Annotated in this window: 202 protein-coding genes, 3 tRNA genes and 6 pseudogenes (2 of these 211 cut by a window edge); 128 read left to right on the plus strand and 83 right to left on the minus strand. The window is 60.4% G+C overall.

Annotated features, from left to right (window positions below):
• The 13 genes from gspL to acnA form a co-directional block, all read right to left on the minus strand.
• A protein-coding gene (gene gspL / locus AC3IX4_RS08555; RefSeq protein ID WP_489260124.1) for a type II secretion system protein GspL crosses the window boundary here: on the minus strand, positions 1–16 show its 5' portion. It extends 1,079 nt beyond the left edge of the window; only the first 16 of its 1,095 coding nucleotides appear in the window; its start codon is at positions 14–16; the stop codon falls past the left edge of the window.
• A complete protein-coding gene (locus AC3IX4_RS08560; protein WP_489260125.1) occupies positions 13–900 on the minus strand; it encodes a type II secretion system protein GspK in 888 nt (295 codons plus the stop codon). Before AC3IX4_RS08560 ends, gspL begins: the two co-directional genes overlap by 4 nt.
• On the minus strand, positions 893–1,492 hold the full coding sequence (gene gspJ, locus AC3IX4_RS08565; protein WP_489260126.1) for a type II secretion system minor pseudopilin GspJ: 600 nt from the start codon (positions 1,490–1,492) through the stop codon (positions 893–895). The genes AC3IX4_RS08560 and gspJ overlap by 8 nt, the downstream gene beginning before the upstream one ends.
• Entirely contained in the window at positions 1,489–1,857 is a 369-nt protein-coding gene (gspI, locus tag AC3IX4_RS08570) for a type II secretion system minor pseudopilin GspI (RefSeq protein ID WP_489261250.1), read from the minus strand. The genes gspJ and gspI overlap by 4 nt, the downstream gene beginning before the upstream one ends.
• Entirely contained in the window at positions 1,844–2,335 is a 492-nt protein-coding gene (gene gspH / locus AC3IX4_RS08575; protein ID WP_489260127.1) for a type II secretion system minor pseudopilin GspH, read from the minus strand. Before gspH ends, gspI begins: the two co-directional genes overlap by 14 nt.
• Positions 2,336–2,770, minus strand: a complete 435-nt coding sequence (gene gspG, locus AC3IX4_RS08580; protein WP_489260128.1) for a type II secretion system major pseudopilin GspG — start codon at positions 2,768–2,770, stop codon at positions 2,336–2,338.
• An 18-nt stretch (positions 2,771–2,788) separates the two neighbouring features.
• Positions 2,789–3,997: a type II secretion system inner membrane protein GspF gene (gene gspF / locus AC3IX4_RS08585; RefSeq protein ID WP_489260129.1), complete on the minus strand. Its 1,209-nt coding sequence runs from the start codon at positions 3,995–3,997 to the stop codon at positions 2,789–2,791.
• Position 3,998: 1 nt separating this feature from the next.
• Entirely contained in the window at positions 3,999–5,477 is a 1,479-nt protein-coding gene (gene gspE, locus AC3IX4_RS08590; protein ID WP_489260130.1) for a type II secretion system ATPase GspE, read from the minus strand.
• Positions 5,474–7,321 carry a type II secretion system secretin GspD gene (gene gspD, locus AC3IX4_RS08595; protein ID WP_489260131.1) on the minus strand — a complete coding sequence of 616 codons (1,848 nt, stop codon included), beginning with the start codon at positions 7,319–7,321 and terminating at the stop codon, positions 5,474–5,476. Before gspD ends, gspE begins: the two co-directional genes overlap by 4 nt.
• Positions 7,318–7,791: a type II secretion system protein N gene (locus AC3IX4_RS08600; RefSeq protein WP_489260132.1), complete on the minus strand. Its 474-nt coding sequence runs from the start codon at positions 7,789–7,791 to the stop codon at positions 7,318–7,320. The genes gspD and AC3IX4_RS08600 overlap by 4 nt, the downstream gene beginning before the upstream one ends.
• A gap of 3 nt (positions 7,792–7,794) precedes the next feature.
• A complete protein-coding gene (locus tag AC3IX4_RS08605) occupies positions 7,795–8,310 on the minus strand; it encodes a cytochrome b (protein WP_489260133.1) in 516 nt (171 codons plus the stop codon).
• A 203-nt stretch (positions 8,311–8,513) separates the two neighbouring features.
• Positions 8,514–10,028, minus strand: a complete 1,515-nt coding sequence (gene gbpA / locus AC3IX4_RS08610; RefSeq protein WP_489260134.1) for an N-acetylglucosamine-binding protein GbpA — start codon at positions 10,026–10,028, stop codon at positions 8,514–8,516.
• Positions 10,029–10,224: 196 nt separating this feature from the next.
• Complete coding sequence (gene acnA, locus AC3IX4_RS08615; RefSeq protein ID WP_489260135.1) at positions 10,225–12,966, minus strand: aconitate hydratase AcnA; 2,742 nt, start codon at positions 12,964–12,966, stop codon at positions 10,225–10,227.
• A 225-nt stretch (positions 12,967–13,191) separates the two neighbouring features.
• Here acnA and rlmM point away from each other — a divergent pair, with 225 nt between their 5' ends.
• Positions 13,192–14,265: a 23S rRNA (cytidine(2498)-2'-O)-methyltransferase RlmM gene (gene rlmM, locus AC3IX4_RS08620; RefSeq protein WP_489260136.1), complete on the plus strand. Its 1,074-nt coding sequence runs from the start codon at positions 13,192–13,194 to the stop codon at positions 14,263–14,265.
• 26 nt (positions 14,266–14,291) lie between these two features.
• On the plus strand, positions 14,292–14,537 hold the full coding sequence (tusA, locus tag AC3IX4_RS08625; protein ID WP_489260137.1) for a sulfurtransferase TusA: 246 nt from the start codon (positions 14,292–14,294) through the stop codon (positions 14,535–14,537).
• Here the strand turns inward: tusA and AC3IX4_RS08630 are convergent.
• Positions 14,534–15,913 carry an MATE family efflux transporter gene (locus AC3IX4_RS08630; RefSeq protein WP_489260138.1) on the minus strand — a complete coding sequence of 460 codons (1,380 nt, stop codon included), beginning with the start codon at positions 15,911–15,913 and terminating at the stop codon, positions 14,534–14,536. The two genes, tusA and AC3IX4_RS08630, sit on opposite strands and share 4 nt — an antisense overlap.
• A 205-nt stretch (positions 15,914–16,118) precedes the next feature.
• Here AC3IX4_RS08630 and AC3IX4_RS08635 point away from each other — a divergent pair, with 205 nt between their 5' ends.
• Entirely contained in the window at positions 16,119–16,856 is a 738-nt protein-coding gene (locus AC3IX4_RS08635; RefSeq protein ID WP_489260139.1) for a DUF599 domain-containing protein, read from the plus strand.
• Between the two features lie 173 nt (positions 16,857–17,029).
• Here the strand turns inward: AC3IX4_RS08635 and AC3IX4_RS08640 are convergent, their stop codons facing one another.
• Positions 17,030–17,299 carry a hypothetical protein gene (locus AC3IX4_RS08640; protein WP_489260140.1) on the minus strand — a complete coding sequence of 90 codons (270 nt, stop codon included), beginning with the start codon at positions 17,297–17,299 and terminating at the stop codon, positions 17,030–17,032.
• Positions 17,300–17,455: 156 nt separating this feature from the next.
• Here AC3IX4_RS08640 and AC3IX4_RS08645 point away from each other — a divergent pair, with 156 nt between their 5' ends.
• The 4 genes from AC3IX4_RS08645 (at position 17,456) to AC3IX4_RS08660 (ending at position 21,500) form a co-directional block, all read left to right on the plus strand.
• A complete protein-coding gene (locus AC3IX4_RS08645; RefSeq protein WP_489260141.1) occupies positions 17,456–17,932 on the plus strand; it encodes a PaaI family thioesterase in 477 nt (158 codons plus the stop codon).
• A complete protein-coding gene (locus tag AC3IX4_RS08650; RefSeq protein WP_489260142.1) occupies positions 17,929–18,384 on the plus strand; it encodes a PaaI family thioesterase in 456 nt (151 codons plus the stop codon). The genes AC3IX4_RS08645 and AC3IX4_RS08650 overlap by 4 nt, the downstream gene beginning before the upstream one ends.
• Before the next feature lie 85 nt (positions 18,385–18,469).
• The gene (gene htpG / locus AC3IX4_RS08655; RefSeq protein ID WP_489260143.1) at positions 18,470–20,377 is read left to right on the plus strand and encodes a molecular chaperone HtpG; all 1,908 of its coding nucleotides are present in this window, start codon (positions 18,470–18,472) and stop codon (positions 20,375–20,377) included.
• A gap of 394 nt (positions 20,378–20,771) precedes the next feature.
• Positions 20,772–21,500 (plus strand): dienelactone hydrolase family protein, encoded by a 729-nt coding sequence (locus AC3IX4_RS08660; protein ID WP_489260144.1) that lies wholly within the window; start codon positions 20,772–20,774, stop codon positions 21,498–21,500.
• Positions 21,501–21,608: 108 nt separating this feature from the next.
• Here the strand turns inward: AC3IX4_RS08660 and AC3IX4_RS08665 are convergent, their stop codons facing one another.
• Complete coding sequence (locus tag AC3IX4_RS08665) at positions 21,609–22,472, minus strand: pirin family protein (RefSeq protein ID WP_489260145.1); 864 nt, start codon at positions 22,470–22,472, stop codon at positions 21,609–21,611.
• Positions 22,473–22,596: 124 nt separating this feature from the next.
• Between AC3IX4_RS08665 and AC3IX4_RS08670 the strand changes: the two genes are divergently transcribed.
• Positions 22,597–23,061 (plus strand): DUF3859 domain-containing protein, encoded by a 465-nt coding sequence (locus AC3IX4_RS08670; protein ID WP_489260146.1) that lies wholly within the window; start codon positions 22,597–22,599, stop codon positions 23,059–23,061.
• 148 nt (positions 23,062–23,209) lie between these two features.
• Here the strand turns inward: AC3IX4_RS08670 and fabB are convergent, their stop codons facing one another.
• The 5 genes from fabB to AC3IX4_RS08695 all read right to left on the minus strand — a co-directional run bounded on the left by fabB (position 23,210) and on the right by AC3IX4_RS08695 (position 30,076).
• The gene (fabB, locus tag AC3IX4_RS08675; RefSeq protein ID WP_489260147.1) at positions 23,210–24,430 is read right to left on the minus strand and encodes a beta-ketoacyl-ACP synthase I; all 1,221 of its coding nucleotides are present in this window, start codon (positions 24,428–24,430) and stop codon (positions 23,210–23,212) included.
• Between the two features lie 11 nt (positions 24,431–24,441).
• Complete coding sequence (gene fabA / locus AC3IX4_RS08680; protein ID WP_138220177.1) at positions 24,442–24,957, minus strand: 3-hydroxyacyl-[acyl-carrier-protein] dehydratase FabA; 516 nt, start codon at positions 24,955–24,957, stop codon at positions 24,442–24,444.
• A 196-nt stretch (positions 24,958–25,153) separates the two neighbouring features.
• Positions 25,154–27,082 (minus strand): ATP-binding protein, encoded by a 1,929-nt coding sequence (locus AC3IX4_RS08685; protein WP_489260148.1) that lies wholly within the window; start codon positions 27,080–27,082, stop codon positions 25,154–25,156.
• A complete protein-coding gene (locus AC3IX4_RS08690) occupies positions 27,079–27,951 on the minus strand; it encodes an ABC transporter substrate-binding protein (RefSeq protein ID WP_489261251.1) in 873 nt (290 codons plus the stop codon). The genes AC3IX4_RS08685 and AC3IX4_RS08690 overlap by 4 nt, the downstream gene beginning before the upstream one ends.
• Positions 27,952–28,006: 55 nt before the next feature.
• Positions 28,007–30,076, minus strand: coding sequence for a TonB-dependent receptor plug domain-containing protein (locus AC3IX4_RS08695; protein WP_489261252.1), 2,070 nt, complete (start codon positions 30,074–30,076; stop codon positions 28,007–28,009).
• Between the two features lie 194 nt (positions 30,077–30,270).
• Here AC3IX4_RS08695 and AC3IX4_RS08700 point away from each other — a divergent pair, with 194 nt between their 5' ends.
• From AC3IX4_RS08700 to AC3IX4_RS08735, 8 genes are all read left to right on the plus strand, one after another.
• Positions 30,271–31,296, plus strand: coding sequence for an NAD(P)H-dependent glycerol-3-phosphate dehydrogenase (locus AC3IX4_RS08700; RefSeq protein WP_489260149.1), 1,026 nt, complete (start codon positions 30,271–30,273; stop codon positions 31,294–31,296).
• A gap of 19 nt (positions 31,297–31,315) precedes the next feature.
• The gene (locus AC3IX4_RS08705; protein WP_489260150.1) at positions 31,316–31,663 is read left to right on the plus strand and encodes a DUF4389 domain-containing protein; all 348 of its coding nucleotides are present in this window, start codon (positions 31,316–31,318) and stop codon (positions 31,661–31,663) included.
• Entirely contained in the window at positions 31,660–32,115 is a 456-nt protein-coding gene (sixA, locus tag AC3IX4_RS08710; protein WP_489260151.1) for a phosphohistidine phosphatase SixA, read from the plus strand. Before AC3IX4_RS08705 ends, sixA begins: the two co-directional genes overlap by 4 nt.
• 37 nt (positions 32,116–32,152) lie before the next feature.
• Positions 32,153–32,596, plus strand: coding sequence for a hotdog fold thioesterase (locus AC3IX4_RS08715; RefSeq protein WP_489260152.1), 444 nt, complete (start codon positions 32,153–32,155; stop codon positions 32,594–32,596).
• Positions 32,597–32,799: 203 nt separating this feature from the next.
• Positions 32,800–33,138 carry a hypothetical protein gene (locus AC3IX4_RS08720; RefSeq protein ID WP_489260153.1) on the plus strand — a complete coding sequence of 113 codons (339 nt, stop codon included), beginning with the start codon at positions 32,800–32,802 and terminating at the stop codon, positions 33,136–33,138.
• Positions 33,139–33,240: 102 nt separating this feature from the next.
• On the plus strand, positions 33,241–34,095 hold the full coding sequence (locus tag AC3IX4_RS08725; RefSeq protein ID WP_489260154.1) for an alpha/beta hydrolase: 855 nt from the start codon (positions 33,241–33,243) through the stop codon (positions 34,093–34,095).
• Between the two features lie 122 nt (positions 34,096–34,217).
• A complete protein-coding gene (locus tag AC3IX4_RS08730) occupies positions 34,218–35,030 on the plus strand; it encodes a DUF4892 domain-containing protein (protein WP_489260155.1) in 813 nt (270 codons plus the stop codon).
• A 7-nt stretch (positions 35,031–35,037) separates the two neighbouring features.
• Positions 35,038–36,078 carry an AI-2E family transporter gene (locus tag AC3IX4_RS08735; RefSeq protein ID WP_489260156.1) on the plus strand — a complete coding sequence of 347 codons (1,041 nt, stop codon included), beginning with the start codon at positions 35,038–35,040 and terminating at the stop codon, positions 36,076–36,078.
• An 857-nt stretch (positions 36,079–36,935) separates the two neighbouring features.
• On the opposite strand, the gene AC3IX4_RS08740 is transcribed toward AC3IX4_RS08735, so the two are convergent.
• Entirely contained in the window at positions 36,936–37,163 is a 228-nt protein-coding gene (locus tag AC3IX4_RS08740) for a response regulator transcription factor (protein WP_489260157.1), read from the minus strand.
• 441 nt (positions 37,164–37,604) lie between these two features.
• Here AC3IX4_RS08740 and kdpF point away from each other — a divergent pair, with 441 nt between their 5' ends.
• Genes kdpF through AC3IX4_RS08770 form a run of 6 tightly spaced genes read left to right on the plus strand, consistent with a single transcriptional unit; the run spans position 37,605 to position 45,442 of the window.
• On the plus strand, positions 37,605–37,694 hold the full coding sequence (gene kdpF, locus AC3IX4_RS08745; RefSeq protein ID WP_489260158.1) for a K(+)-transporting ATPase subunit F: 90 nt from the start codon (positions 37,605–37,607) through the stop codon (positions 37,692–37,694).
• A gap of 7 nt (positions 37,695–37,701) precedes the next feature.
• Positions 37,702–39,396 (plus strand): potassium-transporting ATPase subunit KdpA, encoded by a 1,695-nt coding sequence (kdpA, locus tag AC3IX4_RS08750; protein ID WP_489260159.1) that lies wholly within the window; start codon positions 37,702–37,704, stop codon positions 39,394–39,396.
• A 16-nt stretch (positions 39,397–39,412) separates the two neighbouring features.
• The gene (gene kdpB / locus AC3IX4_RS08755; RefSeq protein WP_489261253.1) at positions 39,413–41,467 is read left to right on the plus strand and encodes a potassium-transporting ATPase subunit KdpB; all 2,055 of its coding nucleotides are present in this window, start codon (positions 39,413–39,415) and stop codon (positions 41,465–41,467) included.
• A 46-nt stretch (positions 41,468–41,513) separates the two neighbouring features.
• Positions 41,514–42,074, plus strand: coding sequence for a potassium-transporting ATPase subunit KdpC (gene kdpC, locus AC3IX4_RS08760; protein ID WP_489260160.1), 561 nt, complete (start codon positions 41,514–41,516; stop codon positions 42,072–42,074).
• 15 nt (positions 42,075–42,089) lie between these two features.
• Positions 42,090–44,741, plus strand: coding sequence for a DUF4118 domain-containing protein (locus tag AC3IX4_RS08765; RefSeq protein ID WP_489260161.1), 2,652 nt, complete (start codon positions 42,090–42,092; stop codon positions 44,739–44,741).
• A gap of 2 nt (positions 44,742–44,743) precedes the next feature.
• Positions 44,744–45,442 carry a response regulator gene (locus tag AC3IX4_RS08770; RefSeq protein ID WP_489260162.1) on the plus strand — a complete coding sequence of 233 codons (699 nt, stop codon included), beginning with the start codon at positions 44,744–44,746 and terminating at the stop codon, positions 45,440–45,442.
• On the opposite strand, the gene AC3IX4_RS08775 is transcribed toward AC3IX4_RS08770, so the two are convergent.
• Positions 45,387–46,055, minus strand: a complete 669-nt coding sequence (locus AC3IX4_RS08775; protein WP_489260163.1) for a response regulator — start codon at positions 46,053–46,055, stop codon at positions 45,387–45,389. The genes AC3IX4_RS08770 and AC3IX4_RS08775 overlap by 56 nt on opposite strands.
• 143 nt (positions 46,056–46,198) lie before the next feature.
• Entirely contained in the window at positions 46,199–47,242 is a 1,044-nt protein-coding gene (locus AC3IX4_RS08780; protein ID WP_489260164.1) for a patatin-like phospholipase family protein, read from the minus strand.
• A gap of 190 nt (positions 47,243–47,432) precedes the next feature.
• On the opposite strand from AC3IX4_RS08780, the gene AC3IX4_RS08785 reads away from it, so the two are divergent.
• From AC3IX4_RS08785 to AC3IX4_RS08795, 3 genes are all read left to right on the plus strand, one after another.
• Positions 47,433–47,711 carry a hypothetical protein gene (locus AC3IX4_RS08785; RefSeq protein ID WP_489260165.1) on the plus strand — a complete coding sequence of 93 codons (279 nt, stop codon included), beginning with the start codon at positions 47,433–47,435 and terminating at the stop codon, positions 47,709–47,711.
• 26 nt (positions 47,712–47,737) lie between these two features.
• Positions 47,738–48,514: a CHAD domain-containing protein gene (locus AC3IX4_RS08790; RefSeq protein WP_489260166.1), complete on the plus strand. Its 777-nt coding sequence runs from the start codon at positions 47,738–47,740 to the stop codon at positions 48,512–48,514.
• Positions 48,515–48,583: 69 nt separating this feature from the next.
• Positions 48,584–49,381, plus strand: a complete 798-nt coding sequence (locus tag AC3IX4_RS08795) for an acyl-CoA thioesterase (protein WP_489260167.1) — start codon at positions 48,584–48,586, stop codon at positions 49,379–49,381.
• A gap of 11 nt (positions 49,382–49,392) precedes the next feature.
• On the opposite strand, the pseudogene AC3IX4_RS08800 reads toward AC3IX4_RS08795, so the two are convergent.
• Together AC3IX4_RS08800 and AC3IX4_RS08805 are read right to left on the minus strand one after the other, a co-directional pair.
• Positions 49,393–49,566 (minus strand): annotated as a pseudogene (locus AC3IX4_RS08800) (terminase); the annotation flags it as partial.
• 175 nt (positions 49,567–49,741) lie between these two features.
• Positions 49,742–50,548 (minus strand): TatD family hydrolase, encoded by an 807-nt coding sequence (locus AC3IX4_RS08805; RefSeq protein WP_489260168.1) that lies wholly within the window; start codon positions 50,546–50,548, stop codon positions 49,742–49,744.
• 141 nt (positions 50,549–50,689) lie between these two features.
• Here AC3IX4_RS08805 and AC3IX4_RS08810 point away from each other — a divergent pair, with 141 nt between their 5' ends.
• From AC3IX4_RS08810 to AC3IX4_RS08825, 4 genes are all read left to right on the plus strand, one after another.
• Positions 50,690–52,111 (plus strand): MltF family protein, encoded by a 1,422-nt coding sequence (locus AC3IX4_RS08810; protein WP_489260169.1) that lies wholly within the window; start codon positions 50,690–50,692, stop codon positions 52,109–52,111.
• Between the two features lie 103 nt (positions 52,112–52,214).
• Positions 52,215–52,652, plus strand: coding sequence for a DoxX family protein (locus AC3IX4_RS08815; RefSeq protein WP_489260170.1), 438 nt, complete (start codon positions 52,215–52,217; stop codon positions 52,650–52,652).
• 306 nt (positions 52,653–52,958) lie between these two features.
• A complete protein-coding gene (locus tag AC3IX4_RS08820; protein WP_489260171.1) occupies positions 52,959–53,267 on the plus strand; it encodes a hypothetical protein in 309 nt (102 codons plus the stop codon).
• A gap of 109 nt (positions 53,268–53,376) precedes the next feature.
• Positions 53,377–54,141 (plus strand): SDR family oxidoreductase, encoded by a 765-nt coding sequence (locus AC3IX4_RS08825; RefSeq protein ID WP_489260172.1) that lies wholly within the window; start codon positions 53,377–53,379, stop codon positions 54,139–54,141.
• Between the two features lie 175 nt (positions 54,142–54,316).
• Here the strand turns inward: AC3IX4_RS08825 and AC3IX4_RS08830 are convergent, their stop codons facing one another.
• The 6 genes from AC3IX4_RS08830 to AC3IX4_RS08855 are packed head-to-tail and all read right to left on the minus strand — an operon-like array spanning position 54,317 to position 60,214.
• A complete protein-coding gene (locus AC3IX4_RS08830; RefSeq protein ID WP_489260173.1) occupies positions 54,317–55,624 on the minus strand; it encodes an MFS transporter in 1,308 nt (435 codons plus the stop codon).
• A gap of 18 nt (positions 55,625–55,642) precedes the next feature.
• Positions 55,643–56,674, minus strand: coding sequence for a 4-hydroxy-2-oxovalerate aldolase (gene dmpG, locus AC3IX4_RS08835; protein WP_489260174.1), 1,032 nt, complete (start codon positions 56,672–56,674; stop codon positions 55,643–55,645).
• Positions 56,675–56,684: 10 nt separating this feature from the next.
• On the minus strand, positions 56,685–57,581 hold the full coding sequence (locus tag AC3IX4_RS08840) for an acetaldehyde dehydrogenase (acetylating) (RefSeq protein WP_489260175.1): 897 nt from the start codon (positions 57,579–57,581) through the stop codon (positions 56,685–56,687).
• A gap of 21 nt (positions 57,582–57,602) precedes the next feature.
• Positions 57,603–58,394: a fumarylacetoacetate hydrolase family protein gene (locus tag AC3IX4_RS08845; RefSeq protein ID WP_489260176.1), complete on the minus strand. Its 792-nt coding sequence runs from the start codon at positions 58,392–58,394 to the stop codon at positions 57,603–57,605.
• A 17-nt stretch (positions 58,395–58,411) separates the two neighbouring features.
• Positions 58,412–59,185 carry a glucose 1-dehydrogenase gene (locus tag AC3IX4_RS08850; protein WP_489260177.1) on the minus strand — a complete coding sequence of 258 codons (774 nt, stop codon included), beginning with the start codon at positions 59,183–59,185 and terminating at the stop codon, positions 58,412–58,414.
• A 27-nt stretch (positions 59,186–59,212) separates the two neighbouring features.
• The gene (locus tag AC3IX4_RS08855; RefSeq protein ID WP_489260178.1) at positions 59,213–60,214 is read right to left on the minus strand and encodes a flavin reductase; all 1,002 of its coding nucleotides are present in this window, start codon (positions 60,212–60,214) and stop codon (positions 59,213–59,215) included.
• Positions 60,215–60,498: 284 nt separating this feature from the next.
• Here AC3IX4_RS08855 and AC3IX4_RS08860 point away from each other — a divergent pair, with 284 nt between their 5' ends.
• From AC3IX4_RS08860 to AC3IX4_RS08885, 6 genes are all read left to right on the plus strand, one after another.
• The gene (locus AC3IX4_RS08860) at positions 60,499–61,929 is read left to right on the plus strand and encodes a coniferyl aldehyde dehydrogenase (RefSeq protein ID WP_489260179.1); all 1,431 of its coding nucleotides are present in this window, start codon (positions 60,499–60,501) and stop codon (positions 61,927–61,929) included.
• A gap of 247 nt (positions 61,930–62,176) precedes the next feature.
• A complete protein-coding gene (locus tag AC3IX4_RS08865; protein WP_489260180.1) occupies positions 62,177–63,367 on the plus strand; it encodes an acyl-CoA dehydrogenase family protein in 1,191 nt (396 codons plus the stop codon).
• Between the two features lie 57 nt (positions 63,368–63,424).
• Complete coding sequence (locus AC3IX4_RS08870) at positions 63,425–65,143, plus strand: FAD-binding protein (protein WP_489260181.1); 1,719 nt, start codon at positions 63,425–63,427, stop codon at positions 65,141–65,143.
• 10 nt (positions 65,144–65,153) lie between these two features.
• Entirely contained in the window at positions 65,154–65,918 is a 765-nt protein-coding gene (locus tag AC3IX4_RS08875; RefSeq protein WP_489260182.1) for an SDR family oxidoreductase, read from the plus strand.
• A 2-nt stretch (positions 65,919–65,920) separates the two neighbouring features.
• The gene (locus AC3IX4_RS08880; protein WP_489260183.1) at positions 65,921–66,952 is read left to right on the plus strand and encodes a 2Fe-2S iron-sulfur cluster-binding protein; all 1,032 of its coding nucleotides are present in this window, start codon (positions 65,921–65,923) and stop codon (positions 66,950–66,952) included.
• A gap of 20 nt (positions 66,953–66,972) precedes the next feature.
• Complete coding sequence (locus AC3IX4_RS08885; RefSeq protein WP_489260184.1) at positions 66,973–68,532, plus strand: FadD3 family acyl-CoA ligase; 1,560 nt, start codon at positions 66,973–66,975, stop codon at positions 68,530–68,532.
• Positions 68,533–68,653: 121 nt separating this feature from the next.
• Here the strand turns inward: AC3IX4_RS08885 and AC3IX4_RS08890 are convergent, their stop codons facing one another.
• Positions 68,654–69,070 carry a hypothetical protein gene (locus AC3IX4_RS08890; protein WP_489260185.1) on the minus strand — a complete coding sequence of 139 codons (417 nt, stop codon included), beginning with the start codon at positions 69,068–69,070 and terminating at the stop codon, positions 68,654–68,656.
• Positions 69,071–69,380: 310 nt separating this feature from the next.
• On the opposite strand from AC3IX4_RS08890, the gene AC3IX4_RS08895 reads away from it, so the two are divergent.
• On the plus strand, positions 69,381–70,169 hold the full coding sequence (locus AC3IX4_RS08895) for an RHS repeat-associated core domain-containing protein (protein ID WP_489260186.1): 789 nt from the start codon (positions 69,381–69,383) through the stop codon (positions 70,167–70,169).
• 591 nt (positions 70,170–70,760) lie between these two features.
• On the opposite strand, the gene AC3IX4_RS08900 is transcribed toward AC3IX4_RS08895, so the two are convergent.
• Positions 70,761–71,315 carry a hypothetical protein gene (locus tag AC3IX4_RS08900; RefSeq protein WP_489260187.1) on the minus strand — a complete coding sequence of 185 codons (555 nt, stop codon included), beginning with the start codon at positions 71,313–71,315 and terminating at the stop codon, positions 70,761–70,763.
• Positions 71,316–71,588: 273 nt separating this feature from the next.
• Between AC3IX4_RS08900 and AC3IX4_RS08905 the strand changes: the two genes are divergently transcribed.
• A complete protein-coding gene (locus AC3IX4_RS08905) occupies positions 71,589–72,050 on the plus strand; it encodes a hypothetical protein (protein ID WP_489260188.1) in 462 nt (153 codons plus the stop codon).
• Between the two features lie 34 nt (positions 72,051–72,084).
• The gene (locus AC3IX4_RS08910) at positions 72,085–73,002 is read left to right on the plus strand and encodes an RHS repeat-associated core domain-containing protein (protein WP_489260189.1); all 918 of its coding nucleotides are present in this window, start codon (positions 72,085–72,087) and stop codon (positions 73,000–73,002) included.
• A gap of 108 nt (positions 73,003–73,110) precedes the next feature.
• Here AC3IX4_RS08910 and AC3IX4_RS08915 read toward each other — a convergent pair whose 3' ends face one another.
• Positions 73,111–73,308 carry a hypothetical protein gene (locus AC3IX4_RS08915; RefSeq protein ID WP_489260190.1) on the minus strand — a complete coding sequence of 66 codons (198 nt, stop codon included), beginning with the start codon at positions 73,306–73,308 and terminating at the stop codon, positions 73,111–73,113.
• Positions 73,309–73,901: 593 nt separating this feature from the next.
• Here AC3IX4_RS08915 and AC3IX4_RS08920 point away from each other — a divergent pair.
• Positions 73,902–74,099 carry a hypothetical protein gene (locus AC3IX4_RS08920; RefSeq protein ID WP_489260191.1) on the plus strand — a complete coding sequence of 66 codons (198 nt, stop codon included), beginning with the start codon at positions 73,902–73,904 and terminating at the stop codon, positions 74,097–74,099.
• A 96-nt stretch (positions 74,100–74,195) separates the two neighbouring features.
• Entirely contained in the window at positions 74,196–75,104 is a 909-nt protein-coding gene (locus AC3IX4_RS08925; protein ID WP_489261254.1) for an RHS repeat-associated core domain-containing protein, read from the plus strand.
• A 41-nt stretch (positions 75,105–75,145) separates the two neighbouring features.
• Here the strand turns inward: AC3IX4_RS08925 and AC3IX4_RS08930 are convergent, their stop codons facing one another.
• Entirely contained in the window at positions 75,146–75,928 is a 783-nt protein-coding gene (locus tag AC3IX4_RS08930; protein WP_489260192.1) for an enoyl-CoA hydratase, read from the minus strand.
• Between the two features lie 136 nt (positions 75,929–76,064).
• On the opposite strand from AC3IX4_RS08930, the gene AC3IX4_RS08935 reads away from it, so the two are divergent.
• The 13 genes from AC3IX4_RS08935 to AC3IX4_RS08995 all read left to right on the plus strand — a co-directional run bounded on the left by AC3IX4_RS08935 (position 76,065) and on the right by AC3IX4_RS08995 (position 91,570).
• Positions 76,065–76,850, plus strand: coding sequence for an SDR family oxidoreductase (locus AC3IX4_RS08935; protein WP_489260193.1), 786 nt, complete (start codon positions 76,065–76,067; stop codon positions 76,848–76,850).
• Positions 76,851–76,906: 56 nt separating this feature from the next.
• On the plus strand, positions 76,907–77,881 hold the full coding sequence (locus AC3IX4_RS08940) for an OB-fold domain-containing protein (RefSeq protein WP_489260194.1): 975 nt from the start codon (positions 76,907–76,909) through the stop codon (positions 77,879–77,881).
• Between the two features lie 9 nt (positions 77,882–77,890).
• Positions 77,891–79,012: an acyl-CoA dehydrogenase family protein gene (locus AC3IX4_RS08945; RefSeq protein ID WP_489260195.1), complete on the plus strand. Its 1,122-nt coding sequence runs from the start codon at positions 77,891–77,893 to the stop codon at positions 79,010–79,012.
• Entirely contained in the window at positions 78,981–79,400 is a 420-nt protein-coding gene (locus AC3IX4_RS08950) for a MaoC family dehydratase (RefSeq protein WP_489260196.1), read from the plus strand. Before AC3IX4_RS08945 ends, AC3IX4_RS08950 begins: the two co-directional genes overlap by 32 nt.
• 19 nt (positions 79,401–79,419) lie before the next feature.
• Positions 79,420–80,598: a lipid-transfer protein gene (locus tag AC3IX4_RS08955; RefSeq protein WP_489260197.1), complete on the plus strand. Its 1,179-nt coding sequence runs from the start codon at positions 79,420–79,422 to the stop codon at positions 80,596–80,598.
• A 10-nt stretch (positions 80,599–80,608) separates the two neighbouring features.
• The gene (locus tag AC3IX4_RS08960) at positions 80,609–81,778 is read left to right on the plus strand and encodes an acyl-CoA dehydrogenase family protein (protein ID WP_489260198.1); all 1,170 of its coding nucleotides are present in this window, start codon (positions 80,609–80,611) and stop codon (positions 81,776–81,778) included.
• A 10-nt stretch (positions 81,779–81,788) separates the two neighbouring features.
• The gene (locus tag AC3IX4_RS08965; protein ID WP_489260199.1) at positions 81,789–83,282 is read left to right on the plus strand and encodes an FAD-dependent oxidoreductase; all 1,494 of its coding nucleotides are present in this window, start codon (positions 81,789–81,791) and stop codon (positions 83,280–83,282) included.
• Positions 83,279–84,469 (plus strand): acyl-CoA dehydrogenase family protein, encoded by a 1,191-nt coding sequence (locus AC3IX4_RS08970; protein ID WP_489260200.1) that lies wholly within the window; start codon positions 83,279–83,281, stop codon positions 84,467–84,469. The genes AC3IX4_RS08965 and AC3IX4_RS08970 overlap by 4 nt, the downstream gene beginning before the upstream one ends.
• Before the next feature lie 10 nt (positions 84,470–84,479).
• Complete coding sequence (locus AC3IX4_RS08975; protein WP_489260201.1) at positions 84,480–85,607, plus strand: acyl-CoA dehydrogenase family protein; 1,128 nt, start codon at positions 84,480–84,482, stop codon at positions 85,605–85,607.
• Between the two features lie 9 nt (positions 85,608–85,616).
• Positions 85,617–87,296, plus strand: a complete 1,680-nt coding sequence (locus AC3IX4_RS08980; protein ID WP_489260202.1) for a class I adenylate-forming enzyme family protein — start codon at positions 85,617–85,619, stop codon at positions 87,294–87,296.
• 86 nt (positions 87,297–87,382) lie between these two features.
• A complete protein-coding gene (locus AC3IX4_RS08985) occupies positions 87,383–88,756 on the plus strand; it encodes a DUF1329 domain-containing protein (protein WP_489260203.1) in 1,374 nt (457 codons plus the stop codon).
• A 617-nt stretch (positions 88,757–89,373) separates the two neighbouring features.
• Positions 89,374–90,714 carry a DUF1329 domain-containing protein gene (locus AC3IX4_RS08990; protein ID WP_489261255.1) on the plus strand — a complete coding sequence of 447 codons (1,341 nt, stop codon included), beginning with the start codon at positions 89,374–89,376 and terminating at the stop codon, positions 90,712–90,714.
• 310 nt (positions 90,715–91,024) lie between these two features.
• Complete coding sequence (locus AC3IX4_RS08995; protein WP_489260204.1) at positions 91,025–91,570, plus strand: hypothetical protein; 546 nt, start codon at positions 91,025–91,027, stop codon at positions 91,568–91,570.
• A 113-nt stretch (positions 91,571–91,683) separates the two neighbouring features.
• Here the strand turns inward: AC3IX4_RS08995 and AC3IX4_RS09000 are convergent, their stop codons facing one another.
• From AC3IX4_RS09000 to rloA, 8 genes and pseudogenes are all read right to left on the minus strand, one after another.
• A complete protein-coding gene (locus tag AC3IX4_RS09000) occupies positions 91,684–92,418 on the minus strand; it encodes a FadR/GntR family transcriptional regulator (RefSeq protein ID WP_489260205.1) in 735 nt (244 codons plus the stop codon).
• Between the two features lie 96 nt (positions 92,419–92,514).
• Positions 92,515–93,828, minus strand: coding sequence for a C4-dicarboxylate transporter DctA (locus AC3IX4_RS09005; protein WP_489260206.1), 1,314 nt, complete (start codon positions 93,826–93,828; stop codon positions 92,515–92,517).
• A gap of 276 nt (positions 93,829–94,104) precedes the next feature.
• A pseudogene (locus tag AC3IX4_RS09010) lies at positions 94,105–94,581 on the minus strand (response regulator transcription factor); the annotation flags it as partial.
• 261 nt (positions 94,582–94,842) lie between these two features.
• Positions 94,843–95,331 carry an anthrone oxygenase family protein gene (locus AC3IX4_RS09015; RefSeq protein ID WP_489260207.1) on the minus strand — a complete coding sequence of 163 codons (489 nt, stop codon included), beginning with the start codon at positions 95,329–95,331 and terminating at the stop codon, positions 94,843–94,845.
• 801 nt (positions 95,332–96,132) lie between these two features.
• On the minus strand, positions 96,133–97,476 hold the full coding sequence (pabB, locus tag AC3IX4_RS09020) for an aminodeoxychorismate synthase component I (protein WP_489260208.1): 1,344 nt from the start codon (positions 97,474–97,476) through the stop codon (positions 96,133–96,135).
• 188 nt (positions 97,477–97,664) lie between these two features.
• Entirely contained in the window at positions 97,665–98,651 is a 987-nt protein-coding gene (locus AC3IX4_RS09025; RefSeq protein WP_489260209.1) for an alpha-L-glutamate ligase-like protein, read from the minus strand.
• Positions 98,651–100,183 carry an osmotic stress tolerance membrane protein RloB gene (gene rloB, locus AC3IX4_RS09030; RefSeq protein ID WP_489260210.1) on the minus strand — a complete coding sequence of 511 codons (1,533 nt, stop codon included), beginning with the start codon at positions 100,181–100,183 and terminating at the stop codon, positions 98,651–98,653. The genes AC3IX4_RS09025 and rloB overlap by 1 nt, the downstream gene beginning before the upstream one ends.
• 5 nt (positions 100,184–100,188) lie before the next feature.
• Positions 100,189–100,725 carry a retropepsin-like aspartic peptidase RloA gene (gene rloA, locus AC3IX4_RS09035; RefSeq protein WP_489260211.1) on the minus strand — a complete coding sequence of 179 codons (537 nt, stop codon included), beginning with the start codon at positions 100,723–100,725 and terminating at the stop codon, positions 100,189–100,191.
• A 313-nt stretch (positions 100,726–101,038) separates the two neighbouring features.
• Here rloA and AC3IX4_RS09040 point away from each other — a divergent pair, with 313 nt between their 5' ends.
• The 6 genes from AC3IX4_RS09040 to prpD all read left to right on the plus strand — a co-directional run bounded on the left by AC3IX4_RS09040 (position 101,039) and on the right by prpD (position 109,453).
• On the plus strand, positions 101,039–101,749 hold the full coding sequence (locus AC3IX4_RS09040) for a GntR family transcriptional regulator (protein ID WP_489260212.1): 711 nt from the start codon (positions 101,039–101,041) through the stop codon (positions 101,747–101,749).
• Positions 101,746–102,636: a methylisocitrate lyase gene (gene prpB / locus AC3IX4_RS09045; RefSeq protein ID WP_489260213.1), complete on the plus strand. Its 891-nt coding sequence runs from the start codon at positions 101,746–101,748 to the stop codon at positions 102,634–102,636. Before AC3IX4_RS09040 ends, prpB begins: the two co-directional genes overlap by 4 nt.
• A 66-nt stretch (positions 102,637–102,702) precedes the next feature.
• Positions 102,703–103,830 carry a bifunctional 2-methylcitrate synthase/citrate synthase gene (gene prpC / locus AC3IX4_RS09050; protein WP_489260214.1) on the plus strand — a complete coding sequence of 376 codons (1,128 nt, stop codon included), beginning with the start codon at positions 102,703–102,705 and terminating at the stop codon, positions 103,828–103,830.
• A gap of 170 nt (positions 103,831–104,000) precedes the next feature.
• The gene (acnD, locus tag AC3IX4_RS09055) at positions 104,001–106,589 is read left to right on the plus strand and encodes a Fe/S-dependent 2-methylisocitrate dehydratase AcnD (RefSeq protein WP_489260215.1); all 2,589 of its coding nucleotides are present in this window, start codon (positions 104,001–104,003) and stop codon (positions 106,587–106,589) included.
• 124 nt (positions 106,590–106,713) lie between these two features.
• Positions 106,714–107,904: a 2-methylaconitate cis-trans isomerase PrpF gene (prpF, locus tag AC3IX4_RS09060; protein ID WP_489260216.1), complete on the plus strand. Its 1,191-nt coding sequence runs from the start codon at positions 106,714–106,716 to the stop codon at positions 107,902–107,904.
• 64 nt (positions 107,905–107,968) lie between these two features.
• On the plus strand, positions 107,969–109,453 hold the full coding sequence (gene prpD, locus AC3IX4_RS09065) for a 2-methylcitrate dehydratase (protein WP_489260217.1): 1,485 nt from the start codon (positions 107,969–107,971) through the stop codon (positions 109,451–109,453).
• 149 nt (positions 109,454–109,602) lie between these two features.
• Here the strand turns inward: prpD and acnB are convergent, their stop codons facing one another.
• Positions 109,603–112,212 carry a bifunctional aconitate hydratase 2/2-methylisocitrate dehydratase gene (acnB, locus tag AC3IX4_RS09070; protein WP_489261256.1) on the minus strand — a complete coding sequence of 870 codons (2,610 nt, stop codon included), beginning with the start codon at positions 112,210–112,212 and terminating at the stop codon, positions 109,603–109,605.
• Between the two features lie 404 nt (positions 112,213–112,616).
• Between acnB and AC3IX4_RS09075 the strand changes: the two genes are divergently transcribed.
• Positions 112,617–113,087, plus strand: a complete 471-nt coding sequence (locus AC3IX4_RS09075; protein ID WP_489260218.1) for a DUF1289 domain-containing protein — start codon at positions 112,617–112,619, stop codon at positions 113,085–113,087.
• Between the two features lie 10 nt (positions 113,088–113,097).
• Here AC3IX4_RS09075 and AC3IX4_RS09080 read toward each other — a convergent pair whose 3' ends face one another.
• Positions 113,098–113,961, minus strand: coding sequence for a universal stress protein (locus AC3IX4_RS09080; protein WP_489260219.1), 864 nt, complete (start codon positions 113,959–113,961; stop codon positions 113,098–113,100).
• Between the two features lie 156 nt (positions 113,962–114,117).
• Between AC3IX4_RS09080 and AC3IX4_RS09085 the strand changes: the two genes are divergently transcribed.
• The 5 genes and pseudogenes from AC3IX4_RS09085 (at position 114,118) to AC3IX4_RS09105 (ending at position 117,927) form a co-directional block, all read left to right on the plus strand.
• Positions 114,118–114,729, plus strand: a complete 612-nt coding sequence (locus AC3IX4_RS09085; protein ID WP_489260220.1) for a MiaE family protein — start codon at positions 114,118–114,120, stop codon at positions 114,727–114,729.
• Positions 114,730–114,936: 207 nt separating this feature from the next.
• On the plus strand, positions 114,937–115,410 hold the full coding sequence (locus AC3IX4_RS09090; RefSeq protein ID WP_489260221.1) for a MarR family winged helix-turn-helix transcriptional regulator: 474 nt from the start codon (positions 114,937–114,939) through the stop codon (positions 115,408–115,410).
• Positions 115,407–116,870, plus strand: a complete 1,464-nt coding sequence (locus AC3IX4_RS09095; RefSeq protein ID WP_489260222.1) for an efflux transporter outer membrane subunit — start codon at positions 115,407–115,409, stop codon at positions 116,868–116,870. The genes AC3IX4_RS09090 and AC3IX4_RS09095 overlap by 4 nt, the downstream gene beginning before the upstream one ends.
• 27 nt (positions 116,871–116,897) lie before the next feature.
• Positions 116,898–117,203: pseudogene (locus tag AC3IX4_RS09100) on the plus strand (EmrA/EmrK family multidrug efflux transporter periplasmic adaptor subunit); the annotation flags it as partial.
• Between the two features lie 5 nt (positions 117,204–117,208).
• A pseudogene (locus AC3IX4_RS09105) lies at positions 117,209–117,927 on the plus strand (MFS transporter).
• A 157-nt stretch (positions 117,928–118,084) separates the two neighbouring features.
• Here the strand turns inward: AC3IX4_RS09105 and lpxH are convergent.
• Together lpxH and AC3IX4_RS09115 are read right to left on the minus strand one after the other, a co-directional pair.
• A complete protein-coding gene (lpxH, locus tag AC3IX4_RS09110; protein ID WP_489260223.1) occupies positions 118,085–118,807 on the minus strand; it encodes a UDP-2,3-diacylglucosamine diphosphatase in 723 nt (240 codons plus the stop codon).
• Entirely contained in the window at positions 118,804–119,307 is a 504-nt protein-coding gene (locus AC3IX4_RS09115) for a peptidylprolyl isomerase (RefSeq protein WP_489260224.1), read from the minus strand. The genes lpxH and AC3IX4_RS09115 overlap by 4 nt, the downstream gene beginning before the upstream one ends.
• Before the next feature lie 235 nt (positions 119,308–119,542).
• Between AC3IX4_RS09115 and AC3IX4_RS09120 the strand changes: the two genes are divergently transcribed.
• The 3 genes from AC3IX4_RS09120 (at position 119,543) to AC3IX4_RS09130 (ending at position 123,832) form a co-directional block, all read left to right on the plus strand.
• A complete protein-coding gene (locus AC3IX4_RS09120) occupies positions 119,543–121,240 on the plus strand; it encodes a glutamine--tRNA ligase/YqeY domain fusion protein (protein WP_489260225.1) in 1,698 nt (565 codons plus the stop codon).
• Between the two features lie 9 nt (positions 121,241–121,249).
• Positions 121,250–122,632, plus strand: a complete 1,383-nt coding sequence (cysS, locus tag AC3IX4_RS09125) for a cysteine--tRNA ligase (protein WP_489260226.1) — start codon at positions 121,250–121,252, stop codon at positions 122,630–122,632.
• Between the two features lie 96 nt (positions 122,633–122,728).
• Positions 122,729–123,832 (plus strand): IS110 family RNA-guided transposase, encoded by a 1,104-nt coding sequence (locus AC3IX4_RS09130; protein WP_489261185.1) that lies wholly within the window; start codon positions 122,729–122,731, stop codon positions 123,830–123,832.
• 350 nt (positions 123,833–124,182) lie between these two features.
• Here the strand turns inward: AC3IX4_RS09130 and folD are convergent, their stop codons facing one another.
• Positions 124,183–125,037 (minus strand): bifunctional methylenetetrahydrofolate dehydrogenase/methenyltetrahydrofolate cyclohydrolase FolD, encoded by an 855-nt coding sequence (gene folD / locus AC3IX4_RS09135; protein ID WP_489260227.1) that lies wholly within the window; start codon positions 125,035–125,037, stop codon positions 124,183–124,185.
• 290 nt (positions 125,038–125,327) lie between these two features.
• Here folD and AC3IX4_RS09140 point away from each other — a divergent pair.
• The 10 genes from AC3IX4_RS09140 (at position 125,328) to AC3IX4_RS09185 (ending at position 134,814) form a co-directional block, all read left to right on the plus strand.
• A tRNA-Arg gene (locus AC3IX4_RS09140) sits at positions 125,328–125,404 on the plus strand.
• Between the two features lie 41 nt (positions 125,405–125,445).
• Positions 125,446–125,521: transfer RNA gene (locus tag AC3IX4_RS09145), tRNA-His, on the plus strand.
• Positions 125,522–125,579: 58 nt separating this feature from the next.
• Positions 125,580–125,664: transfer RNA gene (locus AC3IX4_RS09150), tRNA-Leu, on the plus strand.
• Between the two features lie 105 nt (positions 125,665–125,769).
• A complete protein-coding gene (locus AC3IX4_RS09155) occupies positions 125,770–126,066 on the plus strand; it encodes a DUF6388 family protein (RefSeq protein WP_489260228.1) in 297 nt (98 codons plus the stop codon).
• A 250-nt stretch (positions 126,067–126,316) separates the two neighbouring features.
• Positions 126,317–127,627, plus strand: a complete 1,311-nt coding sequence (gene tig, locus AC3IX4_RS09160; protein WP_489260229.1) for a trigger factor — start codon at positions 126,317–126,319, stop codon at positions 127,625–127,627.
• A 90-nt stretch (positions 127,628–127,717) separates the two neighbouring features.
• Complete coding sequence (gene clpP, locus AC3IX4_RS09165; protein ID WP_489260230.1) at positions 127,718–128,359, plus strand: ATP-dependent Clp endopeptidase proteolytic subunit ClpP; 642 nt, start codon at positions 127,718–127,720, stop codon at positions 128,357–128,359.
• A 104-nt stretch (positions 128,360–128,463) separates the two neighbouring features.
• Positions 128,464–129,747, plus strand: coding sequence for an ATP-dependent Clp protease ATP-binding subunit ClpX (gene clpX / locus AC3IX4_RS09170; protein WP_489260231.1), 1,284 nt, complete (start codon positions 128,464–128,466; stop codon positions 129,745–129,747).
• A 155-nt stretch (positions 129,748–129,902) separates the two neighbouring features.
• Positions 129,903–132,299, plus strand: coding sequence for an endopeptidase La (lon, locus tag AC3IX4_RS09175; protein WP_489260232.1), 2,397 nt, complete (start codon positions 129,903–129,905; stop codon positions 132,297–132,299).
• Between the two features lie 155 nt (positions 132,300–132,454).
• On the plus strand, positions 132,455–132,727 hold the full coding sequence (locus AC3IX4_RS09180) for an HU family DNA-binding protein (protein WP_166359462.1): 273 nt from the start codon (positions 132,455–132,457) through the stop codon (positions 132,725–132,727).
• Positions 132,728–132,957: 230 nt separating this feature from the next.
• A complete protein-coding gene (locus AC3IX4_RS09185) occupies positions 132,958–134,814 on the plus strand; it encodes a SurA N-terminal domain-containing protein (RefSeq protein WP_489260233.1) in 1,857 nt (618 codons plus the stop codon).
• A gap of 210 nt (positions 134,815–135,024) precedes the next feature.
• Here the strand turns inward: AC3IX4_RS09185 and AC3IX4_RS09190 are convergent, their stop codons facing one another.
• Together AC3IX4_RS09190 and speB are read right to left on the minus strand one after the other, a co-directional pair.
• Positions 135,025–135,393 carry a glycine zipper domain-containing protein gene (locus AC3IX4_RS09190; protein WP_489260234.1) on the minus strand — a complete coding sequence of 123 codons (369 nt, stop codon included), beginning with the start codon at positions 135,391–135,393 and terminating at the stop codon, positions 135,025–135,027.
• Positions 135,394–135,501: 108 nt separating this feature from the next.
• Positions 135,502–136,482 (minus strand): agmatinase, encoded by a 981-nt coding sequence (gene speB, locus AC3IX4_RS09195; RefSeq protein ID WP_489260235.1) that lies wholly within the window; start codon positions 136,480–136,482, stop codon positions 135,502–135,504.
• A 211-nt stretch (positions 136,483–136,693) separates the two neighbouring features.
• Between speB and AC3IX4_RS09200 the strand changes: the two genes are divergently transcribed.
• The 7 genes from AC3IX4_RS09200 to lipA all read left to right on the plus strand — a co-directional run bounded on the left by AC3IX4_RS09200 (position 136,694) and on the right by lipA (position 146,723).
• Positions 136,694–138,235 carry a sigma 54-interacting transcriptional regulator gene (locus tag AC3IX4_RS09200; protein ID WP_489260236.1) on the plus strand — a complete coding sequence of 514 codons (1,542 nt, stop codon included), beginning with the start codon at positions 136,694–136,696 and terminating at the stop codon, positions 138,233–138,235.
• 268 nt (positions 138,236–138,503) lie between these two features.
• A complete protein-coding gene (gcvH, locus tag AC3IX4_RS09205) occupies positions 138,504–138,881 on the plus strand; it encodes a glycine cleavage system protein GcvH (RefSeq protein WP_489260237.1) in 378 nt (125 codons plus the stop codon).
• Positions 138,882–138,896: 15 nt separating this feature from the next.
• Positions 138,897–141,761, plus strand: a complete 2,865-nt coding sequence (gcvP, locus tag AC3IX4_RS09210; RefSeq protein WP_489260238.1) for an aminomethyl-transferring glycine dehydrogenase — start codon at positions 138,897–138,899, stop codon at positions 141,759–141,761.
• A 141-nt stretch (positions 141,762–141,902) separates the two neighbouring features.
• A complete protein-coding gene (gene glyA, locus AC3IX4_RS09215) occupies positions 141,903–143,156 on the plus strand; it encodes a serine hydroxymethyltransferase (protein WP_489260239.1) in 1,254 nt (417 codons plus the stop codon).
• 51 nt (positions 143,157–143,207) lie between these two features.
• A complete protein-coding gene (locus tag AC3IX4_RS09220) occupies positions 143,208–144,584 on the plus strand; it encodes an L-serine ammonia-lyase (protein WP_489260240.1) in 1,377 nt (458 codons plus the stop codon).
• A gap of 9 nt (positions 144,585–144,593) precedes the next feature.
• Positions 144,594–145,718 (plus strand): glycine cleavage system aminomethyltransferase GcvT, encoded by a 1,125-nt coding sequence (gene gcvT, locus AC3IX4_RS09225; protein WP_489260241.1) that lies wholly within the window; start codon positions 144,594–144,596, stop codon positions 145,716–145,718.
• Between the two features lie 15 nt (positions 145,719–145,733).
• Entirely contained in the window at positions 145,734–146,723 is a 990-nt protein-coding gene (gene lipA, locus AC3IX4_RS09230; protein ID WP_489260242.1) for a lipoyl synthase, read from the plus strand.
• 95 nt (positions 146,724–146,818) lie between these two features.
• Here the strand turns inward: lipA and thpR are convergent, their stop codons facing one another.
• Positions 146,819–147,352 carry an RNA 2',3'-cyclic phosphodiesterase gene (gene thpR / locus AC3IX4_RS09235; RefSeq protein WP_489260243.1) on the minus strand — a complete coding sequence of 178 codons (534 nt, stop codon included), beginning with the start codon at positions 147,350–147,352 and terminating at the stop codon, positions 146,819–146,821.
• 86 nt (positions 147,353–147,438) lie between these two features.
• The gene (locus AC3IX4_RS09240; RefSeq protein WP_489260244.1) at positions 147,439–147,660 is read right to left on the minus strand and encodes a YgdI/YgdR family lipoprotein; all 222 of its coding nucleotides are present in this window, start codon (positions 147,658–147,660) and stop codon (positions 147,439–147,441) included.
• Between the two features lie 192 nt (positions 147,661–147,852).
• Between AC3IX4_RS09240 and moaB the strand changes: the two genes are divergently transcribed.
• Both moaB and AC3IX4_RS09250 read left to right on the plus strand, forming a co-directional pair.
• Positions 147,853–148,392, plus strand: a complete 540-nt coding sequence (moaB, locus tag AC3IX4_RS09245; RefSeq protein ID WP_489260245.1) for a molybdenum cofactor biosynthesis protein B — start codon at positions 147,853–147,855, stop codon at positions 148,390–148,392.
• Between the two features lie 22 nt (positions 148,393–148,414).
• Positions 148,415–149,602 carry a molybdopterin molybdotransferase MoeA gene (locus AC3IX4_RS09250; protein WP_489261257.1) on the plus strand — a complete coding sequence of 396 codons (1,188 nt, stop codon included), beginning with the start codon at positions 148,415–148,417 and terminating at the stop codon, positions 149,600–149,602.
• Here AC3IX4_RS09250 and AC3IX4_RS09255 read toward each other — a convergent pair.
• The 5 genes from AC3IX4_RS09255 to AC3IX4_RS09275 form a co-directional block, all read right to left on the minus strand.
• Positions 149,591–150,832 carry a glycosyltransferase family 4 protein gene (locus AC3IX4_RS09255; protein ID WP_489260246.1) on the minus strand — a complete coding sequence of 414 codons (1,242 nt, stop codon included), beginning with the start codon at positions 150,830–150,832 and terminating at the stop codon, positions 149,591–149,593. The genes AC3IX4_RS09250 and AC3IX4_RS09255 overlap by 12 nt on opposite strands.
• A gap of 81 nt (positions 150,833–150,913) precedes the next feature.
• Positions 150,914–152,359 (minus strand): mannose-1-phosphate guanylyltransferase/mannose-6-phosphate isomerase, encoded by a 1,446-nt coding sequence (locus AC3IX4_RS09260; RefSeq protein WP_489260247.1) that lies wholly within the window; start codon positions 152,357–152,359, stop codon positions 150,914–150,916.
• 98 nt (positions 152,360–152,457) lie between these two features.
• On the minus strand, positions 152,458–153,117 hold the full coding sequence (locus tag AC3IX4_RS09265) for a response regulator (protein WP_489260248.1): 660 nt from the start codon (positions 153,115–153,117) through the stop codon (positions 152,458–152,460).
• Entirely contained in the window at positions 153,114–154,004 is an 891-nt protein-coding gene (locus tag AC3IX4_RS09270; RefSeq protein WP_489261258.1) for a sensor histidine kinase, read from the minus strand. The genes AC3IX4_RS09265 and AC3IX4_RS09270 overlap by 4 nt, the downstream gene beginning before the upstream one ends.
• Positions 154,005–154,234: 230 nt before the next feature.
• Positions 154,235–154,702, minus strand: coding sequence for a histidine kinase (locus tag AC3IX4_RS09275; protein ID WP_489260249.1), 468 nt, complete (start codon positions 154,700–154,702; stop codon positions 154,235–154,237).
• 254 nt (positions 154,703–154,956) lie between these two features.
• On the opposite strand from AC3IX4_RS09275, the gene AC3IX4_RS09280 reads away from it, so the two are divergent.
• On the plus strand, positions 154,957–155,763 hold the full coding sequence (locus AC3IX4_RS09280) for an MOSC domain-containing protein (protein WP_489260250.1): 807 nt from the start codon (positions 154,957–154,959) through the stop codon (positions 155,761–155,763).
• Between the two features lie 258 nt (positions 155,764–156,021).
• Here the strand turns inward: AC3IX4_RS09280 and AC3IX4_RS09285 are convergent, their stop codons facing one another.
• Positions 156,022–157,950: a transglycosylase SLT domain-containing protein gene (locus tag AC3IX4_RS09285; RefSeq protein ID WP_489260251.1), complete on the minus strand. Its 1,929-nt coding sequence runs from the start codon at positions 157,948–157,950 to the stop codon at positions 156,022–156,024.
• Between the two features lie 211 nt (positions 157,951–158,161).
• Here AC3IX4_RS09285 and AC3IX4_RS09290 point away from each other — a divergent pair, with 211 nt between their 5' ends.
• On the plus strand, positions 158,162–160,066 hold the full coding sequence (locus AC3IX4_RS09290; protein WP_489260252.1) for an ATP-binding cassette domain-containing protein: 1,905 nt from the start codon (positions 158,162–158,164) through the stop codon (positions 160,064–160,066).
• Positions 160,067–160,199: 133 nt separating this feature from the next.
• Here the strand turns inward: AC3IX4_RS09290 and AC3IX4_RS09295 are convergent, their stop codons facing one another.
• Entirely contained in the window at positions 160,200–160,637 is a 438-nt protein-coding gene (locus AC3IX4_RS09295) for a universal stress protein (protein WP_489260253.1), read from the minus strand.
• Positions 160,638–160,746: 109 nt separating this feature from the next.
• On the opposite strand from AC3IX4_RS09295, the gene AC3IX4_RS09300 reads away from it, so the two are divergent.
• The 7 genes from AC3IX4_RS09300 (at position 160,747) to AC3IX4_RS09330 (ending at position 168,970) form a co-directional block, all read left to right on the plus strand.
• Positions 160,747–161,184: a hypothetical protein gene (locus AC3IX4_RS09300; protein ID WP_489260254.1), complete on the plus strand. Its 438-nt coding sequence runs from the start codon at positions 160,747–160,749 to the stop codon at positions 161,182–161,184.
• Positions 161,185–161,629: 445 nt separating this feature from the next.
• Positions 161,630–163,777, plus strand: a complete 2,148-nt coding sequence (fadB, locus tag AC3IX4_RS09305; RefSeq protein WP_489260255.1) for a fatty acid oxidation complex subunit alpha FadB — start codon at positions 161,630–161,632, stop codon at positions 163,775–163,777.
• A 27-nt stretch (positions 163,778–163,804) separates the two neighbouring features.
• On the plus strand, positions 163,805–164,980 hold the full coding sequence (gene fadA, locus AC3IX4_RS09310; RefSeq protein WP_489260256.1) for an acetyl-CoA C-acyltransferase FadA: 1,176 nt from the start codon (positions 163,805–163,807) through the stop codon (positions 164,978–164,980).
• Positions 164,981–165,057: 77 nt separating this feature from the next.
• Positions 165,058–165,309 carry a DUF1653 domain-containing protein gene (locus AC3IX4_RS09315; RefSeq protein WP_489260257.1) on the plus strand — a complete coding sequence of 84 codons (252 nt, stop codon included), beginning with the start codon at positions 165,058–165,060 and terminating at the stop codon, positions 165,307–165,309.
• 98 nt (positions 165,310–165,407) lie between these two features.
• Positions 165,408–168,020 carry a type I DNA topoisomerase gene (topA, locus tag AC3IX4_RS09320; protein WP_489260258.1) on the plus strand — a complete coding sequence of 871 codons (2,613 nt, stop codon included), beginning with the start codon at positions 165,408–165,410 and terminating at the stop codon, positions 168,018–168,020.
• Positions 168,021–168,164: 144 nt separating this feature from the next.
• On the plus strand, positions 168,165–168,686 hold the full coding sequence (locus AC3IX4_RS09325) for a DUF6586 family protein (protein ID WP_489260259.1): 522 nt from the start codon (positions 168,165–168,167) through the stop codon (positions 168,684–168,686).
• A 50-nt stretch (positions 168,687–168,736) separates the two neighbouring features.
• Positions 168,737–168,970: a hypothetical protein gene (locus tag AC3IX4_RS09330; RefSeq protein ID WP_166567309.1), complete on the plus strand. Its 234-nt coding sequence runs from the start codon at positions 168,737–168,739 to the stop codon at positions 168,968–168,970.
• 72 nt (positions 168,971–169,042) lie between these two features.
• On the opposite strand, the gene sulA is transcribed toward AC3IX4_RS09330, so the two are convergent.
• Together sulA and lexA are read right to left on the minus strand one after the other, a co-directional pair.
• Entirely contained in the window at positions 169,043–169,528 is a 486-nt protein-coding gene (sulA, locus tag AC3IX4_RS09335; protein WP_489260260.1) for an SOS-induced cell division inhibitor SulA, read from the minus strand.
• A gap of 10 nt (positions 169,529–169,538) precedes the next feature.
• Positions 169,539–170,147 carry a transcriptional repressor LexA gene (gene lexA, locus AC3IX4_RS09340; protein ID WP_489260261.1) on the minus strand — a complete coding sequence of 203 codons (609 nt, stop codon included), beginning with the start codon at positions 170,145–170,147 and terminating at the stop codon, positions 169,539–169,541.
• Positions 170,148–170,368: 221 nt separating this feature from the next.
• Here lexA and AC3IX4_RS09345 point away from each other — a divergent pair, with 221 nt between their 5' ends.
• From AC3IX4_RS09345 to nagZ, 3 genes are read left to right on the plus strand one after another with little or no spacing between them, the layout of a single operon-like run.
• Complete coding sequence (locus AC3IX4_RS09345) at positions 170,369–171,079, plus strand: TetR/AcrR family transcriptional regulator (RefSeq protein ID WP_489260262.1); 711 nt, start codon at positions 170,369–170,371, stop codon at positions 171,077–171,079.
• Positions 171,080–171,111: 32 nt separating this feature from the next.
• Positions 171,112–171,636 (plus strand): L,D-transpeptidase family protein, encoded by a 525-nt coding sequence (locus tag AC3IX4_RS09350; protein ID WP_489260263.1) that lies wholly within the window; start codon positions 171,112–171,114, stop codon positions 171,634–171,636.
• 22 nt (positions 171,637–171,658) lie between these two features.
• The gene (gene nagZ / locus AC3IX4_RS09355; protein WP_489261259.1) at positions 171,659–172,657 is read left to right on the plus strand and encodes a beta-N-acetylhexosaminidase; all 999 of its coding nucleotides are present in this window, start codon (positions 171,659–171,661) and stop codon (positions 172,655–172,657) included.
• A 118-nt stretch (positions 172,658–172,775) separates the two neighbouring features.
• Here nagZ and AC3IX4_RS09360 read toward each other — a convergent pair whose 3' ends face one another.
• The 3 genes from AC3IX4_RS09360 to mfd are packed head-to-tail and all read right to left on the minus strand — an operon-like array spanning position 172,776 to position 179,092.
• Positions 172,776–175,103 carry a DEAD/DEAH box helicase gene (locus AC3IX4_RS09360; protein ID WP_489260264.1) on the minus strand — a complete coding sequence of 776 codons (2,328 nt, stop codon included), beginning with the start codon at positions 175,101–175,103 and terminating at the stop codon, positions 172,776–172,778.
• Position 175,104: 1 nt separating this feature from the next.
• A complete protein-coding gene (locus tag AC3IX4_RS09365; RefSeq protein ID WP_489260265.1) occupies positions 175,105–175,632 on the minus strand; it encodes a CsiV family protein in 528 nt (175 codons plus the stop codon).
• A gap of 10 nt (positions 175,633–175,642) precedes the next feature.
• Complete coding sequence (gene mfd / locus AC3IX4_RS09370; protein ID WP_489260266.1) at positions 175,643–179,092, minus strand: transcription-repair coupling factor; 3,450 nt, start codon at positions 179,090–179,092, stop codon at positions 175,643–175,645.
• 169 nt (positions 179,093–179,261) lie between these two features.
• Here mfd and AC3IX4_RS09375 point away from each other — a divergent pair, with 169 nt between their 5' ends.
• The 3 genes from AC3IX4_RS09375 (at position 179,262) to sthA (ending at position 183,520) form a co-directional block, all read left to right on the plus strand.
• On the plus strand, positions 179,262–180,725 hold the full coding sequence (locus tag AC3IX4_RS09375; protein ID WP_489260267.1) for a glyceraldehyde-3-phosphate dehydrogenase: 1,464 nt from the start codon (positions 179,262–179,264) through the stop codon (positions 180,723–180,725).
• A 252-nt stretch (positions 180,726–180,977) separates the two neighbouring features.
• Positions 180,978–181,967 (plus strand): FAD:protein FMN transferase, encoded by a 990-nt coding sequence (locus AC3IX4_RS09380; protein ID WP_489261260.1) that lies wholly within the window; start codon positions 180,978–180,980, stop codon positions 181,965–181,967.
• A gap of 158 nt (positions 181,968–182,125) precedes the next feature.
• Positions 182,126–183,520, plus strand: a complete 1,395-nt coding sequence (gene sthA / locus AC3IX4_RS09385) for a Si-specific NAD(P)(+) transhydrogenase (RefSeq protein ID WP_489260268.1) — start codon at positions 182,126–182,128, stop codon at positions 183,518–183,520.
• 42 nt (positions 183,521–183,562) lie between these two features.
• Here sthA and AC3IX4_RS09390 read toward each other — a convergent pair whose 3' ends face one another.
• Together AC3IX4_RS09390 and AC3IX4_RS09395 are read right to left on the minus strand one after the other, a co-directional pair.
• A complete protein-coding gene (locus tag AC3IX4_RS09390; RefSeq protein ID WP_489260269.1) occupies positions 183,563–184,285 on the minus strand; it encodes a glycerophosphodiester phosphodiesterase in 723 nt (240 codons plus the stop codon).
• Between the two features lie 54 nt (positions 184,286–184,339).
• Positions 184,340–184,927, minus strand: a complete 588-nt coding sequence (locus AC3IX4_RS09395) for a PilZ domain-containing protein (protein WP_489260270.1) — start codon at positions 184,925–184,927, stop codon at positions 184,340–184,342.
• Positions 184,928–185,021: 94 nt separating this feature from the next.
• Between AC3IX4_RS09395 and AC3IX4_RS09400 the strand changes: the two genes are divergently transcribed.
• The 3 genes from AC3IX4_RS09400 to AC3IX4_RS09410 all read left to right on the plus strand — a co-directional run bounded on the left by AC3IX4_RS09400 (position 185,022) and on the right by AC3IX4_RS09410 (position 188,278).
• Positions 185,022–186,272, plus strand: a complete 1,251-nt coding sequence (locus AC3IX4_RS09400; RefSeq protein WP_489260271.1) for a lipoprotein-releasing ABC transporter permease subunit — start codon at positions 185,022–185,024, stop codon at positions 186,270–186,272.
• 7 nt (positions 186,273–186,279) lie between these two features.
• Positions 186,280–186,963 carry a lipoprotein-releasing ABC transporter ATP-binding protein LolD gene (lolD, locus tag AC3IX4_RS09405; RefSeq protein WP_489260272.1) on the plus strand — a complete coding sequence of 228 codons (684 nt, stop codon included), beginning with the start codon at positions 186,280–186,282 and terminating at the stop codon, positions 186,961–186,963.
• 70 nt (positions 186,964–187,033) lie between these two features.
• Positions 187,034–188,278: a lipoprotein-releasing ABC transporter permease subunit gene (locus AC3IX4_RS09410; protein WP_489260273.1), complete on the plus strand. Its 1,245-nt coding sequence runs from the start codon at positions 187,034–187,036 to the stop codon at positions 188,276–188,278.
• A gap of 9 nt (positions 188,279–188,287) precedes the next feature.
• Here AC3IX4_RS09410 and AC3IX4_RS09415 read toward each other — a convergent pair whose 3' ends face one another.
• Both AC3IX4_RS09415 and AC3IX4_RS09420 read right to left on the minus strand, forming a co-directional pair.
• On the minus strand, positions 188,288–189,646 hold the full coding sequence (locus tag AC3IX4_RS09415) for a heavy metal sensor histidine kinase (protein ID WP_489260274.1): 1,359 nt from the start codon (positions 189,644–189,646) through the stop codon (positions 188,288–188,290).
• Positions 189,646–190,326: a heavy metal response regulator transcription factor gene (locus AC3IX4_RS09420; RefSeq protein ID WP_489260275.1), complete on the minus strand. Its 681-nt coding sequence runs from the start codon at positions 190,324–190,326 to the stop codon at positions 189,646–189,648. The genes AC3IX4_RS09415 and AC3IX4_RS09420 overlap by 1 nt, the downstream gene beginning before the upstream one ends.
• Before the next feature lie 152 nt (positions 190,327–190,478).
• On the opposite strand from AC3IX4_RS09420, the gene AC3IX4_RS09425 reads away from it, so the two are divergent.
• Complete coding sequence (locus AC3IX4_RS09425) at positions 190,479–190,943, plus strand: cupredoxin domain-containing protein (RefSeq protein WP_489260276.1); 465 nt, start codon at positions 190,479–190,481, stop codon at positions 190,941–190,943.
• Positions 190,944–191,000: 57 nt separating this feature from the next.
• A complete protein-coding gene (gene queF / locus AC3IX4_RS09430) occupies positions 191,001–191,831 on the plus strand; it encodes an NADPH-dependent 7-cyano-7-deazaguanine reductase QueF (protein ID WP_489260277.1) in 831 nt (276 codons plus the stop codon).
• Positions 191,832–192,016: 185 nt separating this feature from the next.
• On the opposite strand, the gene AC3IX4_RS09435 is transcribed toward queF, so the two are convergent.
• On the minus strand, positions 192,017–192,280 hold the full coding sequence (locus AC3IX4_RS09435; protein ID WP_489260278.1) for a DUF4404 family protein: 264 nt from the start codon (positions 192,278–192,280) through the stop codon (positions 192,017–192,019).
• 121 nt (positions 192,281–192,401) lie between these two features.
• Positions 192,402–193,004: an HAD superfamily inactivated hydrolase PcrP gene (gene pcrP, locus AC3IX4_RS09440; RefSeq protein WP_489260279.1), complete on the minus strand. Its 603-nt coding sequence runs from the start codon at positions 193,002–193,004 to the stop codon at positions 192,402–192,404.
• A gap of 182 nt (positions 193,005–193,186) precedes the next feature.
• On the opposite strand from pcrP, the gene AC3IX4_RS09445 reads away from it, so the two are divergent.
• From AC3IX4_RS09445 to rssC, 3 genes are all read left to right on the plus strand, one after another.
• Complete coding sequence (locus tag AC3IX4_RS09445) at positions 193,187–193,888, plus strand: MlaA family lipoprotein (protein WP_489260280.1); 702 nt, start codon at positions 193,187–193,189, stop codon at positions 193,886–193,888.
• A gap of 746 nt (positions 193,889–194,634) precedes the next feature.
• Complete coding sequence (rssB, locus tag AC3IX4_RS09450; protein WP_489260281.1) at positions 194,635–195,819, plus strand: two-component system response regulator RssB; 1,185 nt, start codon at positions 194,635–194,637, stop codon at positions 195,817–195,819.
• Entirely contained in the window at positions 195,816–196,298 is a 483-nt protein-coding gene (rssC, locus tag AC3IX4_RS09455) for an anti-sigma factor antagonist RssC (RefSeq protein ID WP_489260282.1), read from the plus strand. Before rssB ends, rssC begins: the two co-directional genes overlap by 4 nt.
• Positions 196,299–196,339: 41 nt before the next feature.
• Here rssC and AC3IX4_RS09460 read toward each other — a convergent pair whose 3' ends face one another.
• Positions 196,340–198,265, minus strand: coding sequence for an alkaline phosphatase D family protein (locus AC3IX4_RS09460; protein WP_489260283.1), 1,926 nt, complete (start codon positions 198,263–198,265; stop codon positions 196,340–196,342).
• 436 nt (positions 198,266–198,701) lie between these two features.
• Between AC3IX4_RS09460 and AC3IX4_RS09465 the strand changes: the two are divergent.
• The 5 genes and pseudogenes from AC3IX4_RS09465 to AC3IX4_RS09485 all read left to right on the plus strand — a co-directional run.
• A pseudogene (locus AC3IX4_RS09465) lies at positions 198,702–199,310 on the plus strand (TerD family protein); the annotation flags it as partial.
• Positions 199,311–199,355: 45 nt separating this feature from the next.
• A complete protein-coding gene (locus AC3IX4_RS09470) occupies positions 199,356–199,805 on the plus strand; it encodes a tellurite resistance TerB family protein (RefSeq protein WP_489260284.1) in 450 nt (149 codons plus the stop codon).
• A gap of 44 nt (positions 199,806–199,849) precedes the next feature.
• On the plus strand, positions 199,850–200,848 hold the full coding sequence (locus AC3IX4_RS09475; RefSeq protein ID WP_489261261.1) for a TerC/Alx family metal homeostasis membrane protein: 999 nt from the start codon (positions 199,850–199,852) through the stop codon (positions 200,846–200,848).
• 31 nt (positions 200,849–200,879) lie between these two features.
• Positions 200,880–201,455, plus strand: a complete 576-nt coding sequence (locus AC3IX4_RS09480) for a TerD family protein (protein ID WP_489260285.1) — start codon at positions 200,880–200,882, stop codon at positions 201,453–201,455.
• Positions 201,456–201,502: 47 nt separating this feature from the next.
• Positions 201,503–202,081: a TerD family protein gene (locus AC3IX4_RS09485; RefSeq protein WP_489260286.1), complete on the plus strand. Its 579-nt coding sequence runs from the start codon at positions 201,503–201,505 to the stop codon at positions 202,079–202,081.
• Between the two features lie 65 nt (positions 202,082–202,146).
• Here the strand turns inward: AC3IX4_RS09485 and AC3IX4_RS09490 are convergent, their stop codons facing one another.
• From AC3IX4_RS09490 to dusA, 3 genes are all read right to left on the minus strand, one after another.
• Positions 202,147–202,686 carry a DUF1523 family protein gene (locus tag AC3IX4_RS09490; protein WP_489260287.1) on the minus strand — a complete coding sequence of 180 codons (540 nt, stop codon included), beginning with the start codon at positions 202,684–202,686 and terminating at the stop codon, positions 202,147–202,149.
• Positions 202,687–202,844: 158 nt separating this feature from the next.
• Positions 202,845–203,771: a transaldolase gene (gene tal, locus AC3IX4_RS09495; RefSeq protein WP_489260288.1), complete on the minus strand. Its 927-nt coding sequence runs from the start codon at positions 203,769–203,771 to the stop codon at positions 202,845–202,847.
• A gap of 141 nt (positions 203,772–203,912) precedes the next feature.
• Entirely contained in the window at positions 203,913–204,923 is a 1,011-nt protein-coding gene (dusA, locus tag AC3IX4_RS09500; protein ID WP_489260289.1) for a tRNA dihydrouridine(20/20a) synthase DusA, read from the minus strand.
• Positions 204,924–205,025: 102 nt separating this feature from the next.
• Between dusA and AC3IX4_RS09505 the strand changes: the two are divergent.
• The 3 genes and pseudogenes from AC3IX4_RS09505 to AC3IX4_RS09515 all read left to right on the plus strand — a co-directional run.
• Positions 205,026–205,157 (plus strand): annotated as a pseudogene (locus AC3IX4_RS09505) (site-specific integrase); the annotation flags it as partial.
• A 227-nt stretch (positions 205,158–205,384) separates the two neighbouring features.
• A complete protein-coding gene (locus tag AC3IX4_RS09510; RefSeq protein ID WP_489260290.1) occupies positions 205,385–205,675 on the plus strand; it encodes a hypothetical protein in 291 nt (96 codons plus the stop codon).
• 8 nt (positions 205,676–205,683) lie between these two features.
• Positions 205,684–206,316, plus strand: a complete 633-nt coding sequence (locus AC3IX4_RS09515; protein ID WP_489260291.1) for a hypothetical protein — start codon at positions 205,684–205,686, stop codon at positions 206,314–206,316.
• A gap of 183 nt (positions 206,317–206,499) precedes the next feature.
• Here AC3IX4_RS09515 and AC3IX4_RS09520 read toward each other — a convergent pair whose 3' ends face one another.
• Positions 206,500–206,742: a DUF6429 family protein gene (locus AC3IX4_RS09520; RefSeq protein WP_489260292.1), complete on the minus strand. Its 243-nt coding sequence runs from the start codon at positions 206,740–206,742 to the stop codon at positions 206,500–206,502.
• A gap of 350 nt (positions 206,743–207,092) precedes the next feature.
• Here AC3IX4_RS09520 and AC3IX4_RS09525 point away from each other — a divergent pair, with 350 nt between their 5' ends.
• Both AC3IX4_RS09525 and AC3IX4_RS09530 read left to right on the plus strand, forming a co-directional pair.
• Complete coding sequence (locus AC3IX4_RS09525; RefSeq protein ID WP_489260293.1) at positions 207,093–207,476, plus strand: GFA family protein; 384 nt, start codon at positions 207,093–207,095, stop codon at positions 207,474–207,476.
• Between the two features lie 106 nt (positions 207,477–207,582).
• Positions 207,583–208,710, plus strand: a complete 1,128-nt coding sequence (locus tag AC3IX4_RS09530; protein ID WP_489260294.1) for a GGDEF domain-containing protein — start codon at positions 207,583–207,585, stop codon at positions 208,708–208,710.
• A 25-nt stretch (positions 208,711–208,735) separates the two neighbouring features.
• On the opposite strand, the gene AC3IX4_RS09535 is transcribed toward AC3IX4_RS09530, so the two are convergent.
• Genes AC3IX4_RS09535 through AC3IX4_RS09545 form a run of 3 tightly spaced genes read right to left on the minus strand, consistent with a single transcriptional unit; the run spans position 208,736 to position 212,419 of the window.
• Positions 208,736–209,818, minus strand: a complete 1,083-nt coding sequence (locus AC3IX4_RS09535) for an ABC transporter ATP-binding protein (RefSeq protein WP_489260295.1) — start codon at positions 209,816–209,818, stop codon at positions 208,736–208,738.
• Complete coding sequence (locus AC3IX4_RS09540) at positions 209,815–211,401, minus strand: ABC transporter permease (protein WP_489260296.1); 1,587 nt, start codon at positions 211,399–211,401, stop codon at positions 209,815–209,817. The genes AC3IX4_RS09535 and AC3IX4_RS09540 overlap by 4 nt, the downstream gene beginning before the upstream one ends.
• 4 nt (positions 211,402–211,405) lie before the next feature.
• Complete coding sequence (locus AC3IX4_RS09545) at positions 211,406–212,419, minus strand: iron ABC transporter substrate-binding protein (RefSeq protein ID WP_489260297.1); 1,014 nt, start codon at positions 212,417–212,419, stop codon at positions 211,406–211,408.
• Between the two features lie 349 nt (positions 212,420–212,768).
• On the opposite strand from AC3IX4_RS09545, the gene ltnD reads away from it, so the two are divergent.
• The 6 genes from ltnD (at position 212,769) to AC3IX4_RS09575 (ending at position 219,574) form a co-directional block, all read left to right on the plus strand.
• A complete protein-coding gene (ltnD, locus tag AC3IX4_RS09550; RefSeq protein ID WP_489261262.1) occupies positions 212,769–213,737 on the plus strand; it encodes an L-threonate dehydrogenase in 969 nt (322 codons plus the stop codon).
• Between the two features lie 10 nt (positions 213,738–213,747).
• Positions 213,748–215,040 carry a 3-oxo-tetronate kinase gene (otnK, locus tag AC3IX4_RS09555; protein ID WP_489260298.1) on the plus strand — a complete coding sequence of 431 codons (1,293 nt, stop codon included), beginning with the start codon at positions 213,748–213,750 and terminating at the stop codon, positions 215,038–215,040.
• On the plus strand, positions 215,037–215,675 hold the full coding sequence (gene otnC / locus AC3IX4_RS09560) for a 3-oxo-tetronate 4-phosphate decarboxylase (protein ID WP_489260299.1): 639 nt from the start codon (positions 215,037–215,039) through the stop codon (positions 215,673–215,675). The genes otnK and otnC overlap by 4 nt, the downstream gene beginning before the upstream one ends.
• A gap of 176 nt (positions 215,676–215,851) precedes the next feature.
• Complete coding sequence (locus tag AC3IX4_RS09565) at positions 215,852–217,315, plus strand: GntT/GntP/DsdX family permease (RefSeq protein ID WP_489260300.1); 1,464 nt, start codon at positions 215,852–215,854, stop codon at positions 217,313–217,315.
• 22 nt (positions 217,316–217,337) lie between these two features.
• Entirely contained in the window at positions 217,338–218,120 is a 783-nt protein-coding gene (otnI, locus tag AC3IX4_RS09570) for a 2-oxo-tetronate isomerase (RefSeq protein WP_489260301.1), read from the plus strand.
• A 350-nt stretch (positions 218,121–218,470) separates the two neighbouring features.
• Entirely contained in the window at positions 218,471–219,574 is a 1,104-nt protein-coding gene (locus AC3IX4_RS09575; RefSeq protein ID WP_489261185.1) for an IS110 family RNA-guided transposase, read from the plus strand.
• 428 nt (positions 219,575–220,002) lie between these two features.
• On the opposite strand, the gene AC3IX4_RS09580 is transcribed toward AC3IX4_RS09575, so the two are convergent.
• The 4 genes from AC3IX4_RS09580 to AC3IX4_RS09595 all read right to left on the minus strand — a co-directional run bounded on the left by AC3IX4_RS09580 (position 220,003) and on the right by AC3IX4_RS09595 (position 225,347).
• Positions 220,003–220,809: a DeoR/GlpR family DNA-binding transcription regulator gene (locus tag AC3IX4_RS09580; protein WP_489260302.1), complete on the minus strand. Its 807-nt coding sequence runs from the start codon at positions 220,807–220,809 to the stop codon at positions 220,003–220,005.
• A 207-nt stretch (positions 220,810–221,016) separates the two neighbouring features.
• Positions 221,017–223,146 carry an oxidoreductase gene (locus AC3IX4_RS09585; protein ID WP_489260303.1) on the minus strand — a complete coding sequence of 710 codons (2,130 nt, stop codon included), beginning with the start codon at positions 223,144–223,146 and terminating at the stop codon, positions 221,017–221,019.
• A gap of 18 nt (positions 223,147–223,164) precedes the next feature.
• Positions 223,165–224,001 (minus strand): alpha/beta fold hydrolase, encoded by an 837-nt coding sequence (locus AC3IX4_RS09590; RefSeq protein WP_489260304.1) that lies wholly within the window; start codon positions 223,999–224,001, stop codon positions 223,165–223,167.
• Between the two features lie 20 nt (positions 224,002–224,021).
• Complete coding sequence (locus AC3IX4_RS09595) at positions 224,022–225,347, minus strand: spinster family MFS transporter (protein ID WP_489260305.1); 1,326 nt, start codon at positions 225,345–225,347, stop codon at positions 224,022–224,024.
• A 314-nt stretch (positions 225,348–225,661) separates the two neighbouring features.
• On the opposite strand from AC3IX4_RS09595, the gene AC3IX4_RS09600 reads away from it, so the two are divergent.
• Positions 225,662–226,393 carry an SDR family NAD(P)-dependent oxidoreductase gene (locus AC3IX4_RS09600; RefSeq protein WP_489260306.1) on the plus strand — a complete coding sequence of 244 codons (732 nt, stop codon included), beginning with the start codon at positions 225,662–225,664 and terminating at the stop codon, positions 226,391–226,393.
• A gap of 10 nt (positions 226,394–226,403) precedes the next feature.
• Positions 226,404–226,701: the 5' end (the start) of an SDR family NAD(P)-dependent oxidoreductase gene (locus AC3IX4_RS09605; protein ID WP_489260307.1), read on the plus strand. 476 nt of this gene lie beyond the right edge of the window; only the first 298 of its 774 coding nucleotides appear in the window; the start codon lies at positions 226,404–226,406; its stop codon lies beyond the right edge, outside the window.

The following is a 226,701-nucleotide window of genomic DNA, read 5'->3' on the forward strand; positions in this document are numbered from 1 at the left end:
AAAGCCAAGCGGTCACGGTGACTCCCCAGGAAGCAGGTTAGAAAGGGGGCTGATTGAAAAGCGTCGGTGCAGGGTGTCCAGGCGACCATCGGCATGGGCGTGGAAGTCACTGACCAGGCGTAGGGCTCTGTCACCGGCGCGAACGTCCACGGTCGCCCGAAAGCGCGAGCTGCTAGTGCCCAAGCCTCGTTGGTTGACCTCGCGATCCAGCAGTGCCGGGGTTTGCATAAAAGCTTGGACGCTGCTGTAACCCTCGGGCGGGCGCTCATCGATTAGTGCCTGTGCGCTGCTCATGTCCAGCCCCTCCAGGCTCGCCAATACTCGCTGGCTGGCGGTGTTGACGTTCAAGAGGCTGTTGCCGCCAGCAACGATCCAAGGCGCCAGGCGCTCGAAGCCCGGCCCGTCCAGTACATCCAAGCGGCGTAATTGCGAGCTGTCTCCCAGGCGGGTGATGGGCCGTGGCCCGGACTGGAAGAGGAACAGTGGATCATGGGGAGGCAAACTGAGCGAGAGCAGCAGTCGTTGATAACGCGCACGGCTGACAGCGTCGGTGGCGTGCCGCAGGCTGTCGAGGTTGAAGCGCCCGCCCAGGTCTTCGATGCGAATCCCGATGCGCGCGCCTTCGATATCGAAGGCTGGTGTCGGCTGTGCCCAGCGCTGGCCCAGATGAACCCGCTGCAGGCCCGCTTCGCTGCGCAGGTCCTCGAGCAGTTGTTGGCGCGCCGAGGCTTCGCCGCTCAAGGCCAATTGCCAGAGGCGCGGGTGCTGGACCGACAGGGCGGTGATCTGCAGGCTCAGGCGCTGGTTTGACAATAAAGTGCTGACAATCAGGGTCGCCATGGCGGTGATCAACAGCACGCTGATCAACGCCACGCCCTGTTGGTGTTGGGGCTTATTCATCGCCCACACCCTGTCTGTCGACGTTGCCCGGCAGCAGGATCACCCGGCGAATGCTTGCAAAGCCGGGGGCGTCCAGTTCCAGTTCGATGGCGGATGGCAGGGTCAGTGGTGACGGGCCGACCGGCCAGGTGCCATGACGCTGCCCTTGATGGTCGACGTAGTTCAAGGTTTTGAGCGAGAGGCCTTCGAGTAGCGTTTGCACCTGGACGGGTTCATCAGCAGGGTTGGCACCGTTATACGATCGTTCCCAACGCCCGTTGGCCCAGCGGTGCTGTACCTGCAACGTATCGCCTCTGGGTAACTCCAGAGGGTTGCTCCAGCCGCCGCGTGTCAGGCGCAGGCTTGCAGGTTGGCCGATCAGCGCCTGGCGACCACTGGGATCGTCCATCAACGGATAGGGCGTGGCCTGGACCACGTCGCGTTCGAACAGGTTCAAGGCCCGTTGCAACTGGCGCAGTTGCAGATCGTGCTGGCTGATATGGCGCTCCAGGCCCAAGGTGCGGTCCAGCAACTGATACCCGGCTATACCCAGCAAGCTGAACAGCGCCATGGCGATCAGCAGCTCCAGTAGGGTAAAGCCACTCTGCTTCATTGCCCCACCTCGATAAAACCGGCCAGGCTTGCACGCAACTGGCCTTGATTGGCGCTGCGCACTTGGATCTCCACCCGCAACAGGCCTGGGTGAGGGGCGCGTTGGGTGAGCGTAATGAGGTCCCAGTGACGCTTTGCGAACAAGATTTGCTCGCTGTGTTGCCCGGCCTGATGCCTGCGCATACCGGCGCGTAGCTCGTTCAAATGGTTGTCGGCTATCCACATGGCCAGTTGGCGCTCGGCCATGGTGCTGGTCGAATTGACCAAGTGGCCGCTGGCGCTGTAGATCGCCACCGCCAGGGTCGCCAGCAAACTCAAGGCAACCATCACTTCGAGCAGGGTGAAGCCGCGCTCACGGGAGGTCATCAAGATAGGCCTCTTGAATGCCATCGCTGCGCAGGGACAAGACCGGCGCACGCTGGTGCTCCACGATCAAGTCAAAGGCTGAGATCTCGTCGCTGGAAAGCACCAGTACCTGCGGCCGGTTGGCATTGTCGAGCCCCTTGGGCAGCGCCTGGGCAGCCATGGCCCGGAGGTGAAACTGCAGCGATTCGGGCAAGCGTCGCTCGGCGAACCGAGTGGCCGGTTGCCAGCCCTGATGACGATCGTATTGCACGACCCGATAACCCCACGGCTCGACGCGCAAGCCCAGTTCTATCTGGTCATACACCGCCTGGTCGCGAAGCAGTTGCAACAGGCTGCGCAAGCGCTCCGCCTCCCGCCGGGCCTGTTGCTGGCTTGAATCCAGCTGTGTCACGCCCAAGGCCGTGGCGAGCAGGGCAACCAGCAGGACCACCACCAGCACTTCGATCAAAGTAAAGCCTGCTGCCAATTTACGGGACATTCAGTGCGTCCAGTTGCCGATGTCGGCATTGGTCTGCTCGCCGCCGGCGCGGCCGTCGGCGCCAAAGGAAAATAGGTCGTAGGCGCGCCCGTCCTGGCCAGGCATCAGGTAGTGATAGGGGTTGCCCCAAGGGTCCAGGGGCAGGCGCTTGAGGTAGCCGTCCGGGTTCCAGCGACGCGCTTCTGGGCCACCGGAGGGTTTGCTGACCAAGGCGTCGAGCCCTTGTTGAGTGGTCGGGTAACTGAAGTTATCCAGCCTGTAGATATCCAGTGCGGTGGCAATGGCTTTGATATCGGTTTGGGCGACAGTGACCTTGGCCTGATCGGGTCGACTCATGATCTGCGGCACCACCAATGCTGCGAGCACGCCGAGAATAACCACCACGACCATGATTTCAATCAGCGTGAAGCCGTGTTGACGGGCCTTGCCTTGCATAGCGCTACCTTCCTGCAGTCAGTGAATCAGTTGGTTGAGATTGAGAATTGGCATCAGGATGGCCAGCACGATCAGCAGCACCGCGGCCCCCATGAACACCAAGGTGGCAGGCTCGAACAGCCCCACCAACAAGGCCATGCGATTGGCCAATTGTTCTTCCTGGTGACGGGCAGCGCGCTCCAGCATGGCGTGCAGTTCGCCACAGCGTTCGCCGCTGGCAATCATGTAGAGCATCATCGGCGGGAAGCCGCCGCTGGCTTCCAAAGCGCGGGTCAGGCTGTTGCCTTCTTGCACGCTTCGCGCGACACCTTGCATGGCCAGGCGCACCGGCTGGTTACTGACCACTTCGGCGGCAATTTTCAGGGCGTCGACCAAGGGGACCCCGCTGCTGCAAAGAATGCCCAGCGTGCTGGCAAAGCGGGAGCAGTTGCTGGCACGAATGACGGGACCCACCACCGGCAGGCGTAATTGCAGCCCATGCCAGCGTTGACGCCACTTAGGCGTGCGCAGCAAGGCAAGGCTCGCAATGCCGAGCACTGTGCCGAGCAGCACGCATGCCAACCCGTAGTCGCGCACGGCGGCACTGCAGGCGATCAGCGCCTGGGTCAACCAGGGCAATTGCTGGCCGCTGTCGGCAAATACCTGGACCACGTCTGGTACGACAAAACCCAGCAAGAAACCGACAATCGCCAGGCTCGCCAGCAGCAGAATGCAGGGGTACAACAAGGCGAGCTGAAGCCGCTGGCGGGCGGCCTGGCGGGCTTCGGTGTGGTTGGCCAGTTGCAGCAGCACTTTGTCCAGATGACCGGATCTCTCGCCAGCGGCGACCGTGGCGCGATACAGCGGTGCGAAGGCTGAAGGGAAGTCCGCCATGGCTTGCGCCAGACTGTGGCCCTCAAGGACCCGTGCCCGGATGGCCAGCAGCATGCTGCGCAGCCGGCGTTTTTCGGCCTGGGCGGCGCACGCGGCCAGCACTTCGTCCAGCGGCAGGGCGGCCTGCACCAGCGTTGCGAACTGTCGGGTGAGCAGCGCAAGCTCAGCGCTGTTCAGGCGGCCTTTGTGGCGCACGCTGCCGGCCTGGCGCTTGGCCCGGGCAGGCGCTACCTGCAAGGGGATCAACTGTCGCTCGCGCAGGCGCTGGCGCACTTGGCGTGGGCTGTCGGCTTCTTCCACACCGCGCTGCTTTTGCCCGGCGGCGTTCATGGCCAAGTAGTCGAAGGCGGCCATCTCAGTCCTCCTGAGTCACGCGCAGCAGCTCTTCGAGGCTGGTCAGGCCAAGCAGCACCTTGTCACGGCCATCGCTGAACAGGCTTGCGGTGTGCTGGCGGGCATGTTGCGACAATTCGGCTTCGGCGGCGCCGCGATGAATCAACTGGCGCAGCGCTGCATCGAACGACACCCACTCATAAATGCCTTGCCGCCCGTGGTAGCCGGTGAACTGGCAGGCTGGGCAACCCTGTGCCTGGAACAGGGTGGTTTGCGGTGACTGGGCAATACCCAGCAGTTCAGCGCTGGCCGCGTTCATGGGCTGCTCCGTCTTGCACTCGGTACAGAGCACCCGGACCAGCCGTTGAGCCAGCACCCCCAGTACTGATGTGCTGAGCAGAAAGGGCTCTACGCCCATGTCCACCAACCGGGTGATCGCGCCAATGGCACTGTTGGTGTGCAGCGTCGAAAGCACCAGGTGCCCGGTGAGCGAGGCCTGTACGGCAATTTCGGCGGTTTCGCGGTCGCGTATCTCGCCGACCATGACCACATCCGGGTCTTGGCGCAGCATGGCGCGCAGGCCGCGGGCGAAGGTCATGTCGACCTTGCTGTTGACTTGGGTCTGGCCGATGCCGGGCAGGTGGTATTCGATAGGGTCTTCGATGGTGAGGATATTGCGTTGCGGGCTATTGAGGCTGCTCAAGCCTGCGTACAGCGTGGTGGTTTTGCCAGAGCCGGTGGGGCCTGTGACCAACAGGATGCCATGAGGGCGATTGAGCGCGTGTTGCAGGCGCTTACGAGTGGCTTGGGCCATCCCCAGCCGCTCCAGGTCCAGGTGCCCGGCCTGTTTGTCGAGCAAGCGCATCACAATCCGTTCACCGTACGCCGAAGGTAGGCTGGAAACCCGCACATCCACCTCGTGCCCGGCAATGCGCAGGGCGATGCGGCCATCCTGCGGGATGCGTTTTTCGGCGATGTCGAGCCGCGCCATGACCTTGATGCGCGACACCAGCAGCGGCGCGATTTCGCGCAGTGGGCGCAGGATTTCGCGCAGCAGGCCGTCCACGCGAATGCGCACCGAGAGGTGCTTTTCGAAGGTTTCCAGGTGGATATCCGAGGCCTTGGCCTTGATGGCTTCGGCCAGGATGGCGTTGATCAGGCGGATGATCGGGGCGTCGGCCTGTTCGTCCAGCAGGTCTGCGGTTTGCGGCATCTGTTCGGCCAGGCTGGCCAGGTCCAGGTCTTCTGCAAGCTGCTCGCCCAGGCCCTCGGCCACTTGTCGGGCATTGTCCTGGCCATCGCGATAGTGCGCGGCCAGGCGCTGGTCGAAACAGGTGGGTTCCAACACGCGCAGTGGCAGCGTTGCACGGTAATGGCGACGAATCTCGGCCAGGATCGGCAACGGGGTGCTGGGCTGGCAATACAGCGTGACGGTTTGTGCGTCGTCTTCCAGCAGCACGCCATGGCGACGTGCGTAGCTGTAGGGCAATGAGGCACTCATCGCTTGGTCGGCTCGAACAGTTGGCCGGGGTTCGGGGGCAGGGCATTGCCGGGCTGCCCTTGGCGCAGATCGTCGTAGCGACGACGGCTCAATTCATCGGCACTGTCGCTGCTGCGTAGCAACGTGGGGCGCAGAAACACCATCAGGTTGGTTTTTTCGGTGACCTCGGAGCTGCTGCGAAACAGGCCGCCGATCAGTGGGATATCGCCCAGCAGCGGCACCTTGCTGACCCGTACCTTGACGTTGTCCTTGATCAGGCCGCCGAGCACGATGATCTGCCCGTTATCGGCCAGGATGGTGCTCTTGACCGAGCGCTTGTTGGTAATGACGTCGCTGGTATTGATGCCCGGCGGCGAGGCGGCCAGCTCCGAGCTTTCCTGCTCGACCTCCAGGCGCAGGCTGTTACCGTCATTGATGTGCGGTGTGACCTTGAGGGTAACGCCGATGTCCTTGCGCTCGACCGTGGTAAAGGGGTTGCTCGAACCGTTGGCGTCGGTGGTGTAGGAGCCGGTCTGAAAGGGCACATTCTGGCCGACCAGGATTTCGGCCGGCTCGTTGTCCAGGGTCAAAAGGCTCGGGGTGGACAGCAGGTTGTTGTTCGAGTTGCTGGAGAGGGCGGTGATCAGTGCGCCGAAATCGCGACTGCCCAGGCCGATGACGGCACCCCCGGGCAGGTTAGGTACTGCGCCATCGGCCAGGGTATTGAGCAGGCTGCCGATGGTCAGGTCACCCAGCCCGGAACTGATGACGCCGGAGAGGTCTCCAGAGCGACCCGCCCATTGCACGCCCAGCGCTTCACTGATGTCACCGCTGACTTCAACGATGGCCGCTTCCACCAGCACCTGGGCACGGGGTTTGTCGAGCTGGGCAATGATGCTGTCGAGCATGGCCAGTTGCGCGGGGTCCGCCATCAATACCAGTGCATTCTGACGTTCGTCGGCGCTCACCAGCAGGGTGTTTTCCTGGGTGTTCTCAGCCCCGCGCTTGTTGCCTTCCAGGCGCCGGCCGATTCCGTTGAGCATTTCTTCCAGTTGCTTGGCGTTGCTGTGGCGCAGGCGAACGACGCGAGTCCGGTCGCTGGCATTGGTCGGCACATCGAGGCTGCGCGCCAAACGCTCCATTTGCTCGCGTGCCGGGGCCGGCCCGGACAGGATCAGGCGATTGCTACGCGCGTCACCGATGGCTTTGGCGCTATGGGGGTTGTTGGCGCCACGGCTGGTGCTGTCATTGAGGGTCTTGGCGACTTCGCTGGCCCAGGCATGTTCAAGTGTCACGGTGCTGAAGGCTGAATGCCCGGCGTTGTCCAGCGCTGTGACAAGTGCGCGGATACGCTGCACATTGCTGGCATTGTCGGATACCACTATCGCGTTGGCGCTGGCCGCTGGGGCGACGTAAGCGTCGGCGGGTACCAGGGGGCGCACGACGGTGGCGATCTCAGCGGCGGTCGTGTTGTGCAAGACCAGGACCTGGGTGATGAACTGCTCGCCGGGCAAAGTCCCATGCTGGCTGGCGCGAGTCTTGGCGTCGGCGACGGGCAGAATCAGGATGCGATCGCCCTGATCCAGGGCGGCAAAGCCATGGCTGCGCAATACGCTCAAAAACAATGAATAGATGCCGGCCTGGTTCATTGCCAGTTGCGACTGCACGGTGACCTTGCCGGTCAGGCGCGGGTCGAGAATCATCGTCTTGCCCGTGATTTTTCCGACCTCATCGACCAGGTGCCGTAGCTCTGCGTCCTGCATATTGAGTGTCCATTGCGGCGGCGATTCGCTCGCCCCGGCGCTGGCTGCAGTCAGCAAAAGGCCGGACAACAGAATAGCAATGCACAGTCGTGATCGGTTCATGGTGAGGTTCTTGAGGGGGGCGAGGGAACAGGTTTGAGCACGGTGGTTTGAGCGGGCCTCAGGTGTAGGGCCTCTTCTCGACCGTTGTGCACGATCAGCACCTGGGTGCTGGCGATGGTCTTGAGCTTGGCGCCGCCGGGCAGGGCTTCACCCGTGTGGTAGAAACGGGTGGTACCAGCCCCCTGAATCAACGCACGCGAATGGGCTGTGTGGTCTGCCTTGAAGCTGGCCAGCAGGACAAGGGGAACCGCCTGTTGCCGGGTGTTCTGGCCTGGCAACTGGGCCGCAAACAAGCCGGCGATGCGATGGATATCAAGGGGGGGCTCTACAGGCGGCGCGATGCTCGGTAACGGTGCGGCCACAGCTTGAATACCAAGCCGCAGGTTTAAGTGCCGCAGCTCGGTCGCTGACCAGAGCACCAGAGGCGCCAGCAGAACAGCGGCAAATAAGCCTGCATGTCGGGTCTTCATCGATCAGAACGACATGCGCTTGAGTACGGCATGGCCGCTGAGCGAGTGACGCAAGACCGCGGCAATGTGGCCCGCTACCAGAACGGCCAGCACCATGCAGCTGTAGCGGTGCACGGTATTGAAAAATGCCGTGACGGTGGCTTGCTCGATCGGTTGGGCAATCGTCAGCAGGCCGAAGACATTGATCGGTCGATCCATCATGAGCACGCCGGTCAGCAACACCACCGCCATGCAGACATACAGCAGAAAGTGCCCGGCAGTCACGACCATCTGGCTCAAACGGCCCATATGCTCAGGCGCCGGTGGCGAGGGATGAGTCAACAGGCACAAGAGGCGAACACCAAACAAGGGGATCGCCAAGGCGGTGATTGACACGTTGAAGAAGTGGATGGCGTTGACCGCAGCTTGCGGCAATTGCACAAAGGCCAAGCCAAAGCCGCTCACGGTGGTCCAGATAATGATGCCGGCGAAACACCAGTGCAGCAGCACCCGGGGCCGGGAGTATTTACAGGTGTACATTTTTTGCCTCGATTGGAACGCCACGCATCCGGCTGCCGACAAACCCTGTAGCCGCTGCCGTTAGGCTGCGATCGCCCGTAAAGCGGGCGCAGGCACTGGCGCCCCTGGCGGGCCGCATCGCAGCCTTCGGCAGCGGCTACAGGCGATCGCAGCCTAACGGCAGCGGCTACAGGCGACCGCCGCCTGACCGCAGCGGCTACTGATTACTGGCGAGTCCAGGCCATTTCCCAGTGAGAGCCGGTACCGGGCTCGTATTGGGTAGCATTGCCGTTCCATTGGATGCAGTAGCCGCTGTAAGGGAAGGGCTTGCACTCATAGACTTGGCCGTCCTTGGGCTGCAGCACCTTGGTGCCCGCGCCGTAGCTGCCGACCGATTCAGGGAATACATGGTCGTAGTCGCCGGCTTCGCTCGGTTGGGTGAACGTCAGCGTGCGGGTCTGTTGCATCAGCGAGCCCTTGGCCGGTTGAGCGACGACCACAAGGTCATATTTGCCAGCGCTGGCATCCTTCACCGCGAGGCTGAAGTGCGGGGCGTTGTCGCCCGTGGCGCCTTGTTTGAAGGCCACGCTTTCGCCCTTGCCGTTGAACAAGGTAGCGTTGACCGTATAGGTGCCGCCCTGGGCGACGGCGCCAAAATGCAGGTCGACTGCGCCCTGTTCCAAGGCATAGCTTTCCTTAAGGCCGGTGAGGGTCAGTTCGCCGGGTGCGCCGACGATATCCTTCTGGATTTCAACACGGGTCACATCGCTGTCGGCCTGGGCAAAAATACCGTTGCGACCATACACAGGGACCACTTCATCCTGATCGTTGCGCTCGCCGATCCGATAGCCACGGTCTTCACGGTTGACCTGTTCGGCCAGCAGGAATGGCCACTGGCTGGCTTGTCCTTGCTCGGCAGAGGTGATGGTCAATTGAGTCTGGCGATCGGTCTGCTCGCCTGCGCTGGTGAATACCCGAGTGCTGACCTTGTCGCCAATGTTCAAGGCTTCTGGGTGAACAGTACCGATGTCGTTCCATTGCGAGGGCGGCACGTCACCGTTCTCGATGTTAACGTCGATCACCTGATAGAAAGTGGCATCGGTATCGTGCACTTTCCAGGTGGCCAGTACCACGTGGTAGCCACTGCGGTCAGCGGGAATATTGACCTTGTGGGTGGTCGTGCCTTCCGATGGCGCCGGCAGGCTGCCATTCCAGTCTTCCGTCAACAGCGGCGTCATCTCGAAGCTGTCGCGGCTCAGTGGCTGATTCGGGTTCCAGTCCTTTTGGGTGATGTAGAACTGCCAGTATCGGGTGGCATGTGCGGCCTTGTATTTCCAGGTGAAGTCATTGAGGCCTGGCTGGATCGTATTCTTGTGCCAGCGCGTGGCGCTTTGCAGGTTGAGCTCGGAGAAACGATGCATGCCGCCAGCCGCGATGTGGTCGTTGGCAGGGCCGCATTCGGCGAAGGTCCCGGTGCAGGCCTGGGCCCGGCTTGGGAAGTGTTCGATGTCGGTTGCGTTGGAGCGACCGATATATTCGACGCTCTGCGGCTCGTAGGTGACGCCGCCGCAGTTGGTGTTCTTGCTACCGCCTGCCGCATTGCAGGCAAAGCTGCGCGAAGGAGGGGATTCGATATAGCCGTGAGCGCTTGCCTGCTGGGCGAAGAGCCCGGCTGCCAGCGCCGAGGCCAGCGCTAGCGGCGCAAAATGAAATGCACGCGTGGGTGTCTGGGTGTTCATCAGGTCATCCTTTTGGCCGTCTGGTCTGGTCACGGCGTACTTGCCGTGCAGGTTCCCGCGAAGTGAGGGAACGGACGGCCGCAAGGATCACGGTTTTGTGAGGTGGCGTAGTTAGGGCGACTTTCCTATTTGCGTAGGAGAAGTCGCCTAAATGACGCTGACATTTTTCTGCGTGGATTCTGGGCAGGTCAATTGGCTAGGCGGCAATCATTTGTCGCAATACGTAATGCAAAATCCCCCCAGCCTTGAAATATTCCACTTCATTGAGCGTATCGATCCTGCACAGCACCGAGATTTGATCCTGCAAGCCATTGGCACGGATGATCTGCAGGGTAAGGTTCATGCGTGGCTGCAGGTTGGCCTGTTCAAGCCCCAGGATGTTGAAGGTTTCCTGGCCGGTAATGTGTAGGCTCTTGCGGCTTTCGCCTGGCTGAAATTGAAGCGCCAGCACACCCATGCCGATCAGGTTGGAGCGGTGGATGCGCTCGAAGCTTTCGGCAATCACCGCCTTGACGCCCAACAGGTTGGTCCCCTTGGCGGCCCAGTCGCGGCTGGAGCCGGTGCCGTACTCCTGGCCCGCGATCACGATCAAGGGGGTGCCTTCGCTCTGATAGCGCATGGCGGCATCATAGATAGAGAGTTTTTCGCCACTGGGAATGTGCAGCGTGTTGCCACCTTCCTCGCCACCGAGCATCTCGTTGCGGATGCGGATATTGGCAAAGGTGCCGCGCATCATCACTTCATGGTTGCCGCGCCGTGAACCATAGGAGTTGAAGTCCTTTGGCTCCACGCCCTTGTCGCGCAAATAGAGGCCGGCAGGGCTGTCGACCTTGATATTGCCGGCCGGTGAAATATGGTCGGTGGTCACCGAGTCGCCCAGCACCGCCAGGACTCGAGCCTGACGAATATCGCTGATGACGGGTGGCGGGCCGCCGATGCCGTCGAAGAAAGGCGGATGCTGGATGTAGGTCGAGTCTGCCTGCCACACATAGGTGGCGGCCTGTGGCACTTGGATGGCTTGCCACTGGGCATCGCCACTGAACACCTCGGCGTATTCCTTGTGGAACATGGCGGTGTCGACCTTGGCCACGGCATCGGCGATTTCCTGCTGGCTGGGCCAGATATCGCGCAGATAGACCGGCTGGCCGTCCTTGTCGATGCCCAGGGGGTCGCTGGTCAAGTCGATTCGAACGCTGCCGGCCAGGGCATAGGCCACCACCAGTGGGGGCGACGCCAGCCAGTTGGTCTTGACCAGCGGGTGAACCCGGCCTTCGAAATTGCGGTTGCCCGACAGCACCGAGGCCACCGTCAGGTCAGCCTGGGTGATGGCTTTTTCAATGGGCTCGGCCAGAGGGCCAGAGTTGCCGATACAGGTGGTGCAGCCATAGCCCACCAGATCAAAGCCCAGGGCATCGAGGTATTGTGTCAACCCAGCGGCCTTATAGTAGTCGGTGACCACTTTGGAGCCCGGGGCCAGGGAACTCTTGACCCACGGCTTGCGCTGCAAGCCTTTCTCCACGGCCTTTTTCGCCACCAGGCCCGCGGCCATCATCACGCTGGGGTTGGAGGTGTTGGTACAGGACGTGATGGCGGCAATGACCACGGCACCATCCTTGATCGTGTGCTGGGCACCTTCGTGATCGAAACTGGCCTCGCCGGCCTGATCGGCATTGCCCACCGCCACACCACCACCGCCTTCGCTTTCCAACCGGCCTTCATCTTTGCTCGACGGCTTGAGCTGCACGCCCATGAAACTGTTGAAGGCCTGGCTGACATCGGACAGGGCCACTCGGTCCTGCGGGCGCTTGGGCCCGGCGAGGCTTGCTTCGACATTGCCCAAGTCCAGTTCCAGGCTGTCGCTGAACAGCGGCTCCTGCCCAGGTTCGCGCCATAGCCCCTGGGCCTTGCAGTAGGCTTCGACCAGCTTCACGGCCTGAGCGGGGCGGCCGGTCAGGCGCAGGTAGTCCAGGGTCACGTCATCTACCGGGAAATAACCGCAGGTGGCGCCGTACTCAGGCGCCATGTTGGCCAAGGTGGCCCGGTCGGCCAGGGGCAGGTCGGCGAGGCCATCGCCATAAAACTCGACGAACTTGCCCACTACGCCTTTCTTGCGCAGCATTTGTGTGACGGTCAGCACCAGATCGGTGGCGGTGATGCCTTCATGCAGCTTGCCGGTCAGCTTGAAGCCGATCACTTCCGGGATCAGCATCGACACCGGCTGGCCCAGCATTGCCGCTTCCGCCTCAATACCGCCCACGCCCCAGCCGAGTACACCCAGGCCATTGATCATGGTGGTGTGCGAATCGGTGCCGACCAGGGTGTCGGGGTAGGCGTAGGTGCGACCGTCTGCTTCAGCGGTCCAGACGGTGCGCCCCAGGTATTCCAGGTTGACCTGGTGGCAGATACCGGTGCCCGGTGGCACCACTCTGAAGTTGTCGAACGCACTTTGGCCCCAGCGCAGGAAGGCATAACGTTCGCCATTGCGCTGCATTTCGATGTCGACGTTTTCGCTGAAGGCCTGGGTGGTGGCGTAGCGATCGACCATCACCGAGTGATCGATCACCAGATCCACCGGCGACAGCGGGTTGATGCGCTGCGGATCGCCACCGGCCTTGGCCATGGCCGCGCGCATGGCAGCCAGGTCGACCACGGCGGGCACGCCGGTGAAGTCTTGCATCAGGACGCGTGCCGGGCGGTACTGGATTTCTCGGTCGCTGCGGCGCTCCTTGAGCCAGTCGGCGATGGCGCTGAGGTCGACACGGGTGACGGTCTTGTTGTCTTCCCAGCGCAGCAGGTTTTCCAGCAGCACTTTCAGCGATTTGGGCAAGCGTGCCAGGTCGCCGAGGCTTCGGGCAGCTTCGGTCAGGCTGTAATAGTGGTAGACCGTGGCATCGACTTGCAGGGTCTTGAGGGTTTTCAGGCTATCGAGCGAGGGCATGGACAAACTCCTTCTGCATCGGTGAGGCGCCGTGCGGGCGGCATCACGGACCTTGAGCATTCAATGGCTCTACGCTAGTCCTGATTGGCAGGGCCGGCTAATAACTGGACCAGCGGGGCATGTCACTGGTTCCGAAGTTGCTTTATCATTCGCCGATTTGCGACCGAGGCATTGCGCCCGGTCAAGGTTGCCCGGGATTTGCCGGCAATCGACCTGGAGTGGTGAATGAATACCCTGTTTATGCATTGCCGGCCGGGCTTTGAAGGTGAAGTCTGTTCGGAAATTTCCGATCATGCGGCGCGCCTGAACATCGCCGGCTACGCCAAGGCCAAGCCCCAAAGCGCCTGTGCCGAGTTCATCTGCCATGAACCTGAAGGCCCCCAGCGGCTGATGCGCGAATTGCGCTTTGCCGAGTTGATTTTCCCGCGTCAGTGGGCGCGCGGCGAGTTCGTACAATTGCCGGAGAGCGATCGCATCGGCGTGCTGCTCGAGCACCTGGCCCCGATGCCCACCTTCTCCAGCGTTTGGCTGGAAGTACTCGACACCAACGATGGCAAGGAACTTTCGACCTTCTGTCGCAAGTTCGAAGTACCGCTGCGCAAGGCGCTGGTCAAGGCCGGCAAGCTTAAGGAAGACGGCGCTGGACCGCGCCTGCTGCTGACCTTCAAGAGTGGCCGCGAAGTGTTCGTGGGCCTGGCCGATGCTGATAATTCGGCGATGTGGCCGATGGGTATCCCGCGCCTGAAATTTCCGCGCGAGGCGCCGAGCCGCTCGACCCTGAAGCTCGAAGAAGCCTGGCACCATTTCATTCCGCGTGACCAATGGGATGAGCGCCTCAATGGCGACATGACCGGGGTCGACCTGGGCGCAGCTCCAGGCGGCTGGACCTACCAATTGGTGCGCCGGGGCATGCTGGTGACGGCCATCGACAACGGCCCGATGGCCGAAAGCCTGATGGACACTGGGTTGGTGCAGCACCTGATGGCCGACGGTTTTACCTACAAGCCTCGGCAAACCGTGGACTGGATGGTGTGTGACATTGTCGAGAAACCGGCGCGTAATGCGGCCTTGCTCGAAACCTGGCTGGGCGAGGGGCTGTGCCGGGAAGCTGTGGTCAACCTTAAACTGCCGATGAAGCAGCGTTATGCCGAAGTACGGCGCCTGCTCGACCGTATTGCCGAAGGTTTCAAGGCACGCGGGGTGAAGGTGTCGATTGGCTGCAAACAGCTGTATCACGACCGTGAAGAGGTGACCTGCCACCTGCGCCGGCTGGACATGAAACCGCGTTCAAGCCACTGATACCATTTTTTTGAACTGGAGTTGTTATGACTGACCCCCTCAAAGAGGACGCTTTGCTCGACGCCACCGGCCTCAATTGCCCGGAGCCGGTGATGATGCTGCATCAGAAAGTGCGGGATCTGGCGGGCGGTGGCCTGCTCAAGGTTATCGCGACCGACCCTTCGACCCGTCGCGATATCCCCAAGTTTTGCGTGTTTCTCGGCCATGAACTGGTCGAGCAGCAGGAGCAGGAAGGTACCTACTTGTACTGGATCCGCAAGAAGCTGGATTAAGCCTGGCGGATCTGTCGGCGCGCACTGCGCGCCAGGCGGACCGTCAGCATCAATGCCGCGCAGGTCAGGCCGACAATCAGCCCCTGCCACAGGCCGCTCGGGCCATTGGCGCGGGTCAACCAGTCGGTCAGGCCCAGCGCGTAACCCACCGGCAAGCCAATCCCCCAGTAGGCAAACAGTGTCAGGATCATGGTCACCCGCGTGTCCTGATAGCCACGCAAGGCGCCTGCGGCCGTGACTTGGATGGCATCGGAGAACTGGAACAGGGCCGAGTACACGATCAGCATCGCCGCGATGCGGATCACTTCGTTATCGGCGGTATAGATGCTGGCAATGTGCTCGCGGGTCAGCAACATGAAACTGGCCGACAGACAGGCATAAGCCAGCGCCGTGGCCATGCCGACGCCTGCGGCAAAGCGCGCTTCACGGGGCTGGTTGCGGCCAATGGCTTGTCCTACCCGAACCGTCACCGCCATGCCCAACGAGTAGGGAATCATGAACACCAGCGAGCTGACGTTCAGGGCAATCTGATGCCCGGCCACTACGGTGGAGCCCAGGCTGCCAATCAGCAGCGCAATGACCGCGAAAATACTCGACTCGGCAAAGACGGCGATACCAATCGGCAGCCCAATACTCAGCAAGCGCTTGATCACTGACCATTGCGGCCAGTCAAAGCGGCTGAAGACTTCGCAGGCGCGATAAGCGGGAGCCCATTTCACCCAGCCGGCCATGCCCAGGCACATCACCCACATCACAATGGCAGTGGCCCAGCCACAACCGACGCCGCCCATCGCGGGCACGCCGAAATGGCCGTAGATAAACACATAGTTCAGGGGAATGTTCAGGGCCAGGCCGCAGATGCCCAGCACCATGCTAGGGCGCGTTCGCCCCTGGCCGTCGCTGCAGCAGCGCAGCACGTGGTACAGCGCCACCGAGGGCAGGCCGCTGGCGATGCCGTGCAAGTACCTCATGCAAGGGTCGATCAGCTCGGGGTCGACCTTCATCCAATGCAAAATCGGCTCGGCATTGATCAGCATCAAGCTCGCGCCGATCCCCACCGCTACGGCTAGCCACAAGGCCTGGCGTACCAGTGGCCCGATTTCAGCCTGTTGGCCTGCGCCGAAGCGCTGCGCGACTTTCGGGGTGGTGGCCAGCAGGATGCCGGTCATCAGCAGGAACACGGGCACCCAGATCGAGTTACCCAGGGCTACCGCCGCCAAGTCGCGAGGGCCGACGCGACCGGCCATGACGGCATCGACAAAGCCCATGGCGGTGGTCGCCAGTTGAGCAATGATAATGGGCGTGGCCAGGGTCATTAGCGCACGGATTTCGGCGCGCACTCGAGCGGGGCGGGAGATAGAAGCGGCAGTGTTCATCAGTGTCACAAGGCAGGCGCCCACAGTCAGGTGCGGAAAACCGCTAAGTCTACGCCTTGACGCATAGGTCAGGAAACGCTTCTTGCCCTCAAGCCAAAGAGCGAGTCCTCTTTTTGTAACATCTGGTGCGTGCCTTTTTGGGCGAAGCGACGTCGAATCATGGCAACAATCTTTTACTCATCGGGCACTCTGTTCGGGAACCTTCATGGCTTTTGTCCAAAACCATATGATTCATTTTATTGCTGCGCTCTGGTTTACCGTCTGCTGGGGTGGCTACACCCGCTACGCGACCTGGAAGGCCAGGGACACCGCTTGCCTGGCCAGTGTCTTGCACTTGTACCGTGAGGACTGGATGCGTCGCATGTTGATGCGCGATAACCGCATCGCCGATGCCAGTGTGATCGGCAACCTGGAGCGCAACGCCTCGTTTTTCGCCTCCAGTACGCTGATTATCCTGGCCGGCATTCTTACCGTGCTGGGCGCCTCGGACCGGGCATTGTCGCTGCTGGCCGATATCCCGATGATTCAACAAGCCTCCCAAGGCATGTCGGAAATCAAACTACTGTGCCTGGCAACCGTGTTTGTCTATGCGTTTTTCACGTTCAGTTGGTGCATGCGCCAATATAACTTTGCAGCTGTACTGGTCGGATCGGCGCCCATGATCGGCGAGCGGCATGTCAGTGAACTGGAGCGCAAAGCGTTTGCCGCCCGTGCGGCGCGCGTTGTCTCGATGGCCGCCAACCAGTTTAACTTCGGTCTGCGTTCGTACTACTTCGGCATGGCCATGCTGGCCTGGTTCATCAGCCCCTGGTTATTCATGTTGGTCAGTGCCGGTGTCGTGTTGGTTTTATATCGCCGCGAGTTTCATTCCGACGTATTGGATGTGATGGTCTATACCCCTACAGAAGCGCCCCTGCCGGAGGCGAACAAGGAGGTGGTCTGAAATCCTGAAATAAAAAAGCCCGAACTTATGTTCGGGCTTTTCGGGTTGCTGATAAACCACACTGTGTAGGAGCCGGCTTTAGCCGCGATGGGCTCGCCGCGGTTTGCCTGATGCACCGCGGTGCGTTCATCGCAGCCAAGGCTGGCTCCTACAACAGGGGTTATCTTCAGACCTTATGGCTTTGGCTGTTCGGCCGGTGCGGTGGCTGGGGCAACCGGTGCGGCCTCTTTAGCGCGCTCTTGTGCCGCTTCGGCACTATCTTTGGCCGCTTCGGCGTTTTCTTTAGCAGCGTCGTTCATCTTATCCTGAGCGTCGTCCATTTTTTCCTGGGCTTGCTCGGCATGTTTTTGAGCGTCCTGGGCTTTGTCTTCGCTCTTTTTATCGCAAGCAGCAAGACCCAGGGCAGCGGCCAGCATCAGGGTATAGGCTAACGTTTTACGCATGGGGTGTTTCTCCTGGTTTAAGATCTAGTGACCTTAAGATAGTCCCTTCGCAGAATAAGTTCCGGGCCGTTGAAAGATATATAAGGCTTGGATCCATATCGACTTCCCCCGGCGTTTATGCTGTAGCGCAGCGCCTTTGACTAGAGCCGATTCCCCATGAGTGAAACTCCGTTAATGGCAATGGCCAAGCGCTTTCTATCAGCGTTGCGACATTGCCAAGTGTTGAATATGCAGGTTCATCATGCCGACCCGGATGGCATGACGCTGGTCTTGCCGTATTCACCGCTCATCATAGGCAACCCAATGACCGGCGCGATTCATGGGGGCGCCATCACCACCTTGATGGACACGACGTGCGGCATGGCAACTTTGTGCTCGCTGCCGACATTCGAAGTTTGCCCAACGCTGGATCTGCGAATCGACTACATGCACCCCGGCCAGCCGGACAAGGACATCTACGGCTATGCCCACTGTTATCGGGTAACGCGCGATGTGATTTTCACCCGAGGCTTTGCCTACCAGGACGACCCGCAACAGCCCATCGCCCAAGTGGTCGGGACCTTCATGCGCCTGGGCAAGGGCATCAAGGGCGGCCAAGGCTTCGCCAGCAGCCTCAAGGAGCCTGCGCAATGATCAATGAAGGTTTGCGTGAGCAACTGCGCCTGGCCCATCGCAACGGTGACTATGCGCCCTTGCTGGCCTTGATTCCCTATGCCAGCTTGATCGGCATTGAATGCACCCGGGACGGCGAGGGTTTGCTATTTCGCCTGCCAGCCAGCCAGGACAACATTGGTAACCCTTTATTGCCGGCGATTCATGGCGGGGTCATAGCAGGCTTCATGGAGTTGGCCGCAGCGCTGCACTTGATGATTTTTACCGGAACCGGGACGGTGCCGAAAATCATCGACTTTTCGGTCGATTACCTGCGAGCCGGGCTTTATCGCGACACCTTTGCCCAATGCCAGCTGTGGCGCCAAGGCCGGCGGGTTACCAACCTTGCCGTCACGGCCTGGCAAAGCAGCCCGAAAGAGCCCATCGCCACGGCGCGTGCGCATTTCAAGATTGAAGAACAGCCCGCCCCTTGAAATCATCCACCCAGCCCCCATCTCAAGGTCATCCCGTCGCACGCTAACCAAGCGACCACTGCCATCTGATTGGAGTTTGATGAACATGAGTGCGGAGACTCAAAAAGAAACCCTGGGCTTCCAGACCGAGGTGAAGCAGCTGCTGCACCTGATGATCCATTCGCTGTACTCGAACAAGGAAATCTTCCTTCGCGAATTGATCTCCAACGCCTCCGACGCCGTTGACAAACTGCGTTTCGAGGCCCTGGCCAAGCCGGAACTGCTCGAAGGCGGTTCCGAACTCAAGATTCGCGTCAGCTTCGACAAGGCCGCCAATACCGTCACCCTCGAGGACAACGGTATCGGCATGAGCCGCGAAGACGCCATCACCCACCTGGGCACCATCGCCAAGTCCGGCACTGCCGACTTCATGAAGCACCTGACCGGTGACCAGAAAAAAGACTCGCACCTGATCGGCCAGTTCGGCGTGGGCTTCTATTCGGCCTTTATCGTTGCCGACAAGGTTGATGTGTTCAGCCGTCGCGCTGGCCAACCTGCCGGCGAAGGTGTGCACTGGTCGTCCCGAGGCGAAGGCAGCTTTGAAGTGGCCACGCTGGACAAGCCCGAGCGCGGTACTCGCATCGTCCTGCACCTGAAAAAGGGTGAGGAAGAGTTTGCCGACGGCTGGCGCCTGCGCAACATTATCAAGAAGTATTCCGACCATATCGCCCTGCCGATCGAATTGCCTAAAGAGCAGCCAGCTGCTGCTGAAGGCGAAGAAGCACCGGCCCTGGAGTGGGAAACCGTCAACCGCGCCAGCGCCTTGTGGACCCGTCCGCGTACCGAGATCAAGGACGAGGAATACCAGGAGTTCTACAAGCACATCGCCCATGACTTCGAGAATCCGCTGAGCTGGAGCCATAACAAGGTTGAAGGCAAGCTTGAGTACAACTCGCTGTTGTACGTGCCAGGCCGTGCGCCGTTCGACCTGTACCATCGCGAAGCCCCGCGTGGCCTGAAACTCTACGTGCAGCGCGTGTTCGTGATGGACCAGGCTGAGTCCTTCCTGCCGCTGTACCTGCGCTTCATCAAGGGCGTGGTCGACTCAAACGACCTGTCCCTGAACGTTTCGCGTGAAATCCTGCAGAAAGACCCGATCATCGACTCGATGAAGTCGGCGCTGACCAAGCGCGTGCTGGACATGCTGGAAAAACTGGCGAAAAACGAGCCTGAGCAATACAAGGGCTTCTGGAAGAACTTCGGTCAGGTCATCAAGGAAGGCCCGGCAGAAGACTTCGCCAACAAGGAAAAAATCGCAGGTCTGCTGCGCTTCTCCTCCACCAGCGATGAAAGCGGCGAGCAGAGCGTTGCCTTGGTCGACTACCTGGCGCGCGCCAAGGAAGGCCAGGACAAGATCTACTACCTCACCGGCGAATCCTACGCGCAGGTCAAGAACAGCCCGCACCTGGAAGTCTTCCGCAAGAAAGGCGTCGAAGTGCTGCTGCTGACCGACCGTATCGACGAGTGGCTGATGAGCTACCTGAGCGACTTCGACAGCAAGGGCTTTGTCGACGTGACCCGTGGTGACCTGGACCTGGGCAAGCTGGACTCCGAAGAGGACAAGAAGGCCCAGGAAGAAGTCGCCAAGGACAAGGAAGGCCTGGTCGAGCGCCTGAAAACCGCGCTGGGCGACGCCGTCAGCGAAGTTCGCGTCTCTCACCGCCTGACCGATTCGCCTGCCATCCTGGCCATCGGTGAGCAGGACCTGGGCATGCAAATGCGTCAGATCCTCGAAGCCAGCGGCCAGAAGGTACCGGACTCCAAGCCGATCTTCGAATTCAACCCGGCTCACCCGCTGATCGAGAAATTGGACAACGAGCAGAGCGAAGACCGTTTCGCTGACTTCTCGCACATCCTCTTCGATCAGGCAGCGCTGGCTGCCGGTGACAGCCTGAAGGATCCGGCGGCCTACGTCCGGCGCCTGAACAAGTTGCTGGTTGAGCTGACTGTTTAAGCCATAGATGTAGGAGCCAGGCTTGCCTGCGATGGCATCACCGCGGTCTTCCTGAGGACCGCGGTGATGCCATCGCAGCATAGGTATCTACACATCTTTTGGCGTACTGCTACGAATGTAGCCGCTGACGAGGTACGAGGCTGCGATCGGCAGCGGAGCGGCCGTAAAACCTGAGACCATAATCCATCAGGCACACCGAAGGGCCTGAATTTACGACGGCTTCGCCGCCGATCGCAGCCTCGTACCTCGGCAGCGGCTACAAGAGCCGCGCTGCCCCAGAGTTGTGTAGATACCTATGGCCATCGCAGGCAAGCCTGGCTCCTACAAATCGGCGGTGTTGTCAGCAGCCTGAGCCCGCTTCGGCGGGCTTTTTTCATTCACAGAGGAGAGCGTAATGAGCAACATCACAATCGAATCGCTGGTCTATCAGATTGATGGTAAACCCTACGAGAGCCGCCTGGTGTTCAGCGCCGATGTCAAGTCGGCGCAGCCGGGGTTGCTGATGGCGCCGAACTGGATGGGTGTCAGCGCAGGTGCTGAGCGTATTGCCAAGGCGGTGGCGGCCGAAGGTTATGTGGTCTTGATCGCGGACCTTTACGGTCAAACGGTTCGTCCTGCCAATGGCGATGAGGCGGGTGCGGCAATGATGCCGCTGAAAAATGACCGTTCCGAGCTGCGCAAGCGCATGCAGGCGGCGCTTGATCAGCTACAGGGCCAAGATAAGGCCGCCGTGGATACCGCGCGTCTGGCGAGCTTCGGATTCTGCTTTGGCGGCTGCTGCTCGTTGGAACTGGCCCGTACCGGTGCGCCTTTGAAAGCTGCGGTGTCGTTCCACGGTACGCTGGATACGCCGAACCCGGCTGATGCCAATCACATCAAGGGCGCTGTCCTGGTACTGCATGGTGCCGACGACCCGTTGGTGCCCAAGGAGCAGTTGCCGGCGTTCGAGGCAGAGATGAACGCGGCAAAAATCGACTGGCAGCTACTGAGCTATGGCGGTGCGGTCCATTCGTTCACCGACCCGCAAGCCAATGTGCCTGGCACGATGATGTACGACGCCAAGGTCGCTGCACGGGCGTTCCGCTCGATGCACAACCTGCTGGCCGAGGTCTTCGCGGCTTGATGTGGTGTAGGAGCAGACCTTGGTCGCGATGGCATCACCGCGGTCTAGATAGCAGCACTGCGGTCTATCTGATATGGGCAGCGATGCCATCGCGACCAAGGTCTGCTCCTACAGCGGCAGTTCGATCCGCTCGCTTTCCCCGGCGACCACTGGCCAGTCGCCCGCCGCCCAGCGCTCGCGGGCCCGCTCTATAAGGGCGGGGTCACTGGCAATAAAGTTCCAGTTCATGCGCCGTGGCCCATCCAGGGGCGCGCCACCAATGATCACCAGGTGCGCATCGCTGTCCGCTTCCAGAGTCGGTGTCTCGCCCTCGGGCAGCACGACCAGGCTCTGCACCGGTAGTACCTCACCCTCAAGCTTCACCTCGCCCTCCAGCACATAAATTGCGCGCTCAGGGTGCTCGGCAGGCACCAGCAGGCGGGTTGCCGCTTGCATATCGACTTCGGCATACAGCGTTGCGGACAAGACTGGTACGGGTGACTCCAGGCAAAAGCCTGTGCCCGCGATCATCCGCACACGGACGCCCATAGCCTCGCTGACGGGCAAGCTGGCGCGGGGATGATGGCTGTAGTGGCCTTCGCCCTGTTCGTGTGCTTTGGGTGATGCCAGCCAGACCTGCAACCCGTGCAGTGTCGAACCCGTGGCTTTCAGTGCTTCTGGTGTGCGTTCGATGTGGGCGACACCGCCACCTGCGGTCATCCAGCTGACGTCACCCGGCAGTACCAACTGATCCGATCCGAGGCTGTCCTTGTGCAGGATTTGCCCGGCAAACAGGTAGGTGAGAGTGGACAGTCCGATATGCGGGTGCTGGCGGATATTCATGCCAGTGCCTGCGGCGTAGCGGGTTTCAAGCATATGGTCGAAAAATACGAAGGGCCCCACGCTGCGACATTTGGCGGATGGCAACGGGCGCAGGATGGGCTGGCCTTCGACAGCCTCGGCGCGAGGTTTGATAACCAGGGGTGGACTCATGTGGGGCTCCTCGCGGGTCTGGGTAAATCATGAGGATAACCTGACTTGGCGGGTCGAGCGGGATTGTCATCAGCCTGTCATGCCGGTGTCATAGTCTCGCGCGATCTAACCCTAGGAGCGCAATATGTACCGTAGCCGTTTGAGTGCGCTGGCCGCCTTGATGATGATCAGTGGCCTGGCCAATGCCCAAGTACAAGTCCAAGGCGCTGTCGAATATGGCCTGTTCGACACTTCTTACAAAAACTTTCAGCCGGGTGAGCGGGTGTTGACTCGTACCAACCAGGCCATTCAGAAAACCGACGTGGTGCCAGCAAAACTGGGCAGTAAATTCGGCATGCGCTACGAACTGTCCGGCAAGGTGGTCGACGATACGCCGCTGACCTTGCTTTACCTGACGCCGGGTGTGATGACGCCCGACGGTGTACGCCACGACAAGTTCGTGATCACCCAGAAGCTGGTGCCGGGTGCGCCGCAGGATGTGATGGCCTATGAGTTCACCGAGCCTCATGAGGTGGTGAAAGGGGAGTGGGACTTTATGGTGTACCAAGGCGATCGCTTGCTGGCACGTCAGCGCTTTACGGTCCAGTAACCACATAAATCCCGCACATAAAAACGCCCCGAACTGGTCGGGGCGTTCAGGCTGCTGATAAACCTGTAGGAGCCAGGCTTGCCTGCGATGGCATCGCTGCGGTTTCGTAGAAAGACCGCGGTGATACCATCGCGAGCAAGCTCTGCTCCTACAAGCCCTGCCAGCGCTTCAGTACCAGGGTGGCATTGGTGCCGCCGAAGCCGAAGCTGTTGCTCATGACGGTGTCGATTTTCGCGTTTTCGCGAGTTTCGCGCAGGATCGGCATGTCGGCAACCGCTGGATCGAGTTCGTCGATATTGGCGGAGCCGGCAATGAAGTTGCCTTCCATCATCAGCATGCAGTAGATCGCTTCGTGAACGCCTGCGGCGCCCAGGGAGTGACCCGACAGGCTCTTGGTGGAGCTGATGGCCGGGGCCTTGTCGCCGAAGACTTCGCGAACGCCCTTGATTTCAGCCACGTCGCCGACCGGGGTCGAGGTGCCGTGGGTGTTCAGGTAGTCGATCGGGGTGTCGACGGTGGACATTGCCATCTGCATGCAGCGGATCGCACCTTCGCCGCTTGGGGCGACCATGTCGTAGCCATCGGAAGTCGCGCCGTAGCCAACGATTTCTGCGTAGATTTTTGCGCCACGGGCCAGAGCGTGTTCCAGCTCCTCGACCACGACCATGCCACCACCACCGGCGATGACGAAACCGTCACGCTTGGCGTCGTAGGCGCGGGAGGCTTTTTCAGGGGTTTCGTTGTACTGGCTGGACAGCGCGCCCATGGCGTCGAACAGGAACGATTGGCTCCAATGCTCTTCTTCACCGCCACCGGCGAAGACGATGTCTTGTTTGCCCATCTGGATCTGTTCCATCGCGCTACCGATGCAGTGGGCACTGGTGGCGCACGCCGAGGCGATGGAGTAGTTCAGGCCCTTGATCTTGAAAGGCGTTGCCAGGCAGGCCGAGACGGTGCTGCTCATGGTGCGGGTGACGCGGTACGGGCCCACGCGCTTCACGCCTTTTTCACGCAGGATGTCCAGCGCTTCCATCTGGTTCAGCGTCGAGGCGCCGCCCGAACCTGCGATCAGGCCGGTGCGTGGATTGGACACCTGCTCGTCGGTCAGGCCCGAATCCTTGATCGCGTCCTGCATCGCCAGGTAGGCGTACGCAGCGGCGTGACCCACGAAGCGGAAGACCTTGCGGTCGATCAGTTCTTCAAGGTTGAGGTCAATGGAGCCGGAAACCTGGCTGCGCAGACCCATTTCGGCATATTCCGGGTTGAAGCGGATGCCAGGGCGGTTTGCACGCAGGTTAGCGGTGACGGTCTCTTTGTCATTGCCCAGGCACGAAACGATGCCCAGACCAGTGATAACGACGCGGCGCATGCGGATAACCCTTAGAAGTTGTCAGTGGAGGTGAAAACGCCGACTCGAAGGCCTTCGGCGGTGTAGATTTCGCGACCGTCGACGCTGACAGAGCCATCGGCGATGGCCATGTTCAGCTTGCCCTTGAGGACGCGCTTGATGTGGATGTTATAGGTGACTTTCTTGGCAGTAGGCAAAACCTGGCCGAAGAATTTGACTTCGCCCGACCCCAGTGCTCGACCGCGGCCTGGCAGGCCTTGCCAGCCCAGGAAGAAACCGACCAGTTGCCACATGGCATCCAGGCCCAGGCAGCCAGGCATCACTGGGTCGCCTTCGAAGTGACACGCGAAGAACCACAGGTCAGGGGTGATATCCAGCTCGGCGACCAACTCACCTTTGCCGAACTTGCCACCCTCTTCGCTGATATGGGTGATGCGATCGACCATCAGCATGTTAGGGGCGGGCAGTTGCGCGTTACCTGGGCCGAACAGCTCACCGCGACTGCAGCGCAGCAGGTCTTCCCGAGTAAAGGCGTTTTGTTTGGTCATGCGAGCTCCTCAATAATCCCGTGCGGCTGGGGGCAAATCTTCCCGACCGACCCTCAAGCCCAAGGCTTGGGGTGCCAGCTTACACATAGACTATTGCGTTGTAATGAAAGTCACAGCACAGGGGACGAAGATGTACACTTGTGCACTGAAATTTTTATCAAGGCCGTTTCCACAGCCTTAAGACTGCCGCACTTTATCATTTATCGCCAGTCACGACTGCCTCAACGGGCAGCCAACGCTGCAGAATTTGCTGAAGATCAGTCCTTTTGAAGGGCTTTGCCAGGTAATCATTCATCCCGGCGGCCAGACAAGCCTCCCGGTCACCCTGCAAGGCGTTAGCGGTCAGGGCAATGATTGGCACCGTCTCCCGGCCTCGGATCGCTCGAATTTGCCGGGTAGCCTCATAGCCGTCCACCTGGGGCAGGCGGCAATCCATGAGAATAGCCGTGTATTCGTTATCCCGACCCAATTGGACAGCGTGGGCGCCGTCTTCAGCCAATTCCACCTCGAAACCCAAGCTGCGCAACATGGCTTCTATGACGGTCTGATTGACGGGGTTGTCCTCGACCAGCAGCACCTTGCGGCCCATCCCTTCGCTTTTGTCGGTGCTGGTGGCCTGGGTAATTGCCAGAGACGGCTGGCGACTGCGTGCCAGCGGCAGTTCAAGCGTGAACATCGACCCCAGCCCCTCTTCGCTTTGCGCTCGCAAGGTGCCGCCCATCCGCTCTGCCAGGGTTCTGGCAATGGACAGCCCAAGGCCGGTACCGCCATAGCGTCGGGAAATCGAGCTATCGGCTTGCTGGAAGGCCACGAACATCATCTCCAGGCGCTGGGAGCTGATGCCAATGCCGGTGTCGCTGACCACACAGGTAAACCAGATGGTTTTTTCATCCAGTGCCTGCCAATTGGGCTCGATGCGCACGCTACCGGCGTTGGTGAACTTGATGGCATTGCCGATCAGGTTGACCAGAATCTGGCGGATGCGGGTCGGGTCTCCCACGACCTGCAATTGCGCCAAGCCTTCAGGGATCGGCAGCTCCAGCGCCAGGCCGCGTTGAATGGCGCTGTGTTGGAAGGTCTGGGCGCAATTGTTGAGCAGCTCAGCCAGGTTGAAATCGATGTGCTCAAGCTCAAGTGCTGCGCGTTCGATACGCGAGAAGTCGAGGATGTCGTTGATGACCTTGAGCAGGTGTTCGGTCGACTCGGTGGCCAGCGCTGCGTATTCATTCTGCTCGTCAGTCAGCGAGGTGGTTTCCAGCAATTGCAGCATGCCCAGTACGCCATTCATGGGCGTGCGCAATTCATGGCTCATCATCGCCAGGAACTCGGACTTGGCATTGTTGGCGCGCTCGGCCTCTTCGCGGGTTTGGATCAGTTGCGCCATAGCCTGCTGTTGCTCGCGGCTGGCCTGGTCAAGGCCGTAGGCCAGGTTGTTGATATGCTGCGCCAAACCGCCCAGTTCGGCGTCAGCCGCGACCGGCAGCGGCGCATTGTAGTCACCGTCCTGGATGGCCTTCACGGCTCGTCCCATGTCGCTGATGGGCTGGGACAAATTGCGTGCCAGGCGCCGGGCGAGCAAAAAGGCAAACAGTAGCGTAAACAACGCCAATATCCCGGCCTTGATCAGAATTTCTTTCTGACGCTGGCTGAAGCCATCATTGGAGAGACCGACAATCACACGGCCCAGGTAGTCTTCGCGGGTATTGGGCTGCTGGTTGGCACTGCCTTGCAGAAAGTCTTTCTCCAGGGGAATGCGCTGCAGGCGAATGGGGGCCTGGAACACTTCCACCTGTTGTTTGCGCCGATTGAGCGCAGTGGGTTGTTCGACGTACACCAAGGTGTGGTTGCTGCTGTCCTGAATCTCCAGAAAGCGAACGTGCGGGATCTCCAGGGTGGCGCGCATCAGGCTTTCGAGCACATCGTTGTTGCCGGAAATCACGCCGTATTCGCAGGCAGGTGCCAATTGGTTGGCGATCAGTTGGCCCGTGTGTTGCAGCTCCTGGCGCAGATCCTGGATCCGTACGAAGGTAAAGAAGCTGATCAGCAGCAGGGTCAGCAGCAGGGCGGGGCCGACGCTGATCAGTTGAGTGCGGGTCTGGATGTTCCAGTTCAGGCGCAAGTTCATGGCTGGCTGGCTCCTTCTGCCAATTCGGTGGCGAGGGCGGAGTCATCGATCGACTCCAGGCCCAGCGAACGGGCGACTTGCTGGTTACTGATGACCTTGAAGTGGGCGGGGTAGCGCGCCCGTGGCCAACTGGCCGGTGGCCGATCAAGCAGCTCATTGAGCGCCGTCAGCCAGTCAGCCTGATCGCTATAGCTGCTGAACAGGCTACCCGCCTTGACGAAGGCGGCACCGGGGCCGATCACGGGGAGTTGCCGGGTATAGGCGCTTAGCAGCAGGTTTTTTACAGTCTTGGAGTTGTACAGGTCCGGGTCGTCAATGCCCAGTAGTACATCACTCTGCTTGAGCACGGCGCGCAAGGGGCGGCTGTCTCGGGTGTTGGGCCAGGCCTGGGCGACGATTTCCAGCCCCAGCGGGCGTGCTTGCTGGCGCAACTCATCCAGCAAAAAGGCGCTGTGTTGGCTATACAGTACGCCGACGCGGCGTGCTTGAGGCAACACCCGTTGGATCAGTTTCAGCTGCCTGGAAAACGGTTGATCGCTCCAGAGCAGGCTCACCTGTGCAGGCCGTCGATCGCCCAGTTGCGTGTGCGCCTGTACTCGGCTGATCAGCAGGGCCAGGGTCGGCGGGCCTTGCTTGCCCCGCAGGCGCCAGTCGAGGCTGGCGGGGTCGAGCAGGATCAAGCGGGTGCTGGCGTTGAGTTGATCGGCAGGCGGCATTTTTGCCAGCGGTACGAAACTCACGTTGTCCTGCGGGCGATATTCGGCCAGTTCGCTAACAAATGCAGTGATGCCAGGGCTGTCCTGCTCCCCCGTAAACAGGATTTCGGCGCCTTGCAGGGGCGTCAGCAGCAGCAGGCAGGCCATCAGCATTGCGGCACGAATCGCTTGGTGAAAGCGTGCAGATAGGCTTGGGCATCGGTTCACGTCAGAATTCCAACTGAGCACTGAAATACAGAACGTGGCGGGAGTCGTAGCGGTTGTCGGCCAAAGTGGTCGGCTCATCGTCCAGACGTTGCTGGAGCATGCCGGCCAATTCCAGATGGACGTTGTCTAGCGCAAAGCGCTTGGCGATTCGCAGGTCGAGCCGTTCGAAGCGATATTGGTTGAGCGAGTCATCGCCATAGTAGATCAGTGCGCTGGACCAGCCTGCTCCCCAATCGCGCATCCATCCTGCCGAACCACTGTTGCGCGCCGTGTAGGTTTGATCCGGCTGGCTGCTGGCCGAGGCATTGACGTAGGCGTAGGTCAGGCGCAGCCGGTCGCGGGTGCTCATTGTCCAGTCGAGTTGTGCTTCACTGCCGGTAAACCGGGCACGGTTGGCGTTACTGGGGATGTATTTGATGTTGAGCAGCGGCTCGCTGATCATGTTGCTGATTTCGTCATGGAACAGTTTCAGGTCAACATTAAGACCGATATCGGTGAAGTAACCGTTATAGCCGACTTCTCGCGAGCGAATCCGCTCTTGCTCCAGATTACCGGGGCTGCGGGTCTTGACGGCGTACTCGGCCACCGTCTGGCCGTAGGCGGTGGGTGAGAGGTTGCTGACCCGGTAGCTGCCGTTGAGGTTGTTCTCGAACATGTCCGGCGAGCGCACGGCTTCGGCGTAAACTGCCCGCAGGCCGTGACGAGGGGTGATCAGGTAGTTGACGGCGACCCTGGGCGTCAGCGCACGGCGGGTGAGCTGAGAATCTTCGAAGGTTGCGCCCCCCTGCAGGATCCAATGATCGCTGGCGCGCCACTCCAGGTGGCCGAACAGGCGCAGGGTGGTGTCATCGATCCGGCCGTTGAAAAATGTCTGCGAGTCGGCCCGGTCGTAGCGATAGTTAAGGCCGCTGACCAAGCGCAAGTCATCGGACAGGTTCAGGGTGTCCTGCACTTCCAGGCCGTAGCGCGATTCGTGAATGCTTTGATCGATATCGCCGCAGACCGTGCGCGTCGCCCCATTGCGCAATTGGTCGAGGACCTGCCGCGCCAAGGCCTGTTCCTGGGCCGTGCCTGCTGGGATGCCGGCACTGGGGTTGCGCGCAAATTGCTCGGTGAACACCGGGTTGAGCTGCCACAGCTGCGCCAATTGGGGGCTGAACGAGATTTCCGCATCGCAGACCCGCCAGACCTGATCGGTGTTCCAGTCTTGCAACGAGCCTTGCACATAAAGGCTGTGGTCAGGGTTCAGGTCAAGGTTCCAGCGCAGGGAGGCGGAGTAGTTCTTGGCGGTCACATCAGCGTTATCCCCTGCGGCGGTGATGTTGGCAAAGACAGGCTTGTAGGAGTAAGGACGCTGATTGGTGCCTTCCTTGCCAGCCACTTGCCATTCCAGGCTCTGGCCATCCTGCAGTTCATGGCTGGCGGCCAGATTGAAGCGGTTCAGGCGCCGGCTGTCACGGTAGTCATGGCCAAGGCTGTTACTGTCGAATCCGTCGTCCTGCTGGCCGGCGAGTGACAGCCGAATGTCGGTACCGTCGCTGCCAAACCCTTGGCTTGCGAACCAATCGTTGATCCCGCGCTGGCCACGGGTGACTTTCAAGCGCGTGCCTTGGCTATCGGCCGGTGTGCGGGTGAGGATGTTGACCACCGCCATCAGAGCGTTGGCCCCATAGCTGACGGTGTTTGGCCCGCGAAATACTTCGATGCGCTCGATATCTTCAAGGGCAATCGGGATGTCGCTCCAATTGACGGTGGCAAGCCCGGGACGATACACCGAGCGGCCATCGATCAAGACTTCCATGCGCCGTGCATCGCGGGCGCTACTGCCGTGGTAGTTGACCGTGGGTTGGTTGCCACTGGAATAGCCGACCATCATGCCTGGCACCAGGCGCAGCAGCTCGGCAATGTCGCGGGCGCCGCTGGCGCGGATCAGGTCGCTGTCCAGGACTGTCATGCTGCCGGGGACCGCGGCAGGCGATTGCTTCAGGCGCGTGGCGGTCAAGACCTGGGGCAGGTCCTGGTCAACGAACAAATCGTCGGCCACGGCCTGGCCACTGACCAGGACCGTCAGGAATAAAAGAGAGTAATGGGCTGTAGCGCCTGAGGACACGAGACTGCCTTGTTCACCTGTTCAAGGCGCGCATGTTAACTGAGTGGCGCGACATTTCCAGCCATCGACCGGTCAAACATAAAACGGCGCTGGCCGACACAGTAGCGCTCCGTATAATGCAGCCATCGCCTTTTTTTGGTTTTTACGGATTGAATATGACTGAACAGCAGCCGGTCGCAGTTCTGGGAGGCGGTAGTTTCGGCACCGCCGTGGCGAACCTTCTGGCCGAAAATGGCCTGGCCGTGCGCCAGTGGATGCGTGACCCCGAGCAAGCCGAGGCCATGCGCACGGCGCGCGAGAACCCGCGCTACCTCAAGGGCATAAAGCTGCTCGATCAGGTGGAGCCTGTGACCGATCTGCTGGCGACCCTGAGCGATTGCCAACTGATCTTCGTCGCCTTGCCCTCCAGCGCCTTGCGCGCGGTGTTGATGCCCCATGCCCAGTTGCTCAGCGGCAAGCTGTTGGTCAGCCTGACCAAAGGCATCGAGGCGCAGACCTTCAAGCTGATGAGCCAGATTCTCGAGGAAATTGCCCCGCAGGCGCGTATCGGTGTGTTGTCCGGCCCTAACCTCGCTCGTGAAATCGCCGAGCACGCCTTGACGGCTACCGTGGTCGCGAGTGAAGACGAAGAACTGTGCCTGCGGGTGCAGGAGGCCTTGCACGGGCGTACCTTCCGGGTCTATGCCAGTGCCGACCGGTTTGGCGTGGAGCTGGGCGGGGCGTTGAAAAACGTCTACGCCATCATCGCCGGGATGGCCGTTGCACTGGGCATGGGAGAAAACACCAAAAGTATGCTGATCACCCGTGCACTGGCGGAAATGACCCGTTTTGCGGTGAGTCAGGGCGCCAACCCGATGACCTTCCTGGGGCTGGCCGGAGTAGGCGACCTGATCGTCACCTGCTCATCGCCCAAGAGCCGTAACTATCAGGTGGGTCATGCGCTGGGCCAGGGCTTGAGCCTGGAGGAGGCGGTGACGCGCCTGGGCGAGGTCGCTGAAGGCGTCAACACGCTCAAGGTCCTGAAGGTTCGTGCCCAGCAGATGCAGGTCTATATGCCATTGGTGGCGGGCTTGCATGCGATCCTGTTCGAAGGACGTACGCTTGAGCAGGTCATCGAGCACCTGATGCGCGCCGAACCCAAGACTGATGTCGATTTCATCTCCACCACCGGTTTCAACTGAGCGATTACAGGAGCGGTACATGAACGAATCCCCCAATCAGGCACAGCGAGAATCCATTCTGTTGCGAGTGCTCTGGATGCTGGTTTTCCTGGTGGTCTGGCAACTGGCTGAGCTGTTGCTGGGCGGTCTGGTGCTGGTGCAATTGATCTACCGGCTGATCTATGGCGCACCCAGTGCCAGCCTGATGAACTTTGGTGACAGCCTGAGCCAGTTCCTGGCCCAGATCGGTCGTTTCGGCAGTTTCCACAGCGACCAGAAGCCTTGGCCATTCGCTGATTGGCCGGCCCCACGGGTGCCTGAAGGCGAGGCTGCGCATGCGGTACCGCCTGCAGCGCATCCGGTGCGTGATGAGGAGCCAAAACTGTGAAGCTTTGGGTGCTGCGCCACGGCGAGGCCGAGCCGCAAGTGCGCACTGACGCCGAACGGGAGCTGACCGCCCATGGTCGCGAGCAGGTGGTGCGCAGCGCCGGCCACCTGTTGGGGGTGCCGTTGCAAGCCATTCTGGTCAGCCCTTATGTGCGTGCCCAGCAAACGGCCGAGCTGGTTCAACAGTCGTTGAATGTCGACAAACCCGTGCAGACCGTGCCTTGGCTGACCCCCGGCACACGTCCTGAAGTTGTTCTGGCGGAGCTGGCCAAGCTCAACCTGACGTCAGCTTTGCTGGTCAGCCATCAGCCATTGGTCAGCACCTTGCTCAGCCTGTTGGAAGAAGGGCATCGCCAGGCGACACGGAGCATGGGCACGGCCAGTCTGGCCGAACTTGAGGGCGATGTGTCCGTAGCGGGGCTGATGACCTTGCGCAGCCTGCGCCATCCTTGAGATGCTCGGGGCAGAATCCACAGCAAGGACCTGCCCCATGAGCCTTTGGCTTAACACCCCCGATATCGATCAAATCAATAAAAAGCAGAAAAATACCATCGGCGAAATGCTCGATATCCGTATCGACTCGTTCGATGAGCGGTCCCTGACGGCCAGCATGGTTGTTGATCACCGCACCCATCAGCCCTACGGGTTGCTGCACGGCGGTGCCTCGGTAGTGCTGGCCGAAACCGTTGGCTCCGTGGCCAGTTACCTGTGTATCGACACCAGCAAGTTCTATTGCGTGGGCCTTGAGGTCAACGCCAACCACCTGCGTGGCGTACGCAGTGGCCGAGTAACGGCGGTAGCTACACCCGTGCATATCGGCCGGACCACCCATGTGTGGGATATCCGTCTGAGCAACGGCGAAGGCAAGCCCAGTTGCATCTCGCGCCTGACCATGGCGGTGGTGCCGCTGGGTGAGAACCCTCCTGTGCGCTGAGCCCCTGCACCTTGCGAACCGTGTCGCCTTCATCGCAGGCAAGCCTGGCTCCTACATTGGACCCTGTAGGAGCCAGGCTTGCCTGCGATGAAGGCGACACGGTGGTCCTGCATTCCAGCAACCCGGACTGTCATTTGTGACAGTTGCGGCCTGAACGTTGCCCTTGTTAGCGTGGCAGCTAATCCCGCCAACGGAGACAGGCAATGGAGGAGTGGAGCAAGTCATTGGCCTATTCAGGCAATTGGTACAAGCTGATCGGTCAGGTCACCCTGGACAAGGCACTGACTTTCGCTGAGTTCCAGGTCTTGCGCGACGCTGCCGATTCCAGGCTCGACGCATTGATCTTGCACTATGGCAGCCGTCCAGAGCTGGAACTGGTGCAGGAAAGTGTCAAGCTGACCGCACAAACCTTGCAGGCCTCCTGCCTCAACCTTCAGGTATCAAAAAGTAGCCCCCAGGAACGCCAGCGACTCAAGGAGGCGCTGGACTACCAGATCATCTACCTGCAGGCCTGCCTGAACCGCTGCTTCGATCACTACTAGCCCCTTGTGGCTTATGTATCGCTATCGCCGGCGATGACAGTCATTGCCCTGACGCCATCGTATACGGACAATCGCGCTACTGTGTCTGTTGGAGCTTTGCCTGTGAATGCCCATGTGGAAGAAATACGCCTGCAATTGCCACACATTGAATTGGCCGCGCATTTGTTTGGCCCGGCCGACGGGCATCGGGTGATTGCCCTTCATGGCTGGCTCGACAATGCCAACAGTTTTGCCCGCCTGGCACCGAAACTGCGCGGCTTGCGCATTCTGGCCCTGGACCTGGCAGGGCATGGTTACTCCGATCATCGCCCCGTGGGCGCCAGTTACTCACTGTGGGATTACGCGCACGATGTGCTTCAAGTCGCTGAACAGATGGGATGGCAGCGATTTTCGCTGCTGGGCCATTCGCTGGGAGCCATTATTTCAGTGGTACTGGCCGGTGCCCTGCCCGAGAAAATCGAGCGCCTGGCGCTGATCGATGGGGTTATTCCACCGACCTCGGGTCCTGAAGATGCTGCCGAGCGCCTGGAGATGGCGCTCAAGGCGCAGATGCGTCAATTCAACAAGCGCAAGCCGGTCTATGCCACCCTTGATGAGGCGGTCGAGGCACGCATGAAAGGGGTGGTGGCTGTCAGTCGCGAGGCGGCAGAGTTATTGGCGCAACGAGGTTTGATACCGGTGCCGGGGGGCTATACGTGGCGCAGCGACAGTCGCCTGACCCTGCCTTCGCCGGTACGCTTGAGCCAGGCCCAGGCCCTGAGTTTCGTTCAGCGCATTGCTTGCCCGGCTCAATTGATCGTTGCCGAAGAGGGCATGCTGGCTCGCCATACAGAACTGCTGGAGCCGCTACCCTTTAGCCTCGAGTGGCTGCCGGGCGAGCATCATTTGCACCTGAATGACGACGCTGGCGCGAGCCTTGTTGCAGACTGTTTCAATCGCTTCTTTGCCATTCCTTGACTTGCGACAGGCAACTGCCGAGGCTTGTCGGGATGAAAGGGAGAACTCAATGATTGATACATACACTGCCGAGTTGATATTGGGCTGGGTGCAGGATGGTTCAAAGAAGGCAGATACTACGCATGCCTGACTTGAAAAAAACCGCTTCATGGGCCCTTTTGGGCCTGTTGTTTTGCCTGCCACAGGCATATGCCGAAGTGCTGTCGAGTTTGCCCGGTTTGCCGGTGCCCCAGGATGCCATGGTCATTGATCAGAGTGCTCCTGGCGCCAAGGAGCGCATCTACCCGCTGGCCCCGGTGCGCAAGATCAGTGGGCAACTGCGCATGGATGGCATCAACAGCCATGGGCAAGTCAGCTCCGTCACCTATCAGTTGCCGCCCGAGCACACAGCGCTGGACGCCTTCACGGCGGCGAGGGAAGCCCTCCAGGCCGAAGGTGCCTACTTGTTGTTCTGGTGTCAGGCTCGGGACTGCGGCGACAGCAGCCTGTGGGCCAACGAGATCTTCAAGAACGCCCGTCTGTATGGCTCGGACAAGGACCAGGCCTACCTTCTGTTGCGCAAGGCCCCGCCGCAACAGGACACGCTGGTTGCCCTTTATAGCATCACCCGTGGCAAGGGCACTGCCTTGCTGCATGCCGAGCAGTTTGTCGCCGACGCCTCGCTGGGCGACCTGCTGCCGACACCGGGCACTGTGCTGCGTGAACTGCGCGACACCGGTGAATTGGACTACCCTTCGCTGGTCGGTGCCCCGCAGCCAGCCTGGGTCGAGCTTTTGGGCCGCAGCCTGAACCTGGACAGCACCCTGCGCGTATCGCTGTCCGGTGCCGATGCCGAGCCCTGGCGCCAGGCATTGATCGCCAGGGGCGTGCTGTCCTCGCGCCTGGAGGCCGGCAAGCAGGACGTCAAGGGCTTGCATATCGAGTGGATCCGATGAGAACCCTATGATCAGTAACGATCGCCTGTTGGTGCAGATTCTATTGCTGGCCCTGCTGGGGGCCGGCCTCTGGGTCATGGCACCGTTCATTTCGGCGCTGCTGTGGGGGGCGATCCTGGCGTTTGCCAGTTGGCCGTTGATGCGCCTGCTGACACGCTGGCTGGGCGGTCGCGAAACACTGGCGGCGGCGTTGTTGACCACCTTGTGGATCTTGCTCGTGGCATTGCCGCTGGTGTGGCTGGGTTTCAATCTGGCGGATCATATTCGTGATGCCACCGTCTTTATCCGTGATGTTCGCGTCGATGGCTTGCCTGAAGCGCCCTCCTGGCTGGGCGCCATTCCGTTTGTCGGTGAGCGCCTGGTCGGCATGTGGAACACCATCGATGAGCAAGGCGCGGCATTGCTGGCCAGCGTCAAACCCTATCTGGGGCAGGTCGGCAACTGGTTGCTGGCCCGCAGTGCGCAGATCGGCAGCGGTGTTCTGGAGTTGATCCTGAGCCTGGTGTTCGTGTTTTTCTTCTACCGAGATGGTCCGCGACTGGCGGCTTTCACCCAACGATTGTTGGAGCGGCTGATTGGGGAGCGTGCCGAGTATTACCTGGAACTGGTCGCGGGCACTGTACAGCGAGTGGTCAATGGCGTGATTGGTACAGCGGCTGCACAGGCCGTGCTGGCCCTGATCGGTTTTTTGATCGCGGGTGTGCCGGGTGCCCTGGTGTTGGGTATCGTGACCTTCCTGCTCAGCCTTATCCCCATGGGGCCACCGTTGGCGTGGATTCCAGCCACGGCCTGGCTGGCTTGGAAAGGCGATTACGGGATGGCGGTGTTCCTGGGCGTTTGGGGTACGTTCATCATCAGCGGCGTCGACAACGTGCTCAAGCCTTACCTGATCAGCCGAGGCGGGGATCTGCCTTTGGTGATTGTGCTGCTGGGGGTGTTTGGCGGATTGCTGGCGTTCGGGTTTATCGGCCTGTTCATCGGGCCGACCTTGTTGGCGGTGGCCTATAGCTTGCTGCTGGACTGGTCGAAAGCCACCGTTCGCGGGTAGGAGCCGGCTTTAGCCGCGAGGCGTCATCCCTGACACACCGTGGTGTCTCTATCGCCAGCAAGCTGTGCTCCTACCGGGTGTCGCAGCCGAGAGTAGGAGCACGGCTTGCCGGCGATGGGCATAGGTATCTACACAATTCTGGGGCAGCGCGGCTCTTGTAGCCGCTGCCGAGGTACGAGGCTGCGATCGGCGGCGAAGCCGTCGTAAATTCAGGCCCTTCGGTGTGCCTGATGGATTACGGTCTCAGGTTTTACGGCCGCTTCGCTGCCGATCGCAGCCTCGTACCTCGTCAGCGGCTACATTCGTAGCAGTAGACGAGTTCAGCGAGGCCAGGTCCGGGGACGTAGTCCTCGCAAAGCCTGTACTCGCGGTGTATCTGAATACTGAAGTGCCAGGTTTTACGACTGCTGCGCAGCCGGACGTGGCCTCGTTCTACTCGTCCACTGCTACGAAATGCAGTACACCAAAAGATGTGTAGATACCTATGCGGCGATGGGCGCACCGCGGAGCATCAGACAATCCGCGGTGCGTTCATCGCGGCTAAAGCCAGCTCCTACCGTTCGAGTAGGAGCCGGCTTTAGCCGCGAGACGTCATGCCTGGCACACCGCGGTGTCTCTATCGCCAGCAAGCTGTGCTCCTACCGGGTGTGCACCACCGAGAGTAGGAGCCGGCTTTAGCCGCGAGGCGTCATGCCTGGCACACCGCGGTGTTTCTATCGCCAGCAAGCTGTGCTCCTACCGGGTGTGCACCACCGAGAGTAGGAGCCGGCTTTAGCCGCGAGGCGTCATGCCTGGCACACCGCGGTGTCTCTATCGCCAGCAAGCTGTGCTCCTACCGGATGTGCACCACCGTACTTTCAGCGCAAGCTGATCAAGGCTTTTTCCAATGCCAGCAGGACAGCGCTGTGACGAGAGTTGACATTGAACTTACGGCGGATATTGCAGAAATGAAAGTTGACGGTCGACTCTGCGCAACCGCAAATCAGCGCTATTTCGGCCGAGGTCTTGCCTCGGGCGCTCCATTGCAAGGCGGCTTGTTCTTTGTCCGTCAGGTGGATCTGCGTCTCGGCGGTTGGCTCACTCATAAAATGCAATGCGCCGTCCAAGGAAAGCCGGTAACTCGATGAGCTAGTGCGCGGCATGTTGAACGCTCCCGTATTTTTGGCACAAAAGGCTCCGTCGGCTTCGCACGGCAAGCAGCCGGATGTGAAGTCGAAAGTGGAGTCCGAAAGAGGTGACAACGGGTCCAGTTATATCCTGCTTGAAGCGGCGCGCCACCTGTCATAAATGACAGGTTAGAGGGACTTGTCGGCATGCTGTTTTACTTTTCAGTTGAGCTTTCAAAAGCTTGAGCGCTTTTATTCAAGCCCAGTTCATTGACGATTTTTTTCGGTGTGCTCGGCGCCCTGTGCCCCCCTTTCTTTACGCATTTTTTATGCGCCTGCTCGAGCCCCCGTCTCGTTCCTTTACGCCCTGTTTGCCGACAATGGTTGCAAGCGGCACATGCCGTATCACGGAGATTTCCCATGAACGTGCTGGATGGGGTATCGCTGCTGTTGGCAGCGGGGCTGTTCGTTTATCTATTGGCGGCGCTGTTGCGCGCGGATCGGAGCTAGAGAGGCCATGCACAGTTATGACTTCTTGTTGATCTTGACCTTTTTCGCGTTGGTGCTGCTGCCTGCACCTGGGCTTGGGCGCTTTTACTACAAAGTGATGGAGGGACAGCGCACCTGGTTGAGCCCGGTGATAGGGCCAATGGAGCGCGGCTGTTATCGAATGGCCGGCGTCAATGAGCACCATGAGCAGAGCTGGCAGCAATACACATTGGCTTTGCTTGCCTTCAATTTGGCGGGCTTTGTGCTGTTGTTCGCGGTGCTGCTGTTGCAGGGCTCTCTACCCCTCAACCCGCAGCATCTGCCCGGGCAAGAGTGGAGCCTGGCGTTCAACACGGCAGTCAGTTTCGTCACTAATACCAACTGGCAAGCCTATAGCGGCGAAGCATCGCTCAGTTACCTGAGCCAAATGGTGGGCCTGACCGTGCAGAATTTTGTCAGCGCCGCCACAGGCCTTGCCGTGCTGGTTGCCCTGTGCCGCGGCATCGCGCGTCGCTCAGCCTCGACCCTGGGTAACTTCTGGGTCGACATGACGCGCGCGACTCTCTATGGGTTGTTGCCATTGAGCGTTGTGCTGGCGCTGCTGCTGGTGTGGCAAGGCGTGCCGCAAACCTTCAGTGACTATGCCCATGCCACCACCTTGCAAGGCGTGGATCAACTCCTACCACTGGGGCCTGCAGCCAGCCAGATTGCCATCAAGCAACTGGGCACCAACGGTGGCGGATTCTTCGGAGTCAACTCAGCCCATCCTTTCGAGAACCCGACGGACCTGAGCAATCTGTTTGAATTGGTATCGATCATTTTGATTCCGGCCGCGTTGGTCTTCACCTTTGGGCATTACGTCAAGGATCTGCGCCAGAGCCGGGCGATCATCGCGTGCATGCTGGTGTTGTTTCTGATCGGCGGGGGCACTTCGTTATGGGCTGAATACCAGCCCAACCCTGCGCTGAACACGGCGACGGTGGAGCAAGCGGCACCGATGGAAGGCAAGGAAAGCCGCTTTGGCACCACCGCATCGGTGCTGTGGTCGGTGACCACCACGGCGGCCTCCAACGGTTCGGTCAACGCCATGCACGACAGTCTCAACCCGCTCAGTGGCATGGTGGCGATGGTCAACATGATGCTCGGTGAAGTGATTTTCGGCGGTGTGGGCGCGGGGCTCTACGGGATGCTGTTGAACGTGCTGATTGCCGTCTTCCTGGCCGGCCTGATGATTGGGCGCACGCCAGAATACCTGGGCAAAAAGCTGCAGGCCCGTGAAGTGCAGCTGTTGGTGGCGACCTTGTTGGTGATGCCGGTGGGCGTGCTGATACTGGGAGCGATTGCGGCTAGCGTGCCGGTTGCTGGCGCGGCGGCCAGCAACCCCGGCGCCCATGGCTTCAGCCAATTGTTGTATGCCTATACCTCGGCCAGCGCCAACAACGGTTCGGCGTTCGCAGGCTTTGGTGCCAACACCACTTTCCACAACCTGATGTTGGGCCTAGGCATGCTGGTCGGCCGCTTCGGCTACATCCTTCCGGTGCTGGCACTGGCCGGCAGCCTGGCGCTCAAGCGTAGCAACGCCAGTGGGTTGGACAGCTTTCCCACCCATGGGCCGCTGTTTGTCACCCTGCTGACCGTCACCATCTTGCTGGTCGGTGGCCTGACCTTTCTGCCGACCCTGGCCCTGGGGCCGATTGCCGAACATTTGAGCCTGGGGTTCTGAGGAGCGAATCATGAATATGCCGATTCCTGTAGTAAAACCGGTGGAGCACACCACGGCCAACCAGGCCACTGGCGTGTCGGCGCTCTGGCGGCCGGCGTTGGTCCAGGCGTTCGTCAAGCTTGACCCACGGCAATTGAAACGTGCCCCGGTCATGTTGGTGGTTGCCCTGACAGCGGTCTTTACCACGCTGTTGTGCCTGGTACCTGATCCGGCTGTGCCCACCGCCGTGGCCGTTCAAATCGCCCTCTGGCTGTGGTTTACCGTGTTGTTCGCCAATTTTGCCGAAGCCTTGGCTGAAGGGCGTGGCAAAGCGCGCGCTGACAGCCTCAAGGCCGGCAGCCAAGGATTGATGGCTCGCCTGCGAGACGCGGATGGCTCGTTTGAACAGGTGGCCGCCAGCCGTCTGCGCAAAGGTGATGTGGTGCGCGTTGAGGCGGGTGAGATGATCCCCGGTGACGGTGAAGTCATCGAGGGCATCGCTGCCGTCAACGAGGCCGCGATCACGGGGGAATCTGCACCGGTGATTCGTGAATCGGGCGGCGATCGCTCGGCGGTCACCGGCAATACCCGGCTGGTCTCGGACTGGCTTGTGGTGCGAATCAGTGCCAACCCCGGTGAATCGACGCTGGACCGCATGATTGCGCTGGTCGAAGGCGCCAAGCGCCAGAAGACCCCTAACGAAATTGCCTTGGACATCTTGCTGATCGGGTTGACCCTGATCTTCCTGGTCGTGGTGGTGACCCTGCAACCCTTCGCCCAATTTGCCGGCGGCAGCCTGCCGCTGGTGTTTCTGGTCGCGCTGCTGGTCACGCTGATACCCACCACCATTGGCGGTCTGCTGTCGGCCATCGGGATTGCCGGCATGGACCGTCTGGTACGCCTGAATGTCATCGCTAAATCCGGCCGAGCGGTGGAAGCGGCGGGGGATGTGCAGGTATTGCTGCTGGACAAGACGGGCACCATAACCTTTGGCAACCGTCGTTGCAGCGCTCTGCACCCAGCCCCTGGGATCAGCGCCGCGCAATTGGCCGAGGCGGCGCTGCTCGCGTCGCTGGCCGATGACACCGCCGAAGGCAAATCCATCGTCGATTATGTGCGCTTGCAGAGCACCGCCCCTGAGCCCTCGGCGCAGGGCCTGATGCCGGTCGCGTTCAGCGCCGAAACCCGGCTGTCGGGCGTGGATACCGGCGCTCGGCGTTATCGTAAGGGGGCGGTCGATTCGGTACTGGCGTTCGTGGGCCTGCAACGCCTGGAAATGCCGGCATCCTTGTCACGGGAAGTCGACAAAATCGCCCAGAGTGGCGGCACACCCTTACTGGTCTGCATTGATCAACGACTGATGGGCGTCATTCACCTCAAGGATGTGGTCAAGCCGGGTATTCGCGAGCGGTTTTCCGAGTTGCGGCTGTTGGGCATTCGCACCGTGATGGTGACCGGTGACAACCCATTGACCGCCGCAGCCATTGCTGCCGAGGCGGGTGTCGACGATGTGCTGGCTGAAGCCACGCCGCAGAAAAAGCTTGAGCGCATTCGCCAGGAGCAGGACGCCGGGCGTCTGGTCGCGATGTGCGGGGACGGTGCCAACGACGCGCCGGCGCTGGCTCAGGCGGATGTCGGCATGGCCATGAACGACGGTACCCAGGCGGCGCGAGAAGCCGCCAACATGGTCGATCTGGACAGTGACCCGACCAAACTGCTGGATGTGGTGCAAGTGGGCAAGGAGTTGCTGGTGACTCGGGGTGCCTTGACGACCTTTTCCATCGCCAACGACGTGGCCAAGTACTTTGCGGTGTTGCCAGCGCTGTTCGCCTCCATTTACCCGCAACTGGGCGTGCTCAATGTCATGGGGCTGGCCAGCCCGCAAAGCGCCATCCTGTCGGCCATCGTCTTCAATGCCCTGATCATTGTCGTGCTGATTCCCTTGGCCTTGCGCGGTGTGCGGGTCAAGGCCGCCAGTGCCGCGCATCTGTTGCGGCGCAACTTGCTGATCTACGGCCTGGGCGGCATCGTCGTGCCCTTCTTGGGTATCAAACTGATCGACCTTGTGCTCAATGCCTTGCACCTGGTCTAGCCCATCTGTGCGCCGCACTGGCACACACTGAATCGAGGATCTGCCGATGTCTGCTTTCTTTCGTCCGGCCCTGAGCCTGTTGCTGTTGATGACAGTGATCACGGGTGTGGGCTATCCGTTGTTGGTGACGGCTGTGGCCCATGTCGCGTTTCCTGATCAGGCCGCTGGTAGCCTGCTGCGCGATGCCGACGGCAAGGTCCGTGGCTCGCGCTTGATCGCCCAGGATTTCCAGGGGGCGCAGTGGTTTCACCCGCGCCCGTCTGCCGGTGACTTTGCGACCGTTTCGAGCAGCGCCAGCAACCTGGCACCGAGCAACCCGGCCCTCGCTGCCCGCATCGAGCAGGCGGCAGCCGCACACTATGTGCCCGGCCAAGGGCCGGTGCCACTGGCCTTGCTGACGACCTCGGGCAGTGGTTTGGACCCGCACTTGCCGCCAGCGGCCATTGATTATCAGATGGCGCGGGTAGCCGACGCCCGACAAGTGCCCGAGACGGTCTTGCGGCCCTTGGTCGAACAGGCCACCCTGTACCCATTGTTTGGGCCGCCGGTGGTCAATGTCCTGGTGCTCAACGATGCCCTGGCCCGCCTGACGGCACCCGCCCTGTAAAGTCGAGAGTCTTGCATGAGTGATTCTGAACGCGCCGATGCCCTGTTGGCGCAGCTTCCCCGAGCGGGCCGCGGCCGTCTGAAGGTGTTTCTGGGCGCCGCGCCCGGCGTGGGCAAAACCTACGCCATGTTGCAGGCTGCCCATGGCCAGCAGCGTCAAGGTGTGCGGGTACTCGCAGGGATCGTGGAAACCCACGGCCGGGCCGAGACCGAAGCGTTGCTGGCAGGCTTGGCGCAGTGTGCGCTGGAGCGCCGTCAATACCGTGGCATGACGCTAGAAGAAATGGACCTGGACTCAGTGCTGGCAGCGGCGCCGCAACTGGCCCTGGTGGATGAGCTGGCCCACAGCAATGTGCCCGGCAGCCGTCATGCCAAACGCTGGCAGGACGTGCAGGAGTTGATCGCTGCCGGCATCGACGTCTACACCACCGTCAACGTCCAGCACCTGGAAAGCCTCAATGATCAGGTGCGAGGCATCACCGGGGTACAAGTGCGCGAAACCCTGCCGGACTGGGTGCTGCAGGAGGCCTTCGAACTGGTTTTGATCGACCTGCCACCGCGCGAGCTGCTCGAGCGTCTGCGTGAGGGCAAGGTGTATGTGCCCGAGCAGGCACGTGCGGCTATCGATGCGTATTTCACTCCGACCAACCTCACCGCACTGCGCGAACTGGCCATGCAAACGGCAGCGGCGCAAGTGGATACCGACCTGGCCCAGGGTTATAGCCGGCTCGGCCAGTCAGCCCCGGCGCTGCGCGGGCGCCTGCTGGTGGGCATTGATGCCGATCGCCAAGCCGAACGGCTGGTGCGCCACGCTAGTCGGGTAGCGCAGCGTCGGCATTTACCCTGGAGCCTGGTGCATGTGGATCACGGCACCGTGCGTGATGAGACCTCGCGCCAGTACCTGCAGGCCGCCCAGCAACTGGCCGAGCGGCTAGGGGGGGAAGTGGTGGTGCTGCGAGCGGGTGAGGTGGCACGCACGCTGATCCAGCATGCTGTCGAGCGCCGTGCCAGCGTGCTGTTGGTGGGCCAGTCTGGTAATCGCTGGCGTCGACGCTGGATAGGGGCCGGCGTGGCAGCCCGGCTATTGCGTGACAGCCATGGGCTGGAAATCAACGTGCTGGACCGCGATCCGGGTTTGGTTTCAGTGCGCACCACCTTGAGTCGGCTATGGCACTGGCCAGACTATCTGTTGGCGCTGCTGGCCACCGCCTGCGCCAGCGCATTGGCCTGGGGAGTTTCCAGTGTGCTGGCGCTGCCCAATATCTCTCTGGTGTTCCTGGCCGCTGTCTTGCTAGTCGCCGTGCGCAGCAGCCTGGGGCCGGCGTTGGTGTGCGCGATGGCCTCTTTTCTGGCCTATGACTTTTTGTTTATCCCGCCGAATTTCTCGTTCAGCATCCAGCGTGAAGAAGATGTCCTGACCTTGGTGTTCTTTCTGTTGATGGCAGCGCTGACCGGCAACCTGGCGGCGCGCCAGCGTCGACAGTTGCAGGCGCTGCGTGAAACCCAGGTGCAGACCCGCGAACTGCTTGACCTGTCGCGCAAACTGACGGCCGCGACTGACCGCCAGGCGGTGCTCAGTGCCGCGATGCAGCACTTGGACGGCTGGCAACACCTGAAGGTGTGCCTGCTCGAGCCAGACAATGATCAGGGCTGGAAAAACGCGGGCGGCACGCCTGCAGTGCTAGGGGATGTCGAACAGTCCGCTGCCCGTTGGGCCTGGCAACATGATCAAGCCTCTGGGCATGGCACCGCGACCCTACCCAGCGGTCGCTGGTGGTGGTGGCCATTGTCGCTGGAGGAGGGGCCGTTGGCCCTGCTCGGCGTTCGAGCCAATGACGGTGAAGACATGAATGCCGAACAGCGGCGTTTGTTGACGGCCCTGGGGCAACCCTTGGCCCAGGCGCTGGCGCGGGCACGCTTGAGCGAAGAGCTGGAAGCGGCGCGGCTGCATGGCGAAACCGAACAATTGCGCAGCGCCTTGCTCGCTTCGGTTTCCCATGACTTGCGCACGCCCTTGACGGCCATGCGTGGCAGCATCGACAGCCTGTTGGCACTGGGTGATGCGATCGGCCCCCAAGACCGCCTGGAACTGCTTGAAGGCACCCGCGATGAGGCCGAACGGTTGGATCGCTACATCCAGAACCTGCTCGATATGACGCGCCTGGGCCATGGCGCGCTCAAGCTTGCGCGCGACTGGGTGGCCCCCGAAGACATTGTCTCCAGCGCGCGCCAGCGCTTGCGGGTATTGCTGGCACCGTTGCAAGTCCAGATGCAAGTGGACTCGCCAATGCCATTGCTGCATGTACATGCTGCGTTGGTCGAACAGGCCCTGGTTAATGTGCTGGAAAACGCCGTGCGTTTTTCTCCGGCGTATGGGCGGCTCGAGTTGAAGGTCCAGGCGGCGGGCGGGTACGTGCGGTTTTCGGTCGGCGATCAGGGGCCTGGCATTGCACTTGAGGATCGGGAAAAGATTTTCGACATGTTCTACACGGCCGCACGCGGTGATCGAGGCGGGCAGGGCACCGGGCTTGGCCTGGCGATCTGCCAGGGTATGATTGGCGCCCACGGCGGCCATATCGAGGTGGCCGAGGGCATTGACGGTGCAGGCACCTGCATCACCCTCTGCCTGCCACTGCCCGCCCAGCCAGCGCCCGAGAGTGAACCCTGAACATGAGCCAGAGTGCGACCATCCTGGTCATCGACGACGAACCGCAGATCCGCAAGTTCCTGCGCATCAGCCTGGTGTCCCAGGGCTATAGAGTCATCGAGGCATCCACTGGCAACGAAGGGCTCGCCCAGGCAGCGCTGGCGCGTCCTGACCTGCTGGTGCTGGACCTGGGCTTGCCGGACATCGACGGTCAGGAGGTGTTGCAACAAGTACGCGAGTGGTCTCAGGCACCGGTATTGGTGTTATCGGTGCGGGCCAGCGAAGCACAGAAGGTGCAGGCGCTGGATAACGGCGCCAATGACTATGTGACCAAGCCGTTCGGCATTCAGGAGTTTCTGGCGCGGGTACGTGCCCTGTTGCGTCAGGCTCCCCAGGGGCAGGCACAACCTTCGGTCCTGAAGCTTGCCGGCTTGAGTATCGACCTGGCATTGCGGCGAGTCGCGCTCGATGGCGTCGACGTGGCCCTGACCCGTAAAGAGTATGCGGTGCTCTCACAACTGGCGTTGTATCCAGGAAGGGTCATCACTCAACAGCAGCTGCTCAAGGATATCTGGGGTCCTACCCATATCCACGATACGCATTATCTGCGAATCGTCATTGGCCACTTGCGCCAGAAACTTCAAGACGATCCGGCAGCCCCTCGCTTTATTCTGACTGAACCTGGGGTGGGCTATCGGTTGAGTGATGCGCTGGCGAATTAAGGGCAGCCCGCATCGGCGGTAACGAGCCCAGTTTGTCCAGGGCCGTGCGCTTTTGTCGGCTGATGGTTTTTTCGCTGCGATTGAGCTTGCGGGCGATTTCCCGGCCAGAGAGCCCCTGGCCTATCAAGCGCATCACCTCTTGTTCCCGAGGTGACAACTCGGCCTGTTGCCATTCCAACAGGCGGCCATCGGTTTCCAGCAGGCCGCAGAAGCTGTCACTGACATAAAACCGCCCGCGCGCCGCGCTGTACAGCGCCTGGGGCAAGGTGTCGAGCGGTGCATGTTTATCGAACAAGCCGCGTACCCCCAGTTTATGCAGCGCGCGCAAAGTGGGTGCGGAGCTCAGCATGGTCATGACCACGATCGCCATGTGTGGGTATTGGCGGCGTAGATAACCGACCATTGCAAGGCCATCAGGTTGTTTGCCATTGGGCATGCAAAAGTCCGTGAGCAGCAGGTCACAGGGTTGGTTGTAGAGGTGCTGATGCAGCTCGTCCGTACTGTGGACCTTGGCGGTCAACTCGAACAGGCACGGAGGCCGAGTAGTGAGCAACTGGCCGACGGCCCATGCGGTGATGGGATGGTCATCGGCGATGACTAAAGTGTGGCGCATGAGCAAAGAACCCACGACAACCCGCGAACGAGCTGTCAGAAATGTAAGACGGCGGGATTCTAGTGTCAGGGTTTGGCCCAAAATGCAGGTATAGCTGCATTGTGGCGTGGGAAAACCAGACGGCAAGTGTAGTCAAACTATGCCTATCTACGCTCATTTTCATAGGTGTCCAGCGTGTCACGGGCAATTTCCCGGCCGAGGGCGATCAGCTCCGGCGCCTTGTAGAATTCGAAAAACCGGCACACCCGCTTAGGTACGTTGATCAACACATCGGGTGGGTAACCCGCGATCTTGTATTGCGCCAGGGAAGTCTGCATCACCTCGAAGCTCTGGTTGATCAAGTCCAGCAGTGACGCAGGCCCCACGTTGTCGATGATTACGGAACCGGTGGCCGAGCTTGGGGCGCCATCGTCTTCAGGCGCCGCAGCCGGTTGCTGGGCACCGGGGCTTGCGGCATCCAGCCAAGGGTTGGCGCCCAGGTTGGCGGCGCTGGAGGCCAGGGTTTCCTGCTCCAGTCGCAACAGGGCTTCGGCGGGTTTGCGTTTGAAAGGCATATGCGAGCCCAGGGAGTTGATCAGGCTGTTGAAGCGCGCCTTGAAGGCCGCGGGGCGCTCGATCACCGGCAATTGGTAGTGCTTCTGGTTGGTGGAGTTGAGGTTGACGGCGATGATCAGGTCGCAGTGGCTGGACACCACCGGAACGATGGGCAAGGGATTGAGAATGCCACCGTCGACCAGCATGCGGTTGCCTTGCATGACCGGGGTAAACAGGCTGGGAATGGCCGCCGAGGCACGCATGGCTTGGTGCAGGCAACCTTCCTGGAACCAGATTTCCTGTTGGTTGGTGAGGTCGGTGGCCACCGCGGTGTAGGGAATACGCAAGTCTTCAATATTCACATCGCCGACAATCTTGCGGATCTGTCCGAAGACCTTCTCGCCGCGCATCGCGCCCAGGCGAAAGCTGACATCCACCAGGCGCAACACATCCAGATAGTCCAGGCTTTCGATCCAGTTGCGGTACTCCTCAAGTTTGCCGGCGGCATAGATGCCGCCGATGACTGCGCCCATGGAGCAACCGGCAATGCAGGCGATGTCGTAGCCGCGTCGTTCGAGCTCTTCGATGACACCAATGTGGGCGTAGCCACGAGCGCCACCAGAGCCTAATACCAATGCGACGCGCTTCTTCATGATAGGGCCCTGGCAGTTTCAAAACTCACTGGACTAACAATGCACCCATTGTGCTATCGGCTTCAATCCCACTTGCGACGCTTCGTTATCCGGCCGCGCTGCGCTACGCTTGTGCGCAGCGAGCCAGGGCACTTTTTGCAGGTATTACCGTCTGACTTTGCATCTATTATCGTTCTTTGAGGTGTTCCCCATGAAAGGCTGGATCTGTTTGCCGTTGATGGCCTTGGTGCTGGCCGGTTGCGCGGGCAAGACTGCTTATCGCGACAGTTGCGGCAGCCAATTGGATGCGGCTTGGCACGAGCTCGATATTGCCAAGGCCGAGGGCTTTGCCGGCACGGTCAGTTATTCGAAGGCTCTGTCACTGCTGACCGGAGCCAAGACCCAGCAGCAATTCGAAGGCTTCGAAGGCTGTACCAAAAAGGCTCAAAAAGCCCGTTTCTATATTCGTGAGTCGCGCGCCGGGCGTTGACCACAGTCAGGCTGGGGGTGTTGCCGATGTCCGCACTGCTCGATCATATCGTTGCCCGAGTGATTCATGCCCAGATTCGCTTGTTGGCTTGCCAGGCGCGCCTGGCAGCGCAGACCGACAGCGAAGCGCTGCATGACTTGCGCACTAGCGTGCGGCGTCTGCGTAGCCTGCTGCGGCCGCTGCGCATATATCCGGGCATAGAGCAGTTGGAGGCTGCGGCCAAGGCCGTGGGCGACCTGACCACGCCGCTGCGGGACAAGGAGGTGCTGGCCGCACAGTTGCTGAAGCTAGGGCAGGAGCAGGCGGCCAGGCGTCGACAGACTGAAATGGCGGGTGTCTTTCCAGCGGTGGCCAACAGCGCTGAACTTCGGCAGTTGTTGAACGTGCTGGACGCATTCCCCAGCTTCCTGCGGGTGGTGCAGCGCCAAGGGCTGCTATGCAAGGTGCGGCCTCATGTGCAAAAGCGCTTGGCCAAACAGGTGAAACAGTTGCTCGAAGCGCTGCAAGACCCGGCCCACGATCGGCATCGCCTGCGCTTGATGGTCAAGCGCGTTCGCTACGCCAGCGAAGCCTACCCGCAACTGGACCGGGCGACCCCTGGCTTGACCCGCCGACTCAAACAGGCTCAAGGCGCCTTGGGCGACTGGCACGATCATTTCCAGTGGTTGCTCCAGGCCCAGACCCAGCCCGACCTGTCCCCCTGTATTGCACACTGGTCAGCCGCCATGCAGAAAGCCGAGCTGCGCGCCGACGGCGTGCTGGAAAAACTGCTGGATGCTTGTCAGGCCGCAAAGTTGGCGTAAACAGGCGCTGTACTGCAGAGGCTGGCTGGTTACTATCACGACACCTGTTCCTATCGTGTCGAGGTTTTCATGCAATTTTCCCAGCTGCTGGCTGCCGTGCGTGCCAACCCGCAAGCGGTCATCATTCCTGGCCAGTGGGGCCAGGGTCGTGCCTGTTTTGGCGGCCTGATGGCGGCGCTGGTGTACGAAGCCATGCGTGCCAAAGTCAGCGCCGAGCGCCCGGTGCGCTCGCTGGCCATTACCTTTGTTGCTCCCGCAGAACCCGAGGTGCCGATCAGCTTCGAGGTAGAGGTGCTGCGCGAAGGCAAGGCCGTGGTGTCATTGTTGGGGCGGGCGGTGCAGAAGGGGGCGGTGGTAACGCTGATCCAGGGCAGCTTTGGCGCATCACGCCCCTCGGTCATTGATATTCCAAGCGAGCCTGCGGCGGACATGAAGTCGTTGCAGGCGTCGGTCGAGTTGCCCTATGTCGAAGGGCTGACCCCTGAGTTCATCCGTTTCCTGGATATGCGTTGGGGCGTGGGCGCGATGCCGTTCACCAACACCCCGTCACGGCAGATGGGCGGGTGGGTGCGACTGCGTGGCGATGTCGTGGAAGAGCCGGCCACCGAAGCCCACTTGCTGGCGTTGGTCGATGCCTGGCCGCCCGCGGTGCTGCCTTACCTGAGCAAGCCTGCGGCGGGCAGTACCCTGACCTGGACCATCGAATTTGTTCAGCCTGTCCCGAAACTCAGCACCCATGACTGGGTGCGGTATTGCGCGGACATCGAACATGCCCGCGATGGCTACGGCCATACCGCGGCCGGGGTCTGGACGGCCGAGGGCCAACTGATTGCCCTGAGCCGGCAAACGGTGACCGTGTTCGCTTAAGGGCGCCGATGGCGTTCCAGGCCAAGGGCGGCGAACAGGCCGATGATGCCTACGGCACATGCCGTGAAATCCGGTCTGAAAAGACCGGACAGGATCAGCAGTGCGGCCAGGATGAACAGCGGTACCGCGATCAGGTGCGGCACCCGATTGGCAGGCCAGGTCGGGAAGTTGGACAAGCGTTTCATGAGCGGCCTCCTGGGGCTGGGTAGGAGCCGGCTTTAGCGATGAACGCACCGCGGTGTGTCGGAAAACCGCGGTGCGTTCATCGCGGCTAAAGCCGGCTCCTACCTCACAAGCGGGTGCCCGCGAATCGGCGCCCCGCATACCCAAAGCATAGTGCTGTCCCACCAGCCCTGCGAATCAAGCAACAGTCGGCAAGTTGAAAAAGGCCCGCGCACTGGCGCTGCTATGGGCGGCCAGGTCTTCCACGGTTTCGCCTCGGTGCAGGGCGACTTCACGCAATACTTCGGGCAAGTACGCCGGTTCGTTACGGCCGTTTTTCGGCTTGGGCCGCAGGCTGCGTGGCAACAGGTACGGGGCATCGCTCTCCAGCATCAGGCGGCCACGAGGGATATTGCCCACCAGTGGGTGCAGGTGCGTGCCGCGGCGTTCGTCACAGATCCAACCGGTAATGCCGATGTGCAGGTCCTGGTCCAGGTAGCTGAACAGCGCCGCTTTCTCACCGGTAAAGCAATGCACGACGGCACCGGGCAGGCGGTCGCGGTAATCCTTGAGGATGTCCAGCAAGCGCACGCTGGCATCGCGTTCATGCAGGAACACCGGCATTTGCAGCTCGACCGCCAGGGCCAGGTGTTCTTCCAGCACCTTTTCCTGCTGGGGGCGTGGGGAGAAATCGCGGTTGAAATCCAGGCCGCATTCACCCACGGCCTGCACTGAAGTTTCCCCCAGCAGTGCCCGCAGGCGACGGGCCGTATCGGCGTTCCAATCGCTGGCGCTGTGGGGGTGGATGCCTGCGGTGGCAAACAGCCGCTGGCCGCTTTCATCCAGTTGCCGGCACAACTCAAGGGACTGCTCACTGCCCTCGACACTGGTGCCGGTCAGCACCATTTGGCACACCCCGGCGTGGTAGGCGCGCTCGAGCACCGCGTCCAGTTGTGGGGCAAAACTTGCGTGGGTCAGATTGACGCCAATGTCGATGAGTTGCATGGTGCTACCTCGGTGCCGCCAGGATCAAAGGCCGAAAAGCTTACCAGAGCCTGATAAAAATAAATAAAACCAAGAACTTCAACAGCTTGTGGCTGTCTGTTGCGGTTCATTGTAGCGATGGTGTCCTTTCCGGGAGAACGGATGACGCGACCCGCCTTGCTGATCGTGCTGTGCCTGGGGCTGTTGGCGTCGTGGCCGGCGGCTGCGCGCCTGCCAGGGCCACCGGAAGTCGTGCAGGCTGGCAAGGTCCGCGACCTGGCGCAGATCCGCAGCAGTCGAGTGCTGCGCGTGCTGGTCAATCAGAGCCGCAACAGCTCCGGCGAAGTGCAGGGTGAATCCATCGGAGTGGAATACCACCGCTTGCGCGCCTTCGAGCAGTCTCTCAATGCCCGCGCCCGCGACGGGCAAGAAATCCAGCTGAAAATCATCCCCCGGGCCAAGGACCAGTTACTCGGCGCGCTGCAGCGTGGCGAGGGTGATCTGGTAGCGCCGGGCGAGTTGGTCGACCTTGCGCCCAATCATGCCGTCAGTGCCAGTGATGGCATTGGCCCGGACTTGCGGCTGATGCTGGTCGGGCGCAAGGGAGAGCGGCGCTACACCAGCATCGAGCAGTTGTCCGGCAAGACCCTGATGTTGCCGACCGGCAGCGCCGCCAGCGATTCGGTGCATGAAATCAACCAGAAGCTGGCATTGCGCAAGCGGCCACCGATCCAGATCGAATGGGTAGACCCGACGCTGGCGGTCGAAGATGTGCTGGAGATGGTCCAGGCCGGGATCTTCCATCTGACCGTGGTCGAACAGCCGATTGCCGAGCGCTGGGCCAAAGTGATGCCCCGGTTGCGCCTGGACCGCCAAGTGCAGGTCAGCCCTCCCGAGGCGATGCACTGGTACGTGCGCCGCGATGCCTCGATGCTGCTGGCCAGCATCGACCGGTTTCTCAAGGGTTACCGTATTCCGGCCGACCAGGACGCCGCGTTTGTGCGGGTTTACCGCCGTCTGTATAAGGTCCACTACCCGCTGGCCCGCGCCGACCGCCAGCGCCTGGAAAAGCTGCGCCCGGTGTTGCAGCGCCACGCCAACGCCCAGAACCTCGACTGGCTGAACCTGGCCGCGCTGGCCTTCAAGGAGTCCACGCTTAACCCCCAGGCGCGCGGCAGCGGTGGGGCGACGGGGTTGCTGCAGATCACCCCCGCGGCGGCGCAACGGGTCGGGGTGAACAATATCAGTCAAGTCGATAATAACGTCGAGGCAGGCGCCCGTTACTTGTCGATGATCCGACGCAAATTCTTTGCCAGCAACCAACTCAATGAACGTGAGCGCATGGCCTTTGTATTGGCTGCGTACAACATGGGGCCGGAGCGGGTCCAAGGCATGCGCGCCGAAGCTCGTCGCCGTGGGCTGAACCCCAACCAGTGGTTTTTCCAGGTTGAACGCATTGCCATGGAGCAGGTCGGTATGTCGGTCGTCAGCTATGTTAATAGCGTCAACAAGTACTACTTGGCCTTTGACCGTGAACGGGAATCGCTGGAACCGGCGCGGCGCAAGGTCGTCTCGCGAAACTAATCGATTAAGTTGATATTTAAGCGCCGTTATTTGCGGTTTTCATATTTGTAAATATGATTAGGATGGTGGCCATTCCACACATCTCCGCGCAAAGGACTTCTCCATGAACACGCTGATCCATAACGTACTGAGCACCCGTGCAGGTTTCGGTCTGACGGTGTTGCGCATCTTCGTTGGCATCATCTTCGTCGCCCACGGCGGCCAGAAACTGTTCGGCTTGTTCGGTGGCTATGGCCTGGCCGGCACTGCCCAGTATATGGAAAGCATCGGGCTGGCACCCGGTACCCTGATGGCAATGATGTCGGGTGGTGCCGAGTTCTTCGGCGGCCTGGCCCTGATCATCGGCTTGCTGGCCCGGCCGGCGGCGCTGGCGCTGGCAGCGACCCTGGTGGTGGCGATCCTGATGGTCCATATCAACAACGGGCTGTTCATGGCCAACAACGGCTACGAGTTTGCCTTGGCCCTGCTGGGCGGCACTGTCGCCGTGCTGGTCGAGGGCGCAGGCAAGTTCTCGGCGGATGCGGCCATTACCCAATCCTGATGGCCCTGTTCACACTGTAGGAGCAGACCTTGGTCGCGATGGCATCACCGCCGTATCCAGAGAGACCGCGGTGATGCCATCGCGACCAAGGGCTAGGCGCCCCCGTCGCTCCTACACACACGTTCAGTAAGTGCAGGGTGATTGACATTCCCTGACATGATTCTCTAGGATGCTCTCCATTGCGCCGATTTAAACAGCTACTTGCGGGGCGCCGGAGGACTTCAATCCGAAATACCGCTAAAGCGCTGGTTCGGTGACGCCTCCCACCGCTGCCAAGCGGATCTTGGAGGCGGAGAAGAAATCATCATGAGTTGTCCGCGTACCAGTGTCTGTCTGGCTCCCTTGACCTACAGCCCAGCTTCACGCACCCCTCGCATCCTCCTCGGTGGTCAACACCAACCTACCTTATTGCGTTACCTCGATGGCTGGCCCCGGCGCAAAGGCAAGGCCACGGCATTCTTGCTGCAGTTCGTCGATGAAGTGTCGGCACTGGCCCAGTATGCCGATGACCGTTTTGACCTGGCCGTGGTCCAGTCGCCGTCTCCAGAAAATACCGATGAGATGATCCACCAGCTTACGCGTATCGCTCGACAGGGTCTGATCACTCTGCGCTAGCAGCTAGTCCTGCCAGACGATGCAGCCCCGTGCAGAACCCGAACAATGAGCAGGTTGCCCGCGCTCCATGGCTGCGGGCCCGATCTGCTCATTTTTCTGGAGATTCTCCATGTCTGTGATTGCCATTACCGGCGCCGGTTCCGGCATCGGCGCTGCGCTCAAACACCAGCTGCAGGCCCAGGGCCACAGCGTGATCGCCATCGATCGCGCCAACGCCGAAGTGCTGGCTGACTTGTCGACCCCGGCCGGGCGTGCGGCGGCGGTGCAGGAAACACTCGATCGCTGTGATGGCGTGCTGGACGGCCTGGTGTGCTGCGCCGGAGTGAGCGTGGGTAACAGCAGCGCGTCCCTGATGGTGGCGGTCAATTATTTCGGTGTCACCGAGGTGCTTGAAGGCTTGCTGCCAGCCTTGGCCAAAGGCCATTCGCCGTCGGCGGTGGTGATCGGCTCGGTGGCTTCGATACAACCGGGCGTCGACGGCCTGGCAGTGGTCCAGGCCATGCTGGCCGGTGATGAACAGGCCGCCCTGGCAGAGGCGCAGAGCGCGGCACCGCACCAGGCGTATGCCGGTTCCAAGTTTGCCGTCACCTGCCATGTTCGCCGCCAGGTGCAGGCGTGGGCGGATCAGGGCGTGCGCTTGAACGTGGTGGCCCCTGGGGCGGTGGAAACGCCGCTGTTCCAGGCCTCCAAGGACGACCCGGTGTATGGCGAGTCGACCCGCAAGTTCGTGGCGCCGATGGGGCGTGGCAGCCAGCCGGATGAACTGGCGGCAGTGATTGTGTTCCTGCTGTCCGAGCAGGCCAGCTTCATGCATGGCAGTGTGGTGTTCGCCGACGGCGGCATGGATGCGCGGATGCGGCCGGATCGGTTCTAAGACATGGGGCTGCTGACAAAAAACCTGTAGCCGCTGCCGAAGGCTGCGATGCGGCCCGCTAGGGGCGCCGGCGCGGCTCTTGGATCCTGCGCCCGCGGTGCGGTCGATCGCAGCCTATCGGCAGCGGCTACAGCGATCGCAGCCTGTCGGCAGCGGCTACGGCAGCCCCAATTTCCTACGTTTTGTTCGAGCGCTGGCCCACGTACACCGCCACCAACAACCCCATCGGCACCAACAGACTCAAGCTCGCCAGCGCCAAGGCGTAACGCAACGACTCGGCGCCAAACCCAGGCACCAGCCAATCGCTGACCAACCCTGTGACCAGCGGCCCCAGTCCCGCCCCGCACAAGGTGGACACCACGGTTTGCAAGGCCACGGCGGTGGCTCGCTGCCAAGGGCTGACCAGTTGCGTCAACAGATTGTACGAAGCCCCCACCCACCACATGCCAAAAAATCCTGCCAACCCTCCCCAGACCATGGCCTCGGGCACCTGCACTGAGCCAATTTCGATCAGCATCCTGGCAGGCCACAGCAGGTAAGCCAGCAAACTGCCCAGGCCCAGTACATGGCCGAACAAGGGTATACGCAGCAGCCATAGGGGTTGGCCATTGCCCAGGCGATCACTCAGCCAGCCACTGACCAGCCCGCCCAAGGCGGCGCTGCCGCCGCCGACCACACCGGCCAAAATGCCGGCGTCCTGCAAGGTCAGGTCATGGGAGCGCATCAAGAAACTGGTGTTCCACATTGACAGGGCAAAACCGCTGAACGTGGCCGTGGCATTGGCCAGCATCAACAGCAGGTAAGGGCGGTTGCGCATTAACGTCAGTGCGGCTTGTGAGAGTGATTCGCTGGGCGAGACGGCGGCAACGGAAATATCCCAGCGGCCGCGTGCCGGCTCCCGGGCAAACAGATGCAAGCCCAGGGCGACGATCACCACCGGCGCGGTAATGGCCAAGAAACCGCTGCGCCAGCCGTACTGTTCCACTATCCAGGCGCCGACACTCAGGCCCACTACCGCCGACAAGGTCGGCGCGCCGATAAAGCAGCTGATGGCCAGCGTGCGATTGCGCGGAGGGTAAAGGTCGGCGATCAACGACAGTGACGCCGGGGTCACCGGCGCTTCTGTCACGGCGGTCAGCATGCGCGCCAGTACCAGCACGGCAAAGCCGCTGGCGATCCCGCTAAGCGCGGTCGCCAGTGCCCACAACAGCAGGCTCACCACCAGCAGCCGAACCCGCGAGTAACTGTCGGCCAGACGCCCGGCCGGCAGCCCCGCGAAGGCATAGACCAGCGCAAAGGCCAGGCCCGAGATCAGGCCCATCTGTGCATCGCTGGCGGCGAACTCGCGCTTGATCGGCTCGATCATCACCGACATGATCTGCCGGCCCAGAAAGGTTCCGGCGTAGCCCAGTACGATCAACAGCAACAGGCGGTGAGCAGTGATGCCCACCCGGGTATCTACATCGCAGGCAGGCACACTCATTGACGATTTTCCTGAAGGTCAGGCCTTGGCCTGGCGTTGTTTGAGCAAGGTCAGGGCGGTGTCTTCGATCATGTCTTCCTGACCGCCGACCATGCCGCGACGGCCCATCTCGACCAGGATTTCCCGAGCCGAAACCCCGTACTTCTTCTCGGCGCGCTTGGCGAACAGCAGGAACGAGCCATAGACCCCGGCATAGCCCATGGTCAGAGCATCGCGGTCGCTGCGGATCGGGAAGTCCATGATCGGCACCACCAGGTCTTCAGCCACATCCTGGATGCCGAACACATCCACACCGGTCTCGATGCCCATGCGCGCGCAGACCGCCACCAGCACTTCCATCGGCGTGTTGCCAGCGCCGGCACCCAGGCCTGCACAGGCGGCGTCGATACGCGTGGCGCCCCCTTCGATGGCAGCAATCGAGTTAGCCACGCCCATGGCCAGGTTGTGATGGCCGTGAAAGCCGATTTCGGTGCCTGGCTCCAACACATCACGCAAGGCCTGGATGCGCGCCTTCACGTCATGGGGCAGCAAGTAGCCGGCCGAGTCGGTGATGTAGATGCAGTTGGCGCCGTAGCTTTCCATCAACTTGCCCTGGGCAGACAAGCCTTCTGGGCTGTTCATGTGCGCCATCATCAGGAAACCGACGGTGTCCATGCCCAGCTTGCGCGACAGCGAAATGTGCTGCTCGCTGACGTCCGCCTCGGTGCAATGGGTGGCCACGCGCAGGGTGTTGACGCCCAGCTCCTGGGCCATCCGCAGGTGATCGACCGTACCGATGCCCGGCAACAGCAGTGCCGAGACCTTGGCCTGTTTCATCAGCGGAATGACTGCCGACAGGTACTCTTCGTCGGTGTGGGCCGGAAAGCCGTAGTTGACCGAACTGCCGCCCAGGCCATCGCCGTGGGTGACTTCGATCAGGGGTACGCCAGCAGCATCCAGGCCTTGGGCGATGGAAGTCATCTGCTCCAGGGTGATCTGGTGACGCTTGGGGTGCATGCCGTCGCGCAGGCACATGTCATGCACGGTGATTTTCTTGCCTTTGAGGTCCATGGCCTGCTCCTTAAACGTCGGTCTGCTTGAGAAGTTCTTGAGCGAACATCTGCGCCGTGCGCGCGGCGGCGGCGGTCATGATGTCCAGGTTGCCGGCGTACTTGGGCAGGTAGTCGCCCAGGCCTTCGACTTCCATGAAGATCGACACGCGGTTGCCATCGAACACCGGGCCGTTGACCAGCTTGTAGCCGGGCACGTATTCCTGCACTTCCTCGATCATGGCGAGGATGGACGCGGTGATCGCGGCTTCGTCCGGCGCGGTTTCGGTCAGGCAGTGCACGGTGTCACGCATGATCAGCGGCGGCTCGGCCGGGTTGATGACAATGATTGCCTTACCCTTTTTCGCCCCACCCACCTGCTCGACCGCGGCAGCGGTGGTGCGGGTGAATTCATCGATGTTCTTGCGGGTGCCTGGGCCGACCGACTTGGAGGCGGCGGTGGCGATGATTTCGGCGTACTCCACCGGCTGCACCCGGGAGACTGCCGCCACCAGCGGAATGGTGGCCTGGCCACCGCAGGTGACCATGTTGACGTTCAGGGCGCCAGCCTTGAGGTTGGCCGCCAGGTTGACCGGCGGCACGCAGTAAGGGCCGATGGCCGCTGGTGTCAGGTCGATCATCAGCACGCCCAGCTCATTGAGCTTGCGGCTGTTCTCGGCGTGCACGTAGGCGGACGTGGCATCAAAGGCGATACGAATGTCGTCGGCGATAATGTGCGGCAGCAAGCCGTCGACACCGTCGGCGGTGGTTTTCAGGCCCATCGCTTCGGCGCGCTTGAGGCCTTCGGATTCTGGGTCGATGCCGACCATCCAGACCGGCTCCAGCACCTCGCTGCGTTGCAGCTTGTACAAAAGGTCGGTGCCGATATTGCCCGGCCCGATCAGGGCACAGCGGATTTTTTTGCTCATGGAATGCTCCGTCGCGTCAGGTCAGTCGATAAAGCGCAGGCTCGCTGCACCCAGGCCACTGATGGTCATTTCGATATGGTCGCCCGGGCCTACCGGCACCAGCGGCGCCAGGGCGCCGGAGAGGATCACCTCGCCACGGCGCAAGGGGATGCCCAGGCGGCCCAGGGTGTTGGCCAGCCAAGCCACGGCCTCGCAGGGATGGCCCTGCACCGCGCTGCCCAGGCCCGAACCTGCAGGCTTGCCGTTCAATTGCATGTTCAGCTCGACGCTGGCCAAATCCAGGCTGCGTGGGTCGACACGCTCCTCACCCAGCACGAACACGCCACAGGAGGCGTTGTCGGCGACGGTGTCCTGGATGGCGATTTTCCAGTCCTGGATGCGCGAATCGACGATCTCAAAGCAACAGGTCACCGATTCGGTCGCCGCCAGTACATCGGCGGCGGTAACGCCCGGGCCATTCAAGTCGGCCGCCAGGATAAAGGCGATTTCGCCCTCGGCCCGGGGCTGGATCATCGGTTGCTCGCGCAGGCTCACGGCGCTGCCGTTGGCAACCTGCATGCGGTCGGTGAGAAAACCGAAGTCGGGCTGGTGGACATTGAGCATGTCCTGGACCGCCTTGCTGGTGACGCCGATTTTCTTGCCGACCACTTGCTCGCCGAGGGCTTCGCGGCGCTTGAGAAACTGCAGCGAAATGCGATAAGCCTCCTCGATGGTCAGGTCCATTCGAGAGGTCAGTGGGGTCACCGGGGTGCGCGATTGCAGCGCGTTGTACAGCTCATCGCCCAGGGCGACGATCAGGTCTTGGTCGAGCATCAGTAAAGAGTCCTTGGTTAGCCGGGCCAGACGCTGGTTTCAGCGCCGCCGTCGATCTCGAGGATCTTGCCGGTCACCCAGCTGGAGGCCGGGGTGGCCAGGTACAGCGCGGCAGCGGCGATGTCTTCGACTTCACCCAGGCGCTGCAGGGGCGTGTTCGTTTCCATGGCGACGCGCATGGCGGGCGGCATCACCCCATTCAATGCATCGGTGAGGATTGGGCCTGGAGCAATGCCGTTGACACGAACCTGTGGCGCGAAATCCTGGGCCAGCAGGCGGGTCATGTGGCTCAAGGCCGCCTTGGCTGTACCGTAGGCACTGAAGTGCTTTTGCGCATAGCGAGCGGCCACGGAGGTGATGTTGATGATATTGCCAGCCCCTGCAGCTTGCATGTGCGGCACGCACAGTTGGCTCAGGTGGTAGGCGCTGGTGACGTTGAACGCCAGCGTCTGCTGGAACGCTTCGAATTCAAGCGTGAGCGGGCTGTTGGGGCCACCGCCACCGGCGTTGTTGACCAGATGGGTGACCTTGCCGAAGGCCTCAAGCGCAGCGTCCACCAAGGCCTGGCGCTGCTCGCCATCGTTGACGTCGCAACGCACGGCAATCGCCTGGCCGCCGTTTTCGCGAATCTGTGCCGCGACTTTTTCCACATCGGCCAGGGTGCGGGCGGCGCAAACGACCTTGGCACCTGCCTGGGCATAGGCCAGGGCGATGGCGCGGCCAATGCCGCGACCGGCACCGGTAATGATGGCGACGCTGTCATTGAGGGTGAAGCGATCGAGCAGATTCATGCAGGCTCCTTGTGAAAATGCCAGGATTTAGCCGAGCTGAGCGGTGGGTTCGGCGGTCGATGCCCAAAGGTCGGGCAGGCCGGGGTCGGAGATCTGGATAAGACGCTTGAGCAAAATTTTCAAGGCCTGGGCATCGCCGACACCTAGCTTTTCGGTCAATTGCTGCTCCACAGCCTTGGCCAGTGCAATTTGCTCCAGGGAAACCTCCCGGCCTGCTGCGGTGAGCACAAAGCGCTGCTCGCCGTGGCGTTCCTCAATAGCGATATAGCCCTGCTTCTCAAGGAATATCAGCATGGACTGCGAGACTTCCTTGCCGGTGTAGGTGACGAACTCGTTGATCTCTTTGAGGTTCAAGTTGTCGCGGATACACAGCACCGAGAGCACAAAGAACCCATGCTCGTCGATCTTCTGGCTTTGCAGCAGGCGCCTGAGCTCATCGAGCATCTGGTAATGCGCACGGCCTACCAGATAGCCCAGCAAATCTTCGGTGTAGCTGCATTCCGGTGGCGGTTCGGCCGCCAGGCGCACGCCGTTGTGCGGCTTGCGCGCGGCCAGGGCGTACTGGCCACTCTGGAATGCCAGCGGCGCACGTTCGCTCTTGTCGAAGGCCAGCACCTCACCGACAAAAATCACATGGTCGCCGCCCTCGTACTGGAAGGCTGTGCGGCACTGGAAGCGAGCGGTGCAGTCGTGCAGCAGGGGGATGTCGTTGATGCCGGCGTCCAGCTCGATACCGGCAAACTTGTCTTCGCCACGCGACGCGAAGCGCCCGGAAAGCACTTCTTGCTCATGAGAGAGCACGTGCACGTTCCAGTGGCGGTTATCGGCGAAGGCGGGCAGGCTCAGTGCTGACTTGGCCAAGCTCCACAGCACCAAGGGAGGATTGAGCGACACCGAGTTGAAGCTGTTCGCCGTAATGCCCACCGACTCGCCATCTGGCGTGCGGGTGGTGATGATGGTGACGCCAGTGGTGAAGGTACTCAGCGCACTGCGAAACGCTTGCGGGTTAAAGCTGCCTTGAGCAGTCATGATCTGCCTCATCAATCGGGTCTGTCGTGATAGCCAGTATCGGCAGCCAAAGGCATCGAATCATCGTCTCTATGGACTAACGCTTATCACCGACCATCGACCATCGGTAGGAGCAGACCTTGGTCGCGATGGCATCACCGCGTATATCAGGCAGACCGCGGTGTGGCCATCGCGACCAAGGTCTGCTCCTACCTCAATCAGACGATGAGGCGCGAAAAGGCATCCGGCTAAGCTGCTTTTCCCTTAAAAGCACAACAGCCGCCCAGCGGCGAAAGGATCGCCCCATGAATGCTCGCCTGCAGTCCGTGGCCCAGCTTGAAACCTTGCTGGCCGCCCAACGCGTCGCCACCGATCACCAGGGGCGGGTCAGCCCCGAAGAGCGCCAGCGCCGCCTGCAGGTGGCCATCGATTTGCTGGTGGACTACAGCCAGCCTCTGGTCGAGGCCATGGACCGTGACTTTGGCGGTCGCCATCAAGGCTTTGGCCTGATGAACGATGTGCTCGGTTCGCTGGCCTCACTCAAGTACGCGCGCGATCACCTGGGTGAATGGCTGGCGGACTCGCAGCGTCAACCCTTCACCCCTTACGATCAGCTCGGCGCCAAGGCCTGGGTGCGCTACCAGCCCAAGGGCAGCATTGGCATTATCGGCACCTGGAACGCGCCGCTGTTTACCCTGTTCAGCCCATTGGCCTCGGCGTTCGCGGCGGGCAATCGGGCGGTGTTCAAACCCTCGGAAGTCACGGGCCATACTGCCGAAGTGCTGGCCAATGCCATTGCCGAGCGCTTCGATCCGCTGGAACTGGCCGTTATCACAGGCGGTGCGGACGTGGCCCAGGGCTTTTCCAGCCAGCGCTTCGACCACCTGGTGTTCACCGGCAGCACGGCAGTGGGCAAGATCATCATGCGCTGCGCCGCCGAGAACCTGGTGCCGGTGACCCTGGAGCTGGGCGGCAAGTCGCCGGCGATCCTTGGCCGCTCAGTGGATATCAATGAAGCTGCGCGCCGGCTGGCAGTGGCCAAGTCGACCAATGGCGGGCAGATCTGCATTTCGCCGGATCTGCTCTATGTGCCCAAGGATCAGCAGCAGGCCTTCATTACGGCGTTTCGTGCAGCCTGGAACGAATTATTGCCCACCGCCGAAGGCAACCCGGATGTGGTCGCGGTCATCAACGAACGGCACCTGCAGCGAATCGACGACCTGCTCGACGATGCCGCCGGGCAGGGCGCTCAGATCATTCATTGCCCCGACGAAGCCCCTCAGCGCCACAGCCGCAAGCGGCCATTGAGCCTGGTGATCGACCCGCCGGCGCAGTCGCGGATCATGCAAGAAGAAATCTTCGGCCCGGCGCTGGTGCTGCTGACCTATAGCGACATCGAGCAGGTGGTGACCCACATCAACGCCGGTGAGCGGCCGTTGGCGCTGTATTACTTTGGCGATGACGCGCAGGAGCAGGCCTATGTCCTGGATTACACGCTCTCCGGTGGCGTGACGCTGAACGATGCCCTGATGCACGCAGCCATGGAAGATGCCCCCTTCGGTGGCGTCGGGGCTTCGGGCATGGGGCATTACCATGGTCGCGAGGGCTTTATCGAGTTCAGCCATGCGCGCACCGTGTTCCAGGGGGCGCCCCAGGATCCACGGCGCGAGTGGGGCGTGTTGGCGCCCTATGGCGAGCAGTTCCTGGCAGCCATGAAAGCCCAAGTCACCCGCTGATCTCCCGCGTTCATCGCGGCTAAAGCCGGTATCTACAACGGTCTGTAGGAGCAGAGTTTACTCGCGATGGCGTCGACTCGGTGTCTGCTATGGACCGAGTCGACGCCATCGCGACCAAGGTCGGCTCCTACAGGAAAGCATCCCGTTCGATGTGCTAGTCCGCTTTGACGATGATCAACCCCCACCACCTTTCGATAATCCTAACCAATGCGCGCAATCCAGCCGCGCTGCCTTTGGAGGACGCCACGTGGCAGCCACTCGCCAGAAAACCCCACTCGAGACCGATCTGATCGAGCGCGCACGCGCCCTGATACCGAACCTCCGGGCTCGGGCCGCGCAAGCCGATCAAGACCTCAAGATCCCTGATGCCACCATCGCCGACATGCAGGAAGCCGGGCTGTTTCGTGCCTTGCAGCCCAAGCGTTTTGGTGGTTTTGAAGTGGACTTGCGCACTTTCTTCGAAATCCAGATGACCCTTGCCGAAGGCTGCATGTCCACCGCCTGGATCTACGGCGTGATGGGCGTACACCCTTGGCAACTGGCGCGTTACCCCGAGCAGGCCCAGCAGGATGTCTGGGGCACGGATCAGTCGACTCTGGTGTCGTCCACCTACATGCCGGTGGCCAAGGTCACGCCGGTCGAGGGTGGCTATCGCATCAGTGGTCGCTGGGGCTTTTCCAGCGGCAGCGAACACTGCCAGTGGTGCCTGCTGGGCGGCATCGTGCCCGCCGTAGAAAACGGCCTGGCCGCTGAGCACGGCACCTTCCTGCTGCCGCGCAGTGACTACCGTATTGAACGCAACTGGGATGTGATGGGCCTGCGCGGCACCGGCAGCCACGATATCGTGGTCGAGGACGTCTTCGTGCCGGCCCATCGGGTCCAGCGCACCAACAACACGGCGCCCGAAGCCACGCCGGGGCGCGAGATCAACACCAACGCGCTGTATGCGATTCCCTTTGCCCAAGTGTTCTCGCGTGCCGTCTCAACCTCGGCCATTGGTGCGCTGCAAGCAGCCATCAATGAGTTCAGCGAAAACGCCGCTCGCCATATCGGCAAGCACGGCGCCAAGACCGCTGAAGATCCGGTGGCCCAGGACGCGGTGGCCGATGCGGTGCTGACCCTGGACATGCTCAAGCTGGTGCTTGAACGCAACTACGATGCGCTGCTTGAAACCGCTACCAAGGGTGAAATCCCGGACGTCAACACGCGCCTGTTGTATCGCTACCAGTCGGCCTACGTCACCAACATCTGCGCCGAAAAGGTCAACACCCTGCTGCGCTGCATGGCCGCTTCCGGGCTGTACAACACCAACCCGGTAGCGCGTCTGTTCCGCGACCTGCATCAGGCCCGTGGGCATATCGCCAACAACGTCGCGGCCTACGGTCGCTCGTTTGGCGCGGTGCAGCTGGGGCTGCCCAACCCTGATCCATACGTTTGATCCGGTGCCCGCTGCCCTGGCGGCGGGCGACCTCTCCTGACCCAAGCGAGCCTGGATATGCACGATAACAACAATGAATACGCAGCCGATTTCGATGTAGTGGTGGTGGGCTCTGGCGCTGGCGCCATGACCTCGGCCCTGGTCGCGGCCGATCAGGGGCTGTCGGTCCTGGTGGTCGAGAAAGCGGCCCAGTACGGCGGCACCTCGGCGCTTTCCGGCGGCGGCATCTGGATCCCCAACAACCACTATTTCAAAGCCATCGGTGGCAAGGACAGCCTGGACCAGGCGCGCACTTACCTGAAGGCTGCGGTTGGCGATCACGTCGACCCAGAGCGGATTGAAGCGTACCTGGCGCAAGCGCCGAAGATGATCCGCTACCTGGAAGACAAATCCCGCGTACGTTATGCGGTCGCTGACAAATACCCCGATTATTACCCGCACCTGCCAGGCTCCCTGCCGGGTGGGCGGACCCTTGATCCTGAACTGTTCGATTTGAGCCAATTGGGCGACGAGTTGCCTGGCCTGCGCGAAGCCGCGCCGGGCAATATGCTGATGGGCAAGATTGCCTGGACCGCCCGCGATGCCCACAAGGCCATGGCCCGGACCCGCGGCTGGCGGTTCCTGATCATGTGGCTGATGCTGCGCTACAAGCTCGACGTGTCGTGGCGCCGCAAGACTCAAAGCAAGCGCGACCGTCGCACCGCACTGGGCAACGCCCTGATCGCCAGCCTTCGGGCCTCGCTGCTGGACCGCAAGGTCGGGGTGTGGTTGAACACTGATTTCAACGCCCTGATCGAAGAGGGCGGCCGAGTCGCTGGCGTTCGAGTCACTCGTGACGGCAAGCCTTTGTCGATCCGCGCGCGCAAGGGCGTGATCCTTGGCTCCGGCGGCTTCGAGCAAAACCAGAAACTGCGGGAAAAATACTTGCCCCAGCCATCGCAAGTGGCCTGGAGTGCGACGCCTGCGGGCGCCAATACCGGCGCGGCCCTGGAAGCGGGGCAGCAACTGGGCGCCGCCACCGACCTGATGGACTGGGCCTGGTGGGCACCCACCCTGCAAATCCCCGGCGAAGACAAATCCCGTGGTGTGTTTGCCGAGCGCGCCTTCCCCGGTGCCATGGTGGTCAACGGCCAGGGCAAGCGCTTCGTCAACGAAGCGGCGCCGTACCTGGAGTTTGTCGACGCCATGTACCGCGACAATCAACAAAGCGGCGGTACCAGCGTGCCGTGCTGGGTGATTTTCGACAGCAAGTTCCGCTTCAACTACGCCATGGGCCCGCTGATGCCCGGGCAGATCATGCCTGACAGCCGCCTGCGCAAGGCCTGGCTGGGCTCGCTGTACTGGAAGGGCGAAACCCTGAATGACCTGGCCGGGCAGATCGGCGTCAATGCCGGCAACCTCGCCAAGACGGTCGAGCGCATGAACCACTATTCGGTCACCGGCGTGGACGAAGATTTTGGCCGTGGCGGCAACGTCTTCGACCGCTACTACGGCGACTCCAATATCCAGCCCAACCCTTGCCTGGCCCCGGTCGCCAAAGGACCGTTCTACGCCATGCGCATGAACGCGGGCGATATCGGCACCAAGGGCGGGCTGTTGACCAACGCCAATGCACAGGTACTGCGCAACGATGGCGAACCGATTGACGGTTTGTACGCCATCGGCAACGCCTCGGCCTCGGTCATGGGCACGACCTATCCCGGTGCGGGCGCTACCCTGGGCCCGGCCATGACCTTTGGCTACATCGCGGCCCGCCATCTGGCCGGCGTGGTTTGAGGAGAATCGCATGAGTGCAAGATTGCTGAATAAAGTCGCTGTGGTGACCGGTGGCGCCAGCGGCGTCGGCGAGGCCACGGTGCGTCGCTTCGTCGCCGAAGGTGCGCGGGTGGTGTTTACCGACCTGAATGTTGTGGCCGGTGAGCAACTGGCTGAAGAGCTGGGCGGGCAGGCACTGTTCATGGCCCAGGACGTCAGCCAGCCTGAAGGCTGGGAGCAACTGGCCGAATTGATCAAGGCGCGGTTCCAGCGCCTGGATGTACTGGTCAACAACGCCGGTATCCTGCTCAAGGGCTCGGTTGAAGACGCAAGCCTGGCCGATTGGCAGCGGCTGATGCGCGTCAATGCCGACAGCGTTTTCCTGGGCTGCCAGACCGCCCTGGCCCTGATGAAACTCAGCGGCGGCGGTGGCTCGATCATCAACATGTCGTCGGTGGCCGCTCTCGCCGCCAAGCACGATTACCTGGGCTACAGCGCCAGCAAGGGTGCGGTGGCGGCCTTGACCCGCAGCGTGGCTGCGCACTGCCGCCTGAACAAATACCGCATCCGCTGCAACTCGGTACACCCCGACGGCATCCTCACGGCCATGACCCGCGCCACCTACCCCCAGGGCGTGGACCCGGCGCGCCTGACCATCGACCAGGACCCGATGAACCGCTCCTGCCTGCCCTCTGATGTGGCCGATGCGATCCTGTACCTGGCCTCGGACGAAGCACGGGCGGTCAACGGTATCGAACTGCGCGTGGACAGCGGCCAGTTCATCATGAGTATCTGACCATGAGTATTCCCGACTACTTCACTTTGCACATTGCCGATGTCGTGGCCGAAACCCACGACAGCTGCTCGCTGGTATTCGATGTGCCGGCGCAACTGGCGGCGCGCTTCGACTATCGGCCGGGGCAGTTCCTGACCTTGCGCGTGCCGCATGGCGACGATTGGTTGCCGCGCTGCTATTCGCTTTCAAGCTCGCCCGTGGAAGACGAGCCGTTGCGTGTCACCATCAAGCGGGTGACCGACGGGCGCGGGTCCAACTGGCTCTGCGATCAACTGCGTCCCGGGGACAGCGTGCAAGTGCTGCCACCGGCCGGGGTGTTCACGCCCAAGGCGCTGGACCGGGATTTTCTGTTGTTTGCGGGTGGCAGCGGCATCACCCCGGTGCTGTCGATTCTGCGCACCGCCTTGCGCCGTGGGAAAGGGCGGATTCGCCTGATCTACGCCAACCGCGACGAGCAGTCGGTGATCTTTCGTGAGCGCCTGCGCGAGCTGGCGACCGCCCACCCGCAACGCTTGCAAGTGGTGCATTGGCTCGACAGCGTGCAGGGCTATCCGCTGCCTGAACAACTGGCGGCCTTCGCCCAAGGGTTTGAGGAGGCCGAGGCCTTCATTTGCGGCCCCGGGCCGTTCATGGATGCCAGCGTCACCGCCTTGACCCAGGCTGGGCTGCCGCGCGCGGCGGTGCATGTCGAGCGCTTTGTGTCATTGCCGGGGGAGGGCGAAGCGGTGCCGGTGTTGCCCGTTTCCAGTGATGCCCCGGCGGCGCGCCTGACGGTAGAGCTGGACGGCGAAACCCGTGAGATCGACTGCCAGCCCGGCGAGATACTGCTCAGCGCCATGCGCCGCGACGGCCTGCAGCCGCCGTCTTCCTGCCTGGTGGGCTCGTGTGCCACCTGCATGTGCACCCTGGTCTCCGGTGAGGTGGACCTGTTGGCCAACCAGGCGCTGGACGCCCAGGAACTGCGCGAGGGCTGGACCCTGGCCTGTCAGGCCGTGGCCAGCAGCACCCATGTGCACCTGCGTTTTCCCGATTGATGCCGCAAGAGAGAGCTTTGATGAGCACTGACGCCTATCCGCAAACCATCGGCCGCCTGCTGTTTGCCGCGGCCCACGAACACGCCGGGCGCATTGCGCTGGAAGGCGACGGCCAGGTGATCGACTACGCCGACCTGCCGCACAGGGTCCTGGCCGTCACGCGTAGCCTGATGGCCATAGGTATCAACCCCGGCGACCGCGTGGCGATTTGGGCGCCCAACCGTGTCGAGTGGGTGCTGTTGGCCTTGGGCCTGCAATGTGCCGGTGCGGTGCTGGTTCCGCTCAACACCCGCATGAAGGGCACTGAAGCTGCCGATATTCTGGAGCGCAGCGGTGCGCGGGTGCTGTTTGTACAGGGCCTGTTCCTGGGCAACGACTACCGCGCCATGCTCGCGCCCCATCGCCCCGCCAGCCTTGAGCACATGGTGCAACTGGACGAGCCCGAGTTCGAACGCTTTTTGGCAGCCGGCGCCGACGTCAGCGAAGAAGCAGCGCGCGAGCGTGCGTTGCAGGTCCAGCCTGATGATCTGTGCGACCTGCTGTTCACCTCCGGCACCACCGGCAAGCCCAAGGGCGTGATGTGCGCCCACGCCCAGAGCCTGCGCGCCTTCAGCGAATACGGCCGGATCATCGGCCTGCAGGCGGGTGATCGCTACCTGATCGTCAACCCGTTCTTCCATGCCTTTGGCTACAAGGCCGGCTGGCTGACCTGCCTGCTGGCCGGGGCAACTATCCTGCCTCACGCGGTGTTTGACGCTGAACAAATCTTCCAGCGCCTGGCCGCCGAGCGCATTACCGTGATGCCTGGGCCGCCGACCCTGTACTTGTCGCTGCTGGATCATCCCAAGCTGGCTGAGAGCGACCTGTCCAGCCTGCGCATTGCCGTCACCGGCTCCTCGACCATTCCACCGATCTTGATCGAACGCATGCGCTGTGACCTGGGCTGTGCGGTGGTCACCACCGCTTATGGCCTGACCGAATGTGGCGGCCTGGCAACCATCTGTGACCCGAGCGACTCGCCTGAAATCATCGCCGGCACCAGCGGCAAGCCGATACCGGGCACCGAAGTCAGCATCCAGGATGAACAGGGGCAGGTATTGGCGAACGGTGAAACCGGGGAAATCTGCCTGCGCGGGTTTCATGTGATGAAGGGCTACTTCAACAACCCCGACGCCACGCTGGAAACCATCGACACCGACGGCTGGTTGCACACCGGTGATGTTGGCAGCCTGGATGCTGCGGGTAACCTGCGCATTACCGACCGCCTCAAGGACATGTTTATCGTTGGCGGTTTCAACTGTTACCCAGCCGAAATCGAAGCGGCCCTGTGCGTGCATCCGGCCATCGCCCAAGTCGCCGTGATTGGCGTGCCAGAGGATCGGATGGGGGAGGTGGGGTGTGCCTGCGTCGTTATCCGTGCAGGTGGTACCCTCACGGCCGCCGAGCTGATCGAGTGGAGCCGCGAGCGCATGGCCAACTACAAGGTTCCGCGCTTTGTGGCGTTCTACGAAAGCCTGCCGACCAATGCCTCCGGCAAGGTCGACAAGCTGGCATTGCGGCGCGAGCAGCGGCCTGCCTGACCCACTGCGGCGGCCACCACAACCCGTCTGTAATCGCCTGTAGGAGCAGACTTTAGTCGCGATAGCATCACCGCGGTCCATTCGTAGACCGCGGTGATGCCATCGCGAGCAAGCTCTGCTCCTACAGACCCTCCGCCCCGTCCAGCAGCGCCTCAGTCAACCCCATCGCCACCTCGATGGCATTCAATGTCGCCCAGTGCAGCCCTTTGGTCCCCTGAGGCACGCTCACGCATACCTCATCAGCCGTCGCATACGCCGCCTGCAAACACAGCGACACATGCACCAGCACATCCTCCGCCAGCACCCCGCTGCGCACGCTGAACATCGGTGAATCACCCGCGTCGAAATACTTGAACGACAGCTCGGCGGTGTGTCGAATCACTGGCTCGGCGCCCTTGCGCAAGGCATCGACCAAAGCTTGAGCCGTTTCGATAGACCACAGGGTCGAACGTTGCAGGGTCGTTTCGAGGAAAGGAGAAAGCACGTGAGCCCGGCCAGCTGTTTCAGCTGCGGATTGCAGGTGACGGGAGATCTGCACCAGCGCGTCTTCGGCGAGGATTGCCAGCGTGGACCTGGAACAACGATTCGTAGGCGTTGTGGCAGGAACAGAAAGGCGTTTGGGCGGTGTGCAGGACGGTGGGAGGTTCCCCCATTGCAAGGAATGTACATAATCAGACTGTAGGAAAAATCACCGATATCTAGCTTTACGTCCGGGATCTTGTTCGTCATACAGGCGCCGCAGCCTGTCTTACCCACTGCGATCTATACCTATCAGGACTGCTAGTTGTATCCCTCATGCGGCCATGCAATTGTGAGGTTTAAGTTTTTTGAGCATGGAGTACTGCCAAATGATCGGTCACATCAGCCCACCAGCAATATCGTTGCTTTGCACCGATATGCAGAACTCCGTACTGCATTTGCATGCAGCTACAGCGTCGCAATTGTCTGCCTACACCCCGTACGGGCATAGGTCTTGCGCAGACAGCCGCATCAGCAAGCTCGGATTTAACGGCGAACGACAAGAACCGTCAATGTGGCACTATCTGTTGGGCAATGGATACCGAATTTTCAATCCGGTGCTGATGCGATTTCACAGCGCAGACAACCAAAGTCCTTTTGGCTCGGGCGGAAGTAATGTCTACGCGTACTGTGGTGTAGATCCGGTAAATTTCCAAGATCCCAGCGGGCATGCCAAGTTTAATATATTGATGAGGGGAAGACAGCTTTCCAATTCAGGTACTGCTAATCCTGCAATAGCTCGGTATTCAGCTGCCCCAGCCTCTGGCGCGAGTGCTTCCAGTCAGAAGTTACAATCTACTGCAAATAATGCCTCCTCCCATCAACAACAGATTGGCGGGTCTGAAACGGCATCAATGCCGAGATCAAATGAAGTGGTCGGGCAAGAGCATCAGCCAAAATTCGCCGTAGAAAAGAGTCGGCCTAATTATGCTGTAGGGGCGCAGAATAAGAACTTAAAGGATGAGATTTATTATGCACATAGAAAACTCAATGATCTCAAAGGCAAAGATGTGAAGTCGGAAATGAGGCGAGAGGCCGAAGCCAATCTGGCAAGGCTGGAAACTATGGGTGCAAAGGTAGGTTTGGTGCGTTGGTCTGACGGGCCAGGGAAAAAGTAATGTGTGAAAACAAGCGCCTAGGCGCCCTTGGGCGGCAGCACCAGGTTTTGCTGCCTTTTAACAACGCTTCGATCAACGCCCGCGCGGCATCCACCGCCCGCACCGTGGATCCGTGCAGGTCAGGGTCGAGCAGGGTTTTGAAATTGTGGATGTCGTAGCGGTTTCGAAGGCGTTTGCAGAGGGTGGCAGCCAAACGCAGGTTGGTCGACCGGTACGAGAGAAACCCGGCAGGCACGAAGCCTCCTGCGTACAGCTGCCATTGCGCACCTGTAACGCCTCTCGCAGTCCGGGCGACCAAGCCCGATCGCTGCAGCTTGCAGCGACCAGAAAAGCCTAGGGATATGGCTTCCCAGGGACAAGCTCACGGAGGGCGACAGGTTGCGTAGGATATTTCTGGAGTGATGATTGGGCTAGAGAGTTTCTAACCCTCGAGCGAAGAATGCTCACCACCAAATCGTAGGAAAAATCACACCCTCTGGCTTGGCACGCTGGGGGGGTGTAGGAGCAGACTTTAGTCGCGATGGCATCACCGCGGTCTACGATAAACCGCGGTGATGCCATCGCGACCAAGGGCTAGGCCCCCCGTCGCTCCTACAGGCCCTCGGCCCCGTCCAGCAACGCTTCAGTCAACCCCATCGCCACCTCGATGGCATTCAATGTCGCCCAGTGCAGCCCTTTGGTCCCCTGAGGCACGCTCACGCAGACCTCATCCGCCGTCGCATATGCCGCCTGCAAACACAGCGACACATGCACCAGCACATCCTCTGCCAACACACCGCTTCGAACGCTGAACATCGGTGAATCACCTGCGTCGAAATGCTTGAACGGCAGCGCCGCAGTTTGTCGCAGCATTGGATTGGCGCTCTTGCGCAAAGCATCGACCAAGGCTTGAGCCGTCCCGATAGACCGCAGGGTCGAATGTTGTAGTGTCGTTTCGAGGAAGGGAGAAAGCGCGTGAGCCCGGCCAGCCGTTTCGGTTGCGGATTGCAGGTGTCGTGAGATCTGCGCCAGCGCGTCTTCGGCGAGGATGCCGGCGTGGACCTGGAACAGTGAAGCGTGAGCGTTGTGGCAGGAACAGAAGGGCGTTTGGGCGGTGTGCAGGACGGTGGGGGGTAACTCAGTAGGTGGGTCTGGGACAATCTTCATCGTGTTGACGCTCCTTGGTGGTGGAGCTGCCAGACATCGCTGCTAAACGAAAAGGTGGCAGCTGTACGCGGGTTAGCAGACCAGGACCAAGGAACCCGGCGCGCACGAAGGCGCCCCACGCACAACCGCCATAAAACGAAAGTGTGCGCCTTAGTGAGCCGAGCTGCTAAACCCGATCGCTGCAGGTTGCAGCGATTGGGAAAGCCTAGGGAGATGGCTTCCCAGGAGCAAGCTCACGGAGGGCGACAGGTTGCGTAGGATATTTCTGGAGTGATGATTGGGCTAGAGAATTCCCAACCTCTTTACGAAGAATCATCACCGCCAATCGTAGGAAAAATACTGCCATCTGGCTTGGCACGCCAGGGGTTGGTAGGAGCCGAGCTTGCTCGCGATGCACGCGACACGGTCTATCTGCCCCACCGCATTGAAGCCATCGCGGGCAAGCCCAGCTCCTACCCACCCCCGGTGGCCTTCAAAGATGGGTATCACCATGAAAACAAGAAAAACAATCAGGTGGATGTTAACGGCGCTGGGCCTGTGCCTGACGTTGGTGTGGATGGTGCAGGTGCAGCGGTCGGTTGCGTTGGTACGCGGGATGCAGGCGATGGTTTGTGCTCAGGTATTCAACGGCTGTGCGCAGCCGTTGGTCTCGGTCCAGCAGTTACTTGGTCGTTAATGACCAAGCTGTACCTATCAAATCTGTTAGTTGTACGTGGTCGAGCATCGGCGTTGTAATGAGTGCTGCAAATAATAAAGCAGAGCCACATTTATGAAACCCGATAAAAGCAAGCATGCCTGCACCTTGATGCTGGCCGCGGACAGGCAAAATTCGGTACTGCAATCGCACCGCGTTGTGGCACCCGAATTCGCCGCCTATACCCCGTATGGTTATCGGCATCTCCTGCGCGAGAGATCCATTAGCCTCGGATTTAGTGGCTGCCTCACAGAGAGCATGACCGGCTGGATATTGTTGGGCAACGGTTACCGTGCATACAGTACGGCGCTGATGAGATTTTTCAGTCCTGACAACTGGAGTCCGTTCGGGAAAGGTGGTTTCAATGCCTATGGTTATTGCGGCGGGGATCCGATTAATCGGGTTGATCCATCGGGGCATATGAGAATTGGAGTCCAGTCCGCTAGGCCTCAAAGGCTTTTTATAAACCCCGCACGGCGAAAAATTATTCCATTTAGGCCCGGTCCTGGTATTAAGTACAGCCATCATGAGGGAGGTAATTATATTGGTGGCGGAGTGGCTGCGTCCTGGAGCGTCCATAAGGAAAAATGGACTCTAAATGTTCAGTTGCATGGAGTCGAAGCCGGGGGGCAGGTGCTAGGGGCGGGGCTGGGTAAAGCGAGTGCATCGATATACGGTGTTGAAGATATAGCGGCCATGATACAGAAAAGTCCGAGAGTTATTGAAGCGGCGTTTCGCATTAAGCTAATCATGTGTCATGGAGGGGAGTATGGTGTTGATGCATTTGGTGCTAGATTGGCCAGGGCTCTTGGAAGGCCTGTGAAAGCGTATATTGGAAAAGTCTTTGGTTCAGAACTGATTCCAGAAGGTAATTTTATGTATAGCCAGTTTCCTATTAATAAAGATAATGGGTTGAACTATAGGTCCATATATTTCGATAAGAACGGGAGGGTGATGAGGCCTAAGCACACTATCATCGATATGGGTGATTAGGCTTGTTTCGGATAGTCGATAGTCGGCCCCTACACGGCTGCTACAAACCCTTGGCCCCGTCCAGCAACGCTTCAGACAACCCCACCGCGCACGCTGAACATCGGTGAATCACCCGCGTCGAAATGCTTGAACGACAGCCGCGCCTTGCAGGTGACGGGAGATCTGCACCAGCGCGTCTTCGGCGCAGATGCCGGCGTGGACCTGGAACAGTGAAGCGTGGGCGTTGTGACAGGAACAGAAGGGCGTTTGGGCGGTTTGCAGGATGGTTGGGGGAATTTCAGTGGGTGGGTCTGGAACAATCTTCATCAAGTTGACGCTCCTTAATCGGTGGAGCTGCCGAGCATCGCTGCTAAACGATAAGGTGGCAGCTGTACGCGGGTTAGCAGACCAGGGATCAAGGAACCCGGCGCGCACGAAGGCGCCCCGCGCACAGCCGCCATGACACGAATAATTGGGCTGTGTTACGAGCTCCAACAATCGAGAGAGCGGCACCTATGCGCCTTGACCTTGAAGCCGAGCTGCTAAACCCGATCACTACATTTGCAGCGACCGCAGAAGCCTAGGGGCACGGCTTCCCAGGGACAAGATCATGGGAGGCGACAGGCTGCGTAGGATATTTCTGGAGTGATGATTGGGCTAGAGAGTTTCTAACCCGCTTGCGAAGAATGCTCGCCACCAAATCGTAGGAAAAATCACACCATGTGGCTTGGCACGCCGGGGGTGTAGGAGCAGACCTTGGTCGCGATGGCATCACCGCGGACTATGATAAACCGCGGTGATGCCATCGCGACCAAGGTCTGCTCCTACGCGCCGATTTGGCGTCTAGTCCATTTGGGTGAGGTTGGCCCGCATTGCCCCGAGTAGCCTGTGCACACAACCCCCCCCGGTGGCCGTCAAAGATGGGTATCACCATGAAAACAAGAAAAACAATCAGGTGGATGTTAACGGTGTTGGGCCTGTGCCTGATGCTGGTGTGGATGGTGCAGATGCAGCGTTCGGTCACGTTCGTGCGCGGAACGCAGGCGATGGTTTGTGCCCAGGGATTCAGCGGCTGTGCGCAGCCGTTGGTGTCAGTGCAGCAGCTGTTTGGTCGTTAATGATCAAGCTGTACCTATCAGATCTGCTAGTTGTGCGTGGTCGAGCATCGGCGTAGTAATGAGTGCTGCAAATAATAAAGCAGAGCCACATTCGTGATGCCCGATAAAAGCAATCATGCCTGCACCTTGATGCTGGCCGCGGACAGGCAAAATTCGGTACTGCAATCGCACCGTATTGTGGCTCCCGAATTTGCCGCCTATACCCCGTATGGTTACCGGCATCTCCTGCGCGAGAAATCCATTAGCCTCGGATTTAGTGGCGGCTTTACTGAGAGCATGACTGGCTGGATGTTGTTGGGCAACGGCTACCGTGCATACAGTACGGCGCTGATGAGGTTTTTCAGTCCAGACAGCTGGAGTCCGTTCGGGAAAGGCGGTTTCAATGCTTATGGTTATTGCGGCGGGGATCCGATTAATCGGGTTGATCCGTCGGGGCATATGAGAATTGGAGTTCAGTCTGCTAGGCCTCAAGGGCTTTTTATAAACCCCACGCGGCGGAAAATTGTTCCACTCCTGCCCATTGAGGGCTTGAAGTACAGTCATCATGAGAGAGGTAATTATATTGGTGGCGGAGTGGCTGCGTCCTGGAGCATCCATAAGGAAAAATGGACTCTAAATGTTGAGTTGCATGGATCCGACTCCGGGCAGCATGTGCTGGGCGTGGATAAGGCGAGGGGGACAATGTACAGTGTTGAAGATGTAGCGGCTATGATAACGAAAGATCCGAGAGTTATTGAGGCGGCGTTTCGCATAAAGCTGATTATGTGTCATGGGGGGGAATATGGAGTTGATGCATTTGGTGCTAGGTTGGCCAAGACTCTTGAAAGGCCAGTGAAAGCTTATATTGGTAAAGTCACTTCTATCGATATAGTTCCAAAGAACCATTTTATGTATAACTATATAGGTATCGCAAAATACGATGGGTGGCACTATAAATCCATATATTTCGATAAGAGCGGGAGGGTGATGAAGCCTAAACGCACTATCATCGATATGGGTGATTAGGCTTGTTTCGGGTGGTCAATATACGCTGAATAATATTCTTGCTATTTCCCCTCAAACACCGCCTTCCTCTTCTCAATAAACGCATCCATCCCTTCCTTCTGATCCCTGGAAGCAAACAACAACGCATTCGCCTTCCTCTCCAGCGCCAGCCCCGCCTCCAGCGAAGCATCCATCCCCGCCAGTATCACTTCCTTGACCTGCTCCGCCGCCAACGGCGACATAGCTGCAATCAGCGCAGCCTGCTCCAGCGCCACCGCCTGCACGCGTTCATCTTCGACCACTTCACTCACCAACCCCGACACCCACGCCTCATGCGCGGTGATCGGCCGCCCGGTCAGGGCCATCTGCATCGCCTTGGCCTTGCCCACCGCGCGCACCAAGCGCTGTGTACCGCCAATGCCGGGCATGATGCCAATTCGAATTTCCGGCTGGCAAAACCGCGCGCCAGTACCGGCAATGATGATGTCGGCATGCATCGCCAGCTCACAGCCGCCGCCATAGGCATACCCACACACCGCCGCAATCACAGGCTTGGGGCAGTGCTGGATCGGCCCCCAGACGCGTTCGGTATGGCGTTTGTAAATCTCGATAGGCCCCACGCCTGCCATGCTGGTGATGTCGCCACCGGCGGCGAACACGGTCGGGCCGCCGGTCAGCAGAATGCAGCGCACCTGCTCATCGTCCGCCAGCGCGCGAAAGTGTTCCGACAGCAAGGCTTGCAGCTCAAGGCTCAGGGCGTTGGAGACGGTGGGGCGGTTGAGGGTCAGGCGGGCGACGCCGGGGGCTGGGTGGTCAAGCAGGACGGGGGCTGGGCTGGTGCTCATGGCAGGGCTTCCGCAGGCTAAATGAATAGTGCTGATTGTTGGCGGCTGGGCCTGCGGGCTCATCGTCCGTTCAGACGACGAGCCCAGGGCCGCGACTCCATACAGTGGAGCTACGACACTGCATGAGGAGCTTGCGATGAGTGAGCGCAATAGTCTGGATTTCAGCGGCAAGACCGTGCTGGTCACAGGCGGTACCAAGGGCATCGGTGCCGGTATCGCCCGTGGTTTTCTGCAAGCCGGCGCCCAGGTGGTGGTGTGCGGGCGCCAGGCGCCGGAGCAACTGCCGCAGGCCAACAACCAGCAGGCCCATTTCATCGCCGCCGACGTGCGTGACAACGACTCTCTGGCCGCGCTGTTCGCCGAGATCGAAAGCCGTTTCGGACGCTTGGATGTACTGGTCAACAACGCCGGTGGCAGCCCTTCGGTAGACGCCGCCAGCGTCTCGCCGCGTTTTAGCGAAAGCATCATCAAGCTCAACCTGATCGCCCCCTTGAACGTCGCCCAGCAGGCCAACCGGCTGATGCAACAGCAGGACGGCGGCGGGGTGATCGTGTTTATCGGCAGCATCAGTGCGCTGCGACCTTCGCCGGGTACGGCGGCCTATGGCGCCGCCAAGGCCGGGGTGCTGGCCTTGGTCAGCTCGTTGGCCGTGGAGTGGGCACCCAAGGTGCGAGTGGTGGCGGTCAGCCCAGGCTTGATCCGTACCGAACAATCTCATCTGCATTACGGCGATGAAGCCGGTATCGCGGCGGTCGGCTCGACCATCCCGGCCGGACGCATGGGCGAGCCCGGCGATATCGCCGATGCCTGCCTGTATGTGGCCTCGCCGCTCGCGGCCTATTTGAGCGGCAGCAACTTGCTGTTGCACGGCGGCGGTGAAAAGCCGGCATTCCTTGGCGCCTCCACGGCACAAAGCGCCTGACCCCACGGGACGGCGCCGCACCTTGCGTCGTCCATCACGACTTTAAGGAGACGAACTTGGCTGATCCAGAATTGATTGAGAAAGTGCGGGCCATGCTCGGGCGTCAATACGGCCGCGTGTACGGCTGGGACGCGGTGAACGCGCCGATGATCCGCCAGTGGTGCGAGCAGATGGGTATCGAAAACCCGCTCTACACCGACCCAGGCTTTGCCCGTGACGCCGGCTACCCCGACCTGGTCGCGCCACCGGGCATGCTACAGGTCTGGTGCATGGGTGGGCTGGACAACGAAAACTACGCCCCCGGTTCCACCGACGAAAACAGCTTCGAAACCCTGAAGATCATGGAGTCCTACGGCTACCCGGCCGTGGTGGCGGTGAACTCGGAACTGAGCTTTGTTCGCCCGGTCACCGTCGGTGAGCGGCTGTTCTACACCAGTCGGGTCGATGCGATCTCCGATGAAAAAACCACGCCCCTGGGCACCGGCTTTTTCTTCACCCTGGTGATGGATTATTGCGTTGAGCACCCTAACGGCGGCGCTGACGAAAAGGTCGGCGAGCAACTGTTCCGGGTCTTCAAATTCAAGCCTGCCGAACGCCCGGCCGCCGCACCCGCGCCGGTCGAAAAACCTGCCGTCAAGCGCCCGCTGCCGGGTGTGAGCGACGACACGCGGTTCTTCTGGGAAGGCTGCGAGCAGGGCAAGTTGCTGATCCAGCGCTGCACCGCCTGCCAGACCCTGCGTCACCCGCCGGCCCCCGTGTGCATCGACTGCCACTCGTTCGAGTGGGACACCGTCGAGGCCAAGGGCACTGGCGAGTTGTATTCGTTCGTGGTCATGCATTACCCCGAGGTGGCGCCGTTCGATCACCCCAACCCGATCGGCCTGATCGAGCTGGACGAGGGTGTGCGCCTGGTCACCGGGTTGACCGGTGTGGAGCCTTCGCAACTGCAGATCGGCCAACGGATGCAGGTTCAGTTCCAGCGCTTCGATGACCAGCAAACCCTGCCGCTGTTTCGCCCGCTGAGTGCCTGAGGAGGCGTCATGGATTTTTCCCTGAGTGACGACCAGCGCGCCATTGCCGAGATGGCCGAGGGTTTGTTTCGCGACTATTGCAGCGATGACCATCTGCGCGATTTCGACCTGAGCGGCGAGCCGTTTATGCAAGCGCTCTGGCAAGCCTGCATCGAGACCGGGCTCAACGCCCTGGCCGTCGATGAAGAGCAGGGCGGCAGTGGTTTGGGCATGACCGACTTGATGTCGGTCTTGCAGGCACAAGGTACCGCCTTGGGCCTGGTGCCGCTGTGGCAACAGCAATTGGCCTGCCTGGCCTTGATTCGTCATGGCGCGCCCGTTCATGCCGCACTGCTGGAAAAGGTCGTTTCCGGCGAGGCGCTGCTTGGTCTGTCGCTGGCCCGTGACAGTGGCCTGACCCTGAGCGCCGACGGCGAAGGCTGGAAGCTCGATGGCCACCTGAGCGCCGTCCCTTTGGCCGCCCAGGCCCAGGCACTGCTGGTGCTTGCCCAGAGCAACGATGGCCCACGACTGGTATTGGTCGAGCCGACGGTCAACGGCGTCAGCCTGACCCCGGCCGTCGCCAACCATGGCCTGGCCGTGGCGGATATCGACTGCAACAGCGTGCGCCTGAACGCAAACGCAGTGTTGTCGCACACCGCGCTGGACTGGCTCGAACCCCGCGCCATTGCCGCCATCGCCGCCTTGCAGTTGGGCGTCAGCGAAGCGCAATTGCGCCGCACCGTGGAATACGTCAGCGAACGTCGTCAGTTCGAGCGCGTCATCGGCAGTTTCCAGGCCGTGCAAATGACCCTGTCGGACTGTCGCATCGCGGTCGAGGCGTTGCGCTCCTCGCTGTACCAGCTCTGCTACCGCCTCGACGCGGGCCTTGGCTGTCAGGCCGAAGCGCTGGCGACCCGCTACCTGAGCTGCGAAACCGGCCACCTGGTCGGGCACAAGACGCAGCACGTGCATGGCGGCATCGGCGTTGACCTGACCTACCCAATCCACCGTTACCTCTACTGGAGCCGCGACCTGGGCATGACCCTGGGCGGTAGCGCCGGCACCCTCGAACGCTTGGGCGACTGGCTGGCCAATCACGACAATCTGGGATGGAAATATGACCTCGAAGAAAACCCTAGCCTTTGCTGATGTGAGCCTGGGCCAGGCGCTGCCAGAGCTGGTGGTGCCGATTACCGTGACGCTGATCAACGGCGGCGCCATCGCCACGCGCGACTACTTTCCAGGCCACCATGACCTGGCAGCGGCGCAGGCGCTGGGCTCGCCGCACATCTTCATGAACATCCTCACCACCACCGGCCTGGTGCAGCGTTACGTGCAGGATTGGGCAGGCCCCCTGGCCACCTTCAATGACCTGCGCATCAAGCTGGGCGCGCCCAATTACCCGGGCGACACCATGACCTTCAGCGGTGAGGTCAGCGAGCGTGACGAAAGCGGCAAACGCGTGACCCTGAGCCTCAAAGGCAAAAATTCAATGGGCAACCACGTGACCGGTACGGTCAACCTGGTCCTGCAGTGAGCAAGCGGAGGCAGTCTTCATGAGTCAACCATCCCTATCGGGCAAGGCGGCGATCGTCGGGCTCGGCGCTACCGAGTTTTCCAAGAACTCCGGCCGCACCGAATTGCGCCTGGCCATGGAAGCGACCCTGGCGGCCCTGCGTGACGCCGGCATCGACCCGTCTGAAGTCGACGGCTTCAGCTCGTACTCGGTCGACAAAGTACCCGAGTACGAAATCGCCCGTTTGCTGGGCTGCAAGGACGTCAAGTTCTTCTCCCAAGTGCCTCACGGTGGCGGCGCCGCTTGTGCGCCGATCATGCATGCGGCCATGGCGGTGGCCACCGGTGTGGCCAAGACCGTTGTCGTCTACCGGGCGATGAACGAGCGTTCCTGGTATCGCTTCGGCACCGGCACCTACGGCTTTGCCTCGACGCCGATTTTCGAGAACGTCAACTACGGCTGGTACATGCCTCACGGCTTCCATACGCCTGCGGCCTGGGTGGGCATGTTCGCCCAGCGCTACATGCACACCTATGGCGCCACCAGCGAAGACTTCGGCCGCGTGGCCGTGGCCGCACGTGATTTCGCTGCCACTAACCCGGCAGCGTTTTTCCACGGCAAGCCGATCAGCCTGGAAGACCACCAGAACTCGCGCTGGATCTGTGAGCCGCTGCACTTGCTCGACTGCTGCCAGGAATCCGACGGCGCCGTCGCCATGGTTATTACCTCGGTTGAGCGGGCGCGCGACATGCCCAACAAACCGGTGGTGATCAAAGGCGCTTCGCAAGGGATCTCCAGCGGCCAGCAGGTCATGACCTCCTACTATCGCCCCGAGATCACCGGCCTGCCGGAGATGAGCGTGGTGGCGAAGGAAGTTTATCGCCAGTCGGGCCTGGGCCCGGAAGCGATCCAGACTGCGGTGATCTACGACCACTTCACGCCGTTTGTACTGCCGCAACTGGAAGCGTTTGGCTTCTGCGAAACCGGCCAGGCCAAGGACTTCATTCGTGCCGGTCACCACGCCCGTGGCGGTCGCTTGCCGATCAACACCCACGGCGGGCAGCTGGGCGAGGCCTATATCCACGGCATGAACGGCGTGGCCGAGGGCGTGCGCCAGGTGCGCGGCAGTGCGGTGAACCAGGTGAACGATGTTGAAAACGTGCTGGTGACCGCCGGTACCGGCGTTCCCACTAGCGGCCTGATCCTGGGCGCGCTTTGAGGAGGTTGCGATGTTCGTTGATCTGAGCAAGGAACAACAGGCACTGCGTCTGCGCGTGCGGGACTACTTCAGCGAGCTGATGACCCCCGAGCTGCGCCTTGAGTTGCGCGGCAAAGAAGGTGGCGACACCTACCGTCAGGTGGTTCGCCAGATGGGCCGCGATGGCTGGCTGGCAGTGGGCTGGCCGAAGGAATTCGGCGGCCAGGGCTATGCGGCCACCGAGCAGTTGATCTTCTTCGAAGAGGCCAATATTGCCGGGGCGCCGCTGCCCTTCGTGACCATCAGCACCGTTGGCCCGGCGCTGATGGCGCATGGCAGCGAGGCGCAGAAAGCGCGCTTTCTGCCAGGGATCGCAGCAGGGGACATTCATTTCGCCATTGGTTATTCCGAGGCCGGTGCCGGCAGCGACCTGGCGACCCTGAAGACCTCGGCGCGCCAAGAGGGTGATCAGTTTGTCGTCAATGGCAGCAAGCTGTTCACCTCCGGTGCCGAGTCTGCCGACTTTATCTGGCTGGCGGCTCGCACCAACCCCGAGGAAGCCCGACACAAAGGCATCTCGATCCTGATCGTGGACACGAAAAGCGAAGGCTTTTCCCACACGGTGATCACCACGTGCAGCAACCCGACGGCGGCCACCTACTACGACAACGTAGCGGTGCCGGCCGACATGCTGGTGGGCGAGTTGCACAAGGGCTGGAAACTGGTGACCTCGCAGCTCAACCACGAGCGTCTGGGCCTGGGTGCCTGGGCCGACAAAGTCGTGGGGCTGTTTCGCCGCGTTTACCTGTGGGCCAAGGCTGCCGATGCCCAGGGCAAGCGGGCGATGGACAAGGCGTGGGTACGCACGTTGCTGGCCGAATGTTATGCGCGCCTTGAGGCCATGCGCCTGATCAACTTCCGTATTGCCGCTGACCTGGATCAGGGCCGCATGGACATTGCGCTGGCGTCTATCACCAAGGTCTATGGCTCGGAATCGGTGATCGAGATTCTGCGCAAGCTCAACGAAGTGGTCGGCGCTCAGGGCCTGGTGCAAGCCGGGTCGCCTGCGGCGTTCTTGCACGGCGAGCTGGAGTACGAGATTCGCGCCGCGGTCACCAACACCTTTGGCGGCGGCACCAACGAAATCCAGCGCGAGCTGATCGCTCAGTTCGGCCTGAACTTGCCGCGTACGTCGCGCTAGGGAGCCTTCTATGAATTCGACTTTCACGCCAGGGCGTGCCCATCCCTACGAGCACGTGACCCATTGGGATATTGAGACCGACGTGGCGGTTGTCGGTTTTGGCGCCGCCGGTAGCTGCGCCGCCATCGAAGCGCGCCAAGCCGGTGCGCGGGTGGATATTTTCGAAGTGGCTGCGGCCGCGGGAGGCAGCGCCGCCTTGTCGGGTGGCGAGGTTTATGTGGGCGGCAATGGCGGCACGCCAGTGCAGCGTGAAGCCGGATTCGAAGACAGCACCCAGGCCTTTGCCCAGTACTTGAGCATGGCCGGTGGGCCTGCGGCCGATCAGGAGCGGGTAGCGCTCTACGCCGAACGCGGCGTTGAGCACTTTGCCTGGTTGCAGGCCCAAGGGGTGCCGTTCAAGGGCACCTACTTGCCCGGCAAGTGGATCGAGCCGACCACCGACGACACCCTATTGTGGTCGGGCAGTGAAAAGGCCTGGCCGTTCAGTGCCCAGTCCACCCCGGCGCCCCGAGGCCATACGGTGCAGTTTCCCGGTTGGGGCGGCGGCAAGCTGTTGATGGAAAAACTCTGTGCCCGCGCTGAAGCGCTGGGCGCCGAGGTTCACTACAGTGTTCGCGCACTGTGCCTGATCGTCGACCGTCACCAGCGCGTTCGCGGGCTGGTGGTTCGACGTAATGGCGAACCCTGTTTTGTTCGGGCCGAGCGTGGGGTGATTCTCTGCGCGGGTGGCTTTATCGCCAACCGGACCATGGTCGAACGCTATGCGCCCCAAGCGCTGGCGTGCGATCAACAAGTCAGTGCTGGCAACGACGATGGCTCAGGCATCCGCATGGGTATCAGCGTTGGCGCCACCACATTAAACATGCATGAATTCTTTGCCACGCTGCCGTTTTTTCCGCCGGCGTCCTTGGTAAAAGGGATTTTCGTCAACGACCGTGGCCAGCGTTTTATTAACGAAGACGCCTACCACGGCCGTGTCGCCCACTACGTGCTGCGTCAGCCCGGGCAACAGGTCTGGTTGCTGGTGGACAACGCGATTTTTGGTCGCCCGGTGATCCAGCCCGACATCCAGATCGCCGCTGTCGGCGATACCTGGGCTGAAGTCGAGCAGGAGCTGGGCTTGCCCGAGGGCTCGCTGGTACACAGCGTCGACACCTTCAATCGTCACGCCGCGCAAGGCCAGGACCCATTCTTCCACAAGGACGCCGAATGGCTGCGCCCGCTCAGTGAGCCGCCGTTTGCGGCGCTGAGCTATTGCCCCGGTGACATCCAGGCTCACGCCTTCACGCTCGGCGGTTTGGCCACACGCCCCAATGGCGCCGTGCTGGACGCCGACGGCCAGGCCATTGCCGGCCTTTTTGCCGCCGGGCGCACCGCTTGCGGCCTGCCGCGTTGGGGCGAGGGCTACAGCTCCGGGCTGTCGCTGGGTGATTCGACTTTCTTTGGCCGTCAGGCCGGGCTGCATGCCGCCCGTTCTTCCTCTGAAACACAGGTAGCCCCATGAGCGATCTCGAACAGTTTCGCCTGCAGACCCGCCAGTGGCTGCAGGACAATTGCCCCCCTTCCATGCGTACGCCCATGCCTGCGGGCGAAATGGTCTGGGGCGGCAGCCAGATACGTTTTGACAGTGAAGACCAGCGTCTGTGGTTCACGCGGATGCGTGACAAGGGCTGGTTCTGCCCCGATTGGCCACGCGAATACGGCGGTGGCGGCCTGAGCACCGAGCAGACCCAGGTGCTGGAAAGCGAAATGCGCCGCCTGCATTGCCGCCCGCCGCAAATCAACCTGGGCATCTGGATGCTCGGCCCTTTGCTGCTCGAATACGGCAGCGAAGCGCAAAAGCGCGAACTGCTCCCACCCATGGCCCGCGGCGAAGTGCGCTGGTGCCAGGGTTTCTCCGAGCCCAACGCAGGTTCCGACCTCGCCTCGCTGCGCACCAGTGCGCGTGAAGAGGGCGATGAGTTTGTGGTCAATGGCAGCAAGATCTGGACCTCGTACGCCAACTATTCCGACTGGATGTACGCGCTGGTCCGCACCGGCCCACAGCAGCCCAAGCACTCGGGCATCAGCCTGGTGGTGCTGGACATGCGCAGCCCAGGCGTGAGCGTTTCGCCTATCGACTTGATCAGTGGCAAGTCGAGTTTCTGCCAGGTGTTCTTCGATGATGTGCGCGTGCCCAAGGCCCAACTGGTCGGCAACCTCAATGAAGGTTGGAACCTGGCCAAGGCGCTCTTGCAGCACGAGCGTCGGGCCATGTCGCGGTTCAGCGAATTCAGCCTGCCAACGCATTTCGACCTGGCCGAATACCTGAACCGCTATCTGCCCAATGCCAGCACGGCGGCCGATATCGTCCTGCGCCAGCGTGCCGTCGCCTGCCTGATGGATGAGCAAGCCTACAGCCTGACTAACCGGCGCATGGCCGAAACCGCTCGGGCCGGCAAGGACATCGGCGGCCTGATGGCCATCGCCAAGCTGGTGCACACCGAGCAGGAGCACGACAAGTTCGAGCTGCTGCTTGACCTGATGGGTCAACAGGGCCTGGGCAGTGGTGGCGATGGGCACAGCGAGCGAGAGCTGGCGCTGGCCCATTCGTGGCTGGGCAGCTTCACCCAGACCATCTCCGGCGGCTCGTCGGAAGTGCAATTGAATGTCATCGCCAAGCGAGTGCTTGGCCTGCCTGACGCCAAGTGAGGATCTCATCGTGAGCCTGGTTTATAACGACGAACAACAGCAGTTGCACGACAGTGCCCAGGACTACCTTGCCGCCCGTTCACCGGTCGAGGCCGCTCGACGGCTGCGCGACCTGGGCGTTGCCGAAGGTTTTGACAGCGAGGTCTGGGCTGGCATGCGCGAACTTGGCTGGAGCGCCGTGGCGTTCAGCGAGGCCCATGGTGGCTTGGAGTTTGGCTTGCAGGGCTATGCGCCGCTGTTCGAGCAGATCGGTCGCCACCTGTGCGCCTCGCCATTGCTGTCCAGCGTGGTGTTGTGCGGCAGCTTGATTGAACACTGTGGCAGCGAAGTTCAACAAAACCAGTGGCTGCCTGCCCTGATCAGCGGTGAGCAGCGCCTGGCGCTGGCATTGGAAGAAGGCGTGCGCCATACGCCGCAGCCGGTCGCCCTGCAAGCTCGGCCTGACGCCGACGGCTTTGTGCTCGACGGCACCAAGACCTGGGTGCTCGATGGCCTGGGCGCCGATCAGTTTCTGACCGTAGGCCGTGTGCCTGGCGGTGAACTGGCATTGTTCCTGGTCCAGGCCACAACGCCGGGTGTGCGGATCGAAAAGCTGGCATTGGTGGATTCGCGCAACCATGCGCGGGTGCATTTCGAGCACGTCAAAGTGCCGGCGAGCGCCAGGCTGGCCTGCGCGGACGCAGGCCCCGCATTGGAAGTCGCCCTGGAGCGCGGCCGCGCATGTCTTGCGGCCGAGTTGCTGGGCATCTCCGAGCGCTGCTTTGAGATGACCCTGGAATACCTCAAGACGCGGGTGCAGTTCGATGCGCCGATCGGCTCGTTCCAGGCCTTGCAGCACCGCGCCGCACGCCAGCACGTGCAGTTGCAGTTGGCGCGCAGTGCGGTCATGGCCGCCTTCGAAGGCCTTGATCAAGCCGGCATCAGCGCGGTAGAGCGGCGCCAGCGGGTGAGCCTTGGCAAGTGGAAAGCCAATGAAATGGCGCAACTGGTCAGCAACGAATCGGTGCAGATGCACGGTGGCATCGGTGTGACCGATGAGTACGACCTGGGCCTGTACCTCAAGCGTGTTCGTGTCGCCCAGGCGTGCCTTGGCGATAGCGATTATCTGTGCAGCCTGTACGGCGAAACCCTGAACTGAGGAGGCCGCATGTCTCGCGAGCAGATTCAACAATGGCGGCAGAACTGGGACCAACTGATCGGTCCAGATTCGCCTTTTGCAGTGCAGTCACCTGTCGGCCAGCCACGCTACTTTCCCAACGCCCCAGTCGATCTGGTCAGCGCCCTGCAGGCGGGTCGCCAGTTTGGCGAGCGGCCTTTTGTGTACTGGCAGGAGCGGCAGCTGTCGTTCCGTGAGTTCTATCAGGCCGCCGACCGCCTGACTGCGCACCTGGTCAGAACCCTGGGCATTCTGCCCGGCGATCGGGTGGCGATTGCCATGCGTAACCGACCGGAATGGATGGTGTCGTTCGTGGCCGTGGTCCAGGCCGGTGGCGTACCGGTGTTGCTCAACAGCTGGGGCTTGCGCGATGAGTTGTTGCACGCCCTGCACGACAGCCGCCCGGTGCTGCTGATTGCAGACCTTGCGCGCATGGTGCTGGTGGCTGACGATGAATTGTCGATCAAGCGCTTGCTGGTCGAGGATTCGGCCCGTGAGCCAGGGCCGGGCCTGACCTATGTGCGCTTGCAAGAGCAGGCGGTGGCGCCGGTCGAGCTGGCCACGCCAGACCCAGAGGCATCCGCGTTGATCCTCTACACCTCCGGCACCACCAGCCGGGCCAAGGGTGTGGTGCACAGCCATCGTTCGGTGGGCCAGACGCTGTATGCGCTGGAATTTGTCAGCGCCTTCGCCGCCGGGGTTTCGCCGTCACGGATCAAGCCGATCATCGACTCCGGGTTGCAACCGACGTCGCTGCTGGCCGTGCCGTTGTTCCATGTCAGTGGTTTGCACTCGCAGTTTCTCAATGCGCTGCGCACGGGCAAGCGGTTGGTGATGATGTACAAGTGGGACGTCGATCAAGCCTTGGCATTGATCGAGCAGCAACGCTGCACCCAGTTCAATGGCGCACCGGTCATGTTGCAGCAATTGCTGGCGCATCCGCGTTTCAACACTCCAGCCACGGCCAGCTTGTTCGGGCTGGGACTGGGGGGCGGTGCGGCGTCCGACGGGCTGTTGGCCAAGTTGACACGCGACAAGCCGACAGTCATGGCCGGCTGCGGCTACGGCCTCACCGAAAGCAATGGTATCGGTGCGGCCCATTCGGGCGATCAGTTCGTCAGTGCCACTGCCAGCGCGGGGTGGCCACTGCCGATTGTCGAAGTGCATATCGGTGACTATCCGCACAAGGCGCCGGCAGGGCAGAGCGGGGCGATCTGGCTGCGCTCGCCGACCCTGATGCAAGCGTACTGGGAGCGGCCCGAAGACACCGCCCAGGTGCTGGTCGAGGGTTGGTTGTTCAGCGGTGACGTGGGCTTCGTCGATGAGGACGGCTACCTGTATATCACCGACCGGATCAAGGACCTGATCATCCGTGGCGGCGAGAATATCTCTGCCGTGGAGGTCGAGCACTGCGCCTGCACCCACGATGATGTCCTGGAGGCCGCCGCTTTCGCACTGGCCGACGAACAGTACGGTGAAACCGTCGCTCTGGCGGTGCATCTGCGCTCGGGCAGCGGCTTGGGTGAAGACGCCCTGAAAACCTTTATGGGCCGCGCCCTGGCGGCCTACAAGGTGCCGACGCGGGTGTGGGTCAGCGATGAGCCATTGCCGCGAAATGCCAGCGGCAAAGTACTCAAGATGGGCCTCAAGGAGCGCTACCTGCAGGCGTAGTCCCTCCAGACGATGCTGGTGATTACCACGGGGGGAGAATGAACTCGGACTGGTTGAGTTCGTTTTCACCCTCGGAGTAAATAACAATGCATAAGTCTGTAGTAGTGCTCCTAGCGTTAGCCTCGGGCCTGGGCTTTATGTCCTCGGCTCAGGCCAAGGTCAGTGCAGAAGAAGCGGCACGGTTGGGCAAGGACCTGACCTGCACAGGGGCCGAGAAGGCCGGTAACGCCGATGGCAGCATCCCGCCATTCAGCGGCAAGAACCTGGGCGTGGTGCCCGGTTGGAATCACGTCAAATACTCGGGCGATCACCCGGTCGATCCCTGGCCAAACGAGAAGCCGGTGCTGGTCATTACCGCCAGCAACGTCAAGCAATACGCCGAACGCCTGAGCCCTGGGCAACTGGCGATGTTCCAGAAATACCCCGCCACTTACCGCATGGCCATCTACCCGACTCACCGTGATTTCCGCTATCCCGATTATGTGTGCGAGCGGGCCAAGGAAAACGCCCTCAATGCTGAACTGGTCGACAATGGCATGGGCCTGAACGCCATCGGCCAGGTACCGTTCCCGATCCCGAAAAACGCATTGGAATTAATGTGGAACACCCAGCTGCCAGCACGCGCCTGGACCGAAGAGCTGCAGCGCGACAACGGTGCGGTGACGCCGTCGGGTGCTATCGCCTGGGGTCGCTCGTACTCGCGTACGCTGGCCAACGCCAACAATCCCAACGAAACCCCTTACAGCAGCAGCGGTGTGCAATCGCTGGGTATGTACACCACCGTATTGCCGCAGCGTGACAACGGCACCATCACCGTGGCTCGCACGCCTTACAACTTCTCCAGCGATTCGATGAAAGCCTGGACCTACAACCCCGGCACCCGTCGCGTTCGCCTCAACCCGGCGTTCGGCTTCGACTCGCCCATGATCGGCACCAACGGGGTGATGACCATCGATGACGACCGGATCTTCAACGGCAGTCCCGAGCGCTACGATTGGAAAATCGAAGGCAAGCGCGAAATGTACATCCCGATCAACGGCTACAAGGCCAACAGCGCCGAGGTCAAGTACAAGGACCTGCTGACGCCTAACCACCCCAACCCCGACGCCATGCGCTATGAACTGCGCCGTGTCTGGGTATTGGTTGCAACGCTCAAGGAAGGCAGCCGGCATCTGTATGGCAAGCGAGTGATTTTCATTGACGAAGACACCTGGCATTCGGTGATGGCCGACAACTACGATTCGCGCGGCAATATCTATAAGTACGCCCAGGTGACTTACTACTATCACCCGGACATGAGTGCCTGGGAGGCGGGTGCTTCGTTCTACCACGACCTGAGCACCGGCCAGTACGTGGGCTACAGCTTGTCCAACGAAGCGCGCAAGGGGCCGATCCTGAACCAAGGCAATTACACCGCCGACATGTTCACCCCCGACACCGCACGCGCCGCCGGGCGCTGATACCGCGTCGTCTTCATCGCGGGTAAACCCGGCTCCTACACCGACCGATGTAGGAGCCAGGTTTACCGGGGTGCCGGACCACTGCGATGGCCATAGGTATCTACACAATTCTGGGGCAGCGCGGCTCTTGTAGCCGCTGCCGAGGTACGAGGCTGCGATCGGCGGCGAAGCCGTCGTAAATTCAGGCCCTTCGGTGTGCCTGATGGATTACGGTCTCAGGTTTTACGGCCGCTTCGCTGCCGATCGCAGCCTCGTACCTCGTCAGCGGCTACATTCGTAGCAGTAGACGAGTTCAGCGAGGCCAGGTCCGGGGACGTAGTCCTCGCAAAGCCTGTACTCGCGGTGTATCTGAATACTGAAGTGCCAGGTTTTACGACTGCTGCGCAGCCGGACGTGGCCTCGTTCTACTCGTCCACTGCTACGAAATGCAGTACACCAAAAGATGTGTAGATACCTATGCGGCGATGGCCGCACCGCCGTTTATCGGGTAGACCGCATCGACATTAGTCCCTACAGACGATGAAAGCCCTGTTATCTCCGTCGAGAATCCGCGCACACCCTTGATAGCGACGGAGATAACAATAGTGCGATTCAAGAAGGCAGTGCTTGGCGTAGCCATGGTTGTACCGATGCTCGGGCAACCGGCGTTTGCCAAGGTCAGTGAGGAAGAGGCGCAGCGACTGGGACAGGATTTGACCTGCGTCGGTGCCGAGAAAGCAGGGAACGCCGCCGGGACCATTCCTGCCTATACGGGCAAGAACCTGGGCCAGGTGCCGGGCTGGAATCATGTGCAGTTTTCGGGCGGCCAACCGGTTGACCCCTATGCCAATGAAAAGCCGATGCTGGTCATTACCGCGGCCAATGCCAACGACTACGCCGAGCACCTGACCCCAGGCCAGCTGGCGATGTTCAAGCAGTATCCGCAGACCTACAAGATGAACATTTATCCAGGCCATCGCGATTATCGCTACAACGATACAATCTGCGAGCGCGCCCGCTGGAATGCCACCAACGCCCAGCTGGTCGATGACGGCATGGGCGTCGAAGGTATCGGTCAGGTGCCTTTCCCTATTCCGAAAAATGCCATGCAGGTCTTGTGGAACCACCAGTTGCCAGCCCGCGCCTGGACTGAAGACGCGGTTCGCGATCTGGCATCGGTGATGCCCAACGGTGATATCGGTTGGGGGCGCTCTTACACGCGTGGTTTTTCACCCTCCAACGACCCAAACCAGACACCCAAGACCGAAACGGGTATCCAGGCCTATGGCTGGAACCTGACTCTCTTGCCGGCCCGGGAAAATGGCACCAGCACGGTCAGCATGGAACCGTACAACTTCCAGACCAACCCGCGCCAGGCCTGGTCCTATAACCCGGGCACCCGTCGCGTGCGCCAGCTCCCAGGCTACGGTTACGACCAGCCGATGACGGGCAGCAATGGCACCATGATCATCGACGAAGACCGCCTGTTTAACGGCTCGCCCGAACGCTATAACTGGGAGCTGCTCGGCAAGCGCGAGATTTATGTGCCAGCCAACACCTATAAGGTCAACAGCGGCGAGGTCAAGTACAAGGACCTGCTCACCGCCAAACACCCCAACCCGGACTTGATGCGCTATGAGCTGCGCCGCGTGTGGGTGCTGCAGGCGACCCTGAAGCCGGGCTATCGTCATCTCTATGGCAAGCGGGTGATGTTCATCGATGAAGACACCTGGCATGGCGTACTCGGTGATGCCTACGACACCCGTGGGCAACTGTGGAAACATGCGGTCGCCAACTACTACTACCACCCGGACATGAGCGCCTGGCATTCCGGCGTGTCGTTCTTCCAGGACCTGAGCACCGGTCAGTACATGGGCTACAACATGACCAACGAATCGCGCAAAGGTCCGATTCTCAACCAGGGCAAGTTCAATGCCCAGATGTACACCCCGGATGCGCTGCGCGCCGCTGGGCGTTGATCGGTAAATACCTGCAACGGTAATGCTTGCACCGTTGTACTTTCACCCGGCAGGGCTCCTCGACCTGCCGGGTTTTTTTTGTCAAGTGTTTGAAGGGCAAAGGTTTCCCACAATAACTGTGGGTTAGCCTGTGGATAACTCAATTTCCGAACGCGCTAAGCAGCGGTTTCCTTAGTGCTAAAGGCTATTGGTTGTTTTTTGTACAGATTTCCCTGCGTGGATAATTTTTTTCCTGCTTCAGCACCCTGGTCTAGAGTTTGCATCATCATTTTGGCGGTCACTCACCCTTGCGTCACAGTGGAGGTCCAAGATGTCCTTGAACAAAGCCTTGTTGGCAGTGGCAATCGGCGCAGTACTGTCGGCTTCGACAGTGCTGATACCTGACACCGTGGCGAACTTTTCCAGCGCCTATGCCAAAGATGGTGGCGGTGGCGGTGGCGGTGGTGGTGGTGGTGGTGGCGGTGGTGGCGGTGGTGGTGGTGGTGGGGGAGGCAGCGGTGGCGGCGGTCATGGCGGTGGTGGGGGAGGCAGTGGTGGCGGTGGCGGTCATGGCGGCGGCGGGGGAGGCAGTGGCGGTGGCCACGGCGGCGGCAGTGGCTCTGGCAGCGGCGGCGGACACTCCGGCGACAGCGCCGGCCATGACGCTGGACGAGACGGCAGCCACGGCGCTCACCATGCCGGTGAGGTCGGTGACGACCACGGCGCTCATCACGCTGGCGAAGTCGGTGACGATCACGGTGTTCATCGCGCTGGCGAAGTTGGTGACGATCACGGTGTTCATCGCGCTGGCGAAGTCGGTGATGACCGTGGTGTACACGTGGGTGGGGAGCCTGGCGACGACCGTAGCGGCACCTGAGCCATCACCACACTCGGGGCGAACTCCTCGATACCGGGTGTAATCCCTCGATCAGGCGGTGGGCAGGCCACCGCCTTCAGATCTTCTTTCACGGCCGCTCGTCGGGTCAGTCATCAAGGGTTGCGGGGCTCAGGGGCCGGTTGGCCCAGCGGGTCTTCAGGGATGGTCAACTCGATGCCCAGGCGCAGGCCTTCTTGCAGGATGTGCCGGCGCATCTCGGCGCTGGCCTGTGCGCTGTTCTTGTTGCGAATGGCACGCACCACAGCCTCGTTCTCCTGCAGACGTTCAGCCAGGTGCTCTGGCGAGTTGCGCAGGGCCTCGGCGCTTTGCTTGAGGGCGTCGCGGGTCTGTTGCACCACGTTCTGGAAAATCGGGTTGGCCGTTAATGCAAACAGGGCCTCGTGAAACGCCAGGTAAGCATTGACGCCGGCCTCGCTGTCGCTTGCCTCCAGCGCTTCGCGCATGTCCATCAGGGTCAGGCGCAGTTGGCCAATGTCATTGCTGCCGATCGACTGGGCCACCAGCCCGACGATAAAGGGTTCCAGGGTGTAGCGAAGTTGCAGAACGTCTTCAAGGCTGGCATTGGCCACGCCGTGGTCGCTGCGCCCCGTGGCGGCAGGCTCGGCCTGGCCATCGAGCACCAGCACGCCTTTGCCCGGCATCGAGCGCACCAGGCCCAGGGTTTCCAGGACGATAACCGCCTCGCGCAGGCTGGGGCGGCTGATGCCCATCTGTTCGGCCAGCTCGCGCTGTCCGGGCAGCATGTCGCCCGACCGCCATTGGCCACGGGCCAGGGCGTTGCGCAACTTTTCCACGACCGAATTCACAACGGTGGATGAGGAAATCACTGATCGCTCCGTGCAATGAAAAAAAGGGCAATGCCCCGTAGTCGTGATTGTTCCGTTTGCGCCGGGCCGATACAAGCGTCGGCCCGGCTTAGCCCATCAGAATTCCTGTTGGTGGGCGGCATTGGCAGGCTTGCGCGGTACAAATGCAAAGCCTTGTTTGTTACTGAGTACGTTATGGGCGCGGGTCATGTCGATGTCTTTCTCCCAGCGAGCGATGGCCACGGTGGCCACGCAGTTGCCAATCAGGTTAGTCAACGCCCGGCCGATGCCCATGAACCAGTCCACCGCCAGCACCAACACCAGGCCCACCACCGGGATGGCCGGGATGGCGGTCAAGGTAGCGGCCAGGATCACCAGTGCCGACCCCGGGATGCCGTGGGCGCCCTTGGAGGTGATCAGCGACACCAGCAGGATGGTCAGCAGGTCCGACATGGCCAGCGGTGTACCGGTGGCATTGGCGATAAACACAATGGCCAGGGTCAGGTAAATGGAGAAGCCATCGAGGTTGAACGAGTAGCCGGTGGGAATCACCAGGCCCACGGTGGGGCTGCCAATCCCCAGGTGTTCGAGCTTGCGCATAATCTGCGGCAGCACGGCATCGGAGGAGGCTGTGCCGAGCACGATCAGCAACTCCTCGCGCAAGTACTTGATAAAGGGCAACAGTCGCAGGCCCGAGGCGCGCATGACAAAGCCCAGCACCAGCAGTACGAATGCCGAGCAGGTCAGGTAGAACAACGCCACTAGGCTGCCCAGGTGTTGCAGCGACTCCAGGCCGTAGGTGCTGGTGGTAAAGGCGATGGCGCCGAACACGCCAATCGGTGCCAGCCTCACGATCATGCCCATGATGCGGAAGATCACATGGCTCAATTCATTGATCAGCCGCGAAATGCCCGCAGCACTGTCGCCGACCAGGTTCAGGGCGCTGCCAAACAGCACCGCGAACAACAGGATCTGCAGCACATTGTTTTCGGCAAAGGCGCCGATCACCGAGGTCGGGATCAGGCCCATCAGAAACTCGGCAGTGCCGTGCAGATGCTGGCCGCGCTCGGCGATGCCGGCCACTTGGGCATTGTTGAGCTGGTCGAGGTGGATATCGGCGCCGCTGCCAATGCCGGACAAAAAGGCGAACGACAGGCCGATCACCAGGGCGATGGTGGTCAGCACCTCAAAATAGATAACGGATTTGAGGCCGATCCGGCCGACTTTCTTCAGGTCACCGGCACCGGAAATGCCGCTGACCACGACGCAGAACACGATCAGGCCGATGAGCATCTTGATCAGCTTGATAAAGCCGTCGCCAAGGGGTTTGAGTTGCGTGGAGTATTCGGGGAGGGTCAACCCGCAGGCGATGCCGAGCATCAGGCCGAGGACAACTTGCAGGAAGATCGAGCGCGAGCACCATCTGAGCATGGGGAGGATCTCTGGGTCGGTGTCCTTGCTTCGATGCCGTGAACAGGCGAAAGAGCGGAGGACTTAATTATTGTGGTCTTACCGGTATGTCCAGTGCAGGCGAAGTTTACGCAGCGAAAGTGCGGTATTGCAAGAAGAATAGTTTACCGGTCTGACCAGCTCAATGTAGGAGCCGGGCTTGCCCGCGAGGCGTCGTGCCTGACACGCCGCGATGCCCCAATCGCTGGCAAGCCATGCTCCTACACGAGCGCGACGCATCGAGCCGCAATGCCGTTACTTGTATTCGGTGGGAAGCAGATCGAGCGTTTGCTCGGCGCGCCGCGCCTGGTGGCTGATCAGGTCCAGGGTCAGGTCGGCGACTGTCAGCGAGGTATTGGACGGCGCGCTGACCTGATTGCGACGCAGCAGCACTTCAACCCGCGCGGCCATTTCGTCACTGGCAAACGGCTTGGTCAGGTAGTCGTCGCCGCCCGCGCGCAGGCCGCGTACCCGCTCATCGACGTCGGAAAGGGCGCTGATCATCAGGATCGGTGTGGTCACCCCCAGGGTGCGCAAGGACGTGACGATCGCCAGGCCATCCAGTTCGGGGAGCATGCGGTCCAGGGTGATGATGTCGTAGTTGCCGCTGATGGCTTTGACCAGGCCTTCACGGCCGTTGGCGACCCAGTCGACCTCAAGGCCGTGATGGGTCAATTCGGCAACTATTTCCTGGGCGGTGACGGCATCGTCTTCGATGGTCAGTACGCGGGTCATGAGCATTCCCTGGGGTTAAACAGTGGTAATGACCTGATTGTGCCAACAATAGGTGCCCTGCGGGTTAAAGAAAAATTCATTCACGGGACTGTATGCCTATTGTTCACATGCCGCTGTGCATGGGGATTGATGCCCCGTAGGAGCAGAGCTTGCTCGCGATGGCATCACCGCGGTGTCTGCCATGAACCGTGGCGATGCCATCGCGAGCAAGCTCTGCTCCTACAGTGCAGTGCAGTGCAGTACGGTAGGTAACAGGCTCAATCAGCGGGCCACCGCCAGAATCAACAGTGCCGCCGCTCCCAGCGCCGTCACCGTGCGTACATGGTTCCAGCGCGTCCATTGGCTCAAGTAATCCTGCCAGAGCCTGTGTGCCTCTTCACTGTCCGCCTCGACCCGCGCCAGGGCTTCGTTGCGTGGCACGTTGCAGAGCATCGTCACGACAAAATTGCCCAGCAGAAACAGCGCACTGCCCGTGCTCAAGAACACCGTGCCCGGCGCGGGCCAGCGCACCAGTGCGTAGACCAGCAATAACAGGCACGCCACGGATGTCCCTAGAAACAGTGAGAGAAACAGCGGGTTAAGCACCATCAGGTTGATTGACTGCATGGCCGCGACGCCCTGAGGCACCGGTAATCGCCCGAGGGCTTGCATGACGAAATTGGAAAAAGCAAAGAACAACCCACCCATCAGGCCGCAGCCAAGTGCTGCCAGTAGGGTGAGCATTAGAAGCAGGGCATCGGAGAGGGACATGGGCCAGTCCTGGGCAGGGCAAAATGCCTGCGGTCGAGCCCAAGCATAGCCACAGGATTGTCATCATCCAGGAAAAAGCGGTCGGACGCCTACCGGGCAAGCCTTTGGCCGGGCATCAGTTTTTGCTCCTGGCTTTTGATCTTTATACACAAAGGGTCCAAACACCGCGGATCGTCCCTTCAGGAGGCCGAGCGGAGCGCTTGCGTAGTGGGGCGAGGGCCAGGACGGCCCGAGAGCGCCGTAGGGCCATGGATGGCCCGTCGGCGCGGTCCCCACGTAGCAAGTGCGGGAGCGAGGGAACCCGGAGCGCAGCGTAGGGCCGTATGCGGGGACGCGGCGTTTTGGTTACTTTTTCGCCAAAAAAAGTGACCCGCTGTAAGAGCGGAACGGTGAGTTCGCGTCTGCGCGTAATCTGGATATGTTCGCCATTAGTCGAACCAAAACCCTTGATTCGAGTGTTTATCCGTTTTCGAGGGTGACGGTTAGTCACCTTTCCGCCTTTACGGCGTCCTACTTTTGTTGGGGCAAAAGTAGGCAAAACCCCTGGTCCCCGCATACGGCCCTACGCTTCGCTCCGGGTTCCCTCCTTCCGCACCTGCTCCGTGGGGCCGCGCCGACGGGCCGTCCATGGCCCATCGGCGCTTGCGGGCCATCCATGGCCCTTACCCCACTACGCAGGCGCTCCACTCGGCCTCCTGAAGGGACATCCGCGGTGTTTGGGCTTTCTATGCTCGAAGATCAAGATCAAGATCAAGATCAAGTGCTGGTGCTGAGCATAAGCACGCCCTAAGGCCTAGGTGTTCAGATGCTTTCGAGCGCGTCGAGCAGCACTTTGACCTTGGTGATCGACTCTTCGTATTCGGCTTTCCACTCGGAGTCGGCAACCACCGCGCCGCCGCCCCAGCACGACACGTTGCCGTCCTTGATCAGCAGGCTGCGGATGGCAATCGAGCTGTCCATCTCGCCACGCACGTCCACATACAGTAGCGAGCCGCAGTACAGCGCGCGGCGGCTGGGTTCGAGTTCGTCGATGATTTGCATGGCGCGGATTTTCGGCGCGCCGGTGATCGAGCCGCCCGGAAAACTGCCGCGGATCAGGTCCAGGGCGTCTTTGCCGGCTGCCAACTCGCCGGTGACGGCACTGACCATATGGTGGACGTTGGGGTAGCTTTCCAGGCTGAACAGTTCCGGCACCTTGACCGAGCCGATCCGGCAGGTGCGACCTAGATCGTTACGTAGCAAATCCACGATCATCAGGTTTTCCGCGCGGTCCTTGGCGCTGGCCAAGAGTTCTTGGGCGTTGGCCAAGTCTTCGGCGGGCGTACGGCCGCGTGGCCGGGTGCCTTTGATCGGGCGCGTCTCGACCTGATCCTGGCTGACCTTGATAAAGCGCTCCGGTGAAAAACTCAGCAAGGCGCTGCCATCGGCCAGCGGCACAAAGCCCGAGAACGGCGTCGGGCAGGCGGCGCGCAAGGCCTTGTAGGCCGTCCACGGGTCGCCCTGGCAGCGGCCGCTGAAGCGTTGGGTGAGGTTGATCTGGTAGCAGTCGCCGGCCGTGATGTACTGCTGTACGCGGTCGAAAGACTGCCGATAGGCCTGGGCGGTGATGTCCGGCGTCATTGTGCAGAGCAGGCTGAAGGGGGCTTCGGTTTCTGCATGCGGTTCGCCGAACAGCTCGATCAGGCGCTGTTGTTCTTCAGCCGCAAGGCTGGGATGGAACACCAGCTGACAGGTGCGCAGGTGGTGGTCGCTGATCAACGCCCAAGCGTACAGGCCAAGCCCGGCCTCGGGTAATTGCAGGTCATCGATGGCCTGTTCGGGCAGGCGCTCCAGGCGCCGGCCGAAATCGTAGCTCAAGTAGCCGATCAGGCCGCTGGCGAAAGGTAGCTGAAGCCCTTCGGGTAACTCGGCCCTGCCCAGTGCTGCCAGGCTTTCGCGCAGGCGCTGCAGAAATGCCAGGCCGGACTCGTCGGCCTCAAGACTAAAGTGTTGCAGCGGCCAGGCGCTGAGCAAGTCAAAGCGACCGCGCTCGGCAGAGGGGCGCGCGCTGTCCAGCAGTACCGCGCCCGGCGCATGGCGCACGCAGGTGAAATACGCCGCGGGGTCGGCATGGTAGGGCAGGGGGTGAACAGTGCAGATAGACATCAGGGCCGGATTGCCATCGGTGCGGGGGAAGGATTGTAGTCTGGTGTAGGAAAAGCGCCTAGCGCTGCGGGTTATCTGAACACAATGTTTGCGCCCAGATTCGCTGGCAAGCCAGCTCCCACATTCAATCAAAAGTCTGGAGCACTTTGTGGGAGCTGGCTTGCCAGCGAATTTGGGGGCGAAATGGCTCAGCCTTCGCGGGCAGGGATATGCCCGAACAGCTCCTGGGCGAATTTTACCCGCTGCTCCGGCGTTTCCTGCTCGCCATTCTTGGCCAGTGCTTCCAGATGCGCTTCCACGGCATGGGTGCGCTGGGTCAGGCCGCAGTCGTTGGCGATCTGGATGTTCAGGCCAGGGCGGGCATTGAGTTCGAGAATCAAGGGGCCCTTTTCCTGGTCCAGCACCATGTCGACACCGATATAGCCCAACCCGCAGAGCTCATAGCAGCCGGCCGCCAACTTCATGAAGCCGTTCCAGTTTGGCAATTGCACGCCGTCCACCGCGTTGGTGGTGTCCGGGTGCTTGCTGATGATGTTGTTCAGCCAGGTGCCGCGCAGCGTCAGGCCGGTGGCCAGGTCGACGCCGACACCGATGGCGCCCTGGTGCAGGTTGGCCTTGCCGCCAGACTGGCGGGTGGGCAGGCGCAACATGGCCATGACCGGATAACCCATCAGCACAATAATGCGGATGTCCGGCACGCCTTCGTAACTGATGCTCTTGAAGATCTGGTCGGGTACCACCCGGTATTCGATCAGTGCACGGTCACGGTGCCCGCCCAGCGAGTAGAGGCCTGTGAGGATGCTGGAAATCTGATGCTCGATCTCTTCATGGCTGATGATCTTGCCCGACACCGTGCGATAGCGGTCCTCGAAGCGATCAGCGATCACCAGAATCCCGTCGCCGCCCGCCCCTTGGGCTGGCTTGACGACAAAGTCGCTGCGCCCGCCGATGATTTCGTCCAGGCGGTCGATTTCTTTCTCGGTGGAGATCACGCCATACATCTCGGGCACATGAATGCCCGCTTCGATGGCGCGTTCCTTGGTGATGATCTTGTCATCGACGATCGGGTACAAATGGCGCTTGTTGTACTTGAGGACGTAGTCCGCATTGCGCCGGTTGATCCCCATGATGCCCCGGGCTTCCAGGGCCTTCCAGGTTTTCCAGAGGCCGAACATCAGCTTTGCGCCTTCAAAAAGGCCTTGAACCGGAACAGCTCGGTCAGGCGGTAGCCGCGGTAGCGACCCATGGCCAGCATGAAGCCCACCAGAATCAGCAGCACGGCAGGGAAGGTGAACACGAAGTAGGTCAGCTCCGGCACGCTCATCAGCAAGTGTGCGATGGAAGCGGCAAACAGTGTGCCGATGGCGACTTTCATGGCATGGCCACCGCCGCGCTCTTCCCACGTGATGGAAAGCCGTTCGATGGTCATGGTCAGGATCACCATCGGGAACAGCGCTACCGACAGGCCGCGCTCAAGGCCCAGCTTGTGGCTGAACAGGCTGATGGCGGCAATCAGCACCACCACGAAGGTCAGCACCACCGAGAGCCGCGGCAGCATTTGCAGTTTCAGGTGCTCAAGGTAGGAGCGCAGCGACAGGCCCAGCGCGGTAATCACGGTGAACAGCGCGATACCAAAGCCCAACTGGGTTTCACGGAAGGCCAGGGCGATCAGCACCGGGGTGAAGGTACCCAGGGTCTGCAGGCCGATCAGGTTGCGCAGGATCAGGATCACCAGCACGCCGATCGGGATCATGACCATGATCATGAAGGTCTGCTGGGTTTGCAGCGGCAGGCCGTAGAGCGAGTATTCGAGGAAGTCTGCGTCGGTGTTTTCGTCGGTCAGCTTGGCCAGGCGAATGGCGTTCATTTCGCTGTTGTTCATGCTGAAGCTAACGGTGGCTTTCTTGCCGCCATCGACGGTGATCAGGTTGTCATCGCCGGTCCACCACAACAGCCGGTCATTGGGCAGGCCCTGCTCACCGGTGTCCGGGTTGAAGTACAGCCAGTCGGTGCCATTGAAACTGCGCAGCCACAGCTCCGGGGTTTGCGGCTGGTCAGCGACCAGGCGGATGGTGTGGACTTTTTCCAGCGGCACGTGGGCTATGGACAGCACCAGATCGATGATCCGCGCCTTGTTCTGAGTCGAAGGGTCTCCGGCCAGCAGCAGCTTGACGTTGTCATCGTTCAGATTGTTGACACGTTTGATGGTCTCGCCGACGAAGGTCTCGACGTCGGCCGAATGTTGGCGAATCGGTGCCATCAGCGCTTCGGCGGCGATCTTTTCCGGGCCTTCGATCGGCAGGCTGTCGCGGAACGTCGCGCCTTTGACCTTGCCTTTGTCGGCTGCATAACGCTTGGTCAGCACCAGGCGGTAGTAGAGCGTCTGGTTGCCGCTGGCGCGACGGGCCGACCAGGTGACCTTGCGGTTGCCGTCGATGCGATTGACGCTCACGCCATAGTTATTGGAGATAAAGCTTTCATTGAGGCTGACATAGTCGCGGTTCAGGGGCGGCACGAACATCTGCACCTTGACCGGGTCCTTGGCGCTGGCCACGAATTCGACCTTGGCGTCGATGTTCCACAGATCGTCCGTTTCATCCTCGGTAACCGGGATGCCAAGGGCGAAAATCTGGTAGGCGGTGATGGCGATACCCAGCGTCACCAGCACGGCGATCAGGATTTTCAGGTGAAGAGTCAGGGAGCGCATTAGGGTTACTCTGCGGTATGAGCGTCAGTGGCGCAGGCGGGTTTGCCGGCAGCGTATTTAAGGCTTGGGTCGACCAGCGCATCGAAGCGCTTGAGCGCCTCGGAGCCGATCAGCAGCGGGTACTGGAACGCGCTGCGGTCGGTCAGGTTAACTTCAATGGTGCGCCGGGCGGTACCCATGCAGATGTCCAGTTCAATCACCGGGCGGGCGGTGTAGGGCTTGCCTTCCTCGGCGTTGTAGTCTCCGGCCCGGCGCTTGATCTTGCTCACGCGGGCCAGCGGGCGTTCGATCGGGTGGGAATGGGCGGCGTCGATAGCCAGGTAAAAACGCACCCATGACTCTCCATCACGCTTGAAGCGCTTGATGTCGCGAGCGCTGAGCGAGGCGGTCTTGGCGCCGGTGTCGAGCTTGGCCGCGACTTCAAGGTCGATATCGGCCAGCCTTGCGTATTCGTTCAGGCCGTACACGGTCTTCTCGGCGGCGATGCTCAAGCCGGGTAGGGCGAGCAGGCAAAGCAGCAATGGGTAAGGCTTGAGTCTCATAAATCCTGTGCGCGGTGCGGTGCGATCTTAGGGGCAAGGCGACTGGCACGACTGCGCGAGCTTCCTCATTGCCTGCCTTTCTTTGCCTATCTAAAGAAAGAAGAACGGCAGACAAACGACTTCGCCCCTCTGGTTCGAGGCGGGCGGCATTCTATCACGCTGGCTTTATGACGCCAGCGGCTGGCCTTTCAGACCACAAGAACGCTATGGAAGTTCGTTATTAGCAGATTGTCGACAATGTTGATTTTTTCTTTGACTGCGACTGGGGCTTTAGGCTAGTTTTGCAGGCATGGATTTAAAAGGTGTCGACAATATGTTGGATGCAGCTCAAGCCCCCGGCCTCAATCAGGAAGATTCGGAAACCCTGTCCGAAAACGTCTTCCGGCGCATCCAGGCGGCCATCGTCAAGGGCGAGATCGCCCCGGGCAGCAAGATCTCCGAGCCTGAGCTGGCGCGTACTTACGGTATCAGCCGTGGCCCATTGCGCGAGGCCATCCATCGCCTGGAAGGCCAGCGCCTGCTGGTTCGTGTGCCGCACGTCGGCGCGCGGGTGGTTTCACTGAGCCATGCCGAACTGATCGAGCTGTACGAAATCCGCGAATCCCTGGAAGGCATGGCCTGTCGCCTGGCGGCCGAGCGCATGAGTGAGGCCGAAATCAACGAGCTGCGCCGGGTGCTCGAAACCCACGAGCGCGATGCAGCGTTCCAGGCCGGTGTTGGCTACTACCAGCAGGAAGGCGATTTCGACTTTCACTACCGAATCATCCAGGGCAGCGGTAACCGCACCCTGACCCAGATGCTCTGCGGCGAGCTGTATCAGTTGGTGCGCATGTACCGCATCCAGTTCTCCGCCACCCCGAACCGCCCCCACCAGGCGTTCGCCGAACACCACCGAATTCTCGATGCCATTGCCGACCGTGACGGTGAATTGGCCGAGCTCTTGATGCGCCGACACATCGGCGCTTCCAAACGCAATATAGAGCGTCACTACCTGGACGCTACCAGCCCACGAGGTGAGTCATGAGTCAGAAGAGTCCCGGCCAGCGTTTTCGCGATGCAGTTGCCGCTGAACACCCGCTGCAAGTGGTCGGCGCCATTAACGCCAACCACGCCCTGTTGGCCAAGCGCGCGGGCTTCAAGGCCATCTATCTCTCCGGTGGCGGCGTGGCTGCAGGCTCCCTGGGCCTGCCTGACCTGGGTATTACCGGCCTGGATGACGTGCTGACCGACGTACGCCGTATCACCGACGTCTGCGACCTGCCGCTGCTGGTCGATGTCGACACCGGTTTCGGTTCGTCCGCCTTCAACGTGGCCCGTACCGTCAAGTCGATGATCAAGTTCGGCGCAGCTGCGATTCACATCGAAGACCAGGTCGGTGCCAAGCGCTGCGGCCACCGCCCGAATAAAGAAATCGTTTCCCTGCAGGAAATGGTCGACCGCATCAAGGCTGCTGTCGATGCCCGTACCGATGACAGCTTCGTGATCATGGCGCGTACCGATGCGCTGGCCGTCGAAGGCCTGGAATCGGCGCTGGAGCGCGCCGCTGCCTGCATCGAAGCCGGTGCCGACATGATTTTCCCGGAAGCGGTCACTGAACTGTCGATGTACAAGACGTTCGCTGAATATGTGAAGGCGCCGATCCTGGCCAACATCACCGAATTCGGCTCCACCCCGCTGTTCACCACCGAAGAGCTGGCCTCGGCCGACGTCTCCCTGGCGCTGTACCCACTGTCGGCATTCCGCGCCATGAACAAGGCCGCGGAAAATGTCTACAACGCCCTGCGCCGCGATGGCACCCAGAAAAACGTCATCGACACCATGCAGACTCGCATGGAGCTGTACGACCGCATCAACTACCACACCTTCGAACAGCACCTCGACGCGCTGTTTGCCCAGAAGAAGAATGGCTGATTGATGCCCGCCCGGCCTGCCTGGCCGGGCAACCTACAGAACAAATTCAAGAATGAGGAGATAACCATGGCTGAAGCAAAAGTACTGAGTGGCGCTGGCCTGCGTGGCCAGGTTGCCGGCCAGACGGCGTTGTCCACCGTTGGCCAGGAAGGCGCTGGCCTGACCTACCGCGGCTATGACGTGCGCGACCTGGCCGCCGGTGCAATTTTCGAAGAAGTCGCCTACCTGCTGCTGTACGGCGAGCTGCCGAACAAGGCGCAACTGGCCGCCTACCAGCAAAAGCTCAAAGCCCAACGCGACCTGCCCCAGGCGCTGAAGGAAGTGCTGGAACGCCTGCCTAAAGACGCTCACCCGATGGACGTCATGCGTAGCGGTGCTTCGGTGCTCGGTAACCTTGAGCCAGAACTGCACTTCGACCAGCAGCGCGATGTGGCCGACCGCATGCTTGCCGCCTTCCCGGCGATCATGACCTACTGGTACCACTTCAGCCACAATGGCAAGCGCATCGACTGCGTCACTGACGAAGCGACCATCGGTGGGCACTTCCTGGCACTGCTGCACGGCGAGAAGCCGAGCGAGCTGCACGAAAAAGTGATGAACGTCTCGCTGATCCTCTACGCAGAGCACGAATTCAACGCCTCGACCTTCACCGCGCGCGTCTGTGCATCGACCCTGTCGGACCTGTACTCCTGCGTGACCGGTGCCATCGGTACCCTGCGTGGCCCGTTGCATGGCGGCGCCAACGAAGCGGCCATGGAACTGATCGAGCGTTTCGAATCGGCTGACGAAGCGAAAGCCGAGCTGCTGCAGATGCTGGCACGCAAGGACAAGATCATGGGCTTTGGCCACGCGATCTACAAAGAGTCCGACCCGCGTAACGAAGTGATCAAGGGCTGGTCCAAGCAGCTGGCGGAAGAAGTGGGCGACACCGTGCTGTTCCCGGTTTCCGAAGCCATCGACAAGACCATGTGGGATCAGAAGAAGCTGTTCCCTAACGCTGACTTCTACCATGCCTCGGCCTACCACTTCATGGGCATCCCGACCAAGTTGTTCACGCCGATCTTCGTTTGCTCGCGCACCAGCGGCTGGACTGCCCACGTGTTCGAACAGCGCGCCAACAACCGCATCATCCGCCCGAGCGCCGAGTACACCGGCGTTGAACAGCGCAAGTTCGTGCCAATCGAACAACGCTGACCGAAGGAGGACGACGCCTGCTCTTCTCTTTATGTAGGAGCTGGCCTTGCCAGCGAATGAAGTCAACGCGGTCATTCAGATGGACCGCATCGCCCCATTCGCTGGCAAGCCAGCTCCCACAAGAGGCCAGGTGTTGTCCCGATGACCTCCCGTGATTGAGTCCCCGCGCCATGAATACTGAATTTCGCAAAGCTCTGCCCGGCACCGCCCTGGACTACTTCGACGCTCGTGAAGCGGTCGAGGCCATCAAGCCGGGCGCCTATGCCACGCTGCCGTACACCTCTCGCGTACTGGCCGAAAACCTGGTGCGTCGTTGCAACCCCGCGACCCTGAATGCCTCGCTGACCCAGCTGATCGAGCGCAAGCGCGACCTGGACTTCCCCTGGTTCCCGGCTCGCGTGGTATGCCACGACATTCTCGGCCAGACGGCATTGGTCGACCTGGCGGGCTTGCGTGATGCCATCGCCGACATGGGCGGTGACCCGGCCCAGGTAAACCCGGTGGTGCCGGTTCAGTTGATCGTCGACCACTCCCTGGCGGTTGAGTGCGGTGGCTTTGATCCTGACGCTTTCGAAAAAAACCGTGCCATTGAAGACCGTCGTAACGAAGACCGTTTTCACTTCATCGACTGGACCAAGAAGGCGTTCAAGAACGTCGAAGTGATCCCGCCAGGCAACGGCATCATGCACCAGATCAACCTGGAGCGGATGTCGCCGGTGATCCAGGCCCGTGACGGTGTGGCCTTCCCTGACACCCTGGTCGGCACCGACAGCCACACCCCGCACGTCGATGCGCTGGGCGTGATCGCCATCGGCGTGGGCGGCCTTGAAGCTGAGAACGTCATGCTCGGTCGCGCGTCCTGGATGCGCCTGCCAGACATCATTGGTGTTGAACTGTCGGGCCGCCCACAACCGGGCATCACCGCCACGGACGTGGTATTGGCGTTGACCGAGTTCCTGCGCCAGCAGAAAGTCGTCGGTGCCTACCTTGAATTCTACGGTGAAGGCGCTACCGCGCTGACCTTGGGCGACCGCGCCACCATCTCCAACATGGCCCCGGAATACGGCGCCACCGCGGCGATGTTCTCCATCGACCAGCAAACCATCGATTACCTGAAGCTGACCGGTCGTGAAGACGAGCAGGTCAAGCTGGTGGAAAACTATGCCAAGCTTACCGGCCTCTGGGCTGACAGCCTGAAGGACGCCGAGTACGAGCGCGTGCTGCACTTCAACCTGTCGTCGGTCGTGCGCAACATGGCTGGCCCATCGAACCCCCACGCTCGCGTGGCAACTTCGGACCTGGCAGCCAAGGGCATCGCCGGCCAGTGGGACGACGTGCCGGGCCAAATGCCCGACGGCGCCGTGATCATTGCTGCGATCACCAGCTGCACCAACACCAGCAACCCGCGCAACGTGATTGCCGCAGGCCTGCTGGCGCGTAATGCCAACAAGCTGGGCCTGGCCCGCAAGCCATGGGTGAAGTCCTCCCTGGCCCCGGGCTCGCGTGCGGTCGAGCTGTACCTGGACGAAGCCGGGCTGACTCAAGAGCTGCAGCAACTGGGCTTTGGCATTGTCGCCTTCGCCTGCACCACCTGTAACGGTATGTCGGGTGCGCTGGACCCCGTCATCCAGCAGGAAATCATCGACCGCGACCTGTATGCCACGGCCGTGCTGTCGGGTAACCGCAACTTCGACGGGCGAATCCACCCTTACGCCAAGCAGGCTTTCCTGGCGTCGCCACCGCTGGTGGTGGCCTATGCGATTGCCGGTACCATCCGTTTCGACATCGAGAAAGACGTGTTGGCCGTGGTCGACGGCAAGGAAATCCGCCTGAAGGACATCTGGCCGAGCGATGAAGAAATCGATGCGGTGGTGAAGGCTGCTGTGAAGCCGGAGCAGTTCCGCAAGGTCTACATTCCGATGTTTGCCGCGCAGGAAGACACCGGGCCGAAAGTCAGCCCACTGTACGACTGGCGCGCACAGAGCACCTACATCCGTCGTCCGCCGTACTGGGAAGGCGCGTTGGCTGGCGAGCGTTCACTGACCGGCATGCGTCCGCTGGCTGTGCTGCCAGACAACATCACCACCGACCACCTGTCGCCGTCCAACGCCATCATGCTCAACAGCGCAGCGGGCGAATACCTGGCCAAGATGGGCTTGCCGGAGGAAGACTTCAACTCCTACGCCACTCACCGTGGTGACCACCTGACCGCCCAGCGCGCGACCTTTGCCAACCCGCAACTGGTCAACGAAATGGCCGTGGTCGATGGCCAGGTCAAGAAAGGTTCGCTGACCCGCGTCGAGCCGGAAGGCAAGGTCATGCGCATGTGGGAAGCCATTGAAATCTACATGGAGCGCAAGCAGCCGCTGATCATTGTTGCCGGTGCCGACTACGGCCAAGGTTCGTCCCGTGACTGGGCAGCCAAGGGCGTGCGCCTGGCCGGTGTCGAAGCGATTGCAGCCGAAGGCTTCGAGCGTATTCACCGCACCAACCTGATCGGTATGGGCGTGCTGCCGCTGGAGTTCAAGCCCGGTACTACCCGTAAGACTCTGGGCCTGGACGGTACCGAGACTTACGACGTGGTCGGCCAGCGTACTCCGCGCGCCACACTGACCCTGGTGATCCATCGCCGTAACGGCGAGTGCCTGGATGTGCCGGTCACCTGCCGCCTGGACAGCGACGAAGAAGTCTCGATCTACGAGGCAGGCGGTGTTCTGCAGCGCTTTGCCCAGGACTTCCTCGAATCGAATAATGCCTAACTAGGGTAGGAGCCAGCCTTGGCTGCGATGGGCGCACCGCGGTGTATCAGACAAACCGTGGTGTGCCCATCGCAGCCGAGGCTGGCTCCTACAGGCGAATAGGCCCCCAACCCGGAATCCTCAAATGGCACACGTACCTCAGATCAAGATTCCCGCCACCTACATCCGTGGTGGCACCAGCAAGGGCGTATTCTTCCGCCTGCAAGACCTGCCCGAGCGCGCCCAAGTGCCGGGCCCGGCTCGCGATGCGCTATTGATGCGCGTCATCGGCAGCCCCGACCCGTACGGCAAGCAAATCGACGGCATGGGCGCGGCCACCTCCAGCACCAGCAAAACCGTGATCCTGGCCAAAAGCAGCAAGCCTGGGCATGACGTCGACTACCTGTTCGGCCAAGTCGCCATCGATACCGCCTTCGTCGATTGGAGCGGCAACTGCGGCAACCTGTCGGCAGCCGTCGGCTCGTTCGCCATCAGCGCTGGGCTGGTCGATGCCGAGCGTGTTCCAGACAACGGCGTAGCCGTGGTGCGGATCTGGCAGGCCAACATCGGCAAGTCGATTATCGCCCATGTGCCAATCACCAATGGTGAAGTGCAGGAAACCGGCGACTTCGAGCTCGATGGCGTGACCTTTCCAGCCGCCGAAGTGCAGCTCGAATTCCTTGACCCGGCGGCGGACGAGGAGGGCGCCGGTGGTTCGATGTTCCCTACCGGCAATCTGGTCGATGACTTGGAAGTGCCAGGCGTTGGTACCCTGAATGTGACCATGATCAATGCCGGCATCCCGACGATTTTCGTCAATGCCCAGGACATCGGTTACACCGGCACCGAGCTTCAAGAGGCGATCAACGGCGATGCCAAGGCATTGGCCATGTTCGAAACCATCCGCGCCTATGGTGCGGTACGTATGGGCTTGATTGCTCATGTCGACGAAGCTGCCAAACGTCAGCACACGCCGAAGGTGGCCTTCGTCGCCAAGCCGACCGACTACACTGCTTCGAGCGGCAAGCCGGTCAAGGCTGCGGATGTTGATCTGCTGGTGCGGGCGCTGTCGATGGGCAAGCTGCACCACGCCATGATGGGCACAGCGGCAGTGGCGATCGGCACGGCGGCGGCGGTGCCGGGTACGCTGGTGAACCTGGCGGCCGGTGGCGGTGAGCGCAGCGCGGTGCGCTTTGGCCATCCCTCGGGCACCTTGCGTGTTGGCGCCGAGGCGCGGCAGGTCAATAGCGAGTGGACCGTCACCAAGGCCATCATGAGCCGCAGTGCGCGGATTTTGATGGAAGGTTGGGTACGCGTTCCGGGAGATGCTTTCTAACTTTCGGTGCCGCTCAGGGTCGGTGTAACAGCCGGCCCTTACCCTTTGCCAAGAGGGAACAAAAATGAGCGCCAATGTTGATGTCAATGATCGTCCCGGTTACGACACCCTCCTGCAGGACATCGCCGACTATGTCCTCACCTTCCAGATCGACTCCCCTGAAGCGCTCAATACGGCGCGCAACTGCCTGATCGACACGCTCGGTTGCGGCTTGCTGGCGCTGCGTTTTCCCGAATGCACCAAACACCTTGGGCCTTTCGTCGAGGGCACCGTCGTGCCTTATGGCGCTCGCGTGCCGGGCACCTCCTATCGCCTGGACCCCATCAAGGCCGCCTGGGACATTGGCTGCATGGTGCGCTGGCTTGACTACAACGACACGTGGCTTGCCGCCGAGTGGGGCCACCCCTCGGATAACCTCGGCGCCATTCTCGCCGTGGCCGATCACCTGTCGCAAAAACAAGTCGCCAACGGTGAGGCGCCACTGAGCATGCGGGCCGTGCTTGAGGCGATGATCATGGCCCATGAAATCCAGGGCGTGATTGCGCTGGAAAACTCATTCAATCGCGTTGGGCTGGACCATGTGCTGCTGGTGAAAGTGGCCTCGACCGCCGTGGCCGCCAAACTCATGGGGGCGACGCGCGAGCAACTGCTGTCGGCGCTGTCCCATGCCTTTGTCGACGGCCAGGCCTTGCGCACTTATCGGCATGCGCCCAACGCTGGTTCGCGAAAATCCTGGGCGGCAGGCGACGCCACCAGTCGTGGTGTGCGCTTGGCGGATATCGCCCTGCGCGGTGAGATGGGCATTCCCGGGGTACTGACGGCGGCGCAATGGGGGTTTTATGACGTGCTGTTCAGCCACACCAACAAGGATCTGGCGCTAAAGCCGCCAGAGGCGCGTGCCTTCAAGTTGTCGCAGCCATTCGGCACTTACGTGATGGAAAATGTGCTGTTCAAGATCAGCTTTCCGGCCGAATTTCATGCGCAAACCGCCTGCGAAGCGGCGGTGACCTTGCACCCGCTGGTGCGCAACCGGCTGCCGGAAATCGTCAAGATCGTGATCACCACGAACGAATCGGCCATTCGCATCATCTCCAAGGCTGGACCGTTGGCCAATGCCGCGGATCGCGATCATTGCCTGCAATACATGGTGGCCGTGCCGCTGGCGTATGGCACGTTGACGGCCGAGGATTACGAAGACGCTTTTCATGCCAGACACCCGGTGATCGATCAACTGCGCGAGAAGATGGAAATCGTTGAGGACCCGCGCTTCACCCGTGAATACCTGGAGCCCGACAAGCGCTCGATCGCCAACGCTGTGCAGGTATTTTTTAAAGATGGCAGCAGCACTGACAAAGTCAGCGTCGAATACCCCATCGGGCATCGCCGGCGGCGGTTGGAAGGGATTTCGTTGCTGGAGGACAAGTTCAAGGCCAATCTGGCGACCCGCTTCACAGTCCAGCGCTCGGCGCAGATTTTTGCCTTGTGCAAGGATCAGGTGAAGCTTGAAGGTATGGCGGTGCATCGGTTTGTGGATTTGTTCGTGGCATAAAACCTGTGGCCTGTAGCCGCTGCCGATAGGCTGCGATCGACCGCGAAGCGGGCGCACATGGCGCCCCTGACGGGCCGCATCGCAGCCTTCGGCAGCGGCTACAAAAAACCCGCCATTACGGCGGGTTTTTTTGACGCTGGATTTCGCGATTAAACTTGAAGGGCCGGGATGTTGGCGCTTGCAGCAGCTTCACGGAATTCTGCGATCTGGTCGAAGCTCAGGTAGCGGTAGACATCGGCAGCCATGCTGTCGATCTTACCGGCGTACTCCATGTACTCTTCGACGGTTGGTAGCTTGCCGAGGATGGACGCAACAGCGGCCAGCTCTGCAGAGGCCAGGTACACGTTGGCACCATCGCCCAGGCGGTTCGGGAAGTTACGGGTCGAAGTCGACACCACGGTGGAGTTCGGTTCAACACGTGCCTGGTTACCCATGCACAGCGAGCAGCCTGGCATTTCCATGCGCGCGCCAGCCTTGCCGTAGATGCCGTAGTAGCCTTCTTCGGTCAGTTGGTGAGCGTCCATCTTGGTCGGCGGCGACAGCCACAGACGGGTTGGCAGCTGACCCTTGACCTGCTCCAGCAGTTTACCGGCAGCGCGGAAGTGACCGATGTTGGTCATGCACGAACCGATGAACACTTCGTCGATCTTCTGGCCTTGAACGGTGGACAGCAGGCGAGCGTCGTCCGGATCGTTCGGTGCGCAGAGCACAGGCTCGTTGATTTCGGCCAGGTCGATCTCGATGATTTCGGCGTATTCGGCGTCCTTGTCTGCAGTCAGCAGCTCAGGGTTGGCCAGCCAGGCTTCCATCGCTTGGGCGCGACGTTCCATGGTGCGTGCATCGCCGTAGCCTTCGCTGATCATCCAGCGCAGCAGGGTGATGTTCGACGTCAGGTACTCGGAGATGGCTTTTTCTGGCAGCTTGATGGTGCAGCCGGCAGCGGAGCGTTCAGCCGAGGCGTCGGACAGTTCGAACGCTTGCTCGACGGTCAGGTCGTCCAGGCCTTCGATTTCCAGGATGCGGCCGGAGAAGGCGTTGATCTTGCCTTTCTTCTCGACGGTCAGCAGGCCGTTCTTGATGCCGTAGTAAGGGATGGCGTGGACCAGGTCACGCAGGGTGATGCCTGGTTGCAGCTTGCCCTTGAAGCGCACCAGTACCGACTCCGGCATGTCCAGCGGCATGACGCCAGTGGCAGCGGCGAAGGCGACCAGGCCGGAACCTGCCGGGAACGAGATACCGATCGGGAAGCGGGTGTGCGAGTCGCCGCCGGTGCCGACAGTGTCAGGCAGCAGCATGCGGTTCAGCCAGCTGTGGATGATGCCATCGCCAGGCTTGAGCGAAACGCCGCCACGGGTGCGGATGAAATCCGGCAGGGTGTGGTGGGTGGTGACGTCGATTGGCTTGGGGTAGGCCGCGGTGTGGCAGAACGACTGCATGACCAGGTCGGCAGAGAAGCCCAGGCAAGCCAGGTCTTTCAGCTCGTCACGGGTCATCGGGCCAGTGGTGTCCTGGGAGCCGACGGTGGTCATCCTCGGTTCGCAGTAGGTGCCAGGGCGAACGCCTTTGTCTGCTGGCAGGCCGCACGCCTTGCCGACCATTTTCTGTGCCAGGGTGTAGCCCTTGCCAGTGTCGACAGGTGCTTCCGGCAGCTTGAACAGGTCGGTTGGGCCCAGGCCCAGTTCAGCGCGTGCCTTCTCGGTCAGGCCACGGCCGACGATCAGCGGGATACGGCCGCCAGCGCGGACTTCGTCCAACAGCACTGGGGTCTTCATTTCGAAGGTGGTGATGACTTCGTCGGTACCGTGCTTGCAGACTTTGCCTGCGTGCGGGTACAGGTCGATCACGTCGCCCATGTGCATGTTCGACACATCGAATTCGATCGGCAGGGCGCCGGCGTCTTCCATGGTGTTGTAGAAAATCGGGGCAATCTTGGAGCCGAAGCAGAAACCACCGCCGCGCTTGTTCGGCACGTAAGGGATGTCGTCGCCGAAGAACCACAGCACCGAGTTGGTGGCGGATTTGCGCGAGGAACCGGTACCGACCACGTCACCGACGTAGGCGATAGGGAAACCCTGGCCGCGCATTTCTTCGATCTGCTTCATTGGGCCGGTGACGCCTTGCTCGTCCGGCACGATGCCGTCACGGGCCATTTTCAGCATGGCCAGGGCGTGCAGCGGGATGTCCGGGCGGGACCAGGCATCAGGCGCCGGGGACAGGTCGTCGGTGTTGGTTTCGCCGGTGACCTTGAAGACGCGCAGGCTGATCTTGTCGGCCAGGGTCGGACGTTTCTGGAACCACTCGCCGTCGGCCCAGGATTGCAGCACGGCCTGGGCGTTGGCGTTGCCAGCCTTGGCTTTTTCAGCAACGTCGTGGAAGGCGTCGAACATCAGCAGGGTGTGCTTGAGTTGTTCGGCGGCAACGGCGGACAGCTCGGCGTTGTCCAGCAGCTCGACCATAGTGGCGATGTTGTAGCCACCTTGCATGGTGCCCAGCAGCTCAACGGCGCGCTTTTTGTCGATCAGGGGGGAGGTTGCTTCGCCTTTGGCGATGGCAGACAGGAAACCAGCCTTCACGTAGGCTGCTTCGTCCACTCCAGGGGGTACGCGATTGGTGATCAGGTCGAGGAGGACGGCTTCTTCGCCGGCCGGGGGATTCTTCAGCAGCTCGACCAGGCCTGCGGTTTGCTCGGCGTTAAGCGGCTGGGGCACGATACCCTGGGCGGCACGCTCTTCGATGTGTTTGCGGTAGGCTTCAAGCACAGTTATTACCCTCATCAGTGGTCCCAAATGGGTGTCCGGGACGCTCATCCGGAAATACCAGTACCCATGCGCTGCGAGGCTTTTTGAGCCACTTAGCCAGGATTAAAGGCATTCCCTCCAGAAGCTGCTTTCAAAGTTTTACGCCTGCAGAACGGGAGCTGATGAGGGCTGGTACGAGAGACTTGCCAGCAAATTTCTCGTACCAACGCCGTTCTGAAGGATCGACTGTGCTCGTGACGCTTTGAAAACAGCTTCTAACGGACATTGGCGCCTTAAGAAAGGCCGGCCGATTCTACGGGAAAATATCGACAAAAGTAAGTTGAATGAAAGGACTTCTTGAGGTGACCTCGATTGGACAAAGGACTAACATGGCGCCTTGTCAGGTTCCCCAGCATTTTTTGTCCATGTCCAATCAATCCATCAAGACGCCGTGTGTCGGCCTTTGCTCCACTGTCTATGGTGATCTTGTGTGCCGCGGCTGCAAGCGTTTCCACCATGAAGTGATTTACTGGAACGGCTACAACGACGATCAAAAGCGTGCGGTGTGGCTGCGTCTGGAGCAATTGCTGGTGCAGGTCATGACCGCCAAGCTCGAGGTGTTCGACGCCGGCAAGCTGCGCCTGCAACTGGAGCAGCGCAAGATCCGCTTCGTGGCGCATCAGTCTGAGTATTGCTGGGCTTACCAGCTGATTGCCCGCGGGGCGCGGGTCATCAATCAGCTGGAGGCCTATGGCATGGTGCTGTTGCCGGAGTTTCGCGGCTGGGAGCTTCCTGAGCTGCGTGACGCCATCGATCGGGAATTTTTCCTCCTGTCCGAAGCGCATTATCAGCGCTACATCGCCCCGGGCTTCCTGAAAGACGCGCTGGGCGGTTGAGGCGGATATTTCATTCCCGCGCCACCTCCGTGACCTTGTCAATGGCCGCTTCGGCCTTGAGTACCAGCACGTCACTTTCCAGTTTGTCGAGCAGCTCTTCTGCGGTATTACCAATCAGCGCGCCGGAAATACCGGTGCGCGCCACGGTACCGACGATAGTGACGGCTGCCTTGAGTTCCTGCGCCCAATAAAGGATCAGTACGTCGGCCGGGCCTTCATCGATATGCAGTTGTTGGTCCTCCACATAGAACTCGGCCTGGAATGACTTGCATTGCTCGCGAAAGCGCGCCTGCAGGGTTTCGCTCAGTTGCAGCGCCGGGTCGGCCGTCGAGAGCATGAGGGCGGGGTGGGCGCTGATCACATGCAGCTTGGCCTTGGCCAGCTTGGCTATCTCATAGCCGTGATCGATGATGGTGCTGTGCAGGTGCCGATGCGCTTCGTCCGGGTTGCCAACATCCACGGCCGCCAGGATGACTCGGTCGGCCCACGGCTCTTCATGCTTGACCATCAGCACGGCACAAGGGCAATGGCGCAGCAGTTGCCAGTCAGTGGGGGTCAGCAGGAGCTTTTTCAGCGGGCTGTCGGGGCGGTGCTCCTTGATGACCAGTTGGCAGTCTTTGTCTTGCTGCGCGCTGATGATCGATTCGTGCAGTGAGTCGTGCCAGGACTGTTCGACGCTGACATCGTTGAAGCCATCATCGTGAAGTTGGCTTTGGAGCAGGCTGAGCAGGGCCTTGTGGTCCTGCTTTTTATCGCACATCAACAGGTGCAGGTGAGCTTTGGTGACGCCAGCAATTAACTTTGCCCGCGCCAGGGCCTTGCTGTGGGCGTGATCGGGGTCAAGCACCACCAGAATGTTACGGACGGCTTGCATGAGCTGAACTCCCTTTAGAAATGGCGGCCAGTGACTGACTATAGTCAGTCGGCCCCAGATGCAGTGGGTGTTGATACACAACAAGCATAGTCGCTGGTGATCAGCGCCGGTGCCGGTATAATCGGCGGCTTAGCGGTTGTCCCTGTTTGTGAGCCTATGCACCTTATTCCTGAAATCGACGCCTTCCTGGCTTGCCGCACGCCTGATGCCTGGGTTGAAGCGGCGCTGCAAAACCTCGATATTTTGCTGATCGACCACGCCAATAACGAAAAGAAGGCGGCTGGGGCGGCGTTCCAGTTCATGTTCCAGTACAACGACAAGCCCGACCTGCTGAACAAAATGTCGCGCCTGGCCCGTGAAGAGCTGCGCCACTTCGAGCAGGTGCTGGGCATCATCAAGCGGCGCGGCATCCCCATGGCTAACGTTAGCTCGGCGCGGTATGCCGGTGGCCTGCGCAAGCATGTGCGCAACCACAACCCCTACCGCCTGACCGATGCGTTGATCGTCGGCGCCTATGTCGAGGCGCGTTCCTGCGAGCGCTTTGCCGCACTGGTGCCGCACCTGGATGAAGACCTGTCCAAATTCTATGCTGGGTTACTCAAGTCCGAGGCGCGGCATTTCCAGGACTACCTCAAGCTGGCCTACCTGTACGGGGATGCGGCGGATATTGATGCCAAAGTGCTGGAAGTCCGCGAGGTCGAGCGCGAGCTGATCGAAACCCCGGACCACGAATTTCGCTTCCACAGCGGCGTGCCCGCCGCCCACTGACACTTCACCGCTGCGTGGTGTGTAGGAGCAGACCTTGGTCGCGATGGCATCCCCGCGGTTTGCCCGATGAACCGCGGTGATGCCATCGCGACCAAGGTCTGCTCCTACCGTCGTCAAAATAGTAAGCAAGCTAATTAATGCTTGGACATTGGCTGCCTAGGCAGTAACATTTGGACATATTCTCTGCCTAAGCAGGTTCTGTCCGTCATGAAGCATTTCTCCCCTGAGACCTTTCATCAGTGCACCCTCGGGATGCTGCTGGGGCGCGCTCATCTGGTGAAGGACCGTATTCTCGATTCGCACCTGGCGCCGTTCGGCATCACGGCTGCGCAGTTCAAGGTGCTGACCATCATGGCGCAGTTCTCGGTCGATACCCCCGCCGAGTTGTGCCGCTACCTGTCGCTAGACAGTGGGGCGATGACGCGGATGCTCGATCGCCTGGAGCAAAAAGACCTGATCGCTCGTCGTCGTTGCGAGAACGACCGCCGCCAGGTGCGCCTGGCCCTGACCGCGGGAAGCACGCAGTTGATCGACCAATTGCCGGTGATCGGTGCCAATGCGATGAATGAGTTGGCGGGAACCCTGGAGCCCGAAGAGCTGCAGAGCCTGGAGAGGATCCTGACCAAATTGTTGCTGGCCGCCGGGGATTCCCTGGTCGAGCAGCGAATGGGGGTCAAATGAACACCAAGACCTTGCGGCTGGGCCCGATGTTGCTGGCCCTGAGCCTGGCCGGCTGTGCCAGCTTTAGCGGGCTGCACCCTGAGGGCGTTAGCCTTGAGGTGAAAAACCTCAAGGCCGAGCAAACGCTCAAGGGTGTCACCCTGTCCCCGGCGGTCTGGCCCAAGAGTGACTGGTGGACCAGCCTGGGCGACCCGCAACTCGATGGCCTGATCCGCGAAGCACTGCGTGACAGCCCCGACATGCAGATTGCCAGCGCCCGTGCCCACCAGGCCAGCGCCTTTGCCATGGCAGCCAATGCCGCGCGCATGCCAACCCTGGATGCCGAGGCCAGCGTCAGCCGTTCGCGCCTGGCGCGTGATCAAGACCCCAGCGGGCAGGGTGGGACGTATTCGACGCTGCGCAGCCTGGGCGTCAGCTTCAATTACACCTTCGATCTCTGGGGTGGCCAGCGCGCTGCCTGGGAAGCCGCGCTGGGCCAGGCCCGCGCCGCCGAGATCGATCGCCAGGCCGCCCAGTTGACACTGGCCGCCGACGTTGCCCGGGCTTATAACAGTCTGGGCCAAGCTCATATCGTCAATGACCTGACCCAGGATGATCTCAAGCGGACTCGGCAGATGCTCGACCTGGGCGAGCGCCGGCTCAAGTCGGGCATCGACAGCGACTACGAGTATCAGCAAACCGAAAGCCTGGCGGCCAGTTCCGAAGAGCAGGCGATCAATGCCCAGAAACAACTGCAAAGTGCTCGAGTCGCACTCGCGGTACTGCTGGGCAAAGGCCCGGACCGTGGCAGCGAGATCGCCCGGCCTAAAGTACTCAAATCCAGCGCCGTGGCCTTGCCATCGTCGCTGCCGGCCGAACTGCTCGGGCGTCGCCCGGACCTGGTTGCCGCTCGCTGGCGGGTGGAAGCTGCCAGCCGCGACATCGAGGCTGGCAAGACCAACTTTTACCCCAACCTGAACCTCAGTGCCGCTGCCGGCACCCAGTCGCTGCTGGGCGATGCGTTGTTCGGTGGCGTCAGCCGTTTTTTCAATATTGCCCCGGCGGTGTCATTGCCACTGTTTGACGGCGGCCGCCTGCGCGCCGACCTGGATGCCCGCGATGCGGACTATGACCTGGCCGTGGCGCAGTACAACAAGAGCTTGGTCAGAGCATTGGGTGAGGTCAGCGACACCATCGATCAACTCCATGCCATTGGCCGCCAGATCGCAGCCAAGCAGCATGCCGCCGACATTGCCCAGAATTCTTACGACACGGTGATGCAGCGCTACGGTGGGGGCGTTGGCAACTATCTGGAGGTGCTCAGCGTCGAGCAGCAATTGCTCCAGGCCCAGCGTCAGTTGGCTGACTTGAATGCCGAGCAGATCGATCTGTCGATTCAATTGATGCAGGCCCTGGGCGGTGGATTCCAGGGCGAGAACGTCGCTGCGGTGCCCCAAGCGACAGCGACCCGGACTCCCTAAAGCGCAATCAACAGCAAGGTATTCGTCATGGCTACTGCCACTACTCCTCAAACACCTGAAAACGCGCAGGATGCGAGCAATCAGCGCAAGCGCAAAGGCTGGCTGCTGGCGGTATTGCTGCTGGTCGTACTGTTGGGCGCTGGCGTCTGGGCCTGGCATGAGTTCTATGGCCGCTGGAGCGAAAGTACCGACGACGCCTACGTCAACGGCAACGTGGTGGAGATCACGCCACTGACCACCGGTACGGTGATTAGTATCGGCGCCGATGATGGCGACCTGGTGCATGAAGGCCAGGTGCTGGTCGAGTTCGACCCCAGCGATGCCCAGGTCGGGTAGCAATTTTTACGCCACCCAGCCTGCTGCTCACGACCATCGGGCTGTCGCTGGCGACCTTCATGCAGGTACTCGACACCACCATCGCCAACGTGGCGTTGCCGACTATTTCCGCCAACCTGGGCGTTAGCTCCGAGCAGGGCACCTGGGTCATCACTTCGTTTGCAGTGAGTAACGCCATTGCCTTACCACTGACGGGCTGGCTCAGCCGCCGCTTCGGCGAATTGGCACCAGCTGCTTTATGCGCGCAGGTTTTACCCATGAGGTGGATTTTGAGCATATCGCGCTGGTGCAGTTGTTCATGGGGATTGGCGTGGCACTGTTCTTCATGCCGACCTTGAGCATCCTGCTGTCCGACCTGCCGCCACACCAGATCGCCGACGGCTCGGGGTTGGCGACTTTCCTGCGTACCCTGGGTGGCAGCTTCGCCGCGTCACTGACCGCCTGGATCTGGATCCGCCGGGCCGATCAGCATCATGCTTACTTGAACGAAAGCATCAGCACCTTCGATCCGGCAACGCGTGAGGCATTGCAGCATCTGGGGGGTGCCAACAGCCAGTCCTATGAACAGCTCAACCAGATGATCGGCAGCCAGGCCTACATGATGTCGACGGTGGATTATTTCACCTTGCTGGGCTGGGTATTTGCTGGATTGATACTGCTGGTGTGGCTGGCCAAGCCGCCGTTTACGGCCAAAGCAGGGCCTGAATCCTCAGGACATTGATTGGCGGTATGGCCGCTTTGAGGTAGGAGCGGCGGGGGCGCCTAGCCTTTAGCCGCGATGAACGCACCGCGGTTTGCCTGACGCACCGCGGTGTGTTCATCGCGGCTAAAGCCGGCTCCTACCTGGGAATGTGTCGCTCAATGCTTTTTAGCGGAAATCAGGCAAAATCGAAGGCGGCCAATGAGAAGCCTTGTTCGCCAACCTCCAGCGCCCAGCCCTGGCGATCCCAATCCCCCAACACAATCCTGCGCGCAGGCTCATTTCCAAGCATCAGCGTGTGAATCGCCGGGCGGTGGGTGTGGCCGTGAATCAGAGTGCGCACGCCGAACTCGCTCATGATCCGCGGTACTTCTTCGGGCGTCACATCAACGATGTCGTTGGCCTTCATGCGCGTTTGCGCCTTGCTCTCGCTGCGCAGCTTGCGCGCCAGCTTTTGCCGGGTTCGCAGTGGCAAATGCCGCAGCACCCAGAGGGTGACTGGGTTGCGCAGGTAGCGGCGCAGGCGCATATAGGCTTCATCGCGAGTGCAGAGGCTGTCGCCATGCATCAGCAAGACAGGCTCGCCGCCCAGCTCCACGACGCAAGGATCACTGAGCAGGGTGCAGCCGGCAGCCTTGCAAAAGGCCTTGCCAATCAGGAAGTCGCGGTTGCCGTGCATCAAGAATATTGGCGTGCCACTGTCGCTGAGCGTGCGCAGGGCAGAGCAGATCGACGCCTGATACGGCGTCATGGCATCGTCGCCGATCCAGGCTTCGAAAAAATCACCCAGGATATACAGCGCCTGCGCCGCTTTGGCGCGGGTCGCCAGCAAATCAAGAAACGCCCGGGTAATGTCCGGGCGTTCTTCTTGCAAATGCAGATCAGAGATCAGCAGTATCACTCAATGATCTCGGCTTTCTCGATGATCACGTCATCAACAGGCACGTCCTGGTGGCCGGCCTTGGAGGAGGTTGCCACGCCCTTGATTTTGTCGACCACGTCGGTGCCAGCGGCCACTTTACCGAATACGGCGTAACCCCAGCCCTGCACGTTCTTGCCGCTGTGGTTCAGGAAGCTGTTGTCGGCAACGTTGATGAAGAATTGCGCCGAGGCCGAATGCGGTTCCATGGTGCGTGCCATGGCAACGGTGTACTTGTCGTTGCTCAGGCCGTTGTCGGCTTCGTTCTGGATGCTTGGGCGCTTGTCTTTCTTCTCTTTCATGCCTGGCTCGAAACCGCCGCCCTGGATCATGAAGTTGCCGATGACGCGATGAAATACGGTGTTGGTGAAGTGGCCGGCTTTAACGTACTCGATGAAGTTAGCCACGGTGATCGGGGCCTTTTCAGCGTTCAGGTCCAGGACCATGTCGCCGTGGTTGGTGGTCAATTTGACTTGAGTCATTGTAGAAATCGCTCTTTTGGGAAAGAAATCATCGGGTTGCGCAAGGTTTCACATAACCTGGACGCACAGTTTACAGGCGGCGATACACCGTCTGCGGCTGTTTTTTCGTCATCCGCCGGAATTACCGGCAGTTTATCGGCCATGGCCTGTCAGTGGCTTGACAGCTTCGGCTATGATAAGCGCTTTGATTTCGTCGGCCTACCCTGGCCGAACACCCAGTACGTTCAAGGATCCTATGAGCAAGCCCACCGCCGATTCCGCTCCCAACGCCAAAGGCGCCCCCGTCGTTCCTGTCAACTTCCTGCGCCCGATCGTGCAGGCAGACCTGGACGCGGGCAAGCACAACAGCATCGTCACCCGTTTTCCACCAGAGCCCAATGGCTACCTGCACATCGGTCACGCCAAGTCGATCTGTGTGAACTTCGGGCTGGCCAAGGAATTCGGCGGTGTCTGTCACCTGCGCTTCGATGACACCAACCCGGCCAAGGAAGACCAGGAGTACATCGACGCCATCGAAAGCGACGTCAAGTGGCTGGGCTTTGAGTGGGCGGGCGAGGTGCGTTACGCCTCGCAGTACTTCGACCAACTGCATGAGTGGGCCGTTGAACTGATCAAGTCCGGCAACGCCTATGTCTGCGACCTGACTCCGGAGCAAGCCCGCGAATACCGTGGCAGCCTGACCGAGCCTGGCAAGAACAGCCCGTTCCGCGATCGTTCGGTCGAAGAAAACCTGGACCTGTTCGCACGCATGAAGGCCGGCGAGTTCAAGGATGGCGAGCGCGTATTGCGTGCCAAGATCGACATGGCGTCGCCGAACATGAACCTGCGCGACCCGATCCTCTATCGTATCCGTCACGCTCACCACCACCAGACCGGTGACAAGTGGTGCATCTACCCCAACTACGACTTCACCCACGGCCAGTCCGACGCGATCGAAGGCATCACTCACTCCATCTGCACCCTGGAGTTCGAAGGCCATCGCCCGTTGTACGAGTGGTTCCTGGACAACCTGCCGGTGCCGTGCAAGCCGCGCCAGTATGAATTCAGCCGCCTGAACCTGAACTACACCATCACCAGCAAGCGCAAGCTCAAGCAGTTGGTCGATGAGAAGCACGTGCATGGCTGGGATGACCCGCGCATGTCGACGCTGTCCGGTTTCCGTCGCCGCGGCTATACCCCGGCCTCGATCCGCAATTTCTGCGAAATGATCGGTACCAACCGTTCCGACGGTGTGGTCGACATGGCCATGCTCGAATTCAGCATCCGTGACGACCTGGATCGCACCGCTCCGCGCGCGATGTGCGTGCTTCGCCCGCTGAAAGTGGTCATCACCAACTACCCGGAAAACCAGGTCGAAAACCTCGAGCTGCCGTGCCACCCGAAAGAAGACATGGGCGTGCGCGCCTTGCCGTTCGCGCGGGAAATCTACATCGACCGTGATGACTTCATGGAAGAGCCGCCCAAGGGCTACAAGCGTCTGGAGCCGGCCGGTGAAGTCCGCCTGCGTGGCAGCTATGTGATCCGTGCCGACGAAGCCATCAAGGATGCCGAGGGCAACATCGTCGAGCTGCGCTGCTCGTACGACCCCGACACCCTGGGCAAGAACCCTGAAGGCCGTAAGGTCAAGGGTGTGGTCCACTGGGTGCCAGCCGCTGCCAGCGTTGAATGTGAAGTGCGCCTGTACGACCGTCTGTTCCGCTCGGCCAACCCTGAGAAGTCCGAAGAGGGCGGTAGCTTCCTCGACAACATCAACCCAGATTCGCTGCAAGTGCTGACCGGTTGCCGCGCCGAGCCTTCGTTGGGCCAGGCCAAGCCTGAGGATCGCTTCCAGTTCGAGCGCGAAGGCTACTTCTGCGCTGACTTGAAAGATTCTCAACCGGGTCGCCCGGTCTTCAACCGGACCGTGACCCTTCGCGATTCGTGGGGCAGCTGAGGAACCACCGTGCTTAGCATTTACAACACGCTCACCAAGAGCAAAGAAGTCTTTACCCCGCTGGAAGGCAACAAGGTGCGGATGTACGTGTGCGGCATGACCGTGTACGACTTCTGCCACCTGGGCCACGGCCGCAGCATGGTTGCCTTCGACCTGGTCACTCGCTGGCTGCGTTATAGCGGCTACGATCTGACCTACGTGCGCAATATCACCGATATTGACGACAAGATCATCAATCGCGCCAATGAAAACGGCGAGTCCTTTGAGGCTTTGACCGCGCGCATGATCGATGCGATGCACGAAGACGAGCGTCGCCTGAACATCCTGCCGCCCGATCAGGAGCCACGTGCCACCGACCACATCGCGGGTATGCATGCGATGATTCAGGCCCTGATCGACAAGGGCTATGCCTACGCTCCGGGTAACGGCGACGTCTACTACCGGGTCGGCAAATTTCAGGGCTACGGCAAGCTTTCGCGCAAGAAGATCGAAGATTTGCGCATCGGTGCGCGTATCGAGGTTGACGAAGCCAAGCAGGACCCGCTTGATTTCGTGCTCTGGAAAGGCGTCAAGCCGGGTGAGCCGAGCTGGGAGTCGCCGTGGGGGGCGGGCCGTCCGGGTTGGCATATCGAGTGCTCGGTCATGTCCACCTGCTGCCTGGGTGAAAGCTTTGACATCCATGGTGGCGGCAACGACCTGGAGTTCCCGCACCACGAGAACGAAATCGCCCAAAGCGAGGCGGCCACCGGCAAACCGTACGCCAAGTCCTGGATGCATTGCGGGATGATCCGCATCAATGGCGAGAAGATGTCCAAGTCATTGAACAACTTCTTCACCATTCGCGACGTTCTGGATAAGTACCATCCTGAAGTGGTCCGCTACCTGCTGGTGTCGAGCCATTACCGTAGCTCGATCAACTACTCCGAAGACAGCTTGCGTGAGTCCAAGGGCGCGCTGGAGCGTTTCTACCATGCGCTCAAGGGTCTGCCGGTGGTTGCGCCAGTGGGTGGTGAAAGCCATGTAGAGCGTTTCACGGCCGCCATGAATGACGACTTCGGTACGCCGGAAGCCTGTGCTGTGTTGTTTGATCTGGTGCGTGAGATCAACCGCCTGCGTGAATCCGATCTGGATGCCGCTGCTGGCCTGGCCGGTCGTCTGCGTGAATTGGCGGGTCTGCTGGGTGTGTTGCAACTGGATGCTGATGACTTCTTGCGTGCCGGTGCGGACGGGCGCGTGGATGCCGCTGAAGTCGAAGCGCTGATCCAGGCGCGCTTGGCAGCGCGGGCTGGCAAGGATTGGGCAGAGTCAGACCGTATTCGTGATCAGCTCACCGCCATGGGCGTGGTGCTGGAAGACGGCAAGGGCGGCACGACCTGGCGCCTCGCTGACTGACTTTCCCACCTGTAATTACATGGACTCGCCCCAACCGAGGCGTCTATGCGCCACGGTGGCATCTATAAAGAAGCCAACGACAGCGAGGGCGAGCCCATGAAAAAGCATACGACCAACAATCACTCTTTGTCTTCAGCCGACCTAGCAACCTGTTCGACCGTCTCGGTAGATCTTGCCAAGAGGGTCTTCCAGGTGGCCGGGGAAAACGCCCTGGGCCAAGTGGTGTACGAGGACCGAATCAAATCGCGCGAAGCCTTCCAGGCGTTTCTTCGCCAACTGCCCATGAGCGTCATGGTGCTGATGGAAACAGGCCCAGGCGCTCAGGCATGGGCGCGGTTGCTGCAGGCCCAAGGCAACCCGGTGCGGATCCTGCCTGCGCAGCATGTGGCCGATCATCGCAGCGGGCCGAAGAATGATCGCAACGATGCACATGCGATCTTGCGGGCGGGTCGAGATAGTCGGATTGTCTCAGTGCCGGTCAAAAGTGCCGCGGCGCTGGCCATGCAGGCACTGCATCGCGCCCGCCAGGGCTATGTGCGGCGGCGCACGGCCATGGGTAATCAGATGCGTGGCTTGCTGCTCGAGCATGGCGTGGCCTTGGCGCAAGGTGAGGCGGCGATCAGCCGGGTGGTGCCGCGGATACTCGAGGATGCCACCCAGCCGCTGCCGGATCTGCTGCGCGAGCTGATTGCTGAGCTGCTCGGCGAATGGAGCCAGTTGGGCGAGCGCGTCAGCGTGTTGACCGGCCGACTGGAAACGGCCGCACAGCAGGATGAGACGGCGAAAAGGTTGATGACGGTGCGTGGCATCGGTCCGATCATCGCCACCGCGCTGCTGGCCAAGCAGGTCGAGCCTGAGCGCTTCGCCAACGCACGCCAGTTTGCCGCCTACTTTGGTTTGGTGCCCACTCAGCACAGCAGCGGACAGAAAATCCGGCTGGGCAAGATGAGCAAGCAGGGCGACGCCTACCTACGCAGCCTGGCGATCCAGGGCGCGCATGCGGTCTTGAGACAGGTGCGGCCTGATTCGGAACAACCCGATGACCGGCGCTTGCTGCGCTGGCTGTGTCGCTTGGGTCGCAAGGAAACGGCCGTCCGATTGGCCAACCGTACCCTACGCATCGTCTGGGTATTACTGAAAACCGAGCAGACCTATCGTCGCCACATGGGCAATGTCCAGGAGGCGACGATGAGTCACTGATCCACAGAGTTCTGCCACCGGGGCGTTAAAGCGCTCCAACCCTTGCTAAAGAACATTGACCCCAGGTCAGACCGTCGCGGATTGATGCCTGTGCTCCTACTGGCCCTTGAGGCCTTAACGTAATTGGCATACCGCGAGCTTATTGAATGTTGGCCAGAAGCCGATCAGGCTTCCTCGAGTAGGCCTTATACATAGATGCAGCCGGGTAGCAGTGTTCAAAAGCGGGTTGATAGTGGGGGCGAGTCCATACATAGGAGCACGGCTTGCCGGCGATGAAAGCGACGCGGTCTATTAGAAAAACCGCGTCGCTTTCATCGCCGACAAGCCGTGCTCCTACAGGGTTTCAGCTCTTAGCTGTGCAGCACTTCCGCGGCGTAGAGGGTGTTTTCCAGCAGGCAGGCACGCGTCATCGGGCCAACGCCGCCCGGCACTGGAGTGATCCAGCCAGCGCGGGGCAGGGCGGTCTCATAGACCACATCGCCCACCAGCTTGCCGTCATCCTGGCGATTGATGCCCACGTCGATGACGATGGCGCCTTCCTTGATCCACTCACCCTTCACCAGGCCAGGCTTGCCGGCCGCAACCACAACCAGGTCGGCGCGGCCGACATGGCCTGCCAGGTCCTTGGTAAAACGGTGGGTGACGGTGACGGTGCAGCCGGCCAGCAGCAACTCCATGGCCATTGGGCGACCGACGATGTTGGAGGCGCCCACCACCACGGCGTTCATGCCGTACAGGTCCTGGCCGGTGCTTTCCAGCAGGGTCATGATCCCTTTGGGCGTGCAGGGGCGCAGCAGCGGGATGCGCTGGGCCAAGCGGCCGACGTTATAAGGGTGGAAGCCGTCTACGTCTTTGTCAGGGTGGATGCGCTCGAGCAGGGGGGAGGCGTCCAGGTGTTCCGGCAGCGGCAATTGCAGCAGGATGCCGTCGATGTTCGGGTCGTCATTGAGACGATCGATCAGGCTGGTCAATGCCTCTTGGGTGGTGTCGCTGGGCAGGTCAAATGCCTGGGAGAGAAAGCCGACCTCTTCGCAGTCTTTACGCTTGTGCGAAACATAAACCTGGGAGGCGGGGTCGGAGCCGACCAGAATCACCGCGAGGCCGGGAGTGCGCAGGCCTTGCTGGCGACGCTCGGCGACACGTTGGGCGATCTGCTGGCGCAGGCTAGCGGCGATCGCCTTGCCGTCGATTAGTTGTGCAGTCATGACGCGTGATTAACCATCGAGAGGGAAAGAAAAAGAGCGCGCATTCTCGCATGACCTGGGCCACGGGCAAAGGCGCTTGGTCCGGGAAATCCGCTAACCCCTTTAATTAAATGAATTTTTTAGAAAAAAGAGTTGACGACCTTCCCGCTCGTCTATAACATTCGTCGCACTTGTCGGGCAGAGCCTAGCACTGGTTAGCAAGGTCAGGCAGAATAAGCGGATTTTTCGGCTTGTTCGTAATGACTGAAAGCTCTTTGGTTTGTAGTCTTTAGGGAATGCAGATTAAATAAGCGCCCGTAGCTCAGCTGGATAGAGCATCCGCCTTCTAAGCGGATGGTCGCAGGTTCGAGTCCTGCCGGGTGCGCCAATAGGCAGCTTTGGCACAAGTGATGAAGTAAGCGCAATATGGTGGGCGTAGCTCAGTTGGTAGAGCACAGGATTGTGACTCCTGTTGTCGTGGGTTCGATCCCCATCGTCCACCCCATATTCCAAAAGGCGCCCGATTTAATCGATCCGGCGCCTTTGCTTTAAAAGATTTACCTGCGGACGTGGTGGAATTGGTAGACACACTGGATTTAGGTTCCAGCGGCGCAAGCTGTAAGAGTTCGAGTCTCTTCGTCCGCACCATATAGATGTCGTCGTGCTCTTGAGCCATGGCGAAACTCAGAAAAAGCCGCCTGCAGCGGCTTTTTCTGTTTTTGCGCTTTCATTTTTCTTCTGAGAGGTCGCGCCATGATCCCGAAAGAATCTCGTCAGGAAGTCGCGCTGCAGCGTTTCATTGCGGCTCGCCCGGACATGCAGGAAGAGATCAGCCAGCTCAGTGAGCGTGAGCAGCAACAGCAAATCCAGTGGGCGTTCGAGGATGAGGCCGAGCAGCAGGGCGTCGAGCCTTGGGATCTGGCCTTGCAGCTGATCGCCGAGTCGCCCGAGGAGCTTGCGGCCATGCGTCTTGAAGTGCACCGCGAGGTGGCCGAGGCGCTGGGCCTTGAGTGGGAAGAATATTGCGCCTACAACGACATCGAAGCCTAGGTTTGGTGTGCGGTTGTCGGATTAAATTTTGTCAGGATCTTACCGGTTGGCCCTGCTCTGGTGATGCGCGCAAGGCCTTGGCCTGCGTGGCTCTTGAGGACTCTGGGGCTAGCCTGCTGAAACAAAAACTCCCGGTGGTTTTCCGAGGTGATTCCGGCAGGGTGACTTCTTGTGTTTGACCCACTAGAATGCATGCCCTTGATCTGGAGTCGGGAATCGCCGGCTAACGTCTGTGCAACGAGGAATATCCATGCAAGTTTCTGTTGAAAACACTTCCGCTCTCGAGCGCCGCATGACCATCGCCGTCCCGGCCGAGCGCGTGGAGACCGAAGTCAACAAGCGTCTGCAGCAGACTGCCCGTCGCGCCAAAGTCCCAGGCTTCCGTCCTGGCAAAGTGCCGATGAGCGTGATCCGTCAGCGTTATGAAGACGCAGCCCGTCAGGAAGCCTTCGGCGACCTGGTACAGGCTTCCTTCTACGAAGCGGTGGTTGAGCAGAAGCTGAACCCGGCTGGCGCACCTGCTGTAGAGCCCAAGTCGTTCGAAAAGGGCAAGGACCTGGAATACATCGCTACTTTCGAAGTATTCCCTGAGTTCGCCGTTGCTGGTTTCGACTCGATCGCTGTCGAGCGCCTGAGCGCCGAAGTGGCTGACGCTGACCTGGACAACATGCTGGACATCCTGCGCAAGCAGAACACCCGTTTCGAGCAGGCTGACCGTGCTGCCCAGAACGAAGACCAGCTGAACATCGATTTCGTCGGCAAGATCGACGGCGAGGCTTTCGCAGGTGGTTCGGCTACTGGCACTCAGCTGGTACTGGGCTCCGGCCGCATGATCCCTGGCTTCGAAGAAGGCCTGGTAGGCGCCAAGGCGGGTGAAGAACGCGTTCTGAACCTGACCTTCCCTGAGGACTACCAGAACCTGGACCTGGCCGGCAAGACTGCCGAGTTCACCGTTACCGTCAACAGCATTTCCGAGCCGAAACTGCCTGAGCTGAACGAAGAGTTCTTCACCCAGTTCGGTATCAAGGAATCGGGCCTGGACGGTTTCCGTACCGAAGTTCGCAAGAACATGGAGCGTGAGCTCAAGCAAGCCATCAAGACCAAGGTCAAGAACCAGGTCATGGACGGTCTGCTGGCGGCCAACCCGATCGAAGTGCCAAAAGCACTGCTGGAAAACGAAGTGAACCGCCTGCGCGTTCAAGCCGTTCAGCAGTTCGGTGGCAACATCAAACCTGAACAACTGCCGGCCGAGCTGTTCGAAGAGCAAGCCAAGCGTCGCGTCGTGCTGGGCCTGATCGTCGCTGAAGTGGTCAAGCAGAACGAACTCAAGCCAGACGAAGCCCGCGTTCGCGAGCTGATCCAGGAAATGGCCTCGGCCTACCAGGAGCCTGAGCAGGTTGTAGCTTGGTACTACAAAAATGACCAGCAACTGAACGAAGTGCGTTCTGTTGTGCTGGAAGAGCAAGTTGTGGATACTGTTCTGCAGAAAGCGACTGTGACCGACAAATCGGTCTCTTACGAAGAAGCTGTCAAGCCGGTAGAAGCTCCACAAGCCGACTGATTGTTTCGCTCGTTCGAAAACACCATAAGCCAGCCTTCGCGCTGGCTTATGCGTATTCAAGACATGACTATTTGGGAGTGAGTGCAGGACATGTCCCGCAATTCTTATATTCAGCAGAGCTCTGACATCCAGGCCGCAGGCGGCCTGGTCCCGATGGTTATCGAGCAATCCGCTCGTGGCGAACGCGCCTACGACATTTACTCGCGCCTCTTGAAGGAGCGGGTGATCTTCCTGATTGGCCCGGTAGAAGACTACATGGCCAACCTGGTAGCGGCGCAATTGCTCTTCCTTGAAGCGGAAAACCCGGACAAGGACATCCATCTCTACATCAACTCACCCGGCGGTTCGGTGACGGCGGGCATGTCGATCTACGACACCATGCAGTTCATCAAGCCAGACGTATCCACCACCTGTATCGGTCAGGCCTGCAGCATGGGCGCATTCCTGCTGGCGGGCGGCGCCAAGGGCAAGCGTTTCTGCCTGCCTAACTCGCGCGTGATGATTCACCAGCCACTGGGCGGTTTCCAGGGCCAGGCTTCAGATATCAGCATCCATGCACAGGAAATCCTGTCCATTCGACTGCGTCTGAACGAACTGCTGGCTTACCATACCGGCCAGCCGCTTGAAATCATCGAGCGTGATACTGATCGCGACAACTTCATGAGCGCCGAACGTGCAGCCGAATACGGCCTGATCGACTCGGTCATCAGCAAGCGTCAAATGTCCGCCTAAGCGGCTAAAAACAGGTGGTTGGGCCAACCAGCCACCTGTGGACTTGAAAAAGCCCGCAATTGCCTTCATCTTGTGTTGCAAGCCTACCGGATTGGATCGATCGAATGACTGATACCCGCAACGGCGAGGACAACGGCAAATTGCTCTATTGCTCTTTCTGCGGCAAAAGCCAGCATGAAGTACGCAAATTGATTGCCGGCCCCTCGGTCTTTATCTGCGACGAGTGCGTCGACCTGTGCAATGACATCATCCGTGAGGAGGTGCAGGAAGCCCAGGCAGAAAGCAGCGCGCATAAATTGCCTTCGCCTAAAGAAATCAGCGGCATCCTGGATCAGTATGTAATTGGTCAGGAGCGCGCTAAAAAGGTTCTCGCAGTGGCGGTGTACAACCACTACAAGCGCCTGAACCAACGCGACAAGAAAAACGACGATGTCGAGCTTGGCAAGAGCAACATCCTGCTGATCGGCCCTACCGGGTCGGGCAAGACGCTGCTCGCCGAAACACTCGCACGTCTGTTGAATGTTCCGTTCACCATCGCCGACGCCACCACCCTGACTGAAGCAGGCTATGTGGGTGAGGACGTTGAGAACATCATTCAGAAACTGCTGCAAAAGTGCGATTACGACGTAGAAAAGGCCCAGATGGGTATTGTCTACATCGATGAAATCGACAAGATTTCACGCAAGTCCGACAACCCTTCGATCACCCGCGACGTGTCCGGTGAGGGCGTGCAGCAAGCGCTGCTGAAGCTGATCGAAGGTACGGTTGCCTCCGTTCCGCCTCAAGGCGGTCGCAAGCACCCGCAGCAGGAGTTCCTGCAGGTCGACACGCGTAACATCCTGTTTATCTGTGGTGGTGCGTTCTCGGGCCTTGAAAAGGTCATCCAGAACCGTTCTACCCGTGGCGGCATCGGCTTCAACGCCGAAGTGCGCAGCAAGCAGGAAGGCAAAAAAGTCGGCGAATCCCTGCGTGAAGTCGAGCCTGACGATCTGGTCAAGTTCGGTCTGATCCCGGAGTTCGTGGGTCGTCTGCCGGTTCTGGCAACGCTGGATGAGCTCGACGAAGCTGCGCTGATGCAGATTCTGACCGAGCCCAAGAATGCATTGACCAAGCAGTACGCCAAGCTGTTCGAAATGGAAGGTGTAGACCTCGAGTTTCGCAGCGATGCGCTCAAGTCGGTGGCCCGTCGTGCGCTGGAGCGCAAGACCGGTGCGCGGGGCCTGCGTTCGATTCTCGAAGGCATCCTGCTCGACACCATGTATGAGATCCCTTCGCAGACCGATGTCAGCAAAGTGGTGATCGACGAAAGCGTCATCGAAGGCTCGTCCAAGCCGCTGTTGATCTACGAAAACAGCGAGCCACCAGCCAAGGCTGCACCCGACGCCTGAGTTGGATAGCGGCATGCTTTAAGCAAGGGGCCTTCGGGCCCCTTTTGCTTTTCCTGTCTTAAAGCTTGTTTTTTTGCGGGGCTGCCCCCACATTAACTTCCAAGCTCAAATTCCTTTCTGTTCACGGCCGTAAGGGCCGCTGTAGAGGCGAAATCATGAAGACAACCCTCGAATTGCCTCTCCTGCCATTGCGCGATGTCGTGGTGTATCCGCACATGGTTATCCCGCTGTTCGTGGGGCGCGAGAAATCCATCGAAGCCCTCGAAGCCGCGATGGCCGGCGAAAAGCAAATCCTGCTGCTGGCGCAGAAAAATCCTGCCGACGATGATCCAGGTGAAGACGCCCTTTACCGTGTAGGTACCATTGCCACCGTTCTGCAACTGCTCAAGCTGCCCGATGGCACCGTCAAGGTGTTGGTCGAAGGCGAGCAGCGCGGTACGGTCGAGCGTTTTATCGAAGTCGACGGCCACTGCCGAGCCGAAGTCGCCCTGATCGAAGAAACCGGGGCGCCTGACCGCGAGTCCGAAGTCTTCGTGCGCAGCTTGCTGTCTCAATTCGAACAATACGTACAGCTGGGCAAGAAAGTCCCGGCTGAAGTCCTGTCCTCGCTCAACAGCATCGATGAGCCGGGTCGCCTGGTCGATACCATGGCGGCGCACATGGCGCTCAAGATCGAGCAGAAGCAGGAAATTCTCGAAATCATCGACCTGTCGGCCCGCGTCGAGCACGTGCTGGCGCTGCTGGATGCCGAAATCGACCTACTGCAGGTTGAGAAGCGCATTCGTGGCCGGGTCAAGAAGCAAATGGAGCGCAGCCAGCGCGAGTACTACCTGAATGAGCAGATGAAGGCCATTCAGAAAGAACTTGGCGACAGCGACGAAGGCCATAACGAAGTCGAAGAGCTGAAAAAGCGCATCGATGCTGCTGGCCTCCCCAAGGACGCCTACGGCAAGGCCCAGGCTGAGCTGAACAAGCTCAAGCAGATGTCGCCCATGTCGGCTGAAGCGACCGTGGTGCGCTCCTACATCGATTGGTTGGTGCAGGTGCCATGGAAAGCCCAGAGCAAGGTCCGCCTGGACCTGGAGCGGGCAGAAGCCATTCTGGATGCCGACCACTACGGCCTGGAAGAGGTCAAGGAACGCATCCTTGAATACCTCGCCGTGCAAAAGCGTGTGAAAAAGATTCGTGGCCCGGTGTTGTGCCTGGTTGGCCCGCCTGGCGTGGGTAAAACCTCGCTTGCCGAGTCGATTGCCCATGCGACCAACCGCAAGTTTGTGCGCATGGCCTTGGGTGGCGTGCGTGATGAGGCGGAAATTCGTGGACATCGCCGTACCTACATCGGTTCGATGCCAGGAAGATTGATTCAAAAGATGACCAAGGTGGGTGTCCGCAACCCACTGTTCCTGCTCGATGAAATCGACAAGATGGGCAGTGACATGCGTGGCGATCCGGCTTCGGCATTGCTTGAAGTGCTTGACCCCGAGCAGAACCACAACTTCAACGATCACTACCTGGAAGTCGACTACGACCTCTCTGATGTGATGTTCCTGTGCACCGCCAACTCGATGAACATCCCGCCAGCGCTGCTGGACCGGATGGAAGTGATCCGTCTGCCGGGTTACACCGAGGACGAGAAAATCAACATTGCCAACAAATACCTGTCGCCCAAGCAGATTCAGGCCAACGGCTTGAAAAAGGGTGAACTTGAGGTTGAAACCTCAGCGATCCGCGACATTATCCGCTATTACACCCGTGAAGCCGGTGTACGTGGCCTGGAGCGTCAAATCGCCAAGGTGTGCCGCAAGGTAGTGAAGGAACATGCTCGCGAGAAGCATTTTGCGGTCCAGGTCACGTCCGATTCGCTGGAGCATTACCTGGGCGTGCGCAAGTTCCGCTACGGGCTCGCAGAGCAGCAGGATCAGATCGGCCAGGTAACCGGCCTGGCCTGGACTCAGGTCGGTGGCGAGTTGCTGACCATTGAAGCGGCGGTAGTGCCTGGTAAAGGCCAACTGATCAAGACAGGTTCGCTGGGCGATGTGATGGTCGAATCCATCACCGCCGCGCTGACCGTGGTCCGCAGCCGCGCCAAGAGCCTGGGTATTCCACTGGACTTCCATGAAAAGCGTGATACCCACATTCATATGCCGGAGGGGGCTACGCCGAAGGATGGTCCAAGTGCTGGCGTAGGCATGTGTACGGCGTTGGTCTCGGCCTTGACGTCGATTCCGGTGCGCGCTGATGTGGCAATGACCGGCGAAATTACACTGCGTGGGCAAGTGCTGGCGATCGGCGGTTTGAAGGAAAAACTGTTGGCTGCACATCGCGGTGGGATCAAGACCGTGATCATTCCAGAAGAGAACGTGCGTGATCTGAAAGAAATTCCTGACAATATTAAACAGGATCTTCAGATTAAACCGGTTAAATGGATTGACGAAGTCCTGCAAATTGCGCTGCAATACGCCCCGGAGCCCTTGCCGGATGTGGCCCCGGAGATAGTTGCGAAAGAAGAAAAGCGCGACTCGGATTCTAAGGAAAGAATCAGCACCCATTAGTACCAGATTTGGCTGGGGGGCTTTCCTTGACAGCTTTTTAGAGCCCTTGTTATAAAGCGGCTTTTAAGTGTCAACAGGCAGGCCAACCAGCGCCCGTTTTTTTGATTTCACATAAATTTAGAAACAAACTCAATATAGATATAAGGGGACTTAGAGTGAACAAGTCGGAACTGATTGATGCTATCGCTGCATCTGCTGACATCCCGAAAGCCGTTGCTGGCCGCGCGTTGGACGCAGTAATCGAATCCGTCACTGGCGCCCTGAAGGCTGGCGACTCCGTCGTTCTGGTCGGCTTCGGCACCTTCTCTGTGACCGACCGTCCTGCTCGCGTAGGTCGTAACCCACAAACCGGCAAAACGCTGGAAATTGCTGCCGCCAAGAAGCCTGGCTTCAAGGCCGGTAAAGCACTCAAAGAAGCCGTAAACTAAGCGTCTTTTTGTTGGGCGTCAGCCTACCCGGGCCCGTGTGCCGGTCCGGATGCGGAGCGAAAGTCCAGGCGGGCCTGTGGCCTGTCTGTCACGTTGGGAGTCACGGGTACGAGCTCCCGTGCGCTCCGCCAGTTGCGAGAAGGCGCATCCTCGGATGCGCCTTTCTTCTATCCGGCTTCTACCCACTTCCCGCGGTTGCTTAATTCAGTACAACCGTTCCTGGGGGACTCATGCTGCAGAATATCAGGGACAATTCACAAGGTTGGATTGCCAAGACCATCATCGGTGTAATCGTTGCACTGATGGCACTGACTGGCTTCGATGCCATTTTTCAGGCTACCACCAACAGCCAGGATGCGGCGAAGGTGAATGGCGACACGATCAGCCAGAACGAGCTGAGCCAGGCCGTCGACATGCAACGTCGGCAGTTGGTGCAGCAGTTGGGCCGGGATTTCGATCCTGCCATGCTCGACGAAAAGATGCTGCGTGAAGCCGCGCTCAAGGGGCTGATCGATCGCAAGTTGCTGCTTCAGGGGGCCCATGACTCAGGTTTTGCCTTCTCTGAAGGTGCGCTGGACCAAGTCATCCTGCAAACCCCCGAGTTCCAGGTCGACGGCAAATTCAGTGCTGAGCGTTTCGACCAGGTCATTCGCCAACTGGGCTACGGGCGCTTGCAGTTCCGCGAAATGCTGGCTCAGGAAATGCTGATCGGCCAACTGCGAACCGGCCTTGCCGGCAGCGGTTTTGTCACCGATTCGCAGGTTGATGCCTTCGCTCGCCTGGAAAAACAGACCCGCGATTTCGCATCGCTGACCTTCAAGGCTGATCCGGCTGCGGTCAAGATCACCGATGAACAGGTCAAGGCGCATTACGACCAGCACGCCAAGGAGTTCATGAGCCCTGACCAGGTGGTGATCGACTACCTGGAACTCAAGAAATCCTCTTTCTTCGACCAGGTGAAGGTCAAGGATGATGAGCTGCAGGCGCTGTACCAGAAGGAAATCGGTAACCTCGCCGAGCAGCGTCAAGCTGCGCACATCCTCATCGAAGTCAACGACAAGGTGAGCGAGGCGCAAGCCAAGGCCAAGATCGAAGAGATCCAGCAACGTCTTGAGAAGGGTGAAGACTTCGCGGCGCTGGCCAAGGAGTTCTCGCAGGATCCGGGTTCGGCTACCAAGGGCGGTGACCTGGGTTACGCAGGCCCTGGTGTCTATGATCCGGCGTTCGAAACGGCCTTGTATGCGCTGCAAAAAGACAAGGTCTCGGCCCCTGTTCGCAGTGACTACGGCTGGCATCTGATCAAGCTGCTGGGTGTTGAGGCGCCGGACGTACCGTCTTTTGCAAGCTTGAAAGACAAACTGACCCGCGAGCTTAAAACCCAGCAAGTCGAACAGCGTTTTGTCGAAGCGACCAAGCAATTGGAAGACTCGGCGTTCGAGGCTGCGGACCTGGCCCAGCCGGCTCAGGAACTGGGCTTGAAGGTGCACACTTCCGAGCCATTTGGCCGTGAGGGTGGTACTGAAGGCGTGACTGCCAACCGTGCCGTGATCCAGGCAGCGTTCAGTGATGAAGTGCTGACCGAAGGCTCCAACAGTGCCGGCATTGAGCTGGATCCTGAAACCGTCGTCGTGGTGCGTGTCAAGGAGCACCGCAAGCCTGCCCAGCTACCGTTGGACACCGTTGCCGCGAGCATTCGCACGCAACTGGCCAAGGATCAGGCAAGCAAGGTGATGGTTGAGAAGGCGGACACGCTTATCAAGGATCTGCGTGAAGGCAAGGCTGGCAATCAGGACTGGAAGGTCCAGGAAGCAGTCGCGCGCGCTCAGGAAGGTATTGATCCGGCTATCTTGCAGGCGTTGTTCCGCATGGCCAAGCCAGAAGCCAAGGACAAGCCGAGCTACGCCAGCGTAACGCTGCGTGATGGCAGTGTCGTGCTCCTGCGCTTGAACGGCGTGAATGAAGGTACGACGGCTTCTGAGGAAGAGAAGGGGCAGTATCGCCGCTTCCTGGCCTCGCGTGCCGGCCAGCAAGACTTCACCGCGTACCGCAAGTTGCTGGAAACCAAGGCTGATATCACTCGTTACTGAGTGATTTCATCCAAAAAAAATGCTCCCTATCGAAAGATAGGGAGCATTTTTCGTTTTGGCTGTAGGAGCCAGCCTTGGCTGCGATGGCCTCACCGCGGTTTGCCTGCTGCACCGCGGTGTGGCTATCGCAGTGGTCCGGCACTCCGGCAAGCCTGGCTCCTACCCTAAAGCGACGCAATCCATCAAGCAAACCGCGGCGCGTAGCCTCTATCAGTGACGCTTGTGCTTGTTCGCCAGGTTGTTACCCAGCGCGCCGCCCGCGGCGCCACCCAGGCCTGCGCCAATGGCGGAACCGGCGCTGCCACCCAGCTGGTTGCCGATCAGCGAGCCGCCGGCCGCGCCCAGGCCACCGCCGATGGCGGCTTTTGTCTTGTTGCCTTTCTTGGCGGCTACGGCGCTACCGGCGGCACCGCCGACACCAGCGCCAATGGCTGCGCCGGTGCTGCCACCCATTTGTTTGCCGACCACGTTACCGAGCACACCGCCCAAACCGCCGCCAATCGCAGTAGTGCCGTCGCCGGCGACTGCGCCTTGAGCGAAAAGAAGGCCAAGAGCCAGAGCGGCAAGAGTCTTACGCATGTTGCTGAACCTCGAAATAGAAATAACGTGCATTGTGAGTGGTGAAAAGTTTTATAACAAACCTCTGACCGTGCATTTCGTTTTCCATTCCGTGGTGCGTAGATTTTTTTACCCGCGGCGTTTGGCTTGAGCGCGCTCGTGAAACACAAAGCCAATGCTGTTCATCAGCAGTTGCGCAGCCAGGATCGCAGTCATTCCGCTCAGGTCATAGGCCGGAGCCACTTCCACCAGGTCCATGCCGACAATCCGCCCTTCACTGCGCTTGGCCAGCGCCTGGATGATCTCCAGTACTTCGTAATATTGGAAGCCGCCGTGGCTCGGCGTGCCGGTGCCCGGGGCAATCGAGGGGTCGAAGCCGTCGATGTCGATGGTGATGTAGTAGGAGGCGCATTCCGGGATCAGGTCGAGTACGCCCTGGGTGCCGAGGCGGCGCACATCGCGCACCGACAGCACTTTGGAGCCAGCTTCGCGGGCTGCACCGTAGTCATCGCGGTTGGACGAGGAAACGTTGCGAATACCCATCTGGGTCATGCCCACGATATGGTCCATTTCCGATGCGCGGCGCAGCGGGTTGCCGTGACCGTAGCGCACGCCATGGCGCTCATCGACGAAGTCCAGATGGGCGTCGAAGTGGATGATGTGGATCGGGCCCCGACCTTCGTAGGCCTTGATCACCGGCGCATGGATCGAGTGGTCGCCGCCAAGCACGACAGGCATCGCGCCGGCCTTGAGCAATTGGCGAACGGCCTGTTCGATATTGTCGTTGCTGGTGTTCATATCGGTGTGAACGATATCGGCGTCGCCTACATCGACGATACGAACGTCTTCGGACTGCAGGTACATCACGTCGTCTTCGAAGTCGTAGGCACCGGCGTGACCGAAGGAGAACAGGGTCGACGCCTCACGGATGCTGCGCGGCCCGAAGCGTGCGCCAGAGCGCCATTGAGTGCCCATGTCGTTAGGCGCGCCGAGCACCGCGACGTCGGCGTCGATGTTGTCCCAGTCAAGGCAGACGGGCGATTTGGCGAAGGTGCAGTGGCCCACGAAGGGCAAGTTCAGACGACCTTTTTCATAGTTGTTGTTGGACATGGTCAGGCACTCCACTGAGTTCTTGTTTGGAATCGGGCCAGGGTTGTGATGTTGGTCCGTGCCTGAATAATGGGCTTTACCGGGCGACTGAAAAATGATGATGATGCGATCCACAAATCGGTGAATCCGATGTATCCCAGGCGATTCTGAATCTCTGCGGGCCTTTGTGGATGATTTGATGCAGCCTTAACCCAACCGCCAAGGGCCTGTTATGCGTATCCATGTCAGCTTTATCGACCGTGTTGGCATCACTCAACAAGTGCTTGCACTGTTGGGCGCGCGCAACCTCAATCTGGATGCCGTGGAGATGATTCCGCCGAACGTCTATATCGACGCGCCGGCCTTGAGTGAGTCGGTCCTGGCCGAATTGCATGCTGCGCTGCTGGGGGTCGAGGGGGTCCAGGCGGTCGAACTGGTGGACTGGCTGCCGGGGCAGCACCGGCGCCTGCAACTGGATGCACTGCTGGCCGCCGTCAGCGACCCGGTGCTGGCGGTGGATCGCAGCGGGCATGTGCTGTTGGCCAACCCGACGCTGGTCGGGCTTTATGGCCACGAGCCTGCGGGCGAGCATCTGTCGACGCTCTTTGATGACCCCCACCTGGCGCAAAATCTGATCGACAAGGGGTTTCGCCTGCCCATGTGCGAAGTCAGCTTCATGGGCCAGGCGCTGCTGCTCGATGCCACGCCGATCAGTGCTGCGGGGGAGGCGGCGTCTGGCAATCTGGCCGGTGGGCTGTTGACGTTGTACCCGCCGAGCCGCATCGGCGAACGGCTGGCCTCCTTGCACCATGATCATGCCGAAGGCCTGGGTGCGCTGTTGGGTCAGTCCGAGTCGCTCAAGCAGCTCAAGGCAAGACTGCACAAGGTCGCGGGCCTGGACGCGCCGCTCTTGATCCAGGGCGAGACCGGCACCGGCAAAGAGCTGGTGGCGCGTGCCTGTCATGCCTTGAGTGCTCGTCATGAGGCACCGTTCCTGGCCCTCAACTGCGCAGCGCTGCCAGAAAGCCTGGCCGAGAGTGAGCTGTTCGGTTACTCGGCTGGTGCCTTTACCGGTGCCCAGCGCGGCGGCAAGCCGGGTTTGCTGGAGCTGGCCGATCGCGGCTGTGTGTTTCTGGATGAAGTGGGCGAGATGTCCCCCTATCTGCAAGCCAAGTTGCTGCGGTTTCTCAGCGACGGTTGTTTTCGGCGGGTGGGCGGCGATCGTGAGGTGCAGGTGAATGTGCGAGTGCTCTGTGCCACGCACCGCAACCTGGAGCGTATGGTGGCCGAGGGCGCGTTCCGCGAAGACCTCTACTACCGCATCAACGTGCTCAACCTGCTGTTGCCTCCACTTCGCGAGCGTGGCCAGGACATTGTGTTATTGGCCGAGCACTTTCTGTGCCAGGCCTGTGCGCAGATCCAGCGCCCGGCATGCCGGTTGGCGCCAGCGACCTACCCCTTGTTGATGGGCAACCGCTGGCCGGGCAATGTGCGCCAGTTACAGAACGTGATCTTTCGCGCCGCCGCGATCTGCGAAGGCGAGGTCATCGATTGTGACGGGCTGGAACTGGCCGGCACGGCGCTCAGCAGCGGCCAGGGCCAAGCCCTGGAGGTCGCCAGCCTTGAAGCGGCGGTGCAGGGGTTTGAGAAGTCTCTGCTTGAGCAACTGTTTGCCGTCTACCCCTCGACGCGCCAACTGGCAACGCGTCTGCAAACGTCCCACACCGCCATCGGCCAGCGCCTGCGCAAATACGGGATTTCCTCCAAGCCTTAGCCGACTGTTACGAATGCGCACCAGTGGAATGATTTCGCTCCGAAAGGGGCGAGCGCCCCGTCGTACCTGGGTTTGCTCCTTCAATTGTCGAGTGGATCGTTGGATTGTCTGGAGTGATTTCGCTCCATATTTTTTGCTTGAGCGGATAAAAAACAATCTAACTAATTGAAATTAAAGGATAAATAAAAACTGGCATCCACTTTGCTCTAGAGAATCCAGCCGAACCGTTCAACGTTCGCAGGACCATCTAATAACAAGAGGAAGTGTGATGAGCATTTTGCGTTTTACCCCTGAGCATGAATGGCTGCGCCTGGAAGCGTCCGGCGAGCTGACCGTCGGGATCACCACTTTCGCCCAGGCAGCCTTGGGTGATGTGGTTTACGTCCAGTTGCCCGAGCCTGGTCGTTATACCCAAGGGTATGAGGTGGCCGTGCTGGAGTCGGTGAAGGCGGCGAGCAATATCGTCATGCCGTTGAGCGGTGAGGTCATCGAGGTGAATCAGGCGTTGGCCGACACCCCGGAGTTGTTGAACGAAGACGCCATGGGCGAGGGTTGGTTCTTCCGTATGCGTGCCGATGACCCCGAAGCCCTGGACGGGCTGATGGATCAGGCCGGCTACGACCGCTTCCTCGCCGAAAACGCCTGACCCGAGGGCCTCGCCATGCGCACGTCTGATATTTCTTTGAACACCGATGACCAGTTCATCGCTCGCCATATCGGCCCACGCCAGGCCGATATCGATGCCATGCTGGCGCTGACCGGCCACGATTCGCTGGACGCGCTGATCGCTCAAGTGATCCCCGAGAGCATTAAAGGCACCAGCGTTCTCGATATGCCGGCCGGGCAGGGTGAGGCCGAGGCACTGGCTGCGATCAAGGCCATTGCGGGTAAAAACCAACTGTTCAGAAATCACATCGGCCAGGGTTATTACCCCTGCCACACACCGGCGCCGATCCTGCGCAACCTGCTGGAAAACCCAGCCTGGTACACCGCTTACACACCCTACCAGCCAGAAATTTCCCAGGGACGCCTGGAAGCGCTGCTGAATTTCCAGACGCTGATCAGTGACTTGACCGGCATGCAGATCGCCAACGCCTCGTTGCTCGATGAGGCCACGGCAGCGGCTGAGGCCATGACCTTTTGCAAGCGTCTGGCAAAGAATAAGGCCCCGGCGTTTTTCGCTTCTGTGCATTGCCACCCGCAGACCCTGGCGGTGCTGCGCACCCGCGCTGAGCCGCTGGGCATTGAAGTGGTGGTGGGCGATGAACAGCAACTGGGGTCGCTGGAGTCGTATTTCGGCCTGCTGCTGCAATACCCGGCCAGCACCGGCAGTATCGATGATCACCGCGAGCTGGTGCTGCGCGCTCATCAGGCGGGTGCGCTGGTGGCCGTGGCAGCGGATCTGCTGGCCTTGACCTTGTTGACCGCGCCTGGCGAGTTTGGCGCCGACGTGGTGCTCGGCAGCGCCCAGCGTTTTGGCGTGCCCCTGGGTTTCGGTGGCCCCCATGCCGCCTTTTTCGCCACCCGCGATGCCTTCAAGCGCGATATGCCGGGGCGACTGGTGGGCATCTCCATCGATCGTCACGGGCAGCCCGCTTTGCGCCTGGCGATGCAAACCCGCGAGCAACATATTCGCCGCGAGAAAGCCACCAGCAACATCTGTACCGCACAGGTGCTGCTGGCCAATATCTCCAGCATGTACGCCGTTTACCACGGCCCTCAGGGCCTGACGGCTATCGCTCGACGTGTTCATCGGCTGACCTCGATTTTTGCCCAGGGCTTGAAACAGCTAGGGTACCGGGTCGAACAAGAATACTTTTTCGATACCCTCAGTGTGCTCGTACCGGGAGCGGGTGAGTCGTTGATGGTCGCTGCGCAAACCCGGCAGATCAACCTGCGTGCACTCGACGGCGACCGCGTGGGTGTGTCCCTGGATGAAACCTGCGAGCAAGGCAGCGTTGAGGCACTGTGGGCGGTGTTCGCCAAGCCTGGCCAGGCGCTGCCGGACTTCACAGCACTGGCCGCGGCCACCGGCGATTGCCTGCCGCTGTCGTTGTTGCGCGAGTCGGCGATCCTCAGCCATCCGGTGTTTAACCGCTATCACTCTGAAACCGAACTGATGCGCTACCTGCGTCGCCTGGCCGACAAAGACCTGGCGCTGGATCGCACCATGATCCCGCTGGGCTCCTGCACCATGAAGCTCAATGCGGCCAGCGAAATGATCCCGGTGACCTGGGCCGAGTTCGGCAACCTGCACCCATTCGCCCCCGCCGAGCAGAGCCAGGGCTACCAGCAATTGACCGATGAACTGGAAGCGATGCTGTGCGCCGTGACCGGTTATGACTCGGTGTCACTGCAGCCCAACGCGGGGTCCCAGGGGGAATATGCAGGCCTGTTGGCGATTCGCGCCTATCACGCCAGCCGTGGCGAGTCGCAGCGTGACGTCTGCCTGATCCCGTCTTCGGCCCACGGCACCAACCCGGCCACCGCCCAGATGGCCGGCATGCGGGTCGTGGTGACGGCCTGTGACGAACGCGGCAATGTGGATGTCGAGGACTTGCTGGCCAAGGCCGAGGCCCACCAGCATGAGCTCGCCGCCTTGATGATTACTTACCCTTCGACTCATGGCGTGTTTGAAGAACGCATTCGTGAGATCTGCGACATCATTCATGCGCGCGGCGGCCAGGTGTACCTGGATGGCGCCAACATGAACGCCATGGTTGGCCTCTGTGCGCCGGGCCAATTCGGTGGCGATGTGTCGCACCTGAACTTGCACAAAACCTTCTGCATTCCCCACGGTGGCGGTGGCCCGGGTGTCGGCCCGATTGGCGTCAAGTCGCACCTGGCGCCGTTCTTGCCCGGCCACGCGCAGATGCAGCGCAAAGAAGGCGCGGTCTGCGCAGCACCGTTCGGCAGCGCGAGCATTTTGCCGATCACCTGGATGTACATCCGCATGATGGGCGGGGAGGGGCTCAAGCGCGCCTCGCAACTGGCCATCCTCAACGCCAACTACATCGCCCGGCGTCTGGAAGAACACTACCCGGTGCTCTACACCGGCGAGAATGGCCTGGTGGCCCACGAATGCATCCTGGACCTGCGCCCGCTCAAGGACAGCAGCGGCATCAGCGTCGACGACGTGGCCAAGCGCCTGATCGACTACGGCTTCCACGCGCCGACCATGTCCTTCCCGGTGGCTGGCACGTTGATGGTGGAGCCGACCGAAAGTGAGGCCAAGGAAGAACTGGACCGTTTCTGCGACGCCATGATCTGCATCCGCGAAGAGATCCGCGCGGTCGAAAACGGCCGGTTGGACAAAGACGACAACCCGCTGAAAAACGCTCCGCACACCGCGGCCGAACTGGTGGGTGAATGGACACACCCCTACAGCCGGCAGCAGGCGGTGTATCCGCTGGCTTCGCTCTGCGACAGCAAATACTGGCCGCCCGTGGGGCGTGTCGACAACGTCTACGGCGACCGCAACCTGGCCTGCGCCTGTTTGCCAATGTCGGCCTACCAGAACGCTTAACCCTTGTAGGAGCCGGCGGTTCGGCGCTCCGACTCGCCCGCGATGAACGCGCTGCGGTATGTCTGATGCAGCGAGGTGTGGCCATCGCAGCCAAGGCTGGCTCCTACAGTCGTTCTCATCATTACGAAAAGGATAATCACCATGTTCCACAAAAGCCTGACTCTTTCCGATTCCGACCCTGCGCTGTTCGAGGCCATCCGTAATGAGGCCCAGCGCCAGGAAGACCATATCGAGCTGATCGCCTCGGAAAACTACACCAGCCCGCAAGTGATGCAGGCCCAGGGCACCGAGCTGACCAACAAGTACGCCGAAGGCTACCCAGGCAAGCGTTATTACGGTGGCTGCGAATACGTTGATGTGGTCGAGCAACTGGCGATCGACCGTGCCTGTCAGTTGTTCGGCGCCGATTATGCCAACGTCCAACCGCACTCAGGCTCTTCGGCCAACGCTGCAGTTTACCTGGCACTGCTGCAAGCTGGCGACACCCTCCTGGGCATGAGCCTGGCCCATGGTGGCCACCTCACTCACGGCGCCAAGGTCAGCTCTTCCGGCAAGCTTTACAACGCGGTGCAGTACGGCATCAACGCGGACGGCTTGATCGATTACGACGAGGTCGAACGCCTGGCCCTCGAGCACAAGCCGAAAATGATTGTCGCCGGCTTTTCCGCGTATTCACAGGTGCTGGATTTTGCCCGTTTCCGCGCCATCGCCGACAAGGTCGGGGCTTATCTGTTTGTCGACATGGCCCACGTGGCCGGGCTGGTGGCTGCGGGCTTGTATCCCAATCCACTGCCTTACGCCGACGTGGTCACGACCACCACCCACAAGACCCTGCGCGGTCCGCGTGGCGGGCTGATTTTGGCCAAGTCCAACGCCGAGATTGAAAAGAAACTCAACTCCGCGGTGTTCCCGGGTGGGCAGGGCGGCCCGTTGATGCACGTGATCGCAGCCAAGGCCGTGTGCTTCAAGGAGGCGCTGGAACCGGGTTTCAAGGACTACCAGCGCAACGTCATTGCCAACGCCCAGGCCATGGCCCGGGTGTTTATCCAGCGTGGCTTCGATGTGGTCTCCGGTGGTACCGAAAATCACCTGTTCCTGGTCAGCCTGATCAAGCAAGGCATCACTGGCAAAGACGCTGACGCCGCGCTGGGGCGCACCGGTATCACTGTTAACAAAAACGCTGTGCCCAACGATCCGCAATCGCCCTTCGTGACCTCGGGCCTGCGCATCGGTACGCCTGCGGTGACCACCCGCGGTTTCGGCGTGGAGCAGTGCGTGACCCTGGCAGGTTGGATCTGCGACATCCTCGATAACCTGGGCGATGTCCAGGTCGAGGCCAGCGTCGCCAGCCAAGTCGCTGCATTGTGCCAGCGCTTTCCGGTCTATGCGGCCTGATAGCCATACCGCGCGGCCGTGAGCCGCGCGGGTCATGAAATGGAGTTGACTATGTCCCTCAGCGTTTTTGATCTGTTCAAGGTGGGCATCGGGCCTTCCAGTTCCCATACCGTTGGGCCTATGCGCGCCGCGGCCGGCTTTGTCGACGGCTTGATGGCCGATGGGCTGCTGGGCGAAGTCGAAAGCCTCAAGGCTGAGTTGTACGGTTCGCTCGGCGCCACCGGCAAGGGCCATGGCAGTGACAAGGCGGTGCTGCTGGGGCTTGAAGGCGAACACCCCGACAAGGTCAACACCGCCACCGTCGAGGCTCGGCTGATTGCGATGCGTGCGTCCCAGAGCCTGGTGCTGGGTGGCGAAAAACGTATCCGATTTGTTGAAAAAGAACACCTGGCAATGATTCGCAAGCCGTTGCCTTATCACCCCAACGGCATGATCTTTCGCGCCTTCGATGCGGCCGGTATCCAGCTGCGCAGCCGCGAGTATTACTCGGTGGGCGGTGGTTTCGTGGTCGATGAAAGCGCCGTCGGTGCCGACCGCATCGTTGCTGATCGAACGCCCTTGAAGTACCCGTTTCGTACCGGCCAACAATTGCTGGAGCAATGCCAGGCTCATGGGCTGTCCATCAGCCAGTTGATGGCCGCCAACGAAACCGCCTGGCGCAGCCCGCAGGAAACCCGTGAAGGGCTGCTGCACATCTGGCAGGTGATGCAGGATTGCGTACGTGCTGGCTGTGCTCAGGAGGGGATCATGCCCGGTGGCTTGAAAGTTCGCCGCCGCGCCGCCGCGTTGTATCGCCAGCTCAGCTCGCAACCTGAAGCCAACCTGCGCGACGCGCTCTCGGTTCTCGACTGGGTCAATCTCTACGCCTTGGCCGTCAACGAAGAAAACGCCAGCGGCGGGCGAGTGGTCACCGCGCCCACCAACGGCGCGGCCGGGATCGTGCCGGCGGTGCTGCATTACTACATGCGGTTTATCCCCGGTGCCAACGAGGACGGCGTGGTGCGCTTTCTGCTCACTGCCGCCGCGATTGGCATTCTCTACAAGGAAAACGCCTCGATTTCCGGCGCCGAAGTCGGCTGCCAGGGTGAAGTCGGGGTGGCCTGTTCGATGGCGGCCGGCGCGCTCTGCGAGGTGCTCGGCGGGACCGTCCAGCAGGTCGAGAACGCCGCCGAAATCGGTATGGAACATAACCTGGGGCTGACCTGCGACCCGATTGGCGGGCTGGTGCAGGTGCCCTGCATCGAGCGCAACGCCATGGGCTCGGTCAAAGCCATCAACGCCGTGCGCATGGCCTTGCGCGGTGACGGCCAGCATTTTGTCTCGCTCGACAAGGTGATCCGCACCATGCGCCAGACCGGCGCCGACATGAAAAGCAAATACAAAGAGACCGCCCGCGGCGGTCTGGCTGTCAACATTATCGAATGCTAGGAGTTGTGCATGTCTACCCCATCCCTGTTGAAAACCCCGCTGCACGCCCTGCACCTGGAGCTGGGCGCACGCATGGTGCCGTTCGCCGGCTATGACATGCCGGTGCAATACCCGCTGGGCGTGATGAAGGAACACCTGCACACCCGTGAACAGGCCGGCCTGTTCGACGTCTCGCACATGGGCCAGATCCGCCTGCTCGGCGCAGGTGCCGCCCAGGCCCTGGAAACCCTGGTGCCGGTCGACATCCTCGACCTGCCGGTGGGCATGCAGCGCTATGCGATGTTCACCGATGCCAACGGCGGCATCCTCGACGACCTGATGGTCGCCAACCTTGGCAACGACGAACTGTTCCTGGTGGTCAACGCCGCCTGCAAGGACCAGGACCTGGCCCACCTGCGCCAGCACCTGGCCGGCCAGTGCGAGATCCAGCCGCTGTTCGAAGAACGCGCCCTGCTGGCCCTGCAAGGCCCGGCTGCGGTCACGGTGCTGGCGCGCCTGGCGCCCGAAGTGGCGAGCATGACTTTCATGCAGTTCACCCGCGTGGTGTTGCTGGGCGTGGAGTGCTACGTCAGCCGCTCCGGCTACACCGGCGAAGACGGTTTCGAGATCTCGGTTCCGAGCGACAGCGCAGATGCCCTGGCGCGTGCCCTGCTGGCTGAACCGGAAGTCGCCGCCATCGGCCTGGGCGCGCGTGACTCGCTACGTCTGGAAGCCGGCCTGTGCCTGTATGGCCACGACATGAGCACTGAAACCACGCCGATCGAAGCCAGCCTGCTGTGGGCGATTTCCAAGGCCCGCCGCGCCGATGGCGTGCGTGCCGGGGGCTTCCCGGGGGCTGAGCGGGTGTTCGATCAGCAACAGACGGGGGTGGCACGCAAGCGTGTAGGGTTGTTGCCGCAAGAGCGCACGCCGGTGCGTGAGGGCGCTGAAATCGTCGATGCCAAAGGCCGTTCGATTGGTCGGGTGTGCAGTGGTGGTTTTGGGCCGACCCTGGGTAGCCCGGTGGCCATGGGCTATCTGGACCGACTGCACGGTGCCCTGGGGACCGAAGTGTTCGCCATGGTGCGCGGCAAGGCCGTACCTATGCGTGTGAGCCAGACCCCCTTCGTACCTCAGAACTACTACCGTGGCTGATGTTGGAGTACGACCATGATTGATCAAACCGTTGTCGCAGTGCGCCCCGCACCCCTGCAGCCGGGCACGAAATTGCGTGGAGCCGAGAAAGTGGCGCGCATTCCGGTGAAAATTCTCCCCACCGAAGAGGTTCCCCGCAAGCCCGACTGGATTCGTGTGCAGGTGCCTGCTTCGCCCGAGGTGTCGCGGATCAAGCAACTGCTGCGCAAACACAAATTGCACAGCGTCTGCGAGGAAGCCTCTTGCCCGAACCTGGGCGAGTGTTTTTCCGGTGGCACGGCCACCTTCATGATCATGGGCGACATCTGCACCCGGCGCTGCCCGTTCTGCGATGTCGGCCACGGCCGGCCCAAACCGCTGGATGCCGATGAACCGCTGAACCTGGCCATCGCGATTGCCGACCTGCGCTTGAAATACGTGGTGATTACCTCGGTGGATCGCGATGACTTGCGTGACGGCGGTGCCCAGCACTTTGTCGATTGCCTGCGAGAAATTCGCAAGCGCTCGCCTGGCATCCAACTCGAAACCCTGGTGCCTGACTATCGCGGGCGCATGGACGTGGCGTTGGCGATAACCGAGCAAGAACCGCCGGATGTGTTCAACCACAACCTGGAAACCGTCCCGCGCCTGTACAAGGCCGCGCGACCGGGTTCGGACTTCGAATGGTCATTGGACCTGCTTGAACGCTTCAAGCAGCGGGTGCCGAAGGTGCCGACCAAATCCGGACTGATGCTAGGCCTGGGTGAAACCGACCAGGAGGTCATCGAGGTGATGCAGCGCATGCGCGAGCACGGCGTGAATATGCTGACCCTTGGCCAGTACCTGCAACCTTCACGCAGCCATCTGCCGGTGCAACGCTTCGTCCACCCGGACACCTTCGCCTGGTTTGCCGAGGAGGGCGCCCGGATGGGCTTTTCCAATGTGGCGTCGGGGCCATTGGTGCGGTCGTCGTATCACGCCGACCAGCAGGTCAAGGGCCAGATTCTATCGACGTCGCCTGCCTGATTCCCTGTAGGAGCAGAGTTTACTCGCGATGGGATCACCGCGGTGCTTCAGGTAAACCGCGGTGATGCCATCGCGGGTAAACCCGGCTCCTACATCTACAGCAAAGGCCATTGCTCCACCACGCGATAGCGGCCTTTGTGCGATTCATACAGCGTGAAGTGGTTGCAGTTGAGCCAGAATGGCGGGGGTTCCTGATGCTCTGGTACATCCCCCCGGTAATCGCGAACCATCGTCAGGTGCGGGCGGAATTCGCGATTGGGGTCGGCAAAGCCCAGTGGCAGCATGGCCTGCTCCAAGGCATACACCAGTTGAAGCAACGGCAAGGGTGCCTGCTCGGGTGCCAGCACCAGCGCATGGCTTCTGCGCCAGGCGTCCAATCGATCCAGCGGCACCTTTAGTACAGCGCCGGGCGTCTTGACCTTGGCGGCTGCGGCGCAGATCTCGGCAATTTGCCCCGCCGGTACCGCGCCCAAAAACATCAAGGTCAGATGAAAGTTGTCGGTCGGCACAGGTTTGCCAATTCTAAGGCCCAGTGCGTTGCGCCATTGGGCAATGGCCTTGCGCTGCGCAGGCAGGCAGGGCAGGGCGAAAAACAGACGTTTGAGTGGTTGGTGTGACAGGTCTTCCATTGCATCCAGTCCAGGCTCTATACGCGGTGAATGGGCGCGCAGACAGCAAAGCCCGCACAAGGCGAGCTTTGCAGAGCCTGCAACCCTCAGAGGTCCTTGACGGTACGAACCTGGTCCTTGTTGACGCGGGTTGTCTTGCCGTCCAGTTGCTCGAATTCGTAAAAGCCCGATTCGTCATCGTAGTGAGGCGTGTCGACTGCCTGGATTTCACGTCCATCGTTCAGCGTGATCACGGTGGGCGAAGCGCACCCGGCGAGGGTGGCCAGGCCCAGTGCAAGCATGAAAGCGGGAAGGGTCCGATGAGTCATTGTGTTTCTCCGAAAGGGGGACAGTGCTGTAGGTACTGAGTTTGAGACGTGCCAAACGGTCTCAAGTTCCGATTTTAATACGGCACGGTTCAAGGATAGCGGCCATTCACCTCATTTGAGAGCTGCGCAGCACCGGACGGCGCTGTGATATAACAGCGGCCATCCACCTTCTGTGACGGAATCAGGCCCCCCATGAAAGCCAAGGCTGATGTACCTTTTGTGCCGCTCAATATTGCCGTGCTGACGGTCAGCGATACGCGTTCGCTGGACACCGACACCTCGGGTCAATTGTTCGTTGATCGCCTCACGGCAGCAGGTCATAACCTCGCCGCCCGCGTGCTGCTCAAGGATGACCTGTACAAAATCCGCGCCCAGGTAGCGACCTGGATCGCCGAAGATCAAGTGCAGGTGGTGTTGGTCACCGGGGGTACCGGCTTTACCGGTCGTGACAGCACGCCAGAAGCGGTCGCCTGCCTGTTGGACAAGCAAGTGGATGGCTTTGGCGAGTTGTTCCGGCAGATCTCGGTGGCCGATATCGGCACCTCCACTGTGCAGTCCCGTGCCCTGGCGGGCCTGGCCAACGGTACGCTGGTGTGCTGCCTGCCAGGCTCTACCAACGCTTGTCGCACCGGTTGGGACGGCATCCTGGGCGAGCAGTTGGATTCGCGTCATCGCCCGTGCAACTTCGTCCCTCACCTGAAGCAGGCCGCGCCCTGCGAAAGCCGTGGCTGAGTCGGCGGCGGTGAAGCCGCTGATGCCGGTCGAGCAGGCCCTGGCGCAATTGCTGGCGCTGGCCGAATCGGCATCGATTGTCGAGCAAGAAAGCGTGCCGTTGGCCGAGGCTGAAGGTCGGGTGCTGGCCGACGACCTGATCGCCACGCTCGACCTGCCGCCCTGGCCCAACAGCGCCATGGATGGCTACGCCTTGTGCGCCGCCGACTGGACAGGCGAACCCCTGGTCGTCACCCAGCGGATTTTTGCAGGCCAGGCGCCGGAGCCGCTGCAACCTGGCACCTGTGCGCGGATCTTTACCGGCGCGCCGGTGCCGGCTGGCGTCGATTGCGTTGAAATGCAGGAAAACGCCGTCGTCCAGGACGATCAACGGGTGACGTTCACCGAGGCGCTGACCGTTGGCATGAACATCCGCCCTCAGGGGCAGGAAACCCGCGTAGGCGAGAAGGTACTGGCCGCGGGAACGCGACTGGGGCCGATCGAACTGGGCCTGGCCGCGACCTTGGGTCGCGGTGAATTGCGCGTGGTGCGCAGGCCAAGGGTTGCGGTGATCTCCACGGGCGACGAGTTGGTCGAGCCCGGCTTGCCGCTGGGGCCTGGGCAAATCTACAACAGCAACCGTCGACTGCTGTGCAGTTGGTTGCAGCGCCTGGGCTGCGAAGTGCTGGACGCCGGCATTCTACCCGATGACCTGGACAAGACGCGCGCTTGCCTGGGTGGCCTGAATGCCGTGGACCTTATCCTGTCCACGGGCGGGGTGTCGGTAGGTGAGGCCGATTTCCTGGGCCTGGCCTTGCGCGAAGAAGGCGAACTGGCACTCTGGAAGTTGGCCATCAAGCCGGGCAAGCCGCTGACGTTCGGGCATTTTCGCGGAGTGCCGGTGCTGGGTTTGCCCGGCAACCCAGCGTCCACGCTGGTCACTTTCGGTTTGCTGGCACGGCCGTACCTGCTGCGAAGGATGGGCGTTGTCGACGTCATGCCGCTGCAGTTCTCGGTCGAGGCGGGGTTCGAGTGGCGTACGCCGGGCAATCGCCGCGAGTATTTGCGCGGGCGGATCGAGCAGGGCAAGGCCGTGCTTTATCCCAACCAGAGCTCCGGCGTGCTGCGCAGCGCGGCCTGGGCCGAAGGGTTGGTCGAAGTGCTGGAAGGGCGCACCTTGGGTGCGGGTGAGTCCGTCAACTTCATCCCACTCAGCGAGCTACTCGGCTGATGGGCTGAAATGGTCGTTCCCGGGCGCCTCTTGTGGCGCCTGGGATGACGCAAAGCGCGCATAAACGTTTTTCAGTTGTGTCGCCGCGACGCGCCAGTCGTGCTCATGGCTGACATACTCACGGGCCGCGTCGGCCATCTTCTTCATGCGGCAAGGTTGGGTGAGCATCTGGATCAACGCCAGTGCCAAAGCATCTTCATCATCACGACCGACATAATGCACATTATTCTCGACACTCAAGCCGCACACGCTTTGTGTAGTGCAAACCACCGGCAAGCCTGCGGCCATCGCTTCCAGCACTTTGATTTTCGAGCCGCCGCCCTGGCGCAGAGGGGCAAAGAAAATCGCCGAATGTCTCTGTAACTCTCTCAAGTCCTCTACGTAGCCGTGCCACTCAATACGCGGATCATCCCAACGCAGGTTCCAATGCTGCGGCATGGCATGGCCGCAAATGGCAAAGCGCACGGCCGGGTAGCTTGCCCAGACCTGCGGCATGATTTCTTCCAGCGCCCACTCGATGGCATCAAAGTTGGCCCGGTGCTCGAAATTGCCGACAAACAATAACCGTTGGCTATGCAAGGGCGGATTGATCGCGCTGAAATAGTCGCTGTCTACCCCGTTGACCACGATTGAGGCGGGCCGCCCGGTGATGCTGGACATATGATCGGCATCCTCCGGACACACAGCAATCACTTCGCTGGCCTGGCCCAGCACGCGATTCTCCCAGTGCCGATAGCGCCAGCGGTCGAAGGCTGTGAAGGGCTGCAGCCAGATGGGCAGCGAATCCTGCCCAGGACTTTGAGCGGATTCAACCTTGTGTTCAGTGACGATAAACGGCTGGCCACTTTGCTGCAGCGCGCGCTCGAAGGGCTGAAAACTATAGCTGTGCTCGATCTGGATCACGTCCCAGTGTTCGCTGAGCAGTTGTTCGAACCGGTGGCGCAGGTGCGGAGCCAGGCCATGGATACTGGCGCGCAAGGGGTAGGGCGGATACAGCGCTGCCAGCAGCGTCTGGGGGCTGCGCAAGGGTCGCCGATGAAGCACGATCAGCCGGTCGACCAGTGGGGCCAATGCCTGGCGGGCATCTTCCTTGAGGGGCGTTTTCGATTGCACCAACAAGGTGATGTGATGGCCCTGATCAGCGAGGCTGCGCAGCAAATGATATTGCCGGTTCTTTGCCCCGCTAGTGGTAGGCCAAGGGAGGTAGGGCAAGGTCCACAGTATTCGCATTCATCGAATCCCCTTAACCGTACGGTTTATTGCATGACTGATTTGAGTGGCGATCTGCCCGCTTGTTCCCCTTTGAAGGGTCTATTTTTTATTGTCCTCGGCACGGCCATAGTTGTCGGTAAAACGCACAATGTCATCCTCCCCAAGATAAGTGCCACTCTGCACTTCGATCATGACGAGCTCGACCTCGGTTTGATTGCTGAGCCGATGTAACCGTCCCGGCTTGATGAATGTCGACTCGTTGGCCTGTAGTACTGACGTGTGGTCACCATTGGTGACAGTGGCCGTGCCACTGACCACGATCCAATGCTCGCTGCGGTGTTCATGCTTTTGCAAAGACAGGGCGGCGTTGGGTCGAACCACGATGCGTTTGATCTTGAAGCCTGGGCCCTCCTCCAACACGGTGTAGGTGCCCCACGGGCAGTACACGGTGCGGTGCAGGCGATACGCCGGGTGATCGGCTTGCTTGAGCTGGCGAGCGATCAACCCGACCTCCTGGCTGCGGCTGGCGTCGAGCACCAGCAGGGCGTCGGGCGTATCGACGATGATCAGGTTCTCCAAGCCAATGCCCGCCACCAATCGAGGGGACTGGATGTAGCAATTACTGACTTGGTGCAGCAGCGTTTCTGCCTGGCACCGGTTGCCGTCGCTGTCAGCCGGTGTCAGGTCGCGCACCGCCTCCCAGGCGCCGATATCACTCCACCCAAGCGTGCAGGGCACCACGGCGACTCGCTCGCTTCGCTCAAGCACGGCGTAGTCGAAGGCAATATCGGGCACTTGCGCAAAGCGTGCGGCGTCCAGCTCAAGTTGCACTTCCTGTGCATCGCGTTTGCTGGGGCTGTGCTCGATACAGCTGGCAACCGCCGCCAGAAGGGCGGGGGCGTGCAATTGCAGTTGTTGCAGCAGGCTGTCGGCGCGGGCGCAGAGCATGCCGCTGTTCCACAGATGGCAACCCCCTTCAAGCCAGCCCTTTGCAGTGGCGGCATCAGGTTTCTCGGTAAAACGGGCCACCTGTAATCCATGCGCGCCGAGCGCCGGGCCGGTTTCAATGTAGCCGAAACCGGTTTCGGCGCGTGTTGGCGTCAGCCCGAAACTCACCAGCCAACCCTCGGCGGCCAACGAGCGGGCAGCATGGACGGCCGTGTAAAAAGCCTCGACGTTCTCGATCAGATGATCAGCGGGTAATACCAGCAGTTGGCAGTCGCCACCGTGCTGCGTTGCTGTGTGCAGGGCCGCTGCGGCGATGGCCGCGGCGGTATTGCGCCCACAGGGTTCGAGGATGAAATCCAGCGCCAGGTGGCTATCGTTGAGCGGACGGTATTCATCCAGTGTGCGAAACAGCAGGTCGCGCTGGATGACCGTCAGAAGACGCTCGGCACCCAGGCCACTGGCGCGGGCAAAGGTCTTTTGCAGCAGGCTCTGGCCGTCCGGCAATGGCAGAAAAGGCTTGGGCAAGGATTGGCGTGACACCGGCCATAGCCGGGTACCGGCGCCTCCGGCAATGATGCAGGGAATGAGCATTGACATGGGGAGCTGTGGCGCACCGGTTTAAGCAAAAGCCGATTATACGCGGTCCACGCTTTCGGTCTCTCACTGGGAGGCCGGCGGCGTGGCCCTGCTGTCGGCTAATCATCCAGGCTGATGATGCCCTCGCGCACGGCAAACAGCACCAGGCCTGCCACGTCAAAAATCTGCAGGCGCTTCATGATCTGCGAGCGGTGAGTCTCTACCGTCTTGATGCTCAGGCCCAGGCCGTTGGCGATTTCCCGAGTGGATTTGCCACGTACGATCAAGCGCAGGATCTCCAGCTGCCTGACGGTCAGGCCGTGGGTCTGGGCGACGTCGGGGGTTGGGGGTCGAGCGCGGCCCAGGGCCTGGTTGATAACGGTATGGGCAATCGCCGGGCTCAGGTATCGTTCGCCATTGCGCAGCGCGGTGAGTGCCTGTTCCAGCTCCGTGGCGGTGGTGTCCTTGAGCAGGTAACCATCGGCGCCGGTCTCCAGGGCCTGCATGATCAAGTCGGGCTCGGTGTGCATCGACAGGATCAGGACCTTGGTGTCGGGCAGTTGCTGATGCAGCTCGCGTAGGGCTTCAAGCCCACCGATGTGACGCATGGACAGGTCAAGCAGAATGATGTCAGGCGCCAATCGGCTGGCCAATTCCAAAACCTGCGCGCCATCGCTGGCTTCACCGACCACGGCGTAGCCGGGAATGTCCATGACCAGTGCGCGTACACCTGCACGAATCAATGAGTGATCGTCTACCAAGAGCAAATTGCAGATCATAGCTGTCCGTGAATCTTGGCGCGTTCAAAAGTGCGGGGCTCCCAGGGAAACATCGCTTCGATTTGCGTGCCCTTGCCGGGTGCGCTGGTCACCGTCAGCCGGGCGTCCAGCAGCCCTGCGCGTTCTAGCATGCCGGCCATGCCGCGCTGGCCAGCCAGGGCAGGGTCGCTGGCAGGGGTAAAGCCGTGGCCATCATCTTCGATACGCAGGTTCAGGCCTTGTTGGGTACGTTGCAGGCCTATGCTCAGGTTGTGGGCACGAGCATGGCGCAAGACATTGGTGATGGCTTCCTGGGTAATCCGAAAGATCGCCACGGACAGTTGCTCGGGCAGCCCGTCCAGGCGCTGCTGGCAGTCCAGGCTCCAGCTCACGTTGGTGTTCTGCAAGGTACGCAACAAGTGCGCTCGCAGGCTGGCCTCCAGGCCCAGGCGCGTCAGCTGGCGCGGGTTGAGTACGACGGTCACATCCCGCACGCTCGCCAGCGTCTCATCCAGCGTGTTGCGCAGGGTGGCGAAGTGCTCGTGTAGTTCAGGCGGGACGCGCCGTTGCAGCCAATCTGCCTGCATCTTGGCAGCAGTCAGCAGTTGACCAATATCGTCGTGCAGCTCGCGGCTCAATCGGTGGCGTTCGTTTTGTTGCACGGTGAGCAGCCGTTCGGCCAGTTCGTGGGCCGGGATTTGCAGATTCTTCAACCTACTCAGAAAAGTCAGGGCCGATGCCAGCAGGGCTCCCAGATTGAGCAACAACAGCGCCAATGGTAGAGGAGATTGGCTCAGATACAGGCCGACATCACCCAGACCGGTCGCCAGGCAAAGCACAAGGGTCAACCAGCGGGCAGGAGAGAGGCTGGACGACCAGGGTTTGAGTGTCTTGAGGCTGGCGAACATAAATGGAGCCACGGCAGGGTCGCGGTTAAACCTGTAGAAGGATTGAACAGGTTGTTTCTAATTCTTGTACAACGTTGTTCAAGTAAATATTGAGTACTTCATGAGCTCTCAGAGCAAGACGTCGGTGTTTTACCGGTAAAGGAGAGGATGGTAACACTTCGATAACCGCTGGTCGTTTACTCGTATGCGTCTAAGGCATGGGAAAGCGTTCAATGCTTGGATTTGATCGCTCACAGGCGCTGTCTGGCGAATTGATCTGCCCTTTCAGGCTCGGTTGTCAGCATCAGATAAAGCACGTCGACACCCAAGGCCTGGGCGACCCCTTCTACCAGCGCATTTTGTTCATCGGGTTCAAGGTCGAGTTGGCCGGTCCTGGGGTCGATCAACTCCAACTGCCAGTCCAACAATCTTAAGCATGCCTGTAGGGTCTGGATGGCCTGCTCGTTCAGCCTGGCGGGAGCGCGTGCCAGGCGCAACAGAAACACCAGCTGTTGACAGAAGCTTGCGATCAGTTCGATAGGGCGTGATTGCGCTCGCTCACCCAGGGTGGTCAAGGTTTCTACCAGGCTGCGGCAGGCGAATGAGTCATTGCCAATGGAATTCAGGTGGTTCAGGCATTCCCCGGATTTTGTCAGCAGCACTTGCGCCTCTATCAGGAACTCCCTCAACCCACTCTGCTTGCGTGCATCAAAGTGCACGACATTGCTCCCTGAAATTTGACAAACAGCCCGACTCCTTTCGTGCAATGAGAAAGGCGTCACATTAATGGCTATTGGATATCACGAATATCAGGTTGCGGCTGGTTCGTACTCAGGGAATCCCTGAGTGCGCGGTCCGAGGAAAATGCCCGATATGGCGGAATACACATGCTGTTTCAAACCTGTTTTATGGCTTGGCCGGGAAACGCCCTGCTCGTATAAAGTGGCAGTCTTTTTCTGTCAGGGAGCAAGCCATGTTGCGATTGAGCGCGTTGAATCGATATCCACTCAAGTCGGCGCGCGCCGAGTCGTTGCAGCGCTCACATCTGGGGTTGCTGGGGCTTGAGGGCGATCGTCGCTGGATGCTGGTGGAAGAGAAGACCGGGAGCTTCCTGACCCAGCGTGCATTGCCGCAGATGAGCCAGTTGACCGCCCAGCACAACAGCGATCACAGCCTGACGCTCAGTGCCAAGGGGCAGTCCAGCCTTAGGGTTGGACTACCGTTGGCCGATGAAAATCTGCGCGGCGTCACCCTTTGGCGAGACAGCCTGCGAGTGCCAGATGCCGGCGATGAGGCCGCGGCCTGGGTCAGCGAGTTTCTGGGTAAGCCCACGCGCCTGGTGCATGTGCCTGAGTCTCGAGCGCGCCCTTTGCAAGCAGGCTTCGGTCATCAAGAGGACCGAGTTGGATTTGCTGATGGTTTTCCCTTGCTGCTAATCGGCCAGGCCTCGTTGGACGATTTGTCTTCAAGGGTGGGACGGTCACTGGAAATGTTGCGATTTCGCCCCAACCTGGTGGTTGAGGGCGGCACGGCTTTTGCCGAAGACGGCTGGAAGCGTATCCGTATCGGTGACGTTGAGTTTCGCGTGGTCAAGCCCTGCAGTCGTTGCATCCTCACCACCATCGACCCCCAGACCGGGGAGCGCAGCAGCGACCGAGAGCCTCTGGCGACGCTCAAGACCTATCGTGAGCAGGAGGGCGAGGTGATGTTTGGCCAGAATCTGGTCAGTGATGGCGAGGGCGTGCTGGAAGTCGGGATGCCGGTGGTCGTGCTCGAATAGCATTGAATTCGACCTTGCCCGCGAGGCGTCAGCCTGACACATCGCGCACCGCGGTTTGCCTGATGCACCGCGGCGCGCTCATCGCAGCCAAGCAGGCTGTGTGAAAACTCCGACAAAAGTCGACCCACTCAAAAAACGACCTCCTGTAATCGCGTACACGCGACGATCGACTAGTCGGGAGGGGGTCAAGTACCCCCTAAATCAACCAAATTTTGAGTTTTCACACAGCCTGCAAGGCTGGCTCCTACCTCGCGAGAATCACTGATCGTCGAAATACCGCTCGTGCCAATCGACCAGTGGTTGCGGCGAGTTGAGTTTCTGCCCGTAGATCACCGAATACGACAATACGTTCTGCACGTATTGGCGTGTTTCGTCGAACGGGATCGACTCCACCCAGACGTCGAAACTCAGGTGGTTGGCCCCACGTAGCCATTGGCGCACGCGGGTGGGGCCTGCGTTGTAGGCGGCCGAGGCCAATACCCGGTTGCCGTTGAACTGGCTGTGTACCTGGCTGAGGTAGGCCGCACCCAATTGAATGTTCTTGTCTGGGTCCAGCACTTGCTGCGGAGAGGCCAGCGGAATGCTGAATTTGCGTGCGGTCTCCTTGGCGGTGCCGGGCATCAGTTGCATCAGGCCAGAAGCGCCGACACTGGAGCGTGCGTCTTCCATGAAAGCGCTTTCCTGGCGGGTAATGGCAAACACCCAGCTCGAATGCAGCCCGCGCAGGCTCGCTTCTCGCACCAGCGTGTCGCGGTGGGCCATCGGGAACCGGATGTCCAGGTCATCCCAGTACTGGGCCTGGCTGATGGTCCGAATAGCTGGGAAATACCAGCGCAGGTCGTAGGCCAGCTTGGCCTGGGCTACCATCTCGTCGCGATTGAAGTGGCGGCTGACGTGGTACCACTCGCGCCGGCCATTGACGATCTCACCGCGTGCGTGAAACTCCAGGGCCCGGCGTACACCAGGGGTGTTGCGGACCTTGTTGATCAACTGCTGGCTCAGCACCAGTGGCTTGTTGTTCAACTGATAAGGCGCTTGGGTGCGGTCTGCGGCCAGAAAGCCGTAGAAGTCCCGCTCGCGTGCGACAGCCTTGTACAGCAAAGGCACCTGGGGATTCTTGGGTTGGGCCAGCTCCAGGCTGCGCGCTTGCCAATAGCGCCAGCGATTGGTCGTGGCCAGGTCCTGTGGCAGGCGACGGGTCAACTCGTAGGCGTCTTCCCAGCGGCCCAGGCGCAGCAGCAGGCGCAGGCGCCATTCGGTCACCGTGTTATCACGCAGTTCCGGGTCGTAGCGGGTCATCAGGTCCAGCGCTCGGGCGTCGTACTTGCGCGCCAGCGTCAGGCCGATTTCGCGGGCGATGGCGACTTTTTCGTCGCGCGAGAAGTGCATCCGGCTGGCATAGTCGTCGAGCATGGCCATAGCGCGGTCAGGGTCCTGGCGGGCCAGGCGACGCAGGCCCAGGCTGACCACATCGGACATGGCCTCGTCAGCGGGCATGAAGCGCGAAGGCTGGTTCAGGAGTTCGGGCTTCTGTGCCACGTCAATCAGCAACTTGCCGCGGGGCGCCAGGGTGGTCAGGCCGTTGACCAGACTAGTGGCCAGCGCGTAGTTGCGCGTCTGGGCCGCCAGTTTGGCCCGCTGCCAGCGGCGCGCCTCGGTCAATTGGCCTTCGGCCGCCCACATGCCGAACAAGGTGTCGCAGGTCGTCGGCTGGGACTTGCCTACCAGCCATAGCTTTTCAGTGACGGCATTGCCTTCGGTTTTTTTGCCATGGCCCAGCAGGTATTGGCCATTCAGGCAGTCGAGCTCGGTAAAATTGAGTTTGGGGTCGTAGTACCGGGCGAAGGTTTGCCAGTCGCCCCGTTCGGCTTGCCAGCGCAGCCAGCGCAACTTCATCCAACTGGCCTGGGGCAGGTCGCCGTGCTCGGCCAGAAATTTCTCGATCTCGGCGTTGCTGGCGGTCTTGAGCCGGGCCGTCAGTTCGTCATAGGCCAGGTAAGGCTCCAGCGGATAATCGGCCAACGCCTGGCTGTAGCGCATGTACGGGCCCGTATCGCCCTTGGCCAGCGCGCGCTTGGCTTCATCGTAGTACTGGCGTTGTTGTGCGAGGTCGGCAGCCTGGACAGACGAAGCGGCCGAGGCAGAAAAAAGCAGGCAAGAAAACAGGTTGAGCAGGCGGCTGCGCATGGGACTTCCGAACAGATGAATCGTGACTGAGTGTCGGCCTGGACACCCCAGAAAGGTGCCACGCCTTAAGCTTAGCCTTTTGCCAAGGGGCGGCGAAAGCATTGTGCTTGTATCGGCGTGTAAGTACGCCGGGCGGTCGGCTGGTTTAACCCATCTAATGTGATCGGCCCTCAAGTCAGGTAGAATGCGCGCCCGGTTTTTGGAGAAGATCATGACCCTGCTCAAATTAAGCGATGTGTCCCTTGCTTTCGGCGCCATGCCGCTGTTGGACAAGGTGTCCTGGCAGATCGCCCGTGGTGAGCGGGTGTGCATTATCGGCCGCAACGGCACTGGCAAATCCAGCATGCTGCGCCTGATCAAGGGCGAGCAAGTCCCCGACGAGGGTGAAATCTGGCGCGCGCCAGGGCTCAAGATCGGCGAATTGCCGCAAGAGCTGCCTGTGGCCGATGACCGCACCGTGTTCGACGTGGTGGCTGAGGGCCTGGACGGTGTGGGGGCCTTGCTGGCTGAATACCATCACCTGAGCCAGAACATCGTCACCGATGCAGACCTTGAAAAGCTCATGCACGTACAGCATGACCTTGAGTCCCGCGACGGCTGGCGCTTGCAGCAATTGGTGGATAGCACGCTGAGCCGCCTTCAGTTGCCGGCCGACAAGACCCTGGCAGAACTGTCCGGTGGCTGGCGTCGCCGCGTGCTGCTGGCCCAGGCGCTGGTGTCCGAGCCAGACCTGCTGCTGCTCGACGAGCCGACCAACCACCTGGATATCGGTGCCATTGCCTGGCTGGAAGAAGCCCTGAATGGCTTCGGCGGCGCTGTGCTGTTCATCACCCACGACCGTTCATTCCTGCAGAACCTGGCGACCCGTATCCTGGAGCTCGACCGTGGCGGCCTGATCGACTGGAATGGCGACTACGCCAGCTTCCTGGTCCACAAGGAAGCGCAACTGGCCGCTGAGGAAACCGCCAACGCGCTGTTCGACAAGCGCCTGGCCCAGGAAGAAGTCTGGATTCGCCAAGGCATCAAGGCCCGTCGTACCCGTAACGAAGGCCGCGTGCGTGCCTTGAAAGCGTTGCGTGTGGAGCGCGGCGAGCGTCGCGAGCGCCAGGGCAAGGCCAACATTCAGCTGGATGTGGCCGAGAAATCCGGTAAGCAGGTCATGCAACTGGAGAACGTCAGCTTCGCCCACCCGGGTGGCCCGTTCCTGGTCAAGGACTTCTCGATGGTCCTGCAACGCGAGGACCGCATCGGCTTGCTGGGTGCCAACGGTACCGGCAAGACCACGTTGCTCAAGCTGATGCTCGGTGACCTGCAGCCGGTGGCCGGCAAGGTCGAGTCCGGCACTAAGCTTGAAGTGGCCTACTTCGACCAGTTGCGCCATCAGTTGGACCTGGAAAAAACCGTGATCGACAACCTGGCCGAAGGTCGAGATTTCATCGACATCGACGGTCAGAGCCGTCATGTTCTGAGCTATCTGGGGGACTTTTTGTTCAGCCCACAGCGCGCGCGTACGCCGGTCAAGGCGTTGTCGGGTGGTGAACGGGCTCGCCTGCTGCTGGCCAAGCTGTTCAGTAAGCCGGCCAACCTGCTGGTGCTGGACGAACCGACCAACGACCTGGACGTCGAGACCCTGGAATTGCTCGAAGAAGTGCTGGCCGGCTTCAAGGGCACCGTGCTAATGGTCAGCCACGACCGGGCCTTCCTGGATAACGTGGTTACCAGCACCCTGGTCTTTGAAGGTGATGGCAAGGTGCGTGAGTACGTGGGTGGCTATCAGGATTGGATTCGCCAGGGCGGCTCGCCCAAGCTGTTGGGCGTCACCGAGAACAAGTCCGGCAAGCCAGAGCTCAACAGCGCCGTGGTCAGTGCGCCAGAGCCTGCTGCGGAGCCCGCGGCAAAGAAAAAGCTCAGCTACAAGCTTCAGCGTGAGCTGGAAGCCTTGCCAGGCCAGATCGATGCGGTAGAGCAGGAGATGGCGGCCGTACAAGCCCAGATTTCCGATGCCGGTTTCTATCAGCGCCCCATTGGCGAGACCACCGAAGTGCTGGCCAAGCTGGAAACACTACAAGCCCAGCTGGACGAGCTGGTAGAGCGCTGGGCCGAACTGGACGCTTGATGTGAGCCATGGCAGGAGCCAAGCAATGTAGGAGCCAGCCTTGGCTGCGATAGCCGCACCGCGGTGTATCAGTTAGGCCGCGTGGTCTTCATCGCGGCTAAAGCCGGCTCCTACCCTAAAGCGGTGATCTGTGTTACTCGCCTTTTTTCATCAGTCGCACCGCCAGTACATCGCACGGCGCACCATGCAGCACGTCGTTGGCGGTAGAACCCAGCAGCAGGGCCAGGCCATGACGGCCGTGGCTGCCCACCACGATCAGGTCGCAGCTGTGTTCCTTGGCCAGCGTATGGATCTCCTGGCGAGGCTGGCCATAGGTCAGGTGGCATGCTTCGGTGGTCAATTCATATTTGGCCTTCAGGCGTGCAAGGCGCTCCTTGGCCTGGTCGAATTGCTGTTGCTGCAATTGCGACAGGTCCATAGGCACATCTCCGCCAAATGCCATGGCCATGGGTTCGACGATATGGACGATTGAAAGCTTGGCATTCTGGGCTTGGGCAATGGCGCGAGCCCGTTTGATGACCGGGTCGCACTCTTCGGTCAGGTCGACGGCGACGAGGATGTGGTTGTACATAGGGAGCTCTCCTGACGGTTGCGATAGTTATTAGTATGGTCGGTTTCGAACGGGTCGGCTGAATTCGCCCTTAACCCGCTCATTTGAAAGCAATATAGGAATAACACATATGACGTTCTGGCTGGTGGTGTCAATTCTTGCGCTGATCCTCAGCCCGCTCGCTTGGCTCAAGCCTACACGCAATCAGAGCGGAAAAATGGCGATGCGCATGGAAGCTCGCCGCATAGGCCTGGGGATGCAGTTGACGCCGCAGGAGTGGCCACATTGGCTGCCCAAGGAGCCGCCGAGCCAGTGTGCGCAGTATCATCGGCCGCGTCGGGCGGGGAAGGCGGATAGCTGGTGTTATTGGCAAACCACGCCGGGCGTGTGGCTGAATCAGTGGCGCGAACCTTGCAGTGATTCTGATCTGCTGACGCAATTCGCCACATTGCCCGCCAATGTCTACAAAGTTGAGGCAGGGCCGCATCTGCTTGCCCTGTATTGGGGCGAGCGGGGCGATACGGCTGTGTTGCAGGATATTGCGGCAGTGCTCAAGGCGCTGGCGTAATCCAGAGGGCGAATCCTGCAACGGGATTCGCCAGGCAATAAAAAGCCCGATCATCAGCATCGGGCGAGGTGGCCAGGCAGGCCGGTAATACGGTTGCAACGCAATCGGTCTTTTATAAGAGCGCTGGGTTGGCTGTAGCCGGATCATACGCGCGCCCCTTCATAAAATCCTGTCTCTTTTTCCTCTCTTGGGTGACGTACGCCGCCTGTGTCCATGTTGCATGGTCTTCAATTGATGGCGTGAATGCCGATTGATCACGCGCGCCGACTTTACGATTTTGTGCATTTGACAATTGCCGGCTTTTGCCTGACTCTTCGCTTACCCAAATCAAACGGGCGTATGAATTGAGCGTTTGTATTGTCAGAAAGCTCTTACAGAATCCCGACTATCGCGCTGGCGGGTATGTGTTCAGCGTGTTCAGCTTCCATATCGTGGAGATCAGTTGATGATTTACGAAGGTAAAGCCATCACGGTTAAGGCTCTTGAAAGTGGCATCGTCGAATTGAAATTCGACCTCAAGGGTGAGTCCGTCAACAAATTCAATCGTCTAACCCTGAATGAACTGCGTCAGGTGGTAGACCTCCTCAAGGCCGATGCCTCGATCAAGGGCGTGATTGTCAGCAGTGGCAAGGACGTGTTCATCGTCGGCGCGGACATCACCGAATTTGTCGACAACTTCAAGCTGCCGGAGGCCGAACTGGTCGCAGGCAACCTGGAAGCGAACCGCATTTTCAGCGATTTCGAAGACCTTGGCGTACCCACGGTGGTCGCCATCAATGGCATCGCCCTGGGTGGCGGCCTGGAAATGTGCCTGGCCGCGGATTACCGCGTCATGTCCACCAATGCCAAGATCGGCCTGCCGGAAGTCAAACTGGGTATCTACCCGGGCTTTGGCGGCACCGTTCGCCTGCCACGCTTGATCGGTGCCGACAACGCCATCGAATGGATCGCGGCAGGCAAGGAAAACCGCGCTGAAGACGCTCTGAAGGCCGGGGCCGTCGATGCGGTGGTCGCGCCTGAAAAGCTGGCTGAAGCTGCGCTGGACCTGATCAAGCGCGTCATTGCCGGCGAGTTCGACTACAAGGCCAAGCGCCAGCCGAAACTCGACAAGCTCAAGCTCAACGCCATCGAACAGATGATGGCCTTCGAAACCGCCAAGGGTTTCGTGGCAGGCCAGGCCGGCCCGAACTACCCGGCGCCGGTCGAGGCGATCAAGACCATTCAGAAAGCGGCCAACTTTGGCCGTGACAAGGCCATTGAAATCGAAGCCGCAGGCTTTGCGAAATTGGCCAAGACCTCAGCCGCGCAATGCTTGATTGGGATGTTCCTGAACGATCAGGAGCTCAAGCGCAAGGCCAAGGCCTACGACGAAGTCGCCAGGCCGGTCAACCAGGCGGCCGTGCTGGGCGCGGGCATCATGGGCGGCGGTATCGCCTATCAGTCTGCGGTCAAGGGCACTCCGATCCTGATGAAGGACATTCGTGAAGAGGCCATTCAACTGGGCCTGAACGAAGCCTCCAAGCTGCTTGGCAATCGTGTCGAGAAAGGTCGCCTGACCCCGGCGAAGATGGCAGAAGCCCTCAATGCTATTCGCCCGACCCTGTCCTACGGTGATTTCGGTAACGTCGATCTTGTGGTCGAAGCCGTGGTCGAGAACCCCAAGGTCAAGCAAGCGGTACTGGCTGAGGTGGAAGGGCAGGTCAAGGAGGACGCTATCCTGGCTTCCAATACCTCGACCATCTCGATCAACCTGCTGGCCAAGGCGCTCAAGCGCCCGGAAAATTTTGTCGGCATGCATTTCTTCAACCCGGTGCACATGATGCCGCTGGTGGAAGTGATTCGGGGTGAAAAGTCCAGTGAAGTGGCGGTTGCCACCACCGTGGCCTACGCCAAGAAAATGGGCAAAAACCCGATCGTGGTCAACGACTGCCCGGGCTTTTTGGTCAACCGCGTCCTGTTCCCTTACTTCGGCGGCTTCGCCAAGCTGGTCAGCGCTGGCGTGGACTTCGTGCGCATCGACAAGGTCATGGAAAAGTTCGGCTGGCCAATGGGCCCTGCCTACTTGATGGACGTGGTTGGCATCGACACCGGCCACCATGGTCGCGACGTGATGGCCGAAGGCTTCCCGGATCGCATGAAAGACGACCGTCGTTCGGCCATTGACGTGCTGTACGAAGCCAAGCGACTGGGCCAGAAGAACGGCAAGGGCTTCTACGCCTACGAGATGGACAAGCGCGGCAAGCCGAAGAAAGTCGCCGATGCCTCGGTCCTGGAAGTTCTCAAGCCGATCGTCTACGAGCAACGCGAAGTCAGCGATGACGACATCCTCAACTGGATGATGATTCCGCTGTGCCTGGAAACCGTGCGTTGCCTGGAAGATGGCATCGTCGAGACCGCAGCCGAAGCCGACATGGGCCTGATCTACGGTATTGGTTTCCCTCCGTTCCGTGGCGGTGCGCTGCGCTACATCGACTCCATGGGCGTTGCTGCATTCGTTGCCCTGGCCGACCAGTACGCCGACCTGGGCCCGCTGTACCACCCCACCGCGAAGCTGCGTGAAATGGCCGCCAACGGTCAGAGCTTCTTCGGTTAAGCGCCCAACGAATTAGAGAGTGAAGTTATGAGCCTGAATCCAAGAGACGTGGTGATTGTCGACTTCGGTCGCACCCCGATGGGCCGCTCCAAGGGTGGCATGCACCGCAATACCCGCGCCGAAGACATGTCGGCGCACCTGATCAGCAAAGTGCTGGAGCGCAACACCAAGGTCGACCCGTCTGAAGTCGAAGATGTGATCTGGGGCTGCGTAAACCAGACCCTGGAGCAGGGCTGGAACATCGCACGCATGGCGTCGCTGATGACCCAGATCCCGCACACCGCTGCCGGCCAGACCGTCAGCCGCCTGTGTGGTTCGTCCATGAGCGCACTGCACACCGCAGCGCAAGCGATCATGACCGGCAACGGTGATGTCTTTGTCGTCGGTGGTGTCGAGCATATGGGTCATGTGAGCATGATGCACGGCGTCGATCCCAATCCGCATATGTCCCTGTACGCGGCCAAGGCCTCGGGCATGATGGGCCTGACGGCTGAAATGCTGGGCAAGATGCATGGCATTTCCCGCGAGGCCCAGGACGCCTTTGGCCTGCGCTCCCACCAACTCGCCCACAAGGCGACCGTGGAAGGCAAGTTCAAGGACGAAATCATCCCGATGCAGGGTTATGACGAAAACGGTTTCCTGAAGGTTTTCGACTTCGATGAGACCATTCGTCCAGATACCACGCTGGAAAGCCTGGCCGCCCTCAAGCCGGCTTTCAACCCCAAGGGTGGCACCGTGACGGCGGGCACCTCATCGCAGATCACTGACGGCGCTTCATGCATGATCGTCATGTCGGCGCAGCGTGCCCAGGACCTCGGCATCCAACCTTTGGCGGTGATTCGTTCGATGGCAGTGGCCGGTGTAGACCCGGCAATCATGGGTTACGGCCCGGTTCCGGCCACCCAGAAAGCGCTCAAGCGCGCGGGTCTGACGATTGCCGACATCGACTTCCTGGAGCTCAATGAAGCCTTCGCGGCGCAAGCCTTGCCGGTCCTCAAGGATCTGAAAGTGCTCGACAAGATGAATGAGAAGGTTAACCTGCATGGCGGTGCCATCGCATTGGGTCACCCATTCGGTTGCTCCGGTGCACGGATTTCAGGCACGCTGCTCAACGTCATGAAGCAGAATGGCGGCACTTTTGGTTTATCGACCATGTGTGTTGGCCTGGGTCAGGGGATCACCACCGTCTTCGAACGCGTCTAAGCAGTTGTTTGACGCAAACCGGGGCCCAAGGCCCCGGTTTTTGTTTTTGCAGATTTTTTTTTTAGAAGGTGTGCAGCATGAAAATACAGCCAGGTGTCTATCGTCACTACAAAGGCCCTGAGTATCGAGTTTTCAGCGTCGCGCGCCACTCCGAAACAGAGGAAGAGGTCGTGTTTTATCAAGCCCTGTATGGCGAATTCGGCCTATGGGTACGGCCTTTGAGCATGTTTTTGGAGTCGGTCGAGGTTGACGGCGAGCAGGTGCCACGCTTTGCTTTGGTCACGGCCGAACAGAGCCTGTTTTCACATCCCGACGGATCGTGCCTTTGACGTCCCGTGCTTGACCTCACTCTGTAGCCACTATATATAGCGGTGCCGCGTCAGGTATCGACGCCTTTTATCTCTAGTATTCAGGAATTTTCCGATCCATGGGCAAATCGCTGGTCATTGTGGAATCCCCGGCTAAGGCCAAGACCATCAACAAGTATTTGGGCAACCAGTACGTGGTGAAGTCGAGTATCGGCCATATCCGAGACCTGCCCACCAGTGGTTCGGCCAGTGCCAGCAAGGAGCCGGCCGCCAAGCGTGGCAAGGCTGCTGCTGGCGAGGCGCCGGCGCTGTCGCCCAAGGAGAAGGCCCGCAAGCAGCTGGTTGCGCGCATGGGTGTGGACCCCGAACATGGCTGGAAGGCCAAGTACGAGATCTTGCCTGGCAAGGAAAAGGTCATCGAAGAATTGCGTCGCCTGGCCAAGGACGCCGACACCATCTATCTCGCAACCGACTTGGATCGCGAAGGGGAAGCCATTGCCTGGCACCTGCGCGAAGCCATCGGTGGTGACGATGCCCGCTACAAGCGCGTGGTGTTCAACGAAATTACCAAGAAGGCCATCCAGGAAGCGTTCTCGCAACCTGGCGAGCTGGACATTGACCGCGTCAATGCCCAGCAGGCGCGGCGTTTCCTGGACCGTGTCGTGGGTTACATGGTCTCGCCACTGCTGTGGTCGAAAATCGCTCGTGGCCTTTCGGCTGGCCGCGTTCAGTCGGTTGCCGTGAAGTTGGTGGTAGACCGTGAGCGCGAGATTCGTGCGTTCAATCCCGAAGAATACTGGGAGATCCACGCGGACCTGGGCACGGCCAAGAACGCCAAGGTGCGCTTTGACGTGGCTCGCCAGAATGGCGAGGCGTTCAAGCCGCTCAACGAAGCCCAGGCCATGGCGGCCCTGGAAAAGCTCAAGGCCTCCAGCTACAGCGTTGCCAAGCGCGAAGACAAGCCGACCAGCAGCAAGCCTTCGGCGCCGTTCATCACCTCGACCCTGCAGCAGGCCGGTAGCACTCGCCTGGGCTTCGGCGTCAAGAAAACCATGATGATGGCCCAGCGTCTGTACGAAGCCGGCTACATCACTTACATGCGTACAGACTCGACCAACCTCTCCGCCGATGCCGTGGAAATGGCTCGCGGCTATATCGAGAGCGAGTTTGGCAAGAAGTACCTGCCCGAAGCCGCTAATGTCTATGGCAGCAAGCAAGGCGCTCAAGAAGCGCACGAAGCGATCCGCCCTTCGGACGTCAATACGCATCCGAGCAAGCTGACTGGCATGGAGCGCGACGCTGAGCGCCTCTATGAGCTGATCTGGCGCCAGTTCGTGGCCTGCCAGATGCTGCCTGCCCAATACCTGTCCACCACGGTCAGCGTGGCCGCTGGCGAGTTCGAGCTGCGTGCCAAGGGTCGTATCCTCAAGTTCGACGGTTACACCCGGGTCATGCCGCAAGTGGCCAAGCCTGGCGACGACGACGTTCTGCCGGAAATGGTCCAGGGCGAAACACTCAAGCTGATCCAGCTCGATCCGACCCAGCACTTTACCAAGCCCCCGGCACGTTATTCCGAGGCTAGCCTGGTCAAGGAGATGGAGAAGCGCGGAATCGGTCGTCCGTCGACCTATGCCGCGATCATCTCGACCATCCAGGACCGTGGTTACGTCGCGCTGCATAACCGTCGTTTCTACTCGGAAAAGATGGGCGACATCGTCACCGAGCGCTTGTCTGAAAGCTTCTCCAACCTCATGGACTACGGCTTCACCGCCGGCATGGAAGAGAACCTCGATGACGTCGCCCAGGGCGAGCGTGACTGGAAGAACGTGCTGGACGAGTTCTACGGCGACTTCAAGACCAAGCTGCAGCTGGCCGAATCGCCGGAAAACGGCATGCGGGCCAATCAGCCGACCATGACTAACATCGCTTGCCGCGACTGCGGCCGGCCGATGATGATTCGTACCGCGTCCACTGGCGTATTCCTCGGCTGCTCGGGCTACAGCCTGCCGCCCAAGGAGCGTTGCAAGGCCACCATCAACCTGGTGCCGGGCGATGAAATTGCAGCTGATGACGAGGGTGAGTCCGAGTCGCTGGTGTTGCGCGGCAAGCACCGTTGCCCGATTTGCGCCACGGCCATGGACGCTTACTTGCTGGACGAGAAGCGTAAGCTGCACATCTGTGGCAACAATCCTGATTGCGTCGGTTATGAAATCGAAGAGGGCAACTATCGGATCAAAGGCTATGAAGGTCCGAGCCTGGAGTGCGATAAGTGCGGCAGTGAGATGCAGCTGAAAACCGGCCGCTTCGGCAAGTTCTTCGGCTGCACCAATGCTGAGTGCAAGAACACCCGCAAATTGCTCAAGAGTGGCGAAGCCGCACCACCGAAGATGGATGCGGTGAAAATGCCAGAGCTCAAGTGCGAGAAAGTTGACGACACCTACGTGCTGCGCGACGGCGCTTCGGGCATGTTCCTGGCGGCGAGTCAGTTCCCGAAAAACCGAGAGACGCGTGCGCCGCTGGTCATGGAAATCGTTCCGCACAAGGACGAAATCGATCCCAAGTATCACTACTTGTGTGAGGCGCCGAAGAAAGACCCGGATGGCCGCCCAACGGTTATCCGCTATAGCCGCAAGACCAAGGAGCAGTACGTGCAGACCGAAGTCGATGGCAAGCCGACCGGCTGGCGGGCCTTCTACGATGGCAAGGCCTGGAAGGTCGAAGACAAGCGCTAAGGCTGTTTTAGCCTAGCGCTCATTGACAAGGCCGCGCAGAACCTTCGGGTTTGGCGCGGCTTTTGTCATTTTGGCTTGCCGCCTCAGGGTCACATCCCTGACACTGTTCGTCTCGCGCCCTGCATCTCTTCGGAGGGAGCCTTCATGGCCCACGAACTCTATACCCGTACCAATCAGAAGCTGTATTTTGCCGGCCTGTCGCTGGAGGCACTGGGCAAGGCGCAGGAAAGCCGCAACATCAACGCCCAGGCGTTGGTGCTGGCAGAGCGTGAAGCGGCTCTGTTTCATCTTTACGGCGCTTTGCTGGGCCTGTGCCACGAGATTGCAGGCTATTATCGCTTGCCTCAAGCCGGTGCATCCCGTGCGGAGCTGTTGTTGGCACCCCAGGTGCTGGAGTCGATTGCGATTCCTGAGTTAGCCGAACTGATTGAGCTGGCGCAAGCGCCACAGACTTGGCTGGGGCGTCTGCTGGCAGCCTATACGGCGATGTTCCAGCCGCCTCGCGAGGCAAAAAAGCCCAAGGCAGATGTGACAGTCCCTTTGATCCAGGCGGTCAGCCTTGATGAGCCTGAAGTGCAAGAGTTGAGTCGGGAAGAATTGGAAAGCTGGCGTCAGCAGCTTAAAAGCCTGACCGTTCGTTTCCGCGAAGGCCTGAGTGAGTGCTGAGTCGGTCAGTCACTGATACAATGCTGGCCTTTCGTGGAGAACAGATTTATATGCCAACGTCTTTTCTGGAAATTGTCGAATTACCTGACGGTCGGATCGAGCTGCGCCGTGCCGAGGACGAGGGGTCGCTGGTTACGCTCGACTTCTCCGAGGACGCCAAGGCATTTCTGCAAGGCCAGCACGTAGAAGTCGCCAAGGCGATGTTGAGCGTCGGCGTGCAGATGGCAGGGCGTTTGGTAGAAGGCGAAATCGAGAAAGACGACGGTCCGCGCGTTCTGCACTGATACCGCTCGTCTGGCCGCTGATCGGCTTCTTCATCCTAGAGAAGCCTTGCAGGTTCAAGCACTCTCCGGGCTTCAGCCCAGTCGAATATTCAGGCTTTGTGCCTCACCCATCCGTGCTGCGGCGATGAGCAGTTGGCGAGCATTGCTGCTCAGTGGCGAGAGCCAACTGACGACCGTATGGCTGCGACCCAAGCGCAAGGCCTCGCAGGTCAACTGCAGGGCGCTCTGCCTGCCGCGTGGTTGTAGCAGCAGGATGCGTTCGCGGTTAAGGCCGGCATCGCGCAACCAGGCCTGGGTCAGGCTTGCGGGTGGTGCGATCAAGGTAAGCCAGCGTGCGCCCTGATCTTCGCTGAGGTCGCGCAGGATGGGTGCTAGCAAGTTCTGGCAGTTCCCAACGGCGCCACGCAAAGACAACTCACTAAATACATCCGGCTCGTTGTGCTGCCAGGTCGACCCGGTTGCAAGCAGCGGGGTAGCAAGCGCGGGTGCGACTGGCTGGGCCATGAATGCCTCGAACAGTGGCAGTTGTGCTTGCTGGGGTGTGTGTGGGAACTGCATAAAGCCTCCTTCAGCGGCGAATGACGCCGACGCTCAAGCCCTCGATTACCAGATCCTGATCTTTCAGGTCGACTTCGATGGGGGCGAATTCGGGGTTTTCGGCTATCAGCCAGACTTTGTTGCCGTCGCGCTTGAAGCGCTTGACCGTGACTTCGTCGCCAATGCGCGCCACCACGATCTGGCCGTTACGGGCTTCGCGGCAAGTGTGGACGGCAAGCAGGTCGCCGTCATAGATGCCGACGTCCTTCATGCTCATGCCGTGTACGCGCAGCAGGTAATCTGCACGAGGGTGGAAGAACGCCGGGTTGATATTGCACGACTCCTCGATGTGCTGCTGGGCGAGGATGGGGGCCCCGGCGGCCACGCGGCCGATGATGGGCAAGGAGGAGTCTTCCTGCTTGGCTTCGAAACCTGGGATGCGAATACCGCGCGAGGCGCCCGGGGTCATCTCGATGGCGCCCTTGCGAGCAAGGGCCTTGAGGTGTTCTTCAGCGGCATTGGGGGACTTGAAACCCAGTTCCTGAGCGATTTCCGCGCGGGTCGGTGGGAAGCCGTTGTCTTCCAGGCAGCGCTTGATGAAGGCGAGAATCTCGGCTTGGCGTGGCGTCAGTTTCAGCATGTCGATCGCTCTGTCTTTTTATACAGTGACTGGGATTATATACAGTACTGAATTGAAGGCAAGCGGCATGCTCCCGGCGGTCGTGGCGGGCGCTGTGCAGCGGATCGCTTTTGGCTGTGATTAAATGCGTGACCGGCCGGGCATAAAACGGCTGTCCAGGCTTGACAGGCACGTTGTATGAAACGTATGTTTCAAACAAGTGTTTGTCATATGGAGAAATCATGGCCCAGTCGGAAACCGTTGAACGCATACTCGATGCTGCCGAGCAGTTGTTCGCGGAAAAAGGTTTTGCCGAAACCTCATTGCGGCTGATCACCAGTAAGGCCGGCGTCAACCTGGCGGCAGTCAACTATCATTTCGGATCGAAAAAAGCTTTGATCCAGGCGGTGTTCTCGCGCTTTCTCGGGCCATTCTGCATCAGCCTCGATCGCGAGCTTGAACGTCGCCAGACCAAGCCTGAACAACGGGCGAGCCTTGAAGAGTTGCTCGAAATCCTCGTCGAGCAAGCCTTGGTGGTGCAGCCGCGCAGCGGCAATGACCTGTCGATTTTCATGCGTCTGCTGGGGCTTGCCTTCAGCCAGAGCCAGGGGCACCTGCGGCGTTATCTTGAAGACATGTACGGCAAGGTGTTCCGTCGCTATATGTCACTGGTCAATGAGGCAGCCCCGCGAATCCCCCCCATCGAGCTGTTCTGGCGCGTGCATTTCATGCTGGGCGCGGCTGCCTTCAGCATGTCGGGTATCAAGGCATTGCGGGCCATTGCTGAAACCGATTTTGGCGTCGATACCTCGATTGAGCAGGTCATGCGCCTGATGGTGCCGTTTCTGGCTGCGGGTATGCGCGCCGACAGTGGCGTGACCGACGACGCCATGGCGACGGCCCAACTGCGTCCGCGCAGCAAATCCGGTTCCAGTGCGGCGGCCAAGGTTTAATCCAGGGGCGCCTTCGGCTAAGCTAGGCGCCCATGCCCACCCTCGATTTGCTGCATATTTCCCTCGCTGATCAATGCTTGTATGGCTTTGCCCATGGCAAGTTGTGCTTGCGTGTGCCGGTCTCCACCGCCTTCAGCGGTGCTGGAGAGGTCAACGGTTCCGGTTGCACGCCCCGAGGGTTGCATCAAGTACGCGCCCGGATCGGCACAGGTTTGCCGGTGGGGGCCGTGCTCAAGGGGCGGCGCTGGACTGGCGAGGTCTGGTCCCAGGCCTTGCATGATCAGTTTCCCGGTCGCGACTGGATACTTTCGCGCATTCTCTGGCTGAGTGGTTGCGAGCCCGGTTATAACCGCCTAGGCAATGTCGATACCTTTCGGCGCTACATCTATTTGCACGGCACTCCCGATTGCGAACCGCTGGGCGTGCCGCTATCCCACGGTTGCGTGAGGCTGCGCAACACCGATCTGGTCGATCTGTTCGAGCGCGTGCCATTGCACTGTGCCGTGCGGATCGATGAAGCCGCATGCCCCCAATGGGCCGGCACCTCCCTCAATTGAAGGATCATCCATGACAAATCGCCTGCAAGGCTCCTTGATGGTGGACATCGCCGGTACCTGGCTGACCGCTGAGGATCGCCAGTTGCTGCGTCAACCTGAAGTCGCCGGGTTGATCATTTTTGCCCGCAACATCGAATGCCCGCGCCAGGTGCGCGAGCTGACCGCCAGTATTCGGGCTGTTCGGCCGGACTTGATCCTGGCGGTCGACCAGGAAGGCGGCCGGGTTCAGCGCCTGCGGCAGGGCTTTGTGCGTTTGCCGGCAATGCGCGCGATTGCCGATAACGACAACGCTGAGTATCTGGCCGAGCAGTGTGGCTGGCTGATGGCGACCGAAGTGTTGGCTGTCGGGCTGGACCTGAGCTTTGCGCCGGTACTGGACCTGGACCACCAGCGCAGCGCGGTGGTCGGAAGCCGAGCCTTCGAAGGGGATCCCGAGCGCGCTAGCGTGCTGGCCGGTGCCTTTATACGGGGCATGAGCGCGGCTGGAATGGCCGCCTGCGGCAAGCACTTCCCGGGTCATGGCTGGGCTGAGGCGGATTCGCATGTGGCGATCCCGACCGATGAACGCAGCCTGGAGCAAATCCGCGCTGTCGATCTGGTGCCGTTTGCTCGCTTGAGCCAGCAGATGGCCGCCGTCATGCCGGCTCACGTCATCTATCCGCAGGTCGATAGCCAGCCCGCAGGTTTTTCTCGGCGCTGGCTGCAGGACATTCTGCGCGGTGAGTTGAAGTTCGATGGGGTGATCTTCAGTGACGACCTGTCGATGGCCGGCGCTCATGTAGTCGGCGATGCCGCCAGCCGCATTGAAGCGGCGCTGACGGCGGGTTGCGACATGGGCCTGGTCTGCAACGATCGCGCTGCTGCGGAGCTTGCGCTATCGGCTGCCCAGCGCCTGAAGGTGCTGCCATCGCCGCGCATTGCGCGCATGCGCGGGCAAGGCTTTGCTCGCACTGACTATCGCCAGGACCCTCGCTGGCTGACGGCCCTGGGTGCCTTGCGAGAGGCTCAACTGATCGACTGACGGCGCGAAAATACCAACGCCAATGCCACTGTAGGAGCAGACTTTAGTCGCGATGGCATCGCCGCGGTCTACGATGAACCGCGGTGATGCCATCGCGACTAAAGTCTGCTCCTACAGGTCAGTGGGCATTTCTCTGGCGCCGCCGTCCGGGCAACGGTGCAAACAGCGCCTCGATATCATCGGGATGCAATTTCCAGTCACCGGCCTGGCGGCCGTCGAGCACGCCAGCGGCCAGGGCTGACTTTTCCAGTTGTAGGTGCTGGATCTTTTCTTCGACGGTGCCACGGGTGATGAGCTTGTACACGAACACCGGTTTTTCCTGGCCGATTCGATACGCCCGGTCGGTCGCCTGGTGCTCGGCTGCGGGGTTCCACCAGGGGTCGTAATGGATCACGGTGTCAGCGGCGGTGAGGTTCAAGCCGACACCGCCGGCCTTCAGGCTGATCAGGAAGACCTGCACCTTGCCATCCTGGAAATCCTTGACCGGTTTGCGTCGATCACGGGTTTCGCCCGTCAGCAGGGCGTACTCGATGTTGCGATGCTGCAGTTCTGCTTCAATCAGCCCGAGCATGGTGGTGAACTGCGAGAACAGCAGGATTCGTCGGCCTTCGGCCACCAGTTCCTCAAGCATTTCCAACAAGCTGCCCAGTTTGCCCGAGCTGCCTCCGCGCGGCAGGGGAGCATTGCGGTCCACCAGCCGAAGGTCGCAACAGACCTGGCGCAGCTTCAGTAGCGCCTCAAGGATGATGATCTGGCTGCGGGCGACGCCTTTACGGGTGATTTCGTCGCGAACCTTCTTGTCCATCGCCAGGCGCATGGTTTCATAGACGTCGCGCTGGGCGTCGTTGAGCTCGACCCAGTGGATCATTTCGGTCTTGGCGGGCAGTTCGGTGGCGACCTGCTCCTTGGTGCGGCGCAGCAGGAAGGGTTTGATTCGTGCATTCAGGTGCTGCAGGCGCTCGCTGTTGTCCTGGCGTTCGATCGGCACCCGATAATCGCGGTTGAACGCCTTGCTGTCGCCCAGCCAGCCGGGCAACAGGAAATGAAACAGTGACCATAGCTCGCCTAAGTGATTTTCCAGCGGCGTTCCGCTCAGGCACAGGCGCTGTCGGGCCCGCAATTGCCGTGCGGCCTGGGCGGCTTTGCTGTCAGGTGTCTTGATGTACTGGGCTTCGTCGAGGATCAGTACATGCAGCGCCAGGGATTTGAGCTGCTCCAGGTCCTTGGGCAGCAAGGCGTAGGTTGTCAGGATGAGGTCGTAGTCTTGCAGGTTGGCAAAGTGCTTTTTGCGACTGGCACCGTGCAGGGCGACGACTCGCAGGCTGGGTGCGAAACGTTCGGCCTCATCCTGCCAGTTGGGAATCAGGCTGGTAGGCATCACCACCATCGCGGGGCGATCCAGGCGCCCGGCGTTTTTTTCGGTGAGCAAATGAGCGAGGGTTTGCAGGGTTTTGCCCAACCCCATGTCGTCGGCCAGAATGCCGCCCACTTCCAGTTCGCGAAGGGCCTGCATCCAGCTCAAGCCTTCGAGTTGGTAGGGGCGCAAGGTGGCATTCAGGCCGACCGGCGGCTCGGCTGGCTGGGTGCGGATATCGCGCAGGCGCTCGGCGAGGTTGCGTACCCGTTCGCCACCCTCCCAGCTCAGGGGCAGGTCATGCAAAGCGTTGAGGCGGATGGCGTCGGGAGTGGAGATGCGCAATGTGGTTTCACCCGGTTCGCGCAAGTAAAAATCACCCAGGGTTGCCAATACCGGCTTTAGTCGCCCGTAGGGCAGGGCGACTTGCATCAGGCGGTGTTTGGTCGCAGGGCCGCCATGGACAGGTACCAGGATTTGCTCATCGTCGCGTCTGCGCGCCAGTTGCCCGGCGTTCAGCAGCTCCGGGTGGATACGCAACAGGTTGAGCAAGATCGGCAGCAGGCTCAGGCGCTCGCCATTGACCACAATGCCCAGTTCCAGATCGAACCAGTCGCGTTCCGGGGCTTCTTCGATTTGTGCGTACCAGTCATCGACCGGGGTCAGGTCGAAGGCGAAGTCCTCGGCGTACTCGATTTCCCAGCCTTGTTCGCGCAGGCCGGGTAGATCGTTGAGGATAAAGCGCAGCCAAGCGCTCTCACTGGGCAGCTCAAACGGATCGCCTGCGCTTTCGGGCAGCGCCTTGCTTTGCCGTGTAGCGATTTTGAATCCCAGGCCCAGCAGAGTGTCGCGCAGGGCTCGCTCGGCGCCGGGGTGGCGCTGGATGCGCAGGTTTTCGTTGTCTCGATGGGCAAGCACGCTGCTATGGCGGGCGCCGTTGACGTATTCGCCGGCGTAGCCGAAAGCCAGGGCTGCGCGATGCTGGGTGTAGCGCTGCATGCGCCCGTTGCGGGGCTCGAAGGCGCTGAATTCAATGCTGCCCAGCCACAGGCGCGGCCGGGGCTGCAGATTGTCGATCACTCGTTCAGGCATCTCAGGGTTTCGTCAACTTGATCAGCAAGCCCAGGTGGCCGCCGTCAAGGAAGGTGAGTTCACCGTTTTTAACGTTACTGTTGCTTTTCTTCAGCTGCTCGCTCTGGATGACGCTGCCGTTACTGTCCAATTGGTTGATCCAGACGCTGGCGTCCACACTGAGAAAGCGGTTTTCACTGAGGCTGATAGCGCCCTCGATGGGGAAGTGGCCGAACTGTTCCTGGCCGTCGCTGATCACGACCTTGGTGGGCTGGTCGCTCAGGTTCTGTTGCCAGGCCTTGCGCAGCAGCACGGTGTATTGGCTGTCTGCCTCAAGCTTTGCCACTTCCTCATTCAGGGCTGGTTGGCGCTCGTCGTTGGCGGGCACTGCGCCAGCACCTTCACGCCAGTCCTCAGGGGCGAACTGGCTGGTAATGGCCGGTACGGCGTTCTGCCGTACCAGGATCATTTCGACCTGATAGAGGCTGTCGGCAAAGGCTGCTGGCGCGACGAGCGCCAGTAGCAGGGTCAAGCAGCGAATTGCACGCATGTAGCTTCCTTCAAGCAGATTTTGGAGTGAGGCGTTCCAGGAGCGCCTCCAAGGTATTGAAGCGCTCATCGGCTCGCTCCATGGGCACCATGAACTTGAACATTGTCGCGCCTTCGAACTTGTAGCGCTTGGGCTGGCTCTGGATCAGCTTGATCAGTACCAGTGGATCGACCGGCGTTTCGGCGGCGAACTCGATGCGGCCGCCTTGCGGTCCGGCATCGACCTTGCGGATGCCCAGTTGCTCTGCCTGCAGCTTGAGCTGGGTCAAGCGCACCAGGTTCTTGGTCGGCTCTGGCAGCAGGCCGAAGCGGTCGATCATTTCCACTTGCAGATCCTTCAAGCCGTCTTCATCCACGGCCGAGGCGATGCGTTTATACAGGATCAGCCGTGCGTGGACATCGGGCAAATAGTCATCGGGGATCAGGGCCGGCAAGCGCAGGTTGATCTCCGGCCCGCCGCCCAGCGGCTGGTCCAGGTTGGGTTGCTCGCCCTTGCGGATCGCCTTGACCGCGCGTTCGAGCATTTCCATATACAGAGTAAAGCCTACGGCCTGGATCTGACCGCTCTGACCTTCGCCCAGTAGCTCGCCGGCGCCGCGGATTTCCAGGTCGTTGGTGGCCAGTACAAAGCCCGCGCCCAGGTCCTGGGTATTGGCGATCGCTTCCAGGCGCTTTTCGGCATCCGGGGTGATCTGCTGGCGCGGCGGCGTCAGCAGGTAAGCGTAGGCCTGGTGGTGGCTGCGACCGACGCGCCCGCGCAACTGGTGAAGCTGCGCCAGGCCGAACTTGTCAGCCCGTTCGATGATGATGGTGTTGGCGCTGGGCACGTCGATGCCGGTCTCGATGATGGTCGAGGCGATCAGCACGTTGAAGCGCTTGTGATAAAAGTCGCTCATCACCTGTTCGAGATCACGTTCGCGCATCTGCCCATGGCCGATGCCGATACGCGCCTCGGGCACCAGTTCGGCCAGGTCGGCGGCGCATTTCTCGATGGTTTTGACGTCGTTGTGCAGGTAATACACCTGCCCGCCACGAAGCAGTTCACGCAGCAGCGCTTCCTTGACGGTGCTCTTGTTCTGCTCCATGACGAAAGTGCGCACCGACAGGCGTCGCGCAGGTGGGGTTGCGATGATCGACAGATCGCGCATGCCTGAGACAGCCATGTTCAACGTGCGCGGAATCGGCGTGGCGGTCAGGGTCAGGATGTCGACTTCGCTGCGCAGGGCCTTGAGCTGTTCTTTCTGGCGCACGCCAAAGCGGTGTTCTTCATCGATGATCACCAGTCCCAGGTTTTTGATCTTCACATCGTCCTGGAGCAGCTTGTGGGTGCCGATGACGATATCGATCTTGCCTTCGGCAAGGTCGGCCACTGCGGCATTGATCTCTTTGGTGGATTTGAAGCGGCTCATCACCTCTACGCTGACCGGCCAGTCGGCGAAGCGGTCGCGGAAACTGTTGTAATGCTGCTGGGCGAGCAGCGTCGTGGGTACCAGGATGGCGACCTGGCGACCGCCATGTACGGCGATGAAGGCCGCGCGCATGGCCACTTCGGTCTTGCCGAAGCCTACGTCGCCGCACACCAGGCGGTCCATGGGCTTGGGTGCGAGCATGTCGTCCCGCACTGCCTCGATGGCGACTTGCTGGTCTGGCGTCTCTTCGAACGGGAAGCCTGCACTGAAGGTGGCGTAATCCACCGACGGGTCGGCAAAGGCATAGCCTATGCGGGCTGCGCGGCGGGCGTAGATATCCAGCAATTCGGCGGCCACATCGCGCACCTGTTCGGCCGCCTTGCGCTTGGCTTTTTGCCAGACTTCCGAGCCCAGGCGGTGCAGCGGTGCCAGCGCATCGTCGCTGCCGGTGTAGCGGGCGATCAGGTGCAGGTTGACCACCGGCACGTACAGCTTGGCGTTATCGGCGTACTCCAGGGCCAGGAATTCGGCTGTCTGGTTGTCGATCTCAAGCGTTGCCAGGCCCAGGTAGCGGCCCACACCGTGATCGATGTGCACGACCGGTGCGCCTTCGCGCAGCTCGGTGAGGTTCTTGATGACGGCATCGTTGCTGGCGTCGCTGCGTTTTTCGCGACGTCGGCGCTGCATGACGCGCTGGCCGAACAGCGGGCTCTCGGCCACCAGCGCCAGTGCCGGGTCCTCCAGCAGCAGGCCTTCATCCAGTGGTGCGATGGTGATCGCCAGGCGGCCTTTGCCCGCCACGAACTCATTCCAGCCATCGACCGTGTCGGGGCGCAGTTTCAGTCGCTCGAGCAATTCGAGCAGCACTTCGCGACGGCCTGCCGACTCGGCGGTAAACAGCACCCGGCCTGGAAACTGGTCAAGAAAGTTGGACAGCGCCGCCAGTGGCTGATTGGCCTTGGCTTCAATGGCAAGGTTGGGCAGGGCTTGGGCGGCAAAGCGCTCGCGGCCGGGGCCTGCGTCAATGTCGTCTTGGCTGACCACGACGCGTGGCAGGGCCTTGAGCCTTGCGAAGCAGTCTTCAACCGGCATGAACAGCTCGGCCGGTGGCAGCAAGGGGCGGGAGGGGTCGATGCGGCGCTCTTCATAGCGATTACGCACATCGCTCCAGAAATGCTCGGCGGCCTGTTCGACGCCCGGCAGCGAGAACACCTGGGTGTCCTGGGGCAGGTAGTCGAACAGGGTCGAGGTTTCCTCGAAAAACAGCGGCAGGTAGTACTCGATACCGGCCGGGGTGATGCCACTGCTCAGGTCCTGGAAGATCGGGCAGCGTCTGAAATCCACATCGAAGCGCTCGCGAAAACGCGCCTTGAATTGGGTGATGGCTTCTTTTTTCAGTGGGAACTCACGCGCCGGCAACAGTCGCACGGAGTCGACCTTGTCGATCGAGCGCTGGTTTTCCGGGTCGAAGGTGCGCAATGTTTCGATTTCGTCATCGAACAGATCGATCCGGTAAGGCAGTTTGCTGCCCATCGGGAACAGGTCGATCAGCGCGCCGCGCACGGCGAACTCGCCATGCTCGTAGACGGTGTCGACACAGCGGTAGCCACTGGCCTCCAGGCGCAGGCGCATCTGCTCTACATCCAGCTTCTGGCCGATATCCAGCACCAGGCTGCTGCCAAGCAGAAAGCGTGTCGGCGCCAGGCGATGCAAGGCCGTGGTGACCGGCACCACGACAATGCCATGGCTCAACTCCGGTAGCTGGTACAGGCTGGCTATGCGCTGGGAAATGATGTCCTGGTGCGGCGAGAAGAGATCGTAAGGCAGGGTTTCCCAGTCTGGAAAATGCAGGACCGGAAGATCGGGGGCGAAGAAGCGCAGCTCCTGCTCCAACCGATCAGCGCTCTGGCTGTCTGCGGTCAGTAGCAGGGTAAAGCGCTTCGCGGCGCTGGCGGCTTCGGCAATGGCCAGGCTCAGGGCGGCGCCCGGCAAGTTGCCCCAAGTGTGTTTGCCTGCGGTGGCAGGCAGGTGCGGTAGACGCAGGACTGGCACGGGAGGTCTAGCTCCAAGCGTTGCGACAAAGACGCCGATTGTACCGTTGGCGGGGGCTGGCTGTCAGGTTTGCGCAGCTTAAAAGCCTGTAGTGAAGCGAGGGCGACAGGCGCTCATTGCTCGAATCTGCGCGGGGCGGCATAATGTAGCCCCTTTTTTCTGTCCCTACATGTGGAAGGTTCCCGTGACTCAGAAGCCCGACCAGTGTCTTGGTGAGTGGATTGATCGTGAAGCACTTGCAGAAGCGATGATCCCGCTTATCGGTCAGCTCTACCGCAATAACAACGTGGTGAGCTCGATCTATGGCCGCAGCCTGATCAACCGTTCAGTCATCGCGATTCTCAAGGCTCACCGCTTTGCGCGTCATCGCCAGGCTGATGAAAACGAACTGTCTGTCCACGAGACATTCCCCCTGCTCAAAGCCATGAGCGAGCTCAAGCTGGGCGCCGCCTCGGTTGACCTGGGCAAGCTGGCTGTCAAGTTCAAGGAACAAGGCAACGGCCGTAGCGCCGAGCAGTTCGTGCGTGAAGAAATGGCTGACGTGGTTGGCCAGCAGAACGGCTCCGCTCGTAAAGGCACCGACGTAGTCCTGTATGGCTTCGGTCGTATCGGCCGTCTGCTGGCGCGTATCCTGATCGAGAAAACCGGTGGTGGCGACGGCCTGCGCTTGCGCGCCATCGTTGTGCGCAAAGGCGCCGAGAACGATCTGGTCAAGCGTGCCAGCCTGTTGCGCCGTGACTCGGTGCACGGTCCGTTCGATGGCACCATCACCATCGACGAAGCAAACAGCACCATCACCGCCAACGGCAACCTGATCCAGGTTATCTACGCGAAAAACCCGAGCGAAGTCGACTATACCCAGTACGGTATCGAAAACGCTCTGATTGTCGATAATACCGGCGTATGGCGCGATGCCGATGGCCTTGGCCAGCACCTGGCTTGCCCAGGCGCCTCGCGCGTGGTCCTCACCGCACCGGGCAAGGGCGCGCTGAAGAACATCGTGCATGGTATCAACCATGGCGAAATCAGCCCTGATGACAAGATCATCTCGGCCGCCTCCTGCACCACCAACGCCATCGTGCCTGTGCTCAAGGCTGTCAACGACAAGTTCGGCATCGTCAATGGCCACGTTGAAACCGTTCACTCGTACACCAACGACCAGAACCTGATCGACAACTTCCACAAAGGCAGCCGCCGTGGTCGTTCCGCAGCGCTGAACATGGTCATCACCGAGACCGGTGCTGCCACTGCCGCTGCCAAGGCATTGCCAGTGCTCAAGGGCAAGCTGACCGGCAACGCGATTCGCGTCCCGACGCCGAACGTTTCGATGGCCATCCTGAACCTGAACCTGGAAAAGGCCACCAACCGCGAAGAAATCAACGAGTACCTGCGCCAGATGGCCATGCACTCGGATCTGCACAAGCAGATTGACTACGTGAGCTCCCAGGAAGTGGTTTCGACCGACTTCGTGGGCTCCCGTCACGCTGGTGTGGTCGATGCCGAAGCCACGATCTGCAACGATAACCGCGTTGTACTGTACGTTTGGTACGACAACGAGTTCGGTTACAGCTGCCAGGTTGTTCGCGTGATGGAAGACATGGCCGGCGTTAACCCGCCTGCTTTCCCGCGCTAAGCTACGCTTGGTTGTGAAAAACGGGAACCTTCGGGTTCCCGTTTTCGGTTACGGCAAGTGCGCTCTGTCTGTAGGAGCCGGGTTTACCGGAATGCCGGACCACCGCGATGAACGCTCCGCGGTTTGGCTGATGCACCGCGGCGCGTTCATCGCAGGCAAGCCTTGCTACAGGGGGTTGTCGGCAACCTGAAACGGGAACCTTCGGGTTCCCGTTTTTGTTGAGGGCAGGCATTGATTCGACTTTTGCTGATCATGACGCTAACAGTGCTGGCAGGTTGCGAGCCTGGGGATACGCTTGAGCGTTTTTCTGGGCCGACCATGGGCAGCAGCTATTCGGTGCAGTATGTGCGCACACCGGATGGGCCGAGGGTCGAGCAGGTACGTGAGCGAATCGAAGTGATCCTGGCTCAGGTGGATCAGGATTTTTCGAACTATCGCAGCAATTCGTCCATCGCACGCTTCAACGCCTTGCCGGCCAACAGCTGTCAGGTCATGCCTGGTGCGGTGCTTGAGCTGTTTGCGCTAGCCGAGATGTTGTACCGCGAGAGCGGTGGGGCCTATGACATTACTGTCGAGCCTTTGCTGGATCTCTGGGGCTTCGGCCCGCAGTCGCGGCGTGAACAAGTGCCCACTGCCCAGGAGCTGGCACAGGCCAGGCAGCGGATAGGCCAGATGCACCTCATGCAGCGGGGCGAATCCCTGTGCAAGGATGCGCCGGTCGAGCTGGATTTCAACAGCGTTGCCGCAGGCTTCGCTGTCGATCACATGGCGGCGCAGATGCGGGCGATGGGGGTCCAGGCTTTTCTGGTCGAAGCGACGGGTGAGCTCAAGGCGGTCGGCCACAAGCCTGATGGCAGCGGCTGGAAGATTGCCCTGGAAGTGCCGCGCGATGACCGCCAGCAGCTTGAGCAGATGCTGACGGTCGATGGTTATGGCGTTTCTACTTCAGGCGACTACCGTCATTACTTCGAGCAGGACGGTCGGCGCTATTCCCATACCCTGGATGCCCGCACCGGCAGGCCCATCGAGCATGCGTTGGCCTCGGTCACGGTGCTTGAGCCATCAGCGGCGATGGCAGATGGGTTGTCGACGATGCTGTTGATCCTGGGCCCGCAGGAAGGTTGGGAGTATGCCCTGAAAAACGATATTGCTGCGCTATTCGTGGCCCGTGCCGATCAGCAGTTCGTCACCGCTGCGACCCCGGCATTCGAACGCATCACTGCCACCGCCGCCCTCAAATAACAATGTAGTGCAGGCAAAAATAGCCTACGACGCGACCAAGGGTTAATGTTCGCGGCATTCTTGCTTGATTACACTGCACCCGAATTTTTTTCATGGCGCGTTGCGGCCATGAGGTAGCTGGAGATGCCAACGTGGCATCTCGTTCTGAAGGAGTACGCATGGCTGTCTACAACTACGACGTAGTGGTGTTGGGTTCCGGCCCGGCAGGAGAAGGTGCGGCAATGAACGCCGCCAAAGCAGGGCGCAAGGTGGCGATGGTCGATAGCCGTCGTCAGGTTGGCGGTAACTGCACCCACTTGGGCACCATTCCGTCCAAGGCCCTGCGTCACTCAGTGCGGCAGATCATGCAGTTCAACACCAACCCGATGTTCCGGGCCATCGGTGAGCCGCGCTGGTTTTCCTTCCCGGACGTGCTCAAGAGCGCCGAGAAGGTCATCTCCAAGCAGGTCGCCTCGCGCACTGGCTACTACGCTCGCAACCGCGTTGACGTGTTCTTCGGTACCGGCAGCTTTGCCGATGAGCAAACCGTCGAAGTGGTCTGCGGCAATGGCGTGGTCGAAAAACTGGTCGCCAAGCACATCATCATCGCCACCGGTTCGCGCCCTTATCGTCCGGCCGACATCGATTTTCATCATCCGCGTATCTACGATAGCGACACCATCCTCAGCCTGGGCCATACGCCACGCAAGCTGATCGTCTATGGTGCCGGTGTGATCGGCTGTGAATATGCCTCGATCTTCAGCGGCCTGGGTGTGCTGGTGGAGCTGGTGGACAACCGCGGCCAGTTGTTGAGCTTCCTGGATTCGGAAATCTCCCAGGCGCTGAGCTATCACTTCAGCAACCACAACATCACCGTGCGCCACAACGAAGAGTACGATCGGGTCGAAGGCGTGGACAACGGCGTGATCCTGCACCTGAAGTCGGGCAAGAAGATCAAGGCCGATGCCCTGCTGTGGTGTAACGGCCGTACCGGCAATACCGACAAGTTGGGCCTGGAAAACATCGGCATCAAGGTCAACAGCCGTGGCCAGATCGAAGTGGACGAAAACTACCGCACCACCAAGCCCAATATTTATGGCGCCGGCGATGTGATCGGCTGGCCGAGCTTGGCCAGTGCCGCCCATGACCAGGGTCGTTCGGCCGCCGGCAGCATCGTCGACAACGGCAGCTGGCGCTTCGTCAATGACGTGCCGACCGGGATCTACACCATTCCGGAAATCAGCTCCATCGGTAAGAACGAGCAGGAGCTGACCCAGGCCAAGGTGCCTTACGAAGTCGGCAAAGCGTTCTTCAAGGGTATGGCGCGTGCGCAGATCGCCGGCGAGCCCCAGGGTATGCTGAAGATCCTGTTCCACCGTGAAACCCTGGAGATCCTTGGGGTTCACTGTTTCGGCTACCAGGCGTCGGAGATCGTTCACATCGGCCAGGCGATCATGGGCCAGCCCGGTGAACAGAACACCCTGAAGTACTTCGTCAACACCACCTTCAACTACCCGACCATGGCCGAAGCCTATCGGGTGGCGGCCTACGACGGCCTCAACCGGCTTTTTTGAGCGGCTCCGGCCGGTGGCCTGAGCCGGCCGGGGAGACCGATTTCAGCAATTCTCAAGGGTGGCGCTGGCCAAACCGGGAAAGTCTGTAATCAGGCTGTCTACGCCGAAGTCGGCGAGCCTGCGCATTAGCGCGGGTTCGTTGACTGTCCACACCGACACGTGCAACCCCTGGCGCTGCGCCTTGAGCAGGCGTTCAGGGGTGCACAGTGTCCAGTTCAATGCCAAGTATTCGCAGCCATATTTCTGGGCGACCTTCAGTGGGTCGAGCCAGGCGTATTCGGCGACCAGCCCGCGAGACAAGTCCGGGGTCAGGTCCAGGGCCGCGTTCAATACTTCGCGCGAGCTTGAGGTGACGGTGACTTTGTCCAGCAAGCCGAAGCGCTGAGCCATTTCGCGAATCGCCAGCACCGTGGTGGCCGCGCGCATCTGCGAGGCGCTCTTGACCTCCAGTTGCCAGTGATCGAAATCACATTTTTCGAATAATTCTTCCAGCCGTGGAATCGGGCACGGTTGAGCCCAGCCTGGGCCGCCTTTGCGCGCATCGTAGGTGACAAGCTCGGTGGCCGTATGCTCGGCGACTTTGCCGCGCCGGTCAGTGGTGCGCTTGAGGCTTGGGTCGTGAATGACCATCAGTTCGTTGTCCGAGGACAGGTGCAAGTCGAGCTCGCAGCGGCGTACACCATGCTGCAGGCACTGCTCGAAACTGGCCAGGGTATTTTCGGGAGCTTCGCCTTTGGCGCCGCGGTGGCCGTAGATTAGGGTCACGTTCGTTCCTTCAAGATAAGTGTCGGTGAGCGCCGATGGCAGGTTGTCAGAAGCTTAGGGGATGCAGGATTCGTTTTGTTCACGAGCCTGGCGTCGTTCCTGCGCCTGTTTTTGCAGGATATAACGGGCCAGCAGTTGTCGCTGGGCATCACTGGCTGCTTCGAACTCAATGCCGATCTCATACAGGCCATCGTCTTTTTTGTCGCAATGGATGACACGGGCACGCAATAGCAGCCCCAGTGCCTGGGGCATCAATGCCATTTTCAATGACAAGTGGGAGCCTGGTGCGATGGGCTCGGCCTGGCTGAATTCCAGTCCGCCCTCCGACAGCACGGCCGGTTGTGGTGTGCCGATCTGCCCCAGGATGGTTTGCGCAACCACTTGCGTGAGCAGGTCGATACGCTTGTTTTGGGCCTTGAGGAAGGCGGCGAGGGTACGATCGTTGTCGCTGAGCTGGCGCAACAAATGCTGCGATTCGAACTCGCTCAGGTGTAACTCGCTGAGCAAATTGAAGAGCGGCGAAGCATCTTGCAACAAGTCTGTGCCGCTGGCTTGCGCGGCATCCAGGGGGCTAATTTCCAGTGCGATCCGGTCGTCGATACGGTAGTATTCGCGGCGATCTTCTTCATCTAATGTCGACATGGCGAACCCATGGTAGCAGCGGTGGTCTGAGTGTAATTCCGCTGTCCAGGCCTCGCCACAAGGACGTTCCTCTTTCCTCCGAACAAGCCCCGACATGTTCAGACCTCTTTTCGTATTTATTGGTACGCGCTACACCCGTGCCAAGCGTCGCAACCACTTTGTGTCGTTCATTTCACTGACCTCGATGATCGGTCTCGCCCTGGGCGTTGTCGTGATGATCGTCGTGTTGTCGGTCATGAACGGCTTCGACCATGAGATGCGTACCCGCGTGCTGGGCATGGTGCCCCATGCCACCCTCGAGTCCGGCCAGCCGATCAGCGATTGGCAGGCGCTGGCCCAGAAGGTGCAGCAGAACAGGCAGGTGGTGGCGGTTGCCCCTTTTACCCAGATGCAGGGTTTGCTGACCCACGAGGGCAATGTCCAGAAGGTCTTGCTCAATGGCGTCGACCCGGCGCTTGAGCGCAACGTCTCGATCATCGACCAATTCGTCAAGCAGGGCAGCCTGGACGGTCTGAAGGCCGGTGAATTCGGCATCATGATCGGTGACAAGGCCGCCGCCAAGCTGGGTGTCCAGGTGGGGGACAAGTTGACCTTCGTCGCCCCTGAGGTAACCGTGACCCCGGCGGGCATGTTCCCACGCATGAAGCGCTTTACCGTTACCGGTATCTTCCATGTGGGGGCCGGCGAGATCGACGGCTACCTGGGTGTGACCAATATCGAGGACTTGAGCCGACTGCACCGCTGGAAGGCCGATCAGGTGCAAGGCTTGCGGCTGAAGTTCGACGACCTGTTCCAGGCACCGCAGGTGTCCTGGCAGATCGCCCAGACGCTGGGTGATCGCGAGTTCTACTCCCGTGACTGGACCCGCACCCATGGCAACCTGTATCAGGCGATCCGTATGGAAAAGGCCATGATCGGCTTGCTGTTGCTGCTGATTGTGGCAGTGGCGGCGTTCAATATCATTTCCACCCTGGTCATGGTGGTCAACGACAAGCGCGGCGATATCGCCATCTTGCGCACCTTGGGCTCGACGCCTGGCCAGATCATGGCGATCTTCATGGTCCAGGGCACCGTAATTGGTGTGGTCGGGACCTTGATCGGTGCCTTGGTCGGTATCTTCGCCGCACTCAACGTCAGCGCCGCGATTGCCGCGCTGGAGCGGCTGATTGGCCATAAATTCCTCAACGCCGATGTGTATTTCATTGATTACCTGCCCTCGCAGCTCATGGCCGAAGACGTGCTGATGGTCTGCGGTGCGGCGCTGGTCCTGAGTTTCCTCGCCACCCTGTATCCGGCTTGGCGTGCTGCGCGCACCCAGCCTGCGGAGGCGCTACGTTATGAGTGAGTCGCGCATGAGTGATAAAGCTGTGCTGAGCTGCCGCAACCTGGGCAAATCCTACGAGGAAGGCCCGGAGTCGGTACAAGTGCTTTCAGGGTTACAGCTGGAGCTGCACCCTGGCGAGCGGGTGGCCATCGTCGGCAGCTCAGGTTCGGGTAAAAGTACTTTGCTGAACCTGCTGGGCGGCCTGGATACCCCCAGTAGCGGCAGTGTCTGGCTGGCGGGCGAAGAGTTGTCGGCCCTGAATGAGCGAGCACGGGGCCTGCTGCGTAACCGGGCGCTGGGGTTCGTGTACCAGTTCCACCACTTGCTGCCTGAGTTCACCGCCCTCGAAAACGTCTGCATGCCGTTGTTGATCGGGCGTGTGGCGATTCCTGAGGCGCGTGAGCGCTCGACGGCCCTGTTGACCCGCGTGGGCCTTGGGCATCGCTTGAGTCACAAGCCAGCCGAGCTGTCGGGTGGGGAGCGGCAACGGGTTGCCATCGCTCGGGCGCTGGTCAACCGGCCAGGGCTGGTCATGCTTGATGAGCCCACCGGTAACCTCGACCATCATACTGCCCAAGGTATCCAGGAATTGATGCTGGAGCTGAGCACGTCGTCCCAGACTGCGTTCTTGGTCGTGACCCATGATCTGAACCTGGCGCGGCAAATGGACCGTGTGCTGCGTCTGGAAGACGGCCGGCTGGTGCCGATCTGATTCGAACGTACGCGGCGTGCGCAGGTTAGGCGCACGCCGGGTCATTTACTCTATTTCGGTGCCCCCGCGAATGTTCAGACCGCTATCCATCTTTATCGGCGCCCGCTATACCCGGGCCAAGCGCCGTAACCACTTTATCTCGTTCATCTCCATGACCTCGATGATTGGCCTGGCGCTGGGTGTGCTGGCGATGATCGTGGTGTTGTCGGTGATGAACGGCTTCCAGCGCGAAATGAGCTCGCGCATCCTCGGCATGGTGCCGCACGCCACCATCGCAGGCGTCAAGCCGCTGGACGACTGGCAGTCAGTGGCCAAGGCTGCCTTGAAAAACCCTGAAGTGATTGCCGCCGTTCCCTTTACCGAGATGGAAGGGATGCTGTCCTACAAGGGCGCCATGCAGCCGATCCAGATCAGCGGCATCGACCCGGCCCAGGAGGGCAAGGTTTCGATTGTCGCTGACAAGATTGTCCAGGGCCGCCTCAATGACCTGCAGCCGGGCGAGTTTGGCGTGATCATCGGTGAAATCACCGCGCGGCGCTTTCGCCTGAATGTGGGCGACAAGCTGACCCTGATCGTGCCGGAAGTCAGCACGGCGCCCGGTGGTATTACCCCGCGCATGCAACGGCTGAATGTGGTGGGTGTGTTCAAGGTCGGCGCCGAGCTGGATGGCTCGATGGCGCTCATCCACATGGCCGATGCGGCGCAAATGCAGCGCTGGGAGCCCAATCAGGTGCAAAGCGTGCGCCTGAAGGTCAAGGACTTGTACGCGGCCACTCAGGTGTCAGGCGCTATTGCCGCGGGGCTGGGCGATCAGTACAAGGCCGACGACTGGACCCACACCCAGGGCAGCCTGTTCAGTGCAATGAAGATGGAAAAGACCATGATTGGTCTGTTGTTGCTGATGATCGTCGCCGTGGCGGCGTTCAATATCATCGCCACCCTGATCATGGTGGTGAATGACAAGGGCGCCGACATCGCGATTCTTCGCACCATTGGCGCGACACCACGGCAGATCATGACCATCTTCATGGTCCAGGGGACGGTGATCGGCGTGGTCGGCACCTTGATCGGCGGGGTGCTGGGGGTGATCGCTGCCTTCAATGTCAGCCAGCTGGTGGGCTGGATCGAGCGGGTGACCGGTCAGCATATTTTCACCTCGGATGTGTACTTCATCAGCACCTTGCCCTCGCAATTGCAGTGGGGCGATGTGGCGCTGATCTGTACTGCCGGCCTCACACTGAGCTTTCTGGCCACCCTGTACCCGGCCTGGCGTGCGGCCCAGATCGAACCGGCCTATGCCCTGCGCTACGAGTAACGTTGCCGTTTACGCGTTGGCAGGCAACTCGATGTCAAACCGTGTCCAGCCTGGCGCCGATTCGCAACGAATCGTGCCGCCATGGGCACGGATGATCGACTGTGTGATGGCCAGGCCCAGCCCTGCATGTTCACTGCTGCCCTCCCGGCGTGCAGGGTCCGCGCGGTAGAAGCGATCGAACAGGCGCGGCAACAGGTTGGGGTCGATGCCCGCACCGCTGTTTTCTATCTGCACCTTGACCTGTTTGTCTGCCTGCAGGATCGTGGTGCGGATCTCTCCCCCTGACGGTGTGAATCGCAGGGCGTTGTCCAACAGGTTGGACAGTGCCCGGCGCAGCATACTGCGGTCCCCGGCCAGCCTGGCATCGCCGTCACGGCTCATGCGGATGCCGGAGTCTTCGGCCAGTGGCGCGAAAAACTCCAGCAAGGCGTCGCTTTCCTCGGCCATCGACAAGGGCGCGCAATGGGGTATCAGCAGCCCATGGTCAGCCTTGGCCAGATAGAGCATGTCATTGACCAATTGGGCCATCCATTGCAGTTCTTCGAGGTTGCCGTGCAGGGTCTCACGGTACTCCTCAAGTGTCCGCGGGCGGGTCAGGGTCACTTGGGTGTGGGTGAGCAAATTGGACAGAGGCGTGCGCAGTTCGTGGGCAATGTCGGCGGAGAATGCCGACAGCCGCTGGAAGGCGTCGTCCAGGCGTTCAAGCATGGCATTGAAGGTCTGGGCCAGATCGGCCAGCTCGGACGGCATTTGCGAGTGCGGCAAGCGCAGTGTCAGCGAGCGTGCAGACACTTCGGCAGCGACTTCGCTCATGCGTCTCAAGGGCCGCAGCCCGCTTCGGGCAGCCCAGGCGCCGAGCAGCGCGGTCGCCAGGGCTGAGAGGCCGACCGTCATCCAGATCAGCCGCTGCATGCGTTGCAGGAAGTGTTGGTGGTGGGTGATGTCGAGCAGCAGTATCAGTCGCGGTGAATCGCCTTGCTGTGGGTTCAAGGTCGTGCTCAACGTGCGGTAGTCACTACCTTTACTTTGCAGGGTGGCCAATTCCGTCGTGGGGGCGGGGGAGGGCAAGCCCGGCTCGCTGTCGAACCAGACCTGGCCGTCGCGGCCCTGAATGCGCAGCTTCAGGTCCGGTTGATGATTGAGCTCCTGGCGCAAGGTATCCAGGTGGGCGATAAGATCGGCCTGGGTTTCCAGACCCTCCAGGGCCTGACGCAGGCCCGGCAATTTGCTGCTCAGCAATTGTTGGTCAAGTTCGATGAAATGCGCTTCGCTGGCGCGATTGAACAGCACCCCGGCTGTCAGTGAGACCACGGCTGTGCAGCCGGCAAACAGCAAGGCCAGACGGGTGCTCAGGGACAATTTGCGCATCAGGCGGGACGCTCTTCCAGTACATAGCCCATGCCGCGCACGGTATGGATTAGCTTATGTTTGTGGGCGTCGTCGATCTTCAGGCGCAAACGACGAATCGCCACTTCGATCACATTGGTGTCGCTGTCGAAGTTCATGTCCCAAACTTGGGAGGCGATCAGCGATTTGGGTAGCACTTCACCCTGGCGGCGCAGAAGCAGTTCGAGCAGAGTAAACTCCTTGGCCGTCAGGTCGATGCGCTGGCCGGCTCGTTCCACTCGTCGGCGGATCAAGTCCAGGCGCAAGTCGGCCAGGGCCAGGGCGGTTTCCTGTGGGGCGCTTGAGCCGCGCCGCAGCAAGGTGCGTACGCGAGCCAAAAGTTCGGAAAAGGCGAAGGGTTTGACCAGATAGTCGTCGGCGCCCAGCTCCAGGCCGTGTACCCGGTCTTCGACCGCATCGCGGGCGGTCAGAAACAGCACCGGCAGATCCAGCCCGGCTTGGCGCACGGCCTGGAGGATCTGCCAGCCATCGCGGCCCGGTAACATCACATCAAGGATCAATAGGGCGTAGTCACCGGTCAATGCCAGGTGCTGGCCTTCTAGCCCATCGGTGACCCATTCTGTACTGAAACCGGCTTCACTCAGCCCTTGGCGCAGATAATGGCCGGTTTTCGGTTGGTCTTCGACGATCAGCAGTTTCATGGAGCCCTCATGGCGTGACGAGGCGGGCTTTATACCGCGCTTTGGCGCCCAATCTGCACAAACTGACAAAGTTGTAATCTTTTCGTCAGCTCAACGCCAGCGGTGACTGTCTACAGTGGCGCATAGCTTGAATATCGCTTGAAGGAGTTACGATGAAGCGCACGGCTTTAGCCGCTTTTCTGATGGTACTGAGCCTGCCGCTGATGGCCTCGCCCGGTGAGCATTTCAATTTCGGCCATCCGGCACCGACTGCCCAGGCGCAGCGCACAGTGGAGGTGAACATGGGCGACATGTTCTTTGAGTCGCGTGCGCTGCAAGTCAAGGCAGGGGAGACAATACGCTTTGTCGTGCATAACAACGACAAGCTGGCCCACGAGTTCAACCTGGGTGATGCGGCCATGCATGCCCGTCATCAACAGGAAATGCTCCAGATGCAGGCGCATGCTGCCATGGGGCACCCGATGAAACATGAAGATCCCAATACGGTGCTGGTCGAGCCCGGGAAAACGGCTGAGTTGACCTGGACCTTTACCAGCGCACAACCGCTGGAGTTCGCCTGTAATGTCCCGGGGCACTACCAGGCCGGCATGGTGGGCAAGCTTGCGGTCGTCAAATAGCCAGGAAGGGGGCAAAACCGATAGACTATGGCGGTTTATCCAGTCCAGGTTTTAGCCATGCATCCCGCAGCCGAACACTCGCCGTTGGGCAAGTCCAGCGAATACATCTCTACCTACACTCCCTCATTGCTGTTTTCGATTCCACGGACAGCCAAATGGGCAGAGCTGGGGCTGACCGCCGAAACCCTGCCTTATCAGGGCGTGGATTTCTGGAACTGCTTCGAGTTGTCCTGGTTGCTGCCATCAGGCAAGCCGGTGGTGGCCATTGGCGAATTCAGCATTCCCGCCGACTCGCCCAATATCATTGAGTCCAAGTCGTTCAAGCTGTACCTCAACTCGCTCAATCAGACACCCTTCGAGTCCAACGAGGCGCTGGTCGGTTGCCTGGAGCGGGACTTGTCGAGCGCTGCGGGCAAGCCGGTTGGCGTGCGCATTCGCAGCCTGGCCGAGGTTCAGGCCGAAGGGGTCGCGCCGATGCCAGGTGTTTGCATCGACGAGCTCGATATCACCATCAGCAACTATGAGCAGCCGCAACCCGAACTGCTGCGTTGCGATGCCGGGCGCATCGTCGAAGAGAGCCTGCACAGCCACTTGCTCAAGTCCAACTGCCCAGTGACCGGCCAGCCAGACTGGGGCAGCGTGGGCGTGCATTATCGTGGGGCGGCGCTGGATCATGCCAGCCTGCTGGAGTATCTGGTCAGCTTTCGCCAGCACGCCGACTTCCACGAGCAATGCGTAGAGCGGATCTTCCTGGATCTGCAGCGCTTGCTTAAGCCCGAACACCTTACGGTGTTTGCGCGCTATGTGCGCCGTGGTGGGTTGGATATCAACCCTTATCGCAGCACGGATGCGCTGAAGGTACAGAACCTGCGTCTGGTTCGTCAGTAACCGGCAGGCGGTCGGTAGGAGCAGGGTTTACCTGCGATCAGGACAACACGATCTACCTGATACACCGCGGCGCGGCCATCGCAGTGGTCCGGCACTCCGGCAAGGCGGGCTCCTACCCTGACGGTGGCGCAACCCCGCCTGCTAGGAGCAGGGTTTACCCGCGATAAGCATGCCGCAGGGAAGACTTAGATGCCCATGCTCTGTAGTGTCTGGACAATGTTGCGCAAGGTCTGGGTCAGCGCTGGGTGCTCGGCATCGAAGCGTTCTACCGCCAGGTTCACGCCATCGACCAGGCTTGTCTCCGGGGCGGCATTCTCAAGTTTTATCTGGGCGTCGAGCTGTTCCATCAATTTGTGAAGCTCGTCGCGTTCCTCAAGGGAAAGCGGTGGATTCTGTTCCAATTGCTCGCGCAAGGTATCGAGTTTCTCTTGCAGTTCGCGGGCAGGCATGGCGATCTCCCTTTAATAATAGGCACAGCCATGGACCCGCTTGGCGCTTGAAAGGTTCATGGCCTGCTTTCAGATTAATCCACTTGCGCGCGGTCTGCATGATCCCGATCAATTGCAATATTCAAGGGCGCTCGCCTTTGAGGCGCCGTTGACCAATATCGGCCAGGCAGTCCTGCAGCTCTTCCAGATGGTCGATGACTGAGTGGACGCCCAAACCATAGAGCGCCAGCGTCGCCTTGCTGCGTTTGAGTTCCTGCTGGCGGGCATCCAGCGCTTGCCACTGCTGGCTAGAGAGCCCGCAGAGCGAGCCGCAGGAGGCCAAGCCAATGGTCCACAGGCCGGCGTTGAGCCCTGATTGCAAAAGCCTTGGATCGCCGCTGACCAGTATGCAGCCGTCGATGCACGGAGTTTTCAGGTGCATCAGGGCCTGCCAGCAGGCATCCGGTGCTGGCCACGGGGTTTGCTTGGGCGGATTGCTGATGGCGGTGATCCAGTCCGGCAGGCTGGCGGCCAGCTTGCGTCCGGTCTGGGCCGGCAACTCGTCCAGCCAGGCGCAAGGGATGTTTTGTACGCGCAGGGCATTGAGGGTTTCCAAAGCGCCTGGCGTTGGCTTGACTGAGGTGACGGCCTGGTCTGGCTTCGCGCAGGCCTGGGCGCCAAAGTCCACCAGGCAACCGCGCAGGCCGAACAGAAGGGCGGTTACCTTGGGGGCGGGAGATGGCATGGCAAATCATCCGTGACAAATAGCGCTCAAGCGTACCGCACGTGCATGACAGAGCTATGTCGATGGGATGACATTGGGTGGCACCAAAGTGCCATCTGTGCCTAATTTTTAGCAGACGCTTTATACTGCATTCATTTGCGCAGGCAATTTGCCTGCCACCGTGATTGTCGAGGAGTAAACGTATGCGTTTGATCGGTGAGGGGTTGATCGATCGTCTGGCCCGTGCCTGCCTGTGTGCAAGTGTCGTGCTGGTGCCGATGGTGGCCCAGGCCGCGGAGGAGGATCCATGGGAAGGCATTAACCGGCCCATCTTCCGATTCAACGATACCGTCGACACCTACGCGCTCAAACCGATCGCGCAAGGCTACCAGGCAATTACGCCGCAGTTTCTTGAAGACGGCATTCACAATGTGTTCAACAACATTGGTGATGTCGGCAACCTGGCCAACAACGTGCTGCAGCTCAAGCCGCAGGCGGCAGGCGTCGATACCGCGCGTTTGATCTTCAATACCAGCTTCGGCCTGCTGGGCTTCTTCGATGTGGGCACCAAAATGGGCCTGCAGCGCAACGATGAAGACTTTGGCCAGACCCTGGGTTATTGGGGCGTAGGCAGTGGCCCGTATGTGATGCTGCCGTTACTGGGTCCGAGCACCGTTCGCGATGCCATTGCCAAGTACCCGGACACCTATACCGCACCCTATCGCTACATGGATCACATCCCCACCCGGAACGTGGCAGAAGCGGTCAAAGTCGTGGACATGCGCACCGCATTGCTACCAGCCGAAAAGCTGATCAATGGCGATAAATACACCTTTATTCGCAACGCCTACCTGCAGAACCGTGAGTTCAAGGTCAAGGATGGCGAGGTTGAGGACGATTTTTGATTGAGCGTGTAGCAACAGAAGGCCCAATCAGTTAAGCCTCTGCTTGCGCTTAGCTCTGCGGTTTACCCTGTGAATGAAGGGAGGAAGGCCGTATCAAGGCTTCCAGGCGCTTGCCTTGGGTATTGCGCTGTTGCCCAAATCGAGCGCCGCCCGCGCGGCGCATTCGCCGGCTAAAGCCGGCTCCCACATTGGTTGCAACGTGCCATGGCCTGCAGGATCGGCGTTGTTAGCCTTGGTGGTTCGGCTCTGGATTTTTTTGGTTTCGGTGGGGGTTGCGCGATTGCGCGTGGCTGGCAACGCCAATCTCACAGGCCATGGTGCGTTGCAACAAATGTAGGAGCCGGCTTTAGCCGCGATGCGCCGCGCGGGCGGCGCTCGATCTCAAGAGCAAAGGAAAACCCAAGACGGGCACCATGTGGCTAATGCCTTCTTTGTTTCAAATAAATACGAGCCAAGGGTATGGCGCTCTTGAAATCCTCCCCAACCTTCCTTTGTGTCACGCGCGGACGGTTTTTTATAACCCTTGGTGATTTACGTAGGAAAAGTCCTCAAGCGACCATCGGTGTGAGCTTGAAACGCTTGGCGGATGGGAGTACCGTCTGCGCCTTACAGGGCACCTCTGGATTTGCTGTGTAGGGCTTCTTGTCCTACAACTCATAGCAGAGAGGCTAGAAGTGATTCCGGTAGTGTGTTCAGGCTTGGCCTGGCTTCCTACGTCAACTTAATTTCTGGCGCCGTTTGCCCACATGCAGAAACCCAGTGCCACACTGCTGATAATCGATGATGACGATGTAGTGCGCGCAAGCCTTGCGGCCTACCTTGAAGACAGTGGCTTCAGCGTCCTGCAGGCAAGCAATGGCCTGCAAGGTCTCCAGGTATTCGAGCAACAAAAGCCCGATCTTGTGATTTGTGACTTGCGCATGCCGCAGGTGGGCGGGCTTGAGCTGATCCGTCAGGTGACCGAGCGTGCACCGGACTTGCCGGTTATCGTAGTGTCGGGCGCAGGTGTCATGAACGACGCAGTCGAGGCCCTACGCCTGGGCGCTGCCGATTACCTGATCAAGCCGCTGGAAGACCTCGCCGTGCTCGAGCACTCGGTTCGCCGCGCGCTGGATCGCGCTCGTCTAGTGATGGAAAACCAACGCTACCGAGAGAAACTCGAAACGGCCAACCGCGAGCTGGAGGCGAGCCTGCATCTACTGCAGGAGGACCAGACTGCTGGTCGTCAGGTGCAGATGAACATGCTGCCCGAAAGCCCGTGGCAGGCGGATGACCTGGCGTTCGAGCACCAGATCATCCCGTCGTTGTACTTGTCCGGTGACTTTGTCGATTACTTCCGGGTGGACGAGCGTCGTATCGCGTTTTACCTTGCGGACGTGTCGGGCCATGGCGCCTCTTCGGCTTTCGTGACCGTATTGCTCAAGTTCATGACCACCCGGCTGTTGTTCGAGTTCAAGCGTAGTAGTGCTTTGCGCTCGTTCAAGCCCTCGGAAGTGTTGAGCCATATCAACCGCGGCCTGATCAACTGCAAGCTGGGCAAGCATGTCACAATGGTGGGCGGTGTGATCGATGAAGACACCGGGCTGCTGACCTACAGCATTGGTGGGCATTTGCCGTTGCCTGTGCTGTATACGCCGGGGCAAACGCGCTATTTGGAAGGTCGTGGCCTGCCTGTGGGATTGTTCAATGAAGCCGCTTACACCGATCATGTGCTGGAGCTGCCACCCAGCTTCAGCCTGACGTTGTTGTCTGATGGCATTCTGGACCTTTTGCCCGGCGAGACACTCAAAGATAAAGAAGCGGCACTGCCTGAAATAGTCAGTGCCGCGGGCGGCAGCCTGGATGGCCTGCGGCATCGGTTTGGTTTAGCTACGCTTGGGGAGATGCCGGATGATATCGCCCTATTGGTGTTAAGCAGGAATCTTCAATGAGTACCGGTAGAATCCAGTTTGCCGAGCAGGAAGGCACCTTTGTGCTGAAGTTCGTCGGTGAAGTACGCCTGACCCTTTGCTCAGCGTTGGATGCGACTATTGAGCGGATCTTCACGGCGCTGAATTTTTCGGCGATCGTCATCGACCTGACTGAAACGCGCAGTATCGACAGCACAACCTTGGGCTTGCTGGCCAAGTTGTCGATCCTTTCGCGGCAGAAAGTGGGTCTTTTACCCACCGTGGTGACCACTCACGAAGACATCACCCGGCTGCTGCAGTCGATGGGCTTCGATCAGGTTTTCAATATCGTCAACCAGCCGGTCCCTTGCCCTGAGTGCCTGGCAGACCTGCCTTCGCAAGACCAGTCCGAAGACGTAGTCAAGGCCAAGGTGTTGGAGGCGCACAAAATCCTGATGGGCTTGAACGACTCCAATCGTGAAGCTTTTCACGATTTGGTCAACGCTCTGGAGCGCACCTGATCGTTTTCCAGGGCGCCCGCAGGCGCACTGGCTAAACTCCCTTATTCGCGTTCCCCCTGTAAAAACTCTGTAGATGTCGAGCCGTCGGCGTTCATCTGAAAGATTTCCCGGGGTTGCCCCTGCTCGTTGAAAAATACCTGCCCCAGGCCTGCGCTGTTCCATAAGCGCTCGCCGGATTTACTGTGCGCGGGTGTGCGGGGCAGTACGTCCATTTCACGTCGCTTGGTGAACCAGTTCAATGGCGAGCGGGGGGCATATAACCAGCGGTTGAGGCGATCGAAACTGTCCAGTAGGCGCCTTGGGAACTCATTCTTGATCCCGCTGCTGGTGATCTGCCAAATCCGCGGGCCGCGGTCACGGTGACGGATCACGACTTCATAGACGAATGAATAGTGCACGTCTCCTGACAGAATCACGTAATTCCCCGGCGTGCGTGAGTGTCTAAAGATATTCAGGATCACCTTCGCGGCACCACGATGAGCCATCCAGTTTTCCGCATCCACCAGCAGTGGATAACCCAGCCAACTGAATACTCGTTGTATGGTCTCGATGAGCTTGACCCCAAAAAGTGGCGCGGGTGACACCACAATAGCGCTCGGGTGGTCGATCAGTTCTTGCTGGAATTCGCACAACGCTTCCCAGTCCAGAAGGCCGGAGGGCCGTTGCAAGTCACTTTCACTGCGCCAGCGGCGGGTGCGGGTGTCCAGCACCATCAGGGCGGGTGTGGTGGGAAGCACATATTGCCAATCGTGAAAGCGCAGCAATTGATCGATCAAGGCGTCTTGCCTGGAGGCGTTCAGTTGCGTGCCTGAGCCGGGGATCATCGCTTTAAGGCTTTTGAGTGGCTGGGTAAACACATCGGGATAGTTTCCCCAGCCCTGGCATAGCAGGTAAGCGATCAGCGCGTTGCCAATGATCCGACGGGAGAAAGGGTGGCCATAGGCGGTCTGTTCCCATTGCGCGCTGAGATTCCAGTCATCGGTGATGTCGTGATCGTCGAAGATCATCAGGCAAGGGAGGTGGGCAAATACTCTTGCTACCCCATCCAATCCTGCCTTGAAGGCATCGATGTGGGTTTGCTCCAGTGCATAACGCTCGCGCTGTTCGAGCGTCAGCTCAGGTGCGGTCGGATCGATCAGTGTCCAGGGTGTAGGCGACCACACCAACAGATACATCGCCATCACTTCGGCAAAGGTCACCAGGTGATTGTCAGCGCTGCTGCTGGTGAAAATCGGTTTGCTGACGCCACCAAAGAAACGTTCGCGTACAGATTGGTTGCGCTGCAGGGCAGGCAGCAGGTCCACCCGCTGATAGTAGCTGGCTGGGTGCGTATACAACGCATCGCTATGGGTAACGACCGCCCCTTCCAATTGCTCGCCAAACAAGCCAAGACGTTCGATCAACGCATGAATGGCCCGCAGCATGGGGCCGGCCACATCGTCGGCGTAGATCTGATCGCCGCTCATCATCAATAGCGCGGGGCGTTCATGGGCATCGTGTTGGCTGGCCAGCAATCGGTCAGCACAGAGCAGGCCGTCGGCGGTCGGGTGATGGGGTTTGCGACAGGAGCCATGCAACAGGTGGTCAAGCCGCGCGCGCACCACGAAATTGGGCTGATGTGCCTGGCCATACAGCAGGTGTGGGGCCCATTGCGCGATCCCCTGCCGCGTGCCGCAGGCATCGGTGATGAGCAAGTCATAGTCGATTTGTTCGTCGCAGGGCAGCGCTGACGGGAGCTTCAGATCGATCAAATGGATGAAGGCATGCTCACCAATGGCAATGATCTGGCAGCTTTCTTCGTCAAGTCGATGCTCTGACGCGTTGCGACCTGCTGTCAGGCGCAGCGTCAGTGGTAAGGGCTTTGAGCCCACGAGCCACATCACCAACCGGGATGCCTCGATGCGACGCAACATCGGGCCGACCAAAACAGGTGCAAGGGTGGAGCAGTAATCGGTGGGGGCAGGCATGAGGGCGGATAACTCTACTCGTGCAGGAGGCGACCTGGGTCTTTGCGGGCTGTCGATAAAGCTGAACCGGGTTCGGCTCGTTCGCGAGAGCTGACTATATTATTTGAAATGCAATAACTCAAGTTTCTATTTTGTATGTAGGAAATTATTCCTTCAAATGTAAGTGTAAGTATATAAATAAGTGAGAAATAGTATTTGGTGGTGGTGGGTTGTGGGGTTTATGTGCTCAATTGATTCAGTTCTTTTCATTGCGTGCAATTAAGTATTGAGCTGGTACTATCGCTTCGCACAAGGGTTGGTATAAATGGCTTCTCGCGGGTTCTGTTTTTCGGGATTTGCTGGGGCGTCGATAGTTTCCGTTCGGTAGTTGTAAGTTTATATATCCAAGAGGGTAGTCATGGTGCTTAACTCCAACCACCATCCAGATTCTGTGACAGCAAAGTCTTCCATCAGCTTGAGTAAGGTAACGCTCGACAAGGAGCGTCCTTCGATCAGTCTCGAAAAAAACACTGGGACCTTTGGTGAAATCAAGGTCAATCTCAATTGGAGTCCGGCAAAGGCTGGAGGCTTTTTTTCGCGCAACAAAACGATCGATCTCGACGTGGGCTGCCTGTTCGAACTGCAAAACGGCAGCAAGGGGGCGGTCCAAGCCCTGGGGAACTCATTCGGCAGTCTCGATGCAGCGCCCTATGTCCAATTGATTGGCGATGACAGAACGGGTTCGCTGGCGGGCGGCGAGTGGCTGCACATCAATGGCGCCCAATGGGGTGAGGTTCGCCGTTTGCTGATCTATGCCTTCATCTACGATGGCGCGCCCAATTGGAAACAAACCGATGCGGTGGTGACGATCCATATCCCCGGCCAGCCGGACATCGAGGTACGCCTCAATGAGGAAGGTGGCAAAGACAAGGTTTGTGCAATCGCCCTGCTGGAAAACGTCAACGGCGCAGTCAAAGTATCTCGGTGTGTGAACTTTCATTCGGGGCACGCGACGATGGACAAAGCCTACGATTGGGGAATGCGTTGGACCACCGGCTCTAAATAAAAGTCTTGGCGGGGCTACATCCCCCCCTCTCTGAAAGGAACTCGCATGTTGGGCTGGATTAAATCGAGCGCGGCAATGGCTCGCGAAAAGCTGACCGTGGAAATCACTAAGTTCAAGAATAAAGATTTTATGCAGGCGACAACCGCCGGTTGCGCCATTGTCGCGGCCGCAGACGGTGATATCTCGTCGGTCGAAAAAACCAAGATGGTGGGGTTTATCAAGAACTCTGAGGAGCTTAAGGTTTTTGAACTGTCAGATGTAATTGATTCGTTTTCCACTCATTGCGCAAAGTTTGACTTCGATGCACAGATTGGCCGCGCTGAGGCCCTGAAGGTTGTTGGCAAGATAAGAGGCAATGAAGGCGCCGCTCGGCTGTTGGTTCGTGTTGTTTGCTCGGTGGGTGCGGCGGACGGTGATTTCGATGACCTGGAAAAAGCAGCCTGCCGCTTGATCTGTCTTGAGCTGGGCCTTGATCCATCTGAATTCGAATTGTAGGAGTCAGTACCGTGGAAACACAAATCGGTTTCCCACCCTTGACCATGGCCGTGTTTGTGGGCATTGCAGTGGGGGCGTTGCTTCTGGATATGGTAAGCAATCGCGGTGACAAGCCGGTGTCGTTAACCAAGGCATCCGTTTGGTCGATATTCTGGATCGCAATATCTTTGGCATTCGCAGGCTTTTTGTATATTCAGCATGGCGCTGAAGTGGCAAGCCTGTTTGTGACAGGATACGCACTCGAAAAAGTACTCAGCGTAGACAACCTTTTCGTGTTCATGGCGATTTTCACCTGGTTCAAAGTACCTGATGGCTTGCGTCATCGAGTGCTTTACTGGGGCATTATCGGCGCTATTGTTTTCCGTGGCTTTTTTGTTGCTGTGGGGACTGGTCTGCTGGCCTTTGGTCCGTGGGTCGAGGTCGTATTTGCCTTAATCGTTGCGTGGACGGCCGTCATGATGCTGAGGGCGGGTGCTGATGACGATCAGGAGCCGGACTATTCTCGACACATGGCTTATCGTTTTGCGCAGAAGCTTTTTCCCGTGTGGCCAAAGTTGTACGGTAACCAATTTTTCGTCACCCGCAAGGACCTGCAGGTCGAACTTCAAAAGCCAGAGAACAAAGGCATGACATTGGCGGCGAAGGGTACGGTGTTCGCGACACCACTCTTTCTTTGTCTGGTCGTAGCCGAAGTGTCGGATGTGCTATTCGCATTTGACTCTGTTCCGGCGATTATCGCCGTGAGCCGCGAACCGCTGATTGTCTATTCGGCCATGCTTTTCGCCATTCTGGGTCTACGCACCATGTACTTCGTCCTCGAAGCGCTGAAGCGTTACCTGGTGCATCTTGAAAAAGCCGTTATTGCGCTGTTGTTTTTTATCGCTATCAAACTGGGTTTGAATGCGACTGATCATCTATTCCAGCATGGTTACACCATTGGCGCCAACACCAGTTTGATGATTGTCATGGTTGTGCTCGCTGTCGGTGTCGTTGCGAGTTTGATCTTCCCAGAAAGACAAGACATTCAATCTGAAAGTAATTGAGCGGCAACGCTGACTACAAGGAGTTTCACTGATGACACTGACGCTACAGAAAGGTGGCAATCTTTCCCTGAGCAAAACTGATGCGAGCTTGACGAAACTATTGATTGGGCTCGGCTGGGACCCTCGCGCTACTGATGGCACGGAGTTTGACTTGGACGCCAGCGCTTTCCTGTTGGGAGCGAACGACAGGGTTCGAAGTGCCGCCGACTTTATCTTTTATAATCAGTTGAAAAGTCTTGATGGCTCGGTTGTACATACTGGGGATAACCGTACCGGTGAGGGTGATGGTGATGATGAAGTCTTGATGGTCGACTTGAGTCTGGTCCCAGAGGACATTGATAAGGTCGCTTTCGTTGTCACTATTCATGACGCCGATCTTCGTCGACAGAATTTCGGGCAGGTAAAAGGCGCGTACATCCACGTTGCCAATCAGGTTACGGGTGCGGAAGTCGTGCGCTTTGATTTGGCTGAAGATGCGTCGATCGAAACCGCGATGGTTTTCGCTGAGCTGTATCGACACAACGGCGAATGGAAGTTCCGCGCCGTCGGTCAAGGTTACGCCGGTGGCCTGAAAGCATTGGCCAACTCCTATGGCATGAGCTTCTGACGGCTGCATTTGAGTCAGGTCGAAATGAAAAATTAAGGAATGTGCAAATGGCGATAAGTCTGTCAAAGGGCGGCAATGTTTCGCTCAGTAAAGAAGCTCCGGGGTTGAGCGAGGTTGTCGTTGGGCTGGGCTGGGACCCACGTGTCACGGATGGCTCCAAGTTTGATCTTGATGCTTCGGTTTTCATTGTGGGCGAGAACGGCAAAGTACTGGATGACGCCAGCTTCATTTTTTACAACAACACGTTATCCGCTGATGGGTCGGTCCAGCACATGGGCGATAATCAGTCGGGAACCGGTGATGGCGATGACGAGCAGGTCACTGTCGGGCTAAATAACTTGGGTGTCTCGGTTAAAAAGCTGGTTTTTGCAGTCACGATCCACGATGCAGCAGAACGTAAGCAAAGCTTCGGTCAGGTGTCCAATGCCTACATTCGAGTCGTAAACAAGGCTGACGGTAGCGAGTTGGCGCGATATGACTTGAGCGAAGACGCCTCGAATGAAACAGCCATGATTTTCGGCGAACTTTATCGGGCTGGCGAGGAATTCAAGTTCAAGGCCATCGGTCAAGGTTTTGTCGGAGGCCTGAAGCCTTTGGCCGAGGCGCATGGCGTTAGTATCGCTTAGCCTGCACGCTCATTGAAAAAGCCCCGATATCGGGGCTTTTTCTTTGGTCTTTTTTGAGGTTCAAATCAGCGTTGAGCTAATTCGCTACGTTTTTTCAAGCGACGGCGTACCGGAATGAATAGCGCCAAGAAAACTACGGTAACAAGCCCGAAGAATAGCGTGTTGAACCATGGGAATGGCTGTTCGCGGCTGTCTGTAGCCTCGATGTAGGTAATGTTGGGGAAAGCTGACAGAATCTGAATGCGCCAGCCATAGTGGCGAATGAGCGCCAGCTGTTCGGGGTTGCGCGAATAGCCCTGAGCTTTAGCCTGAATATCTGCTGAGTCAAACTTGAAATACCACGGGAAACTCCAGCCTGTGTCTTCGTTGCGATAGACAACCACCTTTTTTGAATCCGGGTTCTCGGTGTTGATGAAGTAGACATCCCGTGTCGGGCCGTCTGCGGGGTTCTCGGCGTTGATGACACCATCATTGTCCATGCGTTTGACTTCAACGCCAGTAATCAAGACAACTTCATGCCTGGGCAGTACGTAGTAAAGCCCCAGCGCGCTGATACCCACGACTAGCAAAACTGCCCCAACCATCAAACCCTTCAACCACTTCATATAAGCACTCCATTTTTGATGGTTGGAATTCTGCCTTAAATCGAAAGAGCCGGGGACTCGACTTGATAGTTTAAATCGTCACAGACATCTACTGAAATGATTAGGGATTTGTACGTAAAGAAAAGGGCGACCTGAGTCGCCCTTTTCTATGCTGATCGTCAGGCCTTTGAAGCCAGCAGCTTCTCCAGCTTTTCCTGGTCGCGAGCAAATTGGCGAATACCTTCAGCCAGTTTTTCGGTGGCCATGGCGTCTTCGTTGGATTCCCAGCGGAACTGGCTTTCAGTCAGATGCTGGCGTGGCTCACCGACATTGCCTGGCGCGAGTTTGCGAGCCAGGGTGCCAGTATCCTCAGACAGTTGCTGCAGCAGCTCAGGGCTGATGGTGAGGCGGTCACAGCCGGCCAGTTGTTCGATCTGGCCAATGTTACGGAAGCTGGCGCCCATCACTACGGTGTTGTAGCCGTTGGCTTTGTAGTAGTTGTAGATACGAGTTACAGACTGCACGCCCGGATCGTCGGCGCCGACATAGTCAGTGCCATTGGCTTTTTTATACCAGTCATAGATACGGCCAACAAACGGCGAGATCAGGAACACACCCGCCTCGGCGCAAGCCACTGCCTGGGCAAACGAGAACAGCAGTGTCAGGTTGGTCTGGATGCCCTCTTTTTCCAGCTTCTCGGCAGCGCGGATGCCTTCCCAGGTCGACGCCAGTTTGATCAACACGCGATCACGGCCAACGTCGGCTTTCTCGTACAGCTCGATCAATTGACGAGCCTTGGCCAATAGCGCTGGCTCATCGAACGACAGTCGTGCGTCCACTTCAGTAGAAATCCGACCTGGAATCACCTTGAGGATTCCGCTGCCGACGGCTACGGCAAAACGATCACAGGCCAGGCCCAGGTCGCCCTTGCTGTCGCGCACCGAATCGTTCAGCAACTCGGCATAACCTGGCATGGCGGCGGCTTTGAGCAGCAGCGATGGGTTGGTAGTGGCGTCGACCGGCTTGAGGCGGGAGATGGCGTCGATGTCGCCAGTGTCGGCGACCACAGTGGTGAACTGCTTGAGTTGTTCCAGCTTGGAGGTCATGTGCGTGCTCTGTCCTTTGCGTTTAGACGACATTACCCGAGCACTGCCGGCCGCTCAAGAGCTGCGGTAGGCAGTGGCATCGATAGGGGTAATAACGCTTGGAGTGCAAGGGGCCTGCCTGGGTTCCGAACGCCCTGTCGGTTAACGCCCCTCGAGAATCATCCCGGCTTGATCGAGCAGCGCCAGCGGGTCCTTGCTCTTGTGAATATCCACCGACAACAATTGCCGAAACTTGCGCGCCCCCGGAAAACCCTGGCCCAAGCCCAGGATATGGCGGGTGATATGGTGCATGGCTCCACCGGACTCCAGATGGGCGGCGATATAGGGTTTCAATTGCTGCAGCGCCTCGAAACGAGACATTACCGGTGCGTGGCTGCCGAACAACTGCTGATCCACTTCGGCCAGCACATAAGGGTTGTGATACGCCTCGCGCCCCAGCATCACACCATCGAACGTCTGCAAATGCTCCTGGCATTCAGCCAGCGTCTTGATCCCGCCATTGAGCACGATCTCAAGGTCCGGGAAATCCGCCTTCAACTGCGCCGCGATGTCATAACGCAGGGGCGGGATCTCGCGGTTCTCCTTGGGCGACAACCCTTCAAGAATCGCAATCCGGGCATGCACGGTAAAACTGCGGCAACCGGCTTCGCGCACCTGGCCCACGAAATCGCACAACTGCTCGTAACTGTCCCGGCCATTGATGCCAATGCGGTGCTTGACCGTCACCGGAATCGACACCGCATCTTGCATGGCTTTCACGCAATCGCCCACCAACGCCGGGTGGGCCATCAGGCACGCCCCAATCATATTGTTCTGCACCCGGTCGCTGGGGCAGCCGACGTTGAGGTTCACCTCGTCATAACCCGTGTCTTGGGCCATTTTTGCGCAGGCGGCAAGATCGGCAGGTACGCTGCCGCCCAGTTGCAGGGCAAGAGGGTGCTCGGTGTCGTCGTGGCGCAGGAAACGCTCGTGATCGCCGTGCAGCAGAGCGCCGGTGGTGACCATCTCGGTGTAGAGCAGGGCGTTTTTGGACAGCAGGCGCAGGAAGAAGCGGCAGTGACGGTCGGTCCAATCCATCATGGGCGCGACAGAAAACCTGCGAGACAGCGCAGAGCTTGTAGTACATGGGTTTGAGGCTGATTTATCTGACATTTTGCTCTACGTGTTTTGTACCATTTTATGGTGTTTACAGGGTTTTTTGACGGCTCGGTGGTACGTTGTACCAATCCATTTCTCACTTGTACCACCGACACGATGGCAACCATTAGAGCAAGAAAGAAGGCCGACGGATCGGTCAGCTATACGGTCCAGATCCGTCTTAAAAACAAAGGTGTAATAGTTTACCAAGAGTGTCAGGCATTCGTCCGCAAGCCGGCTGCCCAAGCCTGAGTAAAGCGACGGGAGATTTCGGGAGGTAGAGGGGGGCTTGTAGGCTGGGCTTGGCTCGAAAATCAAAAAAGCCCCCGTAAATCTCGGCGTTAGAGAGCGGTTCTGGCAGATTTTTCTGGAAAAAGTCAGCCATTTCTTGACCTCTCGAAATGGCATCTACAAAAAACGCGGCTAGATGTCGTGCGGAAAGTGTACGATAATCCTCGTACGCTCTAGGGATCGCTATGGAAAAGGGCTTCAAAAAAGCCAAACACGATGTGATTGCGGCTCTGGAGATGGGTGACTATCAGCATGCTGCCCGCGCTGCGATCGATGTCAAAAATCTCCTGGCGACTGGTGAGGTTTCAGCCCAGGAGGTAGTCGACATCATCAAGAAGTGCAACGGAACGCATCATAGCTGCAGCCCGCATCACTCCGTCCCCAGCATCGAGGTCCACGTACTGAAGACTGGGTCCTGGTACATAAAATTCTATTTTATCGATCCAAACGCGTGGTTCATCAGCGTACATCGGTGAGTGCAGACATGAAGCTTCTCTTGGAAGGCGATCACGGTAAGGCCCTTTGCGAGCACTGCCAGCAGGTTGTCACGACACAGTACCTCCGCCGTAACGTCCCGTTCAGCGATGGGCATGGCGAGGCCAAAGATATACTGGTTGGCGTTTGCACCCTTTGCGACACAGTAGTCGCTATACCTGCTCAATCCACTCCGTCTATTAAAGAGGCCAGGAAGCAGCAACTGACCTCTATTGAGGCTCGTTTGCCTGCTGTCTATCTAGATGTTCTGGATGCAGCGATGCATTCGGTCACAAAAGAAGCGGGAGTGCAGGTGCGGAAGTTGTTTCTTAGTTACTACTTCCGAGAGCTGGTGGAGGCAAACGCAGCGAACAATCTACATAAAGTCCACGATGAGTTTACCAAGTCCCTAAATGAGCATATGACGACACATTACACGGTGCACTCATGCTCTATGAAACGCCTTTCGATGAAAGTCAATCACTGCGTAGCTGACGATTTTGAAGTCCTGCTCGAAGCGACCCATATGAATCGAACCGAGCTGCTGAAATCTGTCATTTCCCAAATTCAGGAAGATGTTCTCGAGGCGAGGAACCCCGCCGTCATTTCTGATCTCCAAAGGTTGACCCGAGTAGCGATGTGACATCTAGACCCGTGAAAGCGGGCCTAGAGATGAGCACTAGGGGTGGCGCCCTCAGGCGCGTCGCTGAACAGCCAAGCCCCTGCCCGATGACATGTACCGGTGGACTTGTCGATCTGGCAGCTTGCTGGTTTACGCCCACATCCAGCGACCAATTCCTTTGTATCGTCACCTGATTTACTGCTATCAGGTAGCCGAATCGGATTCGTGCCCAAACAATCGGTCGGCTATCTGCCGACCTCGCTCCAGCCCTTCTGTGGTCAACCAGATCGATTTTGTCTTGCTCACCGGATTACTGATGAAACCCTGTTCATGTAATCGGTTCATGGTCTCGAAGTCGAACCCTTTCCAGGCATTGCCGTTGTCGAAACTGAAGGTTGCCAACAGGGCAAGTACGGCTTCTTCAATCAGTTTGTCGTCGTATTCCATGATCGTCGCTCCGCGCGTATTCAACAGGTATCGTCGAGTTTATGTTCACGGTGTTGCTTCAGGCGCTGATCGAGACTGGAGAGATCGATCGTATGCCCTCCATGAACCACACCTACCGCAAGGTGGTCCTCGTGTTTATTGTGGCATTTCCGGTGAGCAGTTCCACGGCAGCAACGCTTCATAGTCGGCCACCGACTGCGTATTGTGCAGCGCAATACCGTTCCCGGCACAAGTGTCAGCAGTGGGAAGTGGTGGTGCCCAGGATCACCAGGCGTGTTGTCTAGCGAACAGGCTTTTATTCTTTTCATTTCATCGGTTGACCGAAACCCGGCATAAGGAAGCTCTCCATCATGCAGCCCCTCCACCAAGGCAGTTGCCTCTGCGGCGCCATCAGGTACCGGGTATCCGGCGAACTCAAGGCTGTCACCCATTGCCATTGCAGCAAATGCCAAAAAGGACACGGGGCTGCTTTTGCCACCTATGCCAGTGCGCCTCGATCAATCGTCTCGATCGCCGCAGATTCAGGCTCACTCAAGGGGTTCGAATCCTCTCCTGGCATCACTCGCCAATTTTGCTCCCATTGCGGTTCGTCCCTGTTCTGGTCCGATGCTGGCGGGCCGTGGTCGGATTGGATTTCTATTGCTATCGCCACCCTGGATACACCGCTGGCGGTATACAAGCAAAAGCACGCCTGCATCGAGTCGAAGGCCCACTGGTACGAGCTCAAGGACTGACATTGAAGGCTACGCTGCTTCAGCGCCGCACTGGCGCCGGTGATTGGTGGACTTGCCGGAGGGCTGCCATAATCCGCTTTCGTCGTTTCATCACCGAGCTCTTCACATGGGTTGCTACGATCAGGAATTGAGCATCGCCGAGCAAGTGCGCACGGATCGACTACATCAGCTGTTCCGCCAGTCTGTGGCGGCAGTATTTGGCAGTTTTCTAGCGGCGCTGATGCTCTGCTGGTTGCTCTGGGATCGATTCGATCATACCCCGATGCTGGGGTGGCTGGGCTTGCTGGCGGCGTCCACGATGCTGCGCCTGTCGATGTTTCGAGGCTATTTTCGCTGCCCCGATAGCGAACGAACACCGCAGAATTGGGAGCGCCGATACTGGCTGACCCTGGTGTTGTCAGCCGGAATCTGGGGCGGTGGGGCGCTGGCCATCATGCCGCCCCAAGACACGCTGGCCCAGGCGTTGGTATTGCTTTTCACCGTTGGGATGTCCGTGGGCGCGGTCTCCTACTATTCGCCTTTTCGCGCCATGACAGCGGCGTCCATCGGCTTGGTGCTGTTACCCAGTTCCCTGTGGCTCTTGGCTCAACCGGCCAAGGAGCAATGGGGCATGGGGCTGGCCACGCTGGTGTTCTCGTTGTTCCTGATCAACGCTTCGCGCAAGCTGTCCGATGCCCTGGACTCCTCGTTGCGCCTGACCCGGGAGATGGAGCAGGCCCAACGGATTTCCACCCTGGCGGCACAAATTGATGAGCTTACCGGCGTTAATAACCGCCGTGCCTTCTTCGAGCAGGCTCAGCGTCTCTATAACGATTGCAAACATGATCAGCGGCCACTGTGTGCGCTGATGATGGATATGGATCATTTCAAACACATCAACGACACCTATGGCCACCAGACCGGTGATCAGGTTCTGCGCCAGGTAGGTGGGGTGCTGAGTACCTCTTTTCGCCAATCGGATGTCTATGGCAGGTTGGGGGGCGAGGAGTTTGCTGTTCTTCTGCCGGGCACCACCCTTGAGGCGGCCCAGGACATGGCCGAACAGTTGCTGCAAAGCATCGCGCAACTGAACATTCAGCCGGCCGTGGTCACGGCCAGCCTGGGGGTTGCTTCAACCGATACAACTGACATCGACCTGCATACGTTGATGAACAGTGCGGACAAGGCGTTGTACCGAGCCAAGTCCCAAGGCCGCAATCAGGTGGTTGTGGCTAGCGGGATTCACTCGTCATGACGGGCTTGTCTTCTGGCCTTGGCGCTTAAGTAGCTGCCCCCAACACATGCGCCTCACCCAGCGCCGTAATACGCACGGTACTTCCGGTCGGCGGGCTGTCGAGGCTGGAGCTGCGTACCAGCAAGGCGCGGTTCATGGGAGTGCCATGGGCATCGGAAGGCGGTACCTCAAGCTCCACCGTCAGGGTGCATGTATTGCCACCAAAGTCGCGATCAATCACCACGCCGAAGCAGCCTGGGCTGCGCTCCAGGACGCCCTGCTCGCTGGACAGTAGTAGCTGTTCCGGACGCAACATGATCCGCGCCCGGCCCTTCGCGGTGCTGCCATTGACGTGCAACAGCCCCAGCTCACAGGCGGCCCGGCCATTTTCGATCCAGGCCGGCATCACCACCGCATCGCCCAGAAACAGCGCGGTTTCCTCGTCCTTCGGCCAGCGGTACAGGTCCATCGGGGCGCCGGCCTGCACCAGGCGGCCCTGACGCATCACCGCCAACTGGTCGGCAAAGGACAACGCCTCGGCCTGGTCGTGAGTCACAAGGATCGTGGTGACACCTGCATCGGACAGCAGCCGCGCGACCATCTTGCGCATGGAGGCGCGAAGGCCGGTATCGAGTGCCGAAAACGGCTCGTCCAGTAGCATCAGTTGCGGTTGTTGGGCCAGCGCACGCGCCAGCGCCACGCGTTGCTGCTGGCCGCCCGAAAGCTCATGGGGCCAGCGCTGCGCCATGCGGCGGTCCAGCGCCACACGGTCCATCAATTCCTCAATGCGCGGCAGTTTGCTGGCGGCTGTGCCGGGCAGGCCGAAGCCAATATTGCCGGCCACGGTCATGTGCGGGAACAGGGCGCCGTCTTGCGGTACATAACCGATCTGGCGTTGATGGGCCGGCACTTCATGGCGGCCATCGACGAGTGTGCGGCCATTGAGGACGATTCGCCCGGTGTCGGGAAACTCGAAGCCGGCGATCATGCGCAGCAAGGTCGTCTTGCCTGAGCCTGAGGGGCCGACAATAGCGGTACGGCTGCCGGTGGGCACCGACAGGTTAACGTCTTCCAGGGCCGCCAACGGGCCGAAGGACTTGTACAGTGAGTTCAGTTCCAGGGCGCTCATCGGCCTGCCATGCGTTGGGATTGGTGATAGAGAAGCCCGGTCAGCGGCAGCGACAGCAGCACCATGATCAGCGCATAGGGCGCCGCGGCGGCGTAGTCGATTTCGCTGGTCATGGCCCAAAAGCCAGTGGCCAGGGTACGGGTGCCGTTGGGGGCCAGCAGCAAGGTGGCGGTCAGTTCATTGGTGATCGCCAGGAACACCAGCGCAGCGCCTGCGGCAGCACCGGGTGCGGCCAGGCGCATAGTGATCAGCCACAATGCCTGGCCCGGTGTACGGCCCAGGCTTGTGGCCATGTTCTCCAGTTCGACGGGTGCCTGGGCAATGCCAGCGCGCAAGCTCACCAAGGCACGCGGCAGGAACATCAGCAGGTACGCCAGCAGTACGGTGATCAGGGTTTGATAAATCGGCCGGGCAACCTGGATGGTGAAGGTCACCAACGCCAGCGCAACGACAATGCCAGGCAGGGAGCTGGTGATGTAGTTGCAGCTTTCCAGCACGCGATGCAGACGTCCTGGGGAGCGGATCGACAGCCAGGCGATGGGCACGGCGGCACAGGTGGTCAGCCCTGCACCGACGGTGGCCAGCAACAGGGTCTGCTCCAGGGCGGGCAGCAGCTCACTCCACTGCCAGACTTCAGCGCCACCTGCAACCAGCCAACGGCCAAGCGTCACCAGTGGAACGCCAAGCGCCAGCAGGCTGGTAACAACCGGCAGCAACAAGGCTACAGCAGTGGTTTCTGCACTCAGCACCGTCACCCGTTGCAATCGGGCGCTGCCGGAACCGACTCGGGCATAGCGAGCCTTGCCGCGTGCAGCCGATTCGACCGTCAACATGGCCAGGCAACACAGCGCCAGTACCCCGGCAAGCATATTGGCCGCCGGGCCGTTGAAGGTCGATTTGAACTGATCGAAGATCGCCGTGGTGAAGGTGTCGAAGCGAATCATCGCGTACAGGCCGTACTCCGCCAGCAAGTGCAGGCCCACCAACAAGGCACCGCCGCAAATGGCCAGCCGCAGTTGCGGCAGCACCACGCGATAGAACACCGCCCATGGCTTGAGCCCCAGCGATTCGGCGACATCTTCGATCGCCGGGTCCAGGCGCCGCAGGGTGGCGGCAATCGGTAGGTAAAGGAACGGGAAATAGGCAATGACGGACACCAGTACCCCAGCGAATAACCCGTGAATGGGCGGCACCAGGCTGACCCATGCATAGCTATGAACGAAGGCCGGCACCGCCAGCGGGGCGGTGGCCAGCAACGACCACAGGCGCCGGCCAGGTAAGTCGGTACGCTCGGTCAGCCAGGCCAGGGCAAGCCCCAACCCAATGCACAGGGGGAGGGTGAACAGCACCAGTAGCACGGTATTGACCAACAGCTCGCCGACCCTGGGTCGAAACACCAGGGTGACGATGGTCTCCCAACCGGTTTGCAGGGCTACGCCGAAGACAAAGGCAATCGGCATCAAGGCCAGTAATGACACCAATACCGACAGCCCCACGATCCACTTGCCACCCTTGCGTCGACGGCGCAGCGGTATGGGCGCTGCGACCTCGACGGTGTCCGGCAAAGACAGGTGTTCGTTCATTGGCTTACAACAGCCCCGCCTGGGTCATCAGTTCAACCGCTTTCTTGCTGTTGAGTTGCGAGGCGTCGACTGCAGGCGCGTCGAGCTGGTCGAGCGGCATCAGTTTGGGATTGGAGGCCGCCCCTTTGCCCACAGCGTACTCGAATGACGTGCCGTCTTTAAGGATCGCCTGGCCGTCCTTGCCGGTGATCCATTTCAGGAACGCCTGGGCTTGTTCCTGATGTTTGCTGGAGGCCAGCACGCCACCCCCGGAGAGGCTGACAAAGGCGCCCGGGTCCTTGTGCTTGAAGTAGTGCAAGCTCGTATTCTTGCTGTTTTCGCCGGTCTTGGACTGATCGACGAAGCTGTAATAGTGATAGATCACGCCGCTGTCGATCTGCCCGGCGTTCACCGCCTTGAGCACTGCGCTGTTACCGCGGTAGATCGTGGCGTTGGCTTTCATTGCCTTGAGCCAGTCCAGTGTGGCTTTTTCGCCTTTGAGTTCGAGCATGGCGCTGACAATTGCCTGGAAATCGGCACCCGCAGGCGAGGCGGCCCAGCGGCCTTTCCAGCTGGCGTCGGCCAGATCCATCATGGATTTTGGCAGGTCGGCTTCCTTGACTTTGTCCTTGTTGTAGACAAACACGGTGGAGCGCGCAGCAATGCCGACCCATTTGCCATGAGCCGGGCGGTAGGGAGCGCCGACTTGCTCCAGCGTGGTGGGGGCGACGGGGGCAAACAATCCAGCGTTGTCGACCAACACCATGGCCGGTGAGTTTTCGGTCAAAAAGACATCGGCAGGCGAGGCGGTGCCTTCTTGAACCAACTGGTTGCCCATCTCGGTGTCATCGCCATTGCGCAATGTGACCGGGATACCCGTTTCCTGGGTGAAGCCTTCGACCCAGGCCTTGGTCAGGCTCTCGTGTTGGGCGTTATAAACCACAATGCCCGGCGAGTCTGCGGCATTCGCCATACCGGCAGCGAGCAGGGCGGTCGTGAGTAGAGCCTTGGAGAAAAACAACGGAATACGAGAAGTCATGCTAGGGGCAACTCCTGCTGATCAAAGCGAATTGTTTGCATTTTGATTCTAGGAGACTGTAGAGCAGCGATTGAGAAAAACTCGTTAAAACCGATGGAAAGTCATGGCCAATGGATACCCCTGCCATCACCACGCACATCCGCCGAACTGCGCCGCGATGGCCGCACCTCGGATCATCAGGCAAACCGAACAAGCATGTTCGGACGTTGTGATCTGTTAAGGAGGCTGATGCACCATCCCCCATGAAATGCGGGCTAGAGCGCCGGAAAAGGTGGTGGCGTTAAAATACCCGATGTTAAAAAATGTTATGCGAAAAAAATACTTCACATAATCCGCTCACTGGAGGATTATCTGCCTACAGCCCCGCCGTGGTGCGCGGTGGGCAACAGTCTTTGAATTCTCTGGAGTCCTCATGGATAACAAGAACGTCGGTGTTGTTGGTCTGGGCGCGATGGGCCTGGGTATTGCTCGCTCGCTGCTGCGCGCAGGCTTTAATGTGCATGCCTGTGATGTCCGAGCGGCCGTCACCGAGCAGTTCGCCAGCGAAGGCGGCGTAGCCTGCGCTTCACCCGCACAACTGGCCGCTGCCTGCGATGTAGTCATCACCGTGGTGGTCAACGCCGAGCAGACCGAGACCGTCTTGTTTGGTGAGCAGGGCGCGGTGGCTGCACTGGCCCAGGGCAGCCTGGTGATCGGTTGTGCCACCGTGGCGCCGACCTACGCGGTAGAGCTGGGCGAGCGTCTGACCGAAGCCGGCCTGCTGTACCTCGACGCACCGATTTCCGGTGGCGCCGCCAAGGCCGCCGCGGGCGAAATGACCATGATGACTTCCGGCCCTGCGGCGTCCTACGCCAAGGCCGAAGCCGTGCTGCAAGGCATGGCCGGCAAGGTTTACCGCCTGGGCGACGTCCACGGCCTGGGTTCGAAGGTCAAGATCATCAACCAGTTGCTGGCCGGTGTGCACATTGCCGCCAGCGCCGAAGCCATGGCCCTGGGCCTGCGCGAAGGCGTCGATGCCGATGCCCTGTATGAAGTGATCACGCACAGCGCCGGTAATTCCTGGATGTTCGAAAACCGCGTGCCGCACATCCTCAAGGCTGATTACACGCCGCTGTCGGCCGTGGATATCTTCGTCAAGGACCTGGGCCTGGTGCTCGATACCGCCCGCGCCAGCAAATTCCCGCTGCCGCTGTCGGCCACCGCCCACCAGATGTTCATGCAGGCCTCCAGCGCCGGCTTTGGTCGTGAAGACGATTCGGCCGTGATCAAGATTTTCCCAGGTATCGACCTGCCGACCGCCAAGCCCGAGTCCGAGTGAGGAGCCTTTGATGAACCCTTCCAAGGTACGCCCTTTGCTGGGCTGCATCGCCGATGACTTCACCGGCGCAACGGACCTGGCCAACATGCTGGTACGTGGCGGTATGCGCACTATCCAGAGCATCGGCATCCCCAGTGGCGACGCCGCGGCCGGGCTTGACGCCGACGCCGTCGTGATTGCACTCAAGTCGCGGACCTTGCCGCAAGCCGAGGCCATCGAGCAGTCGCTGGCGGCGCTGGCCTGGTTGCGCGAGCAAGGCTGCGAGCAGATCTTCTTCAAGTATTGCTCCACCTTCGACTCCACCGCGGCGGGCAATATCGGCCAGGTCAGCGAAGCCTTGCTCAAGGCGCTGGGCAGTGATTTCACCCTGGCGTGCCCGGCCTTCCCGGAAAACGGCCGCACGATTTTCCGTGGCCACCTGTTTGTCCAGGATCAGTTGCTGAACGAGTCGGGCATGCAGCATCACCCCCTCACGCCGATGGACGACGCTAACCTGGTGCGCGTGCTGCAAGCCCAGACCACCTTGCCGGTTGGCCTGTTGCGCTATGACAGCGTCGCCAAGGGTGTGGACGCGGTGCGTGCGCGCATTGCCGAGCTGCGTGCCCAGGGCACTGGCATGGCCATCGCCGATGCCGTTTCTGATGCCGACCTTTATACCCTCGGCGCGGCCTGTGCCGATCTGCCTCTGCTGACCGGCGGTTCAGGCCTGGCCCTGGGCCTGCCGGAAAACTTCCGTCGCGCTGGCAAGCTGCGCGATCTGAATGCCGCCCAAGTGCCGACAGTGCAGGGCGGGGAAGTCGTCTTGGCTGGCAGTGCTTCGGTCGCTACCAACGGCCAGGTCGCGGCCTGGCTTGAAGCCGGTCGCCCGGCCCTGCGCATTGACCCGCTGGCCCTGGCCGCAGGCGCGCCGGTGGTCGAGCAGGCACTGGCCTTTGCTCGCGAAAACGAACAGACCGTGCTGATCTACGCCACCAGCTCGCCGGAGGACGTCAAGGCTGTGCAGCAGCAGTTGGGCGTCGAGCAGGCCGGCACGCTGGTCGAGCAAGCGTTTGGTGCCATCGCTCAAGGCTTGCGCCAGAGCGGTGTGCGCCGTTTTGTCATCGCTGGCGGCGAGACCTCCGGCGCCGTGGTGCAGGCACTGGATGTCAGCCTCCTGCAGATTGGCGCGCAGATTGATCCGGGTGTACCGGCCACCGTCAGCAGTGGTGAGCAGCCACTGGCCCTGGCGCTGAAATCCGGCAACTTCGGTGCGCGTGATTTCTTCAGCAAGGCCCTCAAGCAACTGGCCGGTGACCTGCAATGAGCAACGAAAGCGCATTGCGCGAAGAAATCTGTGAGGTTGGCCGCAGCCTTTATGCCCGTGGCTATACCGTCGGCAGTGCCGGCAACATCAGCGCGCGGCTGGACGACGGTTGGCTGATCACGCCGACTGACGTCTGCCTGGGCCGCCTGGACCCGGCGCAAATCGCCAAGGTCAACCTGGCCGGTGAATGGGTCAGCGGCGACAAGCCGTCCAAGACCCTGGCGTTGCATCGCCAGGTCTATGACCGCAACCCAGGTGTCGGCGGTGTGGTGCATACCCACTCCACTCATCTGGTGGCCCTGACCCTGGCCGGTGTCTGGCAGGCAGACGATATCTTGCCGCCGTTGACGCCGTATCAGGTGATGAAAGTCGGCCATATCCCACTGATTGCCTATCAGCGCCCCGGTTCGCCCAAGGTCGCCGAGCAGGTTGCCCAACTGGCCAACAGCGTGCGCGGCGTGATGCTCGAACGCCTCGGGCCGGTGGTCTGGGAAAGCTCAGTGTCCAAGGCCAGCTACGCCTTGGAGGAGCTCGAAGAAACCGCCCGCCTGTGGTTGATGAGCGAGCCCAAGCCTGCACCGCTGGACCAGGCAGCACTCGATGAGTTGCGAGACACCTTCGGCGCGCAGTGGTAAGGCGCCGAATTAACCCTACATTTCTATAGTGCAGGCCCGAACCTTCTGTCTCGAAGGTTCGGGCGTGCCTGGAAAACAATAACAACAGGACATTCCAGCATGACTTCTGTTCGCTGCTGCATTTTCGATTCTGCTTGTACATTCTTGGCTTCGAGCCGTTGCGCGGGAGGTCGGCCATGAGCCCGATGCTGCTGATGGCAACCGCTGGCGTGGGCATCGCGCTGCTGTTGTTCCTGGTCCTCAAATACAAGTTCCAACCCTTCGTCGCGCTGATGCTGGTCAGCATCCTGGTGGCGCTGGTGGCCGGGGTAAAACCGGCCGACCTGGTCGCCACCATCGAAGGCGGCATGGGCAAGACCCTGGGCCATATCGCGATCATCATCGCCCTGGGCGCCATGATCGGGCGCATCATCGAGCTGTCGGGCGGTGCCGAGGCGCTGGCCAAGACCCTGATCGAACGCTTTGGCAACCGGCGCACACCGCTGGCACTGACCATCGCCGGCTTCATCATCGGTGTGCCGGTGTTCTTTGAAGTGGGCGTGATTATCCTGATGCCGCTGGCCTATGGCGTGGCACGTCGGGCGCGCAAGCCACTGCTGATGTTCGCGCTGCCGATGTGCGCCGCGCTGCTCACCGTGCATGCCTTCTTGCCGCCGCATCCGGGCGCCGTGGCTGCTGCCAGCCAATTGGGCGCGGACCTGGGCCGAGTGTTGATGTTCGGCCTGCCGATGACCGCCTTCCTGTGCTACGTCGGCTATCGCGTGTCGGGGATCATGACCCGTCGTTTCTACCCGATGACCGATGACATCCGCGCCGAAGTCTATGGCCCGCACGTCACCAACGAAGACCTGGCCGCCTGGACCACCGGTGAAAACGGCAGCAGCAGCCCTCGGGCCGTCGAAGCCGCTTCGCACATGGGCCTTGAAGAGTCGACCAGCGCCATCGTAGCCAAGCTGCCACCGGCACCGCCACCGGGCTTTGGTCTGATCGTCAGCCTGATCCTGTTGCCGATCATCCTGATTCTGCTGGGCACCTTGGCGACCTCGCTGCTGCCGCCGGAATCGACCGTGCGTGGCGTCATGACCGTATTGGGTGCACCGCTGGTGGCGCTGCTGATTGACACCCTGGTGTGTGCCTGGCTGTTGGGTTCGCGTCGGGGCTGGAGCCGCTCCCAGGTGTCCGATGTGCTCGGTTCGGCCTTGCCGGGCGTGGCCATGGTGATCCTGATTGCCGGTGCCGGCGGTGTGTTCGGTAAAGTGCTGGTCGACACCGGCATCGGTGCCGTGGTCTCGGACCTGCTGCGTACCACCGGTCTGCCGGTGCTGGCGCTGGGCTTCCTGTTGACCATGCTGTTGCGTGCGGTACAGGGTTCGACCACCGTGGCGCTGGTGACCACCGCGGGCATCATCAGCCCGCTGATCGTCACCTTGAACCTGACCCCCAACCACATGGCCCTGCTGTGCCTGGCCATGGGCGGTGGCGGGTTGGCGATGTCGCACATCAACGATGCCGGCTACTGGATCTTCACCAAGCTCGCCGGTTTGAACGTGGCCGACGGCCTGCGGACCTGGACCGTGATCACCACCTTGTTGGGCACCCTGGGCTTCTGCATTACCTTGCTGATCTGGCCATTTGTCTGACGCTTTTTTCCAAGGAGCTACCATGCCTCGTTTTGCTGCCAACCTCAGCATGCTGTACCCCCAGCATGACTTCCTGGACCGTTTTGCCGCCGCGGCGGCTGACGGCTTCGAAGCAGTGGAATACCTGTTTCCGTACGACTACAGCGCCGAACAGCTCAAGCAGCGCTTGAGCGACAACGGCCTGGTCCAGGCGCTGTTCAATGCGCCGCCCGGTGACTGGGCGGCGGGAGAGCGGGGCATTGTCAGTTTGCCGGGCCGCGAAGCGGAGTTTCGCAGCGGCTTTGAGCGTGCGCTGGAATACGCCGCAGTGCTGGGCAACTCGCGCGTTCATGTGATGGCCGGCTTGCTGCCCTCGGAAAGCGACCGCCAGCGCCACCACGGCGTGTACCTGGAAAACCTGGCCCATGCCGCGGCGCAAGCGGCTAAGGTCGGTGTGACCGTGCTGCTCGAGCCGATCAACACCCGCGACATGCCAGGCTTCTTCCTCAACCGCCAGGACCAGGCCCAGGCGATTTGCAAGGAAGTCGGCGCCAGCAACCTGAAGGTGCAGTTCGACTGCTACCACTGCCAGATTGTCGAGGGCGACATTGCCACCAAACTGCGCCGGGACTTCGACGGCATCGGGCATATCCAGATCGCTGGCGTGCCGGAACGCCACGAGCCCGACCTGGGCGAGCTGAACTACCCGTACTTGTTCGCGCTAATGGATAAGCTGGGGTATGACGGTTGGGTGGGTTGCGAGTATCGGCCCAAGGGCGATACCTCGGTGGGCCTGCAGTGGCTTCGAGACTGGAAAGCGCTCTGATCCGGCTACACGCGCCGCGGTTTGCCTGATGCACCGTGGTGCGGCTATCGCCGCCAAGGCTGGCTCCTACACGATCGGTAGGAGCCGGCTTTAGCCGCGATGAATGCGCCGCGGTTTGCCTGATGCACCGCGGTGTGGCTATCGCCGCCAAGGCTGGCTCCTACACGATCGGTAGGAGCCGGCTTTAGCCGCGATGAATGCGCCGCGGTTTGCCTGATGCACCGCGGTGTGGCTATCGCCGCCAAGGCTGGCTCCTACACGATCGGTAATTACATGGACTCGCCCCAACCGAGGCGTCTATGCGCCACGGTGGCATCTATAAAGAAGCCAACGACAGCGAGGGCGAGCCCATGAAAAAGCATACGACCAACAATCACTCTTTGTCTTCAGCCGACCTAGCAACCTGTTCGACCGTCTCGGTAGATCTTGCCAAGAGGGTCTTCCAGGTGGCCGGGGAAAACGCCCTGGGCCAAGTGGTGTACGAGGACCGAATCAAATCGCGCGAAGCCTTCCAGGCGTTTCTTCGCCAACTGCCCATGAGCGTCATGGTGCTGATGGAAACAGGCCCAGGCGCTCAGGCATGGGCGCGGTTGCTGCAGGCCCAAGGCAACCCGGTGCGGATCCTGCCTGCGCAGCATGTGGCCGATCATCGCAGCGGGCCGAAGAATGATCGCAACGATGCACATGCGATCTTGCGGGCGGGTCGAGATAGTCGGATTGTCTCAGTGCCGGTCAAAAGTGCCGCGGCGCTGGCCATGCAGGCACTGCATCGCGCCCGCCAGGGCTATGTGCGGCGGCGCACGGCCATGGGTAATCAGATGCGTGGCTTGCTGCTCGAGCATGGCGTGGCCTTGGCGCAAGGTGAGGCGGCGATCAGCCGGGTGGTGCCGCGGATACTCGAGGATGCCACCCAGCCGCTGCCGGATCTGCTGCGCGAGCTGATTGCTGAGCTGCTCGGCGAATGGAGCCAGTTGGGCGAGCGCGTCAGCGTATTGACCGGCCGGCTGGAAACGGCTGCACAGCAGGATGAGACGGCAAAAAGGTTGATGACGGTGCGTGGCATCGGTCCGATCATCGCCACCGCGCTGCTGGCCAAGCAGGTCGAGCCTGAGCGCTTCGCCAACGCACGCCAGTTTGCCGCCTACTTTGGTTTGGTGCCCACTCAGCACAGCAGCGGACAGAAAATCCGGCTGGGCAAGATGAGCAAGCAGGGCGACGCCTACCTACGCAGCCTGGCGATCCAGGGCGCGCATGCGGTCTTGAGACAGGTGCGGCCTGATTCGGAACAACCCGATGACCGGCGCTTGCTGCGCTGGCTGTGTCGCTTGGGTCGCAAGGAAACGGCCGTCCGATTGGCCAACCGTACCCTACGCATCGTCTGGGTATTACTGAAAACCGAGCAGACCTATCGTCGCCACATGGGCAATGTCCAGGAGGCGACGATGAGTCACTGATCCACAGAGTTCTGCCACCGGGGCGTTAAAGCGCTCCAACCCTTGCTAAAGAACATTGACCCCAGGTCAGACCGTCGCGGATTGATGCCTGTGCTCCTACTGGCCCTTGAGGCCTTAACGTAATTGGCATACCGCGAGCTTATTGAATGTTGGCCAGAAGCCGATCAGGCTTCCTCGAGTAGGCCTTATACATAGATGCAGCCGGGTAGCAGTGTTCAAAAGCGGGTTGATAGTGGGGGCGAGTCCATACATAGGAGCCGGCTTTAGCCGCGATGAATGCGCCGCGGTTTGTCTGATGCACCGCGGTGTGGCTATCGCCGCCAAGGCTGGCTCCTACACGATCGGTAGGAGCCGGCTTGTAGCCGCGATGAATGCGCCGTGGTTTGCCTGATGCACTGCGGTGTGGCCATCGCGGCTAAAGCCGGCTCCTACCTGGCCGCCAGCATCAATTCCACGCCCTGCTTGCGAACCCCATCGGCGGCCGCAATGGCCAGCTCATCATCGCTGATGATGACGTCGAACTGCTCAAGCCCGGCGATCTTGTACATGCTGAACGTCCCATACTTGGAACTGCTGGCTACCAGCACAACCTGGGAGGCGGACTGCATGGCGACCTGCTTGACCTCCACCTTTAATGCCGACGGTGTGGTGATGCCGCGCAACAGGTCCCAGGAACTGGTGGACATGAAGGCGATGTCAGTAACGATCTGGCGCAGGGTCGCCACGGCCAGGCCGCCGATGCAAGAATGGTTGTCATGGTCCAATTGCCCGCCGGTGTGAATGACCGTCACATGGGTGGCCTCCATCAGTGCCTGGGCGACACCAAAATCGTTGGTCACCACCGTCATCCCGGTCATCGCCTTGATATACGGCACGATCTCCAGGGTGCTGGTACCGGCATCCAGGTACACCGTCATGTCATTGCGTAAGAGGCTCGCGGCAAGCTTGGCCATGGCCTGCTTTTGCGGCAGCTCCACCACAGCCTTGAGTTGGTGGCTGGGCTCGCTGTGCAACTGGCTGGCGATTCGCACGCCGCCGGTGACCGAATAGGCCCGGCCTTCCTGTTCAAGCAGCGCGATATCGCGGCGCACGGTCATGTGCGAGCAGTCGAACATCTCCATCAATTGATGGACACTCAGCACCTGGTGCTTGCGCAACTGTCGCAGGATTTGTTCGCGACGTTGCTCGGGAATCATCGGTGCAGCGCCTTCGGCGATGTCCTTTGGGCTTGGCAATTCGGGCTCCAGCATTCGGTCAAGAAAACCGGAGCAGCATAGCAGTTGTCAGGGCTGGACCATAAGCGGCAAACGTCAGGCCAGGCAGGGATAAGGGTAGGAGCCAGCCTTGGCTGCGATGAACGCACCGCGGTGCATCAGGCAAACCGCGGTGCGTTCATCGCAGCCAAGGCTGGCTCCTACAATGCCAGTCAGTTAAACGGAGCGTTACAACGCCAGTGCAGCGTGCGTACCGCTACGCAAGGCTCCCTCGATATAACCCATCTCGCCACAGTCGCCGATCCGGCTAATCGGTACATCGCAGCCACTCAAGGCATCGGCCAGTCGGCTGTCCGGTCCTGCGCCAATGGCGAGCACCACCGAGTCGGCCGCCAGTTGCTGTACCGGCCCATCGCCCTGGCGATAGCTGACGGTCTTGGTGCCGATGCTGTCGATTGCCGCCAAGGTCACCATCGCGACCTGATGCTGCTCCAGGTTATCCAGCACTCGCCAGCGCCGCACGATCGACAACTCGCGGCCCAAATGAGACCCCGGTTCCAGCACCGTCACTTCACGGCCGCGTTCGACCAGGAACTCTGCCAGCTCCAGCCCCACCAGTCCTCCGCCGATAATCACCACGCGCTTGCCCAGTGGCATCCACAGTTTGGACAGGGTTTTCAAGGCATCGGCACTGTCGGTGACACCGCTCAGGCTGCCGGCCTTCATCATCGTGCGCTGGGTCAGCGAGAGTTTGGCGCGGGCGATTTCGTCCGCGCGATCACCGGTCATCAAGCGTCGCAGCTCATCGCCGCTCCACACGTGCTTCTGATCGGCGCCGGGGATGTCCGGGGCGTCGCGTCGAGCACCGTTGCCGACCAATACCTGGTCGACGCCCAGCTCGCGGAGCAGTGCCGGGGTGGCTTCGGTGTTCAGCCGCACTTCGATCGGCAGGGCCTTGACCTGATGCACCAGGTTGTCCAGCAGCGCGCCGTTTTCCGGGTAGGCGAGGGCAGCAAAAAACAGCGTACCGCCCAGGCGGTTGCTGCGCTCGATCAAGGTCACGCGATGACCGCGCAAGGCTGCCACTCGCGCCGCTTCCATGCCAGCCGGGCCGCCGCCGACCACGGCAATATGACGCGAAACGGCCGCAGGGCTGATCACCGTTTCGAACTCATGACCGGTGAACGGGTTGACCGCGCACTTGACCCGTTTGTTGATGAAGATCTGACTGACACAGGCATAGCAGTAGATGCATGGGCGGATCGCCTTGGGATCGCCGCGCATCAGCTTGTTCGGCAGTTCAGGATCAGCCAGCAGTTTGCGCGCCATGGCGACAAAGTCGCATTGGCCGCCGGCGATGGCGCGTTCGGCCACTTCCGGCTCCAGCCGTCCGACACTGATGACCGGCACATCCACCACTTGGCGAATCGCCGCGGCCCAGTCCAGAAAGCCCGCAGGTTTCTGCACCAGCGGCGCTTCGGTGAAGGCCACGCCGGTGGTGACCGCCGCATAAGCCGATACCGACACCGCCTGGGCACCGGCCGCCGCAGCCATGCGCGCAACGGCCTTGGCGTCGTCCAGGGTGATGCCGCCGTCATGGCGCAATTCGTAAGCGTCCAGGCGCAGCCAAAGGCCGAAGTCCGGCCCGACTCGGCGACGGGTTTCGTGAAGCACTTCCATCAACAGGCGTGCGCGGTTTTCCAGGCAGCCGCCGTACTCGTCATCGCGCTTGTTGTAATAGGGGGAGAGAAAGCCTGCGACGATATAGCTGTGCGCGGCATGGATCTCCACGCCATCGAAGCCTGCGCGCTGGGCACGCTCGGCAGCGGCGGCGAACCACTCGACCATCTGCGCGATGTCGGCCTTGTCCATCACCCTAATCGGCGGGCGTCCGGCCAGGCCCTTGGCCGAGCTGATAAAGCTGCCCAGCTCCTCGGGGGTGAGCGAGTCCATCATGTTCGTCTTGGTCGCCGGGGGCATCGACGGCACCCACAGCTCGCGCCCTTCGGCCAGGTCGCGCACGGCGGTCTTGCCGGCGTGCTGCAACTGAATGGCGACCTTGGCACCGTGGCGGTGGACGCGGTCGGTCAGGGCCTTGAGACCGGGTATAAAACGGTCATCGGAGATACCGACCTGATAGGGCTCGGCGGTACCGGCCGGAAACGCAATCGAGGCGACGCCCATGATCAAAAGGCCGGCGCCGCCGGCGGCGCGAGCTTCATAGTAAGCCTGGATACGCTCGCCGCAGGTGCCGTCGGTTTCAGCAAAGTTGGAGCCCATCGGCGCCATGATGATGCGGTTGCGCAGTTCCATCGAGCCGATACGGCCCGGGCTGAGCAGGTGAGGGTAGTGACTCATCGCAGTCATCCTGAGCAGTTAGGCGTCTTGAAGGAAGTCCAGGCACTGACGGTTGAACAGTACCTGATGTTCGACCTGCACCCAGTGGCCACAACGGTTGACCATCGTGAAGCGCGCATGGGGCGCGTTTTCAAGAAACTTGAACATGCCGGCGGGCGGGTTGAAGCGGTCTTCGTTGCCCCAGAAACCGAGGATCGGGCACTTGATCTCGTGCAGGCGCTCGGTCATGTTCGGCACCATCATGGTCGAGAACAGGTTGGCCGGCTGCGTCGCTGCCACAGCTACACGCTCGGCCAACAGCGCATCGGTCAACATGCTGTCGTCAAACAGTTGCATGCTCATCACATTACGCATCTGCTCGATGCCCATCGGCCCTTGGCTATACACGTTGACCATGTTGATGATGCCCGGCATCTGGAAGTAAGTCTCGCGGTCTTCCACACCGCCAGGCGCCATCATGATCAGTTTTTCCACGCGCTCCGGGTGAGCCAGTGCCAGACCCAGGGCGATGGCGCCACCCAGCGAGTTGCCGAGCAGGGTGCAGCGCTCGACATCGATGGCATCCATCAGCGCTTTCAGGTGGCCGACGAAGAAGTCCAGGTTGTAGTGGGCGTCGGCGGGCTTGTCCGAGCGGCCAAAGCCAGGCAGGTCGACGATGATGTTGCGGTAACCGGCTTTCTGGAACACCGGGTAGTTACCCTTGAAGTTGCTGAAACCGCTGGCACCTGGCCCGCTGCCGTGCAGCCAGATCACCACTGGGCCTTCGCCGATGTCCAGGTAGTGCATGCGCATGCCACCGGGTAGTTGCGCGTAGTTGCCGGTTGGCAGGGGCAGGTCTTTTTCGATGGAGCTCATGGGTGGTCCTCTTCAGGAAATCAGGCAGTCACAGCTTCTGGGAGCTTTGAGGGGGGGCGTTGCTGTTGCAGGATTTGCCCGCGATACCGGGGGATGGCCAGCAACAGGCACAGACAGGTGATCAGCAGCAGGCCCATGGAGCTGGCCAGCGAGTAACGCAGGGCTTCGATACCGATCCGGGCACTGTAGAAATCGCTGAGCAGGCCGGTTACCAGCGGGCCGAAACCCACGCCCAGCAAGGTAATGCCCATGAAAAACAGGGCCGTGGCCTGGGCCAGTCGAGTGGCCGGGAACAGGTGAGACATGGCGCTGAAGCAGGGCACTGACCACCAGGCACCGAAGAAGGCAAACCCGAGATAGAAGAGGAAGGCGGTTGGAACCGGCACGCTGCCCAGGGTGAAGGCGATGCCAGCCGGCCACATGAAATACAGCACGCCGAAAGGGATACTCAGCAGAGTGCCCAGCAGTGCCGTGCCCATCTGCCAACCCGGATCGCGTGCCGAGAGTTTGTCGGTGAGCACACCGCACAACAGCGTACCTACCCCTGAAATCAACCCGCCACCCAGACCGATCAAAATGCCCGCATGCTGGATGCTCAGGCCATGGGAACGAATCAGGAAGCTAGGGTTCCAGGTGCCGATGGCGTAGCCCGCAATCGCTGCGCTGCTGCCAGCGACGATGATCAGGCCGTAACTTGGGGTTTTCAGCAAGCTGCGCAAGGTGGGCAGCCAACCGTCACTGGCTTGGGTTGTCTGGGGTCGTACATGCTGGGGCACGCGCACCGTCCACGCCAGAATCAAGCCCAGCAACACACCGGGCGCGCCGACCAGAATGAACGCCATGCGCCAGCCGTAATGCTCGGCGATCCAGCCGCCAGCACCCAGGCCGACCACCGCACCGATGGCCGGGCCCATCAACAGCACCGACAAGGCGCGAGCCCGCAAGTGCTTGGGATAAAGGTCGGAGATCAACGCCACCGAAGGCGCCGAGCCACCGGCTTCACCGATGGCGACGCCGATGCGAAACAACAGCAGCAGACCGAAACTGGCGGCCAGGCCGCACAGCATGGTCATCACGCTCCAGGCAATACAGGCCAGCGCGATCACAGGTTTACGCCCGATGCGGTCGGCCAGGCGCCCAAGTGGCAATCCAAAGCAGGTGTAGAACAAGGCGAAGGCCACGCCCGAGAGCAAGCCGATCATGGTGTCGGATACACCGAATTCGGTCTTGATCGGCTCGATCAGGATCGAGACCAGCAGCCGGTCGATGTAGTTGAAGATGTAGATCAGGGCGATGATGGCTAACGCATAGTGCGTGCGCCAAGTGACGGTGGGTGAGGCGCTCACGGTGAGGCTCCTGGTCTTGTTGTATTCATTGGATGGTGAGCGGGCAGGGGGGGACTGGGCATCGTCCATTCAGACCACCCAGCGCCTGTAGCCGCTGCCGATAGGCTGCGATCGACCGCAAAGCGGGCGCAGGATGTTGAAATCCACACTGGCGCCCCTGACGGGCCGCATCGCAGCCTGTCGGCAGCGGCTACAGCGCCGAACCGCGTGTGCGAGCAATTGCAGCGCCGCGAAGACTTTAGTCTCAATGGACGATGTTCCTAGATTGCGCCGTCGCAATGATGGCGGCCAACGCAATCGGACAAGGAACCGCTATGAAGCTGTCAGACAAGATCGCCCTGGTGACGGGTGCCGGGCAAGGTATGGGGCGTGCCATCGTCCGCCATTTCGTCGAGCAAGGTGCCACGGTCTATGCCGCCGACATCAACACCCAGGCGCTGGAACAAACCTGCGAAGGCCTGGGCGACAGTGCCCGCCCGCTGATCTGTAACGTGGCTGAAGAAGCTTCGGTCCAGGCTGCCATGGCGCATATCGAAAAAGAAGCCGGTCGCCTGGACATCCTCGTCAACAATGCCGGCATCGGCTCGGTGGATACCTTCCTGGAAACACCCCTGGAGAACTGGCAGCGGGTGATCAACGTCAACCTGACTGGCGTGTTCTTGTGCGCCCGCGAAGCTGGCCGACTGATGAGCTCGCGCAAGTCGGGCGCCATCGTCAACCTGTCCAGCACCGCCGCCATGACCGGCGAAGGGCCGTGCCATTACGTGGCTTCCAAGGCCGGTGTGATGGGCCTGACCCGCACTATGGCGCGCGACCTGGCGCCCCATGGTATTCGCGTCAACACCCTGGTGCCCGGCCCTACCGACACGCCAATGATGCAGGGCATTCCCGATGAGTGGATGGAAGCCATGGTCAAGGCCATCCCCCTGGGCCGCCTGTGCCGCCCGGAAGAAATCGCCCAAGTCGCCGCCTTTTTGGCCAGCGACGAAGCCAGCTTCGTGACCGGCCAGAACGTGGCCGTCAACGGCGGCATGGCCTTTATCTGAGGAACCTCACATGACAACAAGAATGCAAGACAAAGTGGTGTTCATCAGCGGCGGTGGCTCGGGCATCGGTGCTGCCACGGCCCTGCGCATGGCACAAGAGGGCGCCCAGGTGGTCATCTGCGGTCGTCGCGTCGAACCGCTGCTGGCGTTGGTCGAAGAGATCCGCGCTGCCGGTTTCAAGGCCGACCTGCGCGTGGCCGATGTCAGCGATGAGCAGGGCTTTACCGCTGCCATCGAATCGGTTGCCGAGCAATACGGGCGCCTGGACGTACTGGTCAACAACGCCATGGCCTACACCTGGGGCGCTA

Source organism: Pseudomonas sp. KH_021 (assembly GCF_057838865.1).

Coding starts and splice junctions, on each gene's coding strand:
- queF (WP_489260277.1), top strand. CDS start 191,001: ATGCATCCCGCAGCCGAACACTCGCCGTTGGGCAAGTCCAGCGAATAC.
- tig (WP_489260229.1), top strand. CDS start 126,317: ATGCAAGTTTCTGTTGAAAACACTTCCGCTCTCGAGCGCCGCATGACC.
- prpF (WP_489260216.1), top strand. CDS start 106,714: ATGGCACACGTACCTCAGATCAAGATTCCCGCCACCTACATCCGTGGT.
- AC3IX4_RS09420 (WP_489260275.1), bottom strand. CDS start 190,326: ATGAAACTGCTGATCGTCGAAGACCAACCGAAAACCGGCCATTATCTG.
- AC3IX4_RS08815 (WP_489260170.1), top strand. CDS start 52,215: ATGAACACGCTGATCCATAACGTACTGAGCACCCGTGCAGGTTTCGGT.
- AC3IX4_RS09090 (WP_489260221.1), top strand. CDS start 114,937: ATGAAGCATTTCTCCCCTGAGACCTTTCATCAGTGCACCCTCGGGATG.
- prpD (WP_489260217.1), top strand. CDS start 107,969: ATGAGCGCCAATGTTGATGTCAATGATCGTCCCGGTTACGACACCCTC.
- AC3IX4_RS08790 (WP_489260166.1), top strand. CDS start 47,738: ATGTCCGCACTGCTCGATCATATCGTTGCCCGAGTGATTCATGCCCAG.
- kdpA (WP_489260159.1), top strand. CDS start 37,702: ATGCACAGTTATGACTTCTTGTTGATCTTGACCTTTTTCGCGTTGGTG.
- rloB (WP_489260210.1), bottom strand. CDS start 100,183: ATGCGCTCCCTGACTCTTCACCTGAAAATCCTGATCGCCGTGCTGGTG.
- gcvH (WP_489260237.1), top strand. CDS start 138,504: ATGAGCATTTTGCGTTTTACCCCTGAGCATGAATGGCTGCGCCTGGAA.
- AC3IX4_RS08825 (WP_489260172.1), top strand. CDS start 53,377: ATGTCTGTGATTGCCATTACCGGCGCCGGTTCCGGCATCGGCGCTGCG.
- kdpB (WP_489261253.1), top strand. CDS start 39,413: ATGCCGATTCCTGTAGTAAAACCGGTGGAGCACACCACGGCCAACCAG.
- AC3IX4_RS09395 (WP_489260270.1), bottom strand. CDS start 184,927: ATGTCGACATTAGATGAAGAAGATCGCCGCGAATACTACCGTATCGAC.
- AC3IX4_RS09040 (WP_489260212.1), top strand. CDS start 101,039: ATGTTGGATGCAGCTCAAGCCCCCGGCCTCAATCAGGAAGATTCGGAA.
- AC3IX4_RS08905 (WP_489260188.1), top strand. CDS start 71,589: ATGATTGGGCTAGAGAATTCCCAACCTCTTTACGAAGAATCATCACCG.
- AC3IX4_RS09530 (WP_489260294.1), top strand. CDS start 207,583: ATGGGTTGCTACGATCAGGAATTGAGCATCGCCGAGCAAGTGCGCACG.
- gspJ (WP_489260126.1), bottom strand. CDS start 1,492: ATGAAGCAGAGTGGCTTTACCCTACTGGAGCTGCTGATCGCCATGGCG.
- AC3IX4_RS09525 (WP_489260293.1), top strand. CDS start 207,093: ATGCAGCCCCTCCACCAAGGCAGTTGCCTCTGCGGCGCCATCAGGTAC.
- AC3IX4_RS09345 (WP_489260262.1), top strand. CDS start 170,369: ATGGCCCAGTCGGAAACCGTTGAACGCATACTCGATGCTGCCGAGCAG.
- AC3IX4_RS09365 (WP_489260265.1), bottom strand. CDS start 175,632: ATGCGTGCAATTCGCTGCTTGACCCTGCTACTGGCGCTCGTCGCGCCA.
- AC3IX4_RS08895 (WP_489260186.1), top strand. CDS start 69,381: ATGATCGGTCACATCAGCCCACCAGCAATATCGTTGCTTTGCACCGAT.
- AC3IX4_RS09325 (WP_489260259.1), top strand. CDS start 168,165: ATGGCCCACGAACTCTATACCCGTACCAATCAGAAGCTGTATTTTGCC.
- AC3IX4_RS08705 (WP_489260150.1), top strand. CDS start 31,316: ATGAACGAATCCCCCAATCAGGCACAGCGAGAATCCATTCTGTTGCGA.
- AC3IX4_RS09265 (WP_489260248.1), bottom strand. CDS start 153,117: ATGATCTGCAATTTGCTCTTGGTAGACGATCACTCATTGATTCGTGCA.
- AC3IX4_RS09460 (WP_489260283.1), bottom strand. CDS start 198,265: ATGCCTGCCCCCACCGATTACTGCTCCACCCTTGCACCTGTTTTGGTC.
- AC3IX4_RS09410 (WP_489260273.1), top strand. CDS start 187,034: ATGTTCAGACCGCTATCCATCTTTATCGGCGCCCGCTATACCCGGGCC.
- gcvT (WP_489260241.1), top strand. CDS start 144,594: ATGTCTACCCCATCCCTGTTGAAAACCCCGCTGCACGCCCTGCACCTG.
- kdpC (WP_489260160.1), top strand. CDS start 41,514: ATGTCTGCTTTCTTTCGTCCGGCCCTGAGCCTGTTGCTGTTGATGACA.
- AC3IX4_RS08775 (WP_489260163.1), bottom strand. CDS start 46,055: ATGCGCCACACTTTAGTCATCGCCGATGACCATCCCATCACCGCATGG.
- kdpF (WP_489260158.1), top strand. CDS start 37,605: ATGAACGTGCTGGATGGGGTATCGCTGCTGTTGGCAGCGGGGCTGTTC.
- rlmM (WP_489260136.1), top strand. CDS start 13,192: ATGAATACCCTGTTTATGCATTGCCGGCCGGGCTTTGAAGGTGAAGTC.
- AC3IX4_RS09250 (WP_489261257.1), top strand. CDS start 148,415: ATGCCGGTCGAGCAGGCCCTGGCGCAATTGCTGGCGCTGGCCGAATCG.
- AC3IX4_RS09545 (WP_489260297.1), bottom strand. CDS start 212,419: ATGACTTCTCGTATTCCGTTGTTTTTCTCCAAGGCTCTACTCACGACC.
- AC3IX4_RS08935 (WP_489260193.1), top strand. CDS start 76,065: ATGAGTGAGCGCAATAGTCTGGATTTCAGCGGCAAGACCGTGCTGGTC.
- AC3IX4_RS09485 (WP_489260286.1), top strand. CDS start 201,503: ATGGCGATAAGTCTGTCAAAGGGCGGCAATGTTTCGCTCAGTAAAGAA.
- AC3IX4_RS09315 (WP_489260257.1), top strand. CDS start 165,058: ATGAAAATACAGCCAGGTGTCTATCGTCACTACAAAGGCCCTGAGTAT.
- AC3IX4_RS08700 (WP_489260149.1), top strand. CDS start 30,271: ATGACTGAACAGCAGCCGGTCGCAGTTCTGGGAGGCGGTAGTTTCGGC.
- AC3IX4_RS08830 (WP_489260173.1), bottom strand. CDS start 55,624: ATGAGTGTGCCTGCCTGCGATGTAGATACCCGGGTGGGCATCACTGCT.
- AC3IX4_RS08855 (WP_489260178.1), bottom strand. CDS start 60,214: ATGACTGCTCAAGGCAGCTTTAACCCGCAAGCGTTTCGCAGTGCGCTG.
- sulA (WP_489260260.1), bottom strand. CDS start 169,528: ATGCAGTTCCCACACACACCCCAGCAAGCACAACTGCCACTGTTCGAG.
- AC3IX4_RS08960 (WP_489260198.1), top strand. CDS start 80,609: ATGTTCGTTGATCTGAGCAAGGAACAACAGGCACTGCGTCTGCGCGTG.
- sthA (WP_489260268.1), top strand. CDS start 182,126: ATGGCTGTCTACAACTACGACGTAGTGGTGTTGGGTTCCGGCCCGGCA.
- fabB (WP_489260147.1), bottom strand. CDS start 24,430: ATGCGCCGCGTCGTTATCACTGGTCTGGGCATCGTTTCGTGCCTGGGC.
- AC3IX4_RS09280 (WP_489260250.1), top strand. CDS start 154,957: ATGTTGCGATTGAGCGCGTTGAATCGATATCCACTCAAGTCGGCGCGC.
- pcrP (WP_489260279.1), bottom strand. CDS start 193,004: ATGCCATCTCCCGCCCCCAAGGTAACCGCCCTTCTGTTCGGCCTGCGC.
- gspE (WP_489260130.1), bottom strand. CDS start 5,477: ATGAGTGCCTCATTGCCCTACAGCTACGCACGTCGCCATGGCGTGCTG.
- gbpA (WP_489260134.1), bottom strand. CDS start 10,028: ATGAACACCCAGACACCCACGCGTGCATTTCATTTTGCGCCGCTAGCG.
- lon (WP_489260232.1), top strand. CDS start 129,903: ATGAAGACAACCCTCGAATTGCCTCTCCTGCCATTGCGCGATGTCGTG.
- lolD (WP_489260272.1), top strand. CDS start 186,280: ATGAGTGATAAAGCTGTGCTGAGCTGCCGCAACCTGGGCAAATCCTAC.
- AC3IX4_RS08780 (WP_489260164.1), bottom strand. CDS start 47,242: ATGAAGAAGCGCGTCGCATTGGTATTAGGCTCTGGTGGCGCTCGTGGC.
- lexA (WP_489260261.1), bottom strand. CDS start 170,147: ATGCTGAAACTGACGCCACGCCAAGCCGAGATTCTCGCCTTCATCAAG.
- clpX (WP_489260231.1), top strand. CDS start 128,464: ATGACTGATACCCGCAACGGCGAGGACAACGGCAAATTGCTCTATTGC.
- AC3IX4_RS09190 (WP_489260234.1), bottom strand. CDS start 135,393: ATGCGTAAGACTCTTGCCGCTCTGGCTCTTGGCCTTCTTTTCGCTCAA.
- AC3IX4_RS08600 (WP_489260132.1), bottom strand. CDS start 7,791: ATGAAGACCCGACATGCAGGCTTATTTGCCGCTGTTCTGCTGGCGCCT.
- AC3IX4_RS09490 (WP_489260287.1), bottom strand. CDS start 202,686: ATGAAGTGGTTGAAGGGTTTGATGGTTGGGGCAGTTTTGCTAGTCGTG.
- AC3IX4_RS08805 (WP_489260168.1), bottom strand. CDS start 50,548: ATGCAACTCATCGACATTGGCGTCAATCTGACCCACGCAAGTTTTGCC.
- AC3IX4_RS08765 (WP_489260161.1), top strand. CDS start 42,090: ATGAGTGATTCTGAACGCGCCGATGCCCTGTTGGCGCAGCTTCCCCGA.
- AC3IX4_RS09360 (WP_489260264.1), bottom strand. CDS start 175,103: ATGCCTGAACGAGTGATCGACAATCTGCAGCCCCGGCCGCGCCTGTGG.
- AC3IX4_RS08630 (WP_489260138.1), bottom strand. CDS start 15,913: ATGAACACTGCCGCTTCTATCTCCCGCCCCGCTCGAGTGCGCGCCGAA.
- AC3IX4_RS08930 (WP_489260192.1), bottom strand. CDS start 75,928: ATGAGCACCAGCCCAGCCCCCGTCCTGCTTGACCACCCAGCCCCCGGC.
- AC3IX4_RS08870 (WP_489260181.1), top strand. CDS start 63,425: ATGCACGATAACAACAATGAATACGCAGCCGATTTCGATGTAGTGGTG.
- AC3IX4_RS08990 (WP_489261255.1), top strand. CDS start 89,374: ATGGTTGTACCGATGCTCGGGCAACCGGCGTTTGCCAAGGTCAGTGAG.
- acnA (WP_489260135.1), bottom strand. CDS start 12,966: ATGCCCTCGCTCGATAGCCTGAAAACCCTCAAGACCCTGCAAGTCGAT.
- AC3IX4_RS09095 (WP_489260222.1), top strand. CDS start 115,407: ATGAACACCAAGACCTTGCGGCTGGGCCCGATGTTGCTGGCCCTGAGC.
- dmpG (WP_489260174.1), bottom strand. CDS start 56,674: ATGGACCTCAAAGGCAAGAAAATCACCGTGCATGACATGTGCCTGCGC.
- topA (WP_489260258.1), top strand. CDS start 165,408: ATGGGCAAATCGCTGGTCATTGTGGAATCCCCGGCTAAGGCCAAGACC.
- AC3IX4_RS08770 (WP_489260162.1), top strand. CDS start 44,744: ATGAGCCAGAGTGCGACCATCCTGGTCATCGACGACGAACCGCAGATC.
- AC3IX4_RS09415 (WP_489260274.1), bottom strand. CDS start 189,646: ATGCGCAAATTGTCCCTGAGCACCCGTCTGGCCTTGCTGTTTGCCGGC.
- rssC (WP_489260282.1), top strand. CDS start 195,816: ATGAGTACCGGTAGAATCCAGTTTGCCGAGCAGGAAGGCACCTTTGTG.
- AC3IX4_RS08985 (WP_489260203.1), top strand. CDS start 87,383: ATGCATAAGTCTGTAGTAGTGCTCCTAGCGTTAGCCTCGGGCCTGGGC.
- AC3IX4_RS09260 (WP_489260247.1), bottom strand. CDS start 152,359: ATGTCAATGCTCATTCCCTGCATCATTGCCGGAGGCGCCGGTACCCGG.
- AC3IX4_RS08810 (WP_489260169.1), top strand. CDS start 50,690: ATGACGCGACCCGCCTTGCTGATCGTGCTGTGCCTGGGGCTGTTGGCG.
- AC3IX4_RS08955 (WP_489260197.1), top strand. CDS start 79,420: ATGAGTCAACCATCCCTATCGGGCAAGGCGGCGATCGTCGGGCTCGGC.
- fabA (WP_138220177.1), bottom strand. CDS start 24,957: ATGACCAAACAAAACGCCTTTACTCGGGAAGACCTGCTGCGCTGCAGT.
- AC3IX4_RS08740 (WP_489260157.1), bottom strand. CDS start 37,163: ATGAGTGAGCCAACCGCCGAGACGCAGATCCACCTGACGGACAAAGAA.
- dusA (WP_489260289.1), bottom strand. CDS start 204,923: ATGTCAGATAAATCAGCCTCAAACCCATGTACTACAAGCTCTGCGCTG.
- AC3IX4_RS08880 (WP_489260183.1), top strand. CDS start 65,921: ATGAGTATTCCCGACTACTTCACTTTGCACATTGCCGATGTCGTGGCC.
- thpR (WP_489260243.1), bottom strand. CDS start 147,352: ATGGAAGACCTGTCACACCAACCACTCAAACGTCTGTTTTTCGCCCTG.
- tal (WP_489260288.1), bottom strand. CDS start 203,771: ATGACCTCCAAGCTGGAACAACTCAAGCAGTTCACCACTGTGGTCGCC.
- acnD (WP_489260215.1), top strand. CDS start 104,001: ATGAATACTGAATTTCGCAAAGCTCTGCCCGGCACCGCCCTGGACTAC.
- gspI (WP_489261250.1), bottom strand. CDS start 1,857: ATGACCTCCCGTGAGCGCGGCTTCACCCTGCTCGAAGTGATGGTTGCC.
- AC3IX4_RS08785 (WP_489260165.1), top strand. CDS start 47,433: ATGAAAGGCTGGATCTGTTTGCCGTTGATGGCCTTGGTGCTGGCCGGT.
- AC3IX4_RS08730 (WP_489260155.1), top strand. CDS start 34,218: ATGCCTGACTTGAAAAAAACCGCTTCATGGGCCCTTTTGGGCCTGTTG.
- htpG (WP_489260143.1), top strand. CDS start 18,470: ATGAGTGCGGAGACTCAAAAAGAAACCCTGGGCTTCCAGACCGAGGTG.
- AC3IX4_RS08820 (WP_489260171.1), top strand. CDS start 52,959: ATGAGTTGTCCGCGTACCAGTGTCTGTCTGGCTCCCTTGACCTACAGC.
- AC3IX4_RS08950 (WP_489260196.1), top strand. CDS start 78,981: ATGACCTCGAAGAAAACCCTAGCCTTTGCTGATGTGAGCCTGGGCCAG.
- AC3IX4_RS09425 (WP_489260276.1), top strand. CDS start 190,479: ATGAAGCGCACGGCTTTAGCCGCTTTTCTGATGGTACTGAGCCTGCCG.
- AC3IX4_RS08965 (WP_489260199.1), top strand. CDS start 81,789: ATGAATTCGACTTTCACGCCAGGGCGTGCCCATCCCTACGAGCACGTG.
- AC3IX4_RS08915 (WP_489260190.1), bottom strand. CDS start 73,308: ATGAAGATTGTTCCAGACCCACCCACTGAAATTCCCCCAACCATCCTG.
- AC3IX4_RS08670 (WP_489260146.1), top strand. CDS start 22,597: ATGTACCGTAGCCGTTTGAGTGCGCTGGCCGCCTTGATGATGATCAGT.
- folD (WP_489260227.1), bottom strand. CDS start 125,037: ATGACTGCACAACTAATCGACGGCAAGGCGATCGCCGCTAGCCTGCGC.
- AC3IX4_RS09270 (WP_489261258.1), bottom strand. CDS start 154,004: ATGTTCGCCAGCCTCAAGACACTCAAACCCTGGTCGTCCAGCCTCTCT.
- gspF (WP_489260129.1), bottom strand. CDS start 3,997: ATGGCCGCCTTCGACTACTTGGCCATGAACGCCGCCGGGCAAAAGCAG.
- AC3IX4_RS09075 (WP_489260218.1), top strand. CDS start 112,617: ATGTCCAATCAATCCATCAAGACGCCGTGTGTCGGCCTTTGCTCCACT.
- glyA (WP_489260239.1), top strand. CDS start 141,903: ATGTTCCACAAAAGCCTGACTCTTTCCGATTCCGACCCTGCGCTGTTC.
- rssB (WP_489260281.1), top strand. CDS start 194,635: ATGCAGAAACCCAGTGCCACACTGCTGATAATCGATGATGACGATGTA.
- pabB (WP_489260208.1), bottom strand. CDS start 97,476: ATGTCTATCTGCACTGTTCACCCCCTGCCCTACCATGCCGACCCCGCG.
- AC3IX4_RS09290 (WP_489260252.1), top strand. CDS start 158,162: ATGACCCTGCTCAAATTAAGCGATGTGTCCCTTGCTTTCGGCGCCATG.
- AC3IX4_RS08945 (WP_489260195.1), top strand. CDS start 77,891: ATGGATTTTTCCCTGAGTGACGACCAGCGCGCCATTGCCGAGATGGCC.
- AC3IX4_RS09300 (WP_489260254.1), top strand. CDS start 160,747: ATGACGTTCTGGCTGGTGGTGTCAATTCTTGCGCTGATCCTCAGCCCG.
- AC3IX4_RS08795 (WP_489260167.1), top strand. CDS start 48,584: ATGCAATTTTCCCAGCTGCTGGCTGCCGTGCGTGCCAACCCGCAAGCG.
- AC3IX4_RS08910 (WP_489260189.1), top strand. CDS start 72,085: ATGAAACCCGATAAAAGCAAGCATGCCTGCACCTTGATGCTGGCCGCG.
- AC3IX4_RS09380 (WP_489261260.1), top strand. CDS start 180,978: ATGACGCTAACAGTGCTGGCAGGTTGCGAGCCTGGGGATACGCTTGAG.
- AC3IX4_RS09185 (WP_489260233.1), top strand. CDS start 132,958: ATGCTGCAGAATATCAGGGACAATTCACAAGGTTGGATTGCCAAGACC.
- AC3IX4_RS08845 (WP_489260176.1), bottom strand. CDS start 58,394: ATGCTCGACCAAGACCTGATCGTCGCCCTGGGCGATGAGCTGTACAAC.
- AC3IX4_RS09200 (WP_489260236.1), top strand. CDS start 136,694: ATGCGTATCCATGTCAGCTTTATCGACCGTGTTGGCATCACTCAACAA.
- AC3IX4_RS09155 (WP_489260228.1), top strand. CDS start 125,770: ATGATCCCGAAAGAATCTCGTCAGGAAGTCGCGCTGCAGCGTTTCATT.
- AC3IX4_RS09295 (WP_489260253.1), bottom strand. CDS start 160,637: ATGTACAACCACATCCTCGTCGCCGTCGACCTGACCGAAGAGTGCGAC.
- AC3IX4_RS08925 (WP_489261254.1), top strand. CDS start 74,196: ATGCCCGATAAAAGCAATCATGCCTGCACCTTGATGCTGGCCGCGGAC.
- AC3IX4_RS09445 (WP_489260280.1), top strand. CDS start 193,187: ATGCGTTTGATCGGTGAGGGGTTGATCGATCGTCTGGCCCGTGCCTGC.
- otnI (WP_489260301.1), top strand. CDS start 217,338: ATGCCTCGTTTTGCTGCCAACCTCAGCATGCTGTACCCCCAGCATGAC.
- AC3IX4_RS09470 (WP_489260284.1), top strand. CDS start 199,356: ATGTTGGGCTGGATTAAATCGAGCGCGGCAATGGCTCGCGAAAAGCTG.
- AC3IX4_RS09475 (WP_489261261.1), top strand. CDS start 199,850: ATGGCCGTGTTTGTGGGCATTGCAGTGGGGGCGTTGCTTCTGGATATG.
- prpC (WP_489260214.1), top strand. CDS start 102,703: ATGGCTGAAGCAAAAGTACTGAGTGGCGCTGGCCTGCGTGGCCAGGTT.
- AC3IX4_RS09130 (WP_489261185.1), top strand. CDS start 122,729: ATGAAAAAGCATACGACCAACAATCACTCTTTGTCTTCAGCCGACCTA.
- AC3IX4_RS09510 (WP_489260290.1), top strand. CDS start 205,385: ATGGAAAAGGGCTTCAAAAAAGCCAAACACGATGTGATTGCGGCTCTG.
- AC3IX4_RS08635 (WP_489260139.1), top strand. CDS start 16,119: ATGGCTTTTGTCCAAAACCATATGATTCATTTTATTGCTGCGCTCTGG.
- AC3IX4_RS08850 (WP_489260177.1), bottom strand. CDS start 59,185: ATGAATCTGCTCGATCGCTTCACCCTCAATGACAGCGTCGCCATCATT.
- otnK (WP_489260298.1), top strand. CDS start 213,748: ATGAACCCTTCCAAGGTACGCCCTTTGCTGGGCTGCATCGCCGATGAC.
- AC3IX4_RS08640 (WP_489260140.1), bottom strand. CDS start 17,299: ATGCGTAAAACGTTAGCCTATACCCTGATGCTGGCCGCTGCCCTGGGT.
- AC3IX4_RS08900 (WP_489260187.1), bottom strand. CDS start 71,315: ATGAAGATTGTCCCAGACCCACCTACTGAGTTACCCCCCACCGTCCTG.
- AC3IX4_RS08980 (WP_489260202.1), top strand. CDS start 85,617: ATGTCTCGCGAGCAGATTCAACAATGGCGGCAGAACTGGGACCAACTG.
- AC3IX4_RS08720 (WP_489260153.1), top strand. CDS start 32,800: ATGGAGGAGTGGAGCAAGTCATTGGCCTATTCAGGCAATTGGTACAAG.
- AC3IX4_RS09600 (WP_489260306.1), top strand. CDS start 225,662: ATGAAGCTGTCAGACAAGATCGCCCTGGTGACGGGTGCCGGGCAAGGT.
- AC3IX4_RS09435 (WP_489260278.1), bottom strand. CDS start 192,280: ATGCCTGCCCGCGAACTGCAAGAGAAACTCGATACCTTGCGCGAGCAA.
- AC3IX4_RS09540 (WP_489260296.1), bottom strand. CDS start 211,401: ATGAACGAACACCTGTCTTTGCCGGACACCGTCGAGGTCGCAGCGCCC.
- AC3IX4_RS09255 (WP_489260246.1), bottom strand. CDS start 150,832: ATGCGAATACTGTGGACCTTGCCCTACCTCCCTTGGCCTACCACTAGC.
- clpP (WP_489260230.1), top strand. CDS start 127,718: ATGTCCCGCAATTCTTATATTCAGCAGAGCTCTGACATCCAGGCCGCA.
- AC3IX4_RS09080 (WP_489260219.1), bottom strand. CDS start 113,961: ATGCAAGCCGTCCGTAACATTCTGGTGGTGCTTGACCCCGATCACGCC.
- AC3IX4_RS08860 (WP_489260179.1), top strand. CDS start 60,499: ATGAATGCTCGCCTGCAGTCCGTGGCCCAGCTTGAAACCTTGCTGGCC.
- AC3IX4_RS08995 (WP_489260204.1), top strand. CDS start 91,025: ATGTCCTTGAACAAAGCCTTGTTGGCAGTGGCAATCGGCGCAGTACTG.
- gcvP (WP_489260238.1), top strand. CDS start 138,897: ATGCGCACGTCTGATATTTCTTTGAACACCGATGACCAGTTCATCGCT.
- AC3IX4_RS09115 (WP_489260224.1), bottom strand. CDS start 119,307: ATGACTCAAGTCAAATTGACCACCAACCACGGCGACATGGTCCTGGAC.
- moaB (WP_489260245.1), top strand. CDS start 147,853: ATGAAAGCCAAGGCTGATGTACCTTTTGTGCCGCTCAATATTGCCGTG.
- AC3IX4_RS09005 (WP_489260206.1), bottom strand. CDS start 93,828: ATGCTCAGATGGTGCTCGCGCTCGATCTTCCTGCAAGTTGTCCTCGGC.
- tusA (WP_489260137.1), top strand. CDS start 14,292: ATGACTGACCCCCTCAAAGAGGACGCTTTGCTCGACGCCACCGGCCTC.
- speB (WP_489260235.1), bottom strand. CDS start 136,482: ATGTCCAACAACAACTATGAAAAAGGTCGTCTGAACTTGCCCTTCGTG.
- AC3IX4_RS09350 (WP_489260263.1), top strand. CDS start 171,112: ATGCCCACCCTCGATTTGCTGCATATTTCCCTCGCTGATCAATGCTTG.
- fadA (WP_489260256.1), top strand. CDS start 163,805: ATGAGCCTGAATCCAAGAGACGTGGTGATTGTCGACTTCGGTCGCACC.
- AC3IX4_RS09375 (WP_489260267.1), top strand. CDS start 179,262: ATGTGGAAGGTTCCCGTGACTCAGAAGCCCGACCAGTGTCTTGGTGAG.
- AC3IX4_RS08715 (WP_489260152.1), top strand. CDS start 32,153: ATGAGCCTTTGGCTTAACACCCCCGATATCGATCAAATCAATAAAAAG.
- AC3IX4_RS09025 (WP_489260209.1), bottom strand. CDS start 98,651: ATGTTCGGCCTCTGGAAAACCTGGAAGGCCCTGGAAGCCCGGGGCATC.
- AC3IX4_RS09285 (WP_489260251.1), bottom strand. CDS start 157,950: ATGCGCAGCCGCCTGCTCAACCTGTTTTCTTGCCTGCTTTTTTCTGCC.
- AC3IX4_RS08875 (WP_489260182.1), top strand. CDS start 65,154: ATGAGTGCAAGATTGCTGAATAAAGTCGCTGTGGTGACCGGTGGCGCC.
- otnC (WP_489260299.1), top strand. CDS start 215,037: ATGAGCAACGAAAGCGCATTGCGCGAAGAAATCTGTGAGGTTGGCCGC.
- gspG (WP_489260128.1), bottom strand. CDS start 2,770: ATGCAAGGCAAGGCCCGTCAACACGGCTTCACGCTGATTGAAATCATG.
- AC3IX4_RS08650 (WP_489260142.1), top strand. CDS start 17,929: ATGATCAATGAAGGTTTGCGTGAGCAACTGCGCCTGGCCCATCGCAAC.
- AC3IX4_RS09515 (WP_489260291.1), top strand. CDS start 205,684: ATGAAGCTTCTCTTGGAAGGCGATCACGGTAAGGCCCTTTGCGAGCAC.
- fadB (WP_489260255.1), top strand. CDS start 161,630: ATGATTTACGAAGGTAAAGCCATCACGGTTAAGGCTCTTGAAAGTGGC.
- rloA (WP_489260211.1), bottom strand. CDS start 100,725: ATGAGACTCAAGCCTTACCCATTGCTGCTTTGCCTGCTCGCCCTACCC.
- AC3IX4_RS09585 (WP_489260303.1), bottom strand. CDS start 223,146: ATGAGTCACTACCCTCACCTGCTCAGCCCGGGCCGTATCGGCTCGATG.
- AC3IX4_RS08690 (WP_489261251.1), bottom strand. CDS start 27,951: ATGCTGATGGCCTGCCTGCTGCTGCTGACGCCCCTGCAAGGCGCCGAA.
- AC3IX4_RS09520 (WP_489260292.1), bottom strand. CDS start 206,742: ATGGAATACGACGACAAACTGATTGAAGAAGCCGTACTTGCCCTGTTG.
- AC3IX4_RS09120 (WP_489260225.1), top strand. CDS start 119,543: ATGAGCAAGCCCACCGCCGATTCCGCTCCCAACGCCAAAGGCGCCCCC.
- AC3IX4_RS09565 (WP_489260300.1), top strand. CDS start 215,852: ATGAGCCCGATGCTGCTGATGGCAACCGCTGGCGTGGGCATCGCGCTG.
- AC3IX4_RS09400 (WP_489260271.1), top strand. CDS start 185,022: ATGTTCAGACCTCTTTTCGTATTTATTGGTACGCGCTACACCCGTGCC.
- prpB (WP_489260213.1), top strand. CDS start 101,746: ATGAGTCAGAAGAGTCCCGGCCAGCGTTTTCGCGATGCAGTTGCCGCT.
- AC3IX4_RS09330 (WP_166567309.1), top strand. CDS start 168,737: ATGCCAACGTCTTTTCTGGAAATTGTCGAATTACCTGACGGTCGGATC.
- AC3IX4_RS08560 (WP_489260125.1), bottom strand. CDS start 900: ATGAATAAGCCCCAACACCAACAGGGCGTGGCGTTGATCAGCGTGCTG.
- AC3IX4_RS08645 (WP_489260141.1), top strand. CDS start 17,456: ATGAGTGAAACTCCGTTAATGGCAATGGCCAAGCGCTTTCTATCAGCG.
- AC3IX4_RS09085 (WP_489260220.1), top strand. CDS start 114,118: ATGCACCTTATTCCTGAAATCGACGCCTTCCTGGCTTGCCGCACGCCT.
- AC3IX4_RS09220 (WP_489260240.1), top strand. CDS start 143,208: ATGTCCCTCAGCGTTTTTGATCTGTTCAAGGTGGGCATCGGGCCTTCC.
- AC3IX4_RS08685 (WP_489260148.1), bottom strand. CDS start 27,082: ATGAACTTGCGCCTGAACTGGAACATCCAGACCCGCACTCAACTGATC.
- AC3IX4_RS08735 (WP_489260156.1), top strand. CDS start 35,038: ATGATCAGTAACGATCGCCTGTTGGTGCAGATTCTATTGCTGGCCCTG.
- AC3IX4_RS09575 (WP_489261185.1), top strand. CDS start 218,471: ATGAAAAAGCATACGACCAACAATCACTCTTTGTCTTCAGCCGACCTA.
- AC3IX4_RS09015 (WP_489260207.1), bottom strand. CDS start 95,331: ATGTCCCTCTCCGATGCCCTGCTTCTAATGCTCACCCTACTGGCAGCA.
- AC3IX4_RS09480 (WP_489260285.1), top strand. CDS start 200,880: ATGACACTGACGCTACAGAAAGGTGGCAATCTTTCCCTGAGCAAAACT.
- AC3IX4_RS08665 (WP_489260145.1), bottom strand. CDS start 22,472: ATGAGTCCACCCCTGGTTATCAAACCTCGCGCCGAGGCTGTCGAAGGC.
- AC3IX4_RS08605 (WP_489260133.1), bottom strand. CDS start 8,310: ATGTACACCTGTAAATACTCCCGGCCCCGGGTGCTGCTGCACTGGTGT.
- AC3IX4_RS08660 (WP_489260144.1), top strand. CDS start 20,772: ATGAGCAACATCACAATCGAATCGCTGGTCTATCAGATTGATGGTAAA.
- AC3IX4_RS08970 (WP_489260200.1), top strand. CDS start 83,279: ATGAGCGATCTCGAACAGTTTCGCCTGCAGACCCGCCAGTGGCTGCAG.
- AC3IX4_RS09590 (WP_489260304.1), bottom strand. CDS start 224,001: ATGAGCTCCATCGAAAAAGACCTGCCCCTGCCAACCGGCAACTACGCG.
- AC3IX4_RS08840 (WP_489260175.1), bottom strand. CDS start 57,581: ATGAGCAAAAAAATCCGCTGTGCCCTGATCGGGCCGGGCAATATCGGC.
- AC3IX4_RS09535 (WP_489260295.1), bottom strand. CDS start 209,818: ATGAGCGCCCTGGAACTGAACTCACTGTACAAGTCCTTCGGCCCGTTG.
- AC3IX4_RS08920 (WP_489260191.1), top strand. CDS start 73,902: ATGGGTATCACCATGAAAACAAGAAAAACAATCAGGTGGATGTTAACG.
- gspH (WP_489260127.1), bottom strand. CDS start 2,335: ATGTCCCGTAAATTGGCAGCAGGCTTTACTTTGATCGAAGTGCTGGTG.
- gspD (WP_489260131.1), bottom strand. CDS start 7,321: ATGAACCGATCACGACTGTGCATTGCTATTCTGTTGTCCGGCCTTTTG.
- AC3IX4_RS09240 (WP_489260244.1), bottom strand. CDS start 147,660: ATGACTCATCGGACCCTTCCCGCTTTCATGCTTGCACTGGGCCTGGCC.
- AC3IX4_RS08885 (WP_489260184.1), top strand. CDS start 66,973: ATGAGCACTGACGCCTATCCGCAAACCATCGGCCGCCTGCTGTTTGCC.
- lipA (WP_489260242.1), top strand. CDS start 145,734: ATGATTGATCAAACCGTTGTCGCAGTGCGCCCCGCACCCCTGCAGCCG.